The organism is Paenibacillus sp. FSL F4-0122 (genome assembly GCF_038002845.1).
Lineage (GTDB): Bacteria > Bacillota > Bacilli > Paenibacillales > Paenibacillaceae > Paenibacillus_AQ > Paenibacillus_AQ odorifer.
Genome location: NZ_JBBODI010000001.1, coordinates 1,441,790 through 1,672,475, shown reverse-complemented (window position 1 = coordinate 1,672,475; position 230,686 = coordinate 1,441,790). Strand labels below are relative to the sequence as shown.

Annotated in this window: 184 protein-coding genes, 3 rRNA genes, 4 pseudogenes and 4 riboswitches (2 of these 195 cut by a window edge); of the genes and pseudogenes, 150 read left to right on the top strand and 41 right to left on the bottom strand. The window is 44.3% G+C overall.

From position 1 onward, the window contains the following. The 5 genes from MHH49_RS07045 to galU form a co-directional block, all read left to right on the top strand. Nucleotides 1–7 carry the end of a phosphotransferase family protein gene (locus MHH49_RS07045; protein ID WP_341138065.1) on the top strand. It extends 812 nt beyond the left edge of the window, so 7 of the gene's 819 nt are visible here — the last part of the coding sequence; its start codon lies off the left edge, out of view; the stop codon is at nucleotides 5–7. Nucleotides 8–34: 27 nt separating this feature from the next. Beyond that, entirely contained in the window at nucleotides 35–580 is a 546-nt protein-coding gene (locus MHH49_RS07040) for a DUF1697 domain-containing protein (protein ID WP_036676770.1), read from the top strand. A 205-nt stretch (nucleotides 581–785) separates the two neighbouring features. Then, entirely contained in the window at nucleotides 786–2,915 is a 2,130-nt protein-coding gene (locus MHH49_RS07035; protein ID WP_341138064.1) for a glycosyltransferase family 39 protein, read from the top strand. 78 nt (nucleotides 2,916–2,993) lie between these two features. Further along, nucleotides 2,994–3,980 carry a glycosyltransferase family 2 protein gene (locus MHH49_RS07030; RefSeq protein WP_036676773.1) on the top strand — a complete coding sequence of 329 codons (987 nt, stop codon included), beginning with the start codon at nucleotides 2,994–2,996 and terminating at the stop codon, nucleotides 3,978–3,980. Between the two features lie 18 nt (nucleotides 3,981–3,998). Next, entirely contained in the window at nucleotides 3,999–4,919 is a 921-nt protein-coding gene (gene galU / locus MHH49_RS07025; RefSeq protein WP_341138778.1) for a UTP--glucose-1-phosphate uridylyltransferase GalU, read from the top strand. A 392-nt stretch (nucleotides 4,920–5,311) separates the two neighbouring features. Here the strand turns inward: galU and MHH49_RS07020 are convergent, their stop codons facing one another. From MHH49_RS07020 to MHH49_RS07010, 3 genes are all read right to left on the bottom strand, one after another. Continuing rightward, nucleotides 5,312–5,878 carry an FAD-dependent oxidoreductase gene (locus tag MHH49_RS07020; RefSeq protein WP_341138063.1) on the bottom strand — a complete coding sequence of 189 codons (567 nt, stop codon included), beginning with the start codon at nucleotides 5,876–5,878 and terminating at the stop codon, nucleotides 5,312–5,314. Between the two features lie 167 nt (nucleotides 5,879–6,045). Beyond that, a complete protein-coding gene (locus MHH49_RS07015) occupies nucleotides 6,046–7,629 on the bottom strand; it encodes a sensor histidine kinase (RefSeq protein ID WP_341138062.1) in 1,584 nt (527 codons plus the stop codon). Further along, nucleotides 7,626–8,309, bottom strand: coding sequence for a response regulator transcription factor (locus MHH49_RS07010; RefSeq protein WP_038568592.1), 684 nt, complete (start codon nucleotides 8,307–8,309; stop codon nucleotides 7,626–7,628). The genes MHH49_RS07015 and MHH49_RS07010 overlap by 4 nt, the downstream gene beginning before the upstream one ends. Before the next feature lie 475 nt (nucleotides 8,310–8,784). Between MHH49_RS07010 and MHH49_RS07005 the strand changes: the two genes are divergently transcribed. The 3 genes from MHH49_RS07005 to MHH49_RS06995 all read left to right on the top strand — a co-directional run bounded on the left by MHH49_RS07005 (nucleotide 8,785) and on the right by MHH49_RS06995 (nucleotide 13,707). After that, nucleotides 8,785–9,948: a glucose-1-phosphate adenylyltransferase gene (locus MHH49_RS07005; protein ID WP_038568594.1), complete on the top strand. Its 1,164-nt coding sequence runs from the start codon at nucleotides 8,785–8,787 to the stop codon at nucleotides 9,946–9,948. A 122-nt stretch (nucleotides 9,949–10,070) separates the two neighbouring features. Further along, on the top strand, nucleotides 10,071–11,174 hold the full coding sequence (gene glgD / locus MHH49_RS07000) for a glucose-1-phosphate adenylyltransferase subunit GlgD (protein WP_036676786.1): 1,104 nt from the start codon (nucleotides 10,071–10,073) through the stop codon (nucleotides 11,172–11,174). Nucleotides 11,175–11,274: 100 nt separating this feature from the next. Next, complete coding sequence (locus tag MHH49_RS06995; RefSeq protein WP_036676789.1) at nucleotides 11,275–13,707, top strand: glycogen/starch/alpha-glucan phosphorylase; 2,433 nt, start codon at nucleotides 11,275–11,277, stop codon at nucleotides 13,705–13,707. An 86-nt stretch (nucleotides 13,708–13,793) separates the two neighbouring features. Here the strand turns inward: MHH49_RS06995 and MHH49_RS06990 are convergent, their stop codons facing one another. Then, nucleotides 13,794–14,273: a GAF domain-containing protein gene (locus MHH49_RS06990; protein WP_036676791.1), complete on the bottom strand. Its 480-nt coding sequence runs from the start codon at nucleotides 14,271–14,273 to the stop codon at nucleotides 13,794–13,796. Between the two features lie 228 nt (nucleotides 14,274–14,501). Between MHH49_RS06990 and MHH49_RS06985 the strand changes: the two genes are divergently transcribed. The 3 genes from MHH49_RS06985 (at nucleotide 14,502) to MHH49_RS06975 (ending at nucleotide 17,061) form a co-directional block, all read left to right on the top strand. Further along, nucleotides 14,502–14,783 (top strand): hypothetical protein, encoded by a 282-nt coding sequence (locus tag MHH49_RS06985; RefSeq protein ID WP_036676794.1) that lies wholly within the window; start codon nucleotides 14,502–14,504, stop codon nucleotides 14,781–14,783. 184 nt (nucleotides 14,784–14,967) lie between these two features. Continuing rightward, nucleotides 14,968–15,522 (top strand): GNAT family N-acetyltransferase, encoded by a 555-nt coding sequence (locus tag MHH49_RS06980; protein ID WP_036676796.1) that lies wholly within the window; start codon nucleotides 14,968–14,970, stop codon nucleotides 15,520–15,522. 30 nt (nucleotides 15,523–15,552) lie between these two features. Next, nucleotides 15,553–17,061 carry an MDR family MFS transporter gene (locus MHH49_RS06975; RefSeq protein ID WP_036676799.1) on the top strand — a complete coding sequence of 503 codons (1,509 nt, stop codon included), beginning with the start codon at nucleotides 15,553–15,555 and terminating at the stop codon, nucleotides 17,059–17,061. Between the two features lie 471 nt (nucleotides 17,062–17,532). Here MHH49_RS06975 and MHH49_RS06970 read toward each other — a convergent pair whose 3' ends face one another. Both MHH49_RS06970 and MHH49_RS06965 read right to left on the bottom strand, forming a co-directional pair. Beyond that, the gene (locus tag MHH49_RS06970; protein WP_341138061.1) at nucleotides 17,533–17,739 is read right to left on the bottom strand and encodes a hypothetical protein; all 207 of its coding nucleotides are present in this window, start codon (nucleotides 17,737–17,739) and stop codon (nucleotides 17,533–17,535) included. A gap of 101 nt (nucleotides 17,740–17,840) precedes the next feature. Continuing rightward, nucleotides 17,841–18,308: a MarR family winged helix-turn-helix transcriptional regulator gene (locus MHH49_RS06965; protein WP_036676802.1), complete on the bottom strand. Its 468-nt coding sequence runs from the start codon at nucleotides 18,306–18,308 to the stop codon at nucleotides 17,841–17,843. A gap of 349 nt (nucleotides 18,309–18,657) precedes the next feature. Here MHH49_RS06965 and MHH49_RS06960 point away from each other — a divergent pair, with 349 nt between their 5' ends. From MHH49_RS06960 to MHH49_RS06950, 3 genes are all read left to right on the top strand, one after another. Continuing rightward, the gene (locus MHH49_RS06960) at nucleotides 18,658–20,001 is read left to right on the top strand and encodes an MFS transporter (protein WP_051490936.1); all 1,344 of its coding nucleotides are present in this window, start codon (nucleotides 18,658–18,660) and stop codon (nucleotides 19,999–20,001) included. A 159-nt stretch (nucleotides 20,002–20,160) separates the two neighbouring features. Continuing rightward, a complete protein-coding gene (locus tag MHH49_RS06955) occupies nucleotides 20,161–20,901 on the top strand; it encodes an ABC transporter ATP-binding protein (RefSeq protein ID WP_036676805.1) in 741 nt (246 codons plus the stop codon). Beyond that, a complete protein-coding gene (locus MHH49_RS06950) occupies nucleotides 20,880–22,157 on the top strand; it encodes an ABC transporter permease (RefSeq protein WP_143766907.1) in 1,278 nt (425 codons plus the stop codon). The genes MHH49_RS06955 and MHH49_RS06950 overlap by 22 nt, the downstream gene beginning before the upstream one ends. A 445-nt stretch (nucleotides 22,158–22,602) precedes the next feature. Here MHH49_RS06950 and MHH49_RS06945 read toward each other — a convergent pair whose 3' ends face one another. Next, nucleotides 22,603–23,871: a BaiN/RdsA family NAD(P)/FAD-dependent oxidoreductase gene (locus MHH49_RS06945; protein ID WP_036676810.1), complete on the bottom strand. Its 1,269-nt coding sequence runs from the start codon at nucleotides 23,869–23,871 to the stop codon at nucleotides 22,603–22,605. 280 nt (nucleotides 23,872–24,151) lie between these two features. Between MHH49_RS06945 and MHH49_RS06940 the strand changes: the two genes are divergently transcribed. The 3 genes from MHH49_RS06940 to nadE all read left to right on the top strand — a co-directional run bounded on the left by MHH49_RS06940 (nucleotide 24,152) and on the right by nadE (nucleotide 27,301). Then, nucleotides 24,152–25,768 carry a two-component system sensor histidine kinase NtrB gene (locus MHH49_RS06940; protein WP_339812296.1) on the top strand — a complete coding sequence of 539 codons (1,617 nt, stop codon included), beginning with the start codon at nucleotides 24,152–24,154 and terminating at the stop codon, nucleotides 25,766–25,768. A 120-nt stretch (nucleotides 25,769–25,888) separates the two neighbouring features. Further along, complete coding sequence (locus MHH49_RS06935) at nucleotides 25,889–26,323, top strand: BrxA/BrxB family bacilliredoxin (protein ID WP_036676813.1); 435 nt, start codon at nucleotides 25,889–25,891, stop codon at nucleotides 26,321–26,323. Between the two features lie 168 nt (nucleotides 26,324–26,491). After that, a complete protein-coding gene (nadE, locus tag MHH49_RS06930) occupies nucleotides 26,492–27,301 on the top strand; it encodes an ammonia-dependent NAD(+) synthetase (protein WP_036676815.1) in 810 nt (269 codons plus the stop codon). 94 nt (nucleotides 27,302–27,395) lie between these two features. Here nadE and MHH49_RS06925 read toward each other — a convergent pair whose 3' ends face one another. Continuing rightward, nucleotides 27,396–28,223 carry an alpha/beta hydrolase gene (locus tag MHH49_RS06925; protein WP_036676817.1) on the bottom strand — a complete coding sequence of 276 codons (828 nt, stop codon included), beginning with the start codon at nucleotides 28,221–28,223 and terminating at the stop codon, nucleotides 27,396–27,398. A 209-nt stretch (nucleotides 28,224–28,432) separates the two neighbouring features. Here MHH49_RS06925 and acpS point away from each other — a divergent pair, with 209 nt between their 5' ends. Both acpS and mutY read left to right on the top strand, forming a co-directional pair. Beyond that, nucleotides 28,433–28,831, top strand: a complete 399-nt coding sequence (acpS, locus tag MHH49_RS06920) for a holo-ACP synthase (RefSeq protein WP_036676819.1) — start codon at nucleotides 28,433–28,435, stop codon at nucleotides 28,829–28,831. A gap of 37 nt (nucleotides 28,832–28,868) precedes the next feature. Further along, complete coding sequence (gene mutY / locus MHH49_RS06915; RefSeq protein ID WP_341138060.1) at nucleotides 28,869–30,152, top strand: A/G-specific adenine glycosylase; 1,284 nt, start codon at nucleotides 28,869–28,871, stop codon at nucleotides 30,150–30,152. A gap of 738 nt (nucleotides 30,153–30,890) precedes the next feature. Here the strand turns inward: mutY and MHH49_RS06910 are convergent. Continuing rightward, nucleotides 30,891–31,499: a superoxide dismutase gene (locus tag MHH49_RS06910; RefSeq protein ID WP_341138059.1), complete on the bottom strand. Its 609-nt coding sequence runs from the start codon at nucleotides 31,497–31,499 to the stop codon at nucleotides 30,891–30,893. A 483-nt stretch (nucleotides 31,500–31,982) separates the two neighbouring features. Between MHH49_RS06910 and MHH49_RS06905 the strand changes: the two genes are divergently transcribed. The 5 genes and pseudogenes from MHH49_RS06905 (at nucleotide 31,983) to folE (ending at nucleotide 35,454) form a co-directional block, all read left to right on the top strand. Further along, nucleotides 31,983–32,402 carry a GNAT family N-acetyltransferase gene (locus tag MHH49_RS06905; protein ID WP_036676822.1) on the top strand — a complete coding sequence of 140 codons (420 nt, stop codon included), beginning with the start codon at nucleotides 31,983–31,985 and terminating at the stop codon, nucleotides 32,400–32,402. A 191-nt stretch (nucleotides 32,403–32,593) separates the two neighbouring features. After that, nucleotides 32,594–33,202 (top strand): signal peptidase I, encoded by a 609-nt coding sequence (gene lepB, locus MHH49_RS06900; protein ID WP_038568612.1) that lies wholly within the window; start codon nucleotides 32,594–32,596, stop codon nucleotides 33,200–33,202. A gap of 35 nt (nucleotides 33,203–33,237) precedes the next feature. Beyond that, a pseudogene (queG, locus tag MHH49_RS06895) lies at nucleotides 33,238–34,434 on the top strand (tRNA epoxyqueuosine(34) reductase QueG); the annotation flags it as partial. A 129-nt stretch (nucleotides 34,435–34,563) separates the two neighbouring features. Next, nucleotides 34,564–34,815 carry a YneF family protein gene (locus MHH49_RS06890; protein WP_036676828.1) on the top strand — a complete coding sequence of 84 codons (252 nt, stop codon included), beginning with the start codon at nucleotides 34,564–34,566 and terminating at the stop codon, nucleotides 34,813–34,815. Between the two features lie 45 nt (nucleotides 34,816–34,860). Further along, nucleotides 34,861–35,454: a GTP cyclohydrolase I FolE gene (folE, locus tag MHH49_RS06885; protein WP_036676830.1), complete on the top strand. Its 594-nt coding sequence runs from the start codon at nucleotides 34,861–34,863 to the stop codon at nucleotides 35,452–35,454. Nucleotides 35,455–35,572: 118 nt separating this feature from the next. On the opposite strand, the gene MHH49_RS06880 is transcribed toward folE, so the two are convergent. Continuing rightward, nucleotides 35,573–36,751, bottom strand: a complete 1,179-nt coding sequence (locus MHH49_RS06880; protein WP_036676833.1) for a Fe-Mn family superoxide dismutase — start codon at nucleotides 36,749–36,751, stop codon at nucleotides 35,573–35,575. Nucleotides 36,752–37,006: 255 nt separating this feature from the next. Between MHH49_RS06880 and MHH49_RS06875 the strand changes: the two genes are divergently transcribed. Then, a complete protein-coding gene (locus MHH49_RS06875; protein ID WP_036676836.1) occupies nucleotides 37,007–38,383 on the top strand; it encodes an MATE family efflux transporter in 1,377 nt (458 codons plus the stop codon). Here the strand turns inward: MHH49_RS06875 and MHH49_RS06870 are convergent, their stop codons facing one another. Then, nucleotides 38,384–39,424 carry an alpha/beta hydrolase gene (locus MHH49_RS06870; protein WP_139329954.1) on the bottom strand — a complete coding sequence of 347 codons (1,041 nt, stop codon included), beginning with the start codon at nucleotides 39,422–39,424 and terminating at the stop codon, nucleotides 38,384–38,386. A 296-nt stretch (nucleotides 39,425–39,720) separates the two neighbouring features. Between MHH49_RS06870 and MHH49_RS06865 the strand changes: the two genes are divergently transcribed. Next, on the top strand, nucleotides 39,721–40,464 hold the full coding sequence (locus tag MHH49_RS06865; protein ID WP_036676839.1) for an IclR family transcriptional regulator: 744 nt from the start codon (nucleotides 39,721–39,723) through the stop codon (nucleotides 40,462–40,464). A gap of 1,741 nt (nucleotides 40,465–42,205) precedes the next feature. Here MHH49_RS06865 and acnA read toward each other — a convergent pair. Then, nucleotides 42,206–44,947 (bottom strand): aconitate hydratase AcnA, encoded by a 2,742-nt coding sequence (acnA, locus tag MHH49_RS06860; RefSeq protein ID WP_036679848.1) that lies wholly within the window; start codon nucleotides 44,945–44,947, stop codon nucleotides 42,206–42,208. A 453-nt stretch (nucleotides 44,948–45,400) separates the two neighbouring features. Between acnA and MHH49_RS06855 the strand changes: the two genes are divergently transcribed. The 9 genes from MHH49_RS06855 (at nucleotide 45,401) to MHH49_RS06815 (ending at nucleotide 53,178) form a co-directional block, all read left to right on the top strand. Beyond that, entirely contained in the window at nucleotides 45,401–46,432 is a 1,032-nt protein-coding gene (locus tag MHH49_RS06855; RefSeq protein WP_080742388.1) for an amidase domain-containing protein, read from the top strand. Between the two features lie 20 nt (nucleotides 46,433–46,452). Further along, nucleotides 46,453–47,544 carry a D-alanine--D-alanine ligase gene (locus MHH49_RS06850; protein WP_036679852.1) on the top strand — a complete coding sequence of 364 codons (1,092 nt, stop codon included), beginning with the start codon at nucleotides 46,453–46,455 and terminating at the stop codon, nucleotides 47,542–47,544. A 44-nt stretch (nucleotides 47,545–47,588) separates the two neighbouring features. Beyond that, a complete protein-coding gene (locus tag MHH49_RS06845; protein ID WP_036679853.1) occupies nucleotides 47,589–47,906 on the top strand; it encodes a hypothetical protein in 318 nt (105 codons plus the stop codon). After that, the gene (gene uvsE, locus MHH49_RS06840) at nucleotides 47,903–48,910 is read left to right on the top strand and encodes a UV DNA damage repair endonuclease UvsE (protein WP_036679855.1); all 1,008 of its coding nucleotides are present in this window, start codon (nucleotides 47,903–47,905) and stop codon (nucleotides 48,908–48,910) included. Before MHH49_RS06845 ends, uvsE begins: the two co-directional genes overlap by 4 nt. A 268-nt stretch (nucleotides 48,911–49,178) precedes the next feature. Further along, the gene (locus MHH49_RS06835) at nucleotides 49,179–50,063 is read left to right on the top strand and encodes an inositol monophosphatase family protein (protein ID WP_036679857.1); all 885 of its coding nucleotides are present in this window, start codon (nucleotides 49,179–49,181) and stop codon (nucleotides 50,061–50,063) included. Between the two features lie 15 nt (nucleotides 50,064–50,078). Beyond that, nucleotides 50,079–50,336: a hypothetical protein gene (locus tag MHH49_RS06830; RefSeq protein ID WP_036679858.1), complete on the top strand. Its 258-nt coding sequence runs from the start codon at nucleotides 50,079–50,081 to the stop codon at nucleotides 50,334–50,336. A gap of 106 nt (nucleotides 50,337–50,442) precedes the next feature. Then, nucleotides 50,443–51,735, top strand: coding sequence for a stalk domain-containing protein (locus MHH49_RS06825; RefSeq protein ID WP_036679904.1), 1,293 nt, complete (start codon nucleotides 50,443–50,445; stop codon nucleotides 51,733–51,735). A gap of 101 nt (nucleotides 51,736–51,836) precedes the next feature. Then, on the top strand, nucleotides 51,837–52,388 hold the full coding sequence (gene def, locus MHH49_RS06820) for a peptide deformylase (RefSeq protein WP_036679906.1): 552 nt from the start codon (nucleotides 51,837–51,839) through the stop codon (nucleotides 52,386–52,388). Nucleotides 52,389–52,557: 169 nt separating this feature from the next. Beyond that, nucleotides 52,558–53,178: a hypothetical protein gene (locus MHH49_RS06815; RefSeq protein ID WP_036679860.1), complete on the top strand. Its 621-nt coding sequence runs from the start codon at nucleotides 52,558–52,560 to the stop codon at nucleotides 53,176–53,178. Between the two features lie 552 nt (nucleotides 53,179–53,730). Here the strand turns inward: MHH49_RS06815 and MHH49_RS06810 are convergent. Continuing rightward, on the bottom strand, nucleotides 53,731–55,047 hold the full coding sequence (locus tag MHH49_RS06810; RefSeq protein ID WP_038568626.1) for a glutamate-1-semialdehyde 2,1-aminomutase: 1,317 nt from the start codon (nucleotides 55,045–55,047) through the stop codon (nucleotides 53,731–53,733). A gap of 124 nt (nucleotides 55,048–55,171) precedes the next feature. After that, the gene (locus MHH49_RS06805) at nucleotides 55,172–56,218 is read right to left on the bottom strand and encodes an LCP family protein (RefSeq protein WP_038568628.1); all 1,047 of its coding nucleotides are present in this window, start codon (nucleotides 56,216–56,218) and stop codon (nucleotides 55,172–55,174) included. 105 nt (nucleotides 56,219–56,323) lie between these two features. Between MHH49_RS06805 and bcp the strand changes: the two genes are divergently transcribed. The 4 genes from bcp to MHH49_RS06785 all read left to right on the top strand — a co-directional run bounded on the left by bcp (nucleotide 56,324) and on the right by MHH49_RS06785 (nucleotide 63,374). Further along, nucleotides 56,324–56,791, top strand: coding sequence for a thioredoxin-dependent thiol peroxidase (gene bcp, locus MHH49_RS06800; protein ID WP_080742389.1), 468 nt, complete (start codon nucleotides 56,324–56,326; stop codon nucleotides 56,789–56,791). A 123-nt stretch (nucleotides 56,792–56,914) separates the two neighbouring features. Continuing rightward, entirely contained in the window at nucleotides 56,915–61,198 is a 4,284-nt protein-coding gene (locus MHH49_RS06795; protein ID WP_341138058.1) for an acyl-CoA dehydratase activase-related protein, read from the top strand. Nucleotides 61,199–61,413: 215 nt separating this feature from the next. Continuing rightward, nucleotides 61,414–61,857 (top strand): MarR family winged helix-turn-helix transcriptional regulator, encoded by a 444-nt coding sequence (locus tag MHH49_RS06790; RefSeq protein ID WP_036679864.1) that lies wholly within the window; start codon nucleotides 61,414–61,416, stop codon nucleotides 61,855–61,857. A 5-nt stretch (nucleotides 61,858–61,862) separates the two neighbouring features. Further along, nucleotides 61,863–63,374, top strand: a complete 1,512-nt coding sequence (locus tag MHH49_RS06785; protein ID WP_036679866.1) for a DHA2 family efflux MFS transporter permease subunit — start codon at nucleotides 61,863–61,865, stop codon at nucleotides 63,372–63,374. An 86-nt stretch (nucleotides 63,375–63,460) separates the two neighbouring features. On the opposite strand, the gene MHH49_RS06780 is transcribed toward MHH49_RS06785, so the two are convergent. Both MHH49_RS06780 and MHH49_RS06775 read right to left on the bottom strand, forming a co-directional pair. Further along, nucleotides 63,461–63,766 carry a zinc ribbon domain-containing protein gene (locus MHH49_RS06780; protein ID WP_051491091.1) on the bottom strand — a complete coding sequence of 102 codons (306 nt, stop codon included), beginning with the start codon at nucleotides 63,764–63,766 and terminating at the stop codon, nucleotides 63,461–63,463. A 95-nt stretch (nucleotides 63,767–63,861) separates the two neighbouring features. Then, nucleotides 63,862–64,803, bottom strand: coding sequence for a helix-turn-helix transcriptional regulator (locus tag MHH49_RS06775; protein WP_036679868.1), 942 nt, complete (start codon nucleotides 64,801–64,803; stop codon nucleotides 63,862–63,864). A gap of 150 nt (nucleotides 64,804–64,953) precedes the next feature. Here MHH49_RS06775 and MHH49_RS06770 point away from each other — a divergent pair, with 150 nt between their 5' ends. Further along, complete coding sequence (locus MHH49_RS06770) at nucleotides 64,954–66,216, top strand: MFS transporter (protein ID WP_076142331.1); 1,263 nt, start codon at nucleotides 64,954–64,956, stop codon at nucleotides 66,214–66,216. A 14-nt stretch (nucleotides 66,217–66,230) separates the two neighbouring features. On the opposite strand, the gene MHH49_RS06765 is transcribed toward MHH49_RS06770, so the two are convergent. After that, the gene (locus tag MHH49_RS06765) at nucleotides 66,231–66,899 is read right to left on the bottom strand and encodes a DedA family protein (protein ID WP_076106058.1); all 669 of its coding nucleotides are present in this window, start codon (nucleotides 66,897–66,899) and stop codon (nucleotides 66,231–66,233) included. 107 nt (nucleotides 66,900–67,006) lie between these two features. Here MHH49_RS06765 and MHH49_RS06760 point away from each other — a divergent pair, with 107 nt between their 5' ends. The 7 genes from MHH49_RS06760 to MHH49_RS06730 all read left to right on the top strand — a co-directional run bounded on the left by MHH49_RS06760 (nucleotide 67,007) and on the right by MHH49_RS06730 (nucleotide 76,658). Continuing rightward, nucleotides 67,007–68,380: a polysaccharide deacetylase gene (locus tag MHH49_RS06760; protein WP_341138057.1), complete on the top strand. Its 1,374-nt coding sequence runs from the start codon at nucleotides 67,007–67,009 to the stop codon at nucleotides 68,378–68,380. A 132-nt stretch (nucleotides 68,381–68,512) separates the two neighbouring features. Next, nucleotides 68,513–69,877 (top strand): DUF58 domain-containing protein, encoded by a 1,365-nt coding sequence (locus tag MHH49_RS06755; RefSeq protein WP_341138056.1) that lies wholly within the window; start codon nucleotides 68,513–68,515, stop codon nucleotides 69,875–69,877. Next, complete coding sequence (locus MHH49_RS06750) at nucleotides 69,846–72,185, top strand: transglutaminase family protein (protein WP_341138055.1); 2,340 nt, start codon at nucleotides 69,846–69,848, stop codon at nucleotides 72,183–72,185. Before MHH49_RS06755 ends, MHH49_RS06750 begins: the two co-directional genes overlap by 32 nt. A gap of 162 nt (nucleotides 72,186–72,347) precedes the next feature. Further along, nucleotides 72,348–73,886, top strand: a complete 1,539-nt coding sequence (guaA, locus tag MHH49_RS06745) for a glutamine-hydrolyzing GMP synthase (protein ID WP_036679874.1) — start codon at nucleotides 72,348–72,350, stop codon at nucleotides 73,884–73,886. A gap of 159 nt (nucleotides 73,887–74,045) precedes the next feature. After that, nucleotides 74,046–74,420 carry a site-specific integrase gene (locus tag MHH49_RS06740; protein WP_341138054.1) on the top strand — a complete coding sequence of 125 codons (375 nt, stop codon included), beginning with the start codon at nucleotides 74,046–74,048 and terminating at the stop codon, nucleotides 74,418–74,420. Next, on the top strand, nucleotides 74,345–74,989 hold the full coding sequence (locus MHH49_RS06735) for a tyrosine-type recombinase/integrase (RefSeq protein WP_341138053.1): 645 nt from the start codon (nucleotides 74,345–74,347) through the stop codon (nucleotides 74,987–74,989). The genes MHH49_RS06740 and MHH49_RS06735 overlap by 76 nt, the downstream gene beginning before the upstream one ends. Nucleotides 74,990–75,596: 607 nt before the next feature. Then, nucleotides 75,597–76,658, top strand: a complete 1,062-nt coding sequence (locus MHH49_RS06730) for a hypothetical protein (RefSeq protein ID WP_341138052.1) — start codon at nucleotides 75,597–75,599, stop codon at nucleotides 76,656–76,658. 316 nt (nucleotides 76,659–76,974) lie between these two features. Here the strand turns inward: MHH49_RS06730 and MHH49_RS06725 are convergent, their stop codons facing one another. Beyond that, the gene (locus MHH49_RS06725; RefSeq protein WP_341138051.1) at nucleotides 76,975–77,904 is read right to left on the bottom strand and encodes a hypothetical protein; all 930 of its coding nucleotides are present in this window, start codon (nucleotides 77,902–77,904) and stop codon (nucleotides 76,975–76,977) included. A gap of 373 nt (nucleotides 77,905–78,277) precedes the next feature. Between MHH49_RS06725 and MHH49_RS06720 the strand changes: the two genes are divergently transcribed. Next, nucleotides 78,278–79,099 (top strand): tyrosine-type recombinase/integrase, encoded by an 822-nt coding sequence (locus tag MHH49_RS06720; protein WP_341138050.1) that lies wholly within the window; start codon nucleotides 78,278–78,280, stop codon nucleotides 79,097–79,099. A 460-nt stretch (nucleotides 79,100–79,559) separates the two neighbouring features. After that, complete coding sequence (locus tag MHH49_RS06715) at nucleotides 79,560–81,893, top strand: nSTAND3 domain-containing NTPase (RefSeq protein ID WP_341138049.1); 2,334 nt, start codon at nucleotides 79,560–79,562, stop codon at nucleotides 81,891–81,893. Nucleotides 81,894–83,117: 1,224 nt separating this feature from the next. On the opposite strand, the gene MHH49_RS06710 is transcribed toward MHH49_RS06715, so the two are convergent. Continuing rightward, nucleotides 83,118–84,860 carry an ATP-dependent nuclease gene (locus tag MHH49_RS06710; protein WP_341138048.1) on the bottom strand — a complete coding sequence of 581 codons (1,743 nt, stop codon included), beginning with the start codon at nucleotides 84,858–84,860 and terminating at the stop codon, nucleotides 83,118–83,120. Nucleotides 84,861–85,165: 305 nt separating this feature from the next. Here MHH49_RS06710 and MHH49_RS06705 point away from each other — a divergent pair. From MHH49_RS06705 to MHH49_RS06635, 15 genes and pseudogenes are all read left to right on the top strand, one after another. Further along, a pseudogene (locus MHH49_RS06705) lies at nucleotides 85,166–85,354 on the top strand (GMP synthase (glutamine-hydrolyzing)); the annotation flags it as partial. Nucleotides 85,355–85,499: 145 nt separating this feature from the next. Next, on the top strand, nucleotides 85,500–85,964 hold the full coding sequence (locus MHH49_RS06700) for a hypothetical protein (protein ID WP_076142335.1): 465 nt from the start codon (nucleotides 85,500–85,502) through the stop codon (nucleotides 85,962–85,964). Between the two features lie 202 nt (nucleotides 85,965–86,166). Next, a riboswitch (purine riboswitch) is annotated at nucleotides 86,167–86,266 on the top strand. Nucleotides 86,267–86,388: 122 nt separating this feature from the next. Beyond that, entirely contained in the window at nucleotides 86,389–87,789 is a 1,401-nt protein-coding gene (locus MHH49_RS06695; protein WP_036679893.1) for an NCS2 family permease, read from the top strand. 401 nt (nucleotides 87,790–88,190) lie between these two features. After that, nucleotides 88,191–90,446 carry a glycosyltransferase 87 family protein gene (locus MHH49_RS06690; RefSeq protein ID WP_036679894.1) on the top strand — a complete coding sequence of 752 codons (2,256 nt, stop codon included), beginning with the start codon at nucleotides 88,191–88,193 and terminating at the stop codon, nucleotides 90,444–90,446. Continuing rightward, the gene (locus tag MHH49_RS06685; RefSeq protein ID WP_076138432.1) at nucleotides 90,436–92,214 is read left to right on the top strand and encodes a phospholipid carrier-dependent glycosyltransferase; all 1,779 of its coding nucleotides are present in this window, start codon (nucleotides 90,436–90,438) and stop codon (nucleotides 92,212–92,214) included. Before MHH49_RS06690 ends, MHH49_RS06685 begins: the two co-directional genes overlap by 11 nt. A 97-nt stretch (nucleotides 92,215–92,311) precedes the next feature. Continuing rightward, nucleotides 92,312–93,292 (top strand): glycosyltransferase family 2 protein, encoded by a 981-nt coding sequence (locus MHH49_RS06680; protein ID WP_038568643.1) that lies wholly within the window; start codon nucleotides 92,312–92,314, stop codon nucleotides 93,290–93,292. Further along, nucleotides 93,279–93,686 (top strand): GtrA family protein, encoded by a 408-nt coding sequence (locus tag MHH49_RS06675; protein ID WP_036679899.1) that lies wholly within the window; start codon nucleotides 93,279–93,281, stop codon nucleotides 93,684–93,686. Before MHH49_RS06680 ends, MHH49_RS06675 begins: the two co-directional genes overlap by 14 nt. A gap of 102 nt (nucleotides 93,687–93,788) precedes the next feature. Continuing rightward, nucleotides 93,789–94,448, top strand: a complete 660-nt coding sequence (locus tag MHH49_RS06670) for a class D sortase (protein WP_254924609.1) — start codon at nucleotides 93,789–93,791, stop codon at nucleotides 94,446–94,448. A gap of 119 nt (nucleotides 94,449–94,567) precedes the next feature. Continuing rightward, a riboswitch (cyclic di-GMP riboswitch) is annotated at nucleotides 94,568–94,650 on the top strand. A 74-nt stretch (nucleotides 94,651–94,724) separates the two neighbouring features. Beyond that, nucleotides 94,725–94,805: riboswitch (cyclic di-GMP riboswitch) on the top strand. Between the two features lie 13 nt (nucleotides 94,806–94,818). Beyond that, nucleotides 94,819–95,628 (top strand): transglutaminase-like domain-containing protein, encoded by an 810-nt coding sequence (locus MHH49_RS06665; RefSeq protein WP_038568647.1) that lies wholly within the window; start codon nucleotides 94,819–94,821, stop codon nucleotides 95,626–95,628. Between the two features lie 367 nt (nucleotides 95,629–95,995). After that, nucleotides 95,996–97,553 (top strand): 16S ribosomal RNA (locus tag MHH49_RS06660). 232 nt (nucleotides 97,554–97,785) lie between these two features. After that, nucleotides 97,786–100,711 (top strand): 23S ribosomal RNA (locus MHH49_RS06655). 128 nt (nucleotides 100,712–100,839) lie between these two features. Further along, nucleotides 100,840–100,956 (top strand): 5S ribosomal RNA (gene rrf / locus MHH49_RS06650). The 16S, 23S and 5S rRNA genes sit together here, the layout of an rRNA operon. A gap of 238 nt (nucleotides 100,957–101,194) precedes the next feature. Further along, nucleotides 101,195–101,959 (top strand): acyl-[acyl-carrier-protein] thioesterase, encoded by a 765-nt coding sequence (locus MHH49_RS06645; protein WP_038568649.1) that lies wholly within the window; start codon nucleotides 101,195–101,197, stop codon nucleotides 101,957–101,959. Between the two features lie 184 nt (nucleotides 101,960–102,143). Then, nucleotides 102,144–102,731: an RNA polymerase sigma factor gene (locus tag MHH49_RS06640; RefSeq protein WP_036680935.1), complete on the top strand. Its 588-nt coding sequence runs from the start codon at nucleotides 102,144–102,146 to the stop codon at nucleotides 102,729–102,731. Then, nucleotides 102,706–103,893: a DUF4179 domain-containing protein gene (locus MHH49_RS06635; RefSeq protein WP_038568651.1), complete on the top strand. Its 1,188-nt coding sequence runs from the start codon at nucleotides 102,706–102,708 to the stop codon at nucleotides 103,891–103,893. Before MHH49_RS06640 ends, MHH49_RS06635 begins: the two co-directional genes overlap by 26 nt. Before the next feature lie 106 nt (nucleotides 103,894–103,999). On the opposite strand, the gene MHH49_RS06630 is transcribed toward MHH49_RS06635, so the two are convergent. Together MHH49_RS06630 and tsaA are read right to left on the bottom strand one after the other, a co-directional pair. Further along, nucleotides 104,000–104,917: an AraC family transcriptional regulator gene (locus tag MHH49_RS06630; RefSeq protein ID WP_038568653.1), complete on the bottom strand. Its 918-nt coding sequence runs from the start codon at nucleotides 104,915–104,917 to the stop codon at nucleotides 104,000–104,002. A 50-nt stretch (nucleotides 104,918–104,967) separates the two neighbouring features. Beyond that, nucleotides 104,968–105,414, bottom strand: coding sequence for a tRNA (N6-threonylcarbamoyladenosine(37)-N6)-methyltransferase TrmO (gene tsaA / locus MHH49_RS06625; RefSeq protein WP_038568655.1), 447 nt, complete (start codon nucleotides 105,412–105,414; stop codon nucleotides 104,968–104,970). Nucleotides 105,415–105,541: 127 nt separating this feature from the next. On the opposite strand from tsaA, the gene MHH49_RS06620 reads away from it, so the two are divergent. The 13 genes from MHH49_RS06620 to purF all read left to right on the top strand — a co-directional run bounded on the left by MHH49_RS06620 (nucleotide 105,542) and on the right by purF (nucleotide 119,485). Further along, nucleotides 105,542–107,677: a DNA topoisomerase III gene (locus MHH49_RS06620; RefSeq protein WP_076100599.1), complete on the top strand. Its 2,136-nt coding sequence runs from the start codon at nucleotides 105,542–105,544 to the stop codon at nucleotides 107,675–107,677. A gap of 161 nt (nucleotides 107,678–107,838) precedes the next feature. After that, nucleotides 107,839–109,062, top strand: a complete 1,224-nt coding sequence (locus tag MHH49_RS06615) for an MFS transporter (RefSeq protein WP_052096757.1) — start codon at nucleotides 107,839–107,841, stop codon at nucleotides 109,060–109,062. Between the two features lie 91 nt (nucleotides 109,063–109,153). Continuing rightward, entirely contained in the window at nucleotides 109,154–109,417 is a 264-nt protein-coding gene (locus MHH49_RS06610) for a DUF1294 domain-containing protein (RefSeq protein ID WP_036680925.1), read from the top strand. 40 nt (nucleotides 109,418–109,457) lie between these two features. Further along, the gene (locus tag MHH49_RS06605) at nucleotides 109,458–109,892 is read left to right on the top strand and encodes a universal stress protein (RefSeq protein WP_036680923.1); all 435 of its coding nucleotides are present in this window, start codon (nucleotides 109,458–109,460) and stop codon (nucleotides 109,890–109,892) included. A gap of 233 nt (nucleotides 109,893–110,125) precedes the next feature. Continuing rightward, nucleotides 110,126–110,227: riboswitch (purine riboswitch) on the top strand. A gap of 305 nt (nucleotides 110,228–110,532) precedes the next feature. Then, a complete protein-coding gene (gene purE, locus MHH49_RS06600) occupies nucleotides 110,533–111,018 on the top strand; it encodes a 5-(carboxyamino)imidazole ribonucleotide mutase (protein ID WP_038568659.1) in 486 nt (161 codons plus the stop codon). Next, nucleotides 110,987–111,223 carry a hypothetical protein gene (locus MHH49_RS06595; RefSeq protein ID WP_249267791.1) on the top strand — a complete coding sequence of 79 codons (237 nt, stop codon included), beginning with the start codon at nucleotides 110,987–110,989 and terminating at the stop codon, nucleotides 111,221–111,223. Before purE ends, MHH49_RS06595 begins: the two co-directional genes overlap by 32 nt. After that, on the top strand, nucleotides 111,126–112,247 hold the full coding sequence (gene purK, locus MHH49_RS06590; RefSeq protein WP_341138047.1) for a 5-(carboxyamino)imidazole ribonucleotide synthase: 1,122 nt from the start codon (nucleotides 111,126–111,128) through the stop codon (nucleotides 112,245–112,247). The genes MHH49_RS06595 and purK overlap by 98 nt, the downstream gene beginning before the upstream one ends. Nucleotides 112,248–112,252: 5 nt before the next feature. After that, the gene (purB, locus tag MHH49_RS06585; protein WP_036680917.1) at nucleotides 112,253–113,548 is read left to right on the top strand and encodes an adenylosuccinate lyase; all 1,296 of its coding nucleotides are present in this window, start codon (nucleotides 112,253–112,255) and stop codon (nucleotides 113,546–113,548) included. A gap of 276 nt (nucleotides 113,549–113,824) precedes the next feature. Continuing rightward, entirely contained in the window at nucleotides 113,825–114,715 is an 891-nt protein-coding gene (locus tag MHH49_RS06580; protein WP_036680914.1) for a phosphoribosylaminoimidazolesuccinocarboxamide synthase, read from the top strand. Nucleotides 114,716–114,839: 124 nt separating this feature from the next. Continuing rightward, nucleotides 114,840–115,085 (top strand): phosphoribosylformylglycinamidine synthase subunit PurS, encoded by a 246-nt coding sequence (gene purS, locus MHH49_RS06575; RefSeq protein ID WP_036680912.1) that lies wholly within the window; start codon nucleotides 114,840–114,842, stop codon nucleotides 115,083–115,085. Nucleotides 115,086–115,090: 5 nt separating this feature from the next. Then, on the top strand, nucleotides 115,091–115,780 hold the full coding sequence (gene purQ / locus MHH49_RS06570) for a phosphoribosylformylglycinamidine synthase subunit PurQ (protein ID WP_036680909.1): 690 nt from the start codon (nucleotides 115,091–115,093) through the stop codon (nucleotides 115,778–115,780). Then, the gene (gene purL / locus MHH49_RS06565) at nucleotides 115,758–118,004 is read left to right on the top strand and encodes a phosphoribosylformylglycinamidine synthase subunit PurL (RefSeq protein ID WP_076100603.1); all 2,247 of its coding nucleotides are present in this window, start codon (nucleotides 115,758–115,760) and stop codon (nucleotides 118,002–118,004) included. Before purQ ends, purL begins: the two co-directional genes overlap by 23 nt. After that, entirely contained in the window at nucleotides 117,989–119,485 is a 1,497-nt protein-coding gene (gene purF, locus MHH49_RS06560) for an amidophosphoribosyltransferase (protein WP_036680905.1), read from the top strand. Before purL ends, purF begins: the two co-directional genes overlap by 16 nt. Before the next feature lie 158 nt (nucleotides 119,486–119,643). Here purF and MHH49_RS06555 read toward each other — a convergent pair whose 3' ends face one another. Beyond that, complete coding sequence (locus MHH49_RS06555; protein WP_256717906.1) at nucleotides 119,644–119,772, bottom strand: hypothetical protein; 129 nt, start codon at nucleotides 119,770–119,772, stop codon at nucleotides 119,644–119,646. Nucleotides 119,773–120,141: 369 nt separating this feature from the next. On the opposite strand from MHH49_RS06555, the gene purM reads away from it, so the two are divergent. The 6 genes from purM (at nucleotide 120,142) to ilvA (ending at nucleotide 127,846) form a co-directional block, all read left to right on the top strand. After that, a complete protein-coding gene (gene purM / locus MHH49_RS06550) occupies nucleotides 120,142–121,182 on the top strand; it encodes a phosphoribosylformylglycinamidine cyclo-ligase (RefSeq protein ID WP_076273585.1) in 1,041 nt (346 codons plus the stop codon). Then, nucleotides 121,182–121,799, top strand: a complete 618-nt coding sequence (gene purN / locus MHH49_RS06545; protein ID WP_076104161.1) for a phosphoribosylglycinamide formyltransferase — start codon at nucleotides 121,182–121,184, stop codon at nucleotides 121,797–121,799. The genes purM and purN overlap by 1 nt, the downstream gene beginning before the upstream one ends. Before the next feature lie 206 nt (nucleotides 121,800–122,005). Further along, nucleotides 122,006–123,553: a bifunctional phosphoribosylaminoimidazolecarboxamide formyltransferase/IMP cyclohydrolase gene (gene purH / locus MHH49_RS06540; protein WP_038568665.1), complete on the top strand. Its 1,548-nt coding sequence runs from the start codon at nucleotides 122,006–122,008 to the stop codon at nucleotides 123,551–123,553. 23 nt (nucleotides 123,554–123,576) lie between these two features. Then, complete coding sequence (purD, locus tag MHH49_RS06535) at nucleotides 123,577–124,842, top strand: phosphoribosylamine--glycine ligase (RefSeq protein WP_341138046.1); 1,266 nt, start codon at nucleotides 123,577–123,579, stop codon at nucleotides 124,840–124,842. Between the two features lie 287 nt (nucleotides 124,843–125,129). Further along, nucleotides 125,130–126,425 carry an SEC-C metal-binding domain-containing protein gene (locus MHH49_RS06530; RefSeq protein ID WP_341138045.1) on the top strand — a complete coding sequence of 432 codons (1,296 nt, stop codon included), beginning with the start codon at nucleotides 125,130–125,132 and terminating at the stop codon, nucleotides 126,423–126,425. A gap of 158 nt (nucleotides 126,426–126,583) precedes the next feature. Then, nucleotides 126,584–127,846, top strand: a complete 1,263-nt coding sequence (ilvA, locus tag MHH49_RS06525; RefSeq protein ID WP_036680889.1) for a threonine ammonia-lyase IlvA — start codon at nucleotides 126,584–126,586, stop codon at nucleotides 127,844–127,846. A gap of 84 nt (nucleotides 127,847–127,930) precedes the next feature. Here the strand turns inward: ilvA and MHH49_RS06520 are convergent, their stop codons facing one another. Both MHH49_RS06520 and MHH49_RS06515 read right to left on the bottom strand, forming a co-directional pair. Continuing rightward, nucleotides 127,931–128,869 carry a hypothetical protein gene (locus tag MHH49_RS06520; protein ID WP_341138044.1) on the bottom strand — a complete coding sequence of 313 codons (939 nt, stop codon included), beginning with the start codon at nucleotides 128,867–128,869 and terminating at the stop codon, nucleotides 127,931–127,933. Nucleotides 128,870–128,919: 50 nt separating this feature from the next. Next, nucleotides 128,920–129,582, bottom strand: coding sequence for a DUF1129 family protein (locus tag MHH49_RS06515; protein ID WP_076100613.1), 663 nt, complete (start codon nucleotides 129,580–129,582; stop codon nucleotides 128,920–128,922). Between the two features lie 183 nt (nucleotides 129,583–129,765). Here MHH49_RS06515 and MHH49_RS06510 point away from each other — a divergent pair, with 183 nt between their 5' ends. From MHH49_RS06510 to corA, 9 genes are all read left to right on the top strand, one after another. After that, nucleotides 129,766–129,966 (top strand): hypothetical protein, encoded by a 201-nt coding sequence (locus MHH49_RS06510; RefSeq protein ID WP_036680885.1) that lies wholly within the window; start codon nucleotides 129,766–129,768, stop codon nucleotides 129,964–129,966. Nucleotides 129,967–130,402: 436 nt separating this feature from the next. Then, nucleotides 130,403–130,537 (top strand): hypothetical protein, encoded by a 135-nt coding sequence (locus tag MHH49_RS06505; protein ID WP_341138043.1) that lies wholly within the window; start codon nucleotides 130,403–130,405, stop codon nucleotides 130,535–130,537. A gap of 276 nt (nucleotides 130,538–130,813) precedes the next feature. After that, complete coding sequence (locus MHH49_RS06500) at nucleotides 130,814–131,644, top strand: alpha/beta hydrolase family protein (RefSeq protein ID WP_036686864.1); 831 nt, start codon at nucleotides 130,814–130,816, stop codon at nucleotides 131,642–131,644. A gap of 85 nt (nucleotides 131,645–131,729) precedes the next feature. Next, nucleotides 131,730–132,506 carry a DODA-type extradiol aromatic ring-opening family dioxygenase gene (locus tag MHH49_RS06495; protein WP_076148059.1) on the top strand — a complete coding sequence of 259 codons (777 nt, stop codon included), beginning with the start codon at nucleotides 131,730–131,732 and terminating at the stop codon, nucleotides 132,504–132,506. A gap of 203 nt (nucleotides 132,507–132,709) precedes the next feature. Beyond that, on the top strand, nucleotides 132,710–133,807 hold the full coding sequence (locus tag MHH49_RS06490) for a DUF3048 domain-containing protein (RefSeq protein WP_036686869.1): 1,098 nt from the start codon (nucleotides 132,710–132,712) through the stop codon (nucleotides 133,805–133,807). 202 nt (nucleotides 133,808–134,009) lie between these two features. Further along, a complete protein-coding gene (locus MHH49_RS06485; protein ID WP_036686871.1) occupies nucleotides 134,010–134,627 on the top strand; it encodes a DUF47 domain-containing protein in 618 nt (205 codons plus the stop codon). 13 nt (nucleotides 134,628–134,640) lie between these two features. Beyond that, complete coding sequence (locus MHH49_RS06480; RefSeq protein WP_036686873.1) at nucleotides 134,641–135,633, top strand: inorganic phosphate transporter; 993 nt, start codon at nucleotides 134,641–134,643, stop codon at nucleotides 135,631–135,633. 81 nt (nucleotides 135,634–135,714) lie between these two features. Further along, entirely contained in the window at nucleotides 135,715–136,302 is a 588-nt protein-coding gene (locus MHH49_RS06475) for a hypothetical protein (protein WP_341138042.1), read from the top strand. Between the two features lie 1,270 nt (nucleotides 136,303–137,572). Continuing rightward, nucleotides 137,573–138,532, top strand: coding sequence for a magnesium/cobalt transporter CorA (corA, locus tag MHH49_RS06470; protein WP_076136897.1), 960 nt, complete (start codon nucleotides 137,573–137,575; stop codon nucleotides 138,530–138,532). A gap of 82 nt (nucleotides 138,533–138,614) precedes the next feature. Here corA and MHH49_RS06465 read toward each other — a convergent pair whose 3' ends face one another. Further along, a complete protein-coding gene (locus tag MHH49_RS06465) occupies nucleotides 138,615–139,175 on the bottom strand; it encodes a hypothetical protein (RefSeq protein WP_038568686.1) in 561 nt (186 codons plus the stop codon). A gap of 429 nt (nucleotides 139,176–139,604) precedes the next feature. Between MHH49_RS06465 and MHH49_RS06460 the strand changes: the two genes are divergently transcribed. From MHH49_RS06460 to MHH49_RS06435, 6 genes and pseudogenes are all read left to right on the top strand, one after another. After that, entirely contained in the window at nucleotides 139,605–139,895 is a 291-nt protein-coding gene (locus MHH49_RS06460; protein ID WP_019913624.1) for a YerC/YecD family TrpR-related protein, read from the top strand. A 3-nt stretch (nucleotides 139,896–139,898) separates the two neighbouring features. Further along, the gene (locus MHH49_RS06455; RefSeq protein ID WP_339824010.1) at nucleotides 139,899–140,669 is read left to right on the top strand and encodes a sirohydrochlorin chelatase; all 771 of its coding nucleotides are present in this window, start codon (nucleotides 139,899–139,901) and stop codon (nucleotides 140,667–140,669) included. A gap of 230 nt (nucleotides 140,670–140,899) precedes the next feature. After that, nucleotides 140,900–141,790 (top strand): diacylglycerol kinase, encoded by an 891-nt coding sequence (locus MHH49_RS06450; RefSeq protein ID WP_036680719.1) that lies wholly within the window; start codon nucleotides 140,900–140,902, stop codon nucleotides 141,788–141,790. A gap of 63 nt (nucleotides 141,791–141,853) precedes the next feature. Continuing rightward, entirely contained in the window at nucleotides 141,854–143,404 is a 1,551-nt protein-coding gene (rlmD, locus tag MHH49_RS06445) for a 23S rRNA (uracil(1939)-C(5))-methyltransferase RlmD (protein WP_341138041.1), read from the top strand. A gap of 420 nt (nucleotides 143,405–143,824) precedes the next feature. Continuing rightward, nucleotides 143,825–144,793 carry a phosphotransferase enzyme family protein gene (locus MHH49_RS06440; RefSeq protein WP_076207560.1) on the top strand — a complete coding sequence of 323 codons (969 nt, stop codon included), beginning with the start codon at nucleotides 143,825–143,827 and terminating at the stop codon, nucleotides 144,791–144,793. A gap of 140 nt (nucleotides 144,794–144,933) precedes the next feature. Continuing rightward, nucleotides 144,934–145,183: pseudogene (locus MHH49_RS06435) on the top strand (GNAT family N-acetyltransferase); the annotation flags it as partial. 106 nt (nucleotides 145,184–145,289) lie between these two features. Here MHH49_RS06435 and MHH49_RS06430 read toward each other — a convergent pair. The 4 genes from MHH49_RS06430 to MHH49_RS06415 form a co-directional block, all read right to left on the bottom strand. Next, nucleotides 145,290–146,945, bottom strand: a complete 1,656-nt coding sequence (locus MHH49_RS06430; RefSeq protein ID WP_341138040.1) for a M56 family metallopeptidase — start codon at nucleotides 146,943–146,945, stop codon at nucleotides 145,290–145,292. A gap of 165 nt (nucleotides 146,946–147,110) precedes the next feature. Next, nucleotides 147,111–147,710: a DUF1129 family protein gene (locus MHH49_RS06425; protein ID WP_341138039.1), complete on the bottom strand. Its 600-nt coding sequence runs from the start codon at nucleotides 147,708–147,710 to the stop codon at nucleotides 147,111–147,113. Next, complete coding sequence (locus MHH49_RS06420; protein WP_081388308.1) at nucleotides 147,704–148,036, bottom strand: helix-turn-helix transcriptional regulator; 333 nt, start codon at nucleotides 148,034–148,036, stop codon at nucleotides 147,704–147,706. Before MHH49_RS06420 ends, MHH49_RS06425 begins: the two co-directional genes overlap by 7 nt. A 459-nt stretch (nucleotides 148,037–148,495) precedes the next feature. After that, nucleotides 148,496–150,286 (bottom strand): flavocytochrome c, encoded by a 1,791-nt coding sequence (locus MHH49_RS06415; protein ID WP_341138038.1) that lies wholly within the window; start codon nucleotides 150,284–150,286, stop codon nucleotides 148,496–148,498. Between the two features lie 272 nt (nucleotides 150,287–150,558). Here MHH49_RS06415 and MHH49_RS06410 point away from each other — a divergent pair, with 272 nt between their 5' ends. The 17 genes and pseudogenes from MHH49_RS06410 (at nucleotide 150,559) to MHH49_RS06330 (ending at nucleotide 175,841) form a co-directional block, all read left to right on the top strand. Then, on the top strand, nucleotides 150,559–152,145 hold the full coding sequence (locus MHH49_RS06410) for a histidine kinase (RefSeq protein WP_341138037.1): 1,587 nt from the start codon (nucleotides 150,559–150,561) through the stop codon (nucleotides 152,143–152,145). Next, nucleotides 152,120–152,902: a response regulator transcription factor gene (locus MHH49_RS06405; protein ID WP_341120186.1), complete on the top strand. Its 783-nt coding sequence runs from the start codon at nucleotides 152,120–152,122 to the stop codon at nucleotides 152,900–152,902. Before MHH49_RS06410 ends, MHH49_RS06405 begins: the two co-directional genes overlap by 26 nt. Before the next feature lie 55 nt (nucleotides 152,903–152,957). Next, nucleotides 152,958–153,332: pseudogene (locus MHH49_RS06400) on the top strand (SF0329 family protein); the annotation flags it as partial. A 733-nt stretch (nucleotides 153,333–154,065) separates the two neighbouring features. After that, entirely contained in the window at nucleotides 154,066–155,328 is a 1,263-nt protein-coding gene (gene ltrA / locus MHH49_RS06395; RefSeq protein WP_036681916.1) for a group II intron reverse transcriptase/maturase, read from the top strand. A gap of 290 nt (nucleotides 155,329–155,618) precedes the next feature. Beyond that, nucleotides 155,619–155,768 carry a six-cysteine ranthipeptide SCIFF gene (scfA, locus tag MHH49_RS06390; RefSeq protein WP_076098734.1) on the top strand — a complete coding sequence of 50 codons (150 nt, stop codon included), beginning with the start codon at nucleotides 155,619–155,621 and terminating at the stop codon, nucleotides 155,766–155,768. Between the two features lie 122 nt (nucleotides 155,769–155,890). Beyond that, nucleotides 155,891–157,285 (top strand): thioether cross-link-forming SCIFF peptide maturase, encoded by a 1,395-nt coding sequence (gene scfB, locus MHH49_RS06385; RefSeq protein ID WP_341138036.1) that lies wholly within the window; start codon nucleotides 155,891–155,893, stop codon nucleotides 157,283–157,285. 348 nt (nucleotides 157,286–157,633) lie between these two features. Further along, nucleotides 157,634–159,103 (top strand): type I restriction-modification system subunit M, encoded by a 1,470-nt coding sequence (locus MHH49_RS06380; protein WP_341138035.1) that lies wholly within the window; start codon nucleotides 157,634–157,636, stop codon nucleotides 159,101–159,103. Continuing rightward, complete coding sequence (locus MHH49_RS06375; RefSeq protein ID WP_341138034.1) at nucleotides 159,096–160,259, top strand: restriction endonuclease subunit S; 1,164 nt, start codon at nucleotides 159,096–159,098, stop codon at nucleotides 160,257–160,259. The genes MHH49_RS06380 and MHH49_RS06375 overlap by 8 nt, the downstream gene beginning before the upstream one ends. Nucleotides 160,260–160,267: 8 nt before the next feature. Beyond that, nucleotides 160,268–160,948 (top strand): DUF6602 domain-containing protein, encoded by a 681-nt coding sequence (locus MHH49_RS06370; RefSeq protein WP_341138033.1) that lies wholly within the window; start codon nucleotides 160,268–160,270, stop codon nucleotides 160,946–160,948. A gap of 72 nt (nucleotides 160,949–161,020) precedes the next feature. Further along, nucleotides 161,021–164,368, top strand: a complete 3,348-nt coding sequence (locus tag MHH49_RS06365; RefSeq protein ID WP_341138032.1) for a DEAD/DEAH box helicase family protein — start codon at nucleotides 161,021–161,023, stop codon at nucleotides 164,366–164,368. Nucleotides 164,369–165,152: 784 nt separating this feature from the next. After that, nucleotides 165,153–166,334, top strand: a complete 1,182-nt coding sequence (locus tag MHH49_RS06360; protein WP_341138031.1) for an MBL fold metallo-hydrolase — start codon at nucleotides 165,153–165,155, stop codon at nucleotides 166,332–166,334. Between the two features lie 10 nt (nucleotides 166,335–166,344). After that, entirely contained in the window at nucleotides 166,345–169,143 is a 2,799-nt protein-coding gene (locus MHH49_RS06355; RefSeq protein ID WP_341138030.1) for a serine protease, read from the top strand. 1 nt (nucleotide 169,144) lies between these two features. Next, nucleotides 169,145–169,546: a hypothetical protein gene (locus MHH49_RS06350; protein WP_339171285.1), complete on the top strand. Its 402-nt coding sequence runs from the start codon at nucleotides 169,145–169,147 to the stop codon at nucleotides 169,544–169,546. Beyond that, nucleotides 169,543–169,959, top strand: coding sequence for a hypothetical protein (locus tag MHH49_RS06345; protein WP_339171288.1), 417 nt, complete (start codon nucleotides 169,543–169,545; stop codon nucleotides 169,957–169,959). The genes MHH49_RS06350 and MHH49_RS06345 overlap by 4 nt, the downstream gene beginning before the upstream one ends. After that, nucleotides 169,959–171,005: a radical SAM/SPASM domain-containing protein gene (locus MHH49_RS06340; RefSeq protein WP_341138029.1), complete on the top strand. Its 1,047-nt coding sequence runs from the start codon at nucleotides 169,959–169,961 to the stop codon at nucleotides 171,003–171,005. Before MHH49_RS06345 ends, MHH49_RS06340 begins: the two co-directional genes overlap by 1 nt. Nucleotides 171,006–171,019: 14 nt before the next feature. Beyond that, on the top strand, nucleotides 171,020–171,925 hold the full coding sequence (locus tag MHH49_RS06335; RefSeq protein ID WP_341138028.1) for a hypothetical protein: 906 nt from the start codon (nucleotides 171,020–171,022) through the stop codon (nucleotides 171,923–171,925). A gap of 277 nt (nucleotides 171,926–172,202) precedes the next feature. Beyond that, nucleotides 172,203–175,841 (top strand): hypothetical protein, encoded by a 3,639-nt coding sequence (locus tag MHH49_RS06330; RefSeq protein WP_341138027.1) that lies wholly within the window; start codon nucleotides 172,203–172,205, stop codon nucleotides 175,839–175,841. A gap of 259 nt (nucleotides 175,842–176,100) precedes the next feature. Here MHH49_RS06330 and MHH49_RS06325 read toward each other — a convergent pair whose 3' ends face one another. Then, nucleotides 176,101–176,346 (bottom strand): helix-turn-helix domain-containing protein, encoded by a 246-nt coding sequence (locus tag MHH49_RS06325; protein WP_036684794.1) that lies wholly within the window; start codon nucleotides 176,344–176,346, stop codon nucleotides 176,101–176,103. Between the two features lie 151 nt (nucleotides 176,347–176,497). Here MHH49_RS06325 and MHH49_RS06320 point away from each other — a divergent pair, with 151 nt between their 5' ends. The 13 genes from MHH49_RS06320 to MHH49_RS06260 all read left to right on the top strand — a co-directional run bounded on the left by MHH49_RS06320 (nucleotide 176,498) and on the right by MHH49_RS06260 (nucleotide 191,466). Next, nucleotides 176,498–176,995, top strand: coding sequence for a hypothetical protein (locus MHH49_RS06320; protein ID WP_036684797.1), 498 nt, complete (start codon nucleotides 176,498–176,500; stop codon nucleotides 176,993–176,995). 248 nt (nucleotides 176,996–177,243) lie between these two features. Then, nucleotides 177,244–177,933: a nuclease-related domain-containing protein gene (locus tag MHH49_RS06315; protein ID WP_036684798.1), complete on the top strand. Its 690-nt coding sequence runs from the start codon at nucleotides 177,244–177,246 to the stop codon at nucleotides 177,931–177,933. After that, a complete protein-coding gene (locus MHH49_RS06310) occupies nucleotides 177,930–178,952 on the top strand; it encodes a restriction endonuclease (RefSeq protein ID WP_076098730.1) in 1,023 nt (340 codons plus the stop codon). Before MHH49_RS06315 ends, MHH49_RS06310 begins: the two co-directional genes overlap by 4 nt. Before the next feature lie 400 nt (nucleotides 178,953–179,352). Beyond that, the gene (locus MHH49_RS06305; RefSeq protein ID WP_081382388.1) at nucleotides 179,353–179,460 is read left to right on the top strand and encodes an NERD domain-containing protein; all 108 of its coding nucleotides are present in this window, start codon (nucleotides 179,353–179,355) and stop codon (nucleotides 179,458–179,460) included. Between the two features lie 110 nt (nucleotides 179,461–179,570). Then, entirely contained in the window at nucleotides 179,571–181,811 is a 2,241-nt protein-coding gene (locus MHH49_RS06300) for an MrcB family domain-containing protein (RefSeq protein WP_341138026.1), read from the top strand. After that, complete coding sequence (locus MHH49_RS06295; protein ID WP_341138025.1) at nucleotides 181,783–184,197, top strand: restriction endonuclease-like protein; 2,415 nt, start codon at nucleotides 181,783–181,785, stop codon at nucleotides 184,195–184,197. The genes MHH49_RS06300 and MHH49_RS06295 overlap by 29 nt, the downstream gene beginning before the upstream one ends. Before the next feature lie 481 nt (nucleotides 184,198–184,678). After that, nucleotides 184,679–185,257, top strand: coding sequence for a sigma-70 family RNA polymerase sigma factor (locus tag MHH49_RS06290; protein WP_051491356.1), 579 nt, complete (start codon nucleotides 184,679–184,681; stop codon nucleotides 185,255–185,257). Further along, nucleotides 185,250–186,101: a hypothetical protein gene (locus MHH49_RS06285; protein ID WP_036684806.1), complete on the top strand. Its 852-nt coding sequence runs from the start codon at nucleotides 185,250–185,252 to the stop codon at nucleotides 186,099–186,101. Before MHH49_RS06290 ends, MHH49_RS06285 begins: the two co-directional genes overlap by 8 nt. Nucleotides 186,102–186,313: 212 nt before the next feature. Continuing rightward, nucleotides 186,314–187,426 carry a helix-turn-helix domain-containing protein gene (locus MHH49_RS06280; protein ID WP_036684808.1) on the top strand — a complete coding sequence of 371 codons (1,113 nt, stop codon included), beginning with the start codon at nucleotides 186,314–186,316 and terminating at the stop codon, nucleotides 187,424–187,426. Between the two features lie 112 nt (nucleotides 187,427–187,538). After that, nucleotides 187,539–188,555 carry an ABC transporter substrate-binding protein gene (locus tag MHH49_RS06275; protein WP_036684809.1) on the top strand — a complete coding sequence of 339 codons (1,017 nt, stop codon included), beginning with the start codon at nucleotides 187,539–187,541 and terminating at the stop codon, nucleotides 188,553–188,555. Continuing rightward, nucleotides 188,552–189,373, top strand: a complete 822-nt coding sequence (locus tag MHH49_RS06270) for an alpha/beta hydrolase (protein WP_341138024.1) — start codon at nucleotides 188,552–188,554, stop codon at nucleotides 189,371–189,373. Before MHH49_RS06275 ends, MHH49_RS06270 begins: the two co-directional genes overlap by 4 nt. Nucleotides 189,374–189,439: 66 nt before the next feature. After that, complete coding sequence (locus MHH49_RS06265; RefSeq protein WP_341138023.1) at nucleotides 189,440–190,480, top strand: FecCD family ABC transporter permease; 1,041 nt, start codon at nucleotides 189,440–189,442, stop codon at nucleotides 190,478–190,480. After that, on the top strand, nucleotides 190,480–191,466 hold the full coding sequence (locus MHH49_RS06260; RefSeq protein ID WP_170914305.1) for a FecCD family ABC transporter permease: 987 nt from the start codon (nucleotides 190,480–190,482) through the stop codon (nucleotides 191,464–191,466). Before MHH49_RS06265 ends, MHH49_RS06260 begins: the two co-directional genes overlap by 1 nt. A 76-nt stretch (nucleotides 191,467–191,542) precedes the next feature. On the opposite strand, the gene MHH49_RS06255 is transcribed toward MHH49_RS06260, so the two are convergent. Both MHH49_RS06255 and MHH49_RS06250 read right to left on the bottom strand, forming a co-directional pair. Continuing rightward, nucleotides 191,543–192,082 carry a PadR family transcriptional regulator gene (locus MHH49_RS06255; protein ID WP_341138022.1) on the bottom strand — a complete coding sequence of 180 codons (540 nt, stop codon included), beginning with the start codon at nucleotides 192,080–192,082 and terminating at the stop codon, nucleotides 191,543–191,545. A gap of 46 nt (nucleotides 192,083–192,128) precedes the next feature. Continuing rightward, nucleotides 192,129–193,316 (bottom strand): YhgE/Pip domain-containing protein, encoded by a 1,188-nt coding sequence (locus tag MHH49_RS06250; RefSeq protein ID WP_076142288.1) that lies wholly within the window; start codon nucleotides 193,314–193,316, stop codon nucleotides 192,129–192,131. 168 nt (nucleotides 193,317–193,484) lie between these two features. Between MHH49_RS06250 and MHH49_RS06245 the strand changes: the two genes are divergently transcribed. Next, nucleotides 193,485–194,606, top strand: coding sequence for an NAD(P)/FAD-dependent oxidoreductase (locus tag MHH49_RS06245; protein WP_341138021.1), 1,122 nt, complete (start codon nucleotides 193,485–193,487; stop codon nucleotides 194,604–194,606). A gap of 158 nt (nucleotides 194,607–194,764) precedes the next feature. Beyond that, entirely contained in the window at nucleotides 194,765–195,931 is a 1,167-nt protein-coding gene (locus MHH49_RS06240; protein ID WP_036684821.1) for a DUF4317 domain-containing protein, read from the top strand. Between the two features lie 73 nt (nucleotides 195,932–196,004). Here the strand turns inward: MHH49_RS06240 and MHH49_RS06235 are convergent, their stop codons facing one another. Further along, entirely contained in the window at nucleotides 196,005–196,538 is a 534-nt protein-coding gene (locus MHH49_RS06235) for an NAD(P)H-dependent oxidoreductase (RefSeq protein WP_076098717.1), read from the bottom strand. Nucleotides 196,539–196,729: 191 nt separating this feature from the next. Here MHH49_RS06235 and MHH49_RS06230 point away from each other — a divergent pair, with 191 nt between their 5' ends. The 4 genes from MHH49_RS06230 (at nucleotide 196,730) to MHH49_RS06215 (ending at nucleotide 199,497) form a co-directional block, all read left to right on the top strand. Next, on the top strand, nucleotides 196,730–197,095 hold the full coding sequence (locus MHH49_RS06230) for a winged helix-turn-helix transcriptional regulator (RefSeq protein ID WP_076128545.1): 366 nt from the start codon (nucleotides 196,730–196,732) through the stop codon (nucleotides 197,093–197,095). Further along, a complete protein-coding gene (locus MHH49_RS06225; RefSeq protein WP_076185132.1) occupies nucleotides 197,077–197,646 on the top strand; it encodes an SF0329 family protein in 570 nt (189 codons plus the stop codon). The genes MHH49_RS06230 and MHH49_RS06225 overlap by 19 nt, the downstream gene beginning before the upstream one ends. A gap of 117 nt (nucleotides 197,647–197,763) precedes the next feature. Further along, nucleotides 197,764–198,486 (top strand): MBL fold metallo-hydrolase, encoded by a 723-nt coding sequence (locus MHH49_RS06220; protein ID WP_341138020.1) that lies wholly within the window; start codon nucleotides 197,764–197,766, stop codon nucleotides 198,484–198,486. A gap of 252 nt (nucleotides 198,487–198,738) precedes the next feature. Next, on the top strand, nucleotides 198,739–199,497 hold the full coding sequence (locus MHH49_RS06215) for a hypothetical protein (RefSeq protein WP_076104110.1): 759 nt from the start codon (nucleotides 198,739–198,741) through the stop codon (nucleotides 199,495–199,497). 38 nt (nucleotides 199,498–199,535) lie between these two features. Here MHH49_RS06215 and MHH49_RS06210 read toward each other — a convergent pair whose 3' ends face one another. Next, complete coding sequence (locus MHH49_RS06210; protein ID WP_076282564.1) at nucleotides 199,536–200,477, bottom strand: AraC family transcriptional regulator; 942 nt, start codon at nucleotides 200,475–200,477, stop codon at nucleotides 199,536–199,538. Between the two features lie 377 nt (nucleotides 200,478–200,854). Here MHH49_RS06210 and MHH49_RS06205 point away from each other — a divergent pair, with 377 nt between their 5' ends. Then, nucleotides 200,855–201,874 carry a glycoside hydrolase family 88/105 protein gene (locus MHH49_RS06205; protein WP_341138019.1) on the top strand — a complete coding sequence of 340 codons (1,020 nt, stop codon included), beginning with the start codon at nucleotides 200,855–200,857 and terminating at the stop codon, nucleotides 201,872–201,874. 12 nt (nucleotides 201,875–201,886) lie between these two features. After that, nucleotides 201,887–204,049 (top strand): 1,3-beta-galactosyl-N-acetylhexosamine phosphorylase, encoded by a 2,163-nt coding sequence (gene gnpA, locus MHH49_RS06200; protein WP_341138018.1) that lies wholly within the window; start codon nucleotides 201,887–201,889, stop codon nucleotides 204,047–204,049. 83 nt (nucleotides 204,050–204,132) lie between these two features. On the opposite strand, the gene MHH49_RS06195 is transcribed toward gnpA, so the two are convergent. Further along, nucleotides 204,133–205,656: a flavocytochrome c gene (locus MHH49_RS06195; protein ID WP_341138017.1), complete on the bottom strand. Its 1,524-nt coding sequence runs from the start codon at nucleotides 205,654–205,656 to the stop codon at nucleotides 204,133–204,135. A gap of 484 nt (nucleotides 205,657–206,140) precedes the next feature. Here MHH49_RS06195 and MHH49_RS06190 point away from each other — a divergent pair, with 484 nt between their 5' ends. The 6 genes from MHH49_RS06190 to MHH49_RS06165 all read left to right on the top strand — a co-directional run bounded on the left by MHH49_RS06190 (nucleotide 206,141) and on the right by MHH49_RS06165 (nucleotide 214,468). Then, a complete protein-coding gene (locus MHH49_RS06190) occupies nucleotides 206,141–207,028 on the top strand; it encodes a spermine/spermidine synthase domain-containing protein (RefSeq protein WP_341138016.1) in 888 nt (295 codons plus the stop codon). A gap of 99 nt (nucleotides 207,029–207,127) precedes the next feature. Continuing rightward, nucleotides 207,128–207,949 (top strand): aminoglycoside phosphotransferase family protein, encoded by an 822-nt coding sequence (locus MHH49_RS06185; protein ID WP_341138015.1) that lies wholly within the window; start codon nucleotides 207,128–207,130, stop codon nucleotides 207,947–207,949. A 293-nt stretch (nucleotides 207,950–208,242) separates the two neighbouring features. After that, entirely contained in the window at nucleotides 208,243–209,799 is a 1,557-nt protein-coding gene (locus MHH49_RS06180; protein ID WP_076146239.1) for a glycosyltransferase family 39 protein, read from the top strand. Nucleotides 209,800–209,830: 31 nt separating this feature from the next. Further along, nucleotides 209,831–210,079: a hypothetical protein gene (locus tag MHH49_RS06175; RefSeq protein ID WP_341138014.1), complete on the top strand. Its 249-nt coding sequence runs from the start codon at nucleotides 209,831–209,833 to the stop codon at nucleotides 210,077–210,079. A gap of 96 nt (nucleotides 210,080–210,175) precedes the next feature. Then, on the top strand, nucleotides 210,176–210,928 hold the full coding sequence (yaaA, locus tag MHH49_RS06170; RefSeq protein ID WP_341138013.1) for a peroxide stress protein YaaA: 753 nt from the start codon (nucleotides 210,176–210,178) through the stop codon (nucleotides 210,926–210,928). 174 nt (nucleotides 210,929–211,102) lie between these two features. Continuing rightward, nucleotides 211,103–214,468, top strand: coding sequence for a HEAT repeat domain-containing protein (locus MHH49_RS06165; RefSeq protein WP_341138012.1), 3,366 nt, complete (start codon nucleotides 211,103–211,105; stop codon nucleotides 214,466–214,468). Between the two features lie 82 nt (nucleotides 214,469–214,550). Here the strand turns inward: MHH49_RS06165 and MHH49_RS06160 are convergent, their stop codons facing one another. After that, complete coding sequence (locus tag MHH49_RS06160) at nucleotides 214,551–216,326, bottom strand: ABC transporter ATP-binding protein (protein WP_076142576.1); 1,776 nt, start codon at nucleotides 216,324–216,326, stop codon at nucleotides 214,551–214,553. Next, complete coding sequence (locus MHH49_RS06155; protein ID WP_076098706.1) at nucleotides 216,313–218,088, bottom strand: ABC transporter ATP-binding protein; 1,776 nt, start codon at nucleotides 218,086–218,088, stop codon at nucleotides 216,313–216,315. Before MHH49_RS06155 ends, MHH49_RS06160 begins: the two co-directional genes overlap by 14 nt. Nucleotides 218,089–218,362: 274 nt before the next feature. Between MHH49_RS06155 and MHH49_RS06150 the strand changes: the two genes are divergently transcribed. The 3 genes from MHH49_RS06150 to MHH49_RS06140 all read left to right on the top strand — a co-directional run bounded on the left by MHH49_RS06150 (nucleotide 218,363) and on the right by MHH49_RS06140 (nucleotide 222,275). Then, entirely contained in the window at nucleotides 218,363–219,064 is a 702-nt protein-coding gene (locus MHH49_RS06150; protein ID WP_036684849.1) for an ABC transporter ATP-binding protein, read from the top strand. Between the two features lie 13 nt (nucleotides 219,065–219,077). Further along, on the top strand, nucleotides 219,078–221,723 hold the full coding sequence (locus MHH49_RS06145) for an ABC transporter permease (protein WP_076317221.1): 2,646 nt from the start codon (nucleotides 219,078–219,080) through the stop codon (nucleotides 221,721–221,723). A gap of 417 nt (nucleotides 221,724–222,140) precedes the next feature. After that, nucleotides 222,141–222,275 carry a hypothetical protein gene (locus tag MHH49_RS06140; RefSeq protein ID WP_256717801.1) on the top strand — a complete coding sequence of 45 codons (135 nt, stop codon included), beginning with the start codon at nucleotides 222,141–222,143 and terminating at the stop codon, nucleotides 222,273–222,275. 210 nt (nucleotides 222,276–222,485) lie between these two features. Here MHH49_RS06140 and MHH49_RS06135 read toward each other — a convergent pair whose 3' ends face one another. Next, complete coding sequence (locus MHH49_RS06135) at nucleotides 222,486–222,932, bottom strand: GNAT family N-acetyltransferase (RefSeq protein WP_076098704.1); 447 nt, start codon at nucleotides 222,930–222,932, stop codon at nucleotides 222,486–222,488. Between the two features lie 21 nt (nucleotides 222,933–222,953). Beyond that, complete coding sequence (locus MHH49_RS06130) at nucleotides 222,954–223,943, bottom strand: DUF4003 family protein (RefSeq protein WP_341138011.1); 990 nt, start codon at nucleotides 223,941–223,943, stop codon at nucleotides 222,954–222,956. A 223-nt stretch (nucleotides 223,944–224,166) separates the two neighbouring features. Between MHH49_RS06130 and MHH49_RS06125 the strand changes: the two genes are divergently transcribed. Continuing rightward, nucleotides 224,167–225,009, top strand: coding sequence for an aldo/keto reductase (locus tag MHH49_RS06125; protein WP_036684855.1), 843 nt, complete (start codon nucleotides 224,167–224,169; stop codon nucleotides 225,007–225,009). A 96-nt stretch (nucleotides 225,010–225,105) separates the two neighbouring features. Here MHH49_RS06125 and MHH49_RS06120 read toward each other — a convergent pair whose 3' ends face one another. Continuing rightward, the gene (locus MHH49_RS06120) at nucleotides 225,106–225,729 is read right to left on the bottom strand and encodes an NAD(P)H-dependent oxidoreductase (protein ID WP_340939298.1); all 624 of its coding nucleotides are present in this window, start codon (nucleotides 225,727–225,729) and stop codon (nucleotides 225,106–225,108) included. A 168-nt stretch (nucleotides 225,730–225,897) separates the two neighbouring features. Between MHH49_RS06120 and MHH49_RS06115 the strand changes: the two genes are divergently transcribed. Further along, a complete protein-coding gene (locus tag MHH49_RS06115; RefSeq protein WP_341138010.1) occupies nucleotides 225,898–226,572 on the top strand; it encodes a winged helix DNA-binding protein in 675 nt (224 codons plus the stop codon). Between the two features lie 2 nt (nucleotides 226,573–226,574). Here MHH49_RS06115 and MHH49_RS06110 read toward each other — a convergent pair whose 3' ends face one another. Further along, entirely contained in the window at nucleotides 226,575–227,513 is a 939-nt protein-coding gene (locus MHH49_RS06110; protein WP_340900264.1) for a helix-turn-helix transcriptional regulator, read from the bottom strand. 96 nt (nucleotides 227,514–227,609) lie between these two features. Here MHH49_RS06110 and MHH49_RS06105 point away from each other — a divergent pair, with 96 nt between their 5' ends. The 3 genes from MHH49_RS06105 to MHH49_RS06095 form a co-directional block, all read left to right on the top strand. Beyond that, entirely contained in the window at nucleotides 227,610–228,059 is a 450-nt protein-coding gene (locus MHH49_RS06105) for a VOC family protein (RefSeq protein ID WP_076098699.1), read from the top strand. A 241-nt stretch (nucleotides 228,060–228,300) separates the two neighbouring features. Continuing rightward, a complete protein-coding gene (locus MHH49_RS06100; RefSeq protein WP_076098698.1) occupies nucleotides 228,301–229,998 on the top strand; it encodes a hypothetical protein in 1,698 nt (565 codons plus the stop codon). 112 nt (nucleotides 229,999–230,110) lie between these two features. Beyond that, a protein-coding gene (locus MHH49_RS06095; protein ID WP_076098697.1) for a PAS domain S-box protein crosses the window boundary here: on the top strand, nucleotides 230,111–230,686 show its 5' end (the start). 1,305 nt of this gene lie beyond the right edge of the window; the window shows 576 of its 1,881 coding nt (coding positions 1–576); its start codon is at nucleotides 230,111–230,113; the stop codon falls past the right edge of the window.

Genomic DNA, 230,686 nt, shown 5'->3' with positions numbered 1-230,686 from the left:
AAGCTGATCATGGCACAAAACGGAGGCGTATTCTATGACTACCTATATAGCGCTGCTGCGTGGAATTAACGTCGGCGGGAACAAAATTATTAAAATGCTGGACCTGAAGGCGATGTTTCAAGCTCTTGGATTTGCAAATGTACGAACGTATATTCAGAGCGGAAATGTCGTATTTGAGAGTGATGAAGGTTCGGTGAGCCTGCTTAGCGGAGTCATTGAACGTCAGATTCATGAGGTTTTTGGATTCGAGGTCTCTGTTATTATCCGTACTTTAGCGGAGATGGAGAACGTGATCGCTAACGATCCCTTTCAGCTCTCCGAGCCAGAGGAATTCAAAAGATGGTATGTTACTTTTTTACCAGCCGAGCCATCAGCGGAAGCATTGGATAAACTGCGCACTTATGAGAATGGACCGGATAAAGTACGTTTTGTCGGCAGAGAGATGTATATATTATATGAGGTCAGTGTGAGCCAATCGCCGCTTTTTAAAGTCCCTTTTGACAAAATACTCGGGATGCCCATTACCGCACGCAACTGGAACACGGTGAATAAGCTTGTTGCCATAGGCAAGATGGAATAACATAGTTTGGATTGAAAAGAGTACCGAAAGGCTCCACATTGTGGGGTCTTTTTTGCGTTCTGGCAGCCTCATTTATTCAGCAAACATTCAGCTTGCACTCATTGAGAGTTAAGGTATGGATGAAATAATACACCTACGGAAAGCTTGGGCCGGAGTTACAGAACTGCCGGCATATAGAATGATCAAGGGATAGGAGTGAATGGAGATGAGTTTTGCTAAAAAAATAAGCTCGGATCTTATACTGTGGCTCATTTTAATACTCGCTGCTTTTTTGTACGGTTATGGAGTTTGGAATGACCACTATGTGAATACATACTACACCACTGCCGTGGGAAGTATGCTGCAAAACTTTCATAATTTCTTCTTCGCTTCACTCGACTCTGCAGGTTCAGTCACGGTGGATAAACCACCGGTCACCTTTTGGATTCAGACTCTTAGCGCACTCATTTTCGGGCTGCATGGCTGGAGTGTAATTTTACCTCAGGCGCTTGGGGGCGTGGGCTCCGTGTTGCTCGTATACCTTCTGGTTAAACCTACCTTTGGTAAAGCGGCAGCACGTTTAGCAGCGCTGGCCATGGCAACAACTCCAGTAGCGGCGGCTGTTAGCCGGACGAATAACATTGATGCTTTGTTAGTATTCACGTTACTGTTGGCGGTTTGGTTTTTATTTAAAGGAACGAAGAGTAATAAGCTGGGCAGTCTCCTTGCCGCATTCGCTTTAATCGGTGTTGGGTTTAATGAGAAGATGCTGCAGGCTTATATGGTTTTGCCGGCTTTTTATCTCTTTTATGTCTTGGCTGCGAAAGTGAACTGGAAGCGAAAAGCTGGAGTATTAGCGGCCTCGACAGCTATATTACTCGTGGTCTCGTTATCCTGGGCAGTGATAGTGGATTCGATTCCCGCTAGTAAACGACCTTATATCGGCAGCAGCGGTACTAACTCCGTGCTCAATCTTGCCTTTGGTTATAATGGTGTCGCGCGATTGACGGGTGATCGGGGGACAGGTGGTGGCGGAGGTGGAATGCCTTCAATGAATGGTGGTGAGATGCCGAACATGAATGGCGAGATGCCAGCTATGAACGGTGAAAGACCCGCTATGAACGGGGCAGATGCTGAAAATGGTACGGATAGCGGACGTGGAGCATTTTCGGGTCGGCAAGGCATAAATTCAACCTCAGACGGTCAAAATGGCGCCGATGATGGAGGTTCACCAGGGCAACCACCCGGCGGTGGAACAGATAATCAAAACCGGCAATTTGGTGGTGAAGGTGGGGGCCAAGGACAACGCGGCGGCATGAATGGCGGCGGAGGTGGAATGTTCAATACTGGAACCGCAGGTCCACTGCGCCTGTTCCAATCAGAGCTGTCAGGTCAGGCAAGCTGGATGTTGCCTTTTGTATTGTTTGGTTGTATTGGATTATTCGCTAATCTGCGGAGAAGGAACTTTACGCAAGGGCATAAAGAAGCTCTATTCTGGTTAGCATGGCTGGTCCCGGTGATGGGATTCTTCAGTATTGCGGGATTCTTCCATCAATATTATCTGGTGATGATGGCTCCGCCGATAGCCGCGCTGGTCGGTGCAGGCTGGTCAAAGCTCTGGAGTCTGTATCGCGAGCACTCTGGTTGGCTGTCATGGCTATTGCCAGTTGCGACGCTGGTTACAGCAGTTTTTCAATGGTACATTATTCATCCTTATGACGATACGATTGGCAGGGGCTGGTCGATTGGCATTTTGGCAGCCGGTATAGTTGTTTCTTTGGTGCTGGCCGTTCTTAAAGGCAAGCAGAAGCCATTTGTTTTCTCGGCAAGTATTGTCGCTGTACTAGTATTGTTAATTGGCCCGCTCTACTGGGCAGCTACCCCTATTACTTATGGCCTGAACAGTCAAACCCCTGAAGCAGGACCAGGCAGCAGTGAGGGTAGAGGAGGAATGGGCGGTAATTCTAGCAACTTTGGGCGTAATAGCGTCACAAGTGCGAATGAGAGTCTGTTGTCCTATCTGGAGGAAAATAATACTGGGGAGCCTTATCTGTTTGCCGTATTGGATTATGGCACAGCAGCTCCTTATATCGTCGATAAGGGGGCATCGGTTGTTATTCTGAACGGTTTTTCCAATTCGGACACAGTATATACCACAGATACCCTAAAGGCGTTAGTAGAGAGTGGCAAGGTGAAATACTTCCTGCTGAGCAGCGGCGGTATGGGTGGTGGACGTGGAGGGAATTCTACGCTATCTACATGGATTACCGACAATGGCATAGAGGTTCCAGCAGCGGATTGGGCAGGAAACGACGCTGGCAACAGCGGAACGTTATACAAAGTTACAGTTAACTAGTTCAATGTTTCAGGATACGAAGCGTGCTAATACATTTGCAGGCACGCTTCAGCATTCAAATTAAAGGAGGAGCTGCTCATGAGTATCAACGTGCGCTATTCCATTATTATACCGATGTTTAATGAAGAGGCAGTCATTCAGGAAACGTATCGTCGTATTAAAAAAGTGATGGCAATGACGGAGGAAGTATATGAGCTGATCTTCGTGAATGACGGCAGCACAGACAACTGTGCCCAGATGATCGAGGAATATAGCTATTGGGATGAGAGTGTGAAGCTGATCGATTTGTCACGTAACTTTGGACATCAGATCGCTATTACTGCCGGAATGGACTATGCCCTTGGGGATGCAGTTGTCATTATTGATGCTGATTTGCAAGACCCGCCTGAATTGATCTTGGACATGATTGCAGAATGGAAGAAGGGGTATGAAGTTGTATATGCTAAACGGGTGAAGCGAAACGGTGAATCCTTATTCAAAAAGTGGACGGCCAGCCTGTTTTATAGAATTCTGCGTTATTCAACCGATATTTCTATCCCTGTGGATACAGGTGATTTTCGGCTCATAGATCGTAGGGTTTGCGAAGAGCTCAAACGTCTACCGGAGAAAAACCGTTTCGTACGCGGACTGGTCAGCTGGGTTGGTTTCCGTCAGAAGGCGATTGAATATGAACGGGATGAACGTCTGGCGGGGGAAACAAAATATCCACTAAAACGTATGATCAAGCTCTCTTTGGACGGAATCACCTCCTTTTCTTATAAGCCGCTGAAGCTGGCAGGATATTTGGGCGCACTGCTGTCGGCTTCTGGTTTTCTGTACCTTATGTATGTATTGTACCTGGTAATTTTTACAGACTCAGTCGTTAAGGGCTGGGCTTCGATGATTGGAATTACGCTGACCTTTAATGGCTTCGTACTCATTATGCTAGGAATACTAGGTGAGTATATCGGCCGGATTTATGATGAAACTAAGGGACGTCCGCTTTATATTGTCCAAGAGTTCTATGAAGGTAAGGGGCAGCAAAAGAATGTTCGTGAGCACCCTGTGACCCATCTCCGTAAATAAACTGCAAGGGAGGGATTCCTGATGAAGATTAGAAAAGCTGTCATTCCCGCCGCGGGCTTAGGCACTCGTTTCCTGCCTGCAACTAAGGCTCAGCCAAAAGAAATGCTGCCCATTGTGGATAAACCAGCGATTCAATATATCGTAGAGGAAGCCGTTCGGTCTGGTATTGAAAGTATTATCATCGTGACCGGCCGTAATAAGAAGTCGATTGAAGATCATTTTGATAAATCGGTGGAGCTGGAGCAGACGCTTCTGGAAAAAGGGAAAGAGGATCTACTTCGTGAAGTCCAGCTAATTAGTGAGCTAGCGAGCATCCATTACATTAGGCAAAAGGAGCCGCTGGGACTAGGCCATGCCATCCTTTGTGCGGAACAATTTATCGGTGATGAACCTTTTGCTGTTCTGCTTGGTGACGATATCATGGTCTCGGAGGACCCGGCGCTGCTGCAGATGATGAGATTGTATGAGCAAGAGGAGCAGACCATCGTCGGTGTGCAGCATGTGCCACGGCAGGAGGTTAACAAATATGGGATTATCTCCTCCAGCGGCTCACTAAATGGAGTTCATGAAGTAAAAGGATTGGTAGAGAAGCCCACGCCTGAAACGGCTCCTTCAGAGTACGCCATTATGGGGCGATACATTTTGGAGCCTACGATATTCTCAGTACTGGCTAACCTCGAACGTGGGGCGGGCGGTGAATATCAACTGACGGATGCTTTGCACGAGGTATGCCGGCAAGAAGGATTGCTGGCGCTGGATTTAATCGGCAAACGTTATGATATTGGTGATAAATTTGGTTACATTAAAGCCACGCTGGAGGTAGGTTTGATGCGGGAGGATTTGCGCCCATTATTGGTTCCGTATTTGCAGGAGCTGGCTGCTAGTCTTAAGGGAAGAGAAAAAGAAGTGGACTCCTTGCATTGGAGTATACACAGTTGAGGGAGAGAAACTGTTTCAAACGATCATAACATCGGCTTCGGCGGTGGGATGAGGTTTTGAAGCAGTTTTTTTGCGTGCGGTGTTCAAAAGGCAGGTGAGGGACGAGCAAATAAGTGTACTTTATACAATTAAAAGTATGGGGGGACAGCTGCAAATCGATTTAGTTGCACTTGATACATCTATATCTTCACATTTTAGCTAGAATGCTCAGTTAGCCTGTTTTTAGTTGCATAAAATACACTTAAAACAGCCGTGTGGGTGTTATTGTATGAAATAGCTGCATCAAGTGCAGTTATTTTTAAATTTCTTAACCTTGTTTCTCCTGGGTGACGAAAAAATCCGAAAGACCGATTCCTAAGAATCATCCTCCGGATTTATGTTTTGAGTATAGATTAAGCTTTCAGCACATCATGATCAACGTAACGCGCACCATTTAACTCGCTAATTACATTAATAGCTACCTTCGCACCATCGCCTGCGGTAATAATCGCATGTACACTTACTCCAGCAACAGTACCAGCAGCCCAAATGCCTGCGATATTCGTTTTGCCTTCAGCATCAACGGCTACTACAGTTTTGATTCTTGGCTCTGTACCATCCTTAGTCTCTACGCCAGCTTTGGCAGCTAGATCTGTAAGGGCGCCTGTGGCGAGAATGACATGTTTTGCTTCATGGATAATTCCATCTTCAGTTTCAATGACAAAACCATTGCCGCTGGAGGTGAGGTTGATAGCCTGCTCGGAAACCAGCTCAGCGCCAAATTTAACGGCTTGCTTATGCCCGGTTTCGACCAGCTCAGGACCACCTACTTCGGAAATTCCATAAAAGTTCTCAAACCAACCTCTGCGGGTCATGCCCTTATCGTTGTCGATTAGCAGCGTTTTTTTGCCCGCCTTGGCGGCGAACAGGGCTGCGCTTGCACCGGCAGGACCGGCGCCAATTACGGCGATTTCGTACATGTATTTACCTCCTAAAAGTTTTGTGGAGCAAAACTCGCTTCGAAAGCATACGCTTAAGTTTTGTGGAGCGATGCTCCTTAGAATGGACTACATAGCAAAACTGGCAACGAAAGCATACGCTTGGTTTTGTGGAGCGATGCTCCAGTTCCTCTTAATTATAACGGTTGTTACTCTTCCTTGGCTAATCCTTCCTCGCAAGGCAGGCTAACCGTAAACGTTGTCCCCTCGCCAACAGTGCTATTTACACTAATCTTGCCGTGATGTGCCTCGACAATAGATTTTGTAATGGAGAGACCCAAACCTGATCCGCCGTATTTACGTGTGCGAGAGGAGTCACTGCGGTAGAATCGATCAAAGATATGTGGGAGATGCTCTCCGGGAATTCCGTAGCCATTATCCCGCACGCTTAATAGAGCTTGATTTCCTTCCGCTTGTAAAGAAAGATGAATGCTCCCTGTCGCGGTATCGGTATGCTGAACTGCATTGTGGAACAGATTCAGAATCACCTGCTTGAGCTTATAGGGATCATATTTACCACGGATGCCATAGGAGATATCAAAAGTAACTTTACGTTGATCTGCGAGCAAAAGCAGATGCGGCTTCATTTCGTGAATCACCTCGCTGAGGATCAGATCAGTCATCTGCAGTTGTGGAGCTCCGTCCATCCGAGCGAGCAGTAGCAGATCCTCGACCAGCTTATTGATCCGTTTCGATTCGCCATGCATGCTCCGCAACGAGTTATATAACTGTTCTTTATTATCGGCGGCGCCCCGCAGCAAGACCTCAAGAAAACCGTGTATTGAGGTAAGCGGAGTTCTAAGCTCGTGAGAAGCATCGGCAGCGAACCTGCGCATCTGCTCCTTGGCCTCCCGTTCATTATGAAAGGATATTTCGAGACGTTCGAGCATACCATTGAATGAATGAGCAAGCTTGTCGATCTCGGCCTGTCCTTGGTCAACTGGAAACCGAATGTCCAAATTACCGGCATTAATGATCTCAGCCGATTCTCCCATATTAGAAAGAGGAACTAACGTCTTTCGCAGGGCCGGCAAGTATAGGAATAATCCAGTCAATAAAGCAATCACTGACAAACCTGCGTAGATCAGCAGCTGCTGCATAATCACATCCGTTAATGGCCCCGTGCTCACACTCATTTGCAGCAGCAATCTAGTATTTCCAGGCCTATAAAGATTCATGAATATGGCTAGATGTTCAGTGCCGTCTTCAGCTTGGATGAGCTTGTAATTTCCTGTTGCCCTATCTGTGGTGTGAATCAGCAGCGCATCGTATTGCTCATTGGTCAACCTGGGTGCTGCTATATCTGAGAGGGTCAATTGCTGTAAATCCCTGAAGGTGCCATCCGAGCTGTACATGGCGAGAGTTGTATGGGCATCAAGCAGAAGCGGACGCCGGTTCTCGCCAGTTCGCAGCCCACTTGGCATTTTATTCATGTCTTCTCTTTCCATCGGGAAATTGCTGTTAAACTCGTTGTTCGTGTCATTTATACCTGTGGTGTCCTCGTCATAGGAATTAAAAAAGTTGAAAAACATCTCACGGGGGACAGAACGTATTTGCGCTTCCATAGACTCCGCTCTATTGCTGTATATAAAATCTCGCATAAGGATATATTGTAAGACTCCAATTAGCAGCAGCAATCCTGATAGAATGAGCAGCGATGTGGCAAGCAGCTGTTTACGCAGGGAACGTGGTGCAGGTAGTCTGCGAAGCCATCTGAAGATGGGAGTGCTCATAGATCCACCCGGTAGCCTGCGCCCCGCAGGGTACGGATAATACGGTGCTCCTTATCTCCGAGCTTCTCACGAAGCGAACGGATATAGACCTCAACAATATTTTCCTCACCGCCAAAATCATAGCCCCACACTTTATCAAGAATCATAGGCTTGCTGAGTACAAGGCCGTGATTGATAACGAGATACTGTAATAACTCGTATTCCGTAGGGGATAGTTCAAGTACTTCCTCCCTGAAGCGAATTTCCTTTCGCCGGCTGTCAATTCGGAAAGGACCGCAGCGGACCTCACCTAGCAGCCCCGGAAACTGATTCCGCAGCCGCGCTTGGATCCGCGCTAGTAATTCATCAAAGCTGAAGGGCTTGACCATATAGTCGTCAGCACCAATAGATAGTCCTTTTACGCGATCATCCACTTCGTCTTTTGCAGTAAGCATGATGACAGCTACCTCTGTCTCTTCCGAGCGCAGATAGTGACATACCTCGAATCCATCCATACCCGGCATCATAACATCCAGGATAGCTACATGGGGCTTGAATTCAGCTGCAATTGAAATGGCGCTTAGCCCGTCCGACGCGGTTCTTACTTCAAAACCTTCATTAAGGAGACCCAGTTCCAGGAACTGTAATATATGAGGCTCATCATCTACGAGCAGAAGTCGAACTCCTTGTACTGCTTTCATCATAGGTTCCTCCAAATCGGTGATAGATAGCTTCATTATGCCATATCCGGTTGAATGTTTGCTGAAGACCGGAGGATACTTTTTCTAGAATAAATGAGCGAATTTCTTTCACATGGCTTTAAATTGGTTAATCTAGTTATAAGGAATATTAACGTGTTTAATGACAAACAGGGTTAAAAATTCCGGATTTTCGGAATTGCGATAAAGGGTTTTGACGAAGAATATAGAACACTTTACAATAAGGATAATCTCCTGATTCAGGCTCTTGATTTTGGAGAATGCTCTCCCTATTTTAGGTTAGATCATCCGAACGTGTAAAATTTCCTTCCTCGTTTTTTCAACTTTGTCATCTTCCTATCAAGGCTCATTTCTTTCTGGTGTATTTCTTTTCTAATTCACTTCTTTCTGGAATTCTGTTCATTCATCCTAGGTTTGCTGAACTTTATATTACCCATAAGTCAAGGGAGGCTTTTCCATGAAGAAAAAAGAAATGGTAGCCATGCTATTGGCTGGAGGCCAAGGCAAAAGATTGAAAGGTTTAACCAAATCGCTTGCCAAGCCCGCTGTCTATTTTGGGGGCACTTATCGGATTATCGACTTTCCTTTAAGTAACTGCTCCAATTCGGGTATTGATACTGTCGGTGTATTGACACAGTATGAGCCACTTATACTACATTCTTACATCGGAGTAGGCAGTGATTGGGATTTGAACCGTAAGAATGGTGGAGTATTCGTATTGCCACCGCATGAACGTGAGAATGGAAGCAGCTGGTATCGGGGAACAGCCGATGCGATTTATCGAAATCTTAAATTTGTAGATCAGTTCGACCCCGAGCATGTCCTTATTCTATCCGGTGATCACATTTATAAAATGGATTATCATGCTATGCTGCAATACCACAAGGAGAGAAACGCAGATTGCACGATTTCTGTGATTGACGTTCCGCTGGAGGAAGCAAGTCGATTTGGAATCTTAAATACGGAGGACGATCTGAAAATTTACGAATTTGAGGAAAAGCCTGCACAGCCAAAAAGCACGCTAGCTTCTATGGGTGTGTACATCTTTAAATGGGAAATTCTCCGCAAGCATTTACTGGAGGACGGAGAGAATATAGGATCATCTCACGATTTTGGTAAAGATATCATTCCTTTGATGCTGGAAGACGGGAACTCTTTATTTGCGTACCCTTTTGAAGGGTATTGGAGAGACGTCGGTACGGTAGCCAGCCTGTGGGAAGCGAATATGGATTTACTGAGCGATAATCCACCGCTTAATCTAAATGATCCCAGCTGGCGCATATTTACACGCAATCCGAATCAACCTGCCCAATATGTCGCACCTGGGGCGAAAGTGTCAGGATGCATTATTAATGAAGGCTGCATTGTGCATGGTGAAGTGAAGCACTCGGTTCTTTTTTATGGCGTAGAAGTAGGTGAAGGCAGTGTGATTACGGACTCCGTAATTATGCCTAAGGTTAAGATTGGTAAGAACGTACGCATTCATAAAGCGATTATTAGTGAGAATACGGTAATCGACGATTATATGGAAATAGGCATCGAGCGGGAGAACGAGAACGAAATTCTGCTGATCGACAATAAAAGCAAGAAACGTAAATCAGCTGTGGCCAAAACCATATAATCAAGCTAAAACGCCTTCGGCGTCCTTCTAGGGACGGTAAGCGTTTATGCGAGATTTATAAGGATAAAGTATATAGTGAAACTTATACTTTCTTATAAATTATAAGAGGACGGTGGATTCCGATGAAGCAACTCATGGGTGTAATTAATCTGGATCATGAACTCGATAAACTAAATGAACTCACTTATTTCCGCTGTGGTGCAGCCGTACCTTTTGCCAGTCGTTATCGGTTGATAGATTTTGTGCTTTCCAATATGATGCGTGCGGATCTGGAGAGCGTGGGCCTGTTTGTTCGCCGTAAATACCGTTCTTTAATGGACCATTTGGGTGACGGGAAATCTTGGGATATGAATCGCAAGCATGGGGGACTATTTATTTTGCCTCCGGACTGGAATGATCCCACCGATACTTCTCTTGGCGACCTTCAGCATTATCATAATAATCTGGATCTTTTTAAACGGGGATCTGCTAAATATATTGTGTTTTCCGGCAGCCAGCATATTAATACTATCGATCTCCAGGACTTGTACAGCTATCATTTGGAGAAGGGTGCCGACGTTACAGTAGTATACAAAAAAATAGAGCAATTGCAGCCAGAACATGAGTTATGCCAGCGTATTGAAGTGGACGAAGAGAATAATGTGACCAATATCCATCATGAGAAGGATCATCCCAATTTATATCTCGATATCTTCATTATGGAGAAAAAACTGTTCCTGGAGCAGGTGGAACATTGCATTGCACATGGTGAGAGTTATTTTTTCCGTGATGTGATTCAGAAAAACCGTCATAAATTCAAAATCGCTGCTTATGAATATCATGGCTATCATGCCGTAATTAATTCATTGGAAAGCTATTATAAGAATAGTCTGGAGCTGCTTCAGCAGGAGAATTACTTTAGTCTGTTCAAAGAAAGTCCCGTGCAGACGAAGATTAAATATGAGGCTCCTACCCGATATTTAGAAAGCGCAAATGTCAGCAATTCACTGGTGGCTAACGGCTGCATTATAGCTGGAACGGTGGAGAACAGCGTGATCTTTCGTGGGGTTCAGGTACGTAAAGGAGCGAAGATCATCAATTCTGTAATTATGCAGAAGTGCATTATAGAGGAAGATGCTGTTATTGAGAATGTGATCATGGATAAGGACGTACATTTAAGTAAGAATCGAATTCTCGTCGGGGATAGTAAACGTCCATTTGTGATCGCCAAGAGCAGCAAAATATAAACCAACTGGATTAGATGAAACGAAACAGTATAACCTATCTGATCTACAGGCATAGTCTAATGCATCCCTAAAAAAAGCTTTTGTCAGGAGGAACCTGCTGTTGTTTAACGATAAAGAAACTTTCAAACAGGTGTTTCGCGAGACGCTCATCAGTAAATTGGGCAAACCTTTGGAGGAAGCCTCTAATGCTGATGTCTATAAAATATTAGGCAACATGATTCGCGAGAATGCCGGGAAAAATTGGGCGGATACCAATCAAAAGTACAAGACGGATAAGGATAAGCAGGTATACTATTTTTCTATGGAGTTTCTGATCGGAAGACTTCTGGGGAACAATCTGCTGAATATGGGCGTGCTGGAGGTCGTGCGTGAGGGATTGGCCGATCTTGGTTTCTCGCTGCAGGATATTGAGGAGGTAGAAGCCGACGCTGGGCTTGGCAATGGAGGACTTGGACGTCTAGCTGCTTGTTTCTTGGATTCACTGGCCTCCCTGCAATATGCGGGGCATGGTTGCGGTATACGTTATAAATACGGCCTGTTCGAGCAGAAAATCGTTGACGGGTATCAGGTGGAACTGCCCGATTACTGGCTGCAAAATGATAATGTATGGGAAGTGCGTCGTGAAGACAAGCAGGTAGAAGTAAGGTTCTGGGGCGTGATTGAGACTCGCGAGGAGAACGGGCGGCTTATCTTTGAGCATAGTCAATATGAGGCCGTTCGTGCAGTTCCGTATGATGTGCCTATCATTGGTGCAGATCGGCGGCATGTGAATACACTGCGCAACTGGAGTGCGGAGTCCATCACTCAGCCTACCAGAACCTTTGGCTCTTTTGCCGGATCAGACTATCATAAATTCCTGGAATATAAGCGTTCCGTTGAATCCATCTCGGAGTTCCTGTATCCGGATGATTCACAATACGAAGGCAAGCTGTTGCGGTTGAAGCAGCAATACTTCCTCTGCAGTGCTGGCCTGCAAAGTATTCTGCGAACCTTTGGAAAGCTTGGACTCCCTATACAATCGCTGCCCGACAAGGTTGCACTTCATATCAATGATACACATCCGACGCTTGTAATCCCTGAATTGCTGCGGATTCTGATGGATGTACATGGATTAGGATGGGATGAAGCGTGGAGTATTACAACTCGTATGGTTTCCTATACTAATCATACGATCTTGAGCGAAGCCCTGGAGAAATGGCCTATTCAAATGGTCAGGGACTTGCTTCCGCGTATTTTTCTTATTATTGAAGAGATCAATGCCCGCTTCTGCGGCGAGCTGATGAGTCGTTATCCCGGGGATCAGGACCGGATTTCACAGATGGCGATTATTCATGACGATCAGGTTCGCATGGCCCATCTGGCGATTGTGGCGAGCCATAGTGTCAATGGGGTAGCGGCGCTGCATACAGAAATATTGATGAAACGCGAAATGCGGCTCTTTAATGAAATGTACCCGCACCGCTTCAATAATAAGACGAATGGGATTACTCACCGGCGCTGGCTGATGCATGCCAATCCGGATCTGGCTAACCTTATCAATCAATCGATAGGAACCCGCTGGATGAGCCATCCGCAAGAGATGATTGGCTTGATTAAATATTGTGAGGATGCTTCCTTCCAGGAACAAGTAGCCAGCATTAAACGGCGGAATAAGCTCAAGTTGGCTGAATACATCTACAGCAAGCATTCGGTACATGTAGACCCCGACTCTATCTTTGATGTTCAGGTGAAGCGCCTGCATGCTTATAAGCGGCAGCTGCTAAATATTTTGCATATTCTGCATATGTACAACCAAATCAAAGATAATCCTTCGATGGATATGGTACCCCGCACGTTTATATTCGGAGCAAAGGCGGCACCAAGCTATCATTTGGCGAAGCGAATTATCAAGCTGATCAATACTGTGGCGGAGGCTGTCAACAAGGATCCGGATGTTAAAGGCAAGATCCGTATCTTTTTCCTTGAGAATTATTCGGTATCCTTGGCCGAGAAGATCATTCCTGCTGCGGATATTAGTGAACAGATCTCTACTGCGAGTAAAGAGGCCTCCGGCACGGGGAATATGAAGTTTATGATGAACGGTGCATTAACCGTAGGTACGATGGACGGCGCTAACGTGGAAATGCATGAGATGGTAGGGGACAACAATATGTTCCTGTTCGGTCTTCGTGCTGAGCAGGTAATGGATTATTATCAGCATGGCGGCTATCACGCACGTGATATCTACAATGGGGATAGTCGTGTGAAGGAAGTATTGGATCAGTTGGTTAATCCGGGACCTATATGCTGTCATGGTGCGGAGTTTGAGACCATTTTCCATTCTCTTTTGGATAATAACGATGAATTCTTTGTACTTAAGGATTTCGCAAGTTATGTCGAGACTCATGTCGAGATTGACCGGGCATACCGCAACCGTCAGGAATGGCTGAAGAAGTCTATTATAAATATTGGTCATTCCGGTAAATTCTCTAGCGATAATACGATTAGCCGCTACGCCGCGGAGATTTGGAATATCAGTCCGGTACGGCTATAGGCTCAACAAGATTAGGCTGTCTTATAAGTAGGAGATTCCTACAAATGAGACAGCCTATTTCTTATGCTTTATAAGGCAGAGCTGCTTTAGATAACTTCCGATACCAGGGCAGCGAACCGCTCTAGGAACCGGCGTTCCTCATCATCAAAACGATCTTTCAGCGGACTGTCGATATCGAGTACGCCAAGCAAACGATCATCCTTGATCAGCGGGACAACAATTTCGCTGTTTGAAGCGGCGTCACAGGCGATATGTCCCGGGAATGCATGGACATCTCCAACTACTAGCGTGCGTCGTTCCGCAGCAGCCGTTCCGCAGACTCCACGAGACAACGGGATGCGGATGCAGGCAGGAAGACCTTGGAAAGGTCCGAGCACAAGCTCCTTGCCATCAAATAAATAAAAACCGGCCCAATTCGTATCCGGCATAGCGTGTTTAAGCAGTGCCGAAGCATTGGCCAGGTTGGCCGTAGCACTTGGTTCGTCCTTTACTAATGCTTCTAGTTGGATTAGAACCGCTTCAAACTGCTCGTTGCGTGTTCCATCGTAAGGCATAGCTTGAAACATGAAGCATCACCTTCCTGTACTTTAAATTCAAATATGAACTCATAACTGTAATTATCAACATAGTACAGCTAGACATGATACGTCAAGCGACAATACCAATCTGTAACAATATGGAATGTTCCTTGAAGTCCATGAAATGCGCAACAGCCACAATAATGTTTCCGAGGATCGGTCAGAGGGTAATGCTAGTATAAATACCGAAGGCTATATAGCCGGAAGAGGTGGAATATGCGCGCTGATGTACAGAACTTGTTCATAGGAATTCATATGCTTTATTGTGCACGGGATAAAGATGTGACGATCTCAGAGATGCTGCTCGGACTTGAAGATCTGGGGTATCGTGTAGGAGAACGCGAAGTGAAACAGGAATTGGAAAAGCTGACACTGGACAACTTTCTGACTGCCCATACCGAAGGGTACAGTATTACGGGGACTGGAATTGAAGAGTTCAAGGATATTCGAGCCAAACTTCAGGTGTTATGCAGTGAAGTTATTCATGAAGCGGAATGAAATCATTGTAGTTAAGTTTAATAAAAAGCGTCTGTATTAAGGGAGTGTATGCCCCCTGATGCAGACGTCTTTTTATGTTAACGCGTAGAATTTGTTCTTTTCAATGTTAAAGAATTTAGAACTTTTATCTTAAGGATATACTCTTGAATGATGTATAATTGATAAGTTGAAGGGGGGCAGAGACTTGTATATCTGCAATGGAGTGATACCCACACTGGTCGGCAGTAGATTGAAGCTGTGTGCCATGACTACTGAGCATGCTTCAGCATTATATCAGATCTGGTCTCATCCAGAGGTCACCCGCTGGCTGGGGGCTCCAGCATTATCCTCTATAGAAGAGACTAAGCAACTGATTGCTTTTTTATCACAGATGGCTCAGGAAGAGGAGAGCTTGCGCTGGAGTATTGTAGGACCCGAAGGTGAAGTTATAGGGAGCTGCGGTTATAACTATTGGCAGTTGCAGGGAGCTTACCGCGGGGAAATTGGCTGCGATCTGGCGCCTGCCTTTTGGGGACTTGGATATATGAAAGAAGCGCTTGGTTTAGTGCTCGACTTCGGCTTTAATAGGATGGGGCTGAATCGGATAGAAGCGCTGTGTCATCCTGATAATAATCGTGCGGAGAGGCTGGTTCAAACGCTCGGCTTTCAGAAGGAAGGTATACTGCGTCAATATCGCCAGACACCTTCCGGCTTTCAGGATGTGACCCTACATGCGCTTCTACGTGGGGAATGGGAATAATTTTATTACATAAAGAGAGGGTTTGGAACATTGAAGTCAACAGGGGATTTAGAACGTAAATTAATACTGATAGGGGTGCTGCTAGCTACCTTTCTAGCTGCGATTGAAGGAACGGTAACAGGACCAGCGGGTCCAGCTATCGTAGGTGAATTTCAGGGAATGCAGTGGCTTAGCTGGATATTCACTTCTTATTTGCTGGCAATGGCTATTACTACTCCTATTTTCGGCAAAATCAGTGATCTCTTTGGACGCAAGCCGGTGTTCATGTGGGGAGCAGCTGTTTTTTTATTAGGCTCGTTATTATGCGGTATTTCGCAAAGTATGGAGCAGCTGATCCTGTTCCGGGCAATACAGGGGATTGGCGCGGGTGCGCTCATTCCAATGACCTTTACCATCATCGGGGATATTTACAGTATCGAGGAGAGAGCGAAGACACAAGGATTACTTAGCTCTGTATGGGGGATTTCCTCTTTGGTAGGTCCTCTTCTTGGGGGATATGTAGTAGATTACCTAAGCTGGCGCTGGGTATTTGTTTTTAATCTGCCATTCGGTTTATTAGCAATGGTATTTATTGCCCGCTATCTGAAGGAAGAGAAGGTACGTCGGAAAGCACAAATTGATGTGGCAGGGGTGCTGCTGTTCGCTGCTGGTATGGGCGCATTGCTCTTCAGTCTCTCCACAGGTGGACAGAATCTGGAGTGGACATCCCCACTGCTAATCGCAACTCTAAGTGTGGCTGTTATCCTGCTAGTCTTATTTTTCTTTGTGGAGCGTCGTGCTCCTGAACCTATGTTGCCGCTGGGTCTATTCTCGAACCGCAACATAGCGGTGTCTACTGGCGCTAACCTGCTGGTAAGCACATTAATTATTGGGCTTTCTACGTATGTGCCATTATGGGTGCAGGGTGTATCCGGAAAAAGCGCCGCCATCTCAGGTTTGCTACTGGCGCCGATGTCGGTAGGCTGGATGTTTGGTTCGATCGCCGGAGGGCGGATGATTCTAAAAGCGGGTTCGCGTCGAACCGCAATGCTTGGGTTGATTATGATCGCTGCCGGGGCTATTGGCCTGGCTTTCTTAACAGGTGAGTCTTCACAGCTGCTGCTTTTATGCTTGATGCTGGTCTGTGGAGTTGGCTTTGGGTATTCTTCTACAGTCTTTACGATTATTGCGCAGTCCTCTGTTGCGTATGAGCAACGGGGAGCATCTACAGCGCTTAATGCGTTCACGCGTTCTTTAGGACAGACTGTTGGGGTGGCTATTTTTGGTTCTTGGCTGAACTTGAATATTGATAAGCTGTTAAGAAAACAACCGGATTCGAACATCTCAGGGGATGATATTAATAAGCTGCTTGGATCGCATGCAGGAACTAACCTGTCTGGGGAAGTATCAAATAGTCTGCGTGATGCCCTTGAAGGTGGTCTTCATTCATTATTTATCGTAATGGCAGTTTTCGCTGTTTTGTCGCTGATAATATCCTGGGGTTTGCGCAAGGGTGTGCCTTCAGTAGAGGATGCTACATCGTCCTTGAAAAAGGCATAACTTATTAGGTAGATAGCGTGTTAAAGTGGTTGAACCATACGAATTGACTCTTGGAGTGGCGCATGGAATGACGCACGGAATAGCGCATGGAGTGATACATGGACTAACGGACGGAGTAGCACATGGAATCACGCACGGAATAACGGACGGTGGCACGCCAGATTGATGTAACCTCTAGAGTAGAGCGTCGATGGAAGTAGTGGATAGACGCGTTTAGTTGTATTTCGTACAACTATAATCCTGCCGGTAACTTTTTCAATGGATATAGCTGTATTTAGTACACCTATTTTCTTGATTTACTCGCCTAGGGGTGGTTTGTCTGGTTTTTAATTGTACAGAATACACTTAAAGTTAGAATGAGCCGATTTGCATACGAAATAGCTGTATAGAATGCAGTTATTCCCTAAGTTACTGCTCAGGTTCATCAAGATCGGGCGCCGAAAATATAGCGAGTTACATCAAAAGTGAATTTTACCGAGAGCGATAGTAACGGTCAGCTAGAAGGGACGCCCAATCGGAAGCGTGCTCGCCAAGTCCAATCGGAAGCATGCTTGCAAGTCCTGCCGAATAAGGATGACTATGATCCGAGGTTTGCCAAAAGCGGACCTCAAAGTCCGTCTTCGGCATCGACTTACCGATCATCTGCTCAAGTAAGCCGGCGCAGAACAAAAAAACCAATAGGCGATTCTCAAATAAATCGGAGAATCGCCTATTGGTTTTCTTTTTACCATTAACAGAAATCAAGAATAGCTTGTCTGTAACACATAAATAAGCGACTCTTACTTACGAGGAAGAGGGGACAGCTTCTCAGCTTGTAGACCCATCTTTTTGAGCAGAACAATCATTTGTTCCTTCTCATCATCATTCAGACCGCTGAAAGCAAGATGCAGGCGTTCCGAATATTTCGGATACATCTCATTCATGAGACGTTCACCTTCCGTAGTCAGCTCCGCAAAAATCACACGGCGATCGCTCGGACAAGGCTTACGCTGCAAATAGCCGCGTTCCTCAAGCTTATCGATTACGTAAGTAACGTTGCCGCTTTGCAGCAGCAGCTTGGCGCCAATTTGTTGAATGGGTTGTGGTCCCTTATAGTACAAAACTTCCATAACGGCAAAGGCAGTCGGATTAAAACCTTCAATTTTGCTGCCGGTAACAGCATGTTCATTAATGCTCTTAAAAGACTTGGCAAATACCCGGTACAAATGTAGTGTTAATTGCGTATCACGTTCGTAAGATTGTATCATGCTTCTCCACCCTCTATCGTTAATCATGTGTGAACTCATCGCACAGTTTGCAATCAATAGTCATTAGTGCACGGGTTACCTGTGCAACGAACCTTGAGATAACCTTAGAATACGTGAAAGAGCGAATGAAGAACATGTGATTTGTCACAATGAGCACACTTTTAATTATTAAAAATCAAACAATTTTTTAAATACGGTAAAAACGAAGGTTTTTTTGATTTCAGTCTTTGAAAGGATAAGAATTTCAGCCTTAGGTTCAAGCGCTATTTACGCCTCCAGACGGATGATTGATGTTCTCCAATATTTTACTATTACTTCATCGAGAAATAGTAACGGGGAGTGAAGTAAGATGGAGGAACAGCTGGCTCATGATTCAAAAGAAGGAAAGCTGACGGCGAATAAGCCCTTTATGCTGCTTATTGCCGCACAGCTTGTATCGAATGTGGGAGACTGGTTGCATATCCTAGCACTACTGACAATGGTAGGTTTTAAATGGAATGCTACACCGTGGGAAATTACGGCTATATCTTTATGTATGGCTGTGCCGTTGCTCTTGGGAGGGCCGTTTGCAGGTTATTTAAGTGACCGGTTTAACCGCAAGGCGCTGATGATTGGTTCCGATCTTGCTCGTGCCGGAATTGTTGTTTGTTTGGTATTTGCAGGTTCTCTCTGGCAGGTATATGTCCTGTTGGTAGCTAAAGGGATCATGGATGTACTCTTTTCACCAGCCAAAAGCGGAAAGCTCAAGGAGCTTGTCCCTGCGGCCCAGATGGATAAAGCCATGGCGCTTAGCTCATCTATTGAACAAATAACTAAAATTGTAGGTCCTGCTCTCGGTGGACTGCTGGTTGCCGCATTTGGTATTGCCGCTTGTTATGTGATTGACTCGGCTACCTTCATTTTATCGGCGGTCATCTTAATAGGACTGCCGCGTGCGGCTGCACTGAAGAAAGATGCAGCAGAGGATAGCACAGGGGAGAATGGTGCTCGGAAGTCTTTTCGCCAAGAAATGTCGGCGGGTCTGCAGGTGATCGTGGGAATGCCTGTAGTGCTTTGCGGGATTGCTATGCTGGTGCTAGTGCTGCTAATGCTGCAAATTGGTGATTCGCAGATTGTAACGTTATTCCGGGAAATTCCGGGTGTGAACGGAGATCTGCTGGGTTGGTGTGTGGCAGCCAGTGGTCTTGGCACCTTACTGTCAGCCCTGCTTGTAAGCCGTATAGGCAGTGGTAAACATACGCTCGTCTTCATGGGATTGGGAGCTGTAATTATGGGGGTTGTTTTCTCAAGTGCAGGAATTGTAACTGCCCACGGTCAGGCTGGACTCTGGATGAACATCGCTTTGTTTGGTTCTTTTATGTTTGCTGGTGTGGGAGCAGGCCTTGCGTTTATTCCCTTCAATTCTATGCTGCAACAGCGGACCCCTGCGGAATACACGGGCCGTGTATTTGGAACTATAGGCAGTCTAACAAGTGCGGCTGTTATCTTGGGACCTGTAGCCGGTGGGGCTTTAGTTACAGCGTCAGGACCTGTCCCAGCGTTCATTCTCTCTGGTACGCTTACAGCCCTGCTTGGAGTGTTGCTGTTAATGCTGCGTGGTAAAATCGAGCGGAGAGATGAAGCGGCAATTAAACGTGAGGAAGGAATTTCAGCAACAAATAACCTAGAGCTTCTCGGACAGACCTCTCTTTAATGGGAGGTTTCTTTTTAAATATAAGAGTAGTTCTCTTAGCTGTGAAAAAATCAGTATGCTTCCTTGGAGAAAGTATATATAGTACGATTAGAGAAGCTATCTTTCTGGATTGGAATTTCGATAATAATATTTATAAGAAATATTTAGGAGTTGGCGAATATGGAGAATGTAGAAATAACAGGGGATACCGAGAGCGACGAAGAGATTGTACTCGATGTTGAGATCGATGAAGCAGGCTATGAAGCAGGTGCCCCATGCATATTCGATATTTCATTTCAGGTGCGGCGTGGACAGCTGCTCGGACTGATCGGACCAAATGGTGCGGGAAAAAGTACTACAATCAAAACATTGCTCGGTTTGCTTAAGAATACCAAAGCTAAGGTCTCCTTTAATGGAGTTAATAAGTCCTATGCTTATGTACCGGAGCAGCCGGTGTTTTATGAGGATCTGACCTTATGGGAGCACTTAGATTTGGCTGCTGCTGCTTATGGACTAAAATATGAGCAGTTTCAAGAAACGGCGGAGAGATTACTGAAGCAGTTCGGTATGAATCATGTCCGTGATGATCTTCCAGCTGGCTTCTCTAAGGGTATGAAACAGAAAATGATGCTGATGCTGGGCTTTTTGGTACAGCCGGATGTTTATATTGTGGACGAGCCTTTTATCGGCTTGGATCCTCGGGCCACTAAAGATTTCCTGCGACTGCTGGAAGCGGAGCGGCAGCGCGGAGCTGGTGTATTAATGTCTACGCATGTATTGGATACTGCTGAGAAAATTTGCGATGATTTTGTGCTGATCTCGGGTGGCAGGGTTGCCGCTGCAGGAACGCTTGAAGATATACGTGATTATGCTGGGCTGCCGGAGGCGTCGTTGTTTGATTGCTTCGACGAACTGACATGAGTAAGCAGAAGCAGCGAGGGTTTGCTTTTCCTACCTCCAAAAAGCTATTCTGGCGGCGATTATTTTCTCATTGGCGTGAGCAATCTGCTATTATTCGTACGGCAGCCGATTGGACTGTGCTGTTATATATACTGATTCCCGGAGGATTTCTGGGAGGACGGTTATATTACGGGTTCTGGAATGAGGCACTGCCAGCTTGGAGTGCAGATTTGCCGTTTATGTTGATTCCTTCATTATTAGTGCTCCTGCTCTGTAGAGGTGGACTGGTGCTATTATTGCAGGAAGGCGATCTATTATTTCTAAGACAACGGCAGCGATGGATAAATACGATCATGTTTCGCGGGTTGCTGTACAGCCTGATCGTAACATCGTTGAAGTTCTGTGTAGCTTTTGTGCTGTTATTACCTTTCCTGGTTCGGGGATATGGAATGCTGTCATCCGAGGTATGGGCGCTGTTCGCTCTGACTCTGGCATGTAGCTGGTGCGTTAAATTACTTGGGCATATTGTAAAAGTACAAAAGCAAGGCTGGCGGCGCTGGCTGTGGCTGATTCTGGCCATCTCCGTTCCCTGTGGGATTTATTTCCGTGCAGCTGCGTTTTGGAACAACCGTCCAGTTTTTATGCTGCTGATTGCAGCACTCTTTGCAGTCGTAGCGGTAATCGCTCTTCAGCGGCGTATAGTGATGCGTGGGACATTCATGAACGATGTGCGTGAAGATTATAAGCAGCGGATGAAAATAGCGGCCCTATTGCTCCGCGGCGTACTGGATAAGCCACGTCCGACCCGCCATAAGCCGTGGATTTTCCGGAAATCACAGCCTTTGCTAAAATCAAAAACTGCCGAGAGCCGTTTCTCTGCGGCAGCGATTAAGGCACTTGTACGGAATCCGGCCCATTTAAAGCTCTACTTATCGTTTACTGCTGTGTCCCTTCTAGCGATATTTATCATTCCATCAGGGTTCAAATGGCTGGGCTTTATAGTTTTAGTTTCCCTCATGACCAATTGGCTGTTGTCGTTCTGGTCGTTATTCGTGGGAGATGATTACATCGGAATTCTGCCGTTTACGAAAGAACAAAAAGCCGAAGCGGGGCTGCGTGCGGTCCCTATCTTACTGTTTCCTTTTTCAATCATTTGTTCTGCGCTGATCTGTATTTCCTTATATGGATGGTTTGGGATTATCCTGTTCATCCCGCTAGGTTATATCGTTGCACTGTTTAGCTCTAGAATATTTGGAACATTTCGCTTAGCGAAATAAAGATATAAATAGAACGGAAGAGTGCCCCATAAGCCGTAAAAAGGCTGCTGGGGCACTCTTCTTTTTTTGTCTTGATTCGATCTATTGCACGCACGTACGTATGAGGTACCTAGCTAGCCTATCGGACACAGCTGCTCCTAAACATACTATTTTTCCACTTTTGGGATGCTAACGGACTCCATAGTTGCTATTGCCATGAAAAACACCATATATGAGCCTCATTATAAGGAATAGCGTCGTTGGAGTCCGAAACCCTGCCAATAAGGTGAAAAATACGTAAATAACGTCATCTGGGTCCGAAGCCGCAGTAGCTGATTAGGCAGACGCTCCACATAGCTAACGAACCCAAAACAGAGGAGCGATTCTCTAATTAATGAGAGAATCGCACGGTCCGCCATTTTCAAAGCAGTAAGCTGCTTGGAGGATATTCACGTTGCACTAGAGATTATCCCAGTCGAATGTCAGCGGCGTGTTTGCCTGCTGTATATCCTGTTGAGAAGGCCGCTGTTATATTGTAGCCTCCTGTATAGCCATGGATATCGAGTACCTCGCCGCAGAAGAATAACCCCGGCATAAGCTTCGATTCCATTCTTTTGGGATCGATCTCCTTCAGATTTACCCCACCGCCGGTAACAAAGGCCTCGGATAGGGAACGGGTGCCATGCACATAAACTGGCATGCGTTTCAAAATCCCAGCCAATAGAAGCAATCCATTCTTGGAGACGTGATGACCGGTTGTATCCCCATCTAATTCAGCTTTAGTCAGCAAGAGGGGGATGAGACGTTCTGGCAACAGTCCTTTCAGCGAATTGCGGATCGCTTTCTTTGGTTCCTGATCCAGCTTATCCTGCAACATAGATTCTACTTCCTGTGCGTTCAGATCAGGGAAGAGATCGATGGACATCTCCACCGTATCTGTGCCGGATTTACGTTGGACTTGTCTCAGAAATTGGCTGCACCGCAGTGCAATGGGTCCTGATAATCCAAAATGGGTGAATATCATATCCCCTCGATGAGAGATGACTTTCTTTCCTTTAGGATTCCACACAGTAAGGACCACATCACGTAACGACAGACCTTGCAGCTCGCCGGACTTAATCCATTCTTCCCGTGAAAGAATCGGCACCTCTGTCGGGAACAGCTCGGTGATCGTGTGCCCTGCGGCTTCTGCCCAAGGGTAACCATCTCCCGTGGAGCCGGTCTGTGGTACGGACTTGCCTCCGGTAGCGATGATAACAGCAGTGCAGGCGATCGTCTTGCCCGAGCTCAGTTGGACTCCCTTAACAGCCCCTTCGTTATAGATTATTCTTGAGACGGGACTGTCGGTCATAATCTGTACGCCTAGACTCCGTACTTTGCTAATTAAGGCAGAGACGACACTAGAGGCCTTATCGGAAACGGGAAACATCCGCCCGTTATCTTCTTCTTTTAATGCAATGCCTAAACCTTCAAAAAAGGCGATGATATCCTGATTATTAAAATGGTCGAAGGCACTATACAAAAAACGCCCGTTTCCTGGAATATGGGCGATTAGCTCGTCTCTTTCCTTGACGTTGGTAACATTGCAGCGTCCGCCACCAGATATTCCGAGCTTTCGGCCTAGTTTTGCTCCCTTGTCGATTAGCAGAACGGATGCCCCGTGTTCTGCAGCGGCCACGCTTGCCATTAGACCCGAAGGGCCGCCCCCAATGACGATCACATCGTAATTGCTCATGAAATTTTACTCCTTTACATGTTAAGACACGGAAGCCTATTCCGCGGGTATTCCTAACGGAATCATACCATTCTGATTCACATGTAACCAGTCTTGTCCAATCATTAGGTGATTATCGTTGTCAGGAGAGTAATCCTGTGCTTTAATCTAAGCATGTAGGGTAATTTGTCCATTTTGGGGTGTGATTGTAATTATTGGTGCGGTTAAGGATATCTTATTGCAAATATCGGCAGCATGCTCCTTTCTTTTTCTTTTTCAATGGTGGGTGGACCGTAGATTTGTGACACGGAAAAAGGGGAAGCTCCCAAATGATCAGACCTTTTTGATTTTGGCGTGTACGTTTAGTCTTATCCTGTGCTCTCTTCTTTCGACAACTTTGTTTGGTGTAGCCTATTTAAATTTAGGATTAATCCCTGCGTATATTGGTATTTTATATGGAACTACCCGTTCGGGCATTTTGCTGTCCATTTTTTTGCTTATCTGCAATGTAATCATCGCGGAGCCTACAGGAATCAGTAATGTGATATTGAATTCAGGGATTTTATTATATCCGCTACTGTTTGGACTGGCCAAACCTTTTAAGAAAGGTACAGTAGTTGAGAAGATCGGTATGTTATGGATGATTCTTTGTCCAAGCATGCTATTTATTGCGTTAGTCCCTATTATAGGCGGGAAAAATATATATGAATCTAATTCCGTGCAAGCATTTCTGATTACGGTATATCTGTTTTTCACCATCGCTTTAGGTGGTATTTTTGTATATTATGTTGAGATGGTTAGAAGTAGATTGCAGGATAAAGTACAGATGGAGAATATCAGTGAAAGTTTCCAGTGGGAGTCCGAGAAGCTGCAGCAGATTACCAATGTAGTCCCTCTGAGTATTATGTCTCTGGATGAACACGGAGTTGTAACTGATCTTAATGATTGTATGCTAGGAATGATGCGGGCTCATTATCCCAATTTGCGAAAAGAGGATATTATTGACGAGCCGGTAAAAAAGTTTTTTCATAGCTCAGTGGATACACAGGCATATATGCGGGTAAGTGATAATATCCGCTCTAAACGGCGTTCCAGTGAAAAAATGATTCATGAGTCGCGCATCTATCAGATTTATTCAGCGCCGTTAATGCATAAGAGCTCAGGGGTAACAAGTGGTGCTGTAATTATTGTGCAGGATATGACCAATGAGGAAAAACTACGTGTAGAGCTCGATCATGTGGAACGTTTGAGCTTGGTCGGGCAGATGGCTGCTGGAATTACCCATGAGATTCGTAATCCTATGGCGGTAGTTCGGGGTTTTTTGCAGCTGATGAGAGAAAAGAGTGCTCAAGAATTGGATTCTTATTATCAGATTGTGATGGAAGAGCTGGACCGCGCTAATAGTATTATTAATGATTTTTTATCCTTGGCACAGAGCCGGGTTTCTGATAAAGAGAAGGTGCTGCTGCACCATATTATAGAAGAAGTTAGTCCATTGCTGTGGGCTGATGCTAATCTTCGCGGTCAAAGTGTTGAACTGAAGCTGAGCCCATCACTGTATGAATTGGAACTAAATGTCCGGGAAATCAAGCAGCTTATTCTCAATTTAGGACGTAATGGTATGGAGGCTATGGGACCCAAGGGGGTGCTGACGCTGGAGACACGCAGTACTCATGATAAAGTGGAGTTGATTGTCACCGATAGCGGCGTTGGTATGTCAGAAAGTCAACGCGAGAAGTTGTTTTTACCCTTTTTTACGACGAAAATTCAGGGAACAGGTCTAGGCTTATCCTTGTGCCTAAGTATTGTGGAGCGGCACAACGGTAAAATAAATGTAGAGTCTGTAGAAGGAGAGGGGACGGTATTTACGATCTCCTTCCCATTGGATAAGGAGGAACCCAGCGGGGTTCGCTCTTAGATTGAATCACCCTCTACAGCATCTCTTGCTTTCACAGAGTATGAATGTATAATAAAGTTAGTAAGTACTGCTGTAATATTATCTGACAAACAGTTGAAAAGTGAAGGAGAGTGCAGAGAAATGTCCATGTCTTTTAATCAATATATGAGAGATTCAATTCAGCCTATGCGTGATGACCTGACAAGTATCGGGTTTCAGGAGCTTATGACTCCAGAAGAGGTGGAAGCTACTCTTCCAACCGCAAAAGGAACATCGCTTGTAGTCGTAAATTCGGTCTGTGGTTGTGCTGCTGGACAATGTCGTCCAGGTGTAGCTCAGGCTTTGCAAAATGAAATCACTCCGGATCACTTGTTCACAGTGTTTGCAGGTCAAGAGAAAGAAGCTACTGCTAAAGCACGTGAATATTTTGCTCCTTATCCGCCATCCTCACCTTCCATCGCACTGATGAAGGATGGAGAACTCGTTCACTTTATTGAACGTCATGGCGTAGAAGATCGTTCGGCTGCTGAAATTGCTGCTGAATTGAAAGAAGTCTTCAATCGTTTGTGCCAGTAAAAACAGTTATTCCATATAATCTCGCATCAGCCGGCAAATCGGCTGCATGCGGGATTTTTCAAAATATAAGAGCAATAATGGGATAGAATATGCTTAGAAGCATGAGCTTCGTTTGAGTGGATATTTTGATGGATATGGAACCATTTCTGATGGAACGAGGTGTGTTTGGTGAGTTTACAGAAGGAAATTATTGCGGATCTTGGCGTGAAGCCAACGATTGATGTAGAGGTTGAGGCACGCAAACGGGTTGATTTCTTAAAGTCGTACGTGCTGAACGCAGGGGCTAAAGGATTATTGATCGCCATTAGTGGTGGAGTGGACAGTGCGGTAGCCGCGGGTCTTTGTAAACAGGCTACGGACGAGCTGTCGGCAGAAAAAGGCACAGAGTATATGACGCTTGGAGTATTCCAGCCTTATGGGGTTCAGGAAGATATCGAGCACAGCTACGATGTTGCTAAAGCTTTTAATCTGACTCACACTGTGGAGACCAACATTGAGGAAGCTGTAAATGAAATTGCCCTTGAAGTTGAGCATGGTCTGAAATCAATAGGCCAACACCGCCATATGACGCATCAAGGCAAAGGAAATGTTAAAGCCAGAACACGTATGGTTATGCAATATGCACTCGCTTTTGAGAACAATCTGATTGTAGTAGGAACGGATCATGCTTCTGAAGCAATTACCGGCTTCTACACGAAGTGGGGCGATGGCGCTGTAGATATTACACCACTATCCACACTTAATAAACGTCAGGTACGTCAGCTGGCTGCACATATTGGTGTGCCTGCGGATATTGTCACAAAAGCACCTACGGCGGGCTTATGGCCGGGGCAGACGGATGAAACCGAGCTGGGCATTACTTATGACGATAACAGCGACTATCTGGAAGGTAAACAGGTTAATCCTGAGGTAGCTGAGAAGCTTGAGAATTATTACCGGAGAACGGCACATAAGCGTAATGTTATTCCGGGGATTTAGAATAGTTGAACTAGAAATCGCCACGGGTCTGCGTAGCAGCAGAGCTCGTGGCGGTTTTTGTGAGTTGGATAGCTGGATAGACTAAGAAGAATAATTATTCTGTAAGCGTAAGTGTCTGATCGATAAAATTAGTTGTCGCAGCAATCGCGAGCTCTAATTGCGGAGTCGTGCCAGCAAAAGGATGCACAGTGTTGAACGTATGATTACCCTCAGGAACCTGCACCCAGCTAATATCTGGCCGAAGTTTGATGAGATGCTCAGACCCTTGGCGGAGATGTACTCCATCTTGACTGCCTTGAATAAGAACAACTGGGAAGGACGCTTTCTGTATGCGTTCAAGGATGTTATAGCGTTCTTTGTTGTTCTCCATATCTTCTAAAATTACAGCATCCAGCGGCATTTGTTGGCCAGTACGTCCATTAAGGACATAGGTTCTTCCTGTTTCCTTCATCTGCTGCTTTTGTTCTTCCGTCAGCAAATCGAGTTTCGTAACCCCGTTCCAGGAGATTACTCCGCTGATCTCATTGGGATGATCAAGCGTGTAGACCAAACAAATTCCCCCTCCGAGACTGTGGCCGAGAAGGAATAAGGGCAGGCTGCCGAATTTCGGGTGTTGGCTAAGATAAGATAACAGGATTTCCATGTCCTTTAAGCTACGGCGATAGGTGTTGCGGGCGAACTTCTCAAGCTCAGTGAAATGCAGCAGATCTTCCCCGATGCCAGCATGAGAGAAGTTAAAAGTGATCACTTCATGCTCCTGGCTGAGAGTTGTGGCTATGTAAGGAAACATTCCCCAATCTTTAAAACCTTTGTAGCCATGGGCAATAACAATAACACTCTTGGCTTTGCCTTGGGCAGGGAAGTGCGAGCAGCGGAGAACAGCTCCGTCACCGGCAGGTATTTCAAAATTACGATGATTCATAGGGTAATCCCCTCTCCATATATAAAAATGAAGTAAATCAGCTAGTCTATCGTGAAGTCGCTGGATAGACTTATTAGACTTAAAGCGCATTTTCTTTTAAGATAGCAGAAAGAATCTTGCAGGACTATTACTTTTAATAATACTTCATATGATTGATCATACCATTATTGAAGCAAAATGGGATACACGTCCATAAGGAGCGTGAAGTGTTGATTTACGGAATTGGACATGATGTGTTAGAAATTGAACGAATCTCAGAGGTAATAAATAGAGGACTGGGCAAGAAATTTAACCAGCGCGTCTTAACAGAGCAGGAATATCAACTTGCTGAAGAGCGAAGCGGGAGGTTGGCTGAGTTCGTAGCCGGGCGTTTTGCTGCCAAGGAAGCAGTTGTGAAGGCTTTAGGCTGTGGCATCGGCAATGTAGTTGGTTTTCAGGATATTGAGATATTGCCTGATGCTAAAGGAAAGCCAGAGGTGACTTTATCGTGCGAAGCCTGGAGCAGACTAAATCTTCCAGATGGACAGAAGTACAACATTCATCTTACGATAACACATGGCCGTGATTTGGCTTCGGCTTTTGCCGTCGTGGAAGGGCTAGGTTCATAAATTGAACCCTGATTATAGAAGGGCAAGGAGCGTTATAATGACACAACAAGATATACAAGTTCAAGAGGAACAGGAGCTGCAGGAGGCTAAGCAATATTTCAGCTATCATTTGCTGGAGTGGTATCAAGGGCAGAAACGGGATTTGCCTTGGCGTCGGCACCGCAATCCTTATTATATTTGGATTTCCGAAATAATGCTGCAGCAGACAAGGGTGGATACGGTAATCCCGTATTTCAATCGGTTTATCGAAAGGTTTCCTACCGTGGAGTCGCTCGCCGATGCACCAGAAGAGGACGTGCTTAAGTGCTGGGAAGGCTTAGGTTATTATTCTCGTGCTCGCAATATACAGCATGCGGCCAAACAGGTCAAAGAGCTGTATGGCGGGCAGGTGCCGAATGATCGCGAGGCTGTGTTCAGTTTAAAGGGAGTGGGACCTTATACGGCAGGGGCTATCCTTAGCATTGCGTTCAATCGGCCGGAGCCAGCGGTCGACGGCAATGTGATGCGGGTGTTGTCCCGATACTTCCTGATAGAGGATGATATCGCCAAGGGACCCACCCGCGTAAAAATGGAGCACCTGGCAGCTGAACTGATCCCGGAGGGGGAAGCGGCATCCTTTAATCAGGCCCTGATGGAGCTCGGGGCGCTCGTATGCACTCCTAAGTCACCGCGCTGTTTAACCTGCCCGGTGATGGAGCATTGCGCCGCGCGCCTGGCGGGCTGCGAGACTTCGCTGCCCATCAAGACCAAGGCCAAGCCGCCGCGCCCTGAGGAGCGGCTGGCGGCCTTAATCGAGGGCCGCGGTGCCCACGCGGGCCAAGTGCTCATCCGGCAGCGGCCACAAAGCGGGCTGTTAGCCCGCATGTGGGAGCTGCCGCACTGGCCGGCGCCGCCTGTGGAAGGCGGCGCCAAAGGCGCGCGGCTGCCGGAAGCAGCGGCGCTGGACCGGCTGCGCCGGTCACTGCGGGAGGCCGGGATCTCTGCCCGGCCTGAAAAGCATTGGATGGCTGCTGAGCATATCTTCAGCCATATCGTGTGGACGCTGCAGGTGTACCGCTGCAGCGTAGAGGACGCCCTTCCGCTGCCGATAGCGGCAGAAGGACGGGTGGTGTACAACGCGGATGCGGACTTGTTCTCAGGGATCGACAGCAGCATGCCTATCGAGAGATTTGAGGACGGGAACGCTAGTCCAGAGGACGGCGGAGCAGTGCGCTGGATCAGCCGCGAAGACATGGCTAACTATGCGTTCCCTAACGTTTTTCTGAAGCTACTGAACCTTTATTTTGATGAGCAGGAAGAGCGGGCGAAACTAGAGAAGTAGAAGATTCGCCGTGTTGTGTTGCTAAACTACTAAATGTACAAAACCTGAGTTTGATGTATGCACCTAAGCATGGTCGTATGCACCTAAGCATGGTCTTATGCACCTAAGCATGGTCGTATGCACCTGAGTATGGTTGTATGCACCTGAGTATGGTTGTATGCTCTTAAGTATGGTTGTATGCTTCAGTCTCTTCGTAGCAAATATTTGTTTATTTGGCTCAGACTAGTTCAGTCTTGTTCCAACTAAATTCTTCTGGTGTTCCTATGGCTACGAGAGTGAGTGAAATTTAATTAGGGAATTCTTCCCTAAAAAAAGGTCGATTTGGCTTGTAATTGATCACTTTAGGGAAAACCTCCCTAATAATTTGGCGAATATCGGTTTTATGCCCATAACGGATGATTTTTAGGGAGTATTTCCCTAATTACATGTGTTTATGGAGCCTATCGCTGATTTTCAGGGAGTTATTCCCTAATCTATTGCTCAGCGACTCCAAAAGCAGATTTTCGTAAGCCGAGTATAGATTTATTCCGATCTATTCCGATCCAGTGTATCCATTTAAGCGACGCAAGCGGCGTGAAATGCGGTGTCTGGGAGGATCTCAATCAATCTCTGTCTCTGTCTTTATCTTTATCTTTATCTCTCTCTCTATCCAACCTAAACAAAGAAGGTATCCCATAGCCAATTCGGCTCTGAGATACCTTCTTTTTTAGTTCAATGGCTTAAGCCAAATGTAATTTCTTATTTTGCGCTTTCGTAACGTTTTCCAACTTCTTCCCAGTTTACTACGTTCCAGAACGCTTTGATGTAATCAGGGCGTTTGTTTTGGTAGTTCAGGTAGTAAGCGTGCTCCCATACATCCAATCCGAGGATTGGAGTAGCGCCTTCGCTGATTGGGTTGTCTTGGTTAGGTGTGCTTGTTACTGCCAGTTTGCCATCTTTAACAACTAGCCAAGCCCAGCCGCTGCCGAAACGAGTAGTTGCTGCTGCTGCGAAATCTTCTTTGAATTTTTCGAATCCGCCCAGTTCTTTATCGATAGCTTCAGCCAATGCACCAGTTGGTGCGCCGCCGCTGTTTGGTCCGATAACTTCCCAGAACAGGGTGTGGTTAGCGTGTCCGCCACCATTGTTGCGAACAGCAGTACGGATAGCTTCAGGTACAGCGTTCAGATCTGTAAGAAGCTCTTCAATGCTTTTGCTTTGCAATTCAGGTGCTTTTTCCAAAGCTGCATTCAGATTAGTTACATATGTGTTATGGTGTCTGTCATGGTGAATTTCCATCGTCAATGCGTCGATGTGTGGTTCGAGTGCGTTGTTCGGATAAGGAAGTGCCGGTAATTGAAATGCCATGGAAAAATCCCTCCTGAGTTATATTAGAATTTTGTTATAGATAAAGAATTCTGGCGAACTAACGTCAAAATCCTTTATTGTAAATATGTACTATAGGGTATTCGCCCGATAGGATACCTTAATTAAACCGTATCTAGACCAATAATGCAACACTAAACAAACATAAATGTTTATAAAGTATAATTGGAGAGGGAAAGGGTTTTACAATTGTATTTGGAATGTTAAAATAAATAGTCCCCAATCCTATAGACATATATCCTTATAAATACCCTTTTAATGAAGAAATGAACCCCATCTAAAATGTAAACGCTTGATATTAAGCGCTTTCAAAAGAAAAATGATGATATCATGAGAAAAGTGTGCTTTAATAGATTTAAAAGCAGGTATTCCTCGGTATTTGATGCTTTTTTTATTTTCTCTATGTTAAGGGAACCCCTTCTTTTTGTTAAATTCATAAGCCATAGACAAGGGAGATTTTAAAGAATGCACGTTCGTTCCTTTCAATTAAGCGACGTTAGCCCTGTGACTGATTTGCTGCAAACCGCATTATCGGAAGAGTGTTTCGAGAACACTATCGAGCCTTTCTCCAGGCAGCTTTCATGGGATTCAGATCTCATTGTAGTTGCGGAAGATGAAGAAGAAATTGTTGGAGCACTGATTGGTACGATTGAGAAAAACCACGGTTGTTATTTCCGGATTGCTGTACATCCTGATTATCGCCGCAGAGGAGTCGGCAGAAGTCTGGTATCGGCTATGGAATCCAGGTTTCAAGCTCGTAAAGTCAGTGGTATCTATGTAGCCGTCGATGAGCATAATTCTTTTGCTTTGCCATTGTATGAAGCTATGGGATATAGCGAGAATCAAATCTTCAAATCTGTCCGGAAGCTGAGCATTGTTGGGTAATTTTGATCGCTCAGCTGCGAAAGCGGAAACATTTTCTAGAAAAAAGAACTATAGCTGACGATATAGTCTGTTTCATTCATACTCGAGCGTATTTCCCAGAAGTCCATTGCTAATGGCTGGGAGATATGCTTTTTTATTGTTATAATATCTGCAAGTATAATCTTCAATTATTGAGAACAAGAGGTGACATATTGAATCAGGAGCCCCAAGTAGATTACACGAGAAATAGGAAACAAAGACATAGATCCTCCAGATCCAAGACTTCCCTGGGCGGTCGTTTGGTCTCGGAAATGAAGGATTGGCTGCTTACAGCTGTGATTGTTTTTGCTGTGATGTCTGTTCTTAATGTTTTTGTGTTCAATATATCAACAGTTAAAGGTCAGTCTATGCAGCCAACACTCTGGGAAGGAGAAAGGCTCTTCATTAATAAAATTTCATTGCTGTTCGTAAATCCAAAACATGGTGATGTTGTCATTCTTCATGATCCAAGTACCGGACCTAGTCATAAGGAGTATTTAGTGAAGCGGGTGATTGGCATACCTGGAGATATCATAGAGGTACGGAATCATCAGTTATACGTAAATGGAAAAATAGTGAATGAGCCCTATATTGATACTGAGATTGAAGATCCGGATTTTGCAGCGTTAACCGTGGAAAGTGGCAATTATTTTGTAATGGGCGATAACCGTCATGCTTCAGCCAGCAAGGACAGCCGTTACTTCGGCTCTATTTCACAGGATATGATTGTCGGCAGGGCTGATTATATATGGTGGCCTCTGTCAAAACTGAATAGATTATAAGAAAGTCAGCGAAGATATGAAAGGAGAAGGCGGAAATGACCAATACATTTCAGTCATCGTATGCTCCCCCGCCTTCCAAGTGGGCACAGCTTAAAGCAGAGATTCAGGAGGCTGCGATATCACTCGGTATTGATGATATCGGGTTTACAACAGCAGAACCTTTTTTATATTTAAAAAATATACTGCAAGACCATCGGGACAAAGGATATGAATCTGGCTTCGAGGAACCCGATCTGGATAAAAGGACAGTTCCAGCATTGTCTTCTGGAGACAAGCCGTTATCTATTATTTCGATTGCAGTAGCTTATCCATCTAAAATGGAGAACCCTCCTAAATCTGAGCCGGGTGCACGTAGGGGCATCCTCGCCCGGGCATCTTGGGGCAGGGATTATCACCATGTGCTGAGGGAAGCCTTAAGTAAGCTAGAGGAATTTATTCACGAGCGTGTACCGGAGGCTGTGCTGGAAAGTATGGTGGACACCGGTGTTCTAGTAGATAGAGCGGTCGCGGAAAGAGCGGGAATAGGCTTTAGCGGCAAAAACTGTTCCATCATCTCACCCAAATGGGGATCATGGATTTATCTTGGGGAAATGGTTACGAACATTCCTTTTGCTCCGGATGAACCTGTTGAAGAAGGCTGCGGGGAGTGTACCAAGTGTATTGATGCTTGTCCGACCGGAGCGCTGGTGGGTCCGGGGCAGCTTAACGCACAGGCTTGTATTTCTTTTTTGACGCAGACTAAAGGGTTCCTCAGCGAGGAGTATATGACCAAGATCGGCAACCGTCTATACGGCTGTGATACTTGCCAGATTGTATGTCCCAAGAATAGAGGTAAGAACTGGAATCATCGCCCTCAGATGCAACCTGATCCTGAAATCGTGAAGCCGCTGCTGCTGCCGATTCTGGATCTTAGCAATCGTGAGTTCAAAGAGAGATTCGGCAATAGCTCAGCAGCCTGGAGAGGCAAAAAGCCGATGCAGCGAAATGCGATCATTGCCCTAGGCAATTTCAAGGAAGCCGGGGCTGTGCCAAAGCTATCAGAAATTGTTCTGAAAGAACCGCGGCCAGAGATGCGGGGCACTGCTGCTTGGGCGCTTGGACGTATTGGCGGTGATGAGGCTCTAGCGGCTGTAGAAGCGGGTTTAGAGCGCGAGGAGGATGGCACGGTGAGGGAAATGCTAAGCCGGGCGCAGGATGTGCTCCTTACTGGGAAGAAGGCACGGGAGGACAGCGATATTAATGGAGGAAAAAGTTCATAGACAGGTTGCATATTGCCAATTGCTGTCCAGTTCCTGAAATGCTATGATAGATTCGCGTGCCATATGGCGATGCAGACAATAGAGTGTAGAGGTGGGCTTTAGATGAGTATCGCATTACCTATTATTACATTGGTCGTAGGTCTCATCGGTGGTTTTTTCATCGGTGTATATTATCTGCGCAAACAAATGACAAACATGCAGAATGATCCTGAAATGCTGCAAAAGGTTGCAAAGCAAATGGGTTATAACCTGAACGGGAAGCAAATGCAGCGTGCCCAGCAAATGATGAAGACTCAGGGACAGCCAGGTGCGCGCCCTGGAGCAGCTAAAGGGAATAAACGTAGAAGTAAGTAACCGGGTCCGGATAACATGTATACGGGTGCGGAAGGGGGAGACATCATGGGGAACATCAAGGAATATGTGAACGGTAAAGTTGCAGAGAACCGTGAGCAAATCGAGTATCACGTTGAGAAAATATTAGAATTAATCGGTGAAGATACCGGCCGCGAGGGACTGCTGGAAACACCGGCACGTGTTACGCGGATGTACGAGGAGATATTCGGCGGTTATTCGATAGATCCCCGCGAGGCGCTCGGCGTTACTTTTGATGAGTCTCATGAAGAGCTAGTGATCGTTAAGGATATCGTCTATTACAGCCAATGTGAACACCACATGGCTCCTTTCTTTGGTAAAGTGCATATAGGATACATTCCGAGCGGACGTATTGCTGGGCTCAGCAAATTAGCTCGGCTTGTTGAAGCAGTAAGCCGGCGTCTACAGGTTCAAGAGCGCATTACGGCGCAAATTGCTGATATTATGACGGAGGTGTTAGGCCCCCACGGTGTTATGGTTGTTGTGGAGGGAGAGCATCTGTGTATGTGTGCACGCGGAGTGAAGAAGCCAGGCAGCAAAACGGTAACTATGGCTACTAGAGGGGTCTTCCGTGAGGATGCCGCCGCTCGTGCGGAGTTTCTAAGCTTGATTAAGGAATAAATATCGGGGTGCATACCTCGAAATTGGAAGGACCCATCGTTCACGTAATGTGAATGATGGGTCCTTTTTGGTCAGGCTGTGGGAATAAGAGTGATGTTCACTGTGAATTGAAATAATATCAAAAGGGCTTCCAGGCCAGTTTACTGGCAGCAGCATAACGTTCTGAGACGTAAGGCCAGTTAACGACCTTCCACCAATCCTCAATATAATCGGCCCGATTATTCTGATGTTTAAGGTAATAGGCATGCTCCCATACATCCAGAGCCAGTAACGGAACAACGTCCCATTGTGACAGGTTCTGATGTTTCTCCGCAGTCAAAATCTCCAGTCTATGACTGCGTGGACTCCAGACGAGAATAGCCCAGCCGCCACCTTCAACCTTATTCGCAGCTTCTGTGAACTGTTTCTTGAAGTTGTCATAGCTGCCGAAGCTTTGTTCAATGGCTTCCAGTAAGGCTCCAGTTGGACGCCCGCCACCTTGAGGTGACATTACGTTCCAGAAGATTGTATGGAGATAGTGGCCAGCCCCATTAAAGGCTAGCTCCCGTTCCCAATGCTTAACAAGATCGAAATCTCCTTTCTTGCGAGCCTCGGCTAGCTTGTTCTCCGCTTTGTTTAGTCCATCTACATAACTTTGATGGTGTTTATCATGATGAATCCGCATGGTTTTCTCATCGATGTATGGTTCCAGCGCATTATAAGCATAAGGCAATGGAGGCAGTGTATGCCCGCCAATTGGCACAGCACTCATTTCACGAATATCAAGGATAGTATCTGTAGAAGGAATAAGTCCCTCATTCCGCGTGCCATTGTCCTCTTCTGTTCTTACGACATTGTCGGCTGCTGTATAATCTCTCATAATTTGCGTGAGCTGTCCGGGCGAGCTCAGAGTGTGCAGTACGGCAAGGAAATACTCTGATTCGCGAATAATATGCAGGATCACAGTGGTTGCAAGGGGGACGGCTTTGACGGCTGCGCTGCTTTCCATGATGGCAAAAAGCTGCCGAACAAATTCTTGGGATTGGGTACAGGAGATGTGCAGCAGCTTTTCTGTTTCCGCAGTGAGTTCAGCCTGACTTGGTGGAGAAGCAGAGAGGGCAGAATTCAATAACTGTTGAGCGGCCATCTCTGTGGCACCGAAGACCACCGCCCATTCATCCAGCAGTTTAACATAGGGTTCCTCCAGGTTAGGTACGATTGCTTTGATAACCTCGGTATGCTCTTTCTCTTGTGTTTTCCAGAATACGATTTCTTCTAAAATACGTACTGGCAGCATCGGCCCGTATACATATAACATTCCAAGAAAACCTCCCGTGATATGTCTTCATCAGTCCATTATATGTGTGCTCATGATAGCTTATGAAGAGCATAAGAACGCGATAATAATATCGTTGACAACCGTTTGATATGGTGAAATAATACAGGAAAATAAAGGAAATGATACCGAAAGGTACAACCTCGCGAAAAGGAGGGTGTACCTTTTTTTGTCGTGTGGACCGATTAATGAAATTCTTTGGGGTAGTAGAAAAACTTTGAGAAATGAGATGAGGGTATGAACAAGCTTGAGAAGAAACAATTTTATAATCAGCTGTTAAAATTAGCGGTACCGATATCCCTCCAAAGTCTAGTCATGGCGGTGCTGTATTTAGTAGATCAATTGATGGTAGGGCAGCTTGGGGGTGTGGCGATCGCATCGGTTGGTATGGCTAGTAAAATCTATAGCGTGATTTCGGTGGTGCTGGCGGGTCTTGCTACGGGTCTTGCCATATACGCGGCTCAATATTGGGGGAGTAAAGATCGAAAGAGCATCACACCACTACTGGGATTAAGTCTTGGAATTGGCCTGATATTGTCGGGTTCATTTACGATAGTTGTTTTTTTCAACCCTCGGCTATGCCTGTCTATTTTTACAACGGATAAAGAAGTGTTGGAGAAGGGGTACATTTTTCTAAAAATCGTTGCCCTCAGTTATATTCCAACGATGTTGACGATGCTCTATTCGGCGGTTCTACGAAATTCAGGACATGTAAAGTATCCAATGGGTGTGAGCATAGCTGCTGTAGGACTGAATATTATTTTAAACTATGCGCTTATTTTTGGGCATTGGGGGTTTCCAGAGCTTGGACTTGCAGGTGCGGCATATGCAACGTTAATCTCACGTATAGTCGAAAGTACCTTGATCATCGGAGCTGTGTATCGCGGGAAACTGCCGGGTGCCGGAGGAATTAAGGAGCTGAGTTCGTTTTCGAAAGCGCTGTGTATACCTTTTTTAAGAACGATAGCGCCTATTGTTTTAACGGAATTGGTTTGGGTTTTAGGTGAAGCTTGTTATTCCGTAATATATAGCCGTATGGGCACAGCAGAGATGACCGCTATGACAGTGACCTTTCCGCTGCAGGGGTTGACGATTGGACTTCTGGCTGGGCTTTCTGGTGCAGCTGGGATTATGGTCGGACATAAGCTGGGAGAGAATAATAATGCAGGTGCTTTTCAGTATGCTCGTTTTTTTGTTCGAATAGGAGTAGGGATTTCATTGCTGCTTGGTGTTCTTATTGCTGTTCTAGCCCCGCTCTACGTCTCAGCCTTTAACTTAACAGTGGAAGAACGCCGAATGGCCACTTCTGTTATCTGCTTTTTTGCTCTTTTTTTATGGATAAAGGTGGGCAATATGATGATTGCGGGAGGGATTCTGCAGAGTGGTGGCGATAGTAAGTTCGTCTTTATTATGGAAGCCTCCACAACTTGGTTGCTTGGGGTGCCTCTAGGGCTACTGTTGTCATGGGGATGGAAACAGCCTCTTCCCTGGGTATACTTCTTTCTGTCCCTGGAAGAGGCTGTTCGATTGGTTATAGGTTACGTGCGTTTTCGCCGTGGTAAATGGTTGAAGCAACTGACCCATCAGGGGACAGAGGCGGATTGTAGTGCTTAACTAGTTACTTGCCATCGCCGGCTGGTTGCCATTGTAGGTTTTGGCTAGTTGAACATTTCCTAAGAAAGCAGAGACTCGCCGCAAATACTCACGCGGGTGCTCACGGAACAGCAATTCATGATGGCTGCCCTCTACGACCCAGGAATCTGAGAACGGATTGCTTTGGTTCGCGGCCAGCTTTTCTGCAATAGGATAAGGAGCTTTATCATCTTCGGTTCCATGCATGAGTAGAATAGGGAAAGGATAATCTTCGGATTTGACCTTCGCATAAGGAATTTGATTCAGCCCCGTACCGTTCAGAACTGGGAACAGCATTTCCATAATCGCCAGGGAAGGCTGGCGGGGCAGATCAATATTTTGCTTAATATTATGATACAGCGTATCTGGCTCTAACAAAAAGGTACTGTCCAGAATCATCGCGTCAATGTCCTCTGATACTAATCCTGTTTGCAGTGCTGTGCCTGCTCCCATGGAGAAGCCCCATACAACTAACTCCTCAGCTCCACGTTCCTTAGCAAAATCAATAGCGCCTAGAAGCTGCTGGGATTCTTTTTTACCCCCGGTTGCAATATCCTTGTTGCCTTGGGCAGCAAAGCCGTAATCAAACATCACGACATTGAAATTCAGACTGTGTGCATAGTGAGCGAGATCGTACATAGGTACCCAAGATTCTTCACGGTTGGCGCCATAGCCATGGCTGAACACGATCGTTTTGGTAGCCCCTTCGGAGGGAATATACCAGCCGCTCATCATTCGACTGCCGTCTTTAGCTGGAAACGTCACATCCTCGTATGCGAGACCTTTGGCCTGCATGGGATTGGAATACAGAGGTGCGACCGTTGGATTAGATAATACCCAGGCGATATAGCCATGAAGTGAGACAAAGCAGAAGGCTAAAAAGAAAAAAATAGATAATAGCAGTGCAACGATAATATGCTTCACACGAATCATCCGCAGCGATAGCCGGGACGAACTGCCTTGTTTAGGTAGTTTAGGTCGACGGGAGACGGTTGTGCCGGTTTGGCGAGTTGCCAGATCCATATGGTCCCCTCCTAAGAATGAAGTGAGTACTAGTGCCTAGAAGAATTTGTAAAAATGATTCTAAAGCATCAGTAGATAATTTAATATGTTAATCGTATGAAAAAGCCCTTACAAAGTCAATGAATTAGACGCTTTTGTAATGTAACTGTAAAGTGCAGCCCAACCTTTTCCGGCACATTTTTGGCACAACTCCGGAGGAGTGAATATACTGGACTTTCCATAGAGTTTTGCACTAAGATAGAGTTAGTTATAATGTAACCGAGTTTCATTTGATGAAACACGAGGGGGAGATTGTCATGGAGGACCGAAAGCTTACAGTGCGTGCGGTAGAACGTGCGCTTGATATATTGCTTTGTTTTACGCAGGACAGAGATTTAGGGTTGACGGAGATCGCTTCAAAGATTGATTTACATAAAAGTACCGTCCATCGGCTGCTGGCAACCTTGGAGGAAAAGGGCTTCCTCATTCGTAATCCGGCCACTGAGAAATACAGCCTGGGTATACGAATTTGGGAATTGTCTACGCATTTGCCTGCTTTTGATGAGTCGGCTGCGGTATTGTTGCCGTCAATGGAACGGCTGCGGGATCGGCTAGGGGAGACCGTTAGTTTATACTTACGCGACGGCATAGAACGTGTGCGGATTCAGGCGGTTCAGAGTCAGCAGGCCATACGGCGAGTGGCGCAGATCGGTGCGAGATTGCCTTTATCTGTGGGCGCATCAAGTAAAGTGCTGGCAGCCTATGCTCCTCCAGAGGTGCTGAAAGAATTGCTGGAGAGTTCGGGATGGCCGGACTACGTTGAGAAGGATGTCTATCAAGAGCAGCTTAATGACATTATCCGGCTCGGATATGCCACCAGTTTCGAGGAACGCGAGCCCGGCGCGGCCGCGGTGGCGGTGCCTGTTACGGGGCGCAGTGGAAATGTGATCGCGGCGTTATCACTGTCAGGTCCAGTAAGTCGCCTATCAAGGGATACGTTAGTGGAATATGCCGCGGTACTGAAGGAAGCGGCTAGTGAAATGGGCATGATGATTCCTTAATTCGCTGGCTGACACATATAAGAAACTAAGCAGCGATCTCTCCGTTACTGGAGGATCGCTGTTTTGATGTTTTGGGGAGGGATGCTTAGTCGATTGTGGGTAAAGTGGCAGGAAACGATGGCTTGATGGCTAACTGACGGGTAATTGATGGGATGATAGATGCGTAACTGACGGCTAATCAACAGCTAACTGATGACTAACTAACGGCTAACGGCTCCCCCACCTTGCGTTTGTATGGTGAGCTTCAGTGAATATACGTACCTTTGGGAGCCTCAGTAACTCGTAATGCTGAGGCACGAGCGTTTGAACCCAGGGCCTAGATAGGCAGAGGGACGGAGGGGAGGGAGGGTAGAGAAACCACCACGAACCCACGAGCCAACGAACCCACGAGCCAACGAACCCACGAGCCAATGAACCTACGAGCCAACGAGCCAACGAACTCACGAGCCAACGAACCCACGAACCCACGAACCCACGAACCCACGAACTCACGAACCCACGAGCCAATGAACCCACGAACTCACGAACCCACGAACCCACGAACCCAAGAGCCTATGAACTCACGAACCCACGAACCCACGAGCCCACGAGCCTATGAACTCACGAACCCACGAACCCACGTATCTCATAACTCGTACACAAGTAATCTCGGGTTGTTATTTAGATCTTCCCTGAGGCTTCCGGACTCAGAAGACGCTATTTGCCCATTTAAAGCCTTTTGGGCATAGTTTCGGACCCCAGTGCAGCTATTCGACCCAAACGGGAACCTTTAGTGTGTTTTTCATGCCAATAGCGACTATGGAGTCCGATCGCACGCCAAAAGTCGGATAATCGAGCGTATAGAGTCATCTGGGTCCGATAGCGCGGAATCCTAAGCGTCCCCTGAGACGTGCGGACTCAGGGGACGCTATTTGCGAATTTACAGCCAGTTTGGCAGAGTTTGGGACCCCAGTGCAGCTATTCGACCAAAACGGGAACCTTTAGTATGTTTTTTATACCAATAGAGACTATGGAGTCCGATCGCACGCCAAAAGTCGGATAATCGAGCGTATAGGGTCATCTGGGTCCGATAGCGCCGAATTCTAAGCGTCCCCTAGGGCGGGCGGACTCAGAAGAAGCTATTTGCGAATTTAAAGCCATTTTGGCGTAGTTTCGGACCCCAGTGCAGCTATTCGACCAAATGATCTCCTGTCGCGTGTTTTTCATGCCAATAGCGACTATGGAGTCCGATCCCACGCCAAAAGTTGGATAATCGAGCGAATAGAGTCATCTGAGTCCGATAGCGCTGAATCCTAGGCGTCCCCTGAGGCGTGCGGACTCAGGGGACACTATTTGCGAATTTAAGGCCATTTTGCCGTAGTTTCGGACCCCAGTGCAGCTATTCGACCAAAACGGAAACATTCAGCGTGTTTTTATGCCAATAGCGACTATGGAGTCCGATCGCACACTAAAAGTCGGATAATTGAGCGAATAGAGTCATCTGAGTCCGATCACACGCCAAAAGTCGTGAATTTGTTCATTTAGAGTCATCTGAGTCCGAACTCGCTGGAATCCTAGGCGTCCCCTGAGGCAACGCAACAATAGTGAACGTCCAACAGTCAGAGGCACCCCACCCGCAACAAATTGGCTGTTGGAACCACCCCACCCGCCACAAATTGGCTGCTGGAACCACCCCATAAAAAAGGGACTGCTCACAGCCACTCATGGCCGTGAAACAGTCCCTTTTTAAGTTACTTTAAACCTATTCTACCGACACCGCGGAAGAGTCTGTAGCATCTGCCAGCATCTGGCGAAGAACAGTCTGCAGGATACCGCCGTTGCGATAGTAATCAATATCGACTGTACTGTCGAGTCGTGCAATGACAGGGAAATCGAATTGTGTGCCGTCTTCACGGGTAGCCGTGACAGTTAGCTCTTGACTTGGTGCCACGTTGTTATCGAGACCAGTAATATTGAAGGTCTCGCGTCCGGTCAGTCCCAAGCTGCTCCAGCCGTGGCCTTCTTGGAATTGAAGTGGGAGTACACCCATACCGACCAGATTGCTGCGGTGAATCCGCTCAAAGCTTTCAGCGATAACTGCTTTAACGCCAAGCAGAAGCGTACCCTTAGCTGCCCAGTCACGTGAGCTTCCTGTACCGTACTCCTTACCAGCGATGACGATCAGATTTTGTCCAGCATCCTGATAGAGCATGGAAGCATCATAGATGGACATAACTTCGTCGCTTGGCAAGAAGGTAGTAACGCCGCCTTCCGTACCAGGAGCTACTGCGTTACGAATCCGAATGTTAGCGAACGTACCACGCATCATGACTTCGTGGTTTCCGCGGCGGGAGCCGTAGGAGTTGAAGTCTGCACGTTCTACACCATGATCGCGCAAATATTCGCCAGCAGGACCAGAGGTAGAGATATTACCCGCTGGTGAGATATGGTCGGTTGTCACGGAATCAGCAAGCAGCGCTAGAACGCGTGCATCTTTGATTTCCTTAATGTCTCCCAGACCGTCTGCCAGATGTTCGAAGAATGGCGGATTCTGGATGTACGTGGAATTATCATCCCACTCATACAGCTCGCCTTGCGGAACAGGAATCGAATTCCAACGTTCGTTAGCGGTGAATACATTTTCGTATTTGCTACGGAACATCTCCGGACTAAGGGAGAGACCAATGGCTTCACGAATTTCAGCAGTAGTTGGCCAGATATCTTTCAGGAATACTGGCTCACCTTGCGGATCAAATCCAAGTGGCTCAGTCTGCAAATCGATATTTACTGTACCAGCCAGTGCGTAAGCAACTACGAGCGGCGGTGAAGCCAAGTAGTTTGCTTTTACCTGAGCATGTACGCGGCCTTCAAAGTTCCGGTTACCAGAGATGACTGCGGCTACGGTCATGTCATTGTCAGTAATGGCTTGACTAACTTCTTCAGGCAATGGACCGGAGTTACCGATACAAGTGGCACAGCCATAACCAGCCAAGTAGAAGCCCAGTGCTTCGAGTGGCTTCAGCAAGTCTGCTTTTTGCAGGTATTCAGTAACCACCAAGGATCCTGGAGTCAAGCTGCTCTTAACGTAAGCCGGTTTGGTCAGACCACGTTCCACAGCTTTTTTCGCCAAAAGACCTGCTCCAAGCATAACGCTAGGGTTAGAAGTATTCGTACAGCTAGTAATAGCTGCGATTACGACTGCACCTGTGCTGAGCTTGCTAGTGGTATCGTTTTTGTGCTGTACTTCTACGACTTGAGCGATTTTCTCATCGCTGAGACCATAACCGCCTTTGTCTACAGGTGTACGGATAATACCTTCGAAATTTTCCTTCATATGCGTAAGTTCGATCCGGTCTTGCGGACGTTTAGGTCCAGCCAAGCTAGGAACGACAGAAGCTAAGTCAAGCTCAATCACATCGCTGAATTCAGGGTCTGGCGTATCCGAGGTACGGAACATCCCTTGTGCTTTGTAATAAGATTCAACCAACGCCACCAGATCATCCGGACGTCCAGTGCTGCGAAGATAAGCGAGTGTCTCGTCATCTACAGGGAAGAAACCAATAGTTGCTCCGTATTCTGGCGCCATGTTGGCAACAGTTGCCCGGTCAGCCAGACTGATGTTAGCAAGGCCGGGTCCGTAGAATTCGACGAATTTGCCGACTACGCCCTTTTTACGCAACATTTCAGTTACTGTCAGTGCCAAATCCGTTGCTGTAGCCCCTTCGATAAGGCTGCCTGTAAGCTTGAAGCCCACTACATCAGGTGTAACAAAATAGAGCGGTTGTCCAAGCATTCCTGCTTCAGCCTCAATACCGCCTACACCCCAGCCCACAACACCAAGACCATTGATCATCGTGGTATGGGAGTCCGTTCCTACAAGGGAATCTGGATAAACGACAGTTTCACCATCGATAGTTTTGGTAGTGGCAACGGAAGCTAAATACTCTAGATTTACTTGGTGCACGATACCTGTTGCTGGTGGAACTGCACGGAAGTTGTTAAAAGCTGTCTGTGCCCAACGAAGGAAACGGTAACGCTCCTCGTTGCGTTCGAACTCAACGTTCATATTGTATTCCAAGGCGTCTGCTGTACCGAAAGCATCAACCATGACAGAGTGGTCAATTACAAGGTCAACCGGGACAAGCGGATTGATCTGTTTAGGATCTCCTCCGGCTTTTTTTACAGTATCACGCATAGCTGCGAGATCCACGACTACCGGAACTCCGGTGAAATCCTGAAGCACGATACGAGCAGGGATAAATGGAATCTCTTTATTACGGTCAATGTCACCTGACCAATCGGCCAGTTGTTTCACATGTTCTTCAGTAATTGCCCGTCCGTCAAACTGACGAACAGCAGCCTCTAGTAGGACTTTGATCGAAAAAGGCAGGGAAGAAATAGAGCCCAATCCTTGTTCCTCAAGGGACTTCAGATCATAATAGCGATAAGATTTGCCGCCTGATTCCAGGGTCCGAGCCAATGAAAAATGATCCTTGCTTGGCATATATGCGCCTCCTTGTTTCGTCTAATGAAACCCAATTTCAAATTGCTTCTAGCTTAATTATAACGGTTACAAAGTGGGGAGTAAAGTTTTTTTTCCTACATCTAAAGCCCGAATTATGCCTGAGAAAATGCCAAGCTACCCTTCCATTGTTATATTGTATCGTTTCGGGATATTCTTTTTACCTCAAAAAGAGCCATTAAAAGGAGATAATACGAAGGAATTCACCGGAATCCTTGGTTTTACTTATTTATTAGGGGAAATGCACACTGAATTTCTCTTCCTCAGTTATTAGGTGATATGGTCCTCGTTGTCGATGTTTGATTGAGATGTCGTACTTGGGGTTAGAGTTTTTGCTTGAAACATCCTTAACTATTCAACCGATCTGTATAGCGGCCTGTTTCCTTTCATATACATAGAACAGCAGTTAAAAGGGAAAGAAGGGGCGCGAGTATAATGGAACAACAGTGGAAGCAAAGTCTTTATGTATATGTTGATCAAGTGAATAAGGCCAGGGTGGAGCCTAAGTCATCATCGCATACCGTTTCCGTGTCCGTTAAGGATCCGCGTTTTCTGGTAGAACAAGGGGAGCGTTCAAGACGTCTTGCTGAGTGGTATAAAGAACGTGGGATAACTCCTTTGCGCGGAGAGACAGGGGTTAAGACTTTGCGGACCGTCCGGCAGACTCCGACCGAGGTAGTAGCAGAGGTTACACTGCATAGTGCGCTTTATTATGAAAAAGGCGGTGTTAACCACCGCGAGGATATTATCGAGCTGGAGCGGCTGACCTTTGTACGGGACGGTGGGGGCTGGGAGATTGCTGGTGTGGAACGAAGTGTCCCTGAAAGAAATACGGTTCATCGGGCAGAGGTAGAGCTATCGGGCAGACTATCCAAATGGGGAGAGGCTTTGCCGGCACCGCTGCCATCACAGCCCCTGCTTAACCGGAATGTTCTCGGAGAAATTGCCGGTTCAAGAGAGGTTCGTTATAACCGTGAAGAAGCTGTGGCGTATGCCGACCGCTGGTGGAAAGACGGCAATCCGGAGTTCGAAACCTTCGAGGTGGACTGCACAAATTATGTCTCCCAATGTCTCTTTGCAGGGGGAGCACCTATCAACTATACTGGTAAAAGAGAAACGGGCTGGTGGTACAAAGGTTACCAAGGCAAACAAGAATGGTGGAGCTATAGCTGGGCTGTATCAGACAGTCTGCAACGCTATTTGAGCGGAAGTCGGAGCAGTGGCTTGCGTGCGGAAGTCATGGAGCGGCCGGAGCAATTGATGCTGGGCGATATCATTCAATATGACTGGGATGGCAACGGGCAGTATCAGCACAGCACAATCGTCACAGCTTTTGATGCAGGAGGCATGCCGCTTGTGAATGCACGTACCGTTAGCAGCCGTCATCGCTATTGGGACTATCGTGATTCCTACGCATGGACTGATCAAACGAAATACCGTTTTTTTCATATTAACGACTACTTATAGTACAGAAAGAGGTTAAGGGAATGGGGAACGCAAAACTAACCGTAGGGCTGGTGTACGGGGGCAAATCAGGAGAACATGAGGTATCGCTACAGACGGCTTTTGCCGTGATGAACTCATTTGATTATGATAAATATGAGATTATACCTTTTTACATTTCAAAACAGGGATTGTGGAAGGTTGGAGAGAAGTTATCAGCGCCTTACAGCCAAGTGGAGCAGCTCAAGCTTGCAGAAGCGACCGAAGATATGGGCACAGCCCTGAACGTGGTATTTAGTGGGTTATCCGGTGCGGACAAAACAGTGGACGTAATGTTCCCGCTGCTGCACGGCACGTATGGTGAGGACGGAACGATTCAAGGGTTGTTCGAAATGGCGAATATTCCTTACATCGGTGCTGGTGTTCTTGCCTCTTCGGCAGGTATGGATAAGGTTGTCATGAAGAAGCTGTTCGCTGATGCCGGCCTGGATCAATGCGAGTATTGTTATTTCAACATCAGCGCTTGGAAAAGAAAACGTCATGAGTTGATTGTTGGTGTAGAGGATAAACTGGGATATCCGGTATTCGTGAAGCCTGCCAATCTAGGCTCAAGTGTAGGTATTTCTAAGGCTGCTGATAAGGATAGTCTTGTAAAAGCAATTGATTTTGCTTTCCGTTATGACACCAAAGTTATTATTGAGGAGTTTGTGGATGCGCGTGAGGTAGAGGTTGGCGTGCTTGGAAATGATGAACCAGAAGCCTCTGTTCCGGGTGAAATCGTTTCTTCTGGTGAATATTATGATTACGCAGCCAAATATACGGACGGCAAATCGCAAATGATGATTCCTGCACCAGTGGATTCTGAAGTGGCCGATCGTTTGCGGGAGTCCGCGATAGTTGCTTTTCGAGCGATTGAGGGCAGTGGAATTACCCGGGCAGACTTCTTCTTGCGAAAATCGGATGGTAAAATTCTAATTAACGAAGTGAACACGATGCCTGGTTTCACTCCTTACAGCATGTATCCGCTATTGTGGCGTGAGACGGGTGTATCTTATAGAGCTCTGTTAGACCGAATGATTGAGTTAGCCTTGGAGCGCTATAATTTTAAACAAGGTCTTAAGTACGACAACGAGTAATAGAAGCTATAGCGGGAATATCCCGACTGGAAGGAGAGAAGAACATGGGTTTTCAAACAGAATTCAACTCCGTCTGCAAATTCAAGAGTGAACAAGAGCTGTACGAGCTGCTGGAATATGGGCGCACCAAAATGGTGAAACAAGGCTTTCGTGTGTATCCAACAGGTCAGAAGGTTATTGCTTACACCCCTGAGAACGTAGCTGTAGCCATTGTCAAAATTTCAGCCTCGATTGCAGAGATTAATTTTCAAGGACATGAGGTTACCGCGGTAGAGATGGAGCTTGTGCGTAAGCTGAATGAAGAAGAGTCCAGAGTGCAGACGGCTTTGGCTGAGGAAATGTTTTTTGGAGCACAGGGATGATTGTCCGCTTCGGATATGTAGCGATGTCCACCGTTATCAAAGACTGCTCCCCATCTAAGACAATGACGATGGCCTCTTTTAAGAAGCTGGATGACCGTGAAGCGGCACTTCGGCGTTTGGAGAACATCGCTAGAATGAATCTGCATAATACGCTGCGGTTGATGAAGCATAATGTGGCTTCGGACATCATGGTGTACCGCCTCACTTCCAAAATCATTCCTCTGGCGACGCATCCGGATTTGCAGGACTGGAATCCGTTTGCGGCGCTCGCCGAGGAATTTGCGGAAGTGGGCCAATATGTGAAAAAGCACGGGCTGCGTGTTTCTTTTCATCCAGATCACTTTACAGTACTTAGTACACCCCGTCCGGAGGTGCTGATAAACTCCGTACGGGATTTGCAGTACCATGTGGACATGCTGGTTGCTATGGGGCTTCCTGCCATGGCGAAGAACAATATCCATATTGGCGGAGCTTATGGGGACAAGCCTGTAGCGGCGAAGCGATTCGAGGAGCATTTCCGCGCGCTGCCGGCAGCGCTGCAGGAGCGTATAACGCTGGAGAATGACGATAAGACATTTACAGCTCCGGAGACACTGGCAGTCAGTCAGAGCGTAGGATTACCGATGGTGCTGGATATTCACCACCAATGGGTGAATAATGAAGGAGAGCTCCCTTGGGAGCTGTGGCCTGACATTTTGCAGACATGGCGAAGCGAGCTAGCACAGAAGGACGTTCCTTCTGGAGAGCTTTTGCCGCCTAAGATTCATGTATCCAGTCCGCGCAGCCCGTCTGATCCGCGCAGCCATGCGGATGGCGTGGAACCTGCGCCTTTGCTGGCTTTTCTGAAACGTATTGCCGCAGATACGCCTGCTGTCGATGTTATGATTGAGGCGAAACTAAAAGATGGCGCGTTATTTGGATTGATGGAGGCTATGAAGGAGCTGGCTGAGGCTGGTAACGGAATTTCCTTATTAAATGGGGCAAGCGTGAATATTGAACCTTAAACAATGAAAATAAGGAGATAGGTCCCGAATACGGGTCCTATCATGACTTGATATGTAACTTGAAATAGGGTACGTTGAATGAAACTTTAATCGCTTATCGTCTTTATATGGACCTAGGGCATTTATGCTCGCAGGTGAGAATTGGGTCCTCTTTTGGCGGAACTTTGGGAACTTGGGGAACGTTTTGACGTATTGCACGGTATTGTGAATAGGATTGCTTTAGAATTAAAGCCATTGGCGATTATGTTCAAGAAAGTGGAGTGAAGATATGAGTCCTTTAAATCCAGAGGGTAAGAATGAACGTGAACCCTATGTAGTAACAAGCAAGGGACATACGGCGGTGGCCATTAATGCGGCTGCCAAAGCAGGAGAATGGATAAAGAGCAGACAGGGTCTCGTGAAGGAGCTGAATACAAAGACTTCAGCACAAGATCTGGTTACGGAAGTTGATAAAGGCGTTGAGCAAATGATTCGCAGGCTGATCCTGACACATTTTCCCGACCATGCCATTCTCGGGGAAGAAGGGGTTTCCCCGGGAGCAGCAGCGGCTACCGCTGCATTGGAAGAAGCTCGTGAACATGAATATTTGTGGATTGTAGATCCTGTAGATGGTACGACTAATTTCGTACACGGATTTCCTTTTTACTGTGTCTCCATAGCATTGGTGATTCGCGGTGAACTAACAGTAGGCGTTATTTATGATCCGACTCGTGATGAAATGTTCGTCGCTGAAAAAGGAAAGGGAGCTTACATGCACGGTGTTCCTACCTCGGTCTCTACGGAGACTGATTTTGGGGACAGCCTGATCGCTATGGGCTTTCCGCCGGATCGTGAGTTTGCACAACCTGTGAATATGGCCGGACTGCAAAGTATTCTTCCGCAGATTCGTGGTATTCGTGCCGGAGGCGCGGCTGCTCTACATCTAGCTTATGTGGCGGCAGGCCGGGTAGATGGCTATTGGGAAGTGGGCTTAAGCCCTTGGGATTGTGCAGCAGGAGTACTGCTTGTACTTGAATCAGGAGGCAAGATTACGGATACCCTAGGACGTTCATATGATATTGGTACACGCCATGTAGTAGCAAGTAATGGCCACATTCACGAATATTTGGTTTCGTCACTGAAGAATGCTGAAGCAACAGGATATAAGCTTTAGGGAGGACGATACAGCATGAGTGAGAAGGATGATTTGGAACGCAAGCTGAGCGAAATGTTGGTAGATGGTGAGATGGAACAAGGCGATCGTACGGCTAAAGAAATCCGGGAAATCTCACCTAAATATGAAATTCGTATTCAGACTACGCTCGATCCTATTGTGGAAGAAACATTGCGTTATCGTAAGATTGGATATGAGCTGGATGACCGTTATGATAAATATCTGGAGCGTGCAGGGCAGAAGTTAGAGTCAGATGAAGATTCAGACAAATAATAGCCAGTGATTTGCGAGGGGCGGTTTCCTGAATATAGGAGGCCGCTCTTTTGCGTTGCTACCCTGGGATGGTAGAATGGAATTAGAACAATTTGGGAGGGATACGATGCTAGGCAATTGGAAAAAAATTTGGGCAGCTGGCATAAGCAGCCTGCTTTTGTTATCTGCGCTGATTAGCGTAGGAGCAGGCACGGCAAATGCGGCTGACACGACTGCAATACAAGACTCTGGGCAGGATGTCTTTCGCATCGTAGCTCTAGGTGATTCCATTACTGCTGGCTACGAGCCAGGAATGACGGACGTGAATACCAAGCCATACGGCTATGCGGAGAGATTGCTTGAGCAGGGCTGGTATCATGGCAGAAGTGCACTTACTAATTATGGTATCCTAGGGCTGACTACGGCCGGATTACGTAATTACACAGGAGCAATCAAGGATGGTTCAGTGATTACTGCTGACGGAGTTCAGGCAGGTCTCCCAGATCCACGAATAGAGCAGTTCGTGAAGCTAACTCCGCAGATCGCAGCAGAGCTTAAGGAAGCTGATCTGATTACCATTACGATTGGTGGGAATGATGTAAGCAGTCTGTTCTTGCAGTTCAAGGAGCTGACGGATGCGGATTTCCAAACACAGCTGGACCAGCGGTTAGCGGATTATCAAACAAATGTGAAGGCAGTGCTGGAGAATATTCGTGCGGTAAGTCCGCAAGCGACGATTATACTGGCCGATCAATATCAACCTGCCCCTAAGGTCGCGCTTGGTCAAATGTACAACAGACTAATGACGGCAGCGGGCAAATTTACGGAAGCAGCGGATAGTGTAGCTGCAAGCGTAAATCAAGAGGGAGCGAAGGTGCTTGTAGCTCATGTTGCGGCAAAGTTTGCCGGGGTAGAAGGCTCGCTGACACATATTATTGGAGCAGGGCAAACTGATTTTCACCCAACGCAGCTTGGATATGAGACTATTGCTAAGGTTTTCGCGGAGTTACAATGGGGAGAGTATCGTGTTCCTACTGTAGCTACAATGGCTACTGCATCGGTACCGATGTCGATTGTAGTGAAGGGCGTGGAGTTGAATACACCCAATAAGCCTATCCTTAAAAATGGGCAGAACTTTTTGGCGCTAAAAGATATTCTAAATGCCGTGGGCGCAAGCGGGAAGTGGGATAACAAAACCTCCAGCGCTACCATCGTGTATGGCGGAAGAACCGTTGTGATCACCATTGGCTCGAAATTTATTAAGGTGAATGGAGAGAACGTGGCTATTGATACTCCAGCTTTTCTGCAAAAGGTAGGCAAGGAGGACAAAACCTACTTACCCCTTGCCGCTTTAGCCACAGGACTTGGATTCGATGTTAATTACAGCAGCAAACTGCGAACTGCTTTCATAAATCCATAAAGCTGCATACTATACATCATAAGAAATTAAATTAAGCCCGTAAGGAAAAGGTGGATGGAATATTGTCTAGTTCAAAATATAATGCTGAATATATCATCACCATGGATGATATAGTGCGGGAGGGTCATCCCGTGCTTCGTACCGTAGCACAACCAGTGGAGCTTCCATTACAGGCGGAAGATCGTGAGGCTTTGCAATGTATGCTTCAATTTCTGAAGAACAGTCAGGACCCGGAGATTTCCGAAGAATATAAGCTGCGCTCTGGCGTAGGTCTGTCGGCGAATCAAATCGGACTGGAGAAGCGTATGTTCGCGATGTATCTTACAGACGAGAGAGGGCGGGCTGTAGAGCATGCTTGGGTTAACCCTAAGATCATAAGCCACTCCTTGTCTATGGTGTACTTACCAGAAAGCGAGGGCTGTCTGTCCGTTGATCGTCCCGTGCATGGCTTTGTACCTCGGTATGAAACCGTGAAGGTGAAGGGTTATGATCTGGAAGGCAAGGAGGTTGTCCTTAAATTTAAGGGCTACCAAGCTATCATCATCCAGCATGAAATAGACCATCTCGATGGGATTATGTTCTATGACCGAATTAACAAGGAGAATCCGTTTAAGCTGCCTCAGGGCGTGGAGATCCGGAACTTATATGAGTAGGAGAGTAACTCTGAATTAAAAAGCGGGCGACCTTACAGCGTAAAGCTGATGGTCGCTTGTTTTTTACCTATCGGCAAGATTATGATATTTCAAATATTTTACAAATCAATCGAAAGGATGTACCCTTACAATTAATGGATTTAAATTAGTAATAAGAGGAGGGCGTTAAATGAACTGGAGCAGAATGCCAATTAGAGGATTCGCCAACGAATATAATGATGAGGTTAAAAAGATTGATGAGCAGATTTTGAGTCTGATTCAGGAACGTAAAGCTATAACAGGCAAGAAACGATTATCCCCTGATAGTAAGCTACTTGAGGAATGGGTAACTAGATTCAAGATGAACACTACTCAGATTGTGCAGCATTTGCACCTTATGAATGAAACTGTACCCAGAAGACAATATTGGGAAGAGCCTGGTTTATTGCTGGGAGTGCTTCCGATTGTAAAGCGGACGGTCGTTGAAGAATGTGAATATATACTTACGCATGCTATGCAGTATGAAGCCTTCAGCATAGTTACTGTGGAAATCAAATATTTAAAAGAAGCTGTAGGACATATTCATCTTCGAACGGCTTTAACGCTTGAAGTGGCGGGTGAGAATGAATATGAAGTGCAGCCGCATGGTGGTCATGGAGGTGGAGCGCATACACAAATGCAATTCTTGGTCGCCCCAACGCTGCCGGAGCATCTGGAGGGTGTAGAGTTTTCGCTGGTACCCGGGAGCGAGCAAATGTTAAGACCATTAATGACTGAGATTACGTTGGACAAGCAGGTGGATTTTACATGAGAGCAGTAGAATATTTGGACTTCTAAACGCTGTTAGCGGATGAAATCCGTAGATAAAGTGTATTTGAGCTTTTTGCGGTGTGAGCTACAGAGTTATTAGGGAAAAACACCCTGAAAATAACCTATATTCTCTGTAAATGAACAGAATTAGGGATTTTCTCCCTAAAAAACGGGGTAAGTTCTTTATTTTCCACTAAATTAGCTAAATTATAGGGAGGATTTCCCCAATTATTAGTTTAATGACCAGAAATCCCTGAATTTAAGGTAAATTTTCCTAATTATCTATCGAAGCTCCCTAACCCTTGTACTTAACACAGAGAAGGTCCGGCGATACCTGTTACGTAGCATAGAGAAATTGACGCTTGAGATCGGCTGGCTTAAGCTTGCCACAAGCTACAGATGCAGACCGTGGATGAGTAAAAATGCAGAGCAGCGATCCTCCAATACAGGAGAAACGCTGCTCTTTTAACATTTGCGGTTTATGGGACTGGGACAGCCCGTTAATCTATTCAGCTTTTTTTTAGCTTATAGAGCACTGCGTTTCAAAACAATCTTATTTCTCAGCCACCATAGCGCGGAAGGATTCTTCAGCTGCGATAAGTGTAGCATCGATATCTGCATCAGTATGTGCTGTGGTCAGGAACCAAGCTTCGTATTTCGAAGGGGCAAGGTTAATGCCACGGTTCAGCATATGACGGAAGAAGCTGGCGAACAATTCGCCGTCTGTATCCTGAGCCTCGTCATAATTCGTAACCGGATGGTTACAGAAATGAGTGGAAAACGAACCACGGATGCGGTTGATTGTCAGTGGAATGCCATGACGGTCGGCAGATGCTTGAAGTCCATCGGCGAGGCGGATTGCAAGCCGATCCATTTCTTCGTATACACCCTCTGCACTCAGAACCTCTAAACAAGCAATCCCTGCAGAGATAGACGCAGGATTACCTGCCATTGTGCCAGCTTGATATGCCGGTCCAAGTGGAGCTACCTGTTCCATAACATGCTTGCGGCCGCCGTAAGCGCCGATAGGCAGGCCGCCACCGATGATTTTGCCAAGTGCAGTAAGGTCAGGAGTGATGTCCTCATGGTTATCCAGCCCTGCATAGGTTTGTGTAGAACCATAGTGGAAGCGGAAGGCAGTAATGACTTCGTCATAAATAACAAGGGAGCCATTATCGTGAGCCAGCTTGCAAAGTCCTTCGAGGAAACCAGGCTTAGGCATCACCATGCCGAAATTTCCTACAATCGGTTCAACCATAACAGCTGCGACATCTTCGCCCCATTTCTCCAGCGCCTCTTTCAGGCTGTCCAGATCATTAAAAGGAACGGTGATTACTTCCTGGGCGATACTGCTTGGAACACCGGCACTGTCTGGAATGCCAAGTGTAGAAGGTCCGGATCCTGCTGCTACGAGCACCAGATCGGAGTGGCCGTGGTAACAGCCGGCGAATTTTACGATTTTGCTGCGTTTTGTATAGGCACGGGCTACACGAATCGTTGTCATAACCGCTTCGGTTCCGGAATTGACGAAACGTACTTTATCCATAGATGGAATGGCTTCTTTTAGCATTTTAGCAAGTTTGATTTCGAGCTGGGTTGGGGTTCCGTAAAGAACACCATTTTCTGCTGCTGTAGTAATTGCTTTGGTAATATGAGGGTGGGCATGGCCGGTAATGATCGGTCCATAGGCTTGGAGATAATCGATATATTCATTGCCGTCTTCATCCCAGAAGTGAGATCCACTGGCGCGTTTCATAAATACGGGTGCTCCGCCGCCAACGGCTTTGAAGGAGCGGGAAGGGCTATTTACACCTCCAACGATATGCTGGAGGGCTTCGTGATAAAGTTGTTCAGATGTGGAACGATTCATAATGTGATCATCCTTTCGATTGTTGGTGCTCAAGGGAACGGGCGAACAACGGTGTTTTCCGTTGTCCGCCCGTATTATACCAAGTCACTGCTTTGTGTACATGTGAACTTTGCTTGTCAGGCCCTTAATTGGTCCCGCCAGAACTGCTATTGGAGGTGTTCTCCGATGTAGGGGTTGGTGTTGGCTCAGGACCATTTATGGTATCCTGTATAAATTCTTTTAGCTTCTTTTCGCTACGAATTCCAATAACCTGTGATCCGTCACTTGTAGTTTCCTCGGTGAGCAGATCCATTGGCGGAATTTGCTCGCTGCCACCCATACTGCTATTATACCCTACGCTTGCCAGCTTCCACATATCATTAACTGACATATTGGTTTCAATATAAGGCGTAACCTGCGACAGGATATTTGGCAGCTTGACGATGGAGGTGGTGCTGATCAGCTTATCAGCCACAGCCTTGAGAAAACCGCGTTGGCGCTCGGTTCGAGTGAAATCGGAGGTAGCGTCATGCCGAAAGCGAACATATTGTAGCGCCATGTTGCCGTCAAGATGCTGGTATCCTTTTTTCAGATCAATATCATATTCCGGACCGTCTGCAACGGTTTTGTAGACCATATCTTTTTCGACTTCATAATCCACACCCCCAACGGCATCAACCAGCTTGATGAATCCTTGGAAGTCCGTGTAGACATAATATTGAATTGGGATACCGAGCAGATCGCTGACGGTCTGCATCGCAGTATTAGGTCCATAAATAATCGCTGTATTAATACGCTTCTCGCCATGATCCGGAATCGGAACGTACGTATCTCTCAGTATTGAAAATACACTGATTTTCTTCTTCACAGGGTCAAGAGAAGCGACGAGCATTGTATCTGAACGGGGGATTTCCCCTTTCTTCACACCTCGGGCATCCACACCCATTAATAGGATATTGACCGGCTCTGTACCTTCCCATTTAGGAGGCTCAGGGGTGTCAACATCAACGGTCTCTGCATTTTGAAAAGGTGAATCTTCAGTATTCGACATGCTACCAAGCTCATTGTAAATGGTTGTAATGTAGAAAATGGCCCCACCGATAATAAGGAGGAGTATAATGGCCAACGTCCAAAGCAGCGGTTTCTTTTTTGACTTACCAGTCTTTGCGTGCCTTTTCTTTCTAGGTGGCATTTCTCGTTCTTCCTTTCGCATTCACGTTGACTACATTATAATTTCTTTTGGGGATACGTGCAATTTAGGAATAATTCCCCAATCTTAAGAAGGAGTGGATCTATCTTGAACGAAGTAGCTATTGGACAAAAAGTACCCAATTTCACCCTTCCCTCTTCCAATGGGCATGAGGTTAGTTTGAGTGATTACTTGGGCCGAAAGGTCATCTTATATTTTTACCCTAAAAATATGACACCAGCCTGCACGCAGGAGGCCTGCGAATTCCGTGACGCTTTTGATCAAATCACGGCGGTGGGTGCGGTTGTTCTGGGCATTAGTCCGGACTCTTTGACATCGCACGCTAAATTTACAGAGAAGCATAGTCTGCCCTTTCCACTGCTGTCTGATGAGGATCATAAGGTAAGTGAAATGTTCGGCGTATGGCAGCTTAAGAAACTTTACGGCAAAGAGTTTATGGGGATTGTGCGATCTACTTTTCTGATTGATGAGCAGGGGATATTAGTGGAAGAATGGCGGAAGGTACGGGTAAAAGGGCATGTCGCAAACACGATAGCAGGAATAAGCGAATCATAAATTTTACTAATTACTTTTTATAGATGTCTATTACATTTTTAACAGCTTATATAAGGTGTTGTCATGATATAGTTTCCTCATAATTGCTTCAAATTTGGAGCAAGAAGAGGTGGTGGAGTGATAATGCTGCATATTGGGCTTGATATCGGATCAACTACTGCTAAATTAGTTGTCATAGAGCGGGACATCATTGTTTATCAAGACTATGTAAGACATTATAGCGATATTAAAAAAGCGGCCCTCTCTCTTCTGTCTGATGTACGCGACAGATTCCCAGAGAGGGGAGCTAGGATTACTGTAAGCGGTTCCTCGGGTTTGTCTTTATCCAAATTAGGTGGAGTTCCCTTTATTCAGGAGGTGATAGCCTGCACGAAGGCGATCAGTGCGCTGATCCCGGAATGTGACACGGCGATTGAACTGGGTGGAGAGGACGCTAAGATAATATATCTTCGGGGCGGCATTGAGCAGCGTATGAATACAGCCTGCGCGGGCGGAACGGGAGCGTTCATCGATCAGATGGCAGCGCTGCTGCAGACCGATCCGGCAGGCTTAAATGTTTTGGCAGAGAAGCATGAGCGAATCTATCCCATAGCTTCACGCTGTGGTGTATTTGCCAAAAGCGATGTGCAGCCGCTGCTTAATGAAGGAGCACGCCGGGAGGATGTGGCGGCCTCGATCTTCCAGAGTATCGTTAATCAGACGATTAGCGGTCTTGCTTGTGGACGTCCGATTCGAGGACGGGTGGCTTTTCTTGGCGGCCCGCTGACCTTCCTGCCTGCCTTGCGGCAGCGTTTTGCGGAAACGCTGGAGCTGGCGGAGGAGGATATCCTGTTCCCGGAACGCTCACAGTATTTCGTGGCGATTGGAGCTGCGCTCTCCGATGCTGATCCAGTCGTATTGCCACTTTCAAGCTGGATCACGCGAATTGCGGCAGTTGATTTTACTGCGGATCGAGCTGCGGATGCTGAATTGCCGCCGCTTTTTGAGAATGCCGCCGAGCTTGCAGAATTTCGGCTTCGTCACGGCAAAGCCTCTGCAGCGAGATCAGATTTAGCCTTATATCGTGGACCCTGTTATCTAGGGATTGATGCCGGCTCAACCACAACTAAACTCGTGTTAACCGGTTCGGCTGACGAAATTCTCTATACCTTTTATGGCAGCAACAAAGGTAACCCGCTGCATTCGGTCAGCGATGCACTGAAGGAGATCTACCGGGTTCTGCCTGAAGGCTGCCATATTGCAGGCTCATATGTGACAGGGTACGGTGAAGGGTTAATCAAGGCCGCTCTGCGGACGGATGGCGGAGAAGTAGAGACTGTTGCACACTACAAGGCAGCTTCCAAGTTCATGCCAAAGGTAGATTTCATACTGGATATCGGTGGTCAGGACATGAAGTGCATCAAGATCCGTGGCGGTGCTATCGACAGCCTTATGCTCAATGAAGCCTGTTCAGCCGGTTGTGGCTCTTTTCTGGAGAGCTTTGCCTCTGCACTCGGACTTGGAATCGAGGAATTTGCCAAAACTGCACTCGAAGCGACTCAGCCTGTTAATTTGGGCTCGCGCTGCACGGTGTTCATGAACTCTAAGGTCAAGCAGGTTCAGAAGGAAGGCGCATCATTAGCGGATTTATCGGCGGGTCTTGCCTACTCTGTGATCAAGAATGCTCTGCAAAAGGTAATTAAAATCCGCAATCCGGAGGACTTAGGGCGAAATATCATTGTTCAGGGCGGCACCTTCTATAATGAAGCTGTATTGCGCGCCTTTGAGTCCTTGACGGGGCGGACGGTGGTTAGACCGGATATAGCTGGCGTAATGGGGGCTTACGGCTGTGCACTGATTGCGCGTGAGCAAGCCGGGGTTAACGGATCCAGTACGCTGCTTGGACCAGAGGAGCTTGCCAGCTTTAAATATGAGGTCTCCTCAGGCCGCTGTGGCCGCTGTGGGAATAACTGTGCGCTGACGATCAGTCGTTTTCCGGATAAGAGCTTTTATGTGACCGGCAATCGCTGCGAACGTGGCGCAGGAGTCAAAAAAGAGAAAAATGTCCTGCCGAATCTGATGCAGTATAAATATGAACGGTTTTTTGAGTACGAGAGTTTACCGGAAACAGGGGCATGGCGGGGGACCGTCGGGATTCCGCGTACCATGAATATGTTTGAGAATTACCCGTTCTGGCACACTTTTTTCACCAAACTTGGCTATCGGGTGATTCTCTCCCCTAAATCCAGCAAGAAGCTTTTCGAAAGCGGAATGGATACAATTCCTTCAGAATCGATATGTTATCCTGCGAAGATGGCACATGGACATGTGCAAAGCCTGATCGGTAAAGGTGTCGATTTTATTTTTTATCCAGCGGTGGTGTATGAGAAAAAAGAAGATGAAGCCGCGGATAATCACTTCAATTGTCCAGTGGTCGCCTCGTACCCCGAAGTCATTCGCAACAATATGGATGGGTTAAAGGACAATGGAATCAAGCTTGTCAGTCCATTCCTGACCTTTGATGATATTTCTGCGCTGACCAAAGGACTGGTGAAGACATTTACCAGCATTCCGCGAGATGAGATTACGTCCGCGGTGCAGGCGGGACTTACAGAGGCTGATAACGCCAAAAGTGATGTGCGTACTAAAGGTGAGGAGACCCTTGTGTATCTAGCTGATACTGGAACCAAAGGAATCCTGCTCTGTGGGCACCCTTATCATGCCGATCCTGAGATTAATCACGGAATAGCGGATATGATAACCGGGATGGGACTCGCCGTGCTGACAGAAGATTCTGTCTGCCATCTGGACCACAGCGAAGGAGATGTGGCTGTTGTGAATCAGTGGACCTACCATGCCCGGATGTACCGTGCAGCCCGCCTTGCTGCAGTCCGCTCGGATCTGGAGCTTGTTCAATTGACTTCCTTCGGCTGTGGGATCGATGCGATCACTTGTGATGCCGTACAGGATATTATGGAAAGACATAACAAGGTATATACATTGATCAAAATCGATGAGATCAGCAATCTTGGTGCAGCGCGCATTCGGCTTCGTTCATTGCTGGCGGCAATGCGTGAGCGTGAAAAAGGTAAGGTAGTGCCGCAAAAGCCGCCAAAAGTGCAGGCTAATGTGTTATTTACGAAGGAAATGAAAGAGACCTATACCATCCTTGCACCACAGATGTCGCCTATTCATTTTGAATTGTTTGAGCAGGTTTTTCGCGATGCCGGGTACCGTCTGAAGATACTTGAAACTACCGGACCCGAAGAGACAGAAGAAGGTCTGAGATATGTTAATAATGATGCGTGTTATCCGGCAATTGTGACGATTGGCCAGATTCTGTCGGCGCTGAAGAGTGGGGAATATGATCCGGATCGTACTGCTGTGATTATGTCACAAACGGGTGGCGGCTGCCGGGCTACGAATTATATTTCTTTGCTCCGCAAAGCCTTAAAGGATTCAGACCTTGAACAAATTCCGGTGATTTCACTTAATGCTTCGGGGATGGAGAATCAGCCGGGTTTCCGCATCAGTCTTAAGCTGGCGAATCGGTTGATAGCTGCCGCTTGTTATGGTGATCTTATGATGCGGATGTTAAATCACTTTAGGCCGCATGAGGTTGTTCCAGGAAGTGCGGAAGTTCTATTCCGCAAAGGGATGGAGCGTTGCAAGGCAAGCTTATCCAACTTTTCATTCCGAGAATACAAACGCCTGATTCGTGAGATTGTTGCAGAGTTCTGCAAGCTGCCCGTTACGGGTATTGCTAAACCAAGAGTGGGCATTGTCGGTGAGATCCTGATCAAATTCCATCCGGATGCCAATAACCGCATTATAGAGATGATCGAGGCAGAGGGCGGGGAGGCGGTAATGCCGGACTTCCTGGATTTCATTTTCTATTGTGTATATAATCCGATCTACAAAGCTGAGCAATTCGGCAAAAGCAAACGGCTCGGCTATATCAATCCCATGCTGATCTCTTATCTGGAAATTTACCGTAAGCCGATTAAGGTTGCCCTTGAGGATGCGGGGTTAGCTAAAGGACGGGAGAATATTTATGGTCTTGCCGAGAAGGCCAGCCGACTGGTGTCCGTAGGAAATCAGATGGGTGAGGGCTGGTTTTTAACCGCAGAAATGATGGATTTGTTGGATAATGGTGTGAACAACATTGCCTGTATTCAACCGTTCGCGTGCCTGCCCAACCATATCACCGGGCGTGGGATGATTAAAGGTCTTAAGGAATTATATCCGGGTGCAAATATCGTGGCGATTGACTATGATGCTGGAGTCAGCGTCGTCAACCAAGCGAATCGGATCAAGCTGATGATGTCGATTGCCAGCAGCCAGGAAGAGACTAAGCCGTCTAATTTAAAACTGCCAGATAAGCCTCAACAGCAGACTTTACCTGAAAGTTCATACAGCTTAACCTGAGCATTGTTCAGACGAAAAAGCGGACCAAGGATCTACCTTGGTTCGCTTTTTTATGCTTTGTGCACTTATGTATGATTTTCATGTTTTTCCTGCAATATAAAATTACCTTTCAGAAAGTTACAGCAAAATATTGACCGAAATTTAGTTAAGGTGTAAAATAGTACGCATGCGAACTATTAGATGATCTAACTAATTAATTCTTTGGAGGTGAAGATTTGGAAGATAAGGAGCAGCAATTAGATGATATTTTCTCCTCTTTTCGCCGGATTAGCCATGCATTCCAGCAGTTGCTGTGGAAGGATGCCGAAGAGCTGGACATCACACCAACACAGTTAATGGTTCTCCGCAAAATATCTGCAAATCCCGATATTGGCATTACAGATCTTGCCGAGCTATTACATTTGGGGAACAGTGCAGCGAGCGGCGTAGTGGACCGGATGGTGAAAGCCGATTTGATCACAAGACAGCGCTCTGAGGTAGATCGGCGTATATACAACTTGGCGATTACTGAAAAGGGCAGAGAGATCAGGGAAAGAAGTAAGCAATCGCTCAGAAGACACTTACTTCCACTATCCAATATACCTGCCAAGGATGCAGGTGAATTACTTAGGATTCATAACGAAATCATTCAGATCTTAGAGCAGGGGAGAGACAAATAGAATTTATGAGTACAATTACAGGTAACGCTGCAGCGGCAACTAAGGGAATACGTAGAGGACCGATTATTGCAGCGCTCTTAATAGGTGCATTTGTCGCACTTTTGAACCAAACACTTCTTAATGTGGCATTGCCGAGCATAATGGACGATCTAAAAATCGCTACGAATACGGCACAGTGGCTAACAACGGGATTTATGCTCGTGAACGGTGTGCTGATACCGATTAGTGCATTTCTGGTGGAAAAGTTTACGACCCGCCAGCTATTCATCACCGCGATGTCACTTTTTTCGTTAGGCACACTTGTCTGTGGAATCGGAACAGGCTTTGAAATGATCATGGTCGGCAGAGTCATACAGGCGGTTGGCGCAGGGATTTTGATGCCGTTAATGAATATTGTGTTTCTTCGTATCTTCCCAATTGAAGAGCGGGGGAAAGCGATGGGGCTAATGGCGGTAGCCATGATTTTTGCTCCAGCTGTAGGTCCAACGTTGTCAGGCTGGGTAGTTCAGAACTATTCTTGGCGCGTATTGTTCTTTATCGTTCTTCCGCTGGCCATTCTTTCTACCTTGCTAGGTATGAAAACAATGCAAAATGTAGGGCAAACAACCTCTCCGAAGCTTGATAAAACGGGTGTTATCCTGTCTACCATTGGTTTTGGGGGATTGTTGTACGGCTTCAGTGATGCTGGAACCGATGGTTGGGGAAGTGCAACAGTCATCACCTGCCTCATTGTGGGTGTGATTGCACTGGCTTTATTCGTATGGAGAGAGCTTAAGGCTGAGACACCACTGCTTGAGTTCCGGATTTTCAGATACAATATGTATTCACTCACGACATTAATCAATATCATCATTACGATGGCTTTATATTCGGGTATGATTTTGCTGCCGATTTATTTGCAGACGATCCGTGGTTTTACACCAATGGAGTCCGGTCTTATGCTGTTGCCGGGAGCCATTCTAATGGGAATTATGTCTCCAATCACGGGGATTATATTTGATAAAATCGGGGCAAGATGGCTGTCTGTGGTAGGCCTGATTATTACAGTAATTACGACTTGGCAATTCAGCCAGCTTACAGACAGTACGACGTATACGCATATGATTATTACTTACACGGTTCGGATGTTAGGCATGTCGATGTTATCGATGCCGATTGTAACGGCTGGACTTAACCAGCTGCCACAGCGTTTAAGCTCGCATGGTACAGCAATGTCGAATACGTTGCGGACGGTCGGGGGCGCGCTGGGAATGGCGTTGTTCGTCAGTCTAATGACCAATAAGACGAAGAGCACAATCACTGATACGCTTATGAGCGGAACGGTTTCGTTAAACGATAAAGCAGCCATGCTTAAGCTTACGCAAGAGGCTACAATTAGCGGGGTTACGCATGCCTTTAACATTGCTACCTGGATCACTGTAATTGCTTTGGTATTGGCTTTCTTTATTAAAAAGACTTCACCGCAGCCAGACTTCCTGAAGACGGAAGAGGTGCAGCCACAGCAGGACAATCAATAAAAAGCTGGGCAAAAAAAGAATGAAGAAAAAGAGCGTCCTACGAACCGTTATGGTTCCGTAGGGCGCTTCTTTTTGTTGTGATGCTATTAGTTAGCTGGAGACACAGCTGCAGGATCGCTCCAACGTTTCAGATGTGGCAGCTGCTCCGCGAGAAGTTTACGGGCAACATTCTCGTCCATTCCTTCTTCGACCATATAGCCTGTACAAATGTCAGCCATTTCTTGCAACGTGATGTTAGGCTGTTTGAATGCACCATTCTCATAGCAGTACACGCAGTAATCTTCGATCTTGTTGCCATCCTGGTCCGTTCCAAGCAATTCTGCCGTAGGCATTGGCATCCCACAGCTTTGACAAATTTTAAGATCTCCTTGCTCTACATGTTCATGTCCCATATTTAACACTCCTTTAAAGGTATGCAAGCTCTCGAGCGCCCGCTTTAAGTTCAGTATAGAACAATAAACCTGACGGCATTCCGTCAGGTTTATTGTTAGGTTGTATATTTTGCTGCTATGCCTGCTGCAAGCTGCCCCAGCTTTTGCCGAATATGCGGTGGCTCTAAGACCTCTACATGCATCCCGAAGCTTAGCAGGAAACCATATAGCCATCCATCCTCAGGATAGTTGATGGTAACCTTGTAACCTCCATTACCGTCGGGCAGTAGCTCGGTAGAATCAAACCGCTCTTCCGCTAGATGTTTGCTTTCAGCCTTAAACTGCAAAACGATGGGTGTTGCTGTTGTTACGGTTGATCTCTGATACTCGTTGCTCCAAGGCAGCTCGCTTGCATCTACATCTTTTGCAATAAAAACTTGGGTATTCTTAACGAGCTCTTTCATGCGCAACAGCTTAAATAGACGGAAATCCTGACGATTCAGACAAAATCCATATAAGTACCAGGCTTGCCCCTTCAGCACTAAAGTATAGGGCTCTACCGAACGCTGGCTTGTCTGACCCGCAGCATCCACATAATCAAAGTTTACGGTCACGCTTTCCTCAAGTGCTTCTTTTAGAGTGGCAAGCTTCTCTTCCAGAATACGTTGAAGACCCCATGGGGAGAAGTCGATGATGAGCTGAGTCGTTTTGCTGCGGAAGGCAGCGGATTGGGAGGGCGGGATTACGCTGCTGATCTTTTCCATGAGCAGCGTATGTTCATTTCCTCCATAAGACGAGACGCTCTGCAGAGCCGTGAAAATATCCGCCAGCTCACGATCCGTCAAGACATTGCGGTCCAGCCGGTATCCTTCCATAAGCCCGATCCCACCGTTAGCTCCCTGATAGGTGACGATAGGAATTCCGGCTCCATTAATGCTTTCAATATCACGATAAATCGTGCGCACAGATACCTCGAACATATCGGCTAGCTCCTTCGCCTGAATTAGGCGGCGGTTCATTAGCAGGATAACGATAGAGAGCAATCGATCTATTTTCAAAAGACAATTCCTTCTTTCCCGGAGATTTCCGTGAAGTAATGCTGTATTTCATCTTAGCAAATCCTTGAAAATAAAGCATTGTCATAAATAAATGATTCGATTACTATCTAATTAGATATATGTATAAATAGATGAAATGAGGTTTATTTTATGAATAATCACTCAGCTGTTGCGATGTTTAGGAGTCATAAGGGATATTCACGATTGTTCACAGCCGGCTTGATCAATGGAATTGGTGATCGTTTTACTAGCGTTGCAGTACTGGCGCTGGTTCTGCAGTTGACGGGATCAGGCATGGCGGTGGGGATTTCGTTAGGTGTGAGACTGCTTCCTTATTTATTTCTGGCCCCGCTTGGAGGCATACTTGGCAGTAAAATTCCACTCAAATATATCATGATAGCTACAGATATGCTGAGGGTCCCAGTAGCCTTAGCCTTTTTATGGGTGGATGGGGAGGAGAACCTGTGGTTGTTATATATGGCAAGTTTTTTGCTGGCAGCGGGAGAAGCCATTTACAGCCCTGTTCGTAAGTCCACTATCCCTTTGCTCGTCACCAAAGATTCTCTGCTGACCGTCAACGGACTAGAGCAGTTAATGAGCGGCTGCGTGCTGATCCTTGGGGCGTTCAGTGGAGGGGTGGTGTCGATGTGGTTTGGTTCGGAGGCAGCGTTCATTATGAATGCAGTGTCTTTTTTAATCGCAGCGATGTTAATTTACGGTATCGAGTTTCCACAACATACGGAAATGGCGACGGTGGCTAAGAAGGCTACATATTCTCCTGAGGGGGACTTAGAAAAATCTGCTGAAGAAGCAAAATACGGTCGGCTGCGTGCTCTGGGAATGGTAATTGGCGGGAGCCTAACGCTGCAGGTCATTTTCGGTTATGAGCTGTTGGTGCCGTTGTTAAATGGTCTGGATAATGTACTGATCAGTGTATATGCGATACAGGTATTTCACACGGGCGATATTGGAGTAGGGGCATTTTATGCGGCGCTTGGCGTCGGTCTTAGCCTTAGTTTTTTTATCTCACGTTATTTAAAAAAGGGACTGCTGATTGTAGCCATCGGAGGGCTTTTGCTCGAAGGTGTATTATTGATGGGCATCAGTGTCAGCAATCATTTTGCGGCAGCATTAATGTTATACATTCTGCTGTCATTTGCCGGGGGGACGGGGAATGCCTGTCTGGATACGCTTGTTATGCGGAAAGCGCCATCTGCTATACAGCCCTTTGTGTTTGGACTTCTGTCTGCAGTAGGAAATACGCTGCTGGGGTTATCTATGCTGTTCGCCGGGTGGCTATTAGAATGGGTGGAGCCAAGAATGGTAGGGTTTGTTGGGGGAGCGGGATTTGCCGCAGTTGCGCTTTTGCTTGCAGGATATGCGGGGGTACGCAGCAAGAAAAAACGTACTTAAAAAGGGCGGTGGCTTCACCGTCCCTTGGAAGTTTTTTTGACCTGAGTCTGTAGCTTTATGGCAGCTTTGCGCGGGAACAGGCGGATGCTTATCTTTTTGCGGTAGCGATATAGGATTACAAGGGCAGCTATAGCTACACCGCCGGAGATAATCCATAGTGCATATAACTCGAATAAATGGAAAATACCCATCCACTGCGGACCAAATACCCGTCCTATGCCAAGAAACAGCACTACCCAGAATAATGCTCCACTATAAGCGTAGAGGGCGAATTTACGGAAGGGCAGCGCAACTATACCAGCAAAATAGCCGGTGAAGTGACGAACGCCTGGAATAAAATATCCGATGGAAATAAGGATGCTGCCGTATTTCTCGAACCATTTTTGCGTTTTATCCAGCTTGGCAGGGGAGAACAGCAACCACTTGCCGTATCGCTGGATGAAGGGCATTCCGGCTTTTAATCCGACAAAATAGGTGAGGGTCATCCCGGCGGTGGTCCCTGCAAACGCCACTAGAATCAGCGTTATGAAATCAAGTCTTCCCGTATAGGAAAGGAAACCTGCAAAAGCCATGGTAGTTTCTCCGGGAAACGGCAAGGCAACGAATTCGAGCAGCAATCCAAAAAACAATACGCTATATCCATATTTGCTGAATAATTCTTGTATAAAGTTCAGCATTTCCATAAGATTCTCACTCTCCAAGGGGCAGTTGCCTTATTCTATTTTGAAGCTTGTCTTCATACAATCTACCAAATGGCTTTTGAGCCAATAGAATGCTGGAGGTAGAGAAGATGAAAGGTAACAAAAACACTCACGGCCGCCGAAACTTGATAAGCGGATTGCTTGTTATGGTTGTAATCGTCATCGTAATGCTGGGATGGAACGCAGGGGAGAGTGTAGATTCTTGGATGAATCGTTCATTACAGTCCGCAAGCGCGGAGTCTGTCTCTGTTAAGAATAATCTCCCGTTAGTGGCGATGCAAGAATTGCCTCCTAAAGCAGAGTCCATTGTGACTGCTTCTCCAGAAGTTAAATTGAATTCCAGTACGGCACAAGTATCCAAGGTGTCAACAACATATTCGGCAATCACAGCCGCAAAGAAAGCTTCAAAAACAGTCTATATTACATTTGACGACGGACCGAGTGACAATACCTTCAACGTTCTTGAAATTTTACAGCAGCAAGGTGTGAAGGCGACCTTTTTTGTCCTTGGTAATCAAGCGAAAAGCCATCCAGAGCTAATTAATGCCATATGGGAACAAGGACATGCTATTGGCAATCATACCTATAATCATAATTACCATGATTTATATAGTGGATTCACTGAATTTTGGAGCCAGATTAAAAAGACCGAAGAAATTATTCGGGGCATTACAGGGGTTCGCCCACAACTTATCCGCGCCCCGGGCGGAACCTTTGATCACTTTGATAATACCTACTTCAATTTGTTGAAGCAAGCCGGTTATATCGTTACGGATTGGACGGTGGACAGCGGGGATTCCAAACGCAAAGGGGTACCTGCGTCAGAAATCTTAAAAGAGTCAACCGCGGATCTGAAGTCCTCTCGGGTTATTCTGCTGCTGCATGATGGCGGCGGCCATCAGGAGAGTGTTAAAGCACTGCCTGATATTATTGCGCGTTATAAGGCTGCTGGATACAGCTTTGGCCTTTTAGATGAGACGGTGGAGCCTGTACAATTCAGAGTCTCCTCAAAAGCCAATAACTTGGGCAGAGTGAAACCTTCGGAAGCTTGGATCACCTCGAATATCCTACCGAATGCAGAGCTGTTTGCGCCCGGCAAACCTTTGGTGCTGGAGGTTGGAAAGCTGGAGACGAAGCTGGCGCCAGGTGAATATACTCTGCAAAAAGGAAAATATATGGTGCCACTTCGCGCTGTGATCGAACGGCTGGGAGGGCAGATTAGCTGGGATGCGGGCAGTCGCAGTGGAAGGATTGCCTGGAACGGCAAAGATATCATCGCGGATGTGGCGAACAAGGAACTCCTTTTAAATCTTCCTGATCATGTTCAAAAGATAAACGGTGCCAGTGTGGAGATGATTGGCGGTTCTATCTGGGTATCGCTGCGTGAGCTGCTGGAGACAGCCGCTCACCCTCCTTTAAATATAAGCGTGACGGAAGGTGAGCGCCGGGTAATAGCCTTCTGAGATTTAGCGCTCGGGCAGTTTTTTTAAAAGAAAAAAACAATGTCTGGGCACCCTTTTTCATGGGAAGAATAGATAGTAATAAGTTCCTCAGCTGGGAACAAGTCTAGACCCAAAGGAAGGGTGTTCGTTCCATTGTCCTCTTCAAAAAAAGTAGAGCACAAATTAAATAACAAGACTGAAAGAGTTAGAAGCTTCTCCTATCCGCGTAGCCGTAGTGCATTGGCTGAATGGTTGCGGGTGCTGACTGTGGCTGGAATTATAGGTGTTTTATATGCATGGCGCGGAGGCGCATCACTCTTATTTCTGCTGATCGCTGTAGGCGTTATCATGGTTGGCGGACTTATCGTTCAACTTTCAGGTCCACGGGCGATAAAGATTGAACGTACAATCACTCCTGTAAGACCGATAGCTGGAAATACACTGCTTGTGAAGGTGCGGGTGAATTTCTCTGCCCGGCTTCCACTGCCATGGCTGACTATCGCTGATTTTTGGGGGGACAGAGGACATCACAAGCTACTGTTTCCGGGATTCAGACGCTCTTTTGAATACACCTACATTCTTGAGAATATGCCACGCGGACATCATCATTTGCAGGGCTGTAGAGTAACCTGGGGAGATTTGCCCGGCTGGTTCACAGGCCGATCTGAGCCTGCTGAAGAGCATAGCATTAAAGTGCTGCCAGCCCCCCTATATTATGGCGGAGCAGTACCGGACAGCGGCTTTATTAGCGGTGATTCGCTCTATTCCAGAAGGGGAAGAAACAGCAATGATGAGACCATGGAATCGCGGGAATATGAGCCCGGTGATCCACTTAGCCGAATCCATTGGAAGAACAGTGCCCGGCTAGGGAATCTGCAGAGCAAAGTTCCAGAGCGTGAAAAGGCAAAAATGAGCTGTATCGTGTTGGCAAATGATCCAAAAAGCTATGAGATTCCAGCCAATGCACTTACACCTCGTGGCAGTCGGGAAGAGCAGCCTCCGGTATTTGAGAAGGCGGTGTCAACGGCGATGGGGCTGATGCTCTTTGCTGAGCAGTCAGGTGCTTATGTCCAGTTATTCAGCGGAGGCTGGCCAGAAGGAATGGCTAGGCATGAAGGACTGGGCAAAATCCCAGGGAGAGTGCTGGATATTCTAACTGATATTTCTCCGAATGGAACAAGAACCCTGTCCGAGCTGTTGGAGGATGCTTCTAGAGGCTGGATTCCGGGAATGACCGTTGCTATAGTGACCGGAAGATTAGAGGAACAATCCGCTAAGGTTATCGCTAAATTCTTAGTGCAAGGTGTAAAAGTTGAGCTCTATTATGCTTGGGATCAGCCAGCTCCGGTGCCTGCGGAGGTAATGCTGCAGGAGATCCGCGAGCCTGTGCGGGGAACGGTTGGGGATAGTCTGGGTCGTCTGGGAGCACGGATGTTTTGTCTGGATGATGCATTGCCAGCTTACAGGCTCAGGGAGGTAGAGTACCATGAATCATCCGGAAAACCAACGCTACGGTAAGCGGATACCGGGTGACACAAGCTTCTCTATGAATGGGCAAAGTGGGAAGGAACCAAAGCAGCTCCATTTGGAAAAACTAGAGAGCAGTCATGCCGGTAAACAGAGAAAGATACCTCTGTATTATCGCATGCTGTTCTCTTTGGCTATTTTGGGGCTGTTTTTAGAATGGCTGCTCCCTTTATATAGAACGACTTCATTGGAAGATACTGCTAGATTGCTGCAGATTCTGATGATTTCTGCTGCCGTGCTGTTGATGTGGGGAATCCTTCAGATTCCCGGGTGGCTATTGCTAAGTATCCAATGTTTGATGATCGGCACGGCTTGGCTATATCTATGCAGTGAGAGCGTAGGGACAGGATGGTTGGGCATTTATGCAGTAGAAATTCCAAATGATCTGATTTTGCTCTTTTCAGGGCATGTTTCTCAGCTTAGCGAGATCAGCAGACTTTTGATTTTGATTGTTGGCTGGGGGCTGCTGGTATCTTCGGTGCAGCAGCTTGCACTTTTCAGAGGAAGCACGCTGCTGTTTACAGCGGTGACCCTCATTTATCTATTGGTTCTGGATATTGGCTTTGGGGTTAATACGACAACGGATGTTGTAATATCAGTGGGGCTTATTGTATGGATGCAAGCAATGAGTGGTTTGCTCCGTCTGCGGGAACGGGTGGGCAGCATTCACCTGCCGTATGCCCGATGGGGAGTTTTGGCATTAGCGGCTGCCATATTCGTAATGATGACAGCATGGTTCGGTGGGCAGGTATATGAAGTACGACCGCCTAACCAAACTACACTCCAGTCAACCTTTGAAAAGCTGCAGGAATGGGCTTCGGGCCATATGCCGGAAGATAATGAGGCTATACCTGCAGGAACAACAGGGTATAGTACAAATGATGGAGAACTGGGTGCTCCATTGTCACGCAATACCGAACCAGTCTTCACAGCATTGACCAGCCTGCGTACCTATTGGCGCGGGGAGAGCATTGCCTATTATGACGGACGCCGTTGGATCAGAGGTGGTGAGGAATTTACTCCGCTTAACTTGTCCAGCCTGCCTCAGATTCCGGCGACGGTAACTACTACTAATGGTGGACGGACTTTACAACAGCGGATACAATTTGCCAGCCCTTCTTCCGGAGGAATTCCTGTATTCAATGCGGGCACCATAACGGATGTTGAGACAGTTCAACTATCTAATGGCAGCCAGCTTGGTTATGTTCTGGCGAATAAGGACGGGGATACCTTTCGTCTGCCAGATTCGGCGGTTTCAACTCGGATCACTGAGTATATAGTTGATTCTATACTTCCCGAGAGTAATCCAGTACTGCTGCGCGGGTTGGGTGATGCTGATCCTCAAGAAATAAAGAACAAATATTTGCAGCTGCCTGATTTATTACCTGAGCGAGTGAAAGCTCTGGCAGAGAAGCTCACAGCTTCCTCGGGCAACCGATATGACTCCGCAACCGCCATTCGGGATTATTTGCAAAACGGGTATTCTTACACGCTGGATACCATGATTCCGCCAGCTGGCGCTGATTTTGTGGATCATTTCCTGTTTGAGACCAAGCAAGGTTATTGTGTGCATTTTGCAACAGCGATGACCGTATTGCTGCGAAGCACAGGCATTCCAGCGCGGTATGTTCAAGGGTACGGACCTGGAACCCAGCAGGAGGAAGCCATGCCGGCGAAGTATTTAGTCACCCAAGGGGATGCCCATGCCTGGGTAGAGGTTTATTTTGCCGGCGCAGGTTGGGTTCCTTTCGATCCGACGCCGGGTCCTGCGCTTGCGGCTGGCTTCCCTGCGCCGGCACGGCCTGCGGCCGCAGCGATCGCGCCGCAAGCAACGCGCAGCGCGGAACTGCCCGCCCTGCCGCTGGCGGGCGGGCCCTTTTCAGCGCCGCTGACTGCCGCGGCGCTGCTTCCCGCCGCCGCTTGGCGCTGGCGGCGCAGTCTGGCTCTGCTGCTGGCCGCGTGTCGCGGCAGCAGCTTGAGCCGTGAGAGGCAGCTGCGCGCGGCCTCTCTGGCTTGGCACGGGCTGGCGGAGCGGTTTGGACCGCCGCCGCCCGGCGTTACTGGCAGGGAGTATGTGGACTCCCTGCGGATTTACGATGCCGGACTATACGTGGCCGTCCGGCAGTTCGTCCGCCAGTGGGAGACCCTGGCGTACGCGCCAGCTTTGGCATCCACTGCCGTGATCTCTGCCCGCGGCAATTCCTTAAAATCCGCTCCCGACCTTGGCGGCGAACCTGCGGCTTCTGATGCGAACGCGTTTATTCGCGAATGTCTGATCATTACCTTCCGTTTAACATAAACGGCCAAGAACGCTTAGATCCGCTATCTAATTTATGCCATAGCAAGGAAGGTTCTGCATGAAGTTTTATCACTCTCTGATTATGAGAGGCGTGTCCTCCTTTCCTTGACGATGAGAATTAACCATGAGTATAATGAATCCAATAATCAAGGGAGGCACGTAATGAACAAGCCAAATGAAATTATCGTCGTTCTCGATTTTGGGGGACAATACAACCAACTTATCGCGCGCAGAATTCGGGATCTGGGAGTATACAGCGAACTTTTGCCGTACAATACGCCAGTTGACAAGATTAAAGCACTTTCACCTAAAGGAATTGTCTTCTCCGGCGGACCTAGCAGTGTATACGCTGAAGATGCACCACACGTAGATCCGGCTATTTATGATCTAGGAGTGCCGATCTTCGGTATTTGTTATGGTATGCAGCTGATGGCTCATCAGCTTGATGGTAAAGTAGAACGTTCAGCTAAACGGGAATATGGTAAAGCTGATGTTGACTTTGCAGAAGGAACTGCTTTAGTTGCAGGATTGGAGAACCGCCAGACTGTATGGATGAGCCACGGTGACCATGTAGTTGAGCTTCCAACAGGCTTCAAGCTGGATGCAGGTACAGAAAGTGCTCCAATTGCAGCAATGAGCAATGCGGAGCGCAAATTGTTCGCTGTGCAATTCCACCCAGAAGTACGTCACTCCGTTCAAGGTAACGAGATGATCTCGAACTTCTTATACCAAGTTTGTGGTTGCGACGGCAAATGGACAATGGAATCGTTTATCGATGAAGCCGTTCAAGATATTCGCAATCAAGTCGGAGATAAAAAAGTACTCTGCGCTCTTAGTGGCGGAGTGGATTCTTCCGTTGTGGCTATGCTTATTCACCGTGCAATTGGAGATCAATTGACTTGTATGTTTATTGACCACGGCCTTCTGCGTAAAGGTGAAGCAGAAAGCGTTATGGAGACTTTCGTAGGCAAATTCGATATTCATGTAGTGAAAATCGATGCACGCGATCGCTTCATGAGCAAACTTGCAGGTGTTGAAGACCCTGAGCAAAAACGTAAAATCATTGGTAACGAGTTTATCTACTGCTTCGACGAAGAGTCAGCTAAGCTCGGAGATTTTTCATTCCTTGCACAAGGTACGCTTTATACGGATATCGTTGAGAGTGGAACAGCTACAGCGCAAACCATTAAATCCCACCACAATGTGGGTGGTCTGCCAGAAGATATGAAATTCAGCTTGATCGAGCCGCTAAACACCTTGTTTAAGGATGAAGTTCGTAAACTCGGTGAAGAGCTGGGCATGCCACGTGCGATCGTATGGCGTCAGCCTTTCCCAGGTCCAGGTCTTGCTATTCGTGTCTTGGGTGAAGTAACAGAGGACAAGCTTACCATCGTTCGTGATTCTGACTACATTCTGCAAGAGGAAATTGCTAAAGCGGGATTAGACCGTGAAATTTGGCAATACTTCACTGCCCTGCCTAACATGAAGAGTGTCGGAGTTATGGGTGATGCTCGTACGTATTCCTACACAGTAGGTGTCCGCGCAGTAACTTCCATCGATGGCATGACCGCTGACTGGGCACGTATCCCATGGGATGTTCTTGAAAAAATCTCTGTACGTATTGTCAACGAAGTTGAGAACGTAAACCGTGTAGTGTATGACATTACTTCGAAACCACCTGCAACGATTGAGTGGGAATAGAACGGGAAAAATTAATGTCATAAATCTCTCGGAATCCTTGATGTATAAGGGATTACGGCGTTTGTGGCATTGAAATTCTACGTACACCTGCAACAATAGAGTGCAAAAAATTACTCTCTTTTATCTGCGTTGTTTCGCAAATAGAAGGGAGTATTTTTTATGACCAAAATCAAAGAACTAATCGAGGATTTCAAACTGAATCAAGAAATTTTAGGCAGGGAAAAGAAATATGTTGAACTTTGTATGTTTCGATTATACAGATGGGAGAAGTTCACAGTGAAAATATTAGGTATTACTGAAACAGAGGATGTGACACAGCTTCATATCAAAAAGTATATTCAGGAGCGGCAAAATGAAGGGAGAGAAATGAACAGGACGATAAATAATAATATTGCCACTTTAAAAGTCTTCTTTCAGTATTTGGTGAGCGAAGAATTCATTGATGAACAAGCTACCCTATGCGGAGGATTAGAAATCTCAAAGAAGATAAAACAGTCATTGTTACGTTCAATGATGATGAAGTTTCACGGATAATTAATGACTTGAAAGAAGAGACGTACTCCAATGTCCGTGACAAACTCATTCTCATTATGCTCTTTGACACGGGTATACGGGTTTCTGAGCTATGTAATATCAAGAGCGATGATATTGCTAGGAGACACATTCTGATTCATGGGAAAGGCTCTAAACAACGTTTGGTGTACATTAGCAATATCATGCGGAAATACATGAGGAAGTACGAAGCATTAAAACAGGAACGATTCATAAAAAGATTAGAGGATGAAATAGAGAATTGTTATTTTCTAGACCAATCCGCTGTAAGATTGTCCCGCTCCCGCATCAACAAGATTCTAAAAGAGCATTGCAATAATGCTGGGGTAAGAAAGGAAGTACGATGTTCCCCGCATGATTGTCGACACTACTTCGCACAGAAGCAATTGAGAAATGGAATTGACATTTACAGCTTGAGCAGATTAATGGGGCATTTTGATACTCAAATCACCTCGAAATATTTAAGGGGATTAGAGCAAGAGGACATTTTACAAATTGGACGGTTGTATAGTCCTCTTAATGGGCTGAAAATATTTAAAATGAAAATTTGATTAAGTCATCCCAGAAGTTTGGATAGAATACACCATACTTATATGTAATACAAATTAATACATCATCTTAAAACTGCTAAATAAGGTCTCTGTGGCTCTTCTTTGAACAGGGGGGGCGGACGGTGCTTAAGAGCCTAGAGAGTCCTTAGGGACAAGTATTGAGCTTCTGAGACTGTACAGATGGGTAGTCGGTGTTCGAAACTCAATATAATAGATTTCCTACATAGTATATTTGAACTTGGGAACCTACTACGACTTCAAGAAGGGACAATAACAACTGTCTAAAGCCGAGTATAATAAATCCAGAAGAACCCCCCTTCTGGATTTATTTAAATTAGGAGTTTGCGGGTTATCTATAATTAGTTACAATGTAAATACAAATATGAAAGGAGGTTTACGTACAGATATATACAGAGAGATATCAAATTTCAGTATGAATCTGTACGTCTAGTAAGACATGCAATTAAATATCATGTATGCTCACATACATCATCTAGACAGTAGATACCATAAAAAGAATAAAACATAAAAACAAACCATACATAAACATAAACTGAAAACATAATGCTGGAGGATGATAGTGCGCTAATAAGGGGCGATATCATTTATGAGTTTTGTAGCAATACCAAATAGAATGTTTGCACGTGAAACTAAGTATTTTACCACTAATGATGAATTTCTAGTGTTTTATCATATTGGTACTTTAGTGAGTGCAAGGAATCCTAACCTTGCACGTCTCAACATAGAGTTACTAAACTCTATTATTTTGCTAGACCAGAAGAATCCTTCTAGGGGCAAAAAACGAATTAAAGTTGCTCTTCTTAGTTTGCGTTCTAAGAGTTATATCAAGATTGTTCATAATGATGGACAACTTAAAAACATTACAGTGTTAGATATTACCTTACCTGACACTGGACAATCCATATATACAGAACAAGTTAAAAGTGGCGGCTCCATATATAAAGGTTTTACTTCTGTGACTGACGATATGTTTAACTGTGTGGAATCTGTCTATGAACTAAAAGTTCTAACATATGTTAAATGGCGCTCTAAAATAAGCTACAGCATTTCATTTAGAGAATGGCAAAGTGTGCTAAATGTATGTCATCAAACTGCTGTCAATATTATTTCTGAATGTGTAAGAAAGGGTCTTCTCACGAAACATAGAGGGGATTACTATACAACACCTGATGGAATGATACGTCAAGAAACAAATACGTACTATGAGAAATCTATTGAACAAGAAAGTGATCCTAGCAAAAAAGCCAATACTGCGAAGCGATCAAAGAAGCTTTCTGCTGAATCGAAAGAAACTCATCCACATAATTTGTTTGGAACCGACTACTTAGATGAAAACGATATGTACGTATATTTTACTACTACTTGTGAACATGCAAAGGATCAAGGCAGAAAACGGATCGATGCTATTTCAAAGAGTGGTGCTTCTGGTAAAGCACGTATGGATACGCTTGAGAAGAAGGCGCTTATAAAAATTCAACAAGAGGAATCAGAAAAGCATGCTATGAAGATTCAATCTGCGCTTAGTGATGAGATGAGAAAAATGAATGGCAGTGAATTTGAAGATGATTATGAAGAAACATATAGACGTACCCAACGGACATCAAGACAGGAAAAGAGAGATTATAGTTATTTGTTAGGAAATGATTAGCTATGAATGATATTGGTATAATTAGTGGCAATTGTTTTTATGAGTTAAATTATGATGAATCTGGGCTTAGTATCATTTGTTGGCTTCGTAACATACAGGGGTGAGTGTAACTGTGGTTGCGCTATCACGAAGTTATGATTATTTTATATGAATAAACGCCAAGATGAACTGATTGAAGTACGATGGAGATTCAGTTAAACGGAGGATTAGGCAAAAGGCTAAGGAACAATCAGTTGACCTCTACCAGATTTTCGAATCCAGTAATGTTACTATAGGAATGAAAAAATCCCTGTTTCAAGGGATTTTTTATATAGGTTTATTTAGGCAACAGGAAACTTTTGATTGCATCAAAACATCCTTCAATGTCTCGGTTAATTTGAGTCCCTGTTATCACATTGAGTTGCCATCCATTGTTTGTTGCTATTGTCCTTTTAATTGCATCGTTATTGCGTTGTTCGACCGTCTTATGATAGTCGTGTCCATCAAGTTCAATAAGCAATTTAGTTTGTTTATGGAAATTGACAATAGCGAAGTCAAATCTGACATTCACTGTCTTTGAACTTGAACTAAATCTGAGTGAATAATTGTCATCTAGCTTATAACAGGAGTAATGATGTCTCTCCCCATAGATTTCAGGAATAATTGCGGGGTTGTCAGGATGATAAAAATGTTTAAGCCAATACTCATAGAACATTTTCTCTATTGGGCTTGTTGAAAGACTTATCAGGCAATCCCTAAGACTAGTTCCATGCTTTTCTCTTAGTTCTTTTTCTACATGGGTAACGGACCACGGTATTAATTCTGAATTTTCAACGATTTCTGTCTTCTCGTTACTATACCCACTTGTTCCATTTTCTTTTAAGCCGTAGACAATATCGAAATTTTTCAATTCCTCCCATCTGAGACCAAAGCGAACTATCTCACAAATAGGAGATTTTTTCCTCGCTAACTTCTTGTTTCTTTCGTACTTCGTTGTAAACCTTGAGATAATAAAATCTCGACCATCATTAGAAACCATCCAAAGTTGTGCTCGTTTCATTGGAAATACCAATACCCATTCGCCATCAACTTTAGTTTTGTAGGTATACGCCCCAATTGAATGTTGTGCTTTAAGGTATTCCAGTAAATCGCAGTACATCTGCTCAGGTGTCCAAACAAGGTTTACCCTTATATATGTATCCATATACTTGGCTATAACCCCATTTATGTGATATTGCTCTTTTATAGAAAAATCATTGAAATTCAATTATCTCTCTCCTTTAGGCTCGTCCAAACCTAATACAGAATACACTCATCGACCGAGTAGGCTTATATTTTCAAGATACGATAGGCGACACCATACCAGTTGGTTAATATTAACAAATATTTTATATCGAAAAGACCTATTTGACAATTATGACCCCTTTATATCGATTACTTTAGTCAGAAGAAAAGGGAATAGCATCACATACAATTAGGTGTCGGTCGTTAAGTAGTATTGCGTAGAATAATGACGTAGAATTAAAATTCTATGCTATAATAAATGGTATGAAGATTCAAAATGGTACACAAATAGCCCATTAATAGTTAGAAATTATTGCGTGGAATTATTTATCCCTATTTTAAGGAGAGAAATGTTTATGTTAGAGAGATTTCTTAATGAGGGCTTGCGTGGTAAATCAGCAACGACAATTAGAACATATGGTCATGCGATCCACCAATTTGAAAAGTGGCTAGATGGATCAGGAACTGATTTAGAGAACTACGCTAGGTCAGACGTTCAACAGTACATAGATTATCTGGCAAGTAAGAAGAAGTCAGCTTCCACGATTAACAAACTATGGAATGCAATAAAGTCTTATTCTAAATGGGCAGGAAAACGTGAAACAATAGAAGATATATCTGTAGTTAAAGTAACAGATATAAAGAAACAAGCACCGAAAGCAATGGATAAGCTTGAACGGAATAAGTTAATTAGAGATATTGATCGTACAGGTAATAAGAGAGATTATGCTATTCTTATGACTTTGCTAATGACTGGTATTAGGATATCTGAATTAGTCGCACTAGACCGTCTAGACCTCGATGTAAGCGACCGCAAAGGCTCGTTGGTAGTTCGTTCAGGTAAGGGGAATAAAGAACGTACACTACCACTCAACGTGGAAGCAAGAAGGGCTATAGAAAAATATCTTGATGAAAGAACAGACAGTAACCCTGCTCTATTCATAAGTAATAGACAAGAGCGTATTAGCATCAGAAGCGTTCAGCATCTAATGGAGAAGCATGGACACAATGCCCATCAGACTCGTCACAGCTTCATTACAGGGCTTGTACGTGCAGGTGAAGATATTAGTGTCATTCAGAGTTTGAGTGGTCATTCAAGTGCGGATATGATTTTAAGGTATTCGATGCCAAGTGAAGAAGATAAGCAGAAAGCTGTAGAACACATATACAAGGACTAACCACTCAATAAGAGTGGTTATTTGTACTCGTATCAAATTACATAAAGGTTAATTGACACATTTCATTTGTCTATATCTAATTTATGACACGTATCAGAAAATATGGTTTAACATATTTCGTACATATGGCGTAAATTATACATTTTGACAAACTATAAAGATGTAGGAGCGAGACTATACGGCTTCTGAACAACTCTATTGGGCAAGTGTAAAGATTCATGTGAGTTTCAAGTAGGATTAGAAGAAGTGTAGGCGTTACAACGATGACGATGTAGTGTAATATTGATGGTGTTATTGAACTTACGGATAGTTATGCAGAAAAGTGTGGTATGATTTATTGAGATTTAAATTGGCATGTAAAGGTGTAATATATTTGAAAGATATTTATGAAGAGATATTTAATAAACAAAAAAGAAGAAGACTTTAAGGACCTTCATTTGGCTACTGACGAGGTGATTGTATGTACGATTTCAAAACACTAGACTACAACGATTTTGAAAGGTTAGTTAAAGATATTCTATCGAAGATGTACAATGTTCATATTGAACGTTTTAAATCAGGACGAGATGGTGGTGTGGATCTAAGACATAGTCACTTTACAGATGATGAAACCATTATTCAATGTAAGCATTATGCTAATTCATCCTATTCTAATTTAAAATCAGTTCTACGAAGGGAAGAAGCCCCTAAAGTAAGAACACTAAGCCCTAAAAGATACATATTGGTCACATCCTTACCCTTAAACGACACGGAAAAAACAGAAATCATAAATATTTTTGATCCTTACATAAAAAGTAAAGCTGATATCCTTGGATCTGAAGATCTCAACGACGAATTAAGCAAGTATGGGGAGATCGAGGCGAGGCATTATAAGCTTTGGCTACATAATTTTTCACTCATTACTGAGTTACTAAGCCGTGAAATACACAACCAGACGGAGATGACGCTTAGAAGAATTTCAAAGCGGATTATATATTATGTAGAGCCTCCTAATTTCAATCGTATCTTGCAATTTCTTGAAGATCAACACTTTGTGGTCATTACCGGAAATCCTGGCGTAGGTAAGTCGACAATAGCGGAGATATTGCTCTCCTATTGTGTCAAGAAAGGCTCTGTCCCTTATGTTGTTAAAGATATCTCTCAAATATTGGAGCTATACATACATGGTGAAAATCAGGTTTTTCTATGCGACGACTTCCTAGGACAAACTAAGTTAAAGTCGCATCATGACGATGATAGGCTGTTACAATTTATCAAAGATATTAGTGATAGTGAGAAGAAAACAAGGCTCATTCTAGTTTCGCGAGAAAATATTATCCAATCGGCAAAGCTGGAATCAGAGTACATGAAAAGTAAATACTTTGAGCTTTCGAAGCATTTGGTCAAAGTAGAAGACTTTAAATTAGAAGATAAGGCTAATATTCTCTATGCCTATCTTAAAAATTCAAATATCCCAAATCCATTTATTGAGTATATTGTGAAAAATAAGAAGTATATGAATATCATTCAGCATAGAAACTTCTTGCCAAGGATTATTGAAGAGATGACGGATATGGACATCATTAAGATGGGTGTGATAGACGACCCAAACCAATTTTACAACGAATTTATTCAAACTTTAAACAATCCGTTTTCTATATGGGATAGTTTATACATGAATGCAACACAACGCTCCAAGGATCTTTTATTGACATTAGCCATGTTCGAGGGATCTTGCTCCTTAGAAGGACTTGAAATTGCATTCTCTTCGTATCACTATTACAAATGCAGTCAGAATAATGAGATTATAACGGATAATTCTTTGCGCTCAGCATTGGAGGAAGTGGATAATTCCTTTATTCGGATAGAGGATTCTGGGGAAGTAGTAAAAGTTAGGTTTAACAATCCAAGTGTCAAGGACTTCATTGAATATGTAATTAACCAACGGCTTGATAGTAGAAACATCTTGTTTCTAATTCAAAGCATGGTATATTTCGAGCAAGTGGATTATCTATACGAATTAATTTCTAGACGTGATAACCCAACTTTCACAAGTGAATATACTAAGGCTATTATTAGAGTTTTAAGTGATTACCGTTACGAGCATTATGTACATCCTTTTTATGAGGAGTACGGAGTTAAAGGCTTTATTCGAAAATCAGAAGATGCTATTTGCACACTCTTGGATTTAAATAGTGAGTCCTTTAATTTAGAAGAAGTCATATCGACTTTATTAATAATAGTAATCAAATTTATATCTGAAGAAGCAAATTATTACGAATATGATGAATTAATCGGGCTGTTGGTTAGATTCAGCGATTGTCTCGATGAATCTGCTTTTAGCCGACCAAAGGTAAAAGAAGTGTTGGAGCGTATTTTTGCAGAACCCAGCAAGGAACATAGAGGTCTATTTTTCTACTATTATTTCGCATGCTATTGTACATTTGCACCTATCAATAAAGTGGATGTAGAAATAAAGAGGATAAAGGAAGAATTTTCTATATCTTACAAGGATCTGTTTGAAAATGAGGGTTTAGAGAATACAGTGCCCAATGGCTGGGGTAATCGAAAGTTCAAGGAATGGCTGGATATTCTTGAGTTCTTGGTAGAATTTTATGGAGTGAACTTTGATGAGGAACTAGAAGGAGTCAACTTTGCTCTTGATGAGGAAGAAATTCGACATCGAGAATATTTGGAGAATAGGGACTATGATGATGACTTATTTGAAGATGAAAAGAAACGGACAAATTATACTGAGCTAGAGATTCACGAAAAGTTTTCCACTTTGGTAAACGCAGATGATTTATCTTTGTGATAGGTATGTTCTGCGAATATCCTGAAATAAGCTTGTTATTGAGCTAACGGAGATCCGTATTATAATCCTAATCAGCATTAATGGAGCGGGACGGGGCTAGGTTTACAGCTGAAAAGTGATCGTCTTTAGGGGAGAGTGTCAGTACACATATAAATAGTGACCCTATATAGATGTATTGCGATACGAAAGCAACATCCTAAACGGAATAAGTTAATTAGAGATATTGACCGTACAGGTAATAAGAGAGATTATGCTATTTCAATGACGCTATATATGACTGATATTAGGTGTCAGAAATAGTCGCTCTAGACTGTCTAAATGTTGATCCAAGCGACCGTAAAAGCTCGTTAGTATTTCGTTCAGGAATAAAGAGCGTACGCTACCACTAAACGTGGATGCAAGAAGGGCTATTGAAAAGTTCGTTGAAGAATACGAACAGATGGCAACCCTGCTCTATTCATAAGTAATTGACAGGAGCGTATCAGTATAGGAAGCGTTCAGCACCTTACGGAGAAGCATAGACACAATGCCTATCAGACTCGGCACAGCTTCATTACAGGGCTTGTACGTGCAGGAGAGGAGATTAGCTTGATACAAAGTCTGAGTGGGTGGACATAGTTCAGTAGGTAGTATGCCTTCTAATGATGATAAACAACGTGCAGTTGAAAGAATCTTCAAGGACTAGCTATCAAAGTCATATGTGGGGAAATGGTACGTACTCATTCAACCAGCAACTTGTAAAAGAAAACGAAGCGATATCATTAAGACCAGTGATAAATATTAAACCCCTTTTCCTTATTAAGAACTAGCCCAATCTACACAGTAGATCGTGGAGGTAGTGATGATTGATATCCAATTTGTGTTCTATGAATAATAAAAATAGAGTGAACAACTGTTCTGAGAACAAAATACCACGTGAATCTAGTTATTATAAGCAGATTAATAATTCTACATATAATATTTTTTCATTTAGAAACGAATTTCCCTCTTTTAATAGTAAAGGCTGGCTCAGAGTCATAATGGACGACTTTGAAACAGCCTGAGAACGGTAATTAGTTAATTCCACCCCACAATACGAATCAGAAGGCGAATTATTAACGAATATGTCACTTGTATAACACAGATATGTAACAAGTTGAAAGACCTAATGCTGAACTCAGAGTAGAGAAAGTACAACATTATACGTTTATCCCACTTGAAATATAAAACGCATCTGATTCACTTTCAAACTGTTAATCCCTCTTTCTTCTTTTCTTCTAATTCTTCTTTCTTCTTTCTTTCTAGTTCTTCTTCGTGAATTTTTTGCTCAATTAAATCATTAAATAATTTTCCGTAATCATCAGCACTGGTTATTTTTTGAAACCCTCCGCTCAAAGCTATCTCTTTATCACGATTAATTATTTGATCAAATATATTCTCTATTATAGTGCTAGCTTCAGTATATTCATATGTATCCATTGTTTGTTCCTGCTCATGTAATATTTTATAAATAACTTTTGTTTTTTTATCGTTTGATACGTCTCCGATGCCTATTGCATTTTCAAAGTTAGATATTGAACAAAACACTCTAATATTGTCGTTGTTTTTAGTGTTATATATATTTTTACAGTTTGTTAATTGGGCTTTAAGAGTAGAGGAAGAGTGTTTATTATGATTATCTACATCATGCAGTACGTCATAACAAGAATTAAATTGATTGAGGACTTTCATTAAAGTTACAATAGTAGCTTTACCTCTAGCACGAATTATATGAATGTTATAGCCTTTCTCTTTAGCTAGGTGCTTGAAGGCAATATACTCAGTATCACCCTCTACAATCACTATTTTATCAGCAAAGAAAAATTCATTTACATAGGAGTCCACGTAGTTTAATATTTTCATATTTGCTATGTCATCGTCATCAAATTGCTTACTAACAGACTTATATAGTTGAATAGCTTTCTCACCGACTCGGAAAACCTGAATAGAGGTATGTTCTTTGGATAAATCTATCAGTATTGGGGAATGGGTAGAAATCATCAGTGGCATTTTCGTGCCGATTTCATAAAGAGAGCGACTTAATGCTCGAACTGCTTCTGGATGCAAGAATGCTTCTGGTTCATCTATAAGCAGTAGCTTATTATCATTTTCACCTAAAAGCTTTTTTTCAATCATATTTTGAATAAGGTATATCAGACTCATTCGTTGTAAACCAGTTCCTTGATTTGCTAAAGGCATTTTAGATTGTTGGATACTATCAATATGAACACTCGAATTTGTAGATTTTAATAAATCCGTTGATGAAAATCCTTCGCTTTCGCCACCTACTACATTTAAAGATAAATGTTCATTTGAAAATAGGACTCTTAAGTTACTGGAAACATCATTACTTACCTTTAACAGTATGCTATCAGTGTTCTGTTTGATTTTTCTTAAAAATTCGGGGTATGCTTGTCTGAGTTTAGAATACTCCTTAGATAATTCAAAGGACTCTTTTTCGGTTTCTGGGTCTCCATTAAAGTTTTCGAGCTTTAAGAGGTCACTTTTTATTATCTCAGAGTATATATTTTGAATTAAATCATTTATGTCATCAGGTAACATGGAGGGAGTTATGTAAAAAGGCTTATTGTTTAAGATTTCTTCCAATTTATCAAATAATTTGTGGTTTTTTTTGATTTCTTGCCCCTTTTCATCCCAAAAGCTTGGTGCATTTTCTTCTTTGTACTTCTTTTTAATAGTTATTTGATCTTCATCAGACTCAAATACAGCTTCAAGTATAATATCCTTTCCACGATTCGAAAAGCAGTTGTTAGGAATGGTTTTAGCTTTAGTTTCCTTTTGATAGAAACAGTTAATAGCTTCTAATATGGTTGATTTACCTGTATTATTTCTTCCAGTTAGGATAACGATAGAGTCTTTTAAAAAATCAATTGTAAATGTATCCTTGAAAACCTTGTAATTTGTAACGCTGAAATTAACTAACTTCATGTTTCTCTCTCCTTAATATTAAGTGGTTGATTACTACAACATAGTTTTACCAATACACCAAAAAGGTGGGTTTGGAGAACTATTTTGTATCATCATACAACATAATGTAGAAACTTGGGATTTTTCTCATTTGTTTCAATGGGAAGAGAGGTCTGTTTTTTACTAGTCTTGCTGGTAATGTGACTGAATAATTCTAAGGTTCTATTTTACTTTTCATGTAATTAGTCGTTGAAATTTGTATATTTACCCGCTACAATTGGTATACAAAATAACGTAATAATTGAATAGTAATTTACTCTATTGCTCGTACGTATTCCTACACAGTAGGTGTTCGTGCAGTAACTTCCATCGACGGCATGACCGCTGACTGGGCACGTATCCCATGGGATGTTCTTGAAAAAATCTCTGTACGTATTGTCAACGAAGTTGAGAATGTAAACCGCGTAGTGTATGACATTACTTCGAAACCACCTGCAACGATTGAGTGGGAATAGCATATAGCAATAAGAAACCTGCAGCTCCTTATTTATTAAGGGACTGCAGGTTTTTTTATTAACCGTGAAGCTTGTGACGGACCCTATATAGCAACTTTAGAGAATGTGATAAACTGGAAAAAATAAACTTACAGGAGCCATTAGAATGGGATTCTCACTTATTGGAACACTAATAGCTATGGTTATTCTTGCCCCAAGTTTACTGATGATTAAGTTTCCGCCCGATCATGTTCCCAGCGGTTTAAAAGATGCCGGCATCGTCTACACCCTTTTGGAGAGAGTAGGGCAGTTGGGGTGTATAGCTATTCTTGCGATTTCAAAGGATAACTTCGAAAATGTAGAATTCGGGATCTGGGCTGTACTTATCTTTGTGTTTATCACGATTTATTACGGTTTATGGATTCGTTATATGGTTAAGGGACAGCAATTCAGATTATTATGGGCTCCATTATTGTTTCTTCCGATTCCCATGGCAGTTCTCCCTGTTTGTGCATTTGGATTTGCGGCTATATGGGGCAGATCTTTCTGGTTAGGTATTGCAGTGATTTGTTTAGCTATAGGGCATTTTGCTAATTCTTGGCATAGCTATCAGTATTCCAAAGGCCAATAAGCTAGGGCATGTTGAAACTGTTTTATAGGGAAAAATACCCATTTAATAAGGCTTTTGATAGTTAATAAGCTGCATGGTTTAATGGATTTTGGGGTTGGAGTTAAAGATAAAAATGTATGAATTACGAACAATAGAAAAAATAAAGTCGAAAATGTTCGCTTTTTTCATTGACAACTTATGTGATGTCCACCTAAAATGATAAAGCACAACAACATAATTCTTTCGTATATTTCCGGGAATAGGCCTGGAAGTTTCTACGAGGTCACCGTAATGACCTGGCTACGATTAAGAAGAGCTGAGCAACCCGTATTGTCCTGAATCTAGGGCTATAGTCTTGGGTGCTACTCTTTTTTTCGAGCCGGTGTCGATCAGATACCGGCTTTTTGTTGCTGTCAGCCACAACATACCTTAGGGGGAGAACAATTTGAATCGGTTTTTCAAGTTGAAAGAGAACGGCACTACAGTACGTACAGAGATAATGGCCGGCTTGACTACGTTCATGGCTATGGCTTACATCCTGTCGGTTAATCCGAGCACATTAACAGCCTTTGGCCGCATCGATATGGGCTGGTACTCTGTATTTCTAGCGACTGCGCTGGCAGCAGGTATTTTCACCATTGCAATGGGCGTGTTTATAAACTTTCCAGTAGCATTGGCACCAGGTATGGGACTTAATGCATACTTTGCTTCCGTAATTTTGTCTTCTGCAACCTCAGAACATCCATTCACTTGGCAAATGGGTCTGACCGCAGTATTTATTTCCGGTTTGATCTTCATCCTGCTCACGGTTACCCGAGTGCGGCAGATCTTACTGACAGCCATTCCTGACAGCTTGAAGCATGCCATTACCGTAGGTATCGGGATGTTCATTACAATCCTTGGGCTTAAGAATAGTGGTTTGATGACGATTGGTGTCGAAGCTGGTAAAGATATTTCGGCCAATACATTCACAGATGTCCTATCCTTTGAAACAATTATTCATATGGGTAGTCTAGAGAACACTGATGTACAATTGGTAATTATCGGATTGCTTCTTATTTCCATCCTGATGGTACTGCAAGTTAAAGGTGCGATTTTATTCGGTATCTTGGGTACAACCCTCGCGGGTATACTGATGGGTGTAGTTGATTTTGGCTCATTGTCCAGTCCGACAACCCCTTGGGTGCCTGACCTGACGCAATTGAACTTTTTCGAATTTGACTGGGATGGTATCCTGCACACCGGTATTGTTTCAGCAATCGCAACATTCACTTTTGTAGAATTGTTCGATACATTTGGTACACTTGTAGGTACTGCTCAACGCGCTGGTATTATGGACAACCCTGAAGAAGGTAACAAACGTGTAGGTAATGCAATGTTTGTCGATGCTATCGCTGTAGCTGGTGGTGCGGCATTGGGTACTTCCACTACTACTGCTTTTGTAGAAAGCGCGGCAGGTGTTGCTGAAGGTGGACGTACAGGTCTTACAGCTGTAACAACGGGTGTGTGCTTCTTGCTTGCGTTATTCCTTGCACCAATAGTGGCTCTGATCCCTGGATCTGCTACAGCCGCAGCATTGATTGTCGTAGGCGTGCTCATGGCACAATCGATTCGCGAAATTGATTTTCAAGATATGGTTGTTGCGATTCCAGCGTTCCTTACTCTAGTAATCATGCCTTTCACTTATAATATTGCTAATGGTATTTCCTTTGGTATCGTAACTTATGTAATCCTTGCTTGTGTAGCTAACCTTGCTGGCAAGAAAAAATACGATATTCACTGGATGATGTGGGTACTTGCTATTCTGATTATTCTCCGTTATGTATTTCTTGGTAGTGCGGGCTAACTCATATATAGCATACAGATGTGCATTCAAAGGCTCCTTCATAACTGAGGGGGCCCTTTTTTTATATTTTTGTTGGCACTTAACCATTCAGGTTAGTCTATGTTTCTAGCTTTTCATCATCTATGATTTAGATTATATTGTTGAAGAGGTGATGTTCAGGACGAGGCAGCCTTGGTGTTAGAGTCCAATTTGTTACCCACCTTGATCCTGATCTCTGTTTATTTTGTACTGAAAATACTTCAAACCCCTAGGTGGTCCTATGGTCTTACCATTTTGTTAGTTCTCTCGCTTTATGCTTATAGAATGGCCTGTTTTTTTTGCTCCGGCATTTGCTTTAGCCACTGCGATTCTTCTATTCTATATAAGAGTCTATATAAGAGCCTTGAAGCTTAGGCGATCCTATGGAATGGAGTATTGTGGATGGAAGGGTTTGCGATCCAGATAAGGTAAACATGCCCTATATTTATATGCTCTTTTATGAGAAAATCAATCCAAATGATTTCTTAGCAACGGTGAAATACACTAATTCGGGAGCTGTTTTTCAGAAGGTATATGCTTTTGGCTGGACTAAGATGAATATAGGACGAGGTGAGGTTGGGACGATGATCAAGAGTACACGTGCGGCCGTAATGACTGTATTGATGCTGTTATTGTTTGTGCTTCCTGTAACAAGCATTTATGCAGAGGGGAATCTATTGCAGAACCCTGGCTTTGAGGAGGGGGGAGATGATGCGCCTTCTAACTGGACTAAGGATATGTGGATTTCAGGAGACAACTCAGGCCTACTTTCAATCCAATCGGAGGAAGTTCATTCCGGCAGCAAGGCGGCAGTCATTGAGAATATCGAACCCAATCATTTGAAATGGGTGCAGACGATTGAGGCTACGCCGAATAGTTATTATAGAATCTCTGGATGGATCAAAGTAGTAAGTACAGCAGGCGAGGGAATAGGCGCCAACATTCTTGCCGTTGGAGTAGGCGGGGGGTATCCCAGCGTAACTGATACGGCAGGTGAATGGCAGTATCTTGAATATATCGGCCAGACAGGACCGGAGCAGAAGTCATTTGGCATAGGCGCAAGTCTGGGCGGCTACTCTAGCTTAATTCAAGGTAAGGCTTATTTTGATGATTTTGCTGTAGAAAAATTAGACGCGGCTCCCGAAGGGGCTAACGTCATTTCGCTGGATAGTGCAGCGGTTAGTCCAGATGCAGGCGACAAAAAGGCAGACACTCCACATAAAGTATCTCCAACTAAGATGTTGCTGATCTCAGCGCTGTTTAGTGTGTTTTTTGCAGTGCTTTATACTAAAGCATTCCGTAGTGAGAAGCTTATGAAGCAGCCTGAGAATATTTATTCCAAATGGCTGAGTATTGCCATCGGAGTTGCTTTTATCCTGAGAGTGTGGATTGGTCTTACCGCGCAAGGATATCAGAATGATATGAATACCTTTATTTCTTGGGGACAGCGTATGGTGGATTTAGGTCCAGGCAAATTTTATGAAGAAGGTTATTTTGCCGATTATCCTCCAGGCTATTTGTACATATTGTACGTGCTTAGCGCCATACGTGGCGTTTTAGGATTCACTCAGGGCTCAGGTGGAGAGAATTTACTCTTCAAGCTCCCTGCGATTCTTTCTGATTTGGTGCTCGGCTACTTCATTTATCAAATGTCACGCAAAAAACTCGGCACAGGAATTGCTTTCGGCTTGATGTTGTTGTTTCTGTTTAATCCTGCGGTACTTATTAATTCAGCGGCTTGGGGACAAGCAGATTCGTTCTTTTTGATCTTCCTGCTACTCAGTATCCACGGCGCTGCGAACAAAAAGTTTGTTCGCTCCGCAATTTTGTTTGCCTTAGCGACGCTAATTAAACCGCAAGCGTTGATATTCACGCCGGTATTGTTGTTTGCTTTTTATCATCACCGCGCTTGGAAGCAGCTTGGATTCGGAGCTTTGTATGGATTAGGGATCTTCGGATTGCTTGCGGCACCATTTTTCTGGAATAACGGAGGTCTGGTAGGGATTATTGATCTTTACAAGAGTACGTTATCTTCCTATCCGTATTCTTCAGTGAATGCATTTAATCTGTATGCACTGACTGATCCGATGTGGTCATCCCTTGATCTAACCTGGCTTGGCATTCCATACCGTGTATGGGGCTTCATATTTATTTTAGTGGCTGTAGCTGTTGCGGCATTTTATTCCTTTAAAAAGGATCGCTTGGACCTGACCAAATCCTATTTTATCGGCATGGTGCTTATAGTAGTGGTCTTTGTGCTTGGCACCAAAATGCATGAACGTTATATGTTCCCTGCTCTTATTCTTTGTTTGTTTACTTATATAGAAAGTCGGGACCGCCGCTTTTTATCGCTATTTCTCGGATTCAGCTTAACGCAATACATCAATGTGGCGTACACCTTATCCCACCTGAATGCAGATGTTAGCCCGGGTGCAGACGGAATCGTATTAGTGACTGCTATAGCTAATCTAGCATTACTGCTTTATATGCTGAATATCGGTTACGATGTGTATGTCCGCAAGGGTATAAAACCTCTTCCAGCGCCAATTACACTGGAAGAACAATATGAAGAAGATTTGAGAGTTGTCGGGCAAATTAAACCGCATCAGAAGGGAGGGCGATTTAACGATGAAGTTTAAGCGTATAGATTGGATATGCATAATAGCTATTACGGCCGTTTACGCAGCGCTTGCTTTATATAATCTTGGCTCTACTAAATCTCCAGAGACCTTATGGGAGCCTGCTGCCAGTGGTGAAAGCTTCTATGTAGATTTGGGGCAGAGTAAACCATTGGAACGGGTCAATATCTTTGGTGGCGTAGGCACGGGTAAGTTCAAGCTGGAATTCAGCGACAATCCTGAGGTCTGGAGCAGTCCGATGGATGTCAGTGAGGATGTCGGGAATGTCTTCATCTGGAAAAGCCAACCCCTGAACGTTACTGCGAGATATGTGAAGTTTACAGTTACCTCTCCAGGGTTCACTTTGAACGAAATGGCCTTTTATGAGCAGGGGGGAGAAAGAATACCCCTTCCTATTGCTGGTGTGACACCGGATGCTAACGCAGTTCCTAAAAGAGGAGCAGCGGCCAATCTTTTTGACGAGCAGTCGCTCATTCCGGAATATTCTAACTTTATGAATAGCACTTATTTTGACGAGATCTATCATGCGCGAACAGCTTATGAATATACACACGGGATTGTGCCTTACGAGAACACGCATCCACCGCTTGGTAAGTTGTTAATTGCCATAGGGATGGAGCTGTTCGGGGTCAATCCATTCGGCTGGCGTATTATCGGAACCTTGTTCGGAGTTGCCATGTTACCTCTCATATATGTAATGGCGCTGCGTTTGTTTAAGAAAAGCAAATACGCCGCCCTCGCGGCAGGATTGTTTGCACTGGATTTCATGCATTTCACACAGACAAGAATCTCCACGATTGACGTATACGGAGTATTCTTCATTATGTTGATGTTCTATTTCATGCAGCGGTATTACACAATGAATTTCTACAAGCAGCCTTTGAGAAAAACATTAATTCCGTTATTCTGGTCTGGCTTATTCTTCGGAATCGGCGTAGCTTCGAAATGGATTGTGCTCTATGGAGGAGCAGGGCTGGCCATTATGCTGGCTATCTCCCTTTTTGAACGCTACAGAGAATACCAAGCCTCCGGACGCCTGCTGGCCGAGGGGAAGATTAAAGACAAGGAATTGCTGGGCACCTGTCGTGAAGCGGTAGATTCTTTTTGGAAAAAGACTATTATTACGTTGGCTAGTTGTATCGGGTTCTTTGTAATTATTCCAGTAATTATTTATAGCTTATCTTTTGTGCCAGGGTTATCTGCATCAGCAGAGGGCTTCACTATAAAAGGTTTGATTGATTCCCAAAAGAATATGTACAACTACCACAGTCAGCTTGTAGCTACACATCCCTTTGCTTCCTCATGGTGGCAATGGCCGTTTATGAAGAGACCGGTCTGGTTCTTTAGCGGCGGTGAAGGTTTGCCGGAAGGTCAGGTCAGCAGTATAGTGACTATGGGGAATCCTCTTATCTGGTGGACGGGTATTTTTGCGATGCTGGCAACGCTGTGGATTACGCTGAAACGTAAAGATAAGAACCTCTACATGATCTGGATCGCCTTCTTCTCGCAATATGTTCCGTGGATGCTTGTCCCAAGAGAAACATTTATTTACCATTATTTTGCCATGGTACCATTTATGATTCTTGGTATTGTATATATAATGAAGTTGCTGGATAGTAAATTCCCTGAGGCCCGTTACGTACAGTATGTCTATGTAGCCGTTGCTTTGCTGCTCTTTATCGCTTTCTACCCGGTACTGTCAGGGATGCAGGTCAGTGGAGATTACGTGAAAGATATGCTGCGTTGGTTCCCTACTTGGGTTTTCTAGGATTTAATAAAAATCTATAAAATAAGTTTATGCATGCAGCGTTATTATGAAGTGTAGATGGATGTAACGCTCCAAAAAGCTTGTAGGAGGAATAAAGGTGAAAGCCAGATATAGTGTGATTGTACCCATGTTCAATGAGGAGCAAGTAATTAGCCATACTTATGAACGTTTGAAAAAAGTAATGGACGAGTGCGGCGATACTTATGAGCTGGTCTTCGTCAATGACGGCAGTCGTGATCGTTCCGCCCAGATGATTCGGGAGATCTGTGAACGAGACGAGCATGTCAAGCTGATTGACTTCTCGCGTAATTTCGGACATCAGGTAGCGATTACAGCTGGCATGGACTATGCCGAAGGTCAAGCGGTTGTTGTTATTGACGCTGATCTTCAGGATCCTCCGGAGGTCATTTTGCAAATGATCGAGAAGTGGAAAGAGGGCTACGACGTTGTATATGCGAAACGCCTGAAGCGCCACGGAGAAACGATGTTCAAAAAGGTCACCGCGAAGCTTTTTTACCGCCTGCTCAGCAGTATGACAAGTGTGGATATTCCTACGGATACAGGCGATTTCCGTCTTATTGACCGTAAGGTATGTGATGTCCTGCGGGGACTTAAAGAAAAGAACCGCTATGTCCGAGGTTTGGTGAGCTGGGTTGGCTTCAAGCAGACTATGGTGGAATATGAACGGGAAGAACGTTTTGCCGGAGAAACCAAATATCCGCTGAAGAAAATGATTCGTTTTGCGTTAGATGGCATCACCTCTTTTTCACATAAGCCGCTTAAGATTGCTACGTATATTGGATTCTTCCTTTCATTCTCTAGCTTTCTCTATTTATTTTTCGTCTTGTTTCAAAAGATATTTTTCACCTCCTGGACGGTTCCGGGCTGGGCTTCCATTGTAGGCGTCAATCTGCTCTTTAACGGTATCGTTCTGATGCTGTTAGGTGTGATTGGGGAGTATATCGGACGGATTTATGACGAGTCTAAAGATAGACCGCTATACATTGTTAGTGAGACTAAAGGCTACCAGAACGAAGAACAACTGGACCGCCGGAAGGACCACAATGATGTCAGATAAGAACTTGCGTGCTGCATTCATACAGTTCCTTAAATTTAATGCCGTAGGTTTGCTCAATACGCTTATTGATTTTGTGATTTTCACATTGTTGAATTCACTAGGGATGGTATACGCATTGGCGCAGGTGATCTCCTATAGTGCAGGTACGGCGAATAGCTTTATTTTGAATAAAAAAGTAACCTTTCGTGATCGCAACCGGGGGAATAAAGAAGGCTTCGACCGCGTGCAGCTGGTCAAGTTTATCGTGCTGAATCTGGTAGTGCTCGGAATATCACTGCTGCTAATGCATCTGTTGACAGACAGACTAGGTATTCAAGTCTTGATCTCCAAGGTGCTGGTTACCTTTATCACGGTGATCATCAATTTCTTTGGAAGTCGTAAATGGGTATTTTAAACATTAATTTCAGGCAGAAGGAGTTGCTATGCTTAAAGGCAAGTAGCTGTTTCTGCTTGATTTGTATATAACCATAGAAACAATATACGGAGGTGAATAACATTGCGTAAATTCTCCTATCTACTCATACTGGCTGGGATACTTATCATGTTATATCCGACAGCTAACGAATGGTACAACGACAGGCAGCAGGAGAAGTTATTAGAAACGGCTGAACTAAGCACTGCCGATAGTACTCCCCAGCCAGATTTGAAGAGCAGGTATGCTGAAGTTACTCAGCTGTTAGCAGAGGAATCGGTTCTGGATGCTCAGGCACAGTCCCAACCCCAAGAGACAGAAAAGCCTGAACCGGAGATTGAGGTCGGTGGCAAAGTAATCGCACTAATTGAAATCGGTAAGATTGATTTGAAGCTGCCTGTATTAGAAGGGGCTACAAAAGCTAATATGAAACATGCTGCAGCCCATATGAAAGAAACGGCACCCCTTGGAGAGATCGGAAATGCTGCAATCGCGGCGCATCGGGCTAGAACTACGGGTCGTTTGTTTAACAGATTGAATGAGGTTGTTGTGGGGGATGTTATCACGGTAAAGACTAGTGATCAGGTGTTTAACTATGAGGTATACGATATTTCTGTTGTAGATCCGAGTGATGTCTCCGTTCTTGACGGGAATGACAAGGATAAGATTCTTACTCTGATTACATGTGATCCGCTAGTGAATCCAACGCATCGGCTGATTGTTCATGCTAAATTAACAAAATGAGAATAGTGAATGACAAGAAAACACAAATACCGGGAGATATTTATAAAATAATGGGTAATCTAGTAAATTAGGTCTTGTTCACAACTATAAATATGATAGTATTATACTATAAAAGCTAAACACGATAACGGCAAACCTTCCGAAAGGTAGGGACGCAAAGCTAAAGGGCCTTTTCCCGAAAGGATGGCAGCCAGCTACCGAATGAAGAGGCTTTTTTTGTTTGTTTCAAATGGATTCTATCAATTATATCTAGTAAAGCTAGAACAGATAGAGCTTATACGATAACGGCAAACCTATCGAAAGGTAGGGACGCAAAGCTAAAGGGCCTTTCCGAAAGGATGGCAGCCAGCTACCGAAAGGAGTTTTATCCGTGAAAAAGGTATATTTTATGCTGGTGGCGTTGTTCGTCCTAATGACTTCAGTTCCGGTAAGTACAGCTCAAGCTGCAAGTGCAGATGCCAGCTGGTTGATTACATCCAAAGTGGCTCAAGGTGTTATTGGTATTAACTATGATATTCCGAAAGATAAAAGAATCAAACTCATGATCACCAAAGATAACAGCAGCTATACTTATAACTTGTATGCTTCTGGACAAGCTGAGGACTTCCCTTTGCAACAAGGAAATGGGACTTATAAGGTTTCGGTTCTGGAGAACACAACCGGTAATAAATACAAAGCGTTATATTCCGAAGTAGTAGACGTAACCATGAGTGACTCGAATTCCGTATATTTGGGCTCCGTACAGAATGTGAAATGGAGTTCTTCTGATAAAGCGATTGTCAAAGCTAAACAATTAGTACAAGGCAAAACAACAGACGAAGAGAAAGTTAAAGCGATCTATAACTATGTAGTTGCGAATGTACAATATGACTACTCTCTTGCTAATAGTGTAACTACTGATTATATTCCAAGCATCGATAAGACATTGACTACTAAAAAAGGGATTTGCTATGATTACGCTTCTCTTTTTGCCGCAATGCTGCGGAGTGTAGATGTTCCTGCTAAGTTGGTAATGGGGAATACAAGCTACGTTACGCAATATCATGCCTGGAACGAAGTATTGCTTAATGGGAAGTGGGTTACCATTGATACTACAGTGGATGCAGGACTTGCAAAGAGTGATAAGAAAACCGATTTAATTAAAGCCTCAAGCAAATATACTGCGGCAAAATACTATTAAATTCGCCGCTAGAAACATAACTCTATTAAATAAACAACTAGCTTAATTATTAAGCTAGTTGTTTATTTTTATATTAGGGGTTGCTTTTCTATTAATAGTTGGGGTATTATAGGTAAGCGTTGTTAGACAGCGTACAGGCGATACAGACGAGGCTGATAAAAAGCTTCGAAAAATAAAGCTTGCATTTCTGAAAACAACATGATATATTATAAGAGTTGCTGCTGATACATTAAACGGCGTCAACGAGAACTTGATCTTTGAAAACTGAACAACGAGTGAGTAGGAAATCACGTAAGTGATATCCAAAATTAGAGAATTAATTTTCTCGTCAGATGTTTCAAAATGAGCATATCGCTCTTTTCAATACTAATTGGAGAGTTTGATCCTGGCTCAGGACGAACGCTGGCGGCGTGCCTAATACATGCAAGTCGAGCGGAGTTATTTTGAAAGCTTGCTTTCAAAATAACTTAGCGGCGGACGGGTGAGTAACACGTAGGCAACCTGCCCTTCAGACTGGGATAACTACCGGAAACGGTAGCTAATACCGGATAATTTCTTTTTTCTCCTGAGAGAAGAATGAAAGACGGAGCAATCTGTCACTGAGGGATGGGCCTGCGGCGCATTAGCTAGTTGGTGGGGTAACGGCCCACCAAGGCGACGATGCGTAGCCGACCTGAGAGGGTGAACGGCCACACTGGGACTGAGACACGGCCCAGACTCCTACGGGAGGCAGCAGTAGGGAATCTTCCGCAATGGGCGAAAGCCTGACGGAGCAACGCCGCGTGAGTGATGAAGGTTTTCGGATCGTAAAGCTCTGTTGCCAGGGAAGAACGTCCGGTAGAGTAACTGCTACCGGAGTGACGGTACCTGAGAAGAAAGCCCCGGCTAACTACGTGCCAGCAGCCGCGGTAATACGTAGGGGGCAAGCGTTGTCCGGAATTATTGGGCGTAAAGCGCGCGCAGGCGGCTATTTAAGTCTGGTGTTTAAACCTTGGGCTCAACCTGAGGTCGCACTGGAAACTGGGTGGCTTGAGTACAGAAGAGGAAAGTGGAATTCCACGTGTAGCGGTGAAATGCGTAGATATGTGGAGGAACACCAGTGGCGAAGGCGACTTTCTGGGCTGTAACTGACGCTGAGGCGCGAAAGCGTGGGGAGCAAACAGGATTAGATACCCTGGTAGTCCACGCCGTAAACGATGAGTGCTAGGTGTTAGGGGTTTCGATACCCTTGGTGCCGAAGTTAACACAGTAAGCACTCCGCCTGGGGAGTACGGTCGCAAGACTGAAACTCAAAGGAATTGACGGGGACCCGCACAAGCAGTGGAGTATGTGGTTTAATTCGAAGCAACGCGAAGAACCTTACCAGGTCTTGACATCCCTCTGAATCTGCTAGAGATAGCAGCGGCCTTCGGGACAGAGGAGACAGGTGGTGCATGGTTGTCGTCAGCTCGTGTCGTGAGATGTTGGGTTAAGTCCCGCAACGAGCGCAACCCTTAACTTTAGTTGCCAGCAGGTAATGCTGGGCACTCTAGAGTGACTGCCGGTGACAAACCGGAGGAAGGTGGGGATGACGTCAAATCATCATGCCCCTTATGACCTGGGCTACACACGTACTACAATGGCCGGTACAACGGGAAGCGAAGCCGCGAGGTGGAGCCAATCCCATCAAAGCCGGTCTCAGTTCGGATTGCAGGCTGCAACTCGCCTGCATGAAGTCGGAATTGCTAGTAATCGCGGATCAGCATGCCGCGGTGAATACGTTCCCGGGTCTTGTACACACCGCCCGTCACACCACGAGAGTTTACAACACCCGAAGTCGGTGGGGTAACCCGCAAGGGAGCCAGCCGCCGAAGGTGGGGTAGATGATTGGGGTGAAGTCGTAACAAGGTAGCCGTATCGGAAGGTGCGGCTGGATCACCTCCTTTCTATGGAGAATCGTTCTCTGCAATGAGGACATTCAAATCGGAAGCTAAGCTTCCAAAACTCAGGTTTAGGCCTGTTACTCACTCGTTGCTCAGTTTTGAGAGTTTAAGCTCTCAAGTAAGACTTGATCCTTGAAAACTGGATACCGAAACGAATTTGCGTTTTAGAACATCTTTTAGCAACTTGTGCAAACAAGTAAATGTTATTAGTGAGATTTTTCTTCGGAAGAATCAAGGTTAAGCTAATAAGAGCACACGGAGGATGCCTAGGCGCCAGGAGCCGACGAAGGACGTGGCGAACAACGAAACTGCCTCGGGGAGCTGTAAGCAAGCTTTGATCCGGGGGTGTCCGAATGGGGAAACCCAGCTGTGGTAATTCGCAGTTACTCATACCTGAATACATAGGGTGTGTAGAGGCAGACCAGGGGAACTGAAACATCTAAGTACCCTGAGGAAGAGAAAACAATAGTGATTCCGTCAGTAGCGGCGAGCGAACGCGGAACAGCCTAAACCTAAGAGCTTGCTCTTAGGGGTTGTGGGACGTCTCACATGGAGTTACAAAGGAATATGGTAGGTGAAGAGGTCTGGAAAGGCCCGCGATAGAGGTAAAAGCCCTGTAACCTAAACTGTATTCTCTCCGAGACGGATCCCGAGTAGTGCGGGGCACGTGAAACCCCGTATGAATCCAGCAGGACCATCTGCTAAGGCTAAATACTACCTGGCGACCGATAGTGAAACAGTACCGTGAGGGAAAGGTGAAAAGCACCCCGGAAGGGGAGTGAAATAGAACCTGAAACCGTGTGCTTACAAAAAGTCAGAGCCCGATCTATGGGTGATGGCGTGCCTTTTGTAGAATGAACCGGCGAGTTACGTTTAACATGCAAGGTTAAGCCGAGAAGGTGGAGCCGCAGCGAAAGCGAGTCTGAATAGGGCGATTGAGTATGTGGACGTAGACCCGAAACCGTGTGATCTACCCCTGTCCAGGGTGAAGGTGCGGTAACACGCACTGGAGGCCCGAACCCACGTACGTTGAAAAGTGCGGGGATGAGGTGGGGGTAGCGGAGAAATTCCAATCGAACTCGGAGATAGCTGGTTCTCCCCGAAATAGCTTTAGGGCTAGCCTCGGTATAAGAGTAGTGGAGGTAGAGCACTGATTGGGTGCGGGGTCCGCAAGGATTACCAAGCTCAGTCAAACTCCGAATGCCATATACTTATTGCCGGGAGTCAGACAGTGAGTGCTAAGATCCATTGTCAAAAGGGAAACAGCCCAGACCATCAGCTAAGGTCCCCAAGTGTGTGTTAAGTGGGAAAGGATGTGGAGTTGCACAGACAACCAGGATGTTGGCTTAGAAGCAGCCACCATTGAAAGAGTGCGTAATAGCTCACTGGTCGAGTGACTCTGCGCCGAAAATGTAACGGGGCTAAACACACCACCGAAGCTATGGCTAGATACTATGTATCTGGGGTAGGGGAGCGTTGTGTAGGGGTTGAAGGTGTACTGAAAAGAGCGCTGGACACTACACAAGTGAGAATGCCGGTATGAGTAACGAAAAGATCAGTGAGAATCTGATCCGCCGAAAGCCCAAGGTTTCCTGAGGAAGGCTCGTCCGCTCAGGGTAAGTCGGGACCTAAGGCGAGGCCGAAAGGCGTAGTCGAAGGACAACAGTTTGAAATTACTGTACCACCGTAATCCGCTATGAGCGATGGGGTGACGCAGGAGGGTAGTGACGCGGACTGATGGATGTCCGTCTAAGCAGTGAGGCTGATGTGTAGGCAAATCCGCACATCGTTAAGGCTGGGCTGTGATGGGGAGCGAAAATTATAGTAGCGAAGGTCATGATCTCACACTGCCAAGAAAAGCCTCTAGCCAGGAGAAGGTGCCCGTACCGCAAACCGACACAGGTAGGCGAGAAGAGAATTCTAAGGCGCGCGGAAGAACTCTCGTTAAGGAACTCGGCAAAATGACCCCGTAACTTCGGGAGAAGGGGTGCCCCGGTAGTGTGAATAGCACGAGGGGGCCGCAGTGAAAAGGCCCAAGCGACTGTTTAGCAAAAACACAGGTCTGTGCGAAGCCGCAAGGCGAAGTATACGGGCTGACGCCTGCCCGGTGCTGGAAGGTTAAGGGGAGTGGTTAGGGGTAACCCGAAGCTATGAACCGAAGCCCCAGTAAACGGCGGCCGTAACTATAACGGTCCTAAGGTAGCGAAATTCCTTGTCAGGTAAATTCTGACCCGCACGAATGGCGTAACGACTTGGGCGCTGTCTCAACGAGAGATCCGGTGAAATTTTAATACCTGTGAAGATGCAGGTTACCCGCGACAAGACGGAAAGACCCCATGGAGCTTTACTGCAGCTTGATATTGAATTTGGGTACGATCTGTACAGGATAGGTGGGAGCCGTAGAAATCGGAGCGCAAGCTTCGGTGGAGGCGCCGTTGGGATACCACCCTGATCGTATCTAGGTTCTAACCTAGTACCCTTATCGGGTACGGGGACCGTGTCAGGCGGGCAGTTTGACTGGGGCGGTCGCCTCCTAAAGAGTAACGGAGGCGTTCCAAGGTTCCCTCAGAATGGTTGGAAATCATTCGCAGAGTGCAAAGGCATAAGGGAGCTTGACTGCGAGACCTACAAGTCGAGCAGGGACGAAAGTCGGACTTAGTGATCCGGTGGTACCGCATGGAAGGGCCATCGCTCAACGGATAAAAGCTACCCTGGGGATAACAGGCTTATCTCCCCCAAGAGTCCACATCGACGGGGAGGTTTGGCACCTCGATGTCGGCTCATCGCATCCTGGGGCTGAAGTAGGTCCCAAGGGTTGGGCTGTTCGCCCATTAAAGCGGTACGCGAGCTGGGTTCAGAACGTCGTGAGACAGTTCGGTCCCTATCTGTCGTGGGCGCAGGAAATTTGAGAGGAGCTGTCCTTAGTACGAGAGGACCGGGATGGACGTACCGCTGGTGCACCAGTTGTTCCGCCAGGAGCATGGCTGGGTAGCTACGTACGGACGGGATAAGCGCTGAAAGCATCTAAGCGTGAAGCCCCCCTCAAGATGAGATTTCCCAATTAGTAAGACCCCTTGAAGACGACGAGGTAGATAGGTTGGAGGTGGAAGTGCAGCAATGCATGGAGCTGACCAATACTAATCGGTCGAGGGCTTATCCTATACTTAGAATGCAGATTTGTTTCGGATTCAGTTTTCAGGCATCAAGCCTGAAATACGCTTAGAAATTCATTCTCACTTCTGGTGAAGAACCGAATTTCACGCGGCAGCGTCTGTTTCACAGACGCATGTTTGGTGGCGATAGCGGAGGGGTTCCACGCGTACCCATCCCGAACACGACCGTTAAGCCCTCCAGCGCCGATGGTACTTGGACCGAAGGGTCCTGGGAGAGTAGGACGTTGCCAAGCACACGAAGCCATTGTTGATTTATCAACAATGGCTTTTTTGTTCCCTTTATCGCTTAATTTAAATAATGTGGATAAGTTATGGGGAATTAACGAAATTATAAAAGTTACTAACATGTGGATGAAATAATAAAATATATTCAAAAATGAAAGTAGTCCCCAATTTATGTGGATAGAGCAGTGGTATATGTGGATACTTCAAGTAAATGCAAGGATATTTTGCATGGCAGGAGGATAAACAATGAACAACAGTAGCAATCTTGTGTGGATAGAAGATTTTTCTGTACATGCGAGCGACACGGATTATCGTTCGCAGGGTAAGTTATCCTTTATTCTGGATATCATGCAATGTGCGGCAGACTTCGCAGTGGGTAATTTGGGGATAAGTGTGGAAGAGATTCTGAATGCAGGAATGGGCTGGATGATGATTACGTTAGATCTTGATTTTAAGCGTATTCCCCGCCCAAATGATGTGCTTAGCGTACATACCTGGAGTAAAGGTACTAAAGGGGCTTTATGGCAACGGGATTATCGTATTTTCGATGCAGATCATATAGAAATCGCCACAGCACGATCCATATGGGCTTTAGTAGATATTGAGAAGAGAAAGATACTCAGACCGAATGCCCTTCCAGTTCAGGTTAAGCACTATAATGGCGATTCAGTAGGCGATATGCCTGTTAAGGTAACGATCCCTTCTGATATTACTATGGAAGAAGCTTATCGGTATCAGGTAAGATATAGTGGGCTGGATAGCAACGGACATTTGAATAATGCCCGATACGGGGATTTATGTTGTGATGCGCTCACTTTAGCGGAATGGGATAATGCAGAGTTCACACGCTTCCGGATTACTTATCTACAAGAAGCTAAGTTTGGGGATGAACTGACTATTTTACGTTCAGCTGTAACGGATGATGGTATATATGTACGCGGTCAGAATAGTGATACTGTGTATTTTGAAGCATGTATAGCGTTAAAAGTGTCAAATAGTACGAATGAGTAATTAATTTATAAATATGGAATATTATTATAAAAGCGATTTCTCCGAACTTCAATCGGGGCAGTCGCTTTTTTTATTGAAAAACGGATAATGTTTCTAACATATTTGGAAAAATTTTTTGAGCCTGTCACAATTAAAGGGATCACATTCGTTATATAGTTGTAGTCAATAACAAGGAGGTGATTCTTTGGAACGTCGCAGCCCCGGGGTCCAAGTGAATCAAACAATAATTGAAGAGGCTATCGATCAGGTTCTTGCGGGTAACCGCGAAGCCTATAGAACTATAATACAAGCCTATGAAAGAAAGATTTATACGTATTGCTATTATATTTTGAGAAGTCATGAAGAAGCAGAGGATGCTGTGCAAGATATATTTGTAAAAGTGTATCAGGAACTCAGACGTTATGAGAAACGAGTCTCTTTTAGTGCATGGCTGTATAAAGTGGCCTATCATCATTGTCTGGATCAGGTTCGCAAACGCAAGCGAAGAAAGCGTCTGTTGTCGCTATATAAAGAGCAGCAGCCCAAAGCCTATTATAATCCTAACGATGAGGAGCCATTGCAGAAGTTATTTATGGATGACCTGACAGCCGAAGAGAGCAATCTTTTGATTCTTAAGGTGGTTGAGCAATACAGTTTTGAAGAAATGGGTCAGATTATGGATTGTAATTCAGCTACTTTACGCAAAAAATTTGAACGTCTACGCAAAAAGTTAGTCCGGCAAAGAATGAATGAAGGAGGCAGCCCTCATGGAGAAATGGCAAGATCCAACTGAAAGTCAGAAGATGGAGCACATTCGTCAAACATTCCAAAATTATGAAATGCCGGTAGACAGTTTCAGCGATTCAATTATGAAGCGAATAGGAGACGAGGGAATGGAAAAACGAGCGTCAAGAAAGAATGGAAATAAGTTCCTGAAAAAATCATTGGTGGCTGCCTCGGCAGCAGCAGTGTTGGGTGCGGGCATAATCGGTAGCGGATTTGTATCCCCGGTCATGGCTGAAACGTTGAAGCAGATTCCTGTTGTAGGAAGTATTTTCAAGGGAATTGACGATAAAGGTCTAAATGCTGCTGAGGAAAAAGGATTATCTACTGCCCCTAACCAAAGCGTTACTCATGATGGAGTGACCTTAAAGGTTACCGATGCCTATTATGACGGCTCGCGGTTGGCATTTGCGATTGAACGGGAAGGCATTGATAATGATAAGATGATGGCTGAGATGATTATTGAACCGATTGAGTTCGATCCATCGCTAACAGAACAACATGCGAAAGTGACAATGAACCAGTCCGAAAAAGGGTTGTTGGGTTCAGCAGAAGTGAAATTGCCGAATGGGAAAAAACTGGAGAGCCAAATGTCATCTTTTGGTGATGTTGAGGGAAAAAAGAATGCTATTTTATACGATTACAGAAATCTAAATAATATAGAGGCTTTGGGGGATGAATTTGAATTAAGCATCAGTGTGCCGGTTACACAAATTGCAGAGCCTTTTGTAATCAAGGTGCCGGTGAAAAAAGTAACGGAAGGAATTATCAAGCTTGATCTGAACCAAACAAAAGAGGCAGAAGAATTCAGTTATACGATTACCAAGCTGGAATTAACTCCAGCCACAAGCAGATTACAGCTCAGCGAAGAAGGTAAAGCGCCAACTGTGAAAGAAAAGGATGGATACACAACCTCTGAAATGTTCTATGAAATTGTTGATGAACTAGGCAATGCGTTCTCATCGGGTGGGTCATTTAACTTGCCAGCTATAGTCTATCCTTTGGTAGACAAAGATTTCATACCGTTCGCGCAAACACCAAAGACAATTACAGTTAAGCCGTTTACTTACTCCATCGATGAAAATCATAAAGCATTAAGGGATGAAGAGGGAAAACAAGTTAAACATTATTATCCGGAGCTTGAACAAACGATTCAGGTGGAGCTAAAGTAACTGTTAATCCCATAAGCAAAAAAAGTCCGTGTCTGCATAGCAGATACGGACTTTTTATTAAAAGAGAAGAATTTATAAGCTACACAACTATAACATCTTTATATTTCTAAAAGAACCGGTTGTCATCTATAAAAGACGACAACGTGGTCTCTTCTTGTAAAAATTCTAATGGAATATAAATTTCACTCACCGAGTTTTCGTTATCTGGTCCAAGGTACAATTCGCCATAATATTCCAATTCAAATGGAATGGACATCCTGTATTCTGTTTTCGGCAGCCAGATTCCGTAGATATATTTATAGGTAGAAGGGATATCACAAGACCGGCCTTTATGGATGAATTTCAGATAACGTATGGGTGGTATGATCTGAAGGGGGAAAGTCTGATTGTGGTCTGCTTTTATAGGACTAATTTCGCAGGCACACATGATCGAAAACCCATTACTCTCATAGTCATCTGGCCAGAAGCCAAGCTGATAATATTTTTCAGGCTGTATTCTATCCGATATAGTGGCTACCTTATTGAAAAGCAAAGGCCAAGTATCAGAAATGACGGAGAAATCATGGTCTACTTTAACTACGGGTCCTTGAAGTATAATTTCTCCGAAATCAACGAGCTGGGGGGAGAGATCACTATCAGAAAGGACTTGAAGTAGATCTTGTTCATTTAGTCTAGGGAGCAAAGGGAGTTTCGTTTCAGTAAGTCTTTTTCGAACAAGAGAGGGAGTCGTGTGCAGCATTCTTTTGAAGGCACGGGTAAAGGTCTCATAGTTACTAAAGTTATAGTCTAATGAGATGTCCTGGAGTGAGCGCTCTGGCATTCGATGAATGTCCAAGGCTGCTTCAGAGATTTTGCGTCTGGCTATATAGTCGCCGGGTGCTATCCCAGTGACTGCTTGAAATAGACGGGTGAAATGATAAAGGGAGTATCCCATTTCTTTGGAGAGGACAGCTACAGGAAGAAACGTGGTTAAGCGATCCTCAATGAGATCTAAGGCTTGAATGATTAGTTGGCGATTGTTCAAGAGATGTCCTCCCATAACAGTTAATAGAAATGGTGTCTAGCACGATTACTTCAATTATTTGCTGTCCAGTCGCCCCAAGCAGCAGCCCAATCGGGAACGGTCACTTCCATTACGCGATCTGCACTAGGAAAATAGGCTTTGATGTCGAGAACCGGTGTACCCGGATAGGCATCAAGCCCGGCCACCTCTACTATTCCAGAGTCTACATCGACGGACAGGATTGCTGCTACACTAAGCCCAATTGGATTAGGGCGAATAGGGGAACGGGAAGCAAATACTCCAGTTAAGGCCGCATCATAAGGAGGCTGAATCTGTGTAGTCTGCCGGAAATGATCATCTGCAAACTCATGCAGCCACCAAAGTACTTGGCAATGACTAAACTGAGATAAACCTTTAAGCGCCGGCCTAAATTCTGGGTTGATTTCAAGCTGCAAATTTTGTGCTGTACCTCTAACCCATCCTATAGGTACTATATTATAGCTTTCTTGTTCATTCATTGACTATGACTCCTTTCGGGTATCAGATATGATCTAGTGTATAACAGAGGCATACGGTAAAGCCTGACGATATTTGCTAACATTCATTTAATGCTATAATGAAATTTGATGTGGAAAGGGGAGCATTATGAAGACACTAGTATTGGCGGAGAAGCCGTCTGTTGCACGCGAGATTGCACGGGTCATGGGATGTAATAATAAACAGAAGAGTTATATTGAAGGTCCAAAATATGTGGTTACCTGGGCGCTTGGTCATTTGGTCGGCCTGGCAGAGCCTGAGGATTATAATAAAAAGTTTGCAACTTGGGCCTTGGAGGATCTGCCGATTTTGCCGGAGAAGACCAAGCTGAAGGTGCTGCGGGAGACCAACCAGCAATACAAGGCTGTCCAGCATCTAATGAAACGTCAGGACATTGAGGAGCTTATTGTTGCTACAGATGCTGCCCGTGAAGGGGAGCTGCTGGCTCGCTGGATTATGAATATGGCAGGGTGGAAAAAGCCATTCCGGCGGTTATGGATATCCTCGCAGACTGATAAGGCAATTAAAGAGGGATTTGCAAAACTCCGTCCGGGTCGGGAATTTGATCGGTTGTATGAATCTGCACGTTGCCGCGCAGAGGCGGATTGGATGATTGGACTGAATGTCACGAGAGCTTTGACCTGTAAGTTCGGTTCGCCGCTCTCAGCGGGACGGGTACAAACGCCGACATTAGGGATGATCATGGATCGTGAACAGGAGATTACGGGTTTCCGTTCCGTCGATTTTGAGACGCTGACTGCTGATTTTGGGGATTTCCAAGCGGCATGGCGGGCCAGTAACGGTGATGGTCGGATATTCGAAAAGGATAAGACAGCCAGCTTAAAGGATAAGCTTACAGGACGCAGCGGCCGTATTATTAAGGTACAGAAGAGTGAGAAAAGTGAACCTCATCCACTGGCTTATGATCTGACTGAACTGCAGCGTGATGCGAACCGGAAGTTCGGCTTCTCCGCGAAGCAGACCTCCAGTGTGCTGCAGCGGTTATATGAGCAGCATAAACTTGTCACATACCCGCGTACGGACAGTCGTTACTTAACTTCAGATATGACGGGCACACTCAAGGAAAGACTGGATAGTGTTGCGGTCGGTCCATATGCAGCGTTAGCACGTCCATTGCTGCGCAAGCAGCTGCCGATTACGAAACGAATCGTGGATGATAGTAAAGTCAATGATCACCATGCTATTATTCCTACAGAACAGACCGTATTGTTAAATGGTCTGAGTACTGAGGAACGTAAGTTGTATGATCTGATTGTGCGGCGTTTTATAAGCTTGTTCTATCCGCCAGCTCGTTATGATGCGGTAGCTGTAACCGTCAATGTAGAAGGCGAAAATTTTCATGTCAAAGGGACGACGGTTAAAGATGCCGGTTGGCGCGAAGTATACGGCGGAGATATGAGTAGTGATGACGAGGAGGAATCTGCGGACGAGCCGGCAGCGGGCAGTGTAAAGCTGCCTGAGCTGCGCGAAGGGGCTGCTGTCACGATTAGCCGCTGTATGGTGCGTGCTGGCCGAACGCAGCCACCGAAGCGTTATAATGAAGCTTCGCTGTTGACGCAAATGGAGAAACACGGCCTCGGAACCCCGGCTACCCGCGCGGATATTATTGAGAAGCTGGTAAGCTCCGATACGATTGAGCGGCAAGGTAATCTCCTGCATCCGACAGGAAAAGGTAAGCAGTTAATCGAGCTGGTATCCACTCAGCTACGTACCCCGGATCTAACCGCACGTTGGGAAGCTGAGCTGGAGAAAATAGCGCGTGGTCAAGGCAAACCGGAGCTCTTTTTACAAGGTATCCGCAGTATGGCACAGGAATTGGTAACAGGTGTGAAAACTAGCGGAGCAGAATATAAGCCGCATAATGTCTCTAACAGCCATTGTCCGGAATGCGGTACAAGACTACTCGAGAAGAAGAGCAAACGAGGGAAGCTGCTGGTATGTCCTGCAGATAACTGTGGTTACACCCGTGCAGGTGAGAAAAGACTATCGAATCGCCGCTGCCCACAGTGCCATAAGAAAATGGAGCTTAAAGAGGGTAAAGCAGGCATGTTCGTACAATGTCTAGGCTGTGGAATCACAGAGACCTTAGATAAGGATCACAAGCATGTTAATAAACGTGAACAGCAAAAGCTGGTGCAGCAATACAGTAAGCAGGAAAGCATTGGTTCTAACCTTGGGGAACTGCTGAAAGCAGCGCTTGAAGGACAAAAGAAGGATAAGTAGTAGGAATCATCGGATGGTTAGCTTCAATTAAAACGAATGATTAGAATAATGAAGGCTGCTGAGTGTGCTCAGTAGTCTTTTTTCTATCCTAGTAAGTTTATGTGGTCTACGGATAGGCTTTGAATTAGAATGGTAAGCAAATGAGTGGAGCAGGTGATTAGGTGGCAGCTGAGCAGCAGGCGAATCCGTTGAAAGCGGCAGATCGCCCACAGGGGCAAGGAAGCAGCAGGTTTTTCTTTTTGGTTATTGTATTTATGTTTTGGTTCTCTTCTTATATTTATGTGCCGGTGCTTTCACCATATGTTGAGCATTTGGGATCATCGTATTTTATGGTGGGTATGGTGCTTGGGATATATGGGTTAATGCAGATCCTATTCCGTATACCCATTGGCATCGGTTCAGATTATTTAAATAGGCGGCGGCCGTTTATCTATCTGGGATTGATTGCGAGTGGAGTCAGCTGTTTTCTTTTTATGTGGGGAGCACAGCCGGGTTGGGCGTTGGCAGCACGTGCGGTATCCGGGATAGCAGCATCGGCATGGGTTGTGTACTCTGTGATGTTCGCAGGATATTTTCCAAAAGAGGAAGCTGGAAAAGCGATGGGCATGCTGCAATTTACTACAGTAATCGCCCAATTGACCAGCATGATGATCAGCGGCTATATGGTAGAGCATTGGGGCTGGAATGCCCCCTTCCTGATTGGTGGAATTGTAGCTATTGCGGCACTAATTCTTGCGCTTCGGTTACCGGAACAAAAGCAGGAAAAACGGCAAAATGCCATACAGATCAAGGAGCTGGCTGGTGTCGTAAAGGAACCTCTGCTGGTAAAAGTCTCGCTGTTGTCTGTGCTGGCGCACTGTGTGCTATTTATAACGATGTTCGGATATACTCCGAACCAGGCGCTGAATATCGGAGCAAGCAAAGAAAGCTTGGGCTGGCTAACACTCGCTTTTATGATTCCGCATGCCATCGCAACGCTCTACGGCTCACGTCTGTTTGGAGGGCTGCTGGGTGATAGAGGGAAGCTTATGCTAGGCTTCGCGGGAAGCGCACTGTTTACGCTGCTCATTCCTTCTATGCCGACGTTAGCGGCGCTTTGTCTGACTCAGGTGGGGAATGGTTTTATGCAGGGACTTATTTTTCCGCTGCTGTTGAGTAAATCGGTATCAGAAATAGATCCCTTTAAACGGGCTACAGCTATGGGTTTCTATCAGGCCGTTTATGCGATAGGGATGTCAGCAGGACCATTCGTAGCAGGTTGGATGAGCTCTGTATATGGCTTGACCGGAGGATTCTGGTTAGGTGGGATTGCGGCGGCGTTGGCTACAATTTTATCCTGGGTATGGATGAAGGATACGAAGCAGAAGCAGCTAAAAGAAACTTAACAGACTTGGCAGAGCGTGTAAGGATGATTGGTTTTTTGTGCAAAAGGGGAATATAATAGAGAGAGGAAGCAAGGAGGAGGAGCCCGGGAGAATGGTCAAGGTTGTAATGTTGTGGTTTGTGGTAATTAATATTATCGGGTATGTAGTGATGTCCGAGGACAAGAACAAAGCCCGCAAAAGGCGGGAACGTGTACCTGAGAAAACACTTTTTCTGCTGGCAGCCATGGGCGGTGCACTAGGTGTGCTGATTGCCATGTACCGTAAGCGCCACAAGACGCGTCATACATCCTTCAGGATCGGAATTCCGCTTCTGCTGCTGCTGAATATCTTTTTGTACAGCTATTTTTTAAGATAATAGTCTTTAGGATTACAAACTAGAAAAAGAGGTGGCGTACATGTTATTCTCTAAAATTTTGCTAGCCTATGACGGTTCAAAGGCTTCTAATCAAGCATTGGAGCGCGCAATTGAACTCGCTAAAGTCACACCAGGTTCTATATTGCATGTCGTACACGCATTTGAATTCCCAAGATTTTTTATCGGAGAAGCTCTTGCACCTCTACCAGCTTCAGTAAATAAAGAATATTATGATTTGGCAGTGCAGACTACCGAAGAAGTGAAGGGACGCCTTGAGGCTGAAGGCCTGAATGCTGAGGTTGAGCTTTTACAAGGATCTCCTGCGGAAGTGATTTTGAAATATGCTAAGGAAAATGCTATAGACATCATAGTTATCGGCAGCCGTGGGCTTGGCGGTATACGTGAATTTGTTCTGGGCAGTGTCAGCCATAATGTAGTACAAAGCGCTCGTATTCCAGTGCTGGTTGTAAAATAATATAGAGTTCAAAGGGACGCTGATAGCGTTCCTTTTTTTCAATTTAAGGAAGTATAGGTCGTATTCTGGAGCTTAAACAACATAGAGTGTTAGAGCTAGGAGTGTACGGAAAGAAGTCTTTCTTGACAAAATAAAAGGTTGTTGAGAATTTAAATTCGTCCAAAAGCGAACATTTATTATGGTGTTTTTACCAATGTTCGTGTTTGAGTTGACATCATGTGTAGGGGATTGTTAAACTGATGTCATGAAGAGCTCGTATAAAACCGGGAATATGGCCCGGAAGTTTCTACCCGGGAACCGTAAATTACCGGACTACGAGGAAATAGGATGCTAGAATGCGATAGTTCAGTCCAGATAATGGAGTGATGCATTGTGCAGCTTTCCGCGCTTAATGCCAGTTTGGTGAGAGGCAAACGGGAGTGTTTTTTCCTAATTCCTTTACTAGTCCGATCCTCCCGCAGCAAAATGCGTCTGGACATCGGGCTTTTTTAATATAAGGAATAAGTTACACGTAATATATCAACCTTATATTATTAAGGAAAACGATAGTCATCCCTGAAGGACGAGAATGTAGTCTCTGCTTGTTCGGATTTACAAGATAAAGATATCTCATACTAGTGATTGGAAGGTAGGTCGAATCATGTCTGTGCAGGTAGCTGTCATCATGGGTAGTAAGTCGGATTGGGATACGATGGAGCACGCTTGTAGGGTGCTGGAAGAGCTGGGATTGTCTTATGAGAAGAAGGTAGTATCCGCGCACCGTACACCGGACTTGATGTTCCGCTATGCGGAGGAAGCCGCAGGCCGCGGCATTCGCGTGATTATTGCAGGAGCAGGCGGCGCCGCGCATTTGCCGGGTATGGTGGCTGCAAAGACAATCCTGCCAGTGATTGGAGTGCCAGTGCAGTCGAAAGCACTTAATGGGCTGGACTCGCTGCTCTCCATCGTGCAGATGCCTGGGGGCATACCGGTAGCAACGGTAGCTATTGGTAAAGCAGGCGCTGTAAATGCAGGCCTGCTGGCCGCACAGATCATCGGAGCGTTCGACCCTGAAGTGCAGCAGCGTGTGCAGCTGCGGCGGGATGCGATCCGCGATGAAGTATTGGAAAGCAGCGACAGCTTATGAGACCGGAGGAGCTGAAGCTGCAGGAGGCTGGCGGCGCAGCTTCGCCAGCCGCACAAGCGTCCGGTGCGGACACCGTCCGGACGCTGCTGCCCGGCTCGACCGTCGGCGTGCTCGGCGGCGGGCAGCTCGGGCGCATGATGGCGCTGGCCGGCAGCGCCATGGGGTACCGCTTCGTGGCGCTGGATCCTGCGCCGGATGCGCCTAGCGGTCAAGTTACGCCGCAGATCACGGCGGCGTATAACGACCGGGACGCGGCGCGGGAGCTGGCCCGCCGCGCGGACGTCATCACGTACGAGTTCGAGAACGTCGACGCGGGCGTAGCCGCGCTGCTGGCGGAGGAATCGTACGTGCCGCAGGGCAGCGCGCTGCTGTATACCACGCAGCATCGGCTGCGCGAAAAAGCCGCCATCGAGGCGGCGGGCGTTCCGGTCGCCCCGTACCGGAAGGTGGACAGCCTTGCGGAGCTAAAACAGGCGGCGGCTGAACTTGGACTACCTTGTGTGCTCAAGACAGCCACAGGCGGTTATGACGGCAAGGGTCAAGCTGTGATTCGTCAGGAAGAAGAGCTGGAAGAAGCTTTCCGGCAGGTTGCACCTGGTGAGGTGATTCCGGAGCTGGTGCTTGAGAAGTTTGTAGCTTTTCAATGCGAAATATCCGTTGTTGCTGCACGCAGTGCATCTGGGGAGGTCAAAAGCTTCCCGCCTTCTGAGAACATTCATGTAAATAATATTTTGCATCTGTCCATTGTACCTGCAAGAGTGTCAGCGGACATTCAGCGCAGAGCTGGCGAGCTGGCTGAGACTTTAATCGCAGGGCTGAATGCGGTTGGACTGCTTGCCGTGGAAATGTTCGTCACAGCGGACGGTGAATTGTTCGTCAATGAGCTGGCACCAAGGCCGCATAATTCCGGCCATTACACCATGGATGCTTGCGTGACCTCACAGTTCGAGCAGCATGTCCGGGCGATTTGTAATCTGCCGCTGGGCGATACAACGCTTTTGACACCTGTAGTTATGGTAAATGTATTAGGTCAGCATTTGGATGGTGCTATTAAAGCGACCTGTACACATGAGGAAAAAGATAATAAGCTGGGTATTGTACCTAAGCTTCATATATATGGCAAGACTGAGAGTAAGACTGGTCGTAAGATGGGTCATATCAATCTGCTGTGCAAGGATACCGGAGACGGCTTATCCTGGGTGGAGCAATCTAAACTTTGGAGGAACTAAAGAATATGATCGAACGTTACAGCAGACCCGAGATGCGGGCCATTTGGACTGAGGAGAATAAATTCAAAGCGTGGTTGGAAGTGGAAATTTGCGCTTGTGAAGCATGGGCGGAACTGGGAGTCATCCCACATGAAGACGCTGCTAAGCTGCGTAAGGATGCTAAATTCGACATCGCACGTATTGATGAAATCGAACAGGAAACACGTCATGACGTAATCGCATTTACTCGTGCGGTTTCCGAAAGCCTTGGCGCAGAACGCAAATGGGTACACTACGGCCTTACTTCCACAGATGTGGTGGATACAGCACTGGGTTACTTGCTGCGTCAAGCGAATGAGATTCTAGAGAAGGATATTATTAACTTTATTGAGATCCTTAAAGATAAAGCTATTGCTTATAAAGATACACCGATGATGGGCCGTACACATGGGGTTCATGCTGAGCCAACTACTTTTGGTCTGAAAATGGCATTGTGGTACGAAGAAATGAAACGTAACCTGGAGCGTTTCCGCCATGCTGCGAACGGTGTGCAATTTGGCAAAATCTCCGGAGCCGTTGGTACGTATGCCAACATTGATCCATTCGTAGAAGAATTTGTCTGCCGTAAGCTGGGTACAAGCCCTGCACCGATCTCGACACAAACTCTACAGCGCGACCGTCACGCTGAGTATATGGCAGCTCTTGCTCTGGTAGCAACCTCGCTAGACAAATTCGCTACCGAAATCCGCGCTCTGCAAAAGAGTGAGATTCGCGAAGTAGAAGAAGCTTTTGCCAAAGGTCAAAAGGGTTCATCTGCTATGCCGCATAAACGGAATCCTATTGGCTGCGAGAATATTTCCGGTCTGTCCCGCGTGATTCGCGGACATATGGTTACAGCTTACGAGAACGTGCCGCTCTGGCATGAACGCGATATCTCGCACTCTTCAGTGGAACGTATCATCCTTCCGGATGCAACGATGCTGCTGAACTACATGCTGAACCGTTTCGGAAACATCGTGAAGAACCTGACTGTATTCCCAGAGAATATGAAGCGTAACATGAACCGTACCTTCGGCGTTCCTTTCTCTGGCCGGATCTTAACCAAGCTGATTGATAAAGGCTTCAGCCGCGAGCAAGCGTACGATACCGTTCAACCACGTGCGATGCAAGCTTGGGAAGAGCAAAAGCAGTTCCGTGATATCGTGGAAGCCACACCTGAAATCACTAATGTCCTCACCCCAGAAGAGATTGAAGATGCATTTAACCCTTCTTGGCACCTTAAGCATGTGGATACCATCTTCCGCAAGCTAGAACTTATCTAAAAAAGATAAGTTAGTGGTGAACTAAGGAGCTAGGAATAGTACGAGCGGTTAATGTTGTGCATAATTGAAATGCAACTGGTCGATAAGGAACGGAGAGAAATTTTGGAACTGTAGAAGCGTTAGCGTTCGCCTTTATTCTCGGATTTCTACCACTGGCAGTGGTTCAATCAGGAAATCTGAGGATAACAGCGATCGGAAGTCCAAACATTCCTCGGAGTTACGCCTTTGAGACCAGATAGTTATTAGGAAGATCATTAGTTCAAGGGAGGAAAGGTCATGACATCATCGGCCGTATCCACAGCCGTGGAACTCATCAATGCGCCGCTGCTCTACAAAGGGAAGGTTCGTGAGCTATACGATTTAGGGGAAAATGTACTGATCGTAGTTACGGATCGGATATCTGCTTTTGACTATGTGCTGGACCCGGCGGTCCCTGAAAAGGGCAATGTGCTTAACCGTCTGAGCGCGTTCTGGTTCGGACAGACTAAAGAGCTGATGGAGAATCATGTCGTTCATATTGATGTGGATCTGCTCGGCGACGTAGTTAAGGACAAAGAGGCCCTCAGAAACCGTGTCATGGTGGTACGCAAAGCGGAGCGTATTGATATCGAATGCGTAGTGCGTGGATGCATCACTGGCGGCGGCTGGAGACAGTATCAAGAAACCGGCAAGGTAAATGGTATTGAGCTTCCTGCTAACCTCCGCAAAAACGCGCTGCTGGCAGAGCCGATTTTTACCCCTGCGGCTAAAAATGATGTAGGTCACGATGAGGATATTCCGTTTGAGAAAATGCAGGAATTAATCGGAGCTGATCTGGCGCTTGAGCTGCAGGAAAAGAGCTTAAAGCTGTTCGCTTTTGCTAGAGAGTATTGTGCTGAGCGTGGGATCATTCTTGCGGACTGCAAATTCGAATTCGGCTTGTTGGACGGTAAGGTGATTCTGATCGATGAGATTTTTACACCGGATGCTTCCCGCTTCTGGGCTAAGGATAAATACGCGCTTGATATTGAAATTGATAGTATGGATAAAGAGCCTGTTCGTACGTATCTATCTGCATCTGCCTGGGATAAGAATAGTAAACCTGATCCGCTCCCAACTGAAGTAGTAGAAGAAACTACACGGCGTTATCTGGACATTTATCATCGTCTTACTGGCAAGTCTTTATAGTTCAACATAGTGTGTGCACTCATGGGAATAAATTCAGTATATATTTTTGAAGCTAAATGTACTCATTGTAGAATTTCAGTTTCAGAGGGTATGCTCATTAAAATTTAGGAGGAACTACAAGCATATGTTAAAAGCGACGGTATATGTCACCATAAAGAAAAGCGTTCTTGATCCACAAGGGGTAGCAGTACAAGGAGCACTTCATTCGGTAGGCTTCCAAGAAGTTGAAAGCTTGCGTATCGGGAAATATATGGAGCTGACTTTGGATACGGATAACCGTGCTGAAGCGGAAGTGCGTCTTAAGGAAATGTGCGAAAAGCTACTTGCCAACACGGTGATCGAGGATTACCGCTACGAATTGGAGGACTAAACGACATGAAATTTGCTGTACTTGTCTTCCCAGGCTCCAACTGTGATATTGATTGCTACAAGGCGGTAGAGGACAGTCTCGGCGAACCAGTCGATTATGTGTGGCATACAGCGACGGATTTGTCGGCGTATGATTGCATTTTGGTTCCAGGCGGATTCTCATATGGTGATTACCTGCGCTGTGGCGCGATTTCCAGATTTGCTCCTGTTATGGCGGAAGTTGCTAAAGCAGCAGAGCAAGGGAAATACGTGCTAGGCATTTGCAATGGGTTCCAAATTCTTACTGAGGCTGGTTTGCTGCCAGGTGCGCTTCGCCGCAACATGTCGATGAAGTTCCGCTGTCACGATACAGTGCTTAAGGTTGTTAATAATGAAACCCCATTTACTATTGACTATGCTAAAGATGAAGAAATCATCATCCCAATCGCACACGGTGAAGGAAACTACTATTGTGATGACGAGACTTTGGCAGAGCTGAAAGCTAACAATCAGATCGTGTTTACCTATAGCGATAATCCTAACGGCTCCGTAGCCGATATTGCGGGTGTTAGTAACGTACAAGGGAATGTGGTTGGCATGATGCCTCACCCTGAGCGCGCGGCTAATAGTTTACTTGGTTCAGAAGACGGCAAAAGAATGTTTACATCCATACTGAAGACTTGGAGGGATCGTCATGACGCAGCAAGTATCCGTTAAGGAACCGACCGCAGAACAGATTGCGGAGCAGAAAATTTACAGCCAGTTCGGTGTGTCGGACAGCGAATATGAGCTGATCAAGTCTTTTATGGGACGTTTGCCGAACTACACTGAAATCGGCGTATTCAGCGTAATGTGGTCCGAGCACTGTGCCTATAAGAACTCCAAACCACTCCTGAAACGTTTCCCAATTTCCGGACCACGTGTCCTGATGGGACCTGGCGAGGGCGCAGGGATTGTAGATATCGGTGACAACCAAGCGGTTGTTTTCAAAATCGAAAGTCATAACCACCCTTCAGCGGTAGAACCTTTCCAAGGTGCGGCAACGGGTGTGGGCGGGATTATCCGTGATATTTTCTCCATGGGCTCCAGACCTATCGCAATCCTCAATTCACTACGTTTCGGGAAGCTGGAAAGTGATCGAGTAAAATATTTGTTCGAACATGTTGTGTCTGGTATTGCAGGTTATGGTAACTGTATCGGGATTCCAACGGTTGGCGGCGAAATCATGTTTGATGATAGCTATGATGGCAATCCGCTAGTTAATGCAATGTGTGTGGGTCTGATCGATCATGACAAAATCCAACGTGGTGTAGCTAAGGGTGTAGGCAACCCAGTCTTCTATGTAGGCCCTCCTACAGGACGTGATGGAATTCATGGTGCTACTTTTGCATCGGTAGAGCTTAGTGAGGAATCAGAAGCTAAACGTACCGCTGTACAGGTCGGCGATCCATTTATGGAAAAGCTCGTAATGGAATCTTGTCTAGAACTGATCGACAGCGGCATCGTTATCGGGATTCAGGATATGGGTGCAGCGGGTCTTACATGCTCTAGTGCGGAGATGGCAAGTAAAGCAGGCAACGGTCTGGAGCTATATCTTGATCAGGTGCCACAACGTGAAGAGGGCATGACGCCTTACGAAATGATGCTTTCAGAATCACAAGAACGGATGTTGTTCGTCGTTGAGCCGAAGGATGAGGCCCAGGCACAAGAGATTTTTGACCGCTGGGGTGTTATCTGCTGTAAAGTCGGTAAAGTTACGGATGATGGCCGCTTGAAATTGTATCATCACGGCGAGGTTGTTGGTGACATGCCAGTAACGGCGCTCGTGGATGAGTGCCCAGTATATAATAAACCCTCTGAGGTTCCTGCTTATTATATTGCGAATGAAAAGGTAGATACCCTTCGTTACGAGGAAGTTACAGATCTGGGCGGTGCATTGCGTACAGTACTTGGATCACCAACCGTAGCAAGTAAAGCATGGGTATACAATCAATACGATTACATGGTGCGGACGAGCACAGCTGTACGCCCTGGATCTGACGCGGCTGTAGTTACCATTCATGGTACTCGTAAAGGACTTGCGATGACTACAGACTGTAATGGCCGTTATGTTCATCTTGATCCTGAAGTGGGCGGACGTATTGCAGTCAGCGAAGCGGCACGCAACATCGTTTGTTCCGGTGCTGAACCGCTGGCTATTACGGATAACCTGAACTTCGGAAATCCTGAGAAGCCTGATGTGTTCTGGCAAATGGAGCGTGCGGTTGATGGTATGGCTGAAGCCTGTCGTGTGCTGGATACTCCGGTTATCGGTGGTAATGTCAGTCTTTATAACGAAAATACTACGGGTTCCATCTATCCAACGCCGGTTGTCGGCATGGTTGGTTTAGTAGCGGACACGGATCATATTACGACTCAAGGGTTCAAGCAAGAAGGAGATTCTATTCTTCTGCTGGGAGTGACCAAGGCTGAGCTGGGCGGCAGTGAATTCCAATATGCTGTTCATGGTGTGACCGAAGGTCGTCCTCCGGCTTTGGATTTGGCTACTGAGAAAAAACTGCTGAACGCAGTCCTTACCTCAATTCGTGGCGGTCTGGTGCGTTCCGCACATGACTTGTCCGAAGGTGGACTTGCCGTAGCACTTGCAGAGAGCTGTATCAGCGGCGGAATCGGAGCGAACGTTGAGCTTTCAGCTAACGGTCTTAAATCTGATGTAGCATTGTTCAGCGAAAGCCAATCACGCATTGTGCTGACAGCAGCTCCTGAACGTGCGGAAGAGCTGACAGCAGCGATTGCAGCCAGCGGTGTTCCAGTGGAGATCATCGGAACTGTAGGTGGAGACAGACTGCGCGTAAATCTGGACGGCGTGTCCGCACTAGATGAAGCTGTAGCAGAATTGAAATTCGTTTGGGAGGATGCTATTCCATGTCTTATGAAATAAAGACCGGGAAAGAGCAGGAGACTCCTATCCTGTGGACTGGTGACTTTTACAATGAAGGAACGGGCTCGGGAGATATTTTTGACACATTAAAAGAAGAATGCGGCGTTTTCGGGGTCTTCGGACACCCGGAAGCGGCGTCCATGTCTTATTACGGCTTACACGCCTTACAACACCGTGGGGAAGAAAGTGCGGGAATCTGCGTAGCAGACGGCCGCGATTTCAACTATCACCGCGGGATGGGGTTAGTAAAAGAAGTATTCGACAAGGACAAAATTGCCTCATTGGTTGGAGACATGTCCATTGGGCATGTACGTTATTCCACCAGTGGGGACAGCCGCTTAACCAATGCGCAGCCACTGGTATTTAAATATCGTGACGGCGATTTGGCGATTGCTACGAACGGCAACATAGTAAATGAACCGTTGATCCGCAAACAGCTGGAGCAAAGCGGATCGATCTTTCAAACTACGAGTGATACAGAAGTGCTGGCGCATCTGATTGCCCGTTCGCCAAAGGATTTTGTTGAAGCGGCAAAAGATGCGCTGCAGCAGCTCGTTGGCGGGTTTGCTTTTCTGCTTATGACAAATGACAAGTTAATTGTCGCTTCAGATTCCCATGGCTTGCGTCCGCTAGTGATGGGACGGATTGGTGAAGCTTATATTTTTGCTTCCGAGTCCTGCGCATTAGAGGTCATTGGGGCACAGCTGGTTCGAGATATTGAGCCGGGCGAACTGCTAGTCCTCGACAAAAACGGCCTCTTAGAGGACCGTTTTACCGAACCCAAACGTAAAGCGCTGTGCGCGATGGAGTATATTTACTTCTCACGCCCAGACAGTGATATGAACGGCTCTAACCTGCACTCCGCCCGTAAGCGGATGGGTAGCCGCATGGCACTGGAAGCTTTTGTCGATGCTGATCTCGTAACCGGTGTGCCGGATTCCAGTATTTCAGCAGCCATCGGGTATGCCGAGCAAACGGGAATTCCTTATGAGCTTGGGCTCATTAAGAATAAGTACACTGGACGGACCTTCATCCAGCCGAGCCAAGAACTGCGTGAGCAAGGTGTGAAGATGAAGCTGAGCGCCGTGCGCAGTGTAGTTGATGGCAAACGTGTCGTTATGATCGATGATTCTATCGTTCGTGGCACGACCTCACGCCGAATCGTCAATCTGCTTCGGGAAGCGGGAGCTGTTGAAGTGCATGTGCGGATTACTTCACCGCCGTTCAAGAATCCTTGCTTCTACGGCATTGATACACCAGACCGCCGCGATCTCATCGCGTCCTACAAGACCATTGAGGAAATGTGCGAAGAGATCAACGCCGATTCCTTGGCATTTTTGTCGCCGGAAGGCTTAATCTCTTCCATTGGTGGACACAACAAAGATGACTACAAAGGCGGACTTTGCCTTTCTTGCTTTGATAATGATTACCCGACGCAGGTTGATTTTGGCGGGGCAGAGAAAGATGGCTGCTCGTGTTGACATCCCCCTAAGTCCCCCTTTCAAAGGGGGATTCCGAAGGGCTCTGCCCTCCGGCCACCCGAAAGCTCGGCGGTAGGAGTTGGATTATAACTTGCTAAGAAGACTTGGGTACGAGTGCTCGCTTTGTCCCTGTGTGCTGCGCACGGACGGGACACGCTTTACGGCGCTTCGCCCCCCGGCTGCATCCGCCGCCGGGGCTGGCTCGCCAAGCTTCCCTCTGTTTGCTTCGCAAATACGAGGGCCGCTTGTCTCGCTAAGGTGGCGCTCGATTGCACCCTAAGCGCCAAGAGCAGCTCCCCAAGCTCGTCCCTGTTTGCTACGCAAATGCGCTACTCGCTTGTTTCGCTAGAAGAGGTTGCATGGCGCAGCTCATGCACCGAGGTCTTGAGGTCCGTGTGCAAGGCGCGCACTGCGGCTTGCAGTAGGGACGAAGCGGTGGTTGGAGGGAGTTATGGAGAGGAAGTTTGGAACTGTAGAAGCGTAGCGTTCGCCTTTATGCTCGAATTTCTACCGCTCAGCGGTAAAAAATTCAAAGGAATTCGAGCATAACAGCGATCGGAAGTCCAAACATTCCTCGCAGTAACTCCCCTACAACCACCCAAAAGCCGAATGCGCCCAAACGCGCTCTAAACTATTAAAAGATGAGGTGTCCAATAGTGTCGGAAGCTTATAAAAACGCCGGAGTGGATATTGCGGCTGGTAATGAAGCGGTAGAACGCATGAAAAAGCACGTAAAACGTACTTACCGTCCAGAAGTAATGACGGATCTTGGTGGGTTCGGAGCACTGTTTGGCCTCAATAAAGATAAATATGAAGAGCCAGTGCTTGTATCGGGAACTGATGGTGTAGGCACAAAGCTCAAAATCGCATTCGCGGCGGATCGCCATGACACGATTGGCATCGACGCTGTAGCTATGTGCGTGAACGACATTGTAGTGCAAGGTGCAGAGCCACTCTTTTTCCTCGACTATCTGGCTTGCGACAAAGTGGTGCCGGAGAAAATCGAAGCTATCGTAGCTGGAATCGCTGAAGGCTGTCACCAAGCGGGTTGTGCACTGATTGGCGGCGAAACGGCTGAGATGCCGGGTATGTATTCAGCAGGTGAATATGATATCGCTGGATTCACAGTGGGCGTAGCTGACAAAGCGAAGCTGGTAACAGGCGCTAACATCGCTGCTGGAGACACAGTGATTGGTCTGGCTTCCAGTGGTGTGCACAGCAATGGCTTCTCGCTGGTGCGTAAGCTTTTGCTTGAGCAAGAGGGTTATGGTCTGAAAGACGTGCTTCCTGAGCTTGGCGCTCCGCTGGCGGATGTACTCCTTGCACCAACTAAGATTTATGTGAAGCCTTTGCTGGCACTGCTGGAGCAGCTTCCGGTAAAAGGTATGGCTCACATTACGGGTGGCGGATTCATCGAGAATATCCCACGCGTATTGCCTGATAATGTAGACGTGGAGATCAATTACGGATCATGGCCGATTCTGCCAATCTTCGGATTGATGCAGGACAAAGGAAACGTGAGCAACCGTGATATGTTCACTACTTTTAATATGGGAATTGGTCTTGTTCTGGTAGTTAGCGCTGCTGATGGAGAACGCGCTCTTGAACTGCTTAAAGCTAGCGGAGAAGAGGCGTATATCATTGGTAAAGTAACAGAAGGGGAACGCAAAGTAACCTTTACTGGAGCTGAAGTGTGATGCAATCAAGTCGAATCGCTGTTTTTGCTTCGGGGCAGGGCAGCAATTTTGCAGCACTGATCGAGGCACAGAGAGCAGGCTTGCTTGGAGACGGCAGGATTGAATTGCTTGTCTCGGACAAGCCGGAAGCGCCTGTAGCACAACGTGCGGAGGATGCGGGAATTCCCGCCCTCCTGCTGCGGCCAAAAGACTTCGCCAGCCGTGAGCTCTACGAAGCAGAGATTGTCGCAGAGCTTCAGCGGCGGGAAATCGGGCTGGTTGTGCTGGCAGGGTATATGCGCCTCATTACACCAGTGCTTTTAACGCCGTATGCGGGTCGGATTATTAACATTCACCCATCGCTGCTGCCTGCTTTTGCTGGAAAGGATGCGATCGGACAAGCGCTGGATTATGGCGTGAAGCTGACGGGAGTCACTGTGCATTTTGTCGATGGAGGTATGGATACCGGGCCAGTTATTGCTCAGCGTAGCGTAGTTGTGTTGGATAACGACACGGCGGATTCATTGGCGGAACGGATTCATAAGGTTGAGTATGAGTTGTATCCTGAAGTGGTTGGCGCTTTCGCCAGCGGGAAAGTGGAACTGAGTGGAAGAAAGACGATTATCCGCGAAAAGTAAGCCACACTGTAGCCATTCGAAGTTTTGGATCGACATTTGGTGACAGGCGGAGAGATTTCAGGGTATTTCTCGGGAAATATTGCATAAGCGGCATTATGTGTCGTGTAGTAGGTAATAGAGTCAGATTCTTTCTTATAGTAATTTCCCAAGCTTTTAGATGTCATCACATTAAATCGCACGTACAACCCGAAGGAGGACTATTCAAAGTGAGTATCAAAAGAGCGCTAGTTAGCGTATCGGATAAACAAGGTATCGTGGATTTTTGCCGCGAGTTGTCTGCATTAGGCGTAGAGATTATTTCCACAGGTGGAACAAGCACGCTTTTGGCTAAGGAAGGTGTTCCAGTCATCGGTATTTCCGATGTTACAGGATTCCCGGAAATCATGGATGGACGTGTCAAAACCTTGCACCCGGCTGTACACAGCGGATTGCTAGCGGTTCGTGACAATGAGGAACACACGCGTCAAATGAAAGAGCTTGGTCTGGACTACATTGATCTGGTAGTAGTAAATCTGTATCCGTTCGCGGAAACCATTGCTAAACCGGATGTATCGTATGAAGAAGCTATCGAGAATATCGATATCGGCGGACCGACGATGCTGCGTTCTGCGGCGAAGAACCATGCTTTTGTAAGTGTAGTGGTAGATGCTAACGACTATGCTACAGTGCTTGAAGAGGTTCGCGCAGATGGAGATACAACGCTGGAAACACGCAAACGTCTTGCGGCAAAAGTGTTCCGTCATACGGCGGCTTACGATGCCTTAATTTCCGATTATTTGGCTAATGTTACTGGCGAGCCGCTTCCTGAGCGCTACACCGTGACTTATGAGAAAATTCAGGATCTGCGCTATGGCGAGAATCCGCATCAAAAAGCGGCTTTCTATCGCAAGCCTTTGGCTGCGGGGGATACTCTTACAGCAGCTGAGCAATTGCATGGCAAAGAATTATCCTACAACAATATCAACGATGCTAACGCAGCGCTGCAAATCGTGAAAGAATTTGAAGAACCTGCTGTCGTAGCCATTAAACATATGAATCCTTGTGGTGTAGGTGTCGGTGAAAGTGTATACGAAGCTTATCAAAAAGCTTACAACGCAGACCCAACCTCTATCTTTGGGGGTATCGTGGCAGCTAACCGGATTATCGATGCAGACACTGCTACTCTGCTGAAAGAGATTTTCCTCGAAATCGTATTGGCGCCAGGCTTTACGGAAGAAGCACTGGAAATCCTTACGAAGAAAAAGAACCTGCGTCTGCTCAAAATCGGCAATCTCAGCACGGCTAGTGCGCGTAAGAGCAGCTTCGTAGTTACCTCTATTGATGGAGGAATGGTTGTACAGGAGAGCGATGTGCATTCTGTGAACCCGGATGATCTACAAGTTGTTACGGACCGTAAGCCAACCGAAGAAGAATTGAAACAGCTGTTGTTCGGCTGGAAGGTAGTTAAGCATGTGAAATCTAATGCGATTGTATTAGCTGCTGATGATATGACAGTTGGCGTAGGTGCAGGGCAAATGAACCGCGTTGGCGCAGCTAAAATTGCGATTGAACAAGCTGGCGAGAAGTCCAAAGGATCAGTCCTTGCCTCTGACGCCTTCTTCCCAATGGGAGATACGCTTGAAATGGCAGCCAAAGCAGGCATTACCGCAGTTATTCAGCCAGGCGGCTCCATTAAAGACGAAGAATCGATCAAGGTCGCGAATGAGTATGGAATTGCTATGGTCTTCACAGGCGTCCGTCATTTCAAACACTAGAACGCTGGGAGGATTTTATTCTAATGGATATTTTAGTGGTTGGCGGCGGCGGCCGGGAGCATGCGATTATTTGGAGCCTGTCCCAAAGTCCCAAGGTTGGTAAAATCTATTGCGCACCCGGCAACGCCGGGATCGCGCAGCTAGCAGAATGTGTGCCTATCGGTGTGTTTGAGTTCGACCGTCTGACGGCTTTTGCAAAAGAGAAGGAAGCAGGTCTTGTTGTAATCGGACCGGATGATCCGTTAGCAGGGGGCATTGTGGATGCTTTTGAAGCACAGGCTATTCCTGTGTTTGGTCCACGTAAGAATGCAGCTGAGATCGAAGGCAGCAAAACCTTTATGAAGGATCTTTTGCACAAATATAATATTCCGACAGCAGCCTATGAAAAATTTGATGGCTATGAAGCTGCACTGGCTTACTTACGCGAGCAACCGCTGCCGATCGTAATCAAGGCAGATGGGCTTGCCGCAGGAAAAGGCGTGACCGTTGCCTATTCACGGGAAGAGGCAGAGCAGGCACTAGCTGATATTATGGTAACCAAAGTGTTTGGTGAAGCTGGCGCTCAGGTTGTCATTGAAGAGTTCCTAGCGGGTCAAGAAATGTCGATTTTGGCTTTTGTTGATGGAGAGACAGTTCGCCCTATGGCTGCCGCTCAGGATCATAAGCCTGCTTACGATGGAGATAAAGGTCCTAATACCGGTGGAATGGGCACCTATTCGCCTCTGCCGCATATCGACGAGGCGATTATCCAAGAAGCGATTGAGACCATCATTAAGCCAACAGCTAAGGCTATGGTAGCTGAAGGCCGTTCATTTAGCGGCGTTTTGTTCGCAGGGCTGATGATTTCTCCAGAAGGTAAACCAAAGACCATTGAATTTAATGCCCGGTTTGGGGATCCGGAGACACAGGTCGTGCTGCCTAGATTGAAGAGCGACTTGTTAGAAATCTTTTTGGCAGTAACCGAGGGCAAACTTGCGGATATCGACATTGAATGGAGCGACGAAGCAGCGGTGTGCGTGGTTCTCGCTTCTGGAGGATATCCAGGCTCTTATCCTAAGGGAGTGCCGATCGAAGGGCTTGAGGACAGCCAAGGAGGGCTGATCTTTCATGCCGGTACAGCACGGGGGGCAGCTGGCAGCTGGGTAACGGACGGCGGACGGGTCTTAGGCGTGGTAGGCCTGGGTGCTACGATTGCCGAAGCACGTTCAGCAGCCTATGCTAGGGCTGAAGGAATCTCTTTTTCCGGGAAACAGAATCGCAGCGACATCGCTATGAAGGCTCTGGTATAAGGATAAAGCACTGTATCTAGCAATTTTTTGCGCTTTAAGTCCTAAAAAAGGACTGACAAGTGATAGAAGAAGTGCTATAATACTACACGTACGGGGGAAAATGTGCGGATATATACAGATAAGGGCCTTTCCGATCATGGGAAGGCCCTTTTAAATCGGAGTCCTTCAGACTTTGTGCAGTAACCTTATAAAGGATGCCTCGTGCCTGAAAATGTTGATACTTATAGTGCATACTAGCGATACGCTTATGGCGAATGGCTACTCACAGATTTAAGGGGGAATTCGTTTTGAGTAAGATTGGAAGAAATGATATGTGTCCTTGCGGAAGCGGGAAAAAATATAAGAAATGCTGCCTAGGGAAAGAAACTTCTGCAGTGGAATCCATCATGCGACTGGTAACAACGGAAGAATCCGCTGCTACTGTGGCTGTGGCCGAGAAACCAGAAGCGGCAGCCATTTCTGAAGCTAAACTTACCCTAACCACGCTCAAAAAAAAGGTGTCACGTGATCTGAAATGGGAGCATCCGGCGCATGAACAATTGGCTATGCACCTTATTGAAACCATGAGAGACAGCTATGACCGGGAGCTAATCTGGGAAGGTCTGGTTCTATGGAATGGTTATTCCCGTCACATCAAGCCTGCAGTGAAGAAAATGGGCTCCTTCTGCGCGGCTATCGAATTTATCTTGTCTGAGGAATATGGTTTCCTTCAAACTCAAGCTGATCTAGCGATCAAACATGAGGTTACTGCACCTACCATCTCCAGAAAAGTTAAAGAGATGCTTAATTATGTCGAACAGTACGGCATGGGCGGGGCAGAGGAAGAATTACTTTTGCTCAACGTTTCAGGTACTCCGAAGGATCAGGAACAGGCTTTGCTGCAAAAAGCAATGGAAACTAAAGCATCCAATCGTCGGATCCAGCTAGCAGAAGCGGCATTGGAAGTTTATCCGGACAGTCCGGACGCCTATCTCATTTTGGCTGAGGAAGCCGAGAATGAAGCAGATGCCCGTGCTTATCTGAAAGCAGGGATGGAAGCGGGTGCGCGTGAGCTTGGAGAAGCCTTTTTCACTGAGAACAAAGGACATTTCTGGGGTCTTTACGAGACACGTTCTTACATTCGAATCTGCAAAAGCTACGCTGACTCCTGCTGGTTTAGCGGAAATGCAGAAGAAGCACAAAAGACGTTGGAGCACATTCTAGAATTGAACCCAGAAGATAACACAGGTGCGCGTTACCTTCTAACGGCAACGTACCTTTACACTAATAAGCTTAAGAAGACTGAGAAGGTACTGGAGAAGTTCGGCAAGGATGCAGCTGCAACAGTAGCATATGACCGTATGGTTTTAGAATATAAGAAGAACGGGATTACTTCCCAGCTCAAAATGCTCTACCGCGTGGCGAAGAATGTGAACAAGCATGTGCCAGATTATCTGTTAGGTATCAAAAGATTGCCGCATAACCTGCCTGATTTTGTAGGCGTGGGTGACGCTAACGAGGCTATCGAATATGTTATTGTACATTCGCGTTTGTGGACAAGCTTACCAGACCTGGTGAAGTGGATGCTGAAGCAACAGAACTAGTAGGTTTCAAAGCGTAGGGATAGCAAATATTAGTAAGAGACTATAGGGTTCCTTTAGTCTCTTTTTCTTTATCACTGATTAGGATGCTTGAAAAAATGTCCTCGGGAGAGTATGTTACAAGAAGTAGAATAACAGATAGATAGTGAGGCGAGAGGGTTATGAGAGAAGAGGAAGACCGAATCGTAGGAATGGAAGATATTGTGCGGGCTCATCACGTACTGCGTGAAGTCATAATCCGGACACCTCTACAACGTGATGCTGTGCTGTCAGCCAAGTATGATTGTGATGTGTATTTGAAGCGCGAGGATTTGCAGATTGTACGTTCTTTCAAAATCCGCGGAGCTTATAATATGATTCGTAGTTTGTCAGCAGAAGATAGAGCAAAAGGGATTGTCTGTGCGAGTGCGGGCAACCATGCACAAGGCGTAGCCTATTCCTGTAAGGCGCTTGGAATTAAAGGCAAGGTCTATATGCCAAGCACTACGCCTAACCAGAAGGTTAAGCAGGTGCGTCGGTTCGGCGGTGAGTTTGTTGAAGTCATTCTGAAAGGCGATACCTTTGATGACGCTTATGATGAAGCACTGCAAGCTTGTATAGATCATGGGATGACGCTGATCCATCCCTTTGATGAGCCACGAATCATTGCGGGCAACGGCACCATTGCGATGGAAGTGATGGAGAGTCTGGACAACCCTGCAGATTTTATGTTCGTAACCATTGGTGGAGGCGGCCTAGCAGCGGGTATAGCCACCTATGTGAAGACAGTTAGTCCTTCTACCAAGTTGATTGGTGTGGAGCCACTCGGAGCAGCTTCTATGACGGAAGCTATCAAGCTTGGAGAAGTGGTGACTCTTAATGAAATTAATAAATTCGTGGACGGAGCGGCTGTAAAACGTGTTGGCGGCCTGACATATGATATTTGCTCCCGTCATCTGGATGACATCGTGATGGTGCCTGAAGGCAAAGCTTGTACCACGATTCTGGAATTATATAACGAGAATGCCATAGTGGTTGAGCCAGCAGGTTCGCTGCCTATCGCAGCGCTTGATCAATATCGTGACCAAATCCGCGGCAAAACAGTTGTCTGTATCATAAGCGGCGGCAACAACGATATTGACCGGATGCAGGAGATCAAGGAGCGTTCATTGATTTACGAAGGCTTAAAACACTATTTCATGGTGAACTTCCCGCAACGGGCAGGTGCGCTGCGTGAGTTCTTGGGCGAAATCCTTGGACCTCACGATGATATTACCCGTTTCGAGTATATTAAGAAGCATGATAAAGAAAATGGTCCCGCGCTTGTTGGCATTGAATTATTGTCAACGGATGCCTACGAACCTCTCATCGAACGGATGCAGCAGAAGGGCGTCGATTATGTAGAGATCAATAAGGATTCTAATCTCTTTAACATCCTTATTTAATTCGCATCCACTTCATAATCACGTTAATGAACATAACAAGCCCGTCCCTATTCATTTCAGGGACGGGCTTTTGTGATTTCTTTATTAGATAGGTAACGAAGTCTTACGATATTGCTCGACCTCATCGGTCAATTTGTAGCTATTGTCTTTCATTAATTTCATGAAGCTATCCAGCTTTTGTAGAAATGGGCTGCTGTCATTATTTTTGGTCAGAATACTGGAGTAAGCCTTTTGCGCCTCCAAATCCATTTCCAGATTGTCATAATGGAAGAGAGGAGTGTTATTCTGGCCGTAAAACGTATTATTCACATACATAGTGTACAAGGCTTTTACAGCAGAAATTCGGTTTGACTTCGGATGATTTTGAATGAATTGCTCTTGAGATAAAGCTCTGGCTGCAACCTCAGTCCAGGCGATAACTAGCCCGTTGTCCTTGGAAGAGGGCAGGTCCGATTCGGTTGCCATAATGGTAATATAAGCGCTGATATCATTGGTAACGTATAGCTTGTACTTGCGGTAAGCCCCATAATCGATCACCGGGAAAAAAGTACCCTCTGCTGTTTCTAGCTTATATCCGCTTTCGCTGGCACTTTTAAGCAGTGTACGCAGCTGGAGATCATCAGTAATAGCGGCAAGAGACGACATGCTGGCGCCTGCTTTATAAATGGCGGTGAGCTTCCGCTGGACAGTGCTGGTACTGAATTTACTTTCCCAGGCTTGCAGCGCAGCTTTATGCAGATTCTCAAGCTTCAGGGTCATCATTGTTGCACGATATGACCCTACCGCATACATATTGGAGTTCAAATATTTTATGGCTTCGGGTAACTTGTCAGAGGTAGATAACAGCGGTAATGCAGCTTTATAGACAGCCTCTGCATGATTATTGCTAGCTGCTTGAGGAATTGCCTTAGCGCCTTCCCCAGGAGGGCTGGTAGCACCTTCGGCGTGAATAGCACTGGGCAATATGCCTAGCCCTAAGGCTATAGCTAGAACGGAGTAGAGAATATGATGCTTCTTAATCATGGAAGTTTCCCCCTATCTATCGGATGGAATAAAGTTTTCAGCCTAGGTATTTATTTTTTGAAAAATATAAATTTCAGTCCCAACCCCCCAATGATGCACAGAATTAAGCTTACCCACGGGGATATTGTAATGACCGGAAATAACCGATCGAGGAACATGCCGATAAATACAGCAGCTACTGCGATGCCAATATAGATTCCAAGGCTTTTTATATCAAAAGGCTTGGCACTGGGTGCATCGCTTTCCGACAAGGAAGACATCCATTTCATAATCAGTTCAATTAAGATAATGGAGCCTACTCCCACAGCGAACAGGGTGAAAAGGCTGATCTGTCCGAACATTCCAGGTGAATCGTCAGTCCATTGGAAGAAGAGTCCACCGATTGCCAATATCCCAAAAAGACAGGTCAGAGCTGCGCAGGGAATCATCAAGTAATAGTTCCATTTACTGCGCACCGGGCGCCCGGGAACACTGTCTATGATTTCTTTAAAATAATCGTGCGGATTCTCGCCGAATACTTGCTTGGCATTTTTCCCTTTACGTTGTTCCTTCAACAGCAGCTTGGCCGCATCCAGCAAAAGTTCTTCTCCGCGCAGGGTGTCAATTCGACTGGCCCGCATTGCAAGGATCATATCTTCTAAATAGGAGCGATTGAAGGGCGTCAACTGCTCACGCAGGGCGTTATTTTCCTTAATCATATCTTTCACTTTCATAATTTGGATGTAAACCTCCAGTGTTGTTAATCGGTATAGTCTTTAACCTAGAGTATACGTTTGCATGACAGGTCTACGCAAGGACAACCATTTCTATGGCGATATGCATAATCCTTTTAGAAGAGTGAACACTGATAATGTTGTTGCTTGATCAATATAGCATTGGGAAAGGTTGGGAGCTTTATGGAACATGAGAACAAGAAAGAACAGGGAAGATCCATGGGCAACGGTTTCGAGCCTACGCCCAATAATTCAATGGGGGATTGGGGCGGCTCCGATGGATTCAGCATGTGGGATTCCGCGGAAGATGCTCCCGAGGGCTTGCTTAAGGATTGGGAAGGCAGCCATGAAACCCATGAGATGTTTAACGACAGCTACGATTGATTAACAACCCTGGCCATTCATCTCGAAAAAACAACAGAGCAGCGATCCTCCGATACTGGGGATCGCTGCTCTGTGTTTTTTGGTGGGGTTCTCAAACCCAAACCCAAGCACCCCCGGAACCCCGGAACCCCGGAACCCCGGAACCCCGGAACCCCAGACCCCCGGTTGTCGTAGCATCTACCATCTATCGGACTCAGATGACCTTATTAGCCAAATTATCACCTTTTCAGCACAGTTTCGGACTCCAGTGACGCTATTGCTCGAAAAGAAGCTCGTATTTGCTGTTTTACAGGGTGATAGCGACTATGGGGTCCGATAGAATTCAAAAAGTGTGCTAAATCTGCGAATAGGGTCTTCTGAGTCCGCTGGAGCTACTGAGTCCGCTGGAGCTGCTGAGCCGAAGGAGCCGTCGAGTCCGAAGGAGCCGCTGAGTCCAATGAAGCTATTTAGTCCGAAGGAGCTGCTGAGTCCAATGAAGCTATTTAGTCCGAAGGAGCTGCTGAGTCCGATGAAGCTACTGAGTTCGATGGAGCCACTGAGTCCGAAGGAGCTACTGAATCGCGATTATTAACTAATCCAACAAAGGTTGGCGTTTATAGGTTTAAGAGGTAGGTTCCAATCCACTCGACGTGGGTGTACCAGAGCATCCTCATGACTTACAGGACACCCTGTTTGTCGTGCAGACTCTAATGCCCAATACTCCCGGCAGATTATTAAGAATTGTCCCTTGCTGTTGACAATATGAACGAAATCTTTATAATTAGATTATAATTCATACTAAGTTAATCGGAATTCTAATAAATTAAAATAAATTAAATTATAAATATAATTATAGGAGGATGCGGCAATGGAACGGAATATTGTAATCCGGCATAACGGAGAAGAATTGACGGCGAGCATACATTACCCGAACAAAGAGAAGGGAACCTCTTCGCGTTGCAAGGATAGACTGCCATTAGCCGTGATCTGCCACGGATTTGTGGGGAATCGGATTGGTGTAGACCGGATTTTTGTGAAGGCGGCTCGTGAGCTGGCACAAGAGGGATATATGGTTATTCGTTTTGATTATGCGGGCTGCGGCGAGAGCAGCGGGAATTATGGCGGTGAAGACATGGAATCGATGATCGCTCAGACTAGAGCAGTGCTGGATTACGGAATTAGCTCTGCTGATGTGGACCCACAGCGGGTGACGCTGATTGGCCATAGCCTCGGTGGCGCGGTGGCGCTGCTGACAAGTATTCGCGATCGCCGCGTGAAGAATCTCGTGTTATGGGCCTCTGTGGGTTATCCTTTCAATGATATTGTGAAAATTGTAGGGCGGGAGGCGTATGATCGCGCTGTGAAGAATGGATCAGCCGATTATGTGGGCTACTCGTTTACGCCGGTATATTTTAATTCTTTGGCGGCATTTCAGCCCTTTCAAGAAGCGAGCAAATTTAGCGGCGATGTACTCGTTATCCATGGCACCTCTGATGATGTCATTCCGGTGGATTACGCTTTTCTTTACCAGAAACTGTTCTGGACACGTCCCGAAGGACGTTGCGATAAAGAGATCATTTTTCAAGGGGATCACACCTTTTCTTCTGGACCGGCACAGCAGCAGCTGCTTAAGCGGACTATAGAATGGATGAATGAACAAGAGCATCTGCAGACAGAGTGGCAGAATTGGATGATTTAGGAGAAGGTTTTTATTCGCATTAACTTGCAATAAGCGGTAAAATAAAGATGCACACCATATACTGGGTTATGGAGGTTGGCATCCTATGAAATTACCGTCATTTTTTATTGCGCACGGTTCTCCGCTCCTCGCACTGGAGGATAACGAGTATACCCGTTTTCTGGAGCGGCTTGGTCAAGAACTTGAAGCGCCACGCGGTATAGTAGTTTTCTCAGCGCACTGGGATAGCCCTGAACAGCTACTTACCGTTGATGAACTGCACGAGACACAGCATGACTTCTACGGATTCCCTGAAGAAGTTTACACGCTGACCTATCCGGCCCCGGGCGATCCGGCCCTAACAAGACGGATTTCTGAGCTCTTCAAGGATAACAATCTTTCACATCAGCCCGTTCTGGGGCGAGGACTCGATCATGGAGTCTGGGTGATACTGAAAAAAATGTTCCCGAACGCCGACATTCCGGTAGTTGCTTTATCCGTCGATTCCCTGCGCTCTCCCAAGGAGCAATACAATATCGGGCGGATGTTAGCGCCGCTTCGTGACGAAGGCATACTGCTGATTGGAAGCGGTGGACTTGTTCACAATTTGCGGATGCTAAGTGAAAGTGAGCAGCCTGAGGATTGGGCACTTGAATTCGATGCCTGGATTGCCAAGGGACTAGAAGCCTGGGATTTGCCTTCACTTTTTGCGTATGAGAAAAAAGCTCCAAATGTACGCGATGCGGTTCCTTCTTATGGAAGAGAGCATTTTGCACCTCTCTTTTACGCGATGGGAACAGCGGATGGCAGCAGGAAGGCAGAGCGTATTTTTCAGGCTTATCAGTATGGGACATTAAGTCTGAATTGCTGGAAGCTAGACTAACTGAATGAATAAGAGACCCGCAGGGTGCAGCCGCAATGGCTGTACCCTTTTTTTAATATAAGAATTTATCTATTCCATGCTATAAAATTTCCTTATGCTTGCTATGAAAAAGGGAGTAGGTAATCAAGACAAATGGGACTGACTGTGATTAAATGGAAGGAATCAGTGAGTTTCATAAAACGTTTAGGAGGAACTACAAGCTTATGAAAGTAAATTGCTCTTCTTCCCGTCTGTTATCTGCCATTGTATTGACCACCCTATTGCTCTCCGCTTGCGGAACACAGAGTGCAAATAATGAGATCACCCCGACACAGCAGCCTACCGCAGAGCCCACGCCTATCGAAACGATTCAACCCTCACCTACTATTGATCCCGCTGCTGAGCTCGTATCCGGATTAACAGGTCTTCCAGTTTCTGAAGACAGTCTTCCACGTCCCTTGGCCGTAATGATAAATAATGCTCCTGCCGCCCGGCCGCAATCGGGGGTTAGTGAAGCAGATATTTTGTATGAGATTCTTGCCGAAGGTGGCATTACGCGTTTGATTGGTATTTTTCAGAGCCATACAGGTGTGGTGAAAATCGGACCGATTCGCAGCATCCGCCCCTATCTGCTGGATATTGGCGAGAGCTACGGTGGTGTGACGGTGCATGCCGGAGGAAGTCCGGCGGCTTATGCCATTTTGCAAAAAGAGAAAAAAGAAGATATGGACGAGATCGGCCGTGCCGGAGCTTATTTTTGGCGGGATAAAGCGCGAAAAGCACCACATAACCTGTACAGCAACGCAGCCAAACTGCGGGAAGGTGCCGAGAAGCTTGGGTTTGCGCAAAGTGTGAAGGTGCCCGGGTATCTTTTTAATAATCCAGATTACATACCGGCGGACGGAGAGAAAGCCGCTGAATTTAGCATAAACTATCTGCTCAAAAGTTATAAAGTTGACTATAAATATGATCCTAAACGTCAGACCTATCAGCGTTATGTGAATGACAAACCTCATTTGGATCTAAATAACGATAATCCGGTGGAAGCGGCCAATGTTATGGTTATAGGAGCGGATCATAAAGTGCTTGATGATGTCGGAAGACTTCAGATTGATGTTGAGCTTGGCGGGGAAGCGTTGCTTTTTCAGCGGGGACAGGTCACCCAAGGCAGATGGTCGCGTGAACCAGGGGATGTGATCCGCTTTGTGAGGGATGGAAAAGAAGAGCTGATGTATCCAGGAATTACCCATATTTTGGTGGTCCCTAATGCGCCTTCATTTAGCAGTCATGTGGTATATGGCGGGGCGGATGGTACAACATAAGAAAGTCGGAATATCCAGTGTTATACAGATTTGTGTTCGGAATAATGGGTATGTGTTAATAGAGTGTAAAAAAGTTCATTTCTATAGCTTCTATACCTTGTACGGATATGATAAGATAACAAGGGTTGTCATTCATTTTCATGCTTTTTACATATGAATGGCTCTGTATTCACGGTAATTTTATGTAAAGGGGTTTAAAACAATGAAGTTGAGAAAAAAGGACATATTCTTTGAGACGCTGGAAAATATGGCCGATACTATTGTCCAAGCTGCAGATTATTTTGCTCAGAATATCACTGATCTCCGGAATAATGTTGATAATTTCGCTGCAGAGATGAAAAAGTACGAATCCCAATGTGATACTTACACTCACACCGTTATCAAAGAATTGAACAAGACGTTTATTACGCCGCTTGAACGTGACGACATTATGGACTTGATCACAAGCATGGATGATGTCATCGATGGTCTGGAGGCATCCGCCTCACGTTTCTATATGTACAACCTTCTTGACCCGGATGAATACATTGTACAATTCGCCGAAATCCTTCGTCAGTGTGCTTATGAAATCCAAAAAGCAGTTCATTTGCTCTCCCAGAAGAAATTGTTGGCGATCCGTGAATATACAATCCGTCTGAATGACCTTGAGAATCAAGGGGACGAAGTGCTGCGTATTTGTACTAAGGTCCTGTTCGAAACTGTAAAAGACCCGATTGAGCTGATTAAACGCAAGGAACTGTATGAGCGGCTCGAGACCACTACAGACAAATGTGAAGATGTAGCCAACATGTTGGAATCGATCATCATGCGCAACTCATAAGGGGTACTAGAATATGGAAACATCTATATGGATTCTTGGAATTGTTATATTTCTCGCGCTTGCGTTTGACTTTATCAATGGATTCCATGATACGGCCAACGCAATTGCTACCTCTGTCTCAACACGTGCCTTAAAACCGCGAACAGCAATTATTATGGCAGCACTGATGAACTTTGTTGGGGCCTTGATGTTTACAGGTGTGGCCAAAAAAATCGGCGGAAGTATCACCGACCCGACCTTGCTTGAAAATGGGTTGGATATCATAATCGCCACGCTGATTGCTTCGATTATTTGGAATTTGATTACTTGGTGGCTCGGGATTCCATCCTCATCGTCTCATGCACTGATCGGCGCTTTAGCGGGTGCAGTATACGTGGGAGCAGGCTCAGCACACATCAATTGGGGCGGGTTTGTGGAAATTGTCGAAGGACTGATTTTCTCCCCAATCATTGCGTTTGTTATCGGTTATATTATAATGACCATCCTGAAATGGATCTTTGCTAAGCGTAGTCCACATACGGTCAACAAGGGTTTCCGCTCTATGCAGGTCCTTACGGCAGCGTTACAGTCGTTCACACATGGTACAAATGATGCGCAAAAAGCGATGGGGATCATTACTTTTGCACTCGTTACCTCAGGACGTCAAGAAACTATGGATGTTATCCCTTTGTGGGTTAAGATAGCTGCAGCTACGGCTATGGCGCTCGGTACCTCCATCGGTGGTTGGAAGATTATTAAGACTATGGGTACGAAGATTTTCAAAATCGAACCTATTAACGGTTTCGCGGCTGATATTTCCGCGGCATCTGTTATTTTCTCAGCAACGCTGCTGCATTTGCCAGTAAGCTCAACGCATGCGATCACATCAGCGATCCTCGGGGTTGGCTCTGCCAAACGTTTCTCTGCAGTGAAATGGGGAGTAGCCGGACGTATTGTGGTCACTTGGTTCATCACGATTCCAATCAGTGCGGTATTAGCAGGTCTGATTTTCAAAATCATTTTTTAAACACCCTTTAATAAAGATGTCAGTTAGCCATTGGGCTGCGGACATCTTTTTTTGTTGTTTGGACATGAGGATGAGTGAAGAATGTACGGTATAAATCCCGTAGAAATGGCGGAGTTTGGCGTTGGAGGGGGAATGTACGGTATAAATCCCGTAGAAGTGACGAAGTTTGGCGTTGGAGGGGGAATGTACGGTATAAATCCCGTAGAAATGGCGGAGTTTGGCGATAGAGGGGGAATGTACGGTATAAATCCCGCAGAAATGATGGAGTTTGGCGATGGAGGGGGAATGTACGGTATAAATCCCGCAGAAATGACGGAGTTTGGCGTTGGAGGGGGAATGTACGGTATAAATCCCGTAGAAATGACGGAGTTTGGCGTTGGAGGGGGAATGTACGGTATAAATCCCGCAGAAATGATGGAGTTTGGCGTCGGACGGGGAATGTACGGTATAAATCCCGTAGAAATGACGGAGTTTGGCGTCGGAGGGGGAATGTACGGTATAAATCCCGTAGAAATGATGGAGTTTGGCGATGGAGGGGGAATGTACGGTATAAATCCCGCTGAATTTACGAAATTCGAGGGTGGTGACAAAAAGAAGAGCATAACTGCCCTAGAATTGGAGACACTTCGTCGAAGAAGCAGAAAGAAAGGCATAAATGCCTTAGAATGACGGCACCTGACTTGTATGAAGGTGGACCAGCCTAACTAAACACATTTCAAGGGAACCCAACGCACCTTAATCCAGCCCATCGTAACGTAACCTTGCACAAGCTAACTCAGCCCAGTCCAACTTACCTCATTTCAGCAGAATCCAGCGCACCGAAGTCCAGCCCTGCATAAAGTAACCTAGCCAAAGTTAACTCAGTATAGTCCCACGTAACACATTTCAAGGGAACCCAACGCACCTTAATCCAGCCCATCGTAACGTAACCTTGCACAAGCTAACTCAGCCCAGTCCAACTTACCTCATTTCAGCAGAATCCAGCGCACCGAAGTCCAGCCCTGCACAAAGTAACCTAGCCAAAGTTAACTCAGTATAGTCCCACGTAACACATTTCAGGGGAACCCAGCGCACCTTAATCCAGTCCATCGTAAAGTAACCTAGATCCAACTAACTAAACGCAGCCCAACTTACCTCATTTCAGCAGAATCCAGCGCACCGAAGTCCAGCCCTGTACAAAGTAACCTAGCCAAAGTTAACTCAGCATAGTCCCACGTAACACATTTCAAGGAAACCCAGCGCACCTTAATCCAGTCCATCGCAAAGTAACCTAGTACAAACTAACCCAACCCAACCCAACCCAACCCAACCCAACCCAACCCAACCCAACCCAACCCAACCCAACCCAACCCAACCCAACCCAACCCAACCCAACCCAACCCTATTCTCTTTCTCCCTGCTTTTCTGCCGTCCATGAGCATCGCTATATTCACAGTATCCTGCCCGGAACTTTACATGTACGATGCAAGGATTGCATCCCAATCCCACAAATCACTACCAGCCCAAAGTAAAACATATGTTACTTACGGTAAATGAACGCGAGGCGATGAACTCAAACTTTTGCGAAATCAAGGTCAGTTTTGCTTACGATCGAAGGATTGTTTACCATTCCTAATTAGCCCTTTTCACCAACTAATTAGTAAAAATAGCGATAGTAATTCACAGCTATGAATTTGTCTCACTCATATACCTGATACCGACAGCAGAGAATAAGGAAGGCTTGCTCCCAGCGCAACCAAATGTGCCGGAGGTTGACCGTCTATCCATATCTCCGAATCCAACCAAGCACAAATGAATCGAGCATTAACGAACGACGAAGCACCAAATGTTTCTTAGTCTAGCTTGAGCGGTGCTGCTGGCTATGTTTTTTGCTTTTTGGAAGACTTGTCTTCTTGCTGTACAATAGAGGCGTGGAAGAAGATGAAGCGGAGGAACATTTATGATACGTACACTTGTTGTCACACATAAAGGTGAGGTGCTGACAGAGATCCCTCTGCAAAATATCCGGCTGGAGGATTATGCTTGGATATGGGCAGATTTTGCTACGCCTACGCCAGAAGAAACGCTTTTGCTGGATCAATATTTTCATTTTCACCCCTTGGCGATAGAGGACTGTATGCATGTATTGCAGCGGCCGAAGCTGGATCATTACGAGAATGTGCAGTTTTTTGTGCTGCATGCGCTGAATGAGAGGACGTTGGATGCTGAGGAGGTTGACCTATTTTTAAGCGCGAACTTTCTTGTCTCCTATCACCATCAGGAAAAAGCAGAGATGAATGAAGCGTGGGAACAAGTGAAAAGCGAAATACATAGTCGAAAAGGCTGGTCGGGTGGGCCGATGGCAGCTGCGTATACGGTGATGGACAAGCTGGTGGATAAATATTTTCCATGTCTCTACAGTTTAGAGGACGAGCTTGCGGATCTGGAAAGCAGCGGCAGCAGTGAGTCGGTGGAGGAATTGATGAGCCAGGTGTTTGGCGTGCGCGGAAGACTCCTCAAAATGCGGCGGACGATTGTGCCGATGCGCGACTTGATGTACCGGATCGTGAATTCACAGCATGTCCAGAGCAATGGCGAGGAACGGATTTATTTTGGCGACATTTATGACCATCTGCTAAAACTCTCCGATATGATTGAGGCTGATCGGGAAATGACAGCGGATTTGCGTGACAGCTACATTTCACTCAATTCCAACCGGATGAATTCGATTATGAAAACACTAACGGTAATCACCACCGTATTCATGCCGCTGACGCTTATCGCCGGGATCTACGGGATGAACTTTGTGAAGATGCCTGAACTAGAGTGGAAGTATGGTTATTTTGGTGTGCTGCTGTTTATGCTGGTGGTTGGTTTTGGGATGTTCCGATGGTTCCGACGGAGTGGCTGGTTTAAGTGAAAATAGAGCAGAAGCGCCAACAGCAAATCTCTTTCCCGCGAGAATTGCTGTTTTTCTGATACATAGCTAGAAAACGTCACCGCTATTTGCGGCGACGTTTTCCGGTGGAAGAAGTAGAGCGCCGGCGAGTAGTTGTAGTAGATTTGCGACGGGGTGAGGTGGAACGCTTTTTTTTGCGGCGATTAGGACTGTACAGGGCAGCATCCTCTTCGGCGGCTAGTGCGCCTGCTGCGCCTTTGTTTTTACCGAAGCTACCCATGAACAGCTTAACCATTGGAGCCATCTGCTGGAAGCCGGACATCACCTTTTGTACTTTACCCATAGAGTTTACGATCCCGTCAATGCCGCCCATACGATCGATGATGCCTTTGATTTGCTCCATATTCCCACCAATTCCGCCACCGCCGCCTAAGCCGCTGAGCAGTCCGGCAAGCCCGCCGCTTGCCTTTGTTGCAGCTTCAGCTGCAGGGAGCGCTAGCGCAGTTTCGGTGGCAGCTTCTGCTCCTAAAGCAGGAAGGATTCCGGTCTCACCTGGGAGAGCTGAGGGCGCATATGAGCTGAGGCCAGGATAGGCAGAGGCATTATACGAATCGCTCAGTGAACGCTGATTCCGGCGGGAATGATTATAGTAATGATCAGGCATAATATCACATTCCTTTGTTAGTGGTCTGCTATACTGTATGTCATGGGCGAACATACGGTATAGACGAATGCCCGGGTAATAGGGATAGGAGCGGAAAAGGGCGTATGCCTATAAACAGGTTAAAGTAGTGAAGAAACCGTGTACGAGCTTGATTTTCGGCGCTTTTGTAGTACTATAGTGTAGGCGATAATTCTTATGTAGAGAAAAATACTTGTATTGGGGTACATAAATGGTGTGCGCGTGGGGTGGACGTTTGTCCATCATTTTCGTTCTTTACAGCGTGAAATCGTTAATGCTTGAAAAATGCGCTCCAGTGCAATATAGTAAAGGCAGGATAGTGACATTAGGTTGATGTTTCCGGAGCTAGTTTTGTACGGAGCTTAATCAGAGAAACTAATGCTGATAGAACTTTTAGGGGATGAAAAATTGATGCAACTTAAGAAGTTAAATGATAAAAGTATAGACCAATTATTTGAAGCCATTTTAACATTAAAGAATATGGAAGAATGTTATGTTTTCTTTGATGATTTGTGCACCGTGAACGAGATTCAATCGCTGTCGCAACGACTGGAAGTAGCACGTATGCTCGGCAAAGGCTCGACCTACAATCAGATCGAAGCAGAGACAGGAGCAAGTACAGCTACTATTTCTCGTGTAAAACGTTGCCTGAACTACGGAAATGATGGTTATAAATTAACGCTGGAACGTTTGGGACGCTAATTTATGGTACCGGGCGTACTTATTATCAGTCACGGCTCCCGCGACGAGGTTTGGGTGTCGATTGTGGAAGAGGCCGTAAGCGAATTATCGCTAGATGAAGAGATGCCAGTGGTGGTCTCTTTTTTAGAGCTGGTAGAGGGCCGTCTGATTCAAGATGGAATAAATGAACTGGAACATGCAGGGGTCACAGATATAATTGTGATCCCATTGTTCGTTTCCTCGGGAAGCACACATGTCGATGAAATAGAATATGCACTAGGGGCTAAACCTGCACCTGAACGTGAGACCGATTTAGAGCCGTTCCACGTGAAGGCTAAGGTTCACTATGGTTATCCTGTCGACGATGACCCGGACATCGCTGTGATGATCTGGGACAAGCTCCGTAAGCTGTCTACGGAACCGGAACGTGAGACAATTCTGCTAGTGGGTCATGGCAGCATCTATGAGGGCTTCCGCCAGCGTTGGCAGCAGGGCATCTCTTCACTGGCAGGACGTGTACGTGAGGTGAGTGGTGTAGCGGGGGCCGATTATGGTCTGCTGAATCCGGACAGTGTAAGAAGCAAAGTGGAGTATTGGCAGGAGCAGGGTCACGAGGTATTGGTGGCGCCGCTTTTTTTGAGTGAAGGTTATTTCACTAAACATGTGGTTCCGAACAGACTTAAAGGGTTAGCCTATAAGTATTCTGGCCAGACGCTTTTGCCGCACCCGCTACTTCCGCATTGGATTGAGAGACAGGTAGAGACACTCCTCGAACAGATTCGAAAAAAGAGTTAAAAAGCTTCCTTTTTAGCCCACTTAATCATGAAAAATAGTGCCCATTTCCGTGGATAATACGGGATTTGCTGCATAGACATATATATAGTTATTTTTGCCTAATAAGGTGTCGTGAATTGTTGTATAATGGAATATTTACGATAAATGTCCTCTGACATTGATTGTAGTGGTCCGAATTAGGTATAATCAATTAGGTTATTCTATTATAAAAAACAGGTGGCGTTCCGGTAATGAAAACTGCGAGATTGATTTATAATCCCACTTCTGGACGGGAAGAAATGAAGAAGCGGCTCGCCGACATTTTGGACCGGCTGGATACGGGTGGTATTGAAGCCTCCTGCCATGCAACGACCGGAGAAGGCGATGCTATGTTAGCTGCTGCGGATGCAGTAGAGCGCGGTTATGATCTAATCATAGCAGCCGGTGGGGATGGCACTTTAAATGAGGTTATCAATGGTATGGCGGAGAAACCTAATCTCCCCCCGCTTGGCGTATTGCCACTTGGGACTACCAATGATTTTGCACGTGCGATGGGGATCCCGAAGAATTGGGAAGATTCCGTTGATTTGATCCTTCGTCAAGAGTCGCGTCCGATTGATATCGGTAAAGCCAATGATCGTTATTTCATTAATATAGCAGGCGGTGGCAGTCTAACCGAACTGACCTATGAAGTTCCAAGTAAGCTGAAGACCATGATAGGGCAGCTTGCGTACTATTTAAAAGGTATTGAAAAAATGGTCAGCCTATCTCCTCAGGAACTAATCATTCGTGCCAATGGGCAGGAGGTTATTCATGATGAGTTCATGCTGTTCCTGATTGCAAATACGAATTCTGTCGGTGGCTTTGAAAAGCTTGCTCCCGGCGCTCGAATCGATGACGGTCTGTTAGATGTTATTGCGGTTAAAAAATGCAACCTGGCAGAGTTTGTCCGTTTGGTTAGATTGGCCCTTCGTGGCGAGCATTTGCAGGATAAAAAGGTTGTGTATTTCCGTACGGATGCAATGGATGTAATCTCTCCAGGGCATGTCCAATTGAACTTGGATGGAGAACTTGGCGGAGAGCTGCCGGGTCGTTTTCGGATTTTGCCGCAGCATCTGCGGATTTTTGCTCAGAATAATTAGGGTTGTTTGAAAGTAAGAGTGGGATTATACAGCGATGATAATGAAAGAAGTGAACAATAAATAATGAGTAAACACCGCAGTGGACGCAGCACCAGCCGCCCAGCCGGCAAGGCGCCTGTCGCCGGACTGCCTGTGAATAAAAATGATGAGGTTATGCTCGATATTATCGGCATGACCCATGAAGGTGAAGGGGTAGGCCGCGTAGAAGGCTTTACCCTTTTTGTGCAGGGAGCCCTTCCCGGAGAGAAAGTCCGGGCAAAGGTGCTCAAGACCAAAAAGCAGTATGGCTACGCCAAGCTGCTTAATATAGTAGAAGCGAGCAGCGCCCGCATCGCGGCGCCTTGCGAGATCTATGACCAATGCGGCGGCTGCCAGCTGCAGCATATGGACTACACTGCTCAGCTGGCGTGGAAACGGCAGCTGGTGGTGGACAACCTGGAGCGGATTGGGAAGCTTCGGGTGGCTGGTGGCGGGAACAGCGGAAAGAGCAAAGAGAATGAAGCTGTTGAGAGTCAGATAGATTGTGCTAACGATGGTGGCATCGTGGATGGTACGACTGATGGCGCTGGAGTAGCTCAGACAGATGGCATTCTTGTCCGCCCTACACTCGGCATGGACGAGCCTTGGCGTTACCGCAACAAGGCTCAGGTACCAATTGGTGTAACCGAAGGTGGCCTTGTAGGCGGGTTTTACGCACGGGGAAGTCACCGCATCATCGATATGGAAACCTGCTTGATCCAGCACGAAGATAATGATGACGTTGTGCGCAAGGTGAAAGACATCGGCAGAGAACTTGGCATCTCTGCTTATAGTGAAGAAACCGGTCGTGGCCTGCTGCGCCATGTCGTCGTGAAGAAAGCTTTCCGCACAGGTGAAATGATGGTCGTCCTCGTAACCAACGGCCGCGACATCCCACACCTGGACGCCTGGCTCGGCAGCATCCGCGAACAGCTGCGGGATGTAGTCAGCATCTGCCAGAACGTCAACACTCAGCGCACGAATGTCATCTTCGGTGGCGAAACCCGCGTCCTGTGGGGCAGAGATGTCATCTATGACTACATCGGCGATGTACAGTTCGCTATCTCAGCGCGTTCGTTCTATCAAGTGAACCCGGCACAGACTGAGGTGTTGTACGGTAAAACCGTTGAATATGCCGGACTGACTGGCAATGAAACGGTTATTGATGCCTATTGCGGGATCGGTACGATCTCCCTCTTCCTGGCGCAGCATGCGGCTAAGGTATACGGTGTCGAAATTGTACCGGAAGCTATTGAGGATGCCCGGGCGAATGCGAAGTTGAATGAGATGAAGAATGTAGTGTTCGAGGTTGGTGCCTCTGAAGATGTCATTCCGAATTGGAAAGAGCAAGGGATTACGGCGGATGTTATCGTGGTCGATCCACCGCGTAAGGGTTGCGATCCGCGGTTGTTAGAGACGATTCTGGCTATGAAGCCGGAGCGTGTGGTGTATGTGTCGTGTAATCCATCGACATTAGCAAGGGACTTGCGGGTGCTCGAAGATGGCGGGTACAAGACAGTGGAGGTAACTCCGGTGGATATGTTCCCGCATACGGTGCATGTGGAGTCGGTGGCAGTGTTGGTCAGGAAAGACTAATAGTTGAGGTGTATTGGTAGATATAGCAAAGGGTGGGGAGAAATCCCTACTCTTTTTTATTTATATATGAAAATGTGGCAGGGGAGCATCGATCCGTAAGCCTAACTCAAACCGCCATATTAAAAAACAAACCCATGTTGATGCGTCAGCATATAACATAAAATCAATAAGACAGGAGTGCTTGTCAGTACATTTAATGCAGGATGGATGCACCGCTGGAGAAATCACTTAAAGTAATTTTTTACCATACAGCGGTTATATTTTATGATAACCTATTGGTGGAAGTTATTTCTTACCGAAAATGATGGAAGGGGTGACGTGTTTTGATAAGGAAGGATAATCAAAATTGTATGTTTATGAGAGGGCTTGCCTCTTAATGGAGTTTAGTCCTCTCATAAATAACGGGAGGAAAACATCGAAATGATGAAGTTAAGTAACATGGTTAGAGGTTTAGCTTCAGATGCCGTTGCAAAAAGTCTTATTCAAAATTGGGAGCATGACGAAGGTACATTAACATTCTGGCGTGCCAGTTCCAACTTCGTATATGCTTTCGAGAATAAGCAGGAGAAATATTTTTTGCGGTTCAGCTATGATCAAGAAAGTTCTATCGAACAAATTACAGCAGAGCTTGAATTCATGGAATATTTGAAATCTAATGATTACCCTTGTGTTTCTCCTATTCTTTCAGTAAACGGAAAGTATATTGAAACAGTACTGAAGTCAGAAGGAACATATTTTGCAGTTGTGTTTAGTTCAGCCCATGGCAACACATTGGATGAGAACATAACCGAGGTGCAGTGCGAGGACTGGGGACGGTCACTTGCTTCTTTGCATCAATTATCGAAGGTGTACGAGCCTGTTAGTACGAAGCGATTCAATTGGCAGGATATACTATGGAAGATTGATGTTATGTTACAAGCCTACCCAGATGAAAAAGAAGCAATTGAGGAACTTGATATACTTACTGAACGGCTTCAATCATTCCCTATTTCAAACACCAATTATGGAATAATCCATTATGATTTTCAACTGGACAACATATTTTATGAAGAGAATAATCGTGTGTTCAGTGTTATTGATTTTGATGATGCTGTTTATAGTTGGTACGCTCTCGACATTGTAACTGCACTTGATGATTTTCTTGGAGATGATATGAATTTGGTTCACTCTCAAGTGAAATCGTTTCTTAAAGGTTACAGTTCAGTATTTCCGCTGAACAATGAGGATATTAACCAGTTTTCGTATTTTCAAAGGCTAATGAAGTTATATAGGTTCTCGAAATTGTTATGGTCGTTGGAAGGCTCCGAGGTCGTAGATGCACCCAAGTGGCTTGATGATGTAAAGTTAAAGTTCGCTCGTGTTAGAGACGAATTGAGACGGGGATTTTAAGAGCAAGACTGAGTAAATAACAAACAAGATCCTCCAAGTGTAATGCAAGGTGGATCTTGTTTATTTTGGCTCTGTTAAACTATATTTCTCATTTTTTGAAGAATAGGTAGAATAGTGCAATAAAGGTTGGAGTGAAAACAATGCATGTGATGACGGATAGATTAATAATTCGAAGTTTTGAATGTAAGGATTGGCCTACAGTGCTTGAATATAATTCGAATATTAGTGTCATGAAATATATACCTGAAGGGGTTTTTGACGAAGAGACAGTCAAAGAATTTATAAAGAAGCCAGAAATTTCCTTGTCGTATTAAAGGATAATGGAAGGTTATTTGTCATATTGTTTTTCATGAATACTTTGGTGAGCATACATATGAAATTGAATGGGTACTCAGGATTTCCTCGTTGCTTACGTCTAGCATGGCGAATTTCGTTAACTCCGCCTTGAATTTCGATATGGGTCATTCGAGGCATTGTCCATTGTGTAGAACATTGATCACTTTGTAAATGATTCCTTAAATCGGTCCATCCACCAACGTCTACGAATTTCTTTTCCCCATTTATGACCATAAACTCTTAATGTGTATACTCGCCAGTACATAGGTGGGTGATCCATCATTTGAAATCCCAAGAACCTTAAGAACCTAGGTGACCTTGCAAGAGAGGACTTTATTTCTTTCAGTTCATTTTTCTTCATACTATACTCTGCTGTTTTCTTCATCGCTTCATCTTGGGATGTAGCAAGAGTCGCTAAGCTATTAGCCATTTGCAGCGTTCCTCCATCAAGAAATGAAGCGCCTAAATGATCTGCCCTTACTTCCATCAATTGAGAACAAAATGATTGAAATAATGGAAATAGAATTATGAGTAACCAAACTAAAAAAAATAAAGGAATAGCAAAAGCTTCAACATCAGAAATTTGTTTGAAGATAAATAAAAGTGCAACAACCACAATTAACATTAATAGAACTCTATACAGTTGCCCAAACAGGATATCTCTCTTCTTTACATGAACGGCTTCGTGGGCTAATATCCCTTCAATAGCATCTATGGGCAATTTTAATGTAGCGGTTGTTAAAGTTACCATTGACCGTCCAATATTCATACCTGTTGCTAGTCCATTGTATTGTGCGGAATCAGTCTCATAAACTTTCACGTTTGGAATATTAGCTTTAGCAAATACCTTTTCAGCTACTGATATCACCTTAGGATCGGTTGCAAGTTTAGCATCCATGGCAACCTTTAGTACACGATCAGATATATATATATTAAATAACCAATAAATAATCGCTATACTAACCATCAACCACGCAGGAGTTCTAAAGTAATATAGGAGCAATATCATTCCAGTATAAGCGGATACCCCCTTTACTGTTATAGCAAAATAGAACTTGCCAAGAAGCCGTTTGATATTCCTTTTATGATAAAATGGCAGAATGTAAAGCTCATTTTCAATAGTGTTTTCAAATTTCGTTCCCGTTCCCAATTCAGTTTTCCACTTTTCTGTTTCTTTAATTGTCAGGTATATTGTTTCTCCTGGTAATTGAAGTCGTAATACTTTGTTAAAGCTAGTTGTGAAGTCGGTATTTGATGTGAACAGGGTAAGATATGGATGAAGTTTTAACAGGTCTACTGTTGATTCGATAGTTATCTCCTGTATATCTTTGATTGAAAATTTTCTTGAGTCCAAGCGGGAAATGATATATAAGTTGCCTTGTTGTTTAGAAAAATACAGGCTAGTTGTAAAATAGATCACAAGACGTTTGGTCATTTCGGTAATAGCAATGAGCAGCCCGTATACAATAAAGTATTTTAATGGGCTATTTTCGGGTCCATATATCAAATATAAGGAGGCACCAGTAAATACAAGGATTGAAATTCCCAATTCCCCAAGCATCCGTTGATTATTTCGAATAATTCCTATTTCCTCGACTTCTAGTTGGATGACTTCTTCCTTTAACTCTCCAAACTTCCCCTGACCCGTCATTAAAAGAGACATCGATAAGTACCCAGCCGAAACAAACGCAAAATAAATGAAGCCTTCTGGAAAGCCCTGTTGATAGAAGATAAATCCAATTGCTAAAATAGCTCCGGTAATTTCACTTGCATAACCAAATTTACTACTCGATCTTCCAGTTAAGACGCCAACCATATAAATAATACAACCTAGTAATAGATATAACATAGTTTCAAAGATACTTGGGAACATATAGTTACCTACAATTCTAATTAATTTTCTCATTGATCTTAATGATTAACAGATGAGTGTGTTCTCGTTCTGACTAGCGAAGTAGCACTCTTTGCTTTATTGTGTCGGTCAACGTTTCTTTTTCACAAATGTACCAAATAACGAATAGAGAATGATAACAAGGCTGACCGTAGCGGTAATATAAGCAGCGCCATCATGAAGAACGAGATGTGGTCTAGCAGGCAGAATACGATCGGACACAAGAAAGAATCCAACATATACGAGTATAATGACCATTCCTAGTCCGTAAATCATCCAGAAGGATTTGTGCTTTGAGGAGAAAGAGCCAACACGAAGAATGGTAAATAAAACATAGGACAGGGCTAGTGAGAGTGCTAGATATACGATATTCTCGTATAGCGGAATCGTTAGTTCTCCGCTGAAACCGTTTAGAAAACGCCAAATAAGAAGCAAAGGGACCATAGGTGCAATTGTTTTTATTTGTTCCCATTTCGATGATTTGGGAAGCTCCTGAATGATCTCATTACAAAAGGACTTGGGATCTTGGCCAAATACTTGTTCGAATGATTTCCCCTCCCGCTGAGCCGTTAATAAATGATCTTCGAGTTCCATGAGGATCTCACTAGCGCTGGTATCCGATACGGCAGAGTTGCTCTGAATGTAGAATCTCATTTCGTTTAAGAGGGATTTGTTTTTTTCGTTCAGCATTTAGCACCATCCTCTTTTTTTATAATACTGTTTACCGCATTACTTAGTTCGTTCCAATTTCCACGGAATAATTGAAGCTGCTGTTCTCCTTTTAGGGTTAGGCGATAGTATTTGCGGTTAGGCCCCGATGCAGAGGGACGTAGTGTACTTGCTACAATATTTTCTTTCTCCAGACGAAGTAAGAGGGGATAGATGCTCCCTTCCTTTGCGAACACGAAGCCACTAAGAGCAAGCTTTTCCATAATTTCATATCCGTATGTTTCCTCTTCATCAATGATTGCAAGAAGACATCCCTCAAGCACCCCTCTAACCATTTGAGTGAACATGTGCATTCCTCCAATTGTAGCCTCTAGCTATATTGTTCAACAAGGTACTGAGTAAATAAATAGGTAGCTTGTATTGCAAGCTACCTATTAAATACTATCCAATTGTTACTTGTAATGCAAGTCAAGATATTATCATTTGAGGAATATGTTTTTTGGAAAGTTACTTTATTTCGTTAATAATAGAACATACTGTAGCAATTGACGAGCGTAGCCCCTAGGCTCCGCTATAAAAAAAATCGTGAAGATCTTCGTGGTCACACTTTTAGTCACAGTGCTTATTTTTTCATGACGATGACACGAATACATAAATAAACCGCCCTGTTCGCAATGTTGCTGACAGGGCGGTTTGCTATGTCATAGAGGGCAGCTTGAAAGTTAGCAGTCAACCGGCACTCTACAAGTTATCTTGCACGTTTTTAAGGCTAACTTATTAATAGAGCAGTTACACAAAAAATAAGATTACTCTGCTACAACTTGTTTGCCTGCAATCCGGCCGAATGTGAAGATATCAGCGATGGCATTACCGCCAAGACGGTTTGCACCATGAATGACCCCTGTTACTTCACCTGCAGCGAACAGCCCAGTGATGACCTCGCCTTTTTCATTCAATACGCGAGTCTTCTCGTCGATCACCAAGCCGCCCATTGTATGGTGAACGGAGGGTACAGCTTTTTCGATGTAGTAAGGGCCTTTTTCAAGAGATTTCAATCCACCGCGATGTTTGAAATCAAGGTCTTTACCTGTTTTCGCATAATCATTTACTTTATTAATCGTTTCTTTCAAAGTGTTCACGTCAATTTTGAAGAAATCAGCTGCCTCTTCAATCGTATCGGCTTTAAAGAGCAAGCCTTGTTTAACGAGTTGATCGTATTCGTCTTGATGAACTTCTATCGTTTTACCGATATCCTCAATGCCTTGATTCCATAATTGATACGTATATCCGCCCGTTTGGGCAAGAATTGCTTTAGAAATAACGTCACGACGTTCTAATTCCTCAACGAAGCGCTTGCCTTCTTGGTTAATCAGGATCGCACCATCGAAGCGGGAATCTGCAACCAGGGAAATAACACCTGTCTCAGGATTACAGATTGGATACGTTTGAATACTCTCCATGTTTGTTAGTTTGGCGCCAATCGTTTCTGCCATAACGATACCGTCACCTGTAGATCCTGGTGTATCGGTAGTCATATATTTTTCATCCATTGTAGGGTTATACTTCTTACGCATCTCTACATTGGATCCAAAACCACCGGTAGCGATGATGACGCCTTTGTTCGCATGGAATGTGATCTTGTCGCCAGTACCCGAAGTCGCAGTTACACCTGTTACTTTGCCGCTTTCGTCCTTCAGCAAGGTTTCGGCTTTCATATTCGTTTTGATCGTGATTTGATCAGTGTCTGTTTTGGCTTTTAACTTAGTAATCAATTCAACACCTGTATGACCTACAGGAATCAACGCACGTTTTCTGGAATGGCCTCCAAATTGGAACAGATGATCAGGTAAGAACTCTACCTTGATATCATCGCGCAGCCATTCGGCAGATGCTAGAGCATTGTCGGCAAGAATACGAACCATCTTTGGATCCCCGAGGTTGTCTCCGCCTTTCATCGTATCATCATAGAACAAGTCAGCCGTGTCATCTGTGATGCCAAGAGCACGTTCAACCCAGTTGTCCGGCGCATTCATCTCACCACCGGAGATCAATGTGTTGCCGCCAACAGCTGGCATTTTCTCGAGCAGAACTACATTAGCTCCAGCGCTCTTCGCTTCGATAGCCGCACTAAAGCCAGCACCCCCGGCACCGATGACGACAACATCATAGGTTTGCTCGACTTCTTCTTTGTCTTTGCTTCCACTGACTGCAGCGCCAGCGACAAGGGTAAGTCCAGACTTCGTAATTGCATCTTGAATGGCTTCGAGATATCCTTTGCTTGTAACTGTAGATCCGCTAATGGCATCAACTTTTGCGCTGTTAGTTGCCATGACATCTTGCTTGAGCTGCGTATAAACAGGTTCTGCAAGTACTTCATTTTCCTTATGCTCTGTCACTTTAATGTCAGTGATCTTGTTATCTAATAAGGAAACTTGTACTTTGATATCGCCATGTTTACCTTGCCCAACTCCTTCAAAGACTTGAACTCCGTTTGCATCTGCAGCGGGTGCTGCATCTTTACCGCCGCAGGCAGCAAGCGTGAACATAAGACTGAGGACTAGTAGAATAGATAACAGCTTTTTCGTGTGAGTTCGCATAATATCTCCTTCATTCTGTTGTGGATTGGTTACATACACTAGGGAGAGGAAGATTTGCTAGGCAAATCCTTTATCTCTAGCCTAGACATGAATGTTATTTCATGTGAAAATATGCACAAGACTTATTATAGATTTAGTACAGCATTATGTATTTGCACAGATTAGTGTTTTTTTGTCTTTTTCGGGCATGTAAGAAACGGATATTGTGAAGGGCTATGATTACAATGAAATCAATTCACTTAAAAATTACGTTAATCGCAGGAGGCTGCTTCTTGCTGCTGTTCGTTGCATTGCTTGTAACAATATATTTGGAGATGAACCATACGGTTGTCCCTTTGAATAAGAACTTAACGCAGCAAGTGGTTACTGCACGCAGCGACCAGATTGATTATTGGTTTAATCAGCGCATTGGAGAGATAGACATGCTTGCTTCTCTAGCTTCGGACCATCAGTGGACACGAGATGAATTGCTGCAAGAGTTCGATAAGTTCGAGGCGAAGAAGAAAGTAGAGTACGAATCCATACGCGTGGTGGATATTCACGGAAATTCCTGGTCAGCAAGAGACAAGCCTTTTTCGATACTAAACCGACCCTACTATCGAAAACTGCTGAATTCAGATTCCAATTATGTGGTGAGCAACCCGATCGTATCCAAAGCGAATGCAGCCGAAATCGTCGTCATTCTTTATCGCGTGAATCCATCGGTGAATGATGAGGTAGCTTATATTGCCGCAGCCGTCTCCGTCAAGAAGATGAAGGAGATTGCTCAAGATGTAATGCTATATGACCAGTCAGGCCAGCTTATCGTCGATTGCAGAGAGCTGGGTGAAGAAGATGGAGCGGAGGATACAACAGATAAGAAGAACATGAGTGTATTTGAGGCTCCAATTCAAAATGTGGAAGGCTGGAAGTTAGTACTCAAAGTACCGAATTCAAGTCTATCGTTAGCGGTGATCAAAACCCAGCGGACTGCATTGCTGGTAGGCGTTCTTATCGGTAGTGCATTTATCGTCTTTCTGGTGCTGCTTGCTTCTTCCATTATTCGTCCAATTCAGTCGCTTCGCCAGGTAATGGAAAATGTGCAGAACGGCAACCAAACCATACGAGCAGATGTTACGCGCTCGGATGAGATCGGCGATCTTGGACGAAGCTTCAATGACATGCTTGTTCAATTATACGCTGTGGAGCAGGACCGAAAGGAGATGGAACTCAGACTGATTCATGAGCAGATCAAGCCGCACTTTTTATACAACACATTGGATACGATCCAGTGGATGGCAACGGAACATGGAGCAGACAATGTGGTGGAGATGGTGGAAGCGCTTAGCGCGTATTTCCGATTAGGGCTTGGCACAGGCAGTCCCTACATTCTTCTTGATCAGGAGTTGTACCATGTCGAGAGTTATCTTCATATTCAAGGTGTGCGATATGAGGAGATTCTGGACTACGAGCTTCGATATGATGAAAAGCTTGCTCAGTGCCAAGTCGTTCGCTTCATGCTGCAGCCGTTGGTGGAAAATGCGATTTATCACGGGATTAAGCCACTTGGGGATCAAAAGTGCAAAATTTCGATCACAGCATATAAACAGGTAGATTATTTGGTCATTAAGGTTGAAAATAATGGGGTTATGATTCCTGAAGAGAAGCTTGAACAGATAAATCAAGCCCTAATTGATGATAAATATGATCGTTCTGCCACAGGCTTTGGGCTATACAGTGTAAACCATCGCATTCGACTAGCTTACGGGGTGCCATATGGCCTTGAAGTGAAGAGCGAAGATGGCATTACCGTTATGGTCATTCGAATACCTTTGGACGGGGAGTGGAATGAAGATGTGGAAGATTGTCATCGTCGATGATGAAACGATCATTCGCAAAGGCTTGCGACAATACATTGAGGAGAGTCCGTATCTTTTTGAGGTTGCAGGAGAAGCGAAAAGTGCAAACGAAGCATTGAATATGGTGGAGGAAGCCCCACCACATGTATGTCTTGTGGACATCAACATGCCGAATATGAATGGGCTCGATCTGATGAATATATTGCGCGAACGCTGCCCGTCGGTTCTGGTTGTCATCATCAGCGGGTACGATAACTTTGAATATGCGCGTCAAGCCGTGCAACTGCAAGCATTCGATTATGTATTGAAACCTGTGCCGAAGAGTGATCTGAACAAGCTGCTTCATCGGATCGATGAGCATCTTCAGGCAAAATATCCTTTGCATTCACATGAAAGCAGGGTGGATAAAGAGCGGGAGCTTCCCGGGTATACAGGGGATGGAACAGTGCTTATCCAAAAAGTGACCGAGTATATTGACAGTCATTATCAGGATCCGGAGCTGTCTATTACTCGAGTAGCAGCGCTATTTCATATCAACCAAACCTATCTTAGCAAGCGTATGAAGCAAGAAATCGGTGCTTCATTCCTTGACTATGTCACCGAGCTTCGGATATCGAAGGCGAAGGAGATTCTGGATGACGTAATGCCGAATATCAAAATCGGGGATCTGGCCGTGAAGGTAGGGTATAAGAGCCAGTACTATTTTAGTCGTGTGTTTAAAAATAGAGTCGGCTCAAGCCCCTTAGAGTACAAAAAGCATCCGTTCGGTTATGGATAGGAGGGCTATTCTCGTCCCTCTGCAGCACGCCATAGATGCTATGCTCGGTTCAGATCTTCAAATTCCTATCAACCATGAAGAAATTGAAGCGGTTAGAAAAGATAGTAAGGGGATCATCCCGGAGGATCGGCTAATAGTCATTGCAAGAAGCAGAAAAATATCAGAACTTGCAAAGGAGCTTTTGTCAGCTCAGACATCATTAAGTAAATCGAACTTTATTGTTATAGCTACTAAGTATTTATCTATTTCCATAGAGGAGAGCTTAGAAAGCGACGATATCTTATTGAATATTCTAGCTTTAGTGGACAGACGAGTTGGAAAAAAGCGGATTTTAAACATGAGCGAGAAGATGAAGTTAAAGCATCTAATTGTGCAATATTTTTATGAACTAAGGCGTCAAGAGCAGATAAACTGTCCGAAAGTGTCTTAGGGCTCCTAATATAAGTTTGTTAACACTGTCCACCCACGCATGTGGAGAGTGTCGCTCTACTGGTAAGGAAGGATACAGTGCTATGAGATCCTTATATTTATTGGACTTTAAGGACAAGTATGAGAAAAAATGTTGTTAAAGAGATGGCATCATTGCCGTCTCTTTTTTGTGTGCGCCCAGCATGGGCGCTATCTATAGGGTTGAAGTCCCGAATGGCGAAGGCAGTAGTAGCCATTAGCTTAAGGCAAGGGTGTCCACCGCGAGGTGGAATCTGAAGGAAGCCAGCGGCAAATCTCCGGTCTGAGGAATACGAACTTCATACAAGGCTAACGTAGGCTGGATGAGGTTGCACAACAAACCAAAGTCCATACTGCCAAAGGCGTACGAGAGTAAATGAAGCAGATAGATGGAGAGGAAGATAGCGTTCTTACCTGGGGAGATCTGTGTGATAGGCGAGTATACTTCGTAACCCTACTTGTGAGAGTAGGCTGAGTGCACAGAAGTCAGCAGACGCCATAGTACGCAAGCTGTTGCAACAGCTGCGGAAGGGCTGAACATGGAATAGGATTTATACATCCAGGCGTTCAAGATGAGCGATGAATGCAGAAAAAAAAATCCGAAAGGACCTGACTGAAGAAGGAAACGGTGAATCCCGTGGGGGTCTTCAGCAGGGCGGAGTTCATCTTTGGCACAAATGGAAGGTATAAATCACGTAAAGAGAGGTTAAAAAAAAATGTTGGAGCAACTGCTATCACGGGAAAATCTTCTGCAAGCCTTAAAGCGTGTTGAAGCGAATAAAGGAAGTCATGGCGTAGATGGGATGTCCGTAAAATCCTTACGAGAACACATCGTACAAAACTGGCAGACCTTGCGGCATGCCATAGAAGAAGGAACCTATGAACCGAGCCCCGTGCGCCGAGTCGAAATCCCGAAACCCGGTGGCGGAGGTGTTAGGTTACTAGGAATACCTACCGTGACAGATCGAATGATTCAACAAGCAATCGCGCAGGTGTTAACTCCATTGTTTGATCCAGAGTTTTCCGACCATAGCTATGGATTCCGTCCGAAAAGACGAGGGCATGATGCGGTGAGGAAAGCTCGAACCTTTATGAAAGAAGGATATCGATTCGTAGTCGACCTAGACTTGGAGAAATTCTTTGATCGCGTCAACCATGACCGACTGATGATGAAGATTTCGGAGAAAGTGGAGGACAAGAAAGTTCTCCTGCTTATCCGCAAATATCTTCAGTCAGGTGTGATGGAGAACGGGTTAGTAACCCCGACAACGGAAGGTGCCCCGCAAGGCGGTCCACTGAGTCCGTTATTATCTAACATTGTCCTAGATGAGCTCGACAAAGAACTCGAGAAACGTGGGCACCGCTTCGTTCGTTATGCGGATGATTGCAATATTTACGTGAAAACGCTAAGAGCAGGAGAGAGAGTCAAGACAACGGTCACCCGATTCATCGAGACGAGGCTAAAGCTGAAGGTGAACCAAGTAAAGAGCGCGGTAGACCGTCCCTGGAAACGAAAGTTTCTAGGATTTAGTTTTAGTGTGGACAAAGAACCAAAGGTGAGAATTGCGAAGCAGTCCTTACAGAGAGTCAAGGTTCGAATACAGGAGATATCCTCTCGAAAGAGATCGATGAAGATGGAAGAGCGAATCAAGGAACTAAACCACTACCTCATGGGATGGTGCGGTTATTTCTCGCTGGCGGATACCCCAAGTACCTTTCGAGATATGGATAAATGGATACGAAGAAGGCTACGAATGTGCCTCTGGAAGCAGTGGAAGACCCCTAGAACCAAAGTCAAAAGACTTATATCCTTAGGGGTACCTAAGGATAAAGCCTATGAGTGGGGAAATACCCGAAAAGGGTATTGGCGAATTGCAGGGAGTCCAATTCTACAACATGCATTGAATAACCAATATTGGGAAGCCAATGGATTAAAGAGTGTATTGGACAGATACAACTCCTTACGGAATATTTCATGAACCGCCGTATATCGAACGGTACGTACGGTGGTGTGAGAGGTCGGGGGCTAGCCGCCCCCTCCTACTCGATTTCACTTTTTTAGTATTGCTCTGACTCTGGTTCCCGCTACCGCATCCTACGATCACAAGCATGAACGGCTGCACGAAAATTAACGTTGATAATTATGTTTAAGCCCTCTCTACTCTGTTAGGTGACGGGCATCATAGACGTACTTACGTGAGGTTGCTACGATGTTCCATGGAAATTAAGTGAAAGTGATCACAAGAAATTAAAGAAGGAGTTATTTATCGTGAAAAGAATCGTAACACTAAGCACCCGCAAACTGATGGATACCGCAAAACACGGCGGATGCGGCGCATGCCAGACCTCTTGCCAGTCCGCTTGCAAAACTTCCTGCGGCGTTGCAAACCAGAAGTGTGAAAATGCAATGAACAGATAGGATTCGGAATTTTACCGCCCATTGCTCTGCTGATGGGCGGCTATTTTTAAGAAATGGATACTATCCCTAAAGGATGGCAAGGCCGTTTCTACTTGTGTGCAAAAGGAGCTTGATTAGTAAGTATGATTCATCAATATAAACTAAACGGATACAATATCGTGCTCGATACCTACAGTGGCTCGGTGCATGTTGTTGATGACCTAGCATATGAAATTATAGCGGATTATGAGAAAACCTCTGCCGAAAAAATCGTGACAACGCTGTTGGAGAAATATAAAGATGATTCAAGCATTTCCGAGAGCGACATTCGAGAAACCATCGCGGATATCGAGGCGCTTAAAAATGATGGTCAGCTTTTTACAAAAGATGAGTATGAGAACCTCTCGCTTGATTTAAAAAAACGAAAAACTTATGTTAAGGCACTCTGCCTCAATGTTGCGCATACCTGTAATTTGTCATGCGACTATTGCTTCGCTAGCCAAGGGAAATACAACGGAGATAGGGCAATCATGAGCTATGAGGTTGGACAAAAAGCTATCGATTACCTGCTTGAAAATTCGGGTCATCATCGAAACCTGGACATCGACTTTTTCGGCGGGGAACCGCTCTTGGCCTGGAAAGTGGTTAAACAGATCGTAGCTTATGCAAGAAGCAAAGAACAAGAATACAAAAAGAAGTTCCGCTTCACCTTCACGACGAACGGGATGCTGCTGAACGATGAGGTCACCGAGTTTTTAAATCAGGAAATGTATAATGTCGTATTAAGCCTGGATGGAAGAAAAGAGGTTCATGACCGACTTCGCCAAACGGTTAACGGAAAAGGCAGCTACGATCATATTCTTCCAAAGTTTCAGGAATATGTTCGTAAGCGCGGAGACCAAGAGTACTATGTACGAGGAACTTACACTCGTAACAATGTCGATTTCACCAACGATATATTTCATATCGCAGACCTTGGTTTTGACAAAATCTCGATGGAACCGGTTATCTGTGATCCAAAGGAACCCTATGCACTTACCGAGGAGGACCTCCCGGAGATATACAATCAGTACGAAATTCTCGCCAAGGAAATGATCGGGCGCGGTGAACAAGGCAAGGGGTTTACCTTTTATCATTACATGCTTGACCTCTCGGAAGGACCTTGCATCCAGAAGAGAATCACTGGCTGTGGTTCGGGAACCGAATATCTTGCTGTCACCCCTTGGGGAGAGCTTTTTCCTTGCCACCAGTTCGTAGGGGATGAAGAGTATAGCATGGGGAACCTCTGGGATGGCATCACAAAGCCTGAGCTGCAATGTCAATTCCAAGAGAGCAACTGCTACTCGAAGCCGGAATGCAAGGACTGCTGGGCTAAACTCTACTGCAGCGGTGGTTGTCCTGCCAATGCACTGCACGCGACGGGTTCCCTCGTCGGAACCTATGACTTCAGCTGTGACGTCTTCCGCAAAAGAGTCGAATGTTCCATGATGGTAAAGGTGGATGAATCTATTAGAGCGATGGAAGGGCAATCTAGCTAATTAAAATAACGGATCAATAAACCATAACCGAGAAATAGACACTTTTAAATAAAGTGTCCTTTCTCACCCGTGCGGAAGTGTCAGTTCTGATTCAGCGGCTGCTGCAGAAGTCGGGCCTTATTGATTAAATCGTGATGAATAACGGAAAAGCGGATTCAGCATAGAGCTGAATTCGCTTTTTTTTTGATTTGGCTGCCCATCTTCTGGTCTTTCCTTGGACAATTGCTGTGTCTGACTGAGGGCAGCAGCAGTATAGGTATCTAGGTGCTTTGATTGAGGAGATAGGTGTATAATATAGGAAGTATTATCGAATAAAGAATGATTAAGGAATAGAATGGAGCAAGATGGATGCTAACGGGAGAAGTTCGCAACAAGGTTGATAAAATATGGTCTGATATATGGGCGGGTGGTATCAGTAATCCTTTGACGGTTATTGAACAGCTTACCTATTTAATGTTTATTCGTTCCCTCGATGAGAAGGAATTGGAGAATGAGAGCTTTGAAGCTTTAAGTGGTGAAGCCATGCCGAAGATTTTCCCACAGGACGAAGAGGGGCAAGAACTGCGCTGGAGTAAATTTAAAACCAAAGATGCCCGTATCATCTATGATATTGTCGGCACAAAGGTATTCCCTTTTATTAAAACAATGAATGGAACGAACATGACGGCTTTTTCGCGTTATATGCAGGATGCCATGTTCCTAGTTCCAACACCGCAAGTATTGCAAAAGATGATCACAGGTCTTGATGAGCTGTATGAACATGATATTAAAAACCTGGATATGCAGGGTGATCTTTACGAGTACATGCTAGGCAAACTGGCTTCGGCTGGACAAAACGGTCAGTTCAGAACTCCCAAGCATATTCGCGACTTGATGGTCCATCTGCTTTCGCCCACACCTAATGATAAGATCGTTGACCCAGCTTGCGGTACAGCGGGTTTTCTTGTCTCTTCAGCCGAATATATTCGTGAAAAATACGAGTCCGAGATGACCAGCGAACAGTGGGAGCATTTCGCAGGTGAGATGTTCTCGGGGTTTGATACCGACAGAACGATGCTTCGCCTGTCTGCTATGAATTTGATGCTCCATTCCATTAGCCAGCCGAACATTGATTACGTGGACAGTGTATCCAGACAAAATAATACGGCATCTACCTATGATATTGTGCTCGCCAATCCTCCGTTTACCGGAACAGTGGATGCTGAGAGTATTAACGATAACCTTAGAACAGTTACGGATACCAAAAAGACAGAGCTGTTATTCGTAGCTCTCTTCCTGCGGATTCTTCGGAAAGGTGGACGCTGCGCTTGTATCGTTCCGGACGGCGTTCTCTTTGGTTCGACTAAGGCGCATAAATCACTTCGCAAAGAACTGGTAGAGAATCATCAGCTTCAGGCGGTGATCTCCTTGCCTAGTGGTGTGTTCAAACCGTATGCAGGAGTCAGCACGGCTATTCTGTTGTTTACTAAGACAGGTGCGGGCGGTACAGATAAAGTATGGTTTTATGATATGAAAGCGGACGGGTATTCTCTGGATGACAAACGTTCCCCTATCGCGGCTAACGATATCCCGGATATCATTGTCCGTTACCATAACCTTGCAAGTGAAGCAGATCGCCTGCCAACTGAGCCGAGCTTCCTGGTGGACAAGTCTGCGATTGAAGCGAATGAGTATGATCTGTCGATTAACAAATATAAAGAAGTTGTGTATGAAAAGGTGGATTACGATAAACCAGAAGTGATCATGGCCCGATTAGATGAGCTTAACCTTGATATTGTCTCCAAGATGGAGGAATTGAGGGGGTTGTTGGGTGAGTAAGTGGGAAATGGTTACTTTAAATGATGTTTGTTCACTAATTACTGATGGAACACATCAAACACCTCAATATGCTGATAAAGGATTTATATTTCTATCTTCTAAGAATGTTACAACAGGCAAAATTGATTGGGAGAATGTAAAATATATACCAGAGGAACTTCATAATCAGCTATATGCTAGAATAGCACCAAGAATTGGCGATGTATTATTAGCCAAAAATGGCACAACAGGAGTTGCAGCTGTTGTTGATAAAGAATTTGTGTTTGATATTTATGTTAGTTTGGCAATTTTACGACCTAAAGATTCAATTTTATCTGAGTATTTGTTATATGCTATAAATAACCCAATAACAAAACGTAAATTCAATAAAGAGTTAAAAGGAATAGGTGTACCTAATCTTCATCTGAAAAACATTAGGAAAACGACTATCCCTCTTCCACCTATTAAAATACAAAAGCAAATTGCCAAAACACTAGACACTGCAGCAGAACTGCTTGCCATGCGTAAACAGCAGCTTGCAGAGCTGGATAATCTTCTAAAAGCTACTTTTTATGATATGTTCGGTGATTTTGATGAACTTCCGACAAAATCTTTGATTGATTTGATTGAACCAGGTGCAGGTTTATCTTATGGAATAGTACAGCCTGGTGATGATGTGGGGAAAGGAATTGGAGTACTTCGCCCTGTTGATATAACTGAAGGTAGACTTTCCCTGGATAATATAAAATATATACCTGCAGGTATTGAGGAGCCTTACAAAAAAACGAGATTAAACGGAAATGAAATATTGATTACAGTAAGAGGTACAACAGGTGATACTGTTCTTACAGATAAAAGTAGTAAAGGAATGAATGTAACAAGAGGTATCGCAGTTATTAGACAGAATGATAAATTAGTAAATAAAATGTTCTTGAATGCATATTTGAAATCTGAGAAGAGCAGCAGATATATTCAAGACAATACAAGAGGCGCGACGTTGAAACAGATTAATCTTTCTGCATTAAGAGAGCTTCCAATTCCGTTACCTTCATTAAAACTTCAAAATCAATTTGCCACGATTTATAACAATATTGAAATTGAAAGATGTCTATTAATAAAGGCGATAGAGTCAACACAATATTTATTTAATAGTCTATTGGTAAAGTATTTTAAGTAGGTGATAAGGTGCTAGAAGATATCACAAAAGTCTTCGAAGAGTATGCAGAACAAATAATGTTTTGTAAGTTTTTTATAGCTGAACGGTTAAAGCATAATGCAGAGATGGGCCGCTGTGGCGAGAATATTTTACTGAATGAGTTGAAAGAACGATTTGGAATGCTTAGTTTTGTAAGTGGTTTTATTGTTTGTAATGGAATTCAGAGTCCTCAATGTGACATTTTAGTTTGTAGAAGAAATATGTATAGGCGAAAACTTGAAGGCGAACTCTATCTTGTCTCACCTATGGATTGTCTAATGACAATAGAAGTCAAAGGGAACTTGACCTTAACCGATATTGCAGAAACAAACAGAAAAAATAATTTTTTTAAAGAACATGATGAAACAAGCCATATTCGACTTGCGTTATTTGCATTTAAGACTCGTATTGGAAAGAAAACACTGTATTCTGAATTCGGATATAACTATGAAAGAGAGATTAAGTCATTTTATCCAGGTCAACTAAGTGTAGAAAAGTGGATAGACCTTTTTATTTGCTTGCATAGGGATAGTTTCAATGAATCTGCATCTCGTGACAAGCAACTTCTTTTCTTTAAAGATATGCAGAACTCAAACCAATATTTTTTAGATAACAACTACCCTGTTACGCAAAACTTTTTTTTGTATCTTCAAAGTTTGCAGGAATTCTAGCTATTGAAGTACGACATGTGTATTAGAGATATGAATGATCAATGACTAATAACACTAAAAAGAGGTGACCCAATGCCTGCAAACTTTGAATTCTTACTGGGACAGACGGAATATAAGCTATTTGCCAATGCATCTATTGAAGCGGAGCGGGTGCTTGCCACCTCTCCGGCCATGGCGGCGGTGGGTAGTCGCAAGGCTTTTGAGCTTGCAGTGAAATGGGTCTACGCTGCTGATAACACTATCACCATGCCATATAAGGACAATTTGCAGGCGTTGATTCATGAACCCACCTTCAAATTCGCGATGGACAACCAGACTTGGGGCAAGCTGTCTTACATTATCAAGCTGGGGAACCTTGCGGTACATACGGATAAGGCAATCAGCAGCAGTGATGCTGTGTTATCACTTGCCGCTTTATTTGAATTCGTGCAGTGGATTGATTATTGCTATGGAGCTAATTATGAAGAACGTCATTTTGTTGAGAGTAATATCCCTGTAGAGAAGGTAATTCTGGATGAAGCCAGGATCAAAGAGAAAGACAGCTTAATAGAACAAAAGGAATCTGAGATTGAAGCTCTGCGCGCTCAGATCGCGGCGATGAGTGACAAGCTTACCGCGGATAAAGAGCAGCACCAAGAAGAGCGTCATTTTACTCCAGAGGATATCTCGGAGTTCCGCACGCGCAAGAAATACATAGATGTAGACCTGAAGCTACTTGGCTGGACAATCGGTGATGATGTAAGGGAAGAAGTAGAACTGTACGGGATGCCTAATAATGAGGGAAAAGGTTATGCCGACTATGTGCTTTATGGCAAAGATGGCTTGCCTCTGGCAATCATTGAAGCAAAGCGTACCTCAAAAGACCCGAAGGTCGGAACCCATCAGGCCAAGCTGTATGCAGATTGTCTGGAGCAAATGACTGGCAGACGTCCGATGATGTTCACGACCAACGGATTCGAGACCAATCTGTGGGATGACATTACCTCTCCACAGCGTAAGGTAAGCGGTGTGTTCTCCAAGTCAGATCTGCAGAAGCTGATGAATCGGCGGAAGGAACGCAAGGTTTTGGATGAAGTGGTTATTGATGATAAGATCACAGACCGCTACTACCAGAAGGAAGCGATTCGTGCGGTATGCGAGAATATTGGGACAGGTCATAGACGATCTTTGCTGGTTATGGCGACTGGCACCGGGAAGACAAGAACAGCCTCCAGTTTAACTGATGTGTTATCCCGTGGAGGGTATGTGACCAACATCCTATTTCTGGCCGACAGAAAAGCCTTGGTCAAACAAGCAAAGGATGATTTTAAGAACTATCTGCCGGATATGTCTCTTTGTAATCTGCTTAGCAATAAGGATGACAAGACGGCTCGTATTGTTTTTTCCACTTATCCAACGATGCTGAATGCGATTGATAAGGCTAAGAGCGATGATGGCAAGCGTTTATTCACTCCCGCCCACTTCGATTTAATTATTGTGGATGAGGCACACCGGAGTATATTTAAGAAATTCCGTACCATTTTTGAATATTTTGACGGCATTATCGTGGGGCTGACAGCAACTCCCAAGACGGAAGTAGATCGTAATACGTATGATTTCTTCGAGATGGAGAGCGGCGTGCCGACGTATGCATATCCCTACGAAACGGCTGTTGAGATCGACCATGTCCTGGTTCCTTATCATAATATTGAAGTTACGACGAAATTTTTGGAGCAGGGCATCACTTATGAGACTCTTTCTGCGGATGATAAAGCGCGATATGTAGAGGATTTTACAGATGATGATGGCGAGATGCCTGAATTTATTCCCTCTCCAGCAATTAACGATTTTATTTTTAATCAGGCAACTGTGGATCGAGTGCTGGAGGATCTAATGATCCAAGGTATTAAAGTGTCAGGCGGAGACCGACTGGGGAAAACGATTATTTTCGCGCAAACCAAAAAACATGCACAGTACATCGTAGATCGATTTAATAAACTGTATCCTCAATATAATGGTGATTTCGCCCAGCGCATTGTTTCGGGTGACAATTACACTCAGAGCCTGATTGATGATTTCAAGATACCTGATAAAAGTCCTTATATCGCCGTAACGGTAGATATGCTAGATACAGGGATAGATGTACCGGAGATCGTCAATCTGGTGTTCTTCAAGCGGATTCGTTCCAAAACCAAAATTTGGCAGATGATTGGCCGGGGGACAAGGCTTCGTAAAGATCTGTTTGGAGAGGGAGAGGACAAGACACTTTTTGTTATTTTTGATTATCTGGGTAACTTCGAGTTCTTCCGTCAACATAAGGAGGGGTTGCAGGGGAATGAAGCCCACAGCTTGTCCGAAGCTATTTTTGCAAAACGGGTCCGATTAATTCATCATATGCAGCAGTCTGTCTTTATAGATGAACCCTATCAATTGATTCGTGCTGACTTGATAGGAATAGTAATTGGACAAATTCAAGCCCTTAATACGGAATTAATATCTGTAAAAATGCAGCTGCAATACATAGAGAAGTATAAACATAATGCGGCTTTTGTATGCCTTCTGGAGCAGGATCAATCCAATCTGATTAAATATCTTGCGCCTATTGTCTATATGGATGATGTGGATGAGCATGCCAAACGTTTTGATAATTTAATATATGGTCTAATGCTTTCACAGGTTGAGGAATCGCCTCAATACAAGAAGGGAAAGAAGCAACTGGTAGATGCAGCTACCACCCTATTGCAGCGTGCAACTATACCTCAGGTTAGAGAAAAACTGACGCTTATCCAAACTATAGGAACGGATGAGTTCTGGGAAAGTGCTAATATACTGAATTTTGAAAAAGTACGTACGGAGCTACGCAATCTCATTAAATTCATCGTGGATGAAGGTAGCAAGAACCCGATTTATACCAACCTCGCCGATGAGATTCTTGAAGTCCACGAGGGAAAAGCGATGTATGAGGCCTATACCTTTGAGGATTACAAGCTCAAGGTCAACCGCTATATTGAGAAGAACCGGGACAATCTTGTGATTCACAAGCTCCGCAATAATATTCCGTTAACGGCGCTGGACTATGAAGCCTTGGAGAAAATCTTTACAGGTGAACTTGGCACGGCAGAGGATTATCAGCGAGAATTCAAGGACACTCCGTTTGGCTTGCTGGTGCGTAAAATTGCCAAGCTGGAATATGAGGCGGCAACGGCTGCTTTTTCAGAATTTATCAATGACCAGTCGCTGAGTCAGGGACAGATTGTCTTTGTCAAAAAGGTTATTGATTATATTGTTCAGAATGGTTATATCGATAATGTGTGTGAACTAATTAAACCGCCATTTGACAAGCCGCAGAGTTTCATCAAGCTGTTTGATGGGGCGAAGCAAAAGAGACTTGTAGAGATGGTTACACAGATTAAAGAGAATGCTGTGAAGATTATTGGGTGAGGTAGGAATGGGTATAAAAAAATAAATGCCAAACCACGTTCTTCCGTAGTCTGGCTTTCATTTGATGGGGGCTCATCATATAAAGTTTGTTCACACTGCCTACTCTACGTATGTGGAGTGCTGCTCACTGTTGGTGCGGAAGGACAATTAAACCGGAGATGTATTGGCGCAAAATAGTAAAGAGGTTCGGAGTACCCCTCTTTATTGTTATTTAATTAAGCGGAAATCGTGATTTGTAGCAAGACATTATTTTAACGTGCAACGGTGGGATGCGGATTTGACGACTCCTTTAGCAGGAGTAATTCATACTGAACAGAAATTTCATAATATTGGAGCAACCTTACCTATAACCATAGTAAAGACAGAAGACCGCAGATCACCTACCTTTAGAAGGTGAGTCTTGCGGTTTTTGTGCTTACTTTGAGATTTTTCTTACGGTGTAGTTGGCGATGAATGACCTAGACTACAGGATATTGATACTTAGAAAGGAATGACGTAAAGAAAGAGTAGGCAATTAAGTTGACAGATGAATTTATGAATAATTATAAAGTTTAGGACTAAGTTCAATATTAAAAATGTTGAAATTTGTGCTTTTTGATGATGGAATTTTTTAATACAATGTATACAATGATAGGATACATATGAAAGTTTGGGATGATGTTTTAAATTTGTAATATTTTAGATTGGTAAAATTTATGATAACCTAAATAAATGATCACTTTTCCATAAATAGTCATGAAATAAAAGCATAATTGCTAACAGTCAATAGAAAGAAGGGCTTACTATGAGCAATTGTATTGTGCACTTTCTTCCCGCCAAAGCGGGAGATTGTTTTGTTGTAGAATTTGACAATAGGGAGTGTATCATTGTCGACTGCGGATATAAATCCACATACGAAAATGAACTGAAACCTTTGTTGATCCAGTTAAACCAAAAAGGATGCCGGGTAATATTGATGCTCATTACACACATAGATCAGGATCACATAGAAGGAGCAATTGAATTTTTACGCGAGAACGGTCCTTCGTCTGCGCCTCGCATCATCAAGGTAGATAATATTTGGTTTAACGGATTTTTCAACACGCTGTTTATGCGGGATGAATTTCAAGAGAGAAGACGGTCTGTAATTGGGGATTTGCAAAAGAAACGGATGGAGATAGTATTGGGTCAGCTATCCATGCAGATTAACGCTGATGACGGCCCAATATCGGCAGTTCATAGCAAAAGCTTTGAGGAACTATGCGCTCAGAACGGTTATCAGCTAAACATGCAGTTTGATGATAGGGTAATCAAAAGAAGTATTGATAGTAGAAGTCATTTGGTCAATGATGCTATTAAAATTGGAGACTGTAGAATAATTGTGTTATCTCCAAACGAAGTTTCGTTAGAGAGATTGGCACATAAACTAAATATTGAGTTGATCAAAAACTTTGGTATCAATTATGAACTTTCAGATCATGTGGAATTTGCACGTTTGTTTGAACGCTTAATGGAACTACAAATAGAGCCTGGCATTTCCGAGGAATACATATCGGCTTCTGAGGCGCGGCTTGAACATTGGATAGGAACTTCTACACTAGCGCATATGAATGATGTCAACAATGCAGGAATTGTAACTGAAATAGAATATAAGGGGATAAGACTGTTATTTGCAGGTGACTCGGATAGCGATAATTGGGCAAAGTATCTGACAGACGAATATGATGTCATCAAGCTATCACACCACGGTACAACAAAGCCAAATATAACGTTACTAGAAAAGACAAAGGGTAAAAGAATACTTGTTTCTACAGACGGCGGAAAACAAAATCGACATCCGGAAAATGATTTGCTGGCAAGAGCCATTTTAAGTGGAAATAAAAATATATATTTTAATTATGAAATCAGACAAAAAAAAGAATTACTCAATATGCAGGATCAATATGGTTATTCTATGGTTTTTGCACAACGGCAAATCGAAATCTAAGGAGAACTATATGGAGAAATATATAGTCAGGGTACAATCATATTATCAAGGTGAGCGTATCCAAAACGGAACTGGAATTATAATTGCGCCAAATCTCGTCTTAACGGCTGAACATGTGGCCTGCGGAGACTGTCATATGGTATGTATCGATGATAAAGAGATTGAGGCTCACACTATAAAAGGGAATGAATTCGCAGTACTGATGGAGATCAGTCAATCCGACTATACATACAGCGTAGCAGATTTTTTTTCGGATGATGAAATATTAGATGAAGCATCTCCCTGGTCCGTTAGGGGATTCATTACGTCCCAACAGCATGAGCATCATATAAAAGGAACTGGATTTGATTTTTCTCCATTATTGGGAATTGATTGGGATTATTGTCTATCAGCAATTACGGGTGGAGCAGCTGATAATTACGAAGGATTATCTGGTTCCCCAGTTTTTTGCGATAACAGAGTTGTGGGTATTCTCCAAATGCAGGCTTATAATAGCAGCGGCGCACTTGGTGTACGCATGTCATCTGTGAAAACGTTTCAGGATTTGCTAATGAAAGAAAATTTTAAACCAAATGAATATTATATGTTGCTGAAAGAGACCTGTACCCAATATACGAAAAGCCAGATCGAGAAAAATGTGAGAAGTAAAAAGTATATTGCGGATATATTTGTGGAAGAAGGTGGATATAAAGAAAATCTCCGATATTTCTCAGATCCCCTGTTGTTTTTGAAAAAGGCAATCAATGATGTGAAAATTATTGATTTTAAAAGTATGAATGTAGACCTAAAAAATATTGGCAAAGAGAGCATTGATTTTTCCGATTTTACGGAGGATTTTTTATCAACGGATTTGGAACAGGTATCCACCTATCTAAAAGACAGAGTTTCAAATGCTATTTCCTTATTAGATGAATTGGGGGAGAATAATGAGTCATACAAGGACCTAGAAAAGTACTTCGATGTCAGACAGAACAGTCTTAACAACTCCGTTAAATATTACTTATCTAATATAAAAGAGAACATCGACTTTATAATGAAAAAATATATCCTATTAAGCAAAGATGCCGGGCAGGGGAAAACAAATTTTGTATGTGACTTCGCGTTGAATTTCCTAATAAGAAAAAAATATTGCGCACTATATTTTAATGCCTATGATTTTAGGGACAATCCAATGGGTTTAATAAAGCGAAAATTATCTCTTGACGGGAGGTACCCATTTCTCTATGCAAATAAAATTTTACTTCGTGAGTGGCAACGCAGCCAAAGGCCCTTTGTAATTATCATAGACGGCTTAAATGAGAACACACTTGTGGAGAACTTTGGTCAGTGTATACGGGATTTCCTTGAAGAATGTAAGGATTATCCATATATTAAGGTGATTATGACAACCCGAAATGAGCTCTTTCAGGAACGTTTTGCGGTGATTGAAGAAGGTATGTATTCGAGTGCTTATCAACATATCGATATGTGGCAAAGAGGAAACGATTTCAAGGAGCGGATCTTCCGGGGTTATCTACGCTTTTTTGGGATCACGATTAGGGAAAATACATTAACGAATAGATTCTATGACGCATTAACGAATGATATACTGCTGCTGCGATTTTTTTGCGAAGTGAACGAAAACAAGAAGCTAATCTATGTATATGATGTTTACAAATATGATGTTTTCAAGAGTTATTTGGCTATTAAATCACTTGAATATCAAAAAAATCAACAGATATTAAATAATCAAGACTTTTTAAATGCCCTGCTTGATAAAATTTCGGAGTACATGATTCGTGAAAAATCGTTCTTTAATATCCCATCGGGAATTTTCAATGAATCAGAGCAAGAATTGCTTTATAAAATGCTTGATAATGAGGTTATATTCAAAGACGAACAGATAATAAAAATGGGTATGTTAAAGAGAAACACCGTTGTTATCAGCTTTACATTTGATGAGTTCCGGGATTTCTGCATTACAAACTATATTTTAACCCACCTTGCAGAGCAGCAAGCTTTTTTGGAGTTCTGGGGCCAAATGAACGAAGAGAATCTGACAATCAAAGAAGGCGTTCAAAAATACATTTTCTATTTAGCACGAACCGAGTCGCAGGAGGATCTGTTGCCAATCATACAAAATCTTCCTGAGTATGAAACTCTATATTGGGAACATATTTGGGGACTTGAGGATCGTCATTTTACCGCCGAGGATGCGGAATTATGGAAAATGCAGCTTATTACGAATGAACGCTACGCGAAAAAGATTGTTCGTGACCTGATTATCAAATATGACTGTGAGTTTTTTAGAAATAACAATATCCATTTACTGTTTGAAGCGCTTGATGTGCTTGTCCAAAAATTAGATCTGTACGATGCATTTATTAAGAGAATGTTTGGTGTTCAACGGCAGGAGAAAAATATCTACACCAGTTCGCGTTCGGAGTCGATCTGGCCATTTAATACTATGGTACAAGATATTACTAATTATGTGAGTGTTGATAATTGGAATGTGAATCATTCCGAATTATATCGATTGGTAATTTATTTACTTGAATTGGAAAACTGGAGTGCGCTTGATTTATGGCACAAACTTTTTGAAATATCGCCTGAGGTAGCTGTTTACATACTGAGTGAAACAAATCAGCATAAAAGTAGCTTGATTTTATGTAATGTAAAGGAAATTTTACGTCATCTCAAAAAGGTTAGGAAGGGCGATGAATACGATTTGATAATTGAACGTTTGGATCAGGAAAACAATTTTTGTAGGGACATTTCTATCGACGTTAAGCTTTTTTCGAAATTGCTTCTCGATGAATTCGGAGAATAACATGAGAATACTAAATATAGCTGGTGTATATTATTGTATTGCTAATGATGATTTTCTTTATGAAGAACTTGAAAAAAAAATAGTTGATTTGTCGCATCTGCGAAAGAATTCCTTTGCAGAATTCTACACAAAGAGGATCCTTAGAGCCTTTTTTCAATATGCTAGAGATTTAAAAAAAGAGTATATGAAGTACTATCAAGAGGAATATGAAATTTTTGCTGATTACTTGTATATAAAAGAGTTGTTAGATTGGGGGAATATTCATAATTTGGAGCTGAGCGAACATCAAACTTTATTAAAGCTCAACCTAAATCTGATGAGCTATAACGCCGACAACCTGATCGAATATGGAGAAAACGGGTTAGATAATCTGAATCAGGCTTTAAAGGAGATTAGTATATGAAGATCAGACAAGACTTTGTAACAAACAGTTCCTCTACTTCCTTCATTATTTCAATGAAGGAAGAACTTAATAAAGATTATTTTTTAAAAGGATTAGGAGTCGAAGGGGCATCTCCGATTAATCAGATTTTTGAAGATTTATACGAAGCAGTTGATCAGAATAAGCAGGAGATAAGGCAATATTTAAAGGAGTATGGAACATCTTATAGTGGTATCGCCGAATTTCTGCAAGAGCAACGCTACGATGAAGAAACAGTCAAAGTAGTAGAGAAGTTGTTGGCAGAAAACAGAAAGGTGTATTACGGTAATCTTAGTTCAGATGGGAATTCGGCTGCGGAAGTATATTTTTGTATGGAAAGCTTTCTGATTTGTGAAGAAGATATATATTTTAACGGCAAAATCGGGGGTTGGTGATGGGGAGTTGGTTGATTCGAAATTGTAAAGAAAGCGGATACATACTTGGTTTTGATAAGGAAGAGGGAACGTTTATAAGATATGGCAAAGAGGGGAGCGACCCATTCTATAACAAAGTAGGGCCAGAACTGCTGGATATAGCAATTACAAATTATTGCGAGCGTGGATGCTATTTTTGTTATCGCGCTTCAAACAGGCATGGTTATTCCATGCGTTTGGAAGATTACGAGCTTGTCATGGAGCAGGCGGAAAAGTCAGGAGTTTTACAGGTGGCTTTGGGTGGAGGGAACCCTAACCAGCATCCTCAATTTATACAGATACTGCAAAAAACACGCGAACATAACATTGTTCCGTCATATACAACAAACGGACAAGGTATGACGGATGAGATCTATGAGGCAACGAAAAAATTTTGTGGTGCAATGGCTGTCAGCTGGTATAAACCTTACGTGGATGCATTGAATGTTATTAAACGAGCTGGGGAATACGGTATTAAAGTCAATATTCATTTTATGCTTAATAAACGTAGCCTTCTCCAGGCAATGGAATTGATGGAGGAGCAATCCAATCAACTAGAAGGCGTCAATGCAATCGTGTTTTTGAATTATAAACCCGTACATTCCTCAGATGAATTGTGTCTGACGGATGGAAATGAAATTAAGGATTTTTTTGAGTTCTTAAAAAAATTCAAAAAATGCAAAATAGGATTTGATAGTTGTATGATTTCGTATCTGCCACTGATGGGAGAATCTCTCTTAAAGGAGACAGTGGATTTTTGTGAAGCTGCTAGATTTTCAGGTTATATATCAGAAAACCTGCTCTTTTATCCATGCTCGTTCATGAATGATATCTCTGGGAATGGAATTGATTTAAGGAAGCATTCACTACAGGATGGATGGAGATTTGGAGAAGAATTCATCAAAATGCGTGAGAGATTAAGCAAGCCCAGCGTACAGGAACAGTCCATCTCTAAGTGTCGAAACTGTGAAAGCTATGAGATGTGCCACGGTGGGTGCCAGATTTTTAATATCAACAGATGTAGATGACGGAGGAAGAAACAATGTCGATAACAGAAACAACTGCAAGGCGAAGGAATTTATTAATCTCAATTATTCGTGGAATTTCAAGAGGGGATTTTGAACTGTCAAGGGAATATTCGCTATTAGAAATCGAGACGGTTTTTCATTTTCGTAAGAGGGACATCGCTTATAATTTAGAGTATTTTTTTGAACAAAACGGTGGGAAATTCATTCTTAAGCCAAGAAAGCTTGAGGATATCCAAAAAATACTCAAGAAGCACCATGAGGTAATCGGACAGTTAGAAACTGCCAAAGTCCTATTTTTAAAATCCTTTGGAAGATTTTATGATGACTATAAAAATAGCAAGGGCTTCTCATTTGATCATGCAAGGCTGCGAAAAATTTATTCTAACTTGCATCCAATAATCCAAATCCTTCATTGGGGAATGCTTCCAATATTATCGAAATGGTTGATGATCAATAGTGGAAGGCTTCCGGAAAATAATATAATCGATTTTTATGATCATTATGATATGCTTACTGCTTTGTTGAATGAAATTAGAGGAGGAGGGGAAATTATGGAAACCAAAGGAGATGACACGCTAAACAAAAAAATGAACTTTTCCGTATATAACAGAAGGTGGGGGCATCCGGACGTCTATCGAATAGAGCGGACAGTTGACGGATGGTTAGTTAATCATATCGCTATTAATGGTAAGTGCGCTAAGGATGGCGAAGGAGCCCTTATGATGAATTTACATCATGATTCAATATTTTTTCCGGAAGACGGTGTTAAACATGCGCTCAGCAATCTGTGGGATGACGCGGAAGATGGTAATCTCAGTCTGGAGGAATTGCAGGTAAAACTTCAGCAAATCGCGGACTGGATTAGTATTGTTGAAAAAACTGTCGGAGAAAATCAGCCGGATTGGGTTAATTATTATTGAAATTAATAAAGAAATTTAGAATTAGAATTGAAAATCTTTACAAAGTATTGTAAGAGTATGAGAGTTCCCATATTTATTATTATTTGAAGCGTGGCACCTTGGAGTTCTTACATTAGTCGATGATTTGAGCGTAGATGAAGGCTGAGTTTCCGTGATCGGTCTCGATTTTCTCGGAAGAGGGCTTACATTTACTAATATTTTAAAATACTCTATGTTGGAGGATTTCCCCTATCTATATAAATAATATTTACCGATGATTTTGAATGGAAGTGGAAAAATGCATATAAAGCTAATTAAAGAATTGAAAGCATTCAATAGTTTTAGACTAATAAGAAAATTATCTGCATTAAGGTTAATGCCAGAGAATGCAGATTATCATCTAAGACTAGATGCGTTATGTCATTATTGTGCCTCGATTGCTCCAGACCCTAATAAGAAGGAAGGAAACGAGAGTGAACTAGAGGATTTATGCAATAATTTAGATTCGCTAGACTTAGAGTTTCTTGATTATGAATATCCCAGTGAAAATTTATTTACTGAAAATATTCATTTTGTTGGGGGAGGATACATTGTATTTCCTGGAATTTCTATTAATGGTTCATTTCAATTGAGATTGATTTTAAGAGGACTTAACCTTGTGAAATTGAGCCATGGGGAATCGAAGTTTATGAATCATATTGAGGAAGTAGTGCTTACAATTTTATCATTAAGTGATAGTATGTTGAAAAAAGCTGGGCTAAATTATGGAGTCATTGTTTCGAGTGATAGTAATCACAAGATTAAAATTCCATCAAAACATAACTTGGAACGTCTAACAAATTCCGTTACTTTCACTATGGCTGAGCTATTAAAAACTGAAATATCTATAGAAATATTAAATGAATTTTGTTTTGAACTAGGTTCAACTAAAGAAAAATATGTACCCGACCAAACGATATTAAACCTCAAACCATTAACGAAGTATCAAGGGAATATTATAGTTACTTCTCCTCACTTAATTATTTCATCATTGATCCATTATATTTTTTCTAAAGCTCAAGAATATAATTGTTTGAATAAATTGGCTACTGCTATAAATGAAGCTGCCGAACTAAGCTCAGAGATGTCTATGCAAAAGATGGGTTCCAATCTGCTAGCTAAATTAACTACGAACTTTTTTTTTATTAAAGAAGGCATTTATAATCTGGATTCAAATAAAGTAGCAGTAACATTGACTGTAACTGATCCCTTAGAAGATTACGATGCAAACCAAATGTTCACAAAGGCAAACGGTAACCATGTAGCAACAGCACTGAAAAATACTATTATTAATACAATTGAATTGTTTCGACAACATCCGCATCCTCCTAATAATATGTTTTTTATTATAGCAATTCAAAATTTCGGTCGAGAAATATCGTTTTTAATAGAGGAAAAATTTCAATTCCCAATTCTAGTTATAAATTTAGAAAGTTTATCTGTAATTTCTACGTTAGAACAAGACGAAGTTCTAAGGCTCTATAAATATGTGATTAACAAAGAAAATTTTAAAACCAAGGTTGATTTAGTTTATTTTGACGAACTAGATTTATTTTTTTTCTATCGATCTCAGGGCTATCAGTTTAGATTGCCATTAGATTCAGAAAAGGCGGCGTTATTTTTAAGAACTAATACTGGTCTTCCATTAAAGCAGGAAGCATTTTTACATTCAAGAGTACATGTGGTACCATCGCGATACACAAATGCAACCATTGAAGTATCTTCTGTTTATCTAAATAGCCTCATTCCTATATTTTTTTGCAATGTACCTAAAGAAGTTCAGAATGAATATTTTGGATTTGCAGTTGAGGTTACTTCATCACGATGGATTTGGGTTGTTCCTAAAAAAGCGCTAAATAATGAATACGAAATGAAATATTATTATTTAGTTATAGACATGCTTACATATTGGATATGGCAAGTTGCTTCTTTATTGAAGGATATTGAACAATTACCTTATGAAACCATAAATGTTGAGGTTAACTTGAAGGCGATTGAGGAATGGGAACAAGTACCCATTAATTATGATGAAGAGTGTACCCCTTTTTATATAACAGGTGGTTTTAAAAACATCATTTGTTTAGATATTGAAAAATCATTTACTACTCTACTATCCAGAGCGGATAACTTAGGTGAGAAACAAATAATGATGCACTTGCTGCAAGGCATGGCAGATATGTTTGAACGGGAAGGTATTATATTGGATAGAGCATTACTATTAGATGGATTAAACAAAGTAATGTTCCCTCTAGAAAAAAAGAAGATTATTTTGACAAACCCAGGTTTATCAGAACTTACCCCTATTGGAACGTTACCACCTTTCAGACCGGTTCAACCTGAAGATGAAAATTTTCTTTTGATGGAAATTTCAAATTTTTTAAACGAGAAATTTGTACCATCCGAGATTTTAACCGAGAAAGAGAACTTATTAAATGAGATAGTAGGTTTCCTTTTTCAGAATTTAGAGAAAGAAACTGCACTATTTGAGCCATCTACTTTAATTAATACACTGGTTATGTATAATGACTCCGCAGTAAAGAAAAGAATGACATTAGATTTAAATGCTCCGGCATTTATGGCATGTTTTCCTGAAGAAGATTATGCATTTAAACAAATTGAAAAAGAGACAAAGGAACTCAATCAAGCTAGTGTAGCAATTAGGTTCCTGATAGAATATGCTGCTGCTTCACCCAAAAAAGGGAGTCGCAATTTCACTTTGGAGTCCTTGGATCGTTTAATTGCGATTGCTTCACGGATTATTTCTCTCGGTCAAGAAAGTGATCTTATTAGATATAAACTGGGGGAGGTTAATATCATAATTGATAATGGAGTTTTTAGCACGCGTGCTAATAAGTTTGCGGATATTTATAATGGTTTCCACAATATGATTATAAGGGGGAACGTACATCAAAGAATAGCGGGTTTTAAATATAATTGGATAGATTCTGAGGACGATATAACAGAAGACGAATCAACTGACGTGCAGTTTAATGCTGGTTTTGTTAAGGAATTTGGATTGAGTTATATAGAATTCTTACAATTAGCAGGGCTGTTATTGGAACTATCTATTCAAAAAGAAGTGCCTATAGTTTGTGAGCCGGTTGAAAAATTGAAGCTAGTTGCCCAGGATAAATATGGTGTAGCAGACGCTGTCTTTAATCAATTCATTGCTTTAATGAGCCTATCAATGAGGAGTTCATTTATTAATCCCGGTACACCGTTTCAAAAATATGATGTTTGGCCTTGGAGGTTTAATAGAGAATTATCTTATTTACGAAGACCCATCATACTTCAAGATGGTTTTATAATTTTTAGTTATAATCATTTATACAATTCTTTGTATTATTTCTTTAATTTGATTGTTAATGGTACATTTAAAGCAAAGTCTCTAGAGATGAAGCAATATATCAGCAAGCTTGTCAATGAAACGGGAAATAAATTTAATCAAAAAGTTGAACAATACATTAAAACAGATCGCGATCTTATTGTTAAAAGTCAAGTAAAAAAAATAGGCAAGCAAAAGATTTCAGGCGAAAAGGGAGAACTCGGGGATATAGATGTTATGATTATAAACCCTAATAAGCAAATTATCTGGTTAGTTGAATGTAAAGATTTAAATCGTGCGAGCACTCCTTTTGAAATACATCATGAACTTTGTAAGCTTTTCGTAGATTCAGAAAAGGATAGTTGCATTGTAACTAAACACAAAAGGCGTGCAGATTGGTTCGAAAAAAATCTACAGATTGTTTTGTCTAATAATCAAATTCAAATAAATAATTTAGAAGTGTGGAAAGTTAGACCGTTAATTGTAATAAGTAAATCAATGATTAGCCCTTACTTGTTCAATTCTCCTATTAAAGTAATTAGTTTTGAAGAATTAGTTGAAATGGAATTTTAGAAATTTGAGTAACAATAAAGTCTAATATGGTGTATGTAGTGTGGTAACAATTCTAAGAACAACATAAATTAATTTTATGGGTGTTGCAGGCATCCCGTCTTAGCAAATTGGAGGGATGCCTTCCTTTTTTTATATCTGGTTTTATATGAAAGTGATATGAATTAATTGACTAAGGATACTAGTTTAGTTGTAACACGGAATGTTCATGATAGATCAGCTATGTACTACAGTTCTCGAACTATATCCCAATCTTCCGGCACTAACCCTCCCCCAGCAACTCCCCAACAGAAACTTCCAGCGCCTTTGCAATGGCAACCACCTCATAATCCTGCACAAGTCTATATTGACCTTCCAATCGCGATAAACTGGTTGGACTGATGTCTAAACCGAAGGTTTGCAACCTGGCAAGGAAATCCTTTTGCTTCATTCGCTTAGCTTTTCGAATAGCTACAACTCGGGTTCCAATGATATTTTTGTCACCCGGGGGCTCTTTGCGATGCCTCATTTTGGTGTCACCTCACAATTTAACCAAATTGTATGCGAGGTAAGTATTGTTTTAATGCGGATATCGAATTAAAATAAAATAAACCGATAAACGCATTAAAATTTCCATACATCGTCTACAGATATAGCTTTTCCCGGAAGGTGGGGGTGCAATGCAACATCTGATGTGCAAATATGAGGAGGAAAAGCGCAAGCTGAATGAACTCGGACAGCAATCACTGGAGCAGGGAATTCCGTTAAGCAGCAATGAAGCGGTTCAGGCCCAGAGTCGTAAGGTTGACGAACTGATTAATCGGATGTACCAAGAAAAAAACGGACATGCAGCGTCATTTCGTTTGAGTTTCTATCTTGGAGGGGATATGTTGAGCTTTCCTGCATGGTTTTTACAGACGATTCAAGGTCGAGTGGATGAGGTGACCGCACAGATTGAACATCAATCCGAGCCTAGGCATGTTTTTGAAGAAGAGCGCATAGCTTTTCAAACGTTATTTGACTCCATGGATATTGCACGTATGCCAGAGTTTGAGCACTGGGAGGATAAGCTTCAATCGAAGCAAGCTGTTCTTTATGAACGTCTATATCTTCAAGGACTAAAGGATGGCATGCAGCTTGCAAATGCCCTTACTACCCCTTCAGTTCTCTCGGACTAAGACATGTCCTGCGGGTAGCGGAGAAGCACATAGGTATCGGAACCAAAGGGGATATATGCATATCTTATCTTCGGACTGTCAATGCGACAGTCTTTTTTTCTATATATATATTTGGAATTTTTGTTTTTTTAGATGCTGTTCATCTAAAAAGAGGGCAGACCTCCATTCATGATTTGAATAAAGGGATATCTTCCCATATTGTCGAATAACCATACATATTGTAAATCTATATCAGACGAGGTTTTGCTATGTTTAAAGCGCTATTGTCTCTCTTTAAAAAATCCGACACTAAGCCACCACAGGCAGTGCGTAAGGCACAAACTCCCAAGTCGAAACCGAAGGTTGCTTCCACACGAATTGGAGAGTTAGGTGAGCATAAAATCAATATTCAACTCGACCAGTTACCTAAGGAGTGTAAATCGTTAAGCGATCTAATGCTCCCTAATCCCAAGTCTCGAACAGGTTACACCCAGATTGATCATATCGTTATTTCCCCGTATTGCTTATTTGTCATTGAGACGAAAAACTACAATGGGGAAATTAAAGGTGGGCGAACGGATCAACAATGGTCAGTGAGCAACCGTTACAAGATGTATAATCCGCTGAAGCAAAACTATGGACATATCAAGGCCATCGAGAGCCTGATACAAGGTATAGCTGCAGTGAAATTTATCTCTATGATTTCATTCACTATGAGATGTCGGTTCAGTATTGATCCGGATCTTCGGAAAATCCACTCGGACGAACTGGTTGTCTATGATGTGGAACTAAGTGAGTTTATCTCTAGGAAGTTGATTAGTTTAAAAACGGGAACCCCTGAACCTCCTATTTCTGCGGCGCAGGTCCAAACTATATATGATCGTTTGGCTCAGGCTAATGTTACCGATTCCGAGATTCGCAAACTTCATGTACAGAGAATAAAGGGAGGTCCACTATGAAAAGTATGTGGCTTGTTCGAGCAGGAGAAAGGGCATATCTTATTAATGAATTTAAAGATAAGCAAGCTGTAGCGATTGGTTGGGCTCCATTGGGAGATATCGGTGGGGTAAATACACTGCAAGAGATGAAGAGGCTTTTGAAGGTACGGTATCCTGGATATAAAGAGGGTAAGATCAATATTACTGCTGGTCAGATTTTTCGTTTTGTAAGTGAATTTAAAATAGACGACCAAGTAATCACATATAATCCTGAAGAGCGACTCTATTACATAGGAAGAATCAAGTCGAATTATGAATTTAAGCCAAATTATATTACGGATAAGCCTCATATTCGCAGAATAGATTGGGAGGGGACTGTATCTAGAGATGTTTTGACGGCAAGCGCCCGGAATACGCTTGGTTCCATAATGACTATTATATCTATCCCGAATGATGTTCAGAAGGAATTGCTCAAACAAATGGTAATCGGACAGACCGATGGTAATCAACCAAGTCAACCCATAGAGTCTGTGCAAGCTGAGACGGAGGAAGAAGCCGAAGAATTAGAGCTAATTAAGGAAGACGTCATTGAGAAGTCCAATGAATTTATCAAAGATAAGATTGCTAAGTTAGACTGGGAGCAAATGCAGGAACTTGTTGCGGGCATCCTTAGAGGAATGGGCTACAAGACACGAATATCACCCAAAGGGCCGGACCGGGGAAGAGATATTTTTGCATCCCCAGATGGTCTAGGGCTTGAAGAACCCAGAATTATAGTGGAAGTAAAGCACCGTTCTGGCAGTATGGGATCTAATCAAATACGTAGTTTTACCGGAGGATTAAGAGTAGGAGATCGGGGGATTTATGTATCTAGTGGTGGATTCACAAAGGAAGCAAAATATGAAGCGGAAAGATCGAATATTCCTTTATCGTTAATAGACTTGGATCTGCTCGCGGAGTTAGTAACACAATACTATGATCAATTTGATTCAGAGACACGGACATTAATACCGTTAAGAAAAATATATTGGCCGTTATAAATTTGAATGTTTTTCTATATAGACATTCTTTTGAAGAAGAGCAAGGCCTTCTAAGCGTTATTTGTCTCCATGGATATTGCACGTAAGCCAGAGTTTGAAAATTGGGAGGATAAAGTTTCTTTAAAGCAATCTGTTGTTTATGAACTTTTATATCTACAGGGACTTAAGTATGGCATGCAGCTTGCTAATGCATTTGCTCCTTCTGTTCTCTCGGATTAAGACGGAATTACAAGGTATACGTTAACTATATGTTGGGGCTGTCCATGCGACAGTCCTTTTTCTTATATGCATGATTGGAAGGAATACATTCCCATATTGTCGAATTACCAAATATATTGTAAATCCAGATGACTACGTATTGCTTATTTGTCATTGAAAGACGAAAAACTACAATGGAGAAATTAAAGGTAAGCGGACGGATCAACAATGGTTAGTGGGTAACCGTTACAAGATGTATAATCCACTAAAGCAAAACTATGGCTATATTAAGGCCTCAATTACAGGTTGAATCGATCTATGACCAACTGAGCCAAGCAAATATTACAGACTCAAAGATTCGCAAACTTCATGTAAAAAAATATGACTACTAGAAATCGTTAACTAGTCTTGGAGGTCAACATGCCATTACCGGAGTCAGTCACGCAGATTTTCAAGCGTAAGCAAAAATCATACAAGATGGTCCTGATCCTATCCTTGATCGAAGAGCTGCGAGCCTTTCATCAGGAGCGCGTATCGTATGATCACGTGAAGCAGCGGTTTCTTAACTACTTTATAGCTGAACAGGATAGTGGAAACCGGGTGGATCAGCCACCAGGACGGGAGCTATGGAAGGATGCACCTAAAAGCCAGCTTAAAGATATTATTAACAGTCCAGTTAATGCGCTCTCGCATATTTTGTTTGTGAACTCGGAAGATAACACCATAGGATTTCATAGCCAGCTTCGAAGCCAGCTAGGGGAAGAGGGGCTTTTGCAATTGGAGAGTCTGGCCTATAACGAACTGGGTTCTTATAACGGCGCTTTGCAGCATTTCTCTTTGCAAGGTTATCTGGAGAAGATCATGGCGGAGTACACTTCTGCCAAAAAAGAAACCTTTGCAAGTCATGCACTAGGTACGTTATTTCGTCAGACACTTCCTTCTGAGCTCAAAGCGTTACCATTCTTAGATGATCAATATAAAATTCAAGGTTCTGTTGGTCAAGGGAATTGGGCAACAGTTCCTTGGCTTGCAATACTGGATAAGCGGATCACGGAAACGACTCAGCGTGGGGAGTATGTTGTGTATCTGTTTGCTGAGGATATGAGTGCTGTCTATCTTACTTTTAACCAAGGAGTGACGGCGCCTATTCAAGAGAAGGGGCGTAGAGATGGCTATGCCTATCTGCGAACTCGAACACAAGAAATACAAGGGCTCCTTTCACTGAACCATATGAATAAGGATGATAATATTCACCTGGTAGACAGCGGTCTAGGTCAAGATTATCAGGTGTCTACTGTCGCTTACATCAAGTATGAAAGAGGAGCCGTTCCGAATGACGAGCAACTAATTCAAGATCTCGAGAATGTGATGGAAGATTACCGTCTATATGTGGACACTGTGACTTCTACAGGTAATGTAGCTGATAATGAGGAAGTGGAAGTAGTGACACAAGAAGCTGATCTGCTGAAGGACGAACAAGTAACAGGGATCCTCCGCCAAATCCAATCCCAAATCCGCCGCAAAGGCTTCTTCTTCCCTGAGCACCTTATCGAGAATTTTTACCTCTCGCTAAAGACAAAGCCTTTTGTCATCCTGGCAGGGATATCGGGTACAGGGAAGACTCGGTTGGTGAAGCTGTTTGCAGAGGCTCTTGGTGCAACGGGGAATAACGGCCAGTTTACCTTGATCCCAGTGCGGCCAGATTGGAGTGATCCTGCGGATCTGTTGGGGTACAAGGATCTTTCGGGCAGGTTCAAACCGGGTCCGCTCACGGAAGTATTAGTAGAGGCGCGGAAACCGGAGAATCAGTATAAACCTTATTTTATCTGTATGGATGAGATGAATCTGGCGCGGGTAGAGCATTATTTCAGTGATCTGCTAAGTGTGCTGGAAACACAGGACTGGCAGGAGGGGAAAATCCAGACACAGGATCTCATATCTTCTATCATGCTGGATACGCCTGAGGATCAAGGGAAGTTTGGCAGCCTCGGTATCCCGGAGAATGTGTTCTTAATCGGGACTGTGAATATGGACGAAACGACACATCCCTTTAGCAAAAAGGTACTGGACCGAGCCAACACACTGGAGTTCAATTACATCAATCTGCAGCAGTACCCGGACATGAGTGAGCAGGAAGAGACGGATGATCCCGCTGATCTTGCCGAACTGAATCATCTTTTTCTGCGCTCCGATTATTTGCAGCTAGTGGATGCCTATGATGCCAACAAGGAGCTAGTTGTACGGACGACAGAGAGATTGGTTAAGATCAATGCTCTGCTTGAGGATATCCACGCTCATGTAGGTTTCCGGGTACGCGATGCGATTTGCTTCTATATGATCTATAACGAACGGTACAGTCTGATGAGTGAGGAAGAAGCTTTTGACTGGCAACTGCTGCAAAAGATACTGCCGCGCATTCAAGGGAGCCATTCATCGGTTCGCCGGGTATTGTTGAACTTGATGAAAGGGGCTCTTGGTACCGGATCTAGTGTGACGGTAAATATTGAAGATCTTATGGACAATGATGCTTCTCCACTCTACCTGAAATGGGCTGCTGGCCAAACTCCACCTACGGCTAAACATCCACAAAGTGCGCGTAAATTGGCTTTTATGCTTAGGAGGTTAGAGGAAGATGGATTTACCTCTTACTGGCTCTCTTAATCAGACGGTAGAATTGCTCCGTGTAGAAACGGAGCTTTTTACTCTTTTTCTTCAAGGACGGCCTTATCATCCTACTGTGGAGACCTTGCAGCTTCATCGTTCTTCTAGTCAGGAGTGGGTGAATGCGCAGCTTGGGCTTGTTTGCTCCGAACGGCTTGGTAATGTTCAGATTAAAGTGTTTTCACCTGAAGTCCACGGGATGGTGGACTGGCAGCCGGGGGAGTCTGTTTTTCCTTGTTTTTATGAGACACAGTCGTATGAGCTGGTGATTCAGAGGAAGACCGCTGCTAACCTCTCTTTTCATCATGACAATGTGCTGCTTCGGCAGGCAATTAAGCCCCTAGGTGAGTCTATTCTTGCGGGTGTGCTGAACTTTGGGAATGAGGTCGGTTTGACGGAATGGGAGATCCGTAGTTCAGGACAGGCTTTGCTGCGGGTAGAGATGGAGATCTTTCCCTCAAAAATGGATTACAAGCTGGATTACCAGAATATTTTAAATGAAGTGAATGAGCAGATTTATAATTTGGCTTTTGATTTTTTGCGCAAAACCTACCAACTAACAGGCTTGCGGGAGACGCAGCATCAGAGCTTGACGGAGTTTTTTACCATACTTCAGCATGTATTTAGACAGCTTCTGGATGCGGTTGAGCGGATTAACAAGAATCCCCATTACGCTCTGCTCCAGGACCGCCGACTAGTGGATGCTAATCGGGTCAAAAAGGCAGGAAGAGAGAACATCCGCGAGCTCGCGAAGCATCCCGAACGATTAAGAGAAGACATGAACCATGGATTCTTGACCATCGGCAGCCGAAATTACACAGCCACACATTTAATGGAGACACGAAGACGCCTCGCCTATGATACTAATGAGAATAGGTTCATCCGCTGGATGCTGGAACGCATTCATGGAAAGCTGAAAGAGCTCAAGGGTCGCTGGAAGATTAAAAACCGAACCCCAGATCCATTACTTATAAAAAGGTTAGACACCATGCTTACTCAACTAGAGCGGGTGCTCAAGATGGATTTTTTGCGTGAGGTTGGAGTACTGAGGCAGATGTCCGTTACACTGGTGCTGCAGATGGCCCCTGGATACCGCGAGGTCTATCGCTGTTATCTCATGCTGCTCAAAGGCTTGTCGATCCAAGGTGATCTGCTGCGTCTGTCTATGAAGGATGTCGCGCAGCTCTATGAGTATTGGTGTTTCTTGAAGCTGAATCAGCTCCTGGGGCAGAAGTATAAACTGGTGAAGCAGGATATTATTAAGGTGAATCGAAATGGTATTTTTGTTACACTTGACCGCTCGCAGAGCGCTAAGATGGTGTACGAGAATCCAGTTAATGGAGAGCAGTTCATCCTGTATTATAATGCGATTCCTAGCTCGGATAAGGCACCGACGCTCAATCAGCGTCCGGATAATGTGCTGACACTGAAGAAGAAGGATGCTGGCAAAATCAAAGAGTATAAGTATGTTTTTGATGCGAAATACCGATTAAATCCGGCTTATGAAGGGACTTCCTATCACCGCACTTATAGGCAGCCTGGTCCTGAAGAGGATGACATCAACACCATGCACCGTTATCGGGATGCCATTGTGTATCAGGAGAAGGGATCGGAAGAATATGAGCGAAGCATGTTTGGCGCCTATGTTTTATTCCCCTACCCGGATGAGGAGCGGTATAAGACCCACCGATTCTACAAAAGCATCGAGCTATTGAATATTGGCGCTTTGCCATTCCTACCGAATTCTACAAGCCTAGTGGAGCGATTCTTGGATGAGATTATTCAGGATAGTCCGGAAAAAGCTTATGAACGCTCGACTCGTCCGCGCGGCACGAAAGAATACTATGCCAACCAGCTTGCGGGCAAAAATGTGCTTGTTGGTTCTGTCCGGGGACCCGAACAAGTGGAAGTGGCGCTGCAGAAAGCTTTTTATCACATGCCGTTAAGGAATCTTGCAAATCAGAAGATCCTAACGCAAATTGAATACGTAGCGATGTGCCAATCCCGCAAAAAGTTCATTGATCCTGCAAAAACGGGGATTCACTGGGTAGGGAAAGTAGCGGATTGGAAGGTGCTGCGGCGTAATGAGATTAAAGAGGTTCCTTGTCGCCCGGGTACTGAAGAAGATCTGTATGTACGATTTACGGTTGAGGAATGGAAAGCAATTACGTCTCCTATCATGCTAGGTGGTCAAAGAATACAAACGGTGCTCTATACGAGTAAATATATTCTGGATCGTGCCTTGGAAATCGCGGAGCTTCGCTTAGAAACGGAGGAAGACCTTCGTGAATGGCGTGAGAAACGCCGAAGGGGCAGAGTGAAGGTGAAGTTGGATCATGAGCAGTATGTGGACTTGGGAAAGGTTGTTGAAGTTCGGAATATTTAAGGTTAGTGAAAATGTAGTAAGGTTATTGTCCTGCCATTTTATCAAGCATCTCGCTGGATAATGACAGGATTTTTTTATATTAGGCAAATACGAAACATCCCGTTAATAGACAATACTGGGAATGAGCATGTTATGATAACAGTTATTTAGAAAGAGATCACCTGGAAAGGCTTATGGATGCACTGGATGTACAAGTGTTTTGTATAGATTCTGAAAGTCTTGAAGTACATAACTATGAAATCATTGAATTATAGCGCTGAGCTTCTCCCCTTCTCTCCCACACAAATATCCACCCCGCAACTCAAGTATCGCCGCTTTTACGGATTGTGATCTTTCACCCTTTTCCCTCCATCCCACAATTATCAAAACATTTTGTTAATGCTCCGCCCGTTTTTCCGTATTAACATATGTAAGTTTCTTCACAACAAATTGCGCAATTTGTTTAGCTTTTCGATGAAGGTGAGGTGGAAGGAGGGTGGAGATGGAGGTTATCCAGGGTAAAGTGGATCGTTACATGAATACCGAAAGATCACGTGAAGCTATCATGTCCAAAGAGGAATTTACCCGGATGTATGATACGTACTACCAACGTGTTTACAAATATATCTGTTATCGGATTAATAACCACCACGCGGCAGAGGACATATGCAGTCAGGTGTTTGAGACTGTGATGTGTAAGTATTATAGTTTTTCACAAGAAAAATCGAATTTTGAGGTGTGGCTGTTTGCCATTGTAAGAAATGCTGTGACGGACTACTTTCGGGCGCAGAAGAAAAGAAGCTATACCTCACTGGATTCGTTGCTGGAACTTATATTTCCCAAGCCGTCTCCTGAGGAGCTGGCGATCCGTGAGGATAATAATCAGGCACTGTTCAAGGCGCTCTCCAAGCTGCATGAGAAGGAACGCAATATCATTGCAATGAAATATGGGGCTGGGCTGAAAAATTCCGAAATTGCACAGGTCATGGGAGTCAGTGAGTCCAATATCGGTGTCGTAGTATATAGAAGCTTGAAAAAACTGCATATTTCCTTAAAGGCAGGAGGGTTCAAAAATGAATAAGAAAGATGATCTCACCAAATTCAGCAAGACCATAGAACGGCTTGAGAATGCCGAACAGGGCAGCACTACCGCCAAAGAAAGAATCTATAACCGCTTGATATACAAATTGGACCATGGGGCTCTTAGCCCCCAATCAGAGATAAAGGACGGGATAACGATGAAAAAAAGCAGCTGGAGAAATGCAATAGTGATTGGCAGTGCAGTAATTTGTCTGGGTGGAGCATTCTCTGCAACCTCCTATGCACAGGATATGTTCCAATCGATCATGGCAAAGTTTGAAGTGGGAAATCTCGAAATCACGCAATACGATAAGGAAATTCCTTCGGCTGCACAGTCAATGACTCCATCTGAAGATGCCCAAGGCGGGGAGAATGCGGTCATTGAATTGCCGGTTGCAGCTAAGTTAAATCTGGATGAAGCCCGTGCAGCACTTGGTATGAACTTCCCGGCACCCGACTGGATGGGAGACTATGAGTTTGTGAATTGTGTTCTTCAGGGGACCAGCATGGTTGAAGTGCAGTATAATTCCGGAGAGAATGCTGTGAATTTTCTAATCTCCAAGGGCGGGGACAATGGGATCAGCACTACGGAAGAAGTGAAGACAGAAGTAATCAACGGGACTAAAGTTTATTTTGCAAATGGAATTGTGATTTGGGAAGAGGATGGCTATACAGTAGAGTTGTATTCCCAAGTAGATTTTGACCAAGCTACACTAGGGAAAATCATTGATAGCTTTAACATTGGTGCGCCTGTTCAGCCTTTAGAGCAAGGTCAAGTGAAGGAGAACTTGCAAAAGAATGGAGCAGCGGTTGCAGCTCCGGCTCCGGCTGTAGATTCAAAATAAAAGACTTACTCCGGGCAGCAGCAGCCTATAGTTACACACAGAAGACGCGAGGGGATTAGTCCCCTGAGCGTCTTCTTTTTTGAGCACACTTTTATAGAACGTTCCCCAACCATTGCCACCCCCAAAAACAAAAGTATAATTGATAATGATTATCAATTAATGAATGAATAAAGAGTTAAGTGCATTTATATAAGCAGTAAAGAGGTGACAGAATGCAAAAACAATCGCAAAAGACGGATTTAACTGAGGTTAGAAGATATATTGAAGAGAATTTCACGAAGCATTTGTCTTTAGCACATTTAGCTAATCTTTCTGGTCTTAGCTCCAGTTATTTTTCCTCGGCGTTTAAACAGGAATATATACAAAGTCCAATGGAGTTTGTTACCCAGCTGCGGATTCAAAAGGCTAAACAATTATTGCAAAAGGAAGATGTTCGCTTAAAGTTTATAGCAGAGGCTGTTGGATATAGTGATGAGTTTTATTTTAGCCGAGTGTTCAAAAAGGTCGAAGGAATCTCCCCAACGATGTATTCCAGCCAGCAAAAATCAAATATCGGTGTTGTAACTGGGAATATGATGGGGTATTTACATGCGGCAGGAATCATCCCGTTTGCTGCACCCTTAAGTGCAAAATGGACACCGTATTACTATAATTTGTGGGCGCAAGAAATCGAGCATAAGGTAATCTTGACCCAAAACAAAAATTATTGCAGCCCAAATGAGCTATTGCATTTGCCAATTGATCTTCTTATTTCTCCCAAAGATTTGTCGTCAGAGCTGGTAAAACAGATAGAGGATCATTTTCCAATCTATTGGCTGGATGATAAGCAAGATTGTTTAGTAGCCTTAACTGAACTTGCTGCCCGACTAAATAAACAAGAAGAAGCGAAACAATGGATCACGCAGTATAGGGCAAGATTGGAAGACGTTCGGCGCAGGTTAGACTGGGCCACTAAACCACCCAGAGTTCTAGTTATACGTATCTATCAGCAGCAAATCTTTGCTTATTGTAATACAGGCATTCAGCATCTTTTATTTCAGGATTTGGGAGCGGAATCTAGTTATGTGCAGCCCGGTCTATATAATACTGAGATTACTTTTGATGAATTAGGTAAATTGAAGGTAGATAAGCTGTTTACTATTATCTGCCCCGATGATGAGTCACGAGCAACTTGGCATCATTTGCAGAGAGATGTTGGGTTTAGACAGTTAGAGGCTATCGAACAGGGACAAATCTATGTTATTCACTCCGATCCTTGGTTTGAATACTCTCCTGTGGCTTTAAAACGAATGCTAGAGGAAGTTGCAGTAATGATGATACCTTGAAAATGTACATGTCTAATCATAAGATGTTACATGGTCAATGCGTCCTATCTCTTATACACTCAATACTGAGAATGATTATTATTGAGAATATAGGAAAGAGGGAAGGTCTATCATGAAGGGGTTTAATACAAAAACAATAAGTTATGTTGTAATGGTTGGTTTATTATCCATTCTACTAACAGCTTGCGGGGGCAATAATACAGCGAATCAGCAAGCAACAGATACTCCAGTAACAACCAGTGAAGCGAGCGCAACTGCAACGGATGAACCAACTGTACAAGAAACGGAAGCAGCGGCTAGAGAAGCGTTTGTAGTAACTGATCAAGTAGGCAATACAGTAAACATTCCGGGGACTGTACAAAAGGTGTATGCCCCTGGTTTAGAGGATTACTTAGTTACGCTTGGTGTAACCCCAGTAGCCCAATGGTCCACGGGTGAAAGACCGCAGCAGTATCTACAGGATACGTTAAGTGGTGTAAAAGAAATCAGCTTCGCTAATGGTGTTCCCTCTCCAGAATCTGTAGTAGATTTGGAGCCGGAATTAATTATATTCCCCACTGCTTTTTATGCACAAAATGGTGTTTATGAAAACTACTCGCAAATTGCTCCAACTTACGTGTTTAAGAATGCACTGGGCAATGTAGTGGAAGCCACAGAAACGATTGCGAAATTGCTAGGATTAGAGGATAAAGCAACAGAAGCTATTGCTGCTTACAATACAAAGCTGGAAGCAACTAAAGCACAGTTAGCCAGCGTATCTGCCGGTAAAAAAGCAATTTATATTAATGCGAATGCCCGTGCAATCTTTTTAGTGGGCAACTTCCATTACGGGGGTTATGTGCTGAGTGAGCTAGGCTTTGCTCAAAGTGCTCTGGTAGAAGGTGAAATGTCCGCTGATATTTCGCTGGAAATGTTGTCTGATTTAGATGCTGATTATATCTTTATTAACGATAATGATGGTCTGGGAGATGCCTTCCTGGCAGACATTAAAGCTAGTCCTTTATGGAAGGCGCTGCCGGCAGTTCAAGCAGGTAAAGTGTTCGAGGTGGATGGCGATCACTGGAGATCCAGCGGATTAATTGCTTATCAAAAAACGATGGACGATATTGTAGCGTTCCTGCTGCCATGATTATCAAACCGTACGTAAAACCAAACTATGAAACGATGCTGATCACGAGTAAAGCTAATCATAAGGACTATGAAATTTTTATTGCTAAGCCTTTGGATGAGCCTGCAAAGGATGGCTACGGTGTCATTTATGTTCTTGACGGCAATGGACTTTTTGAAACCGCTGCTGAAATTACCCGATTGCTGACGCGTAAGCCTAAAGGCTATCCACCCGCTATTGTTGTTGGCATTGGTTATCCTGGAGGTGAGGCGTTTGATACCGTGCGTCGAACCTATGATTTAACCATGCCAGCCGAGCTCGGGAATTTACCGAAACGTCCCAACGGCGAGCCTTGGCCTGCATTTGGCGGGGCAGATGAACTGCTAGCTTTTTTTGAAAAAGAGTTAATGCCAGCCATTGCCCAGCGGTTCGTTATCAATAAGCAGAAGCAGGCATTGTTTGGTCATTCCTTTGGCGGATTATTTGTTCTGCATGCGTTGTTTACACAACCCACCTTGTTCTCACATTATATTGCAAGTAGTGCTTCCATCTGGTGGAATGATTACGCACTTTTAAAGGAATATGAGAGTTTTAAAGCTGATTTACACAGCAATACGTTAAGTCAGTTACCTAAAACACTTATGATTGCCGGTGGAGAAGAGCTGGATTATATGGTCAAGGATAGCTTGGATTTATGTAACAGCATGATGGCCTTACACCTTCCAAGCTTTGAAGTAAGCTGGGCATTGCTTGAGCAAGAGGAGCATGTGAGCGTAATCTCCGGTGCGATTAGTCGAGCCGTCAAATTTATGCTTACCACATCCTCTGACTTACGTTAGAAATCATATTCGTTTGCATCTGAGCTGGCCCTTGGCTGGCTCTTTTTGTAAAGTGAAGGGAAAGGGTTGGAAACATTGGCCGCAAATGTTCAGAAATCATCACTAGCAGAAGAAAAAAAGTTCTCCTTTTTATTATTGCTAATCCTCATGCTCCTCCTATTAATAGGCGTATTAGTGCTTGCTATGGCCCTTGGCGCGAAAAAAATACCCTTCGCAGATGTATTCATGTCGATCATCGCTTTTGACGATAAGGCTTCTACTCATCAGGTGATCCAATCCATTCGTTTACCCCGGGTACTTGCCGCTATGGCAACGGGCGCTGGATTTGCAGTAAGTGGAGCGATTATTCAAGGGATTAGTCGCAATCCTTTAGCCGATTCGGGGATTCTTGGGTTAAATGCTGGGGCAGGGGTCACATTAGTTATTGCTATGGTTTTCCTGCCGACGATAACATTTACAGGTACACTTTGGCTCTGTATTCTAGGTGCGGGATTGGGAGCGGGTTTAGTCTTTAGTGTTGGCCTATTAAGTAAACGAGGCATGACGCCTATTCGGCTTGTATTGGCGGGTGCTGCCATCTCTGCAATGCTAACTGCCCTAAGTGAAGGAATAAGTATCTTTTTTTCAGTGGCTCAGCAGGTGGCTTTTTGGTATGGAGGAGGTTTAAGTGGTATTAGCATGACCCATCTACAGCAAATGTTGCCTTGGATGCTTCTTGCGCTATTCCTTGCCATCGTAATTTCAAAGTCGATTACTATACTATCTGTAGGGGATGAGACAGCGGAAGGGTTAGGCGTTAATATTAAACTTATCAAAAATCTTTCGCTTTTAGCCGCATTCATGTTAGCTGGGATTTCATGTGCTTTAGCTGGATCTGTAAGCTTTGTGGGCTTAATTGCTCCGCATTTGGTACGTTACATAGTGGGTGTGGATTATCGTTATATTATTCCATTATCCGCGATTCTGGGAGCCACCCTTGTTGTGCTTGCTGATTTAGTGGCACGTATCGTAAATGCCCCTTATGAAATCCCTGTAGGTGCTGTAATTGCGGTTATTGGTGTTCCGTTCTTTCTATATTTGGCACGTAAAGAAAGGCGGGAACTATAGTGAAGCTAAGATGGAAATTTATAATTATAGCAATCATTTTACTGCTAGGCTTTATATATAGTGTATCTACTGGTCAAAGCAGCTTAAGCTTACAAGAGTTATGGCAAACCGTATTAGGAAAGGGAACACCGAGGCAGGAGCTTGTACTTTTTCAGTTCCGTATTCCACGTATGATCTTGGGTTTTCTAGTAGGTGGCGCGTTGGCAATAGCAGGAATGCTGCTGCAAGCCATAAGCCGAAATGCTTTAGCAGACCCGGGCATATTGGGGATAAATGCTGGTGCTGGATTATCCATGATGTTATTTTTGCTGTTACAAAATAGCTCAACCGGCTTACATACGTATGTTCAGCCCTTGTATGCTTTATTGGGTGGATTTATCGTTGTCGCTCTATTATTTATGCTTTCCTATGATCGCAATCAAGGCATTATTCCCATTCGATTAATTTATACTGGTATTGCTGTTGCGGCTGCGATTAGTGCATTTATGATTGTGTTAACCTTCGTACTAGATCCTTCGCAATATCAGATGATTAAGGTGTGGTTGGCAGGGAACATAGGGAATAGTAATTGGAGTCACGTGTATGCTATGCTGCCTTGGTTACTTCTTATTGTGCCTTTATTAATTCGGAATCATCTTATATTGGATGTACTAAGGCTTAACGATCCTGTAGTCATTAGTTTAGGGGTATCTCTAAATAAATATCGTGTTTGGTTTTTAGTGTGTAGTGTCTTATTGGCGGCACCAGCGGTTGCTGTTAGTGGGAGTATTGGATTTGTAGGACTAGTAGTTCCACATTTAGTTAGACGACTCTTTCGTGGCCATAAAATAATGATTCCCGCATGTTTATTAATCGGTGGCGGATTAGTTGTTATTGCAGATGCGCTTGGTAAAATGGTGGTAGCCAATACTGAAATACCAGCAGGAGTGATTGTGGCTTTAATCGGTGCTCCATACTTTTTATATTTATTGATTAAAAGTGAATAATTGAAAAAAACTTTGCGATTGGTGCTGGATATAAAAAAGAATGCCTTGATTATGCTATAATCCAAGGCATTCTTTTTTATATAGTTTTCGTTTTCAGCTTTTCTAAAAGATCTTTCCACCAGTAAATAGATTGCTCTAGTTGAGATGCGTAGTAGCTTTCCATGAAATCTACGACGTCACGGGTGGAGCTATCTACATCTATTTGCTGGTAAATTTGATTTAATTGATCTTTTTTTATAAGTGACTGTTCAATTTTCATCTCGATAATCGGGATCACTTTATCAGTCTCTACAAAACGAAGATTCACAAGAGCAACAATCATATCTGAAATAGATTCTGCATCTTCTATTACCTTATAAATTTTGAGCGGGAGTTGCTTGCGCCCTTTATCGGTAATGGAAAACACCTGTTTGTCTGGGCGATGTTCTTCTTTGATAATCTCTACCTGTTCAACTAAGCCCTGTTTCGTAAGGGATTCAAAATGATAATATAGTTTGCTTTCAGATAGATTTAGCAATGTATCAAATGGAATAGGGGTGGATAGTTCTTTTTTTAATTTATAAGGATAATTATTTTCATCCATTAACTTACTTAAGATATAAATTTGAATTGACATCACAGAACCCACTCCTAATTGTTGGCTAAACTCTATCTTACCAAACCTAGGCGGTTATTTCAGCTGTATTTTTAACTTCAACGGGCAGTATAGTTTCTTTAGTCAGAGGTACAGATTTATGAACAAACCGGACGATAACAATGTTAATCATCATAGCCCCGGCAAATACGCCTGCTAATCCCCATAAGAAGGGTGCTGGACTAATAGAACCAAACATTTGTGCCAAATAAGCTTGCACAGAATAATACATCGGGGTGATGCGGCCGAACCAATCGTATGGTGTATACATCATATCACGAGGCATGGTAGCACCATTGGCGATGGTTTGCATGAGCAGGATCGGAATATTTAAGACCATACCGCCTTCGCCAACTAGGAAGACCATAATCGCACACACGTTAAATGCAGCCATATACATTAGAATTTGCTGAGCAGCAACTGGTAACAGTAAGGATAGGTCTACATCTGCAACAGAGAAGGCAATGGTTAAAGCAACGACTGTTGATAATACAGCGATTAATAAAGCTGTGAGTTGAACGAACATAAACAGTTTTGTCTTGCTTGCCTTCCCGCGGTTCGCTTTAAAAGAAGCAACTAATTGCATGGAGGCAATCATTGCCCCAACATAACCAGCCATAGTTAAGAACATAGGTAGCATGTTGTTGTGCATGCCGTCCGGAACATCATTGATGACAACATAATTCCCGACATAACTATTTTCAATTTGTGTAGCCATTGCGGTGGCTTGTTCTTCAGGTACGTTAAAGTTCATTAACACACCTTTTGCGGTTTGCTCTGAGAAGTTCGCGCTTAATTGTTTGTTAATTTCTCCTACAACGGAAGACATGGCTGAAGATACCATGGTGGCAGAAGCTTCGTTGACTGTGAAATCAATACTTGCGGATACCTTACCGCTTTGAACGTTGGCGGAAAATTCTTCTGGAATATGGACAACTAGAGCTAACTTATTATGTTCTAATTCATCCATCGCCTTTTTATTCGATACATCGGTTTTTATCGTTTTGAATGGTAAGCTCTCCGTGAACTGACTCGAAATCTGAGCCCCATATTGACCGGCATCATCATTGACGATAGCAATTTTTAAATCATCCATGTTCCCTGGAAGTGCTGTATACCCTGGTAAGAAAATACCAAGCATCGCAATGGCATAGAACACACCCATAAAAATAGAACCAATGGCCCCTTTGGACTTCAAAAACTGTGAAAACTTCAACTGTATACCTTCTTTCTTCTGAATAACACTTTTATTTTAGTACTCCAATTAAAGTACTTTTAACTGAGTGAGATTTATAGTACGATAATTCATTATAAATGTCAAATTTAAGATACAATGGGTAAGTAGTGAATGATTAAAAAATGAATAACTGAAGGGACTTCGAATATGAACAAGGTTATTGTAATTGGTGCAGGGATATTAGGGGCTTCAGCAGCTTATCAGCTAAGTAAGTTAGGTGCTGAGGTCATCATTATAGATCGTAAAGATGTTGGACAAGCAACAGATGCAGCAGCAGGGATTATTTGTCCATGGTTGTCTCAACGCAGAAACAAAGCGTGGTATCGTCTTGCTAAAGCGGGTGCAAGCTTTTATCCGGCACTTATTCAAGAGTTGGAAGAGGCTGGAGAAACCGAGACTGGATACGCAAAAGTAGGAGCGATATGTATTCATGAGGATTTGAAAAAGTTACTCGCGATGAAAGAAAGAGCGGAGCTGCGCAGAGAGGACGCCCCTGAAATAGGGGAACTTACGATGCTGACGGATCTTGAAGCACAAGAGAAGTTTCCCTTATTGTCGGAAGGTTACCATGCGCTTCATGTATCCGGTGCAGCAAGAGTGAACGGACGTGAATTACGTGATGCTTTGCTAAGAGCAGCACAGCGTAACGGTGCGCAAATGATTGAGGGCGATGCTATTTTAGAGCATGCTGATCATGAAATTAAAGGGGTTAGCGTAGGAGAACAGACATTCACAGCGGATGAAGTGATTGTGTGCGCAGGGGCTTGGTCTAACGCTTTGCTTCATCCGCTTGGGATCATGCTCCAGGTGCGTTATCAAAAAGCTCAAATTATGCATTTGAAGCTTGCTCAACAAGCGAGTACAGAGCAATGGCCTGTGGTAATGCCGCCTACAGATCAATATATACTTGCGTTTGCGGATCGAAATATCGTGGTAGGTGCTACTCACGAAAATGATGTCGTAGGTTATGATACTGCTGTAACCGCAGGAGGAATGCAAGAAATATTAAATAAAGGTCTGCAAACGGCTTCCGGTCTTGCGGATTGTAGCCTAAATGAGATAAGAGTAGGGTTCCGTCCTTTTACTGCAGATTTTCTTCCCGTGTTAGGCAGGGTTCAAGGATGGAATAAACTAATTGTTGCTAATGGACTAGGGTCATCCGGATTAACGATGGGACCCTTTCTTGGTGAGCAGCTAGCCAAGCTGGCCATGAATCAACAGGTAGATATTCCGCTTGAAGACTATGCATTAGAGCATGCGATAAATTGATGAGTACGAGCACGAATGGAGGGGAAGTCCAAACATTCACCTCAGTCACGCACTTACCTTAATAGAAAAATCTTAACTTCAACTAATATAGCGAAGGTTTTTTTTATCCTTTATACTGAAAAGACCAATTAATCTTCCTAGGAGTTGTCTAACGAATCATGATAAAGAAAGAAGTCGCGCATATACGCAAGCAATTTAAGCTGGATCACGATTTAATGAGTATTTACGATATTCTCAACGTGTATATTATGAAGGAAAGCAACGAGATCTATCATTGGGAGCGCCAGCCGTTTGGAATGGTGGACAGAGAGAAGCAGGAGCTGTATATGGGCAATTTCAAAAAACTCCTGACCGGTGAATTGGATCAGAAATTGTTCGAGTTGAAGTTTCAAGCGGAAGCGGAGGAGCCAGCGCAGGTGATGCTTCATCAAGCTTTGGTGACAGGGGATCCGGATGAATGGCAGGACCTGATGCTGCTGTTGGTGGACAGAATGATGGCGGATACTCATTATGAACGGGATACGGTGATCACTTTCGTTCGCGGACAGTATTTCCGCCCGACTAAAGATAGAAACGATGAAGCCGAGGAAAGTGAGAAAAACGAACTATTCGCGCATCCTTTTATCCTATGCAGCGTGAATTCCACGGAGAAACAACGGAAAGCTCTCTTGTTTGATTACGTGGAGCGGGAGTTCAAGTACAATGTCATTGTAGATCCGATCGTCAAGTTAAGTACGCCGGAGCAAGGTTTCTTTTACCCAAGCGTGACGGACAATTATTCCGATGTGAACCGCATTCTGTATTGTACGGGGAAATCGAACTTCCCGGATCCGCATTTTGTCGGAGAGGTCTTGAATGCCGAAAGATCCAATACGGCTCTGGAAGAGAGAGCTATATTCGAAGACATCGTGAAGGAAGTGGCGGGCGAACAGCTTGATGCAACCACTCTCGCACAGGTGTACGAGGAGATCCATCAGGTCATCGAAACCAACGACGATAAGGAAGAACCTCCAATGCTCGATTATAGAGATCTGGAACGTGTACTGACGGTAAGTGGCGTAGAGAACGTGACAATGGAAAAAGTGGAACGGGCGTTTGAAACGATCGTTGACGATAAGCATTATGAGATGAAGGCGAGCAGCGTAATGCCAAAATTCACTACCAAATCGATAAAGATCGATACAAAGGTAGCTACGATTTCGGTCAGCCCGCAGGATTTAAAATATGTGAAGCAAGTGAATTATCATGGGAGACGCTGCATTTTGATTGAGGTTGACGAAGATGCCGTGATCGAAGGATTCACACTTACTACAGAGAATCTTTAGACCGCTTCAACAATGTTATGTGCTATCCTTAAAGTCTTTGAACAAGACTAAGGATAGCCCAATTTGTTTTGTGTCAAATACGGTGATTAAAGATATATTCGATATATTCTTTTGCGCTAGTATTAATTTCTTCATCGCTGGCTTGGAATGAAGCTCCAAAAACAGCAAAGTACGGTAGGGCTTCTGCGCCTACATGTTTGGCACTGGCTTTAAAGGGTGCGATCACTTCGTCTACGGTAAAAGAAACAGAGCCCTCTGGCTGATAATTTTCCTTTTTATCACCGATAGATAGGGCCAGCCCTAGCTTTTTCCCGTTAAGCTTGTCACCGTTTGATCCATAAGCCCATCCGTAAGCCAACACATCGTCAAACCATTTTTTTAATAGCGGCGGATAACTGTACCAATACAACGGGAATTGAAAGATCACATGGTCATAAGCTTCCATTAGATTTTGCTCTCTAGGAACATTAATATTCCAGTCAGGGTACTCCTTATAGATCTCATGAAGGGTAATATCGTTGGGATATAATAGCAGTTCTTCTTTCCAGCGCTGGTTGACCCTCGAATTCTCAAGGCCCGGATGCGCCAAAATCACTAGTGTTTTCATGATGAATCTCCATTCTCAGGCCTATATTATTTATGAATATTATTATTATCTTGCAGGTTGTAAAAAAAGAAAATACACACAATAAAGTAAGATGGTTACTTTGAGGTGTGTACTGGACTCAGAAAAAAATATATGCAACAATGAAGTTTTGAGTAAGCTTAATTTGATCAGCATGAACGAGGTGTTATTCTATGAAACAATATCATTTAGGGATAGAGGCAACACTAGAAATCATCGGCGGAAAGTGGAAAGCTTTGATCATTTGCTTTTTGATGTCCGGTGCCAAAAGAACAAGTGAATTACAGCGTAATATTCAAGGCATCTCACAAAAGGTTCTGATCCAGCAGCTTCGTGAACTTGAGAGGGATGGGCTTGTCAAAAGATTCGTGTACCAGCAGATGCCGCCAAAAGTTGAATACAGCCTCACGGAATATGGCGTTACAGCCAATAAGATCGTGGATGTTATGTGTTCTTGGGGAAAAGAAAATATAAAAATAAGACAAAGACGAGGAGAAGAGATCGTCTTGTTGGAGGATACATGTCCTGGAGCAAATTAAAGCAACAACTGGAGAGTTTTCTCTGTCCTGCGTTATCTGGCAAGGTTGAATATCGCGCAAGCAGCTACCGTTATTTACCTGATAAATCAGGGAGCTGTTATATTTCGGTAGATAAAAAGAACGTACTCAATATGAATGATAGAACTAACTCAATCAGATGGTATCAGACGGAGCAGGAGATTAAGAATGATTCAGAACTCCAAATTCCAATCCACCCTGAAGACATCGAAGCGGTTAGAAAAGATAGTAAAGGGAACATCCCGGAGGATCGTCTAATAGTCATTGCAAGAAGCAGAAAGATATCAGAAGTTGCAAAGGAGCTTTTGTCAGCACAGACGTCATTAAGTAAATCGAATTTTATCGTTATAGCTAATAAGTTTCTATCTACTTCTATAGAGGAAAGCATAGAGAGCGATGATATCTTATTGAATATTCTGGCTTTAGTGGACAGACGGGTTGGGAAAAAGCGGATTTTAAACATGAGCGAGAAGATGCAGTTAAAGCATCCGATTGTGCAATATTTTTATGAACTACGGCGTAGTACATTGTGAATATAACTAAACTCTCCCTTGCCCAATGGGACCTGCTTCATCCATTATAAATAGGTAATCATCTCCTCCATAGAGCGTAACTTTAGCCTGTATCCATAAAGGAGAGGAACCCATAGGATGAAACTGAAACAAATAAATGACTCTATTTATTATTTAGAAAACGTCAGAGAAACAGACAGACCTGTTTTGGGATATGTTTTAGGTGACAGCTTTTCAATTATGATTGATTGTGGTAATTCAGAATCGCATTTAGCTGCCTTTATAAAGTGTTTGGATGATAACAATCTGCCACGTCCCAAATATGCTTTGATCACGCACTGGCATTGGGATCATACCTTTGGTATGCATGCTTTTGACGGGGAAACTATAGTCTCTTCAGCAACGAATGAGGCACTAAAGCGCCTGAAAGAATGGGAATGGGATGAAGAAGCTGTGGTAAAACGCTTAGAGACCAAAGAGGAAATAGCATTCGCCTATAACTGTATGAAAAAAGAATATGATACGTTTGATAAGATTAAGGTTAGCACAGGAAATATTATGTTCGAGGATGCTTTAACGCTGGATTTAGGGGGCACCACTTGCCAGATTATAAAGGTAGGAGGGCCACATGAAGACGATTCTTGTGTTGTATATATAAAAGAAGCGGGAGTATTATTCGCAGGCGATGCACATAGCGGGGATTATTATCATGGAGAAGGTAAAATTGATCCGGTAAAAATGAAAGAATATATTGAGCTTTTATCGACTCTTTCATTTACTACGTATATCCCGGGGCACGACGCCCCTATGAGCAAGGAACAAATCATTCCCTTGTTAAATAGATTTTGTGAGGTCAAGTAAAGGCTAGCCTTATCACATAACAGCTTATTTTATTAGGTGAATTGTTAGGTATGAATTCGGTAGTGTACCGGACGCATGCCTTTTTGTTGTGCTTGATGGGGCAGTTCAGAGGGGGGGCTTATTTGCGTTTATTGGGAAGCAGCGTTACGATTAACCATAAGCAGCCTTGCTTCAGACCCCTTCCGAGCTATTAGAAATCTTAGACGAATTATACATCGATGGCTGGGGACTTGTACAGAAAGGGAAACAGAAATGGATAAGAAAATAAGCGTAGAGAATCTAAAACTGACACCACAAAATGATACTTATTATATTGCTTGGAGTATCGGAGTCGATAAGAAGTATAAAAAGCATATGAAAAAAGAAATAAAGAGCCAACTCACAGACGTTCTAGGATCCATGACTCAAAATAATGCTGTGGAGGATATTTCAGTTTACAGTCATAACAAAACAGCCGAAAAACATGGAGAATTCATTATATGGGATTATCTTATCCTAATGCAGATCAAGGAAAAAGAAGATGCCGAAATCATTTTACCTAACTTAAAAAATGTGAATATACCTTTCGTGCTCGAAACAATCCGTATGGAGTTACTTGTAACCACACCAAACAGCACGTACCCTACACCAGGGGAAGGCGCGCGAAAACGGCATGTAAAGCCATTTTATGCAATTGAATATGTCGATGTTCAGCCTAATCATTTAGATGAATTCCGAGACATAATGATTAACAATAACGGACCGGCAATGAAGTACATAATGGAGGAAGCGAGATGGTGTCATAATTTTTATGCATTAGAAACGCTGACTGTCTTCTATCATAATTCAAGTTATCCTACTTGGAATCAGATTCATGTCATAGGTTTGTATTTGGAATCAATTTTTCTATATAAAAAAGATTTCTCAAAAGGGCTGGCACTGACCCACAGCATTTCATTTGAAGAAAACTTTGCGCAGTTAAAGAAGATAAGAACCATGTTATATAAAACAATCGGGAGAAAGATGATCTAGAATAGACCAATGGATCAATGGATCAATGGATCAATGGATCATACCCACCCCGTAAACTCCAAAATAGACGCTTTAGCGGATTGTGCTTCGGATTGTGCGCCTTTACGCCATTGTTTAGGTGACTCGCCCATAAGCTTGGAGAAACATCGGTTGAAGCTGGATATGGACTGAAAACCTACTTGCTCAGAGATGGAGAGAATGGAATCATCCGTACTTTTTAACTGCTTGCAGGCCTCTTCAATACGGGTACTGTTTAGGAAGTCGAGAGGTGCGGACCCCATAATCTCATGGAATTTCCTGCGAAAATGAGTAGTACTTAGGTGGCACAGATCAGCTAAAAAATCGATAGTAATTGGCATCATGTAGTTTTTAGTGATGTATTCCAGAACGGGTGAGATGACAAAATCGCCCTTCAGGCTATGCTCTGTTTCTTGATCAACCAAGGGTTCATTCCGGGAATGAATTCTAAGGAGCTCTATATAAAGCGATAACAATAAGCCGTAGGCACTTTCTTGATAGTAAGGATTTTTTTGTTTCAATTCCTCCACGACCGATGTCGCAAGGGTATAAACCTTGGGATGTTCCTCTTTGTTCAAAATACAGTTTGTTCCCTTTATTGCCCACAGATTCGGCTCAAAGTTGCTGTAAGCGCTCTTGAAGGATTGCTGAAAAAGATCCTCAGGCGAAAAAAAGATATAAGACCACAGACTGGCTTCATTCGGCGAACTATAAGTTGTATGAGGGAGATACCTAGGGATGAAGGTCACATCTCCGGCTTTAAAAGGCACAGATTCTCCTTTGATCTCCATGATGCCGCTATCCGAATGGCAAATGCCAATCTCCAAATGATTATGGAAATGCAGATGTTCACTTTTAATATCAGAAATCTTCCAACGTTCACCGCTTAACAGCAAGATAGGAAAGTTTATCGGTAAGCTGTAGTGGCGGTATTCAATGATGGGCTTCTTTTTTCTGGGCATATTGGGTCCTCTGCTCCCATTCCGTTGATTTGTGAAGAGTATAGGTGAAAGTGATTTCGAGTTCAACTATAGAGAAGTTTGGAACTGTAGGAGCGTTAGCGTCCGCCTTTGTCAGCAGATTTCCACCGCGAAGAGCGGTATAAAATCAAGAAATCTGCAGACAACAGCGGCCGGAAGTCCAAACATTCTCTGTAGTCACGGCCAATTCCGAAATATAAGAACTACTAGTTAATGGTTGAAATTGCACAGTTTAGTTATGAATATGCTTAGAATCAGACCATTTTACTACTTACAATAGAGTTAGTAAAGCGTTTACAATATGGACGGACAGCTCTCAAGCGCCTTTGGGGGCGTGTGCGAAAGAGAGGAGAAACAAGATGCTTCAATTAAATTATGACAGAGAAGAGATTTTAAGGGTCATCGATAAAGTGGTCAGAAAAACAATGGCGATGGATTTAACATGGGACTGGCCTTGTGGTGTGGCTTATTATGGGGTAACCAGAGCTTATGAAACTACAGGAAATAAAGAGTATTTGGATATGCTTGTCCAGTGGGCAGATGAATATATCGAGCTGGGTCTGCCGGATTGGACAGTTAACACCTGTGCTATGGGCCATATGCTGATCACCTTGTATGAAGAAACAGGTAACCAGAAGTATTGGGATATTGTGATGAGCAAAGTGGATTATCTGCAGAACAATGCGCTTAGATTCGGAGATCATGTGTTGCAGCATACCGTCTCTATTTCTAATGATTTTCCAGAACAGGCATGGGCGGATACCTTGTTTATGGCGGCATTTTTTCTGCTTCGTGTAGGAAGCAAATTAAAGGATCAGGAAATGATCCAAGATGCCTTGAATCAATATTATTGGCATATCAAATACCTGCAAGATCCTAGCAGCGGGTTTTGGTACCACGGCTACAATAATGTGAAGCAGGATCACATGTCTGGACTATTCTGGGGCAGAGCGAATGCTTGGGGCGCATACACTATGTCGCAAGTTAAAAAGCTTTTGAAAGAATGGTATTTGTATCCGCAGTGTATGGACGTGGAGTGTTCGCTGCGCGATCAGCTGGCCGCACTCAAGCTGGTGCAAACGGAGCACGGCCTGTGGCGGACTGTACTAGATGATGAGGAGTCTTATGAAGAAGTATCCGCGTCTTGCGGCATTGCGGCTGCTATGATCAATAACGGCAATCCGCTGCATACCAAATATGTGCAAAAGGCCTTGAAAGGTATTTTGAACAATATCAGTGATGATGGACGGGTACTAGGTGTTTCTGGCGGAACAGCGGTTATGAAGGATCGGGAAGGATACCGCAATATTCCAAAAGACTGGATTCAAGGCTGGGGTCAAGGCTTAGCATTAGCTTTTCTATCCGATATGCTTAAATAGGAGGGATCCAAGTTGTCCAAAAAAACAACGGGGGCCTTTACACTGCCGGGAGAATCCGGTTATGAGGCATTGACCCTGGAATTAGCTGAACGTTGGGGTGCCGATGTCATCCGTGACAGTGACGGCACACAGTTGTCCGATGAGATTATCAACGCAGGATACGGCATTTATTCTACAATCTGCATCATCAGAGATCATAACGAATGGGCGTCCCAGAATTCAGACAAGCTGCAGCAGAGCTTTTTAATAACAAATCCTAAGGTAGCGGTACAAGATTATTTATCCATCTATCTGATGGAGGATTTTTTTGCTGAACAATTCCGAGTGAATGATTCCAAAGAGGCGTTTAAGTACTGGCAGGTTTTTGACCGAACGACGGGCGAAGAGGTTCCAAGAGAACTGTGGAATTATGAGCGGGAATCGGGAAATGTAGTCATTACTGGAATTGCACCTTGGCATAAATACACAGTCAGCTTCATGGTCTATCGGATTTGGGAAGAGATCTCCATGTACAATCACACCACGAATCACTGGGAAAAAGAGCATCTGATGCAGATTGATCCCATCTATGTAGAAACGCAAAAATATTTACTCCATTGGATAGAAGATTGGTGTCATAAGCATAAGGAAACAACAGTGGTTCGATTTACCTCCCTCTTTTATAATTTCGCCTGGATCTGGGGCAGTGATGAGCGCAATCGCCATTTGTTCTCGGACTGGGGTTCATATGATTTTACGGTAAGCTCAAGAGCGCTTGATCTGTTTGCCAAAAAATATGGGTATTCGCTCACGGCCGAGGATTTTGTGAATGGTGGGAAATATCGGGTCAGTCATATCCCGGCGCAGCAACGGAAGCTGGACTATATGGCATTTATCAATGATTTTGTCATCGAATTTGGTAAGCAATTAATTGATATTGTGCATAAGCACGATAAGCTGGCGTATGTCTTCTATGATGACAGTTGGGTTGGCATGGAGCCTTACAATGACCGTTTTGAGGAGTTTGGTTTTGACGGGATGATTAAATGTGTGTTCTCAGGGTATGAGGCAAGGCTTTGTTCTGGTGTAAAAGTAGATACCCATGAGATTCGGCTGCATCCCTATTTATTTCCGGTTGGATTGGGAGGGCTTCCTACGTTTATGGAGGGAGGTAACCCTACGCTCGATGCCAAAAAGTATTGGATTAATATCCGGCGCGCCTTGCTCAGAGAGCCTATAGATCGGATTGGACTGGGCGGATATTTGCATCTTGTAGAGCCTTATCCGGATTTTTGTGATTATATCGAAAAGATCGCGGATGAATTCAGAGAAATTAAAGAGCTGCATCATAAAGGCAAACCGTATCACATTAAGACGAAGGTAGCCATTTTACACGCTTGGGGTAAATTGAGATCGTGGACCTTGTCCGGGCATTTCCATGAAACGTATATGCATGATCTGATTCATATCAATGAGGCTTTGTCCGGATTGCCGATTGAAGTCCAGTTCATTGATTTTGAAGATATCCGTCAGGGAGTATTACAAGAGTGTGATGTAGTGATTAATGCCGGCTCGGCAGGTTCAGCATGGAGTGGCGGAGAATACTGGAGTGACCATAAGTGCGTGGACTTACTGACAGCGTGGGTTTATGAGGGCGGTACTTTTATAGGTGTCAATCAGCCTTCGGCGCTTGAAGGTTATGACAGCTTTTTCAGAATGGCCCATGTGCTTGGTCTGGATGAGGATACAGGCTCCAAGGTAGCTCATGGAAGATGGACATTTGAGGCTAGAGATGAGCAAGGTTTATTGCCTGAAGGAGCCAGTATAACACCTAAAAATAACATTTATCTTACGGATGGCTCGGCAGCGGTATTGTGTGAAAAGAGTGGGATGATAACATTGTCTGCCCATGCCTTTGGTAAAGGAAAGGGGATCTACCTGCCTTCTTTCACCTTAAGCTTTGAAAATACAAGATTGCTGTTAAATGTGATTCGTTATGCCGGGAATGAGTTAAAGGACACAAAGTATATTACGGATAATTTATATACAGAGTGTGCGTATTATCCAGAAAGTAAAATACTCGTCGTGATTAACAATAGCGACCAGCTTCAAAAAACTACGATTGATACAGAATATGGACAACAAACGTTGGAATTAGATCCGTTTGATACTATTATCCGAACTATTGGCGATTAATTACATTAAAAAAGCTCAAGCCAGCGGCTAACTTGCCGATGCTTGAGCTTTTTGCTGTGAGGCCTATAGTATCTAGTATCTACTTATTTTGCTTTTATGAATTCAGCAGATTTGATCCCAGCTTGACGGCCGAAAATAATGATTTCTGCAACAGAGTTGCCGCCAATCCGGTTTTGTCCGTGTAAGCCGCCTGTAACTTCACCTGCCGCAAACAGACCAGGAATAGCTTCACCATCTTTATTCAGAACTTCTGTGTTCGTATTGATCTTCACACCACCCATGGTGTAGTGAATCCCAGGAGCAATTTTAATAGCGTAGAAAGGACCAGTGGACAGGTCATTGTCCATTCCTGTAGTTCTGCCAAATTCGGCATCCTTTTTATTCTTAACCGCGCTGTTCCAAGTATCAAGCGTTGTTGCCAGCTTATCCTCTGGAACACCGATTTCTTTGGCCAAAGCTTCGATGGAATCCGCCTGAATCACGAAGCCCATTTTGTCATATTGTTCAATAGCCTTCACACGGGATTTAACACCGGAATCAAAGACCAGCGTAGCTGCTTTTTCAGGCAGTGTATTGATGGAAGCCGTTACTTTATCACGGGTATCCAATTCGTTGGTGAAGCGTGTGCCTTCACTGGAAACAAGGATAGCGCCTTCCCCACGAACAGCTTCGCCGATGAGGTAGGATTTTTCTTGCTGCACAGTCGGGTGAACTTGGATTTGATCCATATCGACGGTTGTGCCGCCGAGTTTCTCAATCATCTTGATGCCGTCTCCGGTACTGCCGATTTGGTTAGTAGTAACATAGCCTTCCAAGTCAGGTCTTACTTCGGAGATCAAATCCATATTGGCACCGAACCCGCCAGTGGTTACAACGACAGCATCTGCCGTAATTGCTTTTTCCTCTGTTTGGTTAAAGAGGACTTTAACGCCATTAACCTTGCCGTCTTTTTCGGTAATTTCTTTGACATCAGCATTCACGAAAAGTGGAATTTCTTTCTCTTGTACGTTTTTCACTAAACCTTTGACAAGGTATTGACCCACAGCAGAGCCATCTTCAGGACGGTGTGTACGTTTTTCGTTCATGCCGCCTGTAATGGTGATATTGTTCAAGCGGATTCCTATGGAATCCAGCCAATCGATCGCACTCGCGGAATTATCAACGAAGAAACGAAGCATTTCTTTGTCGTTAGTGTCATGGCCACCTTTTAATGACTCTTCATAAAATAAATCATTGCTGTCTTCAATGTTTTGTTCTTTTTGGAATTTCGTTTCAGAAGCGTTCATTCCCGAAGAGGATTTGGTTGTGTTCCCGCCGGCAACCGGCATTTTTTCCAAAATAACAGGGTTCATGCCTTTCTCTTTAGCCTCAAGCGCCGCGGACATTCCCGCACCACCCGCACCGACAATGATGATATCATATTTATCTTTTAATTGATCGAATGGTGTGTAGCTTGCTTCAGATGCCCCGGAGACGGCTTCAACTTCTTTTTTCTCGTTGTTATTACTCTTGCTCTCGTTCACCTTGTCGTTTCCATTACCGCAACCTGCAGTAACGAGCATGACAGAGAGGACGAGACTCAGAGCACCAGCTGCTTTCTTTTTCATTGTTAACCCTCCACTTTTATATTTCTCTATTAAGATGTACCAAAAGAACCCGACAAAAAAGAAAGGAAGTATCAGAGGGAGTTGGAAGTGGAGAAGCGCGCGCGTCGCTGTTATTCTCCTAACTTCAAATCTTCTACGGTTACGTCCACAGTTTCCATCGTTATTCTCTTTAGTTCATCTTCTTATTAAGTATACCATCAATCACGGCTATTAGTGAAAGTTTTCACAAATTATACAAGTCGTCTATTCTAACATAGGGTAACGAAATATTGAGCAGATTAGGCGAAAAATGGATCATAGACCTTGCAATTAGAAGGTTTTGACGTAAGATTTTCTCACTGTAGAACTGGTAACTGTCACGGATTAGTAAAGCGGTTTTTGTTCTTCTGGATTTTTAAATGGTAAAATGAGAGTATTGCCTACTAGTCAATCCGGAAAGACTAACATGAGACATAGAAACAAATTCTAATTAATAGGTGAGAATATGGAATTTAATAATGTAATAAAAGAAAAAGTAAAAGAAGATAACTATAAAGTGTTTGCTTTACTAAGCCGCTATTTGAATAATACCCCCGACTTTATTAACAAAGAAGAAATTGAAGAAATCGTAAACTGTGGTGTATCTTATGAATACGCTTTTGGTTTAATGCTGGCTGCTGCTTTTGGGTTGGATACGGTTGATAATGTTGATGATAAGGAATTGTTCAACCAATATTTTAGCAATATGCTTCATAAGCTTGATGCAAATGAATATTATGACAATCCATATTATAAAAATATCAAGATTCCTACTATAAAGATTAATAATAGTGAATTAAAATATGAAAAATATAAACCTTTTGAAGGTTTTGTTTGCAATGATATCATCCGGACAGAAGAGGGAAGACAAATTCCTCAGGTTGGTTTTTTTCAAACTGAATTCATGTTCCCGGCCGTATTAGAGAATGATAGAATCTGGATGACGATCACGCCCAATGAAATAGAAACAATGAAAGAAGCTGTAGATAAAGCGTGTGGGAATGTTCTTACGTTTGGGCTTGGGCTTGGCTATTATGCTTATATGGTTTCTGAAAAAGATAATGTTGAAAGCATAACGGTTGTTGAAAAAAATCAAGATGTCATTGATCTATTTAATAAATATGTACTGCCCCAATTCAGTAATGCTCACAAGATCAGGCTTATCCAAGCAGATGCTTTCGAATATGCAGAACAACATATGTCTAAGGAAAAATATGATTTTGTATTTACGGATTTATGGCATGATGTTTCTGATGGAATGGACATGTATTTAAAAATGAAAAAGTTTGAAAAGAAAAGCCCGGATACTGTATTTATGTACTGGATAGAACAATCTATTTTATGTTATTTGTAGTTTTGGGTTGCGTAAATCTGTTGTAGCTGACTCCGAAAGGAAGAACCATTTTTGAAAACTCCTATATCTCTCATAAATTGGCTAGAGCACAACGAAATCATGAACGACTTATTAAATCAGGAAGATAGCTTAACTGCGCATACAATGGATCAAGGATTTGAAGCTGAGGTCATGAGGATTAATTCTGATCAAGAGAGCTATGTACTGAAAACATGGAATAAGGAATCCAGACCGGATGTCCAGTTTCAATATCGTTTATTGGATGTTCTATCCGAACGAGGAGTAGCCGTCTCTAAACCAGTGGGCTGGGGAATCAATCCGGAGGGACATAGGGTGTTGTTAACAAGTTTTGACGGAACCCCTATTCATAAAATGAATACTCGGAAAATGAAGGAACTCGCAAGCCTATTAGCAAAAATACATAAAATTCGCGTTGAAGAGATTGGAAATATACAACTGCCAAAATACGATTTCATCGGCTACTTTTTCCCTGAAGCCAAAGAACAATCTGATATTTATAATGTGTTGACTATTCTTGTTGAGCAAACTCCAATGAAGCAAGACTGTATCATTCATGGGGATTTTCATATCGGAAATATAGTGGAGGATAAAGAGCGATATACCATAATTGATTGGACGAACGGCCAGTTGGGAGACTCTAGATATGATTTTGCCTGGTCACTTATTCTGCTGAAAATATATATCTCCGAGCGTTATGCTGATGTGTTCCGATCTGCTTATCTATTGGAAAATGATATAGATCAGGAAGAACTTGAAATCTTTGAAGCCTGGGCATGTCTACGGTGGATTTTGCTGAATAGAAGAGGTAGCACACCGAAAGGGCCTAATACAACGAAGAGAGTGAAAAGTTTAATCGCTGATAATCGGTTTTTAAAAAAGATGGATAGTAAATTCTTCTGATGTACGCAAGGATGGATGGATTTTCTGGGAGATTGGGTATATAATGTAACCCGATTCCCAAGGCAATAGCCGCTTTTAAGGGCGGTAGGCTTCAGCAAATAGGACACGACAGATAGACCGCATGCCTTTGTGAGTGGGCGGTCTATTTGCGTACCCCTCTTTCTAAATCTCTTCTTTGCGAATTCCCACATATCCGATTTTCATTGGATTTTCAGTTTGGGTGTTTATAATGCTTTTTATGAATCGGGGCAGCGGATTGTAAAGGGCTTTCGATTGCGCAAAGGAGGTTTTCCATGATAAGAGGAATTCAAAAAACATTGTATCTCATACTTGCATTCTTTATCGGTCTTTTTATCGCATCCTCCTTTTTTATTAGGGCGAAATATAATTATTTCGTATATGGGGACACGCCAATTTTGGAGAGACAACAGCTGGGTCTTTTTATTCTAGTGATCGCAGTGGTGCTGGCATTAAGCGTTATTTTGTATAAAATGTGCCTGAAGCTTAATAAGTACAGTTGGAAAATAGTCATTCCAGCCACACTGCTATTTTCTTTTGCAATCCAGATGGTGATTATCTTTCTGTTTCCACGCTTGCCGACGGATGATTCGCAGACAGTGCTTTCATTGGCACTCGACATGCTGTACAGGAATGATTATTCGTCGTTTGACACGAACGGCTATCTGCATATGTTTCCGTTTAATTTTTCGATCGTTTTATATTTAAAGACGTTGTTGTTGATCTTTCCGGATAATTATCTGGTAATCAAAATATTTAATATTCTGTTTACACTCTTAACCTCATTAATGATTTATATGCTGTATAAAGAGCTCAATTATAAGTCCAAGGATAAGGATTATGGCATCCTCGTGTTTGCCGCAACCTATATCCCTTCATTGTTTATGAGTAATTTTATCTATAACGATGTGATCGCTACCGCTTTTCTGACAAGTGCTTTATATTTTGCCATAAGATTTATCAAAAGAAGGTCCATTAAGGATATTTTCTTCGCAGCTCTCTTACTGGCAATAGGCAACTATTTCCGCAGTATCGGTGTTATTTTTCTGATTACCGTGGTGGCGGGTCTTTTATTTAACATACGTTCTATCGGAGTGAAAAAGGTTCTTAGCGCTTTGTTTATCACGGCCATATTGTTTAATGTTCCCGGCTGGACGCAAAATGCTGTGCTGCAGGCGACGAATGTTGCAGATGAACCGATGAACGAAAATTCCGCACCTGTCTACATGTGGCTGAATATGGGGATCAATCTGGAGACGTTTGGGTTCTGGGACAACCGGGAGAGCTACGCAATCTATCAGCAGGATGCAAATTATAATAAGGCAGAAAGTACGGAGTTATTTAAAGAAGAAATCCGTAATAAACTCTCCGAGGCGGGCCTAAGTGACTTAGTGAAGATGTATTATAAAAAAATCGTTTGGACCTGGACGGAAGGAACCTACCAGATGGAACGATATGGGCTCGGAAACGACGGATCATCCAGTAACGGGGGAAGAATGGGCTTTGTCATGGACCGTTATAGCTACACTAATGCTGCTACGGATTTGTTTAAGGCAGACTCCAATTATAGAAGTGGAATGTTGTGGCTGCTGTATGTTCTGAATTTTCTGATGTATGTGTTTATACTCGTTCGCTTAATCGGTGGAATAAGAGCCAAAAGATTTGAAGAGACCTCTTTGATTCTTGTGGTGCTGGGCTTTATCGGATTCTATCTTTTATGGGAGATCAAGTCCCGGTATATTTACCCGGTGTATCCGCTGCTGATCGTATTATCCTACATGGGTTTTAAGGACGTATACGATTATATGTTAAAAAGATATTTTCCACGTTAACTATGTTCGCTCGGAAAGAGGGGATTCAAAGATGCGGATCAAGCGATATTTCGCTTTGCTCATAGCAGTGCTAAGTTGTTCCATGGTGCTCGTCTCCTGCGATGCTATTACCGCACAGAAGATAACGAGTACTGACTCCGGGTTAAGAGCGAACGGGGGACAGGGCTTCACCGGCGGGCGGGGGAAAGATGGGGGCGGATCTCCCGGCATGAATGGTGGGACAAGGAGAAACGGCAACCCAGGTACAGATGGCGGTGGCGCACAAGGTGGGCGGCAGTGAACAAATTTCATGAACTTGCCCCAAGCCTACGAAGATTAAGTGTGATAGGATAAGGTTACATTTAAATTCCCCGCGGGGGTAAGAAAAGGGAGCACCATGAGAATCATTATATCGCCTGCCAAGAAGATGAAGATGGATACGGATTTCTTGGATTGCCGCCAGATGCCGCAATTCATAAGCGAGTCGCAGACTCTTCTGGCCTTATTACAAAAGTTGAATTATGAAGAAGCCAAATCGTTATGGAAATGCAATGATGCCATCGCCACGCTGAATGTGGAACGGATTCGGGATATGGATGTAACACGGAATCTTACACCGGCTATTTTTTCTTATGAGGGTATCCAGTACCAGTACATGGCACCCGGGGTACTTCAAATGGAGGAGCTGGAATATCTTCAGCAGCATTTACGGATATTGTCCGGATTCTATGGAATCGTCCGGCCATTTGACGGCGTTGTTCCGTACAGGCTGGAGATGCAGGCTAAGCTTAGCGGACCTGGTTTCAAGTCTATCTACGAGTTCTGGAACAGGAAGCTGGCAGATCAGCTATTGTCGGAGACTGACATCATTCTGAATCTGGCCTCTAAGGAATACAGCAAGTGCATCACCCCTTATATTGGCGGAAACGTTCGAATGGTTAGTTGTATATTCGGGCAGGAGATCGGCGGTAAGGTAGTGGAGAGAGCGACCCTGGTCAAGATGGCCAGAGGTGAAATGGTACGCTTCATGGCTGAGCGGCAAATCAGCTGTGTGGAGGATATCAAAGGCTTCGACGGATTTGATTTCAGCTTTGCTGATGAGCTGTCGGATGAGAGTACGTATGTGTTTATTCAGAAAAAGAATGATTAGAGCAAGCAGTACATGAAGGTAATTCTGAAGGAGGTTGAATAACCGGCTTCAGGGTTACCTTTATTTTTTGGTCAATGAAACCAGATGCTGAATTCTAGTTTTTTTAAAGGGGATAGATTAGGGTATAGAGAATAAAGTTCGGGTGGAATAAGAACAGGTTAACGAGGAGGACTTATGATTTTCAAAAGAGATCCATTGGATAAACAGAGCTTACTTAAAGAATTGGATTCGCTAGGCTATTCCGACAGAATCAAAAAAGTAGCAATCTTAGGCCGTGATCATCTCGGATCTGTCCAGTACTCCCAATTACTAGCCTCTTTGCTGGAGGATGGCGTTTATGAAGCGCGACTTGCCTTAATCGGCGCCATTGCAACACAAGATGCTGCTATTATTCTATCAGCACTGCGGCATCCCAAGGCAAGTATCAGAAATACGGCTGCGGGTCTTTTGGCAAGGGTGGCTTCGGATGCTGATATTGAACGTGAGCTCCCCCATTTATCCCATGATTGCCGCCGCAAGCTGCTGCACAGTATTTCACAGATTAACCGTCAGGAATTAGCGGAACGCTTATTGCCTGTAGTGTATGCCCGGTGGGGAGCAGAGGAAGCCGCGATTATATTGCAGGCCTGTTATTCGGCAACGGTAAGTAAATGGCTAGCTGATATCGGGTATGCCATAAAAGACTGGAAGAAATTATCCAGCCGGCATTTTGACGTAGTGGCGGAATACTTTGCAACAACACTGGAAAGCACACCACTCAGGGAAAAAGGCTATGTCTGGTGGAGATTCTCATCAGCTCTGGAGATCCTATGCAATCTGAAGGCAGATTTGGTGCTGGAGTGTGCGCTGAATCATGGACCCATGGACATCATACATCCTGCTTTAAAAGAACAGCTTGGCACGCTTGTACGCCAAAATCCTAATAAGGTATATCAGCTGTTAACACGAACGGAGTCGCGGAGCGATCTGATTTCTTATGGTGTTCCTGAAGCTGTTCTTAAAAGGAAAAAATATTTATCCATTGATCAATGGATTGAGATAGCGAAACTACTCGCAGATCACCCTATGCACATAGCAAAGCTGCTTCATAATATTGCACCCTCTAAGCGCAAGGTCATTTTCGATGCTGTGTATGAAGAAGATAAACGCAATGAACGCATTTTTCCGGAAAGATTACTGTATGTATTACCACATGCCTTGCGTGACAAGGAAGCCACCCGGATGCTTGGCCTTCGTGAAATCAATGATGACCGGGATAGAACAGTCAGATTTACAGCTTGCCGTTCTATTCTTCATTCAAGAGCGGGACTTGAGCAAGCAACACAGGTATCCAGTGCAGACGAACGTGCCACGGCGCTTATGCAGCTGATCAGAAGTACCGTTCTGTCGAGACAGGGCATGAATGAAACTTTGGTGTACCTGGGCCGGATTAAAAATGATCAGGATCCTGTCCGGGGCGCTGTATTTAAAGAGCTATCGGAAAGTCCTGCGTCTGTGTTCACGGATGCCCATGTACAAGAGCTTACTTTGCTTGTTGATAGTGTTATAGAGGCCAGAGATACTTCATATGGTACAAAATTTCCCGTTCAACAACTGGCATTTGCTATTCTCCGGCATAACGCATTACTTCCTCACGGTGAGCTGTTTAAGTTTTCTTTAAAGACGATTCAGAAATTGGCCAAGCAGAATGGGCAGCTTTCCCTTCCATCATTGGAGAAGAATTTACCCCGGGGAGTAGAAGAGATTATCTTCGACGAAATTTATACATTAGCTGTACAGGCCAACAAAAGAGAAGACTACAATCTGGTGTTAAGTCTAGCTAGCTCATTCGGTAAAAGAGGTTACGGCATCATAAAACTTCAAAATCTGTTAAAGGAAGCAACGAGGGCAAAGGCAGATTCTACAGCCATACAAGCGGCCAGATACTGGCTTGCGCCTCATACAACGCGTGATGCCAGAGTTAAGGAATTATTAGCTTTAGATAAATCGTATATTACGATCCATGAAGTGTTCCAGCATCTGCATCTGAAGCGTCAGGAATGGCTCGATCCTTTTATTTCAGGGGCTGTCATTAAGGGCAAGTTCCTATCAGGCAAAACTATCTATCTTGTGCCGGCCGCGGATGGATTCCACAGATGGCTGCCACGTCAGCAACAAGCTTTAAGTGCCTTATTAGAAAAAGTTGCATACGATGCCAAACGTAATCTTTGGGAGCGTGCAAGCGTTATTAAGATCATGGCAAGCATGCCTGATCTCGGTTCGGATAGGTTACTGGGGCTTATGCAGGATAAGGAAGTAACTGTAGTAGAAGCTGCACTTCATGCCTTTTCACTTATGGAAGAACCGGAGAAGGCACTTCCCGTTCTGCTGGAGAATCTGGATGGGGACCGGGCCCGTGTAGCCATGTACTCGATACCCAGATGCATCCGCAGGGTGAATCCGGTGTTACTGGTTACCATGCTGAAAGAGCTGCTGAATCGGGATAAGCTGAAGATCACTGTCAGAAAAGAAGCCATCCGCTTACTGGGCGCTTATAGAAGCGATGACAGTCTTCCGCTATTGATGAACGAGTTCGAGAAACCCAATGCACACAAGGATGTAATCATAGCCATAGGGCATGCTGCGAAACAGCTTTTAGATGATGAACGCGCTTGGGACATGTTAAGTACAATGGCTTCTTCATCAGAAAGTGACATCGCAGGAAGTTTATTATCTCAACAGCCTAATGCTCTTCCGCTAGACTTTAGACCACGTTATCTAGGATTAATCCTTGAAATTGCAAGGCACCAGGATGCGTATATTGGCAGATATGCTTTCATTTCTATGATGCGGTGGACAAATGGAAATGAAGGGATTGTTGCAGCTGCCACCGCTCAGTCTATTACGGATTTGGAAGACAGCACTAGATGGGAAACTGCTATGAATACGCTGGTAGAAACCTGTCGCGATGGTAAGATCAATGAGGTAGTAGTTGGTGTATGTCAGAGACTGGTTAGTGCAGCGATAAGTGATGAATGGAACGCTACTGCCAAAAGAGATTTGCCTCATCGGCAACGTCTACTGAAATTAGTCAACCAGCTGATAGCTTTGCCAAAAATCACCCGGATGCACCTTATCCCTTTGTATACGGATCTGATTGACTGTCTGGCATCTGATGAGACCTTACAGCAAGCTGTGATGAAATTGTATATAGCAGCAATAGACTGGAATAACGTGGAGGAATCCGCCAATTATCTGAATCGGATCGTTACCACTATTTCAAATCAGCCCCAGCTATTAAGCGATGTTTATAAGCAGGTCGCGTATAATTTAGAAGAGAGCACGGGATACTGGAGTCCGGAAACTTTATTGGAAATTGTAGATGTTCTAGGGTCTGAGAGCCGTTATGAATCTCAGTATATTGGACTTTCGTTGCTTGAAGTTGCCGGAAGTGCTCTATTGTGGAGTCCAGAGCCTGCAGAGCGTCTGCGGTTGTACAGAAATCACACGAACCTTGCGGTTCGCTCACTTGCGCTAAATATTTGGACGGCGATAGATTAGTTTTTGATATTTTTTTGAAAATATAAAACACCAAAAGAGCTCAGGCTGCAAATCGGCCTGAGCTCTTTTGGTATTTCTTCAATTAAGCTTCCATCTTCTGTGCTGTGTAGAGGCGGTAATAAAGGCCCCGCTGTGCGATAAGCTCATCATGTGAGCCGCTTTCCGCGATGCCTTTGTTAGATACGTACATAATACGATCGCAGTTTTTTACGGTGGAGAGGCGATGCGCGATAATGAACGAGGTGCGTCCCTTAAGCAGTTCATTCAGCCCTTTTTGCAATAAGCGCTCAGTCTTCGCATCAATGGAAGAAGTGGCTTCATCCAAGATGAGAATGCGCGGATCTGCTAAAAGTGTTCTTGCGAACGAAATGAGCTGCCGCTGTCCTTGAGACAGCTTGGAGCCACGTTCATTGACCTCTGTCATGTAGCCTTGATCGAATTCACGGATGAATTCGTCGGCGCAAACGGCCTTTGCAGCGGCGATTACTTCTTCTTCGGTCGCATCCAGTCGGCCGTACCGAATATTGTCCAGAATGGTACCGGAGAAGATGAAGCTATCCTGTAACATAATCCCCATCTGGCTGCGAAGAGATTTTAACGTCACCTGCGAGATATCCTGGCCGTCGATCAGAATCTGACCACTGGAAATGTTATAAAACCGTGAGATCAGATTGACGACGGTTGTTTTGCCCGCACCTGTGGGTCCTACCAGCGCGATGCTTTCTCCCGCTTTGACCTTGAAGGAGATATTTTCCAGAATATTAAGCCCCGGGTCATAGGCGAAAGTTACATCGTCGAAGGTGACATGGCCCTGTACAGATGGCAGTATTTTTGCATCCGGAATATCACTGACGGTAACCGGTTCATCCAGCGTTTCGAAGATACGCTCAAGATAGGCAACGGCGTTGATGAAGTTATTGTACAGGTTCGAAAGACTCAGAATCGGCTGCCAGAAGCGGGCAGCGTAGCTGCTCATCGCCAGAATGACACCGAGGGTCATATCTTGAGGACTCAGAGTTAGTAGGCCTACAAGGAAAATCAATGATGTAACAATCGTAGACAAGTTGTCTACAGAGAACGGAATAAGTAAGTTGTAACGTTGAGCCTTCATCCATTCTTTACGGAAATTACCTGCGAGACGTGTGAAGATTCCTTCGTTACGTTGTTCCCGGGAGAACATTTGTGTCACACCAATACCGCTGATGCTCTCTTGCAGATAGGCGTTCAGGTTAGAGCTTTTGTTGGACACTGCTTGCCATGCCCGGCGTTGCCGGGTTTTGATCAGCAGCATGATGCCAAGGAAGACTGGCAGTCCGGCAAGGATGACAAATGAGAGTCGTACATCGACAGCGAACATGAAGGCTGCGATAAAGAGTAAATTCACGATTTCTAGAATAAAGTTGATAATCCCGTTGGACAGCACATCTGAAACGGCGTTGACGTAGTTTACGACCCGGATAAGGATCTTGCCCTGTGGGCGGTCGTCATAATATTTGAAAGGCAATTCTTGCAGATGCTTAAACAAATCCGTTCGGATGTCAAAAATAATATCCTGCCCAACACTCGTCATGATGCGCGAGCGTATCGTAGCCAGATAAACACTGACCACGATGGTCACAAGCATCAGTGCAGCCCAACCCAGCAGTGCAAGCTTCTCTTTTGCCGGAATGGTCACGTCGATGACATGTTGCATGATCAGCGGAGCCGACAGTGAAATGGCTGCTGAAAGTGCACTGAGCACGAACGCAACAATCATTGGCGTTTTCTTTCGTTTGATATATACCATCGCACGCCGGAAGTGTTTTATATTAAACGGCGATTCAAGATTTTCATCGACGTCAAATTTATTCCTTGCCACTTGCGGTCACCTGCCTTCCAATACCCTCGTTCTGCAGTTTAAACACTTCGTAATAGTAACCACGTTTCGCCAGCAGTTCAGTGTGAGTCCCTTCCTCAACTAGCTTCCCGCCATCCAGAATGAGAATACGGTCCGCTTGCGAGGTAGTAGATACACGCTGCGCAATAATAATTTTCGTACAAGGATAGTCCAGTTCACGCAGACTTTTTTGGATATGCTCCTCCGTCTCAAGGTCGACCGCAGAGGTCGTATCATCGAGAATCAGGATAGGACGGTGTACCGCCAAAGCACGCGCTAAGGCAATACGCTGCTTTTGCCCCCCCGATAGTCCGACTCCGCGTTCCCCGACAACGGTATCATAACCTTCAGGCATTTTGGTAATGAAGTCGTGTGCGGCTGCGAGCTCTGCATAACCCATTGCATCTTCTTCCGGAAGATCAGGATCGCCATAGGCGATGTTTCCATCAATGGTATCAGAGAACAAAAGTACATCTTGGGTCGCCATGCCGATATTTCCACGAAGTTCATCAAGCTCCAGCTGCCGAACATCAACACCGTCTACGAGTACGCGCCCTTCAGCTACATCGTAGAAGCGAGGGATGAGGTTGATGATTGTTGTTTTGCCTGATCCTGTCGCGCCCATGATTGCTACAGTTTCACCGGGTTCAACAGTAAAGCTAATATCGTCCAGTACGATAGCGCTATCATATTTGAAGCGGACATGATCGAATTCAATACGGCCTTCATAACGGCGTTTGTCAGTGACAGTATGCTCGTTAACAATATTTGGCCGGGCATAATAGATATCTACAATTTTGGACAAGCTCGCAAAAAAGCGCTGAATATCGTTGATAATGATACCGATGTTGCGCATAGGGTTCGATATAGCCCAAATAAGCGAAGAGAAGGCCATAAACTCACCGAAGGTGATCCGGCCGTTCATAAGGAACAGACCACCAACCAACATAAGTATTACGTTGAAGCCCTGAGCGAAGGATTCCAGATAAGGAAAATAATCAAGCCATACAAGGGCGGCCTTTTTGTTCGCCGTAGAATAGTTGACATTCTTCTCTGTGAATTTTTCGACCTCGAATTCTTCACGGGCAAAAGCCTTGACCACACGGTTGCCTGAGATATTCTCCTGTGTAGTCGTGTTAAGCTGGGACAGCCGTTCACGCAGGTCAATATACATAGGACGGACGCGTTTAGCGAATATGTAAGCCACGATAAAAATGGGCGGTGACAGGATAAGCATCCACAGCGTCAGTTCCGCATCTATGGTGAAAAAATAGATAACGGCGGCAAGAAAAATCGTTAGCGATTCAATGATCGTCTTAAAAATCCAGGCCATAGAGTGACGGACCATGTCCAGGTCGCCTGTCATCTTGGTCATGAGATCGCCGGTACGATTATGATCGTAGTATTTTCTGTCCTGTCCCTGAATTTTGTTGTACAAATAAATGCGGACATTGTACATCATATTTTGCGAGGATATCTCGTACTGCATGGTCGTGAAATATGCGAGACCTGTGCGCAGTAGAGAAAATCCGATCATGCCCAGACAGAGCATAATCAATAATTGCCGTTCTTGTGTAAGATTCTGCAGGGCGTTGTCACCGGCTATAAACGTATCGACAATGCGCTGACTGATGTACGGATTCACGATTGTAAGACTTGAGCCCACCACCGAAAGGCAGAGTGCCAGAATGTATCGCGTCCGGTTTCCCTCTAGGTTCTGCCATAGCCATTTCAGTTCGAACATCTGATCACCTGTTTCTGATTGTTCTTGTTCTTTCACTCTTGCCTGAAAAGAGTAAATAAAACAAAGTGATTATAACATTATCAAATGACTAAGTATCGTTTACGGTAAAATTTCCTTGTTACATTATTGTTACAAAAAAATGAACTTATTAATGATGTGAATTTCACCTTGTGTAATGAGGGTTTGCCATTCGGGCTTGAGCGTTCTAATTATGATAAACTGAGACAATGTAGAGTAATTAGACTTAGTTCGGATAGGGACAGGAGGAAGAGGAATGAGTTTTGTTGCTGTAAAAGGGGAGTACAAGCGTTACAAGATGGGCGAGAATGTAATTGTCGCGAATGACGGGATTGATTTTGAGATAAAAAAAGGTGAATTTGCCGTGATCGTCGGCCCAAGTGGTGCGGGTAAATCTACAGTGCTTAATATTCTGGGTGGAATGGATTCCGCCGATGAAGGTCAGGTCATTGTGGATGGCATTGATATCGCCAAGTTTAGTGCCAAGGAGCTGACAGGCTACCGCCGAAATGACGTAGGTTTTGTATTTCAGTTCTATAATCTAGTGCCTAATCTGACCACACTGGAAAATGTTGAGCTTGCTTCGCAGATTTCTCCGCGTGCATTAGATGCGCGTAAGGTGCTGGAGGATGTGGGTCTGGGCGCGCGGTTAGATAATTTCCCGGCTCAGTTGTCCGGTGGTGAGCAACAACGTGTCGCTATCGCCAGAGCGTTGGCTAAACAGCCGAAGCTGCTGCTCTGCGACGAGCCGACAGGAGCGCTTGATTATAACACCGGCAAGCAGGTGCTGAAGCTGCTGCAGGATACTTGTCGTAACACCGGGACAACGGTCATCGTAATTACACATAATCTGGCGATCGCTCCGATGGCTGACAGGGTTATAGAGATTAACAACGCTAAGGTACGGAAGATGGTGATCAATCCTTCGCCGGTATCCGTTGACGATATTGAATGGTAAGGAGAAGGCATCTATGAAAAAGCGAGCATTGTGGAAAGATATTTTTCGTGAAATTGGGCATACCAAAGCCCGGTTTATTTCGATTTTTGCAATTATTATGTTAGGCGTCAGCTTTTTTGCCGGAATCAAGGCCACTGGGCCAGATATGCTGAATACAGCTGGAACCTTTTACAAAGAGCAGCGCTTGATGGATCTGAAGGTGCAGACTAACTACGGCCTGACCGAAGACAACATCGGGTTACTCAGAAATGTACAGGGGATCGATGAGATTCAGCCGAGCTATAGCACAGATGTATTCATAGGTGATAATGCCTTAATACTTAAAGTCAATTCTTACAACACGGATAAACCACTTAATCAATACCGTATTATTGAAGGCCATCTACCGGCGCATTCCGGTGAAATCGTGCTGGACGATAAGCTAGCGGAAGAATATGCGTTGGGTGACAAGGTATCTTTCAGTGGAAACGGTACGGATGCGGAGCTGTCGAATAGCTTCGAGACACTGGAGTATACCGTAGTTGGCTTTGTTAGAAGTCCACAGTTTATTGAGCAAAGTACCCGGGGCACCAGTGGGATCGGCAAAGGTACGGCGGATGCGTTCGCCGCGATCCCGGAGTCGGATTTCAAGCTTCCGGTGTATACGGAAGCCTATCTGTCCTTTAAGGATACAGCCGGGGTGAAGGCTTATTCGCCGGAGTATGAAGATCTGATCGAACAGCATACCCATGCTGTAGAGCAGGCGATGTCCGGCGTGCCGGAAGCACGGCTTGCTGAGCTGCGGGCGGAAGGCGAGAAAGAGCTGTCCGGAGGCCGCGCCAAGGTGGCCGCCGCCGAGCAGCAGCTTGCGGATTTGCAGCGCCAGCCGGAGGAAGTGCAGCAGGAACAGGCTGCAAGCATGAAGGCAATTGCTGCCGGACTTGCTTCTGCCAAGGAGGAATTGGCGGCAGGGGAGCAAAAGCTTGCAGAGCTGGAGCAGCTTAAGGTCTACGTTACTGACCGAAGCGCTAATCCGGGATATGCCGAATATAAAGATAACGCTGATCGGTTGTCGGCGATTGCGAGTGCGTTTCCTGTGTTCTTTTTCCTGATTGCTGCGCTGGTCAGCTTGACGACCATGACACGGATGGTTGAGGAGCATCGCCTGCAGATCGGGACCCTGAAAGCACTTGGTTATGCTAACCGCGACATCATGGCCAAATTCCTGGTCTATGGTACGCTTGCCAGTCTGGCGGCTTCAATTGCGGGTCTTGCGGTTGGTTTTACCCTGTTTCCGGGTATTATCTACGATGCGTATAGTGCAATCTATAACTTGCCGGATATCACGAAGAATTTCTATCTTTCGTATTCGATCATATCCGTTATCGTAGCGTTAATATGTACTACGTTGACGGCGTGGATTGCTTCACGGGTAGAATTACGCAGCAATGCTTCCGTATTGATGCGTCCGAAGGCACCAAAGAGTGGCCAGCGTATTTTACTGGAGCGGATCACTTTTGTATGGAAGCGATTGAGCTTTGTCCAAAAGGTTACCGCACGGAATCTATTCCGCTATAAGCAGCGGATGTTCATGACTGTATTCGGTGTGGCTGGCTGTACAGCGCTGATCCTGACGGGATTTGGTCTCAAGGATTCAATTGGCAGCATCGCCGGGTCGCAGTTCGGCACGATTATGAAATATGATGCACTTGTGGCACTGCATGAAGATGTGTCTGCCGATGTGCTAAAAGCCTACGAAAAACTAATTGCTGGTGAAACTGCAGTAACTGGCACGCTGAGTGTGGCGCAAGAACGGATGACCGCACATGCTGGTGGTGTAAATGATCAAGAGGTTCATCTGTTCGTTCCTACTTCCGTTGACTCCCTATCCGATTTCGTGGAGTTGCGTGATCGAAAGAGTGGAGAAGGGCGGATGCTTACGGATGATGGGGCTATTATCTCAGAGAAGCTGGCTAAGCTGTATGGGCTGGAGTCTGGTGATAAATTGACCGTGGTGGACAAAGATAATGAAACATTCGAGATTGAGGTCGCGGCGATTACAGAGAATTATGTAATGCACTATGTTTATATGACACCGGCGTATTATGCTTCTGTGTTCGGAGAAAAACCAGTATTCAACACAGAACTGCTGAACTACACCGCACATGATAAAACATGGGAAGACAAATTTGGTGAAAAGCTGACGGCTAATGAGGGCGTCGCTGCCATCAGCTTTTCCAGCAGTGTAGGCTCCGCCTTCGATGAGACTATGAAGAGTATGGACGTTGTAACCTTGGTGCTCATTGTTTCAGCGGCGGCATTGGCTTTTGTCGTCCTCTACAATTTGACCAATATCAATGTGTCCGAGCGGATCCGGGAGCTGTCAACCATTAAGGTACTGGGCTTCTACGACAAAGAAGTAACCATGTATATTTACCGCGAGAATATGCTGCTTAGCCTACTCGGTATTGTGGCTGGATCGGGTCTCGGCATAGTGCTGCATAGCTTCGTCCTGAAGACGGCTGAGCTGGATGCGACGATGTTCGCTCCGATCATCAAGTGGCCAAGTTATATTTATGCGGCGCTCCTAACACTGTTGTTCTCCGGTATTGTCATGGCGTTCATGCATATTAAGCTCAAACGAATCCATATGATAGAGGCTTTGAAGTCGGTGGAATAGCATCTAAAAACGCCATAGCTGCGGCTTTTTCTATGGATAGCTTCACTGGAGTCCGAAACTATGCCTCAAAGGCTATAAATGAGCAAATAGAGTCATCTGGCTCTGTAAGGAACAGGGGATGGTTAGGAATCGACGCTATCGTTCGCTATCGGATGCCATCCGACGATTTCTGACGATATTGTTTGCTATCTGAATCTATGCCCGACGCTATCGGACCTAGATGACCTTAAACGCCGGATTATCCGCCATTTGGGATGTTATCGGACTCCATAGCAGCTATTGGCATAAAAAACGTCAGAAATGCGGCTCTTTCTATGTAATAGCGACACTGGAGTCCGAAACTATGCCTCAAAGGCGACAAATGAGCAAATAGCGCCCCCTGAGTCCGTAAGCAACAGGGAACTATGATTCGGCGATGTGCATGAGGATATAGGCGTAGAAGTAAATGTAGAGGTAGATGTAGATGCGGAAGTAGAAGTAGAAGTAGAAGTAGAAGTAGAAGTAGAAGTAGAAGTAGAAGTAGAAGTAGTTGCAGATATTAGTTATAGGTGAACCGAATACTCGAAGCCGCTTCGCCTAGCTCCTCTTATCTGCTTCTAGCTCCTCATATCTACTCCTAGCCGCTCCTAGCTTCGCTAACCTAAACTCTATTGAAGCAGACAACTAAAACACAGAGCAGCGATTCTCTCGTTTGAGAATCGCTGCTCTGTTGTTTTTTTACGATACTAAAATGCATCGAACTGTCTCCTGCATAGGAAAAAGCTACTTAAGCGACATGTGCAGGATAGGAAAAGGATTACCTTGTTCGTCGAGTGCTGAACGCTCAAAAACCTGAAATCCCATATGCTCATAGAAACCTAAAGCTTGGGGATTTTGCTCATTCACATCTACGAGGTGTACGTCGAGTTCCTGCATGACATAAGCTACAAGTGCTTTTCCAACGCCTTTTCCCATTACAGCAGGTTCTACGAACAGCATTTCAATCTTATTATTCTGAACCCCTATGAAGCCAATCAACTGTTCCTCATCATCTGTAAAAGCAAACAAATCGCTTATGCCCTCAAGCGCCTGCGTGACCAGTGGCCGCAAAGCATCAATATCCTGCTCGGTTAGAAAAAGATGAGTATGCCGCACGGATGATTCCCAAATGTTCAGTAAACGGTTTAACAATTCTTCATTTCTAGTTGTGAAGCTTTTTATGGAGTCCATATCTTTCCCTCACGATTCAATCTAATTCGAAGAAGAAGCTGCAGCCGCAGCTGACGCAGCCGCTGCCCCGGCAAGAGCAGCCTGCTGAGCAATTATAATATTGGTAATGTTGGTGGAAAGCATCGTAGTTAATACGCCGTTTTGTACATCCTCCACAGATCTGAAGGCTACCAGCGCAGAAGACAAGAGCAGTAATTCCTGCTTGCCAATAGACCAGTTACCGAAGCCCTTTTTTGTACGCAAAAATTCGTAAGTCTCCGAGACATCAGTAACGATGTCCTCCTTGTTGCAAGGGAGCAGGGATAGCACGCCTAGTGAGGAGAGGGTGTATTCCTTGTCTAGCCGGATACCCTGTGCACGAAATGCATCTCTTAATGCCAATACACGGTCCGCTGCTTGAGAGGCTTCTTCCCCAAGAACCAATACCTGGGTCAGGGCTTGCACACTGTTGCCTGACATAAATTCGGGCTTAAGTGTTACATAGAGCTGCTCCATGCGGTCCACGCCACTCTCAACATCGATATCGGAAAGACCAAGCATAGCGGAGAAGATATAATCGTCCTGTCCGGTAAGGAAACGATGTTTTGCCTTCATACTATCGTAAAATAGCTTTGCCCGTTCTACCGTACGCTGATATCGATCCGATGTTGCATTAGCAGCGATTTGATAGGCAGCAACGACGAGATAATCAGAGGCTCTGAATTTGGCTTCCTTCATTAAATCATACACGGTAAATGTGTTGGCAAGCAGAGTTTCCTTTTCGTCAGAAAGTGAAAGCAGGGCAGCAATGCTGATCACCGAAGCCCCTCTAAATTGAGAGAAAATCCCGGTACTCTCCTTAATTAGCTCGTAGCTAGCACGAATGGCTTCGTCATCTGCAACTTTGTCCTCTACAGCATACAATAGTGCCGCTAACCGATTAACCATTGCATTTTGCCATGGAAAAGCTTTTTTGATCCTCTGAGCGTTGTCTGCGAACAATTCAAGCCTAGCTGGATATTGCTCCTTCATTGGGTACACCTCTTATCTCTACTTTTAATTCATAACATTACGAAAATCCAGTGCTGTAGATTCATTTTACTATAAAAAATAAATCGGATGCCCACGAAAGCGGCATACCAATAAGCTAGAGGTTGTTCAGGTAACCCAATGATTGAGTTTACTATGAAGATGTTATAATAATTATAAGATGGATCGGCAGGGGCTTAAATGACAACAAAGGAGAAGTGCGACGATGACTGAGAGAATACCTGAAATCATATTGAACGATGGAGTGAAGGTGCCTGCTATTGGTTTTGGTACTTACGCGTTAAATGGTACTGAGGGAGCACAAAACATCACTAAGGCGATTGATGTTGGCTATCGTCTGATCGACACTGCGTTTAATTATGAGAACGAAGGTGCTGTAGGCCAGGCTGTTCGGCAAACTTCTGTGCCTAGGGAAGAACTGCTCATTACTTCCAAGCTGCCAGGTCGCCATCACTCTTATAAAGAAGCATTAGCCACCATACAGGAGTCTTTATTCAGAGCCGGATTGGATTATTATGATTTCTATCTCATCCACTGGCCTAACCCTAGAGTGAATTTATATGTTGAAGCCTGGCAGGCGATGATCGAGGCACGGAAGCAAGGTTTGATCCGCTCCATCGGTGTATGTAACTTTTTGCCGGAGCATATCGAGCGTTTGATACAAGAAACTGGCGTAGCGCCGAGCATGAATCAGATTGAGCTGCATCCTCATTTTAATCAGGAAGAGCAACGTGCATGGAACAAAGAGCATGGGGTAGTGATTGAATCGTGGAGTCCATTGGGACGAGCTAGCAGCGTACTGGAAAATGAGAAAATAGCGGAAATAGGTAAGGTTCATAATAAATCGATATCGCAAGTTATCTTACGTTGGCATATACAGCTTGGGGCTATTCCAATTCCAAAGGCTTCTTCTCTAGAGCATCAGCGCGATAATCTGAATATTTTTGATTTTCAATTATCGGAAGCTGAGATGACCGTTATTTCCGCATTAACCTCGCCAACAGGTCGCATAGCTGATCAAGATCCCGCATCGTATGAAGAATTTTAATAAATTTAACTAAAACACGCCAGTTATTGGCGTGTTTTTTTATATTAGGCTAGCCTCAGAATCAGTCAGCGCTTGAGTAATTTAATCTAGTCTAGTTTAGTACAGTCGTGCAAACCGTTGTTCTGTTTTATCGAGATGCTTCACCCGCTCTTCTAAGCTGCGATCTGACATCCCGGCATAATTATACCAACGGAGGTTCTTCCGTATTCCCATTTTGCGGAAGGTGCCTCTAAATAGAATTTTGGTGATGGGGTTGCCAAAAATCCAGCGATAAAAGAAGTCGGGTGTGTTCATTACGGTCAGCAAGGACACTCCTTTAATATTTGGGAGCAAGCATTTGAAGGGCCGCCCAGGTTTAGTTTCTTCGTAGACAATGCCTTTTGCGAATACCTTATCAAGAAAACCTTTGGTAAGAGCGGGCATGGCTTCCCACCATATAGGGAAAATGAAGACGATATGATCCGCTGCTATAAGACGCTGCTGATAATTGGCGACTAGCCGGTCGGTGGTTTTCTTTTGTCGCCAAGCAGTGAGTTCTTCGCGTGACATGACCGGATCAAATCCATCGGCATGCAGGTCGATAAGATCAATCGTATGGCCTTTGGTGGTGAGACCTCGCATAACGGAGGCTAATAAAGCTGCGGAATAGCTTCGCTGATGGGGGATATTCTCGGACGCTGATGCACCGTAGGGATGATCAAAAATAATTAAGACATTCATATAAACACCTTCTTTATCATTTATTGTTTCCTAGAAATTAAATATTAACTATGGAAACAATAATACGTTTTAAGTTTCCTTGTTGTCAATATTATTTCTAGGAAACTTTATTTATGAGCTGTATCTTGTTAAAATGAGCATAAGATGAATTTACGAGGAGACGTAACAGTGACGCATTCTTTCGAGAACTTACCTAATAAGGATATTTTGATAAAAAAATTAATAGAGATGATTCCCCAATTACAAAAGCAATTTCAATCGGAGGATGACGAAGAGAAGGAATGGTTGATTCAGAACTGCAGTAATCCCCTTATCATTGATTTCCTCCAAGACTCCACAGTCATGATGCTGCATGTAATAGATGCGATTGGACAGCTTGAGCCGGTGAATGGCACTACCATTTCGAAGCAATTCGGAATTCCAAAAGGCAGCGTGTCCAAAATCACTAGAAAATTAGTACAACAGGAAATTATTCGCACGGAGTTTCTCCCCGATAATAAAAAAGAAGTGCTTTTTCTTACAACACCTCTAGGGAAAGAAATATTCGATTTGCATTTAGCCCTACATAAGCAGATGAATAAAGGGATAAACCGGTTTCTACAGAGATATAACCCAGATGAATTGTTATTTATAATCCAAGCCTTCGAGGATACTTTGCAAGCGTCATGGGTTCATTCGGAATCGGTCGCTGAAAAAGAACTATTAACTACCGGAGCATCTCTTGAGCCAGTGGAAAACGATGAAATGAGTCAAATCGTAGACATGCTTAACCAACTGGATATGCGTAACCTCAAAAAGGCTAAGGCAGTTCTCCAAGCTGTGTTTTTCACCCCTTTTGAATAGCTTTATATTTTTTGATAGTGATTTACGAGTTGCTCTAACTTATCTTTGATTATTTGTTTTAAGGCTTCAGGTTTCACGGATGTAACAGCATGACCATATCGCATAAAATAATTAGCCAAGAAATCCTCTTCACCTGGATTGTAGAATCCCTTAATGACTGTTTTCGGACCAACCTCTATTTCCATAGAAGGATAATGTTCTTTATAAAAAATATCCTTTGCTTGTTCCGCAATCTCAACTTCAAAGTCAATACTTTTCGCAGACTGATAGATCTCTAATGAACGACTAAGAAGTTCTTCTATAGAATAACGAGCCTTGCTTTCCTCTTCTTCAATGAAGGTTATTCGATCACATCTAAAAACTCTATATGTATTCGTCGCAAGCTCTATTCCAGTGGCATACCATTGACCAAACTTAGCGGAAATCCTAAAGAATTGAACAGGGTAGCTTTTTGTTTGGTTTTCTTTTGTATATTCAATGTTACAGGCACTCTCATTTAGAATACTTGCTAGGATTTTATCTAAAAAACGGCTGACATGCTTATGCTGATACATTTCGAATTGCAGGACCTTTTTCATTTTGTGAATCTGGTTGATTTGTGTACTCGATAGACAGTGCTCGAACTTTTCGTTTAGCTTGTTAACACTTAGATGAAAGGGTGTAGATTGATAAGATTCTAACGTCAGCATGGCAAAATACAGCGCATAGACTTCATCTATCGTGAAAATAATAGGGGATAACAATCTGTTTTTTAGAATACCATAACGTCCGTGTCTTCCATGTTCCGCGAAAATAGGCATACCCAATTGTTCTAATGAAGTAACATCACGTAGCGCTGTGCTTTTTGAAATATTGTATTTCTCCATAAGGTTACTTAGATTAAAAAACTCTCGCCCGTTTAAGTATCTCATCATGTCATTTAATCGTTCTGATTTCTTCATATAAAAAGCTCCTTATTAAGGTGTCATGTTTTGATACCTTTATATATGATAATAAGTTTAAGATCACATATCAAATATACGAAGGAGATTTACACTATGAGTACAACACTAGAAGTAGCTATTTTCTTATCGATGAAGGGAAGAGCCAAGGAAGCTATAGAATTTTACAAAAAGCATTTTGATGCAGAGGAATTGTTACGTGTTACCTATCAACAACTCGCAGAACGTGACAGCTCCATACAGCATACGGATGAAAATAAGGATTATATTACTCACTCTGTCCTGTTAATCGGAAAAACAAAAATAATGATAGCAGAAGATACAATGAATACGAATGAGAAATATACAGTGGGCAATAACACTTCATTATGTATTCAAAGTGCTGATTTAGAGGGGATTGAAGGTTTTTATAAAAGCTTAATCACAGACGAGCGCGTGAAAATTATTTCTCCGTTATCCAGCAATGTGTTTAGTAAAGCCTACGGTATCATTGAGGATCCCTTTGGTATTCAAATTCAACTCATGTTTGATGAAAGATTACATTAAAAAAGCTTCATGCTTCTAAAACAAACCAAGTTTAAGATCAGCCGACTAAATTTCAGGGGTATTGTCCTGAGTTTGGCCGGCTTTTTTCTTGAGAGACGGATTACCTGCAACCAAACGATAGAACGAAGATCGCGAGACTATGCAGATTGTGCTTTTTGACGTTCCTTTCTAAATTAAGGTGGCACAGCAAATTACCGATAAATATAATAGCTAATGAATATATCTAATGGAGGAAAGACGGATGAAGAGGATTTTTAGTATATTGCTGATGTTATTACTGGTTATACCAGCGCTCGGCACTACAACCTTTGCGAGCAATACGGTGAAGGCTAAGGTAACAGAGAGCAGTACATATTTTGATGGAGAACAGCGGAACCTGAATGGGTTCAACATATCGAATAACAATTATTTCAGACTACGCGATTTGGCAGAGTATTTCTCGGGAACGAGCAGCCAGTTTGATATCACTTGGAATAAAGCGAACAATGCGATTGAGATCATAACTGGACAAGCTTATACGCCCGAAAAGAAAACTACGAGCAACTATTATAGCCGCAATAAAAATTATGCAGCTACGCTTTCCAACTCTAAGGTGCTGGTCAATGGACAGTTGCAGTCTATTACGGCGTACAATATTGATGATAACAATTATTTTCAGTTGAGAGATTTGGCGGGCAAAATCCCGTTTGATATCGAATTTGACGTTCAGTCTGATCGCATATCGTTATTCTCCAAAATCCCAGATCATGCTTACCGGGTAAAGACGGCGGCTGTAGTTGAGAGTAACGGGGAATCTTCTTATTTTCCTAGATGGAAAAGTACGGCCTCTTCTTATCTTGTGAATAATAAGGATGGGACTGTAAGTGTCATTGAGGCGAACAAAGAGTTTACGATTGAAACGTATAATGAGAAGTACGAACTAACAGGCAATAAGAGCATTCCTTTTGAGCTTCCGGTGTTTGGTGGTTTCTATAGTGGGGAGAAGTATAACTATATTGCTTTTGGCCAAGAGAACCGCGAAGAGAATGATAGCAAAGAAGTCATTCGTATTGTCCGTTATGATAAAAGCTTCAATAGAGTAGACAGTGTCTCCATAAAGGGTGGGGAGAGCTATACCGTTAGCCCGTTTGATTCAGGCTCCGGTAGTATGGCTGAGGCTGGAGATACGCTTGTATTTCACACCTCACGTACAAGATACACGACAGAAGATAAATTAAATCATCAATCCCAGCTTACTATTATCGTAAATACTAAATCCATGACTGTGACCAATGATCTGGGAAGATTCCAGAAGAATCATGTCAGTCACTCTTTTGACCAATATGTATTGTTTGATGGTGCAGCGCATGTTCTAGTCGATCATGGTGATGCTTATCCTCGTTCGATTGTTCTGAATAAAGGAGACGGAGCCAGTTATAACGAAGTAGACTTATTTAATATTCCCGGCAAAATCGGAGCGAACGCGACGGGTGTTTCTATAGGCGGATTTGAGCTGTCCTCGGCGAACTATATAGTCGCTATGAATTCGGTAGATCATTCACTAGTCAAAGAGTATACATCTTATGAGATGGTGGGTTTAGAAACGGACCAAAGGGATGTCATGCTTAGTGTGTTGCCCAAGTCCAACCTGAGCAGTACTTCGGTGAATCACATCACCTTGGCTAAATATGTAGGCACGAACCTGATCGCGTCCATCCCTAAACTAGTAAAAATTACAGACGACAAAATGATGGTGCTGTGGCAGGAGTTTGATAAAGAGAATCATCCGGTTGACCTGAAATATGTTCTTATAGATGGAGCGGGAAAAGCTACTAGCGACATCCAAACGATCAAGTATTTTGCCTTATCAGAGTGCAGTCCTATTATTAGTGGGGACAAAATCATTTGGTATACGAACAATAAGGGGTCCAGAGTGTTCTATTCGATCCCGTTAAATTAACGGATTCAATTAACAAAAAAGTGGGTAAATTAGACTATAAGCTATAAATAGGACCTTCTAATTAGAAGGTCTATTTTTTCACGCAAAAATCACATCATCCATGGAGGTCGCTATGCATCGCGTAAATCTAAACCAGGAACAGTTCAACCAACAGGTGATTAATCACGCCTCCTTTGGGATCGCCCTTTTAGCGCCAAATGGTTTGATTCTGACCGTAAACCCAGCCTTTGAACAGACTTTTGGTTATTCCACTGAAGAGTTTGAGGGTATGCGGTTAGAAGACCTTTCTCACCCCGAAGATTTCGGCAACCTTCATGATTTAAAGGCACTCTTGGGTGAGAAAACAAGATTGCAGATGGAAAAGCAGTTTATCACAAAAAATGGAGATTATATTTGGGGACAGCTTACTCTCCACTTATTCAGCGACGAGTCGAATCAGCCAGCATATTTCATTTGCCAAATCGTTAACATTACAAAGCAAAAGGAATCCGAGCAACGCCTTCAGGAGTCTGTTGAACGGTATACGTCGCTTAAAAAATACAACCATGACGCCGTCATTTCCTTTGACCTTGATGGTCGAATCATTAACACCAATAGTATGGCTGAAAAGATAACGGGCTACGCCATCGAGTCCGAGTTGATCGGGATGAAGCTTGCAAGTCTGATTGGAGAAGAGAATGTCCAGCGC

Bases quoted from the DNA above. Each gene is read 5' to 3' on its own strand.
- MHH49_RS06925 (WP_036676817.1), bottom strand. From the start codon at position 28,223: ATGAATCATCGTAATTTTGAAATACCTGCCGGTGACGGAGCTGTTCTC.
- MHH49_RS07035 (WP_341138064.1), top strand. From the start codon at position 786: ATGAGTTTTGCTAAAAAAATAAGCTCGGATCTTATACTGTGGCTCATT.
- MHH49_RS06190 (WP_341138016.1), top strand. From the start codon at position 206,141: ATGGAATTTAATAATGTAATAAAAGAAAAAGTAAAAGAAGATAACTAT.
- MHH49_RS06230 (WP_076128545.1), top strand. From the start codon at position 196,730: ATGAAACAATATCATTTAGGGATAGAGGCAACACTAGAAATCATCGGC.
- MHH49_RS06225 (WP_076185132.1), top strand. From the start codon at position 197,077: ATGTCCTGGAGCAAATTAAAGCAACAACTGGAGAGTTTTCTCTGTCCT.
- MHH49_RS06850 (WP_036679852.1), top strand. From the start codon at position 46,453: ATGGGGAACGCAAAACTAACCGTAGGGCTGGTGTACGGGGGCAAATCA.
- MHH49_RS06830 (WP_036679858.1), top strand. From the start codon at position 50,079: ATGAGTGAGAAGGATGATTTGGAACGCAAGCTGAGCGAAATGTTGGTA.
- MHH49_RS06770 (WP_076142331.1), top strand. From the start codon at position 64,954: ATGAATAATCACTCAGCTGTTGCGATGTTTAGGAGTCATAAGGGATAT.
- MHH49_RS06835 (WP_036679857.1), top strand. From the start codon at position 49,179: ATGAGTCCTTTAAATCCAGAGGGTAAGAATGAACGTGAACCCTATGTA.
- MHH49_RS06595 (WP_249267791.1), top strand. From the start codon at position 110,987: ATGAAGTATTGGAAAGCAGCGACAGCTTATGAGACCGGAGGAGCTGAA.
- MHH49_RS06245 (WP_341138021.1), top strand. From the start codon at position 193,485: ATGAACAAGGTTATTGTAATTGGTGCAGGGATATTAGGGGCTTCAGCA.
- acnA (WP_036679848.1), bottom strand. From the start codon at position 44,947: ATGCCAAGCAAGGATCATTTTTCATTGGCTCGGACCCTGGAATCAGGC.
- ilvA (WP_036680889.1), top strand. From the start codon at position 126,584: ATGAGAGAAGAGGAAGACCGAATCGTAGGAATGGAAGATATTGTGCGG.
- MHH49_RS06280 (WP_036684808.1), top strand. From the start codon at position 186,314: ATGCAAAAACAATCGCAAAAGACGGATTTAACTGAGGTTAGAAGATAT.
- MHH49_RS06185 (WP_341138015.1), top strand. From the start codon at position 207,128: ATGAACGACTTATTAAATCAGGAAGATAGCTTAACTGCGCATACAATG.
- MHH49_RS07005 (WP_038568594.1), top strand. From the start codon at position 8,785: ATGAAGAAAAAAGAAATGGTAGCCATGCTATTGGCTGGAGGCCAAGGC.
- MHH49_RS07015 (WP_341138062.1), bottom strand. From the start codon at position 7,629: ATGAGCACTCCCATCTTCAGATGGCTTCGCAGACTACCTGCACCACGT.
- purD (WP_341138046.1), top strand. From the start codon at position 123,577: ATGGATATTTTAGTGGTTGGCGGCGGCGGCCGGGAGCATGCGATTATT.
- MHH49_RS06690 (WP_036679894.1), top strand. From the start codon at position 88,191: ATGGAATGGAGTATTGTGGATGGAAGGGTTTGCGATCCAGATAAGGTA.
- folE (WP_036676830.1), top strand. From the start codon at position 34,861: ATGGGGAACATCAAGGAATATGTGAACGGTAAAGTTGCAGAGAACCGT.
- rlmD (WP_341138041.1), top strand. From the start codon at position 141,854: ATGAGTAAACACCGCAGTGGACGCAGCACCAGCCGCCCAGCCGGCAAG.
- MHH49_RS06815 (WP_036679860.1), top strand. From the start codon at position 52,558: ATGAACTGGAGCAGAATGCCAATTAGAGGATTCGCCAACGAATATAAT.
- MHH49_RS06195 (WP_341138017.1), bottom strand. From the start codon at position 205,656: ATGAAAAAGAAAGCAGCTGGTGCTCTGAGTCTCGTCCTCTCTGTCATG.
- purE (WP_038568659.1), top strand. From the start codon at position 110,533: ATGTCTGTGCAGGTAGCTGTCATCATGGGTAGTAAGTCGGATTGGGAT.
- MHH49_RS06180 (WP_076146239.1), top strand. From the start codon at position 208,243: ATGATAAGAGGAATTCAAAAAACATTGTATCTCATACTTGCATTCTTT.
- MHH49_RS06490 (WP_036686869.1), top strand. From the start codon at position 132,710: ATGAAAGTAAATTGCTCTTCTTCCCGTCTGTTATCTGCCATTGTATTG.
- MHH49_RS06355 (WP_341138030.1), top strand. From the start codon at position 166,345: ATGGAGAAATATATAGTCAGGGTACAATCATATTATCAAGGTGAGCGT.
- MHH49_RS06500 (WP_036686864.1), top strand. From the start codon at position 130,814: ATGGAACGGAATATTGTAATCCGGCATAACGGAGAAGAATTGACGGCG.
- MHH49_RS06330 (WP_341138027.1), top strand. From the start codon at position 172,203: ATGCATATAAAGCTAATTAAAGAATTGAAAGCATTCAATAGTTTTAGA.
- MHH49_RS06720 (WP_341138050.1), top strand. From the start codon at position 78,278: ATGTTAGAGAGATTTCTTAATGAGGGCTTGCGTGGTAAATCAGCAACG.
- MHH49_RS07040 (WP_036676770.1), top strand. From the start codon at position 35: ATGACTACCTATATAGCGCTGCTGCGTGGAATTAACGTCGGCGGGAAC.
- guaA (WP_036679874.1), top strand. From the start codon at position 72,348: ATGAACAAGCCAAATGAAATTATCGTCGTTCTCGATTTTGGGGGACAA.
- tsaA (WP_038568655.1), bottom strand. From the start codon at position 105,414: ATGAATGAACAAGAAAGCTATAATATAGTACCTATAGGATGGGTTAGA.
- MHH49_RS06610 (WP_036680925.1), top strand. From the start codon at position 109,154: ATGGTCAAGGTTGTAATGTTGTGGTTTGTGGTAATTAATATTATCGGG.
- uvsE (WP_036679855.1), top strand. From the start codon at position 47,903: ATGATTGTCCGCTTCGGATATGTAGCGATGTCCACCGTTATCAAAGAC.
- MHH49_RS06155 (WP_076098706.1), bottom strand. From the start codon at position 218,088: ATGTTCGAACTGAAATGGCTATGGCAGAACCTAGAGGGAAACCGGACG.
- MHH49_RS06865 (WP_036676839.1), top strand. From the start codon at position 39,721: ATGGAGGACCGAAAGCTTACAGTGCGTGCGGTAGAACGTGCGCTTGAT.
- MHH49_RS06130 (WP_341138011.1), bottom strand. From the start codon at position 223,943: ATGAAGGAGCAATATCCAGCTAGGCTTGAATTGTTCGCAGACAACGCT.
- MHH49_RS06910 (WP_341138059.1), bottom strand. From the start codon at position 31,499: ATGGCATTTCAATTACCGGCACTTCCTTATCCGAACAACGCACTCGAA.
- MHH49_RS06290 (WP_051491356.1), top strand. From the start codon at position 184,679: ATGGAGGTTATCCAGGGTAAAGTGGATCGTTACATGAATACCGAAAGA.
- MHH49_RS06890 (WP_036676828.1), top strand. From the start codon at position 34,564: ATGAGTATCGCATTACCTATTATTACATTGGTCGTAGGTCTCATCGGT.
- yaaA (WP_341138013.1), top strand. From the start codon at position 210,176: ATGAGAATCATTATATCGCCTGCCAAGAAGATGAAGATGGATACGGAT.
- MHH49_RS06825 (WP_036679904.1), top strand. From the start codon at position 50,443: ATGCTAGGCAATTGGAAAAAAATTTGGGCAGCTGGCATAAGCAGCCTG.
- MHH49_RS06965 (WP_036676802.1), bottom strand. From the start codon at position 18,308: ATGATACAATCTTACGAACGTGATACGCAATTAACACTACATTTGTAC.
- MHH49_RS06415 (WP_341138038.1), bottom strand. From the start codon at position 150,286: ATGCGAACTCACACGAAAAAGCTGTTATCTATTCTACTAGTCCTCAGT.
- MHH49_RS07020 (WP_341138063.1), bottom strand. From the start codon at position 5,878: ATGTACGAAATCGCCGTAATTGGCGCCGGTCCTGCCGGTGCAAGCGCA.
- MHH49_RS06870 (WP_139329954.1), bottom strand. From the start codon at position 39,424: ATGGATCTGGCAACTCGCCAAACCGGCACAACCGTCTCCCGTCGACCT.
- MHH49_RS06510 (WP_036680885.1), top strand. From the start codon at position 129,766: ATGGAACATGAGAACAAGAAAGAACAGGGAAGATCCATGGGCAACGGT.
- scfB (WP_341138036.1), top strand. From the start codon at position 155,891: ATGATTCATCAATATAAACTAAACGGATACAATATCGTGCTCGATACC.
- purN (WP_076104161.1), top strand. From the start codon at position 121,182: ATGCAATCAAGTCGAATCGCTGTTTTTGCTTCGGGGCAGGGCAGCAAT.
- MHH49_RS06880 (WP_036676833.1), bottom strand. From the start codon at position 36,751: ATGTTATATGTATACGGGCCGATGCTGCCAGTACGTATTTTAGAAGAA.
- MHH49_RS06150 (WP_036684849.1), top strand. From the start codon at position 218,363: ATGAGTTTTGTTGCTGTAAAAGGGGAGTACAAGCGTTACAAGATGGGC.
- MHH49_RS06125 (WP_036684855.1), top strand. From the start codon at position 224,167: ATGACTGAGAGAATACCTGAAATCATATTGAACGATGGAGTGAAGGTG.
- purB (WP_036680917.1), top strand. From the start codon at position 112,253: ATGATCGAACGTTACAGCAGACCCGAGATGCGGGCCATTTGGACTGAG.
- MHH49_RS06310 (WP_076098730.1), top strand. From the start codon at position 177,930: ATGAAAAGTATGTGGCTTGTTCGAGCAGGAGAAAGGGCATATCTTATT.
- MHH49_RS06300 (WP_341138026.1), top strand. From the start codon at position 179,571: ATGCCATTACCGGAGTCAGTCACGCAGATTTTCAAGCGTAAGCAAAAA.
- MHH49_RS06985 (WP_036676794.1), top strand. From the start codon at position 14,502: ATGCGCGCTGATGTACAGAACTTGTTCATAGGAATTCATATGCTTTAT.
- MHH49_RS06440 (WP_076207560.1), top strand. From the start codon at position 143,825: ATGATGAAGTTAAGTAACATGGTTAGAGGTTTAGCTTCAGATGCCGTT.
- MHH49_RS06110 (WP_340900264.1), bottom strand. From the start codon at position 227,513: ATGAAGAAATCAGAACGATTAAATGACATGATGAGATACTTAAACGGG.
- MHH49_RS06365 (WP_341138032.1), top strand. From the start codon at position 161,021: ATGCCTGCAAACTTTGAATTCTTACTGGGACAGACGGAATATAAGCTA.
- MHH49_RS06105 (WP_076098699.1), top strand. From the start codon at position 227,610: ATGAGTACAACACTAGAAGTAGCTATTTTCTTATCGATGAAGGGAAGA.
- MHH49_RS06325 (WP_036684794.1), bottom strand. From the start codon at position 176,346: ATGAGGCATCGCAAAGAGCCCCCGGGTGACAAAAATATCATTGGAACC.
- MHH49_RS06955 (WP_036676805.1), top strand. From the start codon at position 20,161: ATGGAGAATGTAGAAATAACAGGGGATACCGAGAGCGACGAAGAGATT.
- MHH49_RS06855 (WP_080742388.1), top strand. From the start codon at position 45,401: ATGGAACAACAGTGGAAGCAAAGTCTTTATGTATATGTTGATCAAGTG.
- MHH49_RS06515 (WP_076100613.1), bottom strand. From the start codon at position 129,582: ATGAAAGTGAAAGATATGATTAAGGAAAATAACGCCCTGCGTGAGCAG.
- MHH49_RS06675 (WP_036679899.1), top strand. From the start codon at position 93,279: ATGATGTCAGATAAGAACTTGCGTGCTGCATTCATACAGTTCCTTAAA.
- MHH49_RS06430 (WP_341138040.1), bottom strand. From the start codon at position 146,945: ATGGTTGGCGTCTTAACTGGAAGATCGAGTAGTAAATTTGGTTATGCA.
- MHH49_RS06315 (WP_036684798.1), top strand. From the start codon at position 177,244: ATGTTTAAAGCGCTATTGTCTCTCTTTAAAAAATCCGACACTAAGCCA.
- MHH49_RS06220 (WP_341138020.1), top strand. From the start codon at position 197,764: ATGAAACTGAAACAAATAAATGACTCTATTTATTATTTAGAAAACGTC.
- MHH49_RS06240 (WP_036684821.1), top strand. From the start codon at position 194,765: ATGATAAAGAAAGAAGTCGCGCATATACGCAAGCAATTTAAGCTGGAT.
- MHH49_RS06255 (WP_341138022.1), bottom strand. From the start codon at position 192,082: ATGTCAATTCAAATTTATATCTTAAGTAAGTTAATGGATGAAAATAAT.
- MHH49_RS06905 (WP_036676822.1), top strand. From the start codon at position 31,983: ATGCACGTTCGTTCCTTTCAATTAAGCGACGTTAGCCCTGTGACTGAT.
- MHH49_RS06505 (WP_341138043.1), top strand. From the start codon at position 130,403: ATGAAGCTATTTAGTCCGAAGGAGCTGCTGAGTCCAATGAAGCTATTT.
- MHH49_RS06765 (WP_076106058.1), bottom strand. From the start codon at position 66,899: ATGGAAATGCTGAACTTTATACAAGAATTATTCAGCAAATATGGATAT.
- MHH49_RS06215 (WP_076104110.1), top strand. From the start codon at position 198,739: ATGGATAAGAAAATAAGCGTAGAGAATCTAAAACTGACACCACAAAAT.
- MHH49_RS06685 (WP_076138432.1), top strand. From the start codon at position 90,436: ATGAAGTTTAAGCGTATAGATTGGATATGCATAATAGCTATTACGGCC.
- MHH49_RS06235 (WP_076098717.1), bottom strand. From the start codon at position 196,538: ATGAAAACACTAGTGATTTTGGCGCATCCGGGCCTTGAGAATTCGAGG.
- MHH49_RS06750 (WP_341138055.1), top strand. From the start codon at position 69,846: ATGAATCATCCGGAAAACCAACGCTACGGTAAGCGGATACCGGGTGAC.
- def (WP_036679906.1), top strand. From the start codon at position 51,837: ATGGATGATATAGTGCGGGAGGGTCATCCCGTGCTTCGTACCGTAGCA.
- MHH49_RS06990 (WP_036676791.1), bottom strand. From the start codon at position 14,273: ATGTTTCAAGCTATGCCTTACGATGGAACACGCAACGAGCAGTTTGAA.
- purQ (WP_036680909.1), top strand. From the start codon at position 115,091: ATGAAATTTGCTGTACTTGTCTTCCCAGGCTCCAACTGTGATATTGAT.
- MHH49_RS06465 (WP_038568686.1), bottom strand. From the start codon at position 139,175: ATGCCTGATCATTACTATAATCATTCCCGCCGGAATCAGCGTTCACTG.
- ltrA (WP_036681916.1), top strand. From the start codon at position 154,066: ATGTTGGAGCAACTGCTATCACGGGAAAATCTTCTGCAAGCCTTAAAG.
- MHH49_RS06795 (WP_341138058.1), top strand. From the start codon at position 56,915: ATGCTGCATATTGGGCTTGATATCGGATCAACTACTGCTAAATTAGTT.
- purS (WP_036680912.1), top strand. From the start codon at position 114,840: ATGTTAAAAGCGACGGTATATGTCACCATAAAGAAAAGCGTTCTTGAT.
- MHH49_RS06345 (WP_339171288.1), top strand. From the start codon at position 169,543: ATGAAGATCAGACAAGACTTTGTAACAAACAGTTCCTCTACTTCCTTC.
- MHH49_RS06620 (WP_076100599.1), top strand. From the start codon at position 105,542: ATGAAGACACTAGTATTGGCGGAGAAGCCGTCTGTTGCACGCGAGATT.
- MHH49_RS06380 (WP_341138035.1), top strand. From the start codon at position 157,634: ATGCTAACGGGAGAAGTTCGCAACAAGGTTGATAAAATATGGTCTGAT.
- MHH49_RS06450 (WP_036680719.1), top strand. From the start codon at position 140,900: ATGAAAACTGCGAGATTGATTTATAATCCCACTTCTGGACGGGAAGAA.
- MHH49_RS06740 (WP_341138054.1), top strand. From the start codon at position 74,046: ATGACCAAAATCAAAGAACTAATCGAGGATTTCAAACTGAATCAAGAA.
- glgD (WP_036676786.1), top strand. From the start codon at position 10,071: ATGAAGCAACTCATGGGTGTAATTAATCTGGATCATGAACTCGATAAA.
- MHH49_RS06210 (WP_076282564.1), bottom strand. From the start codon at position 200,477: ATGCCCAGAAAAAAGAAGCCCATCATTGAATACCGCCACTACAGCTTA.
- MHH49_RS06945 (WP_036676810.1), bottom strand. From the start codon at position 23,871: ATGAGCAATTACGATGTGATCGTCATTGGGGGCGGCCCTTCGGGTCTA.
- MHH49_RS06760 (WP_341138057.1), top strand. From the start codon at position 67,007: ATGAAAGGTAACAAAAACACTCACGGCCGCCGAAACTTGATAAGCGGA.
- MHH49_RS06935 (WP_036676813.1), top strand. From the start codon at position 25,889: ATGTCCATGTCTTTTAATCAATATATGAGAGATTCAATTCAGCCTATG.
- MHH49_RS06405 (WP_341120186.1), top strand. From the start codon at position 152,120: ATGTGGAAGATTGTCATCGTCGATGATGAAACGATCATTCGCAAAGGC.
- MHH49_RS06205 (WP_341138019.1), top strand. From the start codon at position 200,855: ATGCTTCAATTAAATTATGACAGAGAAGAGATTTTAAGGGTCATCGAT.
- MHH49_RS06605 (WP_036680923.1), top strand. From the start codon at position 109,458: ATGTTATTCTCTAAAATTTTGCTAGCCTATGACGGTTCAAAGGCTTCT.
- MHH49_RS06635 (WP_038568651.1), top strand. From the start codon at position 102,706: ATGGAGAAATGGCAAGATCCAACTGAAAGTCAGAAGATGGAGCACATT.
- MHH49_RS06580 (WP_036680914.1), top strand. From the start codon at position 113,825: ATGACATCATCGGCCGTATCCACAGCCGTGGAACTCATCAATGCGCCG.
- MHH49_RS07030 (WP_036676773.1), top strand. From the start codon at position 2,994: ATGAGTATCAACGTGCGCTATTCCATTATTATACCGATGTTTAATGAA.
- MHH49_RS06475 (WP_341138042.1), top strand. From the start codon at position 135,715: ATGTACGGTATAAATCCCGTAGAAATGGCGGAGTTTGGCGTTGGAGGG.
- MHH49_RS06875 (WP_036676836.1), top strand. From the start codon at position 37,007: ATGAACAAGCTTGAGAAGAAACAATTTTATAATCAGCTGTTAAAATTA.
- MHH49_RS06120 (WP_340939298.1), bottom strand. From the start codon at position 225,729: ATGAATGTCTTAATTATTTTTGATCATCCCTACGGTGCATCAGCGTCC.
- MHH49_RS06645 (WP_038568649.1), top strand. From the start codon at position 101,195: ATGAACAACAGTAGCAATCTTGTGTGGATAGAAGATTTTTCTGTACAT.
- MHH49_RS06735 (WP_341138053.1), top strand. From the start codon at position 74,345: ATGCGGAGGATTAGAAATCTCAAAGAAGATAAAACAGTCATTGTTACG.
- MHH49_RS06480 (WP_036686873.1), top strand. From the start codon at position 134,641: ATGGAAACATCTATATGGATTCTTGGAATTGTTATATTTCTCGCGCTT.
- MHH49_RS06495 (WP_076148059.1), top strand. From the start codon at position 131,730: ATGAAATTACCGTCATTTTTTATTGCGCACGGTTCTCCGCTCCTCGCA.
- MHH49_RS06730 (WP_341138052.1), top strand. From the start codon at position 75,597: ATGAGTTTTGTAGCAATACCAAATAGAATGTTTGCACGTGAAACTAAG.
- MHH49_RS06460 (WP_019913624.1), top strand. From the start codon at position 139,605: ATGCAACTTAAGAAGTTAAATGATAAAAGTATAGACCAATTATTTGAA.
- MHH49_RS06845 (WP_036679853.1), top strand. From the start codon at position 47,589: ATGGGTTTTCAAACAGAATTCAACTCCGTCTGCAAATTCAAGAGTGAA.
- MHH49_RS06350 (WP_339171285.1), top strand. From the start codon at position 169,145: ATGAGAATACTAAATATAGCTGGTGTATATTATTGTATTGCTAATGAT.
- MHH49_RS06805 (WP_038568628.1), bottom strand. From the start codon at position 56,218: ATGCCACCTAGAAAGAAAAGGCACGCAAAGACTGGTAAGTCAAAAAAG.
- MHH49_RS06295 (WP_341138025.1), top strand. From the start codon at position 181,783: ATGGATTTACCTCTTACTGGCTCTCTTAATCAGACGGTAGAATTGCTC.
- MHH49_RS06700 (WP_076142335.1), top strand. From the start codon at position 85,500: ATGGGATTCTCACTTATTGGAACACTAATAGCTATGGTTATTCTTGCC.
- MHH49_RS06335 (WP_341138028.1), top strand. From the start codon at position 171,020: ATGTCGATAACAGAAACAACTGCAAGGCGAAGGAATTTATTAATCTCA.
- MHH49_RS06785 (WP_036679866.1), top strand. From the start codon at position 61,863: ATGAGTACAATTACAGGTAACGCTGCAGCGGCAACTAAGGGAATACGT.
- MHH49_RS06340 (WP_341138029.1), top strand. From the start codon at position 169,959: ATGGGGAGTTGGTTGATTCGAAATTGTAAAGAAAGCGGATACATACTT.
- MHH49_RS06780 (WP_051491091.1), bottom strand. From the start codon at position 63,766: ATGGGACATGAACATGTAGAGCAAGGAGATCTTAAAATTTGTCAAAGC.
- MHH49_RS06425 (WP_341138039.1), bottom strand. From the start codon at position 147,710: ATGCTGAACGAAAAAAACAAATCCCTCTTAAACGAAATGAGATTCTAC.
- MHH49_RS06960 (WP_051490936.1), top strand. From the start codon at position 18,658: ATGGAGGAACAGCTGGCTCATGATTCAAAAGAAGGAAAGCTGACGGCG.
- MHH49_RS06100 (WP_076098698.1), top strand. From the start codon at position 228,301: ATGAAGAGGATTTTTAGTATATTGCTGATGTTATTACTGGTTATACCA.
- MHH49_RS06285 (WP_036684806.1), top strand. From the start codon at position 185,250: ATGAATAAGAAAGATGATCTCACCAAATTCAGCAAGACCATAGAACGG.
- MHH49_RS06135 (WP_076098704.1), bottom strand. From the start codon at position 222,932: ATGGACTCCATAAAAAGCTTCACAACTAGAAATGAAGAATTGTTAAAC.
- MHH49_RS07010 (WP_038568592.1), bottom strand. From the start codon at position 8,309: ATGAAAGCAGTACAAGGAGTTCGACTTCTGCTCGTAGATGATGAGCCT.
- MHH49_RS06275 (WP_036684809.1), top strand. From the start codon at position 187,539: ATGAAGGGGTTTAATACAAAAACAATAAGTTATGTTGTAATGGTTGGT.
- MHH49_RS06320 (WP_036684797.1), top strand. From the start codon at position 176,498: ATGCAACATCTGATGTGCAAATATGAGGAGGAAAAGCGCAAGCTGAAT.
- purL (WP_076100603.1), top strand. From the start codon at position 115,758: ATGACGCAGCAAGTATCCGTTAAGGAACCGACCGCAGAACAGATTGCG.
- MHH49_RS06270 (WP_341138024.1), top strand. From the start codon at position 188,552: ATGATTATCAAACCGTACGTAAAACCAAACTATGAAACGATGCTGATC.
- MHH49_RS06360 (WP_341138031.1), top strand. From the start codon at position 165,153: ATGAGCAATTGTATTGTGCACTTTCTTCCCGCCAAAGCGGGAGATTGT.
- MHH49_RS06715 (WP_341138049.1), top strand. From the start codon at position 79,560: ATGTACGATTTCAAAACACTAGACTACAACGATTTTGAAAGGTTAGTT.
- MHH49_RS06420 (WP_081388308.1), bottom strand. From the start codon at position 148,036: ATGTTCACTCAAATGGTTAGAGGGGTGCTTGAGGGATGTCTTCTTGCA.
- MHH49_RS06810 (WP_038568626.1), bottom strand. From the start codon at position 55,047: ATGAATCGTTCCACATCTGAACAACTTTATCACGAAGCCCTCCAGCAT.
- MHH49_RS06455 (WP_339824010.1), top strand. From the start codon at position 139,899: ATGGTACCGGGCGTACTTATTATCAGTCACGGCTCCCGCGACGAGGTT.
- MHH49_RS06165 (WP_341138012.1), top strand. From the start codon at position 211,103: ATGATTTTCAAAAGAGATCCATTGGATAAACAGAGCTTACTTAAAGAA.
- MHH49_RS06145 (WP_076317221.1), top strand. From the start codon at position 219,078: ATGAAAAAGCGAGCATTGTGGAAAGATATTTTTCGTGAAATTGGGCAT.
- MHH49_RS06520 (WP_341138044.1), bottom strand. From the start codon at position 128,869: ATGATTAAGAAGCATCATATTCTCTACTCCGTTCTAGCTATAGCCTTA.
- mutY (WP_341138060.1), top strand. From the start codon at position 28,869: ATGACACAACAAGATATACAAGTTCAAGAGGAACAGGAGCTGCAGGAG.
- purF (WP_036680905.1), top strand. From the start codon at position 117,989: ATGTCTTATGAAATAAAGACCGGGAAAGAGCAGGAGACTCCTATCCTG.
- MHH49_RS06710 (WP_341138048.1), bottom strand. From the start codon at position 84,860: ATGAAGTTAGTTAATTTCAGCGTTACAAATTACAAGGTTTTCAAGGAT.
- MHH49_RS06175 (WP_341138014.1), top strand. From the start codon at position 209,831: ATGCGGATCAAGCGATATTTCGCTTTGCTCATAGCAGTGCTAAGTTGT.
- corA (WP_076136897.1), top strand. From the start codon at position 137,573: ATGATACGTACACTTGTTGTCACACATAAAGGTGAGGTGCTGACAGAG.
- MHH49_RS06485 (WP_036686871.1), top strand. From the start codon at position 134,010: ATGAAGTTGAGAAAAAAGGACATATTCTTTGAGACGCTGGAAAATATG.